Origin of the sequence: Flagellimonas eckloniae (assembly GCF_001413955.1) — a bacterium.
GTDB classification, from domain to species: Bacteria; Bacteroidota; Bacteroidia; order Flavobacteriales; family Flavobacteriaceae; genus Flagellimonas; species Flagellimonas eckloniae.
In genome coordinates this window covers 2,796,614-3,027,299 of record NZ_LCTZ01000002.1, presented here as the reverse complement: position 1 = coordinate 3,027,299, position 230,686 = coordinate 2,796,614, and the positions used below count along the sequence as shown (strand labels likewise).

Annotated in this window: 192 protein-coding genes, 1 tRNA gene and 1 pseudogene (2 of these 194 cut by a window edge); 113 read left to right on the top strand and 81 right to left on the bottom strand. The window is 37.7% G+C overall.

Annotated features, from left to right (window positions below; genetic code table 11):
• Nucleotides 1-556, top strand: partial view of a sodium:solute symporter family protein gene (locus tag AAY42_RS12955; RefSeq protein ID WP_055395893.1) — the final stretch only. Its footprint begins 1,256 nt before the window's first position; only the last 556 of its 1,812 coding nucleotides appear in the window; the start codon falls outside the window, past its left edge; it ends in the stop codon at nucleotides 554-556.
• A gap of 6 nt (nucleotides 557-562) precedes the next feature.
• Nucleotides 563-1,651 (top strand): acyltransferase family protein, encoded by a 1,089-nt coding sequence (locus AAY42_RS12950; protein WP_055395891.1) that lies wholly within the window; start codon nucleotides 563-565, stop codon nucleotides 1,649-1,651.
• Here AAY42_RS12950 and AAY42_RS12945 read toward each other — a convergent pair.
• Nucleotides 1,648-2,238 (bottom strand): riboflavin synthase, encoded by a 591-nt coding sequence (locus AAY42_RS12945; protein ID WP_055395890.1) that lies wholly within the window; start codon nucleotides 2,236-2,238, stop codon nucleotides 1,648-1,650. The two genes, AAY42_RS12950 and AAY42_RS12945, sit on opposite strands and share 4 nt — an antisense overlap.
• Before the next feature lie 58 nt (nucleotides 2,239-2,296).
• On the opposite strand from AAY42_RS12945, the gene pdxA reads away from it, so the two are divergent.
• From pdxA to AAY42_RS12910, 7 genes are all read left to right on the top strand, one after another.
• Complete coding sequence (pdxA, locus tag AAY42_RS12940) at nucleotides 2,297-3,349, top strand: 4-hydroxythreonine-4-phosphate dehydrogenase PdxA (RefSeq protein ID WP_055395888.1); 1,053 nt, start codon at nucleotides 2,297-2,299, stop codon at nucleotides 3,347-3,349.
• 109 nt (nucleotides 3,350-3,458) lie between these two features.
• Nucleotides 3,459-3,992: a YceD family protein gene (locus tag AAY42_RS12935; protein ID WP_055395886.1), complete on the top strand. Its 534-nt coding sequence runs from the start codon at nucleotides 3,459-3,461 to the stop codon at nucleotides 3,990-3,992.
• Between the two features lie 8 nt (nucleotides 3,993-4,000).
• The gene (gene rpmF, locus AAY42_RS12930) at nucleotides 4,001-4,201 is read left to right on the top strand and encodes a 50S ribosomal protein L32 (RefSeq protein ID WP_055395884.1); all 201 of its coding nucleotides are present in this window, start codon (nucleotides 4,001-4,003) and stop codon (nucleotides 4,199-4,201) included.
• 172 nt (nucleotides 4,202-4,373) lie between these two features.
• Nucleotides 4,374-5,369 carry a beta-ketoacyl-ACP synthase III gene (locus AAY42_RS12925; RefSeq protein ID WP_055395882.1) on the top strand — a complete coding sequence of 332 codons (996 nt, stop codon included), beginning with the start codon at nucleotides 4,374-4,376 and terminating at the stop codon, nucleotides 5,367-5,369.
• Between the two features lie 26 nt (nucleotides 5,370-5,395).
• Nucleotides 5,396-5,890, top strand: a complete 495-nt coding sequence (accB, locus tag AAY42_RS12920) for an acetyl-CoA carboxylase biotin carboxyl carrier protein (RefSeq protein WP_055395880.1) — start codon at nucleotides 5,396-5,398, stop codon at nucleotides 5,888-5,890.
• Between the two features lie 64 nt (nucleotides 5,891-5,954).
• Nucleotides 5,955-7,307, top strand: coding sequence for an acetyl-CoA carboxylase biotin carboxylase subunit (accC, locus tag AAY42_RS12915; RefSeq protein WP_055395879.1), 1,353 nt, complete (start codon nucleotides 5,955-5,957; stop codon nucleotides 7,305-7,307).
• 27 nt (nucleotides 7,308-7,334) lie between these two features.
• Nucleotides 7,335-8,453: an NAD(P)/FAD-dependent oxidoreductase gene (locus tag AAY42_RS12910; RefSeq protein ID WP_055395876.1), complete on the top strand. Its 1,119-nt coding sequence runs from the start codon at nucleotides 7,335-7,337 to the stop codon at nucleotides 8,451-8,453.
• Nucleotides 8,454-8,719: 266 nt separating this feature from the next.
• Here AAY42_RS12910 and AAY42_RS12905 read toward each other — a convergent pair whose 3' ends face one another.
• From AAY42_RS12905 to AAY42_RS12820, 18 genes are all read right to left on the bottom strand, one after another.
• Nucleotides 8,720-10,234, bottom strand: coding sequence for a serine hydrolase domain-containing protein (locus AAY42_RS12905; protein WP_175288768.1), 1,515 nt, complete (start codon nucleotides 10,232-10,234; stop codon nucleotides 8,720-8,722).
• 65 nt (nucleotides 10,235-10,299) lie between these two features.
• The gene (locus tag AAY42_RS12900) at nucleotides 10,300-10,962 is read right to left on the bottom strand and encodes an ABC transporter ATP-binding protein (protein ID WP_055395872.1); all 663 of its coding nucleotides are present in this window, start codon (nucleotides 10,960-10,962) and stop codon (nucleotides 10,300-10,302) included.
• 10 nt (nucleotides 10,963-10,972) lie between these two features.
• The gene (locus AAY42_RS12895) at nucleotides 10,973-13,336 is read right to left on the bottom strand and encodes an ABC transporter permease (RefSeq protein WP_055395871.1); all 2,364 of its coding nucleotides are present in this window, start codon (nucleotides 13,334-13,336) and stop codon (nucleotides 10,973-10,975) included.
• Nucleotides 13,337-13,346: 10 nt separating this feature from the next.
• A complete protein-coding gene (locus AAY42_RS12890; RefSeq protein ID WP_055395869.1) occupies nucleotides 13,347-15,773 on the bottom strand; it encodes an ABC transporter permease in 2,427 nt (808 codons plus the stop codon).
• An 11-nt stretch (nucleotides 15,774-15,784) separates the two neighbouring features.
• Nucleotides 15,785-18,199: an ABC transporter permease gene (locus tag AAY42_RS12885; RefSeq protein ID WP_055395867.1), complete on the bottom strand. Its 2,415-nt coding sequence runs from the start codon at nucleotides 18,197-18,199 to the stop codon at nucleotides 15,785-15,787.
• Between the two features lie 31 nt (nucleotides 18,200-18,230).
• On the bottom strand, nucleotides 18,231-20,660 hold the full coding sequence (locus tag AAY42_RS12880; RefSeq protein ID WP_055395865.1) for an ABC transporter permease: 2,430 nt from the start codon (nucleotides 20,658-20,660) through the stop codon (nucleotides 18,231-18,233).
• A gap of 24 nt (nucleotides 20,661-20,684) precedes the next feature.
• A complete protein-coding gene (locus tag AAY42_RS12875) occupies nucleotides 20,685-23,129 on the bottom strand; it encodes an ABC transporter permease (protein WP_055395863.1) in 2,445 nt (814 codons plus the stop codon).
• 9 nt (nucleotides 23,130-23,138) lie between these two features.
• The gene (locus tag AAY42_RS12870; RefSeq protein WP_055395861.1) at nucleotides 23,139-25,613 is read right to left on the bottom strand and encodes an ABC transporter permease; all 2,475 of its coding nucleotides are present in this window, start codon (nucleotides 25,611-25,613) and stop codon (nucleotides 23,139-23,141) included.
• A 24-nt stretch (nucleotides 25,614-25,637) separates the two neighbouring features.
• A complete protein-coding gene (locus AAY42_RS12865; RefSeq protein ID WP_055395859.1) occupies nucleotides 25,638-28,037 on the bottom strand; it encodes an ABC transporter permease in 2,400 nt (799 codons plus the stop codon).
• A 21-nt stretch (nucleotides 28,038-28,058) separates the two neighbouring features.
• A complete protein-coding gene (locus AAY42_RS12860; RefSeq protein ID WP_055395857.1) occupies nucleotides 28,059-30,494 on the bottom strand; it encodes an ABC transporter permease in 2,436 nt (811 codons plus the stop codon).
• 47 nt (nucleotides 30,495-30,541) lie between these two features.
• A complete protein-coding gene (locus AAY42_RS12855) occupies nucleotides 30,542-32,941 on the bottom strand; it encodes an ABC transporter permease (RefSeq protein WP_055395854.1) in 2,400 nt (799 codons plus the stop codon).
• A 14-nt stretch (nucleotides 32,942-32,955) separates the two neighbouring features.
• The gene (locus AAY42_RS12850; protein WP_055395852.1) at nucleotides 32,956-35,340 is read right to left on the bottom strand and encodes an ABC transporter permease; all 2,385 of its coding nucleotides are present in this window, start codon (nucleotides 35,338-35,340) and stop codon (nucleotides 32,956-32,958) included.
• A gap of 15 nt (nucleotides 35,341-35,355) precedes the next feature.
• A complete protein-coding gene (locus AAY42_RS12845; protein ID WP_082433436.1) occupies nucleotides 35,356-37,779 on the bottom strand; it encodes an ABC transporter permease in 2,424 nt (807 codons plus the stop codon).
• Nucleotides 37,780-37,782: 3 nt separating this feature from the next.
• Nucleotides 37,783-38,547 (bottom strand): head GIN domain-containing protein, encoded by a 765-nt coding sequence (locus AAY42_RS12840; RefSeq protein ID WP_082433434.1) that lies wholly within the window; start codon nucleotides 38,545-38,547, stop codon nucleotides 37,783-37,785.
• Between the two features lie 62 nt (nucleotides 38,548-38,609).
• A complete protein-coding gene (locus AAY42_RS12835) occupies nucleotides 38,610-39,305 on the bottom strand; it encodes an ABC transporter ATP-binding protein (RefSeq protein ID WP_055395838.1) in 696 nt (231 codons plus the stop codon).
• A 31-nt stretch (nucleotides 39,306-39,336) separates the two neighbouring features.
• On the bottom strand, nucleotides 39,337-39,867 hold the full coding sequence (locus AAY42_RS12830; protein WP_055395836.1) for a hypothetical protein: 531 nt from the start codon (nucleotides 39,865-39,867) through the stop codon (nucleotides 39,337-39,339).
• Nucleotides 39,868-39,880: 13 nt separating this feature from the next.
• Entirely contained in the window at nucleotides 39,881-41,131 is a 1,251-nt protein-coding gene (locus tag AAY42_RS12825; protein WP_055395834.1) for an efflux RND transporter periplasmic adaptor subunit, read from the bottom strand.
• Between the two features lie 8 nt (nucleotides 41,132-41,139).
• Nucleotides 41,140-42,480, bottom strand: coding sequence for a TolC family protein (locus AAY42_RS12820; RefSeq protein ID WP_055395832.1), 1,341 nt, complete (start codon nucleotides 42,478-42,480; stop codon nucleotides 41,140-41,142).
• A 201-nt stretch (nucleotides 42,481-42,681) separates the two neighbouring features.
• On the opposite strand from AAY42_RS12820, the gene AAY42_RS12815 reads away from it, so the two are divergent.
• The 3 genes from AAY42_RS12815 to AAY42_RS12805 are packed head-to-tail and all read left to right on the top strand — an operon-like array spanning nucleotide 42,682 to nucleotide 45,862.
• Nucleotides 42,682-44,046: a sigma-54-dependent transcriptional regulator gene (locus AAY42_RS12815; protein WP_055395830.1), complete on the top strand. Its 1,365-nt coding sequence runs from the start codon at nucleotides 42,682-42,684 to the stop codon at nucleotides 44,044-44,046.
• On the top strand, nucleotides 44,046-45,398 hold the full coding sequence (locus AAY42_RS12810; RefSeq protein WP_055395827.1) for a sensor histidine kinase: 1,353 nt from the start codon (nucleotides 44,046-44,048) through the stop codon (nucleotides 45,396-45,398). The genes AAY42_RS12815 and AAY42_RS12810 overlap by 1 nt, the downstream gene beginning before the upstream one ends.
• A gap of 2 nt (nucleotides 45,399-45,400) precedes the next feature.
• Nucleotides 45,401-45,862, top strand: coding sequence for a 3-oxoacyl-ACP synthase (locus AAY42_RS12805; RefSeq protein WP_055395825.1), 462 nt, complete (start codon nucleotides 45,401-45,403; stop codon nucleotides 45,860-45,862).
• A 21-nt stretch (nucleotides 45,863-45,883) separates the two neighbouring features.
• Here the strand turns inward: AAY42_RS12805 and arfB are convergent, their stop codons facing one another.
• The 6 genes from arfB to AAY42_RS12775 all read right to left on the bottom strand — a co-directional run bounded on the left by arfB (nucleotide 45,884) and on the right by AAY42_RS12775 (nucleotide 50,766).
• Nucleotides 45,884-46,288 carry an alternative ribosome rescue aminoacyl-tRNA hydrolase ArfB gene (arfB, locus tag AAY42_RS12800; RefSeq protein WP_055395823.1) on the bottom strand — a complete coding sequence of 135 codons (405 nt, stop codon included), beginning with the start codon at nucleotides 46,286-46,288 and terminating at the stop codon, nucleotides 45,884-45,886.
• Nucleotides 46,266-47,261 carry a sulfate/molybdate ABC transporter ATP-binding protein gene (locus AAY42_RS12795; RefSeq protein WP_055395821.1) on the bottom strand — a complete coding sequence of 332 codons (996 nt, stop codon included), beginning with the start codon at nucleotides 47,259-47,261 and terminating at the stop codon, nucleotides 46,266-46,268. The genes arfB and AAY42_RS12795 overlap by 23 nt, the downstream gene beginning before the upstream one ends.
• 80 nt (nucleotides 47,262-47,341) lie before the next feature.
• Nucleotides 47,342-48,355: an aspartate-semialdehyde dehydrogenase gene (locus AAY42_RS12790; RefSeq protein ID WP_055395819.1), complete on the bottom strand. Its 1,014-nt coding sequence runs from the start codon at nucleotides 48,353-48,355 to the stop codon at nucleotides 47,342-47,344.
• A gap of 186 nt (nucleotides 48,356-48,541) precedes the next feature.
• Nucleotides 48,542-48,943, bottom strand: a complete 402-nt coding sequence (gene mscL / locus AAY42_RS12785) for a large-conductance mechanosensitive channel protein MscL (protein WP_055395817.1) — start codon at nucleotides 48,941-48,943, stop codon at nucleotides 48,542-48,544.
• A gap of 76 nt (nucleotides 48,944-49,019) precedes the next feature.
• The gene (alr, locus tag AAY42_RS12780; RefSeq protein ID WP_055395815.1) at nucleotides 49,020-50,129 is read right to left on the bottom strand and encodes an alanine racemase; all 1,110 of its coding nucleotides are present in this window, start codon (nucleotides 50,127-50,129) and stop codon (nucleotides 49,020-49,022) included.
• Nucleotides 50,122-50,766 (bottom strand): thymidine kinase, encoded by a 645-nt coding sequence (locus AAY42_RS12775; protein WP_055395814.1) that lies wholly within the window; start codon nucleotides 50,764-50,766, stop codon nucleotides 50,122-50,124. The genes alr and AAY42_RS12775 overlap by 8 nt, the downstream gene beginning before the upstream one ends.
• Nucleotides 50,767-50,925: 159 nt before the next feature.
• Between AAY42_RS12775 and AAY42_RS12770 the strand changes: the two genes are divergently transcribed.
• From AAY42_RS12770 to AAY42_RS12755, 4 genes are all read left to right on the top strand, one after another.
• Complete coding sequence (locus AAY42_RS12770) at nucleotides 50,926-51,615, top strand: hypothetical protein (protein WP_055395813.1); 690 nt, start codon at nucleotides 50,926-50,928, stop codon at nucleotides 51,613-51,615.
• Between the two features lie 62 nt (nucleotides 51,616-51,677).
• Entirely contained in the window at nucleotides 51,678-52,349 is a 672-nt protein-coding gene (rsmI, locus tag AAY42_RS12765; protein WP_055395811.1) for a 16S rRNA (cytidine(1402)-2'-O)-methyltransferase, read from the top strand.
• Nucleotides 52,349-52,924 (top strand): uracil-DNA glycosylase family protein, encoded by a 576-nt coding sequence (locus tag AAY42_RS12760; RefSeq protein ID WP_055395809.1) that lies wholly within the window; start codon nucleotides 52,349-52,351, stop codon nucleotides 52,922-52,924. The genes rsmI and AAY42_RS12760 overlap by 1 nt, the downstream gene beginning before the upstream one ends.
• A gap of 120 nt (nucleotides 52,925-53,044) precedes the next feature.
• Complete coding sequence (locus AAY42_RS12755) at nucleotides 53,045-55,336, top strand: T9SS type B sorting domain-containing protein (protein WP_055395807.1); 2,292 nt, start codon at nucleotides 53,045-53,047, stop codon at nucleotides 55,334-55,336.
• Between the two features lie 77 nt (nucleotides 55,337-55,413).
• On the opposite strand, the gene AAY42_RS12750 is transcribed toward AAY42_RS12755, so the two are convergent.
• On the bottom strand, nucleotides 55,414-55,992 hold the full coding sequence (locus tag AAY42_RS12750; RefSeq protein WP_055395805.1) for a Crp/Fnr family transcriptional regulator: 579 nt from the start codon (nucleotides 55,990-55,992) through the stop codon (nucleotides 55,414-55,416).
• Nucleotides 55,993-56,171: 179 nt separating this feature from the next.
• Between AAY42_RS12750 and AAY42_RS12745 the strand changes: the two genes are divergently transcribed.
• From AAY42_RS12745 to AAY42_RS12730, 4 genes are all read left to right on the top strand, one after another.
• Nucleotides 56,172-56,615, top strand: a complete 444-nt coding sequence (locus AAY42_RS12745; RefSeq protein ID WP_055395803.1) for a nuclear transport factor 2 family protein — start codon at nucleotides 56,172-56,174, stop codon at nucleotides 56,613-56,615.
• A 177-nt stretch (nucleotides 56,616-56,792) separates the two neighbouring features.
• Complete coding sequence (locus tag AAY42_RS12740) at nucleotides 56,793-57,710, top strand: phosphate/phosphite/phosphonate ABC transporter substrate-binding protein (RefSeq protein ID WP_055395801.1); 918 nt, start codon at nucleotides 56,793-56,795, stop codon at nucleotides 57,708-57,710.
• Nucleotides 57,711-57,833: 123 nt separating this feature from the next.
• On the top strand, nucleotides 57,834-58,598 hold the full coding sequence (locus tag AAY42_RS12735) for a class I SAM-dependent methyltransferase (RefSeq protein WP_245625618.1): 765 nt from the start codon (nucleotides 57,834-57,836) through the stop codon (nucleotides 58,596-58,598).
• A 351-nt stretch (nucleotides 58,599-58,949) separates the two neighbouring features.
• Nucleotides 58,950-59,873: a YHYH protein gene (locus tag AAY42_RS12730; RefSeq protein ID WP_175288767.1), complete on the top strand. Its 924-nt coding sequence runs from the start codon at nucleotides 58,950-58,952 to the stop codon at nucleotides 59,871-59,873.
• On the opposite strand, the gene AAY42_RS12725 is transcribed toward AAY42_RS12730, so the two are convergent.
• Nucleotides 59,867-60,211 carry a winged helix-turn-helix transcriptional regulator gene (locus AAY42_RS12725; RefSeq protein WP_055395795.1) on the bottom strand — a complete coding sequence of 115 codons (345 nt, stop codon included), beginning with the start codon at nucleotides 60,209-60,211 and terminating at the stop codon, nucleotides 59,867-59,869. The two genes, AAY42_RS12730 and AAY42_RS12725, sit on opposite strands and share 7 nt — an antisense overlap.
• Before the next feature lie 102 nt (nucleotides 60,212-60,313).
• Here AAY42_RS12725 and AAY42_RS12720 point away from each other — a divergent pair, with 102 nt between their 5' ends.
• From AAY42_RS12720 to AAY42_RS12710, 3 genes are all read left to right on the top strand, one after another.
• Nucleotides 60,314-60,913, top strand: a complete 600-nt coding sequence (locus AAY42_RS12720; RefSeq protein WP_055395793.1) for a nitroreductase family protein — start codon at nucleotides 60,314-60,316, stop codon at nucleotides 60,911-60,913.
• 250 nt (nucleotides 60,914-61,163) lie between these two features.
• A complete protein-coding gene (dcm, locus tag AAY42_RS12715; protein WP_055395790.1) occupies nucleotides 61,164-62,399 on the top strand; it encodes a DNA (cytosine-5-)-methyltransferase in 1,236 nt (411 codons plus the stop codon).
• A complete protein-coding gene (locus AAY42_RS12710; protein WP_055395786.1) occupies nucleotides 62,389-62,997 on the top strand; it encodes a hypothetical protein in 609 nt (202 codons plus the stop codon). The genes dcm and AAY42_RS12710 overlap by 11 nt, the downstream gene beginning before the upstream one ends.
• A gap of 6 nt (nucleotides 62,998-63,003) precedes the next feature.
• On the opposite strand, the gene AAY42_RS12705 is transcribed toward AAY42_RS12710, so the two are convergent.
• The 3 genes from AAY42_RS12705 to rpiB are packed head-to-tail and all read right to left on the bottom strand — an operon-like array spanning nucleotide 63,004 to nucleotide 64,805.
• Nucleotides 63,004-63,444 carry a GNAT family N-acetyltransferase gene (locus AAY42_RS12705; protein ID WP_055395784.1) on the bottom strand — a complete coding sequence of 147 codons (441 nt, stop codon included), beginning with the start codon at nucleotides 63,442-63,444 and terminating at the stop codon, nucleotides 63,004-63,006.
• Complete coding sequence (locus tag AAY42_RS12700; protein WP_055395782.1) at nucleotides 63,444-64,358, bottom strand: cation diffusion facilitator family transporter; 915 nt, start codon at nucleotides 64,356-64,358, stop codon at nucleotides 63,444-63,446. The genes AAY42_RS12705 and AAY42_RS12700 overlap by 1 nt, the downstream gene beginning before the upstream one ends.
• Before the next feature lie 15 nt (nucleotides 64,359-64,373).
• Nucleotides 64,374-64,805, bottom strand: coding sequence for a ribose 5-phosphate isomerase B (rpiB, locus tag AAY42_RS12695; protein WP_055395780.1), 432 nt, complete (start codon nucleotides 64,803-64,805; stop codon nucleotides 64,374-64,376).
• 586 nt (nucleotides 64,806-65,391) lie between these two features.
• Between rpiB and rnr the strand changes: the two genes are divergently transcribed.
• From rnr to AAY42_RS12680, 3 genes are read left to right on the top strand one after another with little or no spacing between them, the layout of a single operon-like run.
• Nucleotides 65,392-67,575, top strand: a complete 2,184-nt coding sequence (rnr, locus tag AAY42_RS12690) for a ribonuclease R (protein ID WP_055395778.1) — start codon at nucleotides 65,392-65,394, stop codon at nucleotides 67,573-67,575.
• A 51-nt stretch (nucleotides 67,576-67,626) separates the two neighbouring features.
• On the top strand, nucleotides 67,627-68,307 hold the full coding sequence (locus tag AAY42_RS12685) for a head GIN domain-containing protein (protein ID WP_055395776.1): 681 nt from the start codon (nucleotides 67,627-67,629) through the stop codon (nucleotides 68,305-68,307).
• A gap of 4 nt (nucleotides 68,308-68,311) precedes the next feature.
• Nucleotides 68,312-68,971, top strand: coding sequence for a LysE family translocator (locus tag AAY42_RS12680; RefSeq protein WP_055395774.1), 660 nt, complete (start codon nucleotides 68,312-68,314; stop codon nucleotides 68,969-68,971).
• A 29-nt stretch (nucleotides 68,972-69,000) separates the two neighbouring features.
• On the opposite strand, the gene AAY42_RS12675 is transcribed toward AAY42_RS12680, so the two are convergent.
• The 6 genes from AAY42_RS12675 to AAY42_RS12650 form a co-directional block, all read right to left on the bottom strand.
• A tRNA-Cys gene (locus AAY42_RS12675) sits at nucleotides 69,001-69,071 on the bottom strand.
• Nucleotides 69,072-69,117: 46 nt separating this feature from the next.
• Nucleotides 69,118-69,480: a dihydroneopterin aldolase gene (folB, locus tag AAY42_RS12670; RefSeq protein ID WP_055395772.1), complete on the bottom strand. Its 363-nt coding sequence runs from the start codon at nucleotides 69,478-69,480 to the stop codon at nucleotides 69,118-69,120.
• Between the two features lie 41 nt (nucleotides 69,481-69,521).
• Nucleotides 69,522-70,472 carry a PorP/SprF family type IX secretion system membrane protein gene (locus tag AAY42_RS12665; protein ID WP_055397924.1) on the bottom strand — a complete coding sequence of 317 codons (951 nt, stop codon included), beginning with the start codon at nucleotides 70,470-70,472 and terminating at the stop codon, nucleotides 69,522-69,524.
• A gap of 19 nt (nucleotides 70,473-70,491) precedes the next feature.
• Nucleotides 70,492-84,924 (bottom strand): T9SS type B sorting domain-containing protein, encoded by a 14,433-nt coding sequence (locus AAY42_RS18370; RefSeq protein ID WP_055395770.1) that lies wholly within the window; start codon nucleotides 84,922-84,924, stop codon nucleotides 70,492-70,494.
• Between the two features lies 1 nt (nucleotide 84,925).
• The gene (locus tag AAY42_RS12655) at nucleotides 84,926-86,989 is read right to left on the bottom strand and encodes a PorP/SprF family type IX secretion system membrane protein (protein WP_055395768.1); all 2,064 of its coding nucleotides are present in this window, start codon (nucleotides 86,987-86,989) and stop codon (nucleotides 84,926-84,928) included.
• 5 nt (nucleotides 86,990-86,994) lie between these two features.
• Nucleotides 86,995-89,253: a T9SS type B sorting domain-containing protein gene (locus tag AAY42_RS12650; protein WP_055395766.1), complete on the bottom strand. Its 2,259-nt coding sequence runs from the start codon at nucleotides 89,251-89,253 to the stop codon at nucleotides 86,995-86,997.
• Between the two features lie 264 nt (nucleotides 89,254-89,517).
• Here AAY42_RS12650 and AAY42_RS12645 point away from each other — a divergent pair, with 264 nt between their 5' ends.
• Both AAY42_RS12645 and AAY42_RS12640 read left to right on the top strand, forming a co-directional pair.
• A complete protein-coding gene (locus tag AAY42_RS12645) occupies nucleotides 89,518-91,203 on the top strand; it encodes a glutamine--tRNA ligase/YqeY domain fusion protein (protein ID WP_055395764.1) in 1,686 nt (561 codons plus the stop codon).
• A 213-nt stretch (nucleotides 91,204-91,416) separates the two neighbouring features.
• Nucleotides 91,417-92,694, top strand: coding sequence for a POTRA domain-containing protein (locus tag AAY42_RS12640; protein ID WP_055395762.1), 1,278 nt, complete (start codon nucleotides 91,417-91,419; stop codon nucleotides 92,692-92,694).
• A 52-nt stretch (nucleotides 92,695-92,746) separates the two neighbouring features.
• On the opposite strand, the gene AAY42_RS12635 is transcribed toward AAY42_RS12640, so the two are convergent.
• The gene (locus tag AAY42_RS12635) at nucleotides 92,747-93,676 is read right to left on the bottom strand and encodes an SPFH domain-containing protein (RefSeq protein ID WP_055395760.1); all 930 of its coding nucleotides are present in this window, start codon (nucleotides 93,674-93,676) and stop codon (nucleotides 92,747-92,749) included.
• A 200-nt stretch (nucleotides 93,677-93,876) separates the two neighbouring features.
• Here AAY42_RS12635 and AAY42_RS12630 point away from each other — a divergent pair, with 200 nt between their 5' ends.
• A complete protein-coding gene (locus AAY42_RS12630; RefSeq protein WP_139063732.1) occupies nucleotides 93,877-94,629 on the top strand; it encodes a leucine-rich repeat domain-containing protein in 753 nt (250 codons plus the stop codon).
• 10 nt (nucleotides 94,630-94,639) lie between these two features.
• Here AAY42_RS12630 and gltX read toward each other — a convergent pair whose 3' ends face one another.
• Nucleotides 94,640-96,175, bottom strand: a complete 1,536-nt coding sequence (gltX, locus tag AAY42_RS12625; protein ID WP_055395756.1) for a glutamate--tRNA ligase — start codon at nucleotides 96,173-96,175, stop codon at nucleotides 94,640-94,642.
• A 131-nt stretch (nucleotides 96,176-96,306) separates the two neighbouring features.
• On the opposite strand from gltX, the gene AAY42_RS12620 reads away from it, so the two are divergent.
• The 7 genes from AAY42_RS12620 (at nucleotide 96,307) to AAY42_RS12590 (ending at nucleotide 104,679) form a co-directional block, all read left to right on the top strand.
• Complete coding sequence (locus tag AAY42_RS12620; protein ID WP_055395754.1) at nucleotides 96,307-99,741, top strand: DUF4175 family protein; 3,435 nt, start codon at nucleotides 96,307-96,309, stop codon at nucleotides 99,739-99,741.
• A complete protein-coding gene (gene ybeY / locus AAY42_RS12615) occupies nucleotides 99,734-100,153 on the top strand; it encodes an rRNA maturation RNase YbeY (protein WP_055395752.1) in 420 nt (139 codons plus the stop codon). Before AAY42_RS12620 ends, ybeY begins: the two co-directional genes overlap by 8 nt.
• Before the next feature lie 2 nt (nucleotides 100,154-100,155).
• Nucleotides 100,156-102,024, top strand: coding sequence for a tRNA uridine-5-carboxymethylaminomethyl(34) synthesis enzyme MnmG (mnmG, locus tag AAY42_RS12610; RefSeq protein ID WP_055395750.1), 1,869 nt, complete (start codon nucleotides 100,156-100,158; stop codon nucleotides 102,022-102,024).
• Entirely contained in the window at nucleotides 102,021-102,497 is a 477-nt protein-coding gene (locus tag AAY42_RS12605) for a hypothetical protein (protein WP_055395748.1), read from the top strand. The genes mnmG and AAY42_RS12605 overlap by 4 nt, the downstream gene beginning before the upstream one ends.
• Before the next feature lie 81 nt (nucleotides 102,498-102,578).
• The gene (locus AAY42_RS12600; RefSeq protein ID WP_055395746.1) at nucleotides 102,579-103,124 is read left to right on the top strand and encodes a hypothetical protein; all 546 of its coding nucleotides are present in this window, start codon (nucleotides 102,579-102,581) and stop codon (nucleotides 103,122-103,124) included.
• The gene (locus AAY42_RS12595; protein ID WP_055395744.1) at nucleotides 103,102-103,932 is read left to right on the top strand and encodes a class I SAM-dependent methyltransferase; all 831 of its coding nucleotides are present in this window, start codon (nucleotides 103,102-103,104) and stop codon (nucleotides 103,930-103,932) included. Before AAY42_RS12600 ends, AAY42_RS12595 begins: the two co-directional genes overlap by 23 nt.
• Nucleotides 103,933-104,172: 240 nt before the next feature.
• Nucleotides 104,173-104,679 (top strand): OmpH/Skp family outer membrane protein, encoded by a 507-nt coding sequence (locus AAY42_RS12590; RefSeq protein WP_055395741.1) that lies wholly within the window; start codon nucleotides 104,173-104,175, stop codon nucleotides 104,677-104,679.
• A 55-nt stretch (nucleotides 104,680-104,734) separates the two neighbouring features.
• On the opposite strand, the gene AAY42_RS12585 is transcribed toward AAY42_RS12590, so the two are convergent.
• Entirely contained in the window at nucleotides 104,735-105,130 is a 396-nt protein-coding gene (locus tag AAY42_RS12585; RefSeq protein ID WP_055395738.1) for a hypothetical protein, read from the bottom strand.
• Between the two features lie 13 nt (nucleotides 105,131-105,143).
• Complete coding sequence (locus tag AAY42_RS12580) at nucleotides 105,144-106,295, bottom strand: DNA polymerase III subunit (RefSeq protein ID WP_055395736.1); 1,152 nt, start codon at nucleotides 106,293-106,295, stop codon at nucleotides 105,144-105,146.
• A gap of 132 nt (nucleotides 106,296-106,427) precedes the next feature.
• Between AAY42_RS12580 and AAY42_RS12575 the strand changes: the two genes are divergently transcribed.
• The 3 genes from AAY42_RS12575 to AAY42_RS12565 all read left to right on the top strand — a co-directional run bounded on the left by AAY42_RS12575 (nucleotide 106,428) and on the right by AAY42_RS12565 (nucleotide 110,347).
• Nucleotides 106,428-107,618 (top strand): phosphoglycerate kinase, encoded by a 1,191-nt coding sequence (locus tag AAY42_RS12575; protein WP_055395734.1) that lies wholly within the window; start codon nucleotides 106,428-106,430, stop codon nucleotides 107,616-107,618.
• 119 nt (nucleotides 107,619-107,737) lie between these two features.
• Nucleotides 107,738-109,345, top strand: a complete 1,608-nt coding sequence (locus AAY42_RS12570; RefSeq protein WP_055395732.1) for a lytic transglycosylase domain-containing protein — start codon at nucleotides 107,738-107,740, stop codon at nucleotides 109,343-109,345.
• A 12-nt stretch (nucleotides 109,346-109,357) separates the two neighbouring features.
• Entirely contained in the window at nucleotides 109,358-110,347 is a 990-nt protein-coding gene (locus AAY42_RS12565) for a DUF4837 family protein (protein WP_055395729.1), read from the top strand.
• 85 nt (nucleotides 110,348-110,432) lie between these two features.
• Here AAY42_RS12565 and AAY42_RS18615 read toward each other — a convergent pair whose 3' ends face one another.
• The 3 genes from AAY42_RS18615 to tatA form a co-directional block, all read right to left on the bottom strand.
• Nucleotides 110,433-110,603, bottom strand: coding sequence for a DUF6747 family protein (locus AAY42_RS18615; protein ID WP_313777885.1), 171 nt, complete (start codon nucleotides 110,601-110,603; stop codon nucleotides 110,433-110,435).
• A gap of 259 nt (nucleotides 110,604-110,862) precedes the next feature.
• The gene (locus tag AAY42_RS18610; protein ID WP_313777884.1) at nucleotides 110,863-112,947 is read right to left on the bottom strand and encodes an OmpA family protein; all 2,085 of its coding nucleotides are present in this window, start codon (nucleotides 112,945-112,947) and stop codon (nucleotides 110,863-110,865) included.
• Nucleotides 112,948-113,147: 200 nt separating this feature from the next.
• Nucleotides 113,148-113,342, bottom strand: a complete 195-nt coding sequence (gene tatA, locus AAY42_RS12555) for a twin-arginine translocase TatA/TatE family subunit (protein WP_055395727.1) — start codon at nucleotides 113,340-113,342, stop codon at nucleotides 113,148-113,150.
• A 167-nt stretch (nucleotides 113,343-113,509) separates the two neighbouring features.
• Between tatA and AAY42_RS12550 the strand changes: the two genes are divergently transcribed.
• The 21 genes and pseudogenes from AAY42_RS12550 to purD (AAY42_RS12450) all read left to right on the top strand — a co-directional run bounded on the left by AAY42_RS12550 (nucleotide 113,510) and on the right by purD (AAY42_RS12450) (nucleotide 136,722).
• Nucleotides 113,510-114,376 carry a M23 family metallopeptidase gene (locus tag AAY42_RS12550; protein ID WP_055395725.1) on the top strand — a complete coding sequence of 289 codons (867 nt, stop codon included), beginning with the start codon at nucleotides 113,510-113,512 and terminating at the stop codon, nucleotides 114,374-114,376.
• A complete protein-coding gene (locus AAY42_RS12545; RefSeq protein ID WP_055395723.1) occupies nucleotides 114,377-115,873 on the top strand; it encodes a GH3 auxin-responsive promoter family protein in 1,497 nt (498 codons plus the stop codon).
• Between the two features lie 17 nt (nucleotides 115,874-115,890).
• Nucleotides 115,891-116,901 carry an NAD-dependent epimerase/dehydratase family protein gene (locus AAY42_RS12540; protein WP_055395721.1) on the top strand — a complete coding sequence of 337 codons (1,011 nt, stop codon included), beginning with the start codon at nucleotides 115,891-115,893 and terminating at the stop codon, nucleotides 116,899-116,901.
• Nucleotides 116,902-116,988: 87 nt separating this feature from the next.
• The gene (locus tag AAY42_RS12535) at nucleotides 116,989-118,677 is read left to right on the top strand and encodes a DUF6909 family protein (RefSeq protein ID WP_055395719.1); all 1,689 of its coding nucleotides are present in this window, start codon (nucleotides 116,989-116,991) and stop codon (nucleotides 118,675-118,677) included.
• Between the two features lie 2 nt (nucleotides 118,678-118,679).
• Complete coding sequence (locus AAY42_RS12530; RefSeq protein WP_055395717.1) at nucleotides 118,680-119,729, top strand: hypothetical protein; 1,050 nt, start codon at nucleotides 118,680-118,682, stop codon at nucleotides 119,727-119,729.
• 57 nt (nucleotides 119,730-119,786) lie between these two features.
• Nucleotides 119,787-120,189: pseudogene (gene cysC, locus AAY42_RS12525) on the top strand (adenylyl-sulfate kinase).
• 18 nt (nucleotides 120,190-120,207) lie between these two features.
• The gene (locus AAY42_RS12520; RefSeq protein ID WP_139063731.1) at nucleotides 120,208-120,711 is read left to right on the top strand and encodes a hypothetical protein; all 504 of its coding nucleotides are present in this window, start codon (nucleotides 120,208-120,210) and stop codon (nucleotides 120,709-120,711) included.
• Between the two features lie 139 nt (nucleotides 120,712-120,850).
• Nucleotides 120,851-122,086 carry an O-antigen ligase family protein gene (locus AAY42_RS12515; protein ID WP_055395711.1) on the top strand — a complete coding sequence of 412 codons (1,236 nt, stop codon included), beginning with the start codon at nucleotides 120,851-120,853 and terminating at the stop codon, nucleotides 122,084-122,086.
• Nucleotides 122,087-122,351: 265 nt separating this feature from the next.
• Nucleotides 122,352-123,701: an exopolysaccharide biosynthesis polyprenyl glycosylphosphotransferase gene (locus AAY42_RS12510; protein ID WP_055395709.1), complete on the top strand. Its 1,350-nt coding sequence runs from the start codon at nucleotides 122,352-122,354 to the stop codon at nucleotides 123,699-123,701.
• A gap of 102 nt (nucleotides 123,702-123,803) precedes the next feature.
• Nucleotides 123,804-124,790 carry a UDP-glucuronic acid decarboxylase family protein gene (locus AAY42_RS12505; protein ID WP_055395706.1) on the top strand — a complete coding sequence of 329 codons (987 nt, stop codon included), beginning with the start codon at nucleotides 123,804-123,806 and terminating at the stop codon, nucleotides 124,788-124,790.
• A gap of 53 nt (nucleotides 124,791-124,843) precedes the next feature.
• A complete protein-coding gene (gene purD / locus AAY42_RS12500) occupies nucleotides 124,844-126,115 on the top strand; it encodes a phosphoribosylamine--glycine ligase (RefSeq protein WP_055395704.1) in 1,272 nt (423 codons plus the stop codon).
• 466 nt (nucleotides 126,116-126,581) lie between these two features.
• Nucleotides 126,582-127,751 carry a polysaccharide biosynthesis protein gene (locus tag AAY42_RS12495; protein WP_055395703.1) on the top strand — a complete coding sequence of 390 codons (1,170 nt, stop codon included), beginning with the start codon at nucleotides 126,582-126,584 and terminating at the stop codon, nucleotides 127,749-127,751.
• A complete protein-coding gene (locus tag AAY42_RS12490; RefSeq protein WP_055395702.1) occupies nucleotides 127,732-128,946 on the top strand; it encodes an O-antigen ligase family protein in 1,215 nt (404 codons plus the stop codon). Before AAY42_RS12495 ends, AAY42_RS12490 begins: the two co-directional genes overlap by 20 nt.
• Before the next feature lie 51 nt (nucleotides 128,947-128,997).
• Nucleotides 128,998-129,870 (top strand): sulfotransferase family protein, encoded by an 873-nt coding sequence (locus AAY42_RS12485; protein ID WP_055395700.1) that lies wholly within the window; start codon nucleotides 128,998-129,000, stop codon nucleotides 129,868-129,870.
• On the top strand, nucleotides 129,870-130,985 hold the full coding sequence (locus AAY42_RS12480) for a polysaccharide pyruvyl transferase family protein (RefSeq protein ID WP_055395698.1): 1,116 nt from the start codon (nucleotides 129,870-129,872) through the stop codon (nucleotides 130,983-130,985). Before AAY42_RS12485 ends, AAY42_RS12480 begins: the two co-directional genes overlap by 1 nt.
• 387 nt (nucleotides 130,986-131,372) lie before the next feature.
• The gene (locus AAY42_RS12475; RefSeq protein ID WP_055395696.1) at nucleotides 131,373-132,464 is read left to right on the top strand and encodes a glycosyltransferase; all 1,092 of its coding nucleotides are present in this window, start codon (nucleotides 131,373-131,375) and stop codon (nucleotides 132,462-132,464) included.
• Entirely contained in the window at nucleotides 132,445-133,212 is a 768-nt protein-coding gene (locus AAY42_RS12470; protein WP_055395694.1) for a polysaccharide deacetylase family protein, read from the top strand. Before AAY42_RS12475 ends, AAY42_RS12470 begins: the two co-directional genes overlap by 20 nt.
• Nucleotides 133,209-134,018 (top strand): WecB/TagA/CpsF family glycosyltransferase, encoded by an 810-nt coding sequence (locus tag AAY42_RS12465; RefSeq protein WP_055395692.1) that lies wholly within the window; start codon nucleotides 133,209-133,211, stop codon nucleotides 134,016-134,018. Before AAY42_RS12470 ends, AAY42_RS12465 begins: the two co-directional genes overlap by 4 nt.
• Complete coding sequence (locus AAY42_RS12460; RefSeq protein ID WP_055395690.1) at nucleotides 134,015-135,004, top strand: NAD-dependent epimerase/dehydratase family protein; 990 nt, start codon at nucleotides 134,015-134,017, stop codon at nucleotides 135,002-135,004. The genes AAY42_RS12465 and AAY42_RS12460 overlap by 4 nt, the downstream gene beginning before the upstream one ends.
• Entirely contained in the window at nucleotides 134,979-135,332 is a 354-nt protein-coding gene (locus tag AAY42_RS12455) for a cupin domain-containing protein (RefSeq protein WP_139063730.1), read from the top strand. Before AAY42_RS12460 ends, AAY42_RS12455 begins: the two co-directional genes overlap by 26 nt.
• 193 nt (nucleotides 135,333-135,525) lie before the next feature.
• The gene (gene purD, locus AAY42_RS12450) at nucleotides 135,526-136,722 is read left to right on the top strand and encodes a phosphoribosylamine--glycine ligase (RefSeq protein WP_082433430.1); all 1,197 of its coding nucleotides are present in this window, start codon (nucleotides 135,526-135,528) and stop codon (nucleotides 136,720-136,722) included.
• Here the strand turns inward: purD (AAY42_RS12450) and AAY42_RS12445 are convergent.
• Entirely contained in the window at nucleotides 136,717-136,938 is a 222-nt protein-coding gene (locus tag AAY42_RS12445; RefSeq protein WP_055395686.1) for a DUF6341 family protein, read from the bottom strand. The two genes, purD (AAY42_RS12450) and AAY42_RS12445, sit on opposite strands and share 6 nt — an antisense overlap.
• Before the next feature lie 40 nt (nucleotides 136,939-136,978).
• Between AAY42_RS12445 and AAY42_RS12440 the strand changes: the two genes are divergently transcribed.
• From AAY42_RS12440 to AAY42_RS12430, 3 genes are read left to right on the top strand one after another with little or no spacing between them, the layout of a single operon-like run.
• The gene (locus AAY42_RS12440; protein ID WP_055395684.1) at nucleotides 136,979-137,911 is read left to right on the top strand and encodes a DUF6427 family protein; all 933 of its coding nucleotides are present in this window, start codon (nucleotides 136,979-136,981) and stop codon (nucleotides 137,909-137,911) included.
• A 38-nt stretch (nucleotides 137,912-137,949) separates the two neighbouring features.
• Nucleotides 137,950-138,555: a DUF4254 domain-containing protein gene (locus tag AAY42_RS12435; protein ID WP_055395682.1), complete on the top strand. Its 606-nt coding sequence runs from the start codon at nucleotides 137,950-137,952 to the stop codon at nucleotides 138,553-138,555.
• 34 nt (nucleotides 138,556-138,589) lie between these two features.
• Nucleotides 138,590-139,588, top strand: coding sequence for a glycosyltransferase family 9 protein (locus tag AAY42_RS12430; protein ID WP_055395680.1), 999 nt, complete (start codon nucleotides 138,590-138,592; stop codon nucleotides 139,586-139,588).
• On the opposite strand, the gene AAY42_RS12425 is transcribed toward AAY42_RS12430, so the two are convergent.
• The gene (locus tag AAY42_RS12425; RefSeq protein ID WP_055397920.1) at nucleotides 139,585-140,202 is read right to left on the bottom strand and encodes a TetR/AcrR family transcriptional regulator; all 618 of its coding nucleotides are present in this window, start codon (nucleotides 140,200-140,202) and stop codon (nucleotides 139,585-139,587) included. The genes AAY42_RS12430 and AAY42_RS12425 overlap by 4 nt on opposite strands.
• 380 nt (nucleotides 140,203-140,582) lie before the next feature.
• On the opposite strand from AAY42_RS12425, the gene AAY42_RS12420 reads away from it, so the two are divergent.
• The gene (locus AAY42_RS12420; RefSeq protein ID WP_055395678.1) at nucleotides 140,583-141,149 is read left to right on the top strand and encodes a Crp/Fnr family transcriptional regulator; all 567 of its coding nucleotides are present in this window, start codon (nucleotides 140,583-140,585) and stop codon (nucleotides 141,147-141,149) included.
• A gap of 89 nt (nucleotides 141,150-141,238) precedes the next feature.
• Nucleotides 141,239-142,237 (top strand): aldo/keto reductase, encoded by a 999-nt coding sequence (locus tag AAY42_RS12415; RefSeq protein ID WP_055395676.1) that lies wholly within the window; start codon nucleotides 141,239-141,241, stop codon nucleotides 142,235-142,237.
• A 161-nt stretch (nucleotides 142,238-142,398) separates the two neighbouring features.
• Here AAY42_RS12415 and AAY42_RS12410 read toward each other — a convergent pair whose 3' ends face one another.
• From AAY42_RS12410 to AAY42_RS12390, 5 genes are all read right to left on the bottom strand, one after another.
• Complete coding sequence (locus AAY42_RS12410) at nucleotides 142,399-145,518, bottom strand: TonB-dependent receptor (protein ID WP_055395674.1); 3,120 nt, start codon at nucleotides 145,516-145,518, stop codon at nucleotides 142,399-142,401.
• Between the two features lie 59 nt (nucleotides 145,519-145,577).
• Entirely contained in the window at nucleotides 145,578-146,546 is a 969-nt protein-coding gene (gene arsM, locus AAY42_RS12405; protein ID WP_055395672.1) for an arsenosugar biosynthesis arsenite methyltransferase ArsM, read from the bottom strand.
• 102 nt (nucleotides 146,547-146,648) lie between these two features.
• Nucleotides 146,649-147,737, bottom strand: a complete 1,089-nt coding sequence (arsS, locus tag AAY42_RS12400; RefSeq protein ID WP_055395670.1) for an arsenosugar biosynthesis radical SAM (seleno)protein ArsS — start codon at nucleotides 147,735-147,737, stop codon at nucleotides 146,649-146,651.
• A 1-nt stretch (nucleotide 147,738) separates the two neighbouring features.
• Nucleotides 147,739-148,074 (bottom strand): arsenosugar biosynthesis-associated peroxidase-like protein, encoded by a 336-nt coding sequence (locus AAY42_RS12395; RefSeq protein ID WP_055397919.1) that lies wholly within the window; start codon nucleotides 148,072-148,074, stop codon nucleotides 147,739-147,741.
• A gap of 100 nt (nucleotides 148,075-148,174) precedes the next feature.
• Entirely contained in the window at nucleotides 148,175-148,867 is a 693-nt protein-coding gene (locus tag AAY42_RS12390) for a TIGR04282 family arsenosugar biosynthesis glycosyltransferase (protein ID WP_175288766.1), read from the bottom strand.
• Nucleotides 148,868-149,180: 313 nt separating this feature from the next.
• Between AAY42_RS12390 and AAY42_RS12385 the strand changes: the two genes are divergently transcribed.
• Nucleotides 149,181-149,972, top strand: a complete 792-nt coding sequence (locus tag AAY42_RS12385; protein WP_055395666.1) for a patatin-like phospholipase family protein — start codon at nucleotides 149,181-149,183, stop codon at nucleotides 149,970-149,972.
• 4 nt (nucleotides 149,973-149,976) lie between these two features.
• On the opposite strand, the gene AAY42_RS12380 is transcribed toward AAY42_RS12385, so the two are convergent.
• Complete coding sequence (locus AAY42_RS12380; protein WP_055395665.1) at nucleotides 149,977-151,026, bottom strand: ferredoxin--NADP reductase; 1,050 nt, start codon at nucleotides 151,024-151,026, stop codon at nucleotides 149,977-149,979.
• Nucleotides 151,027-151,149: 123 nt separating this feature from the next.
• Between AAY42_RS12380 and AAY42_RS12375 the strand changes: the two genes are divergently transcribed.
• Both AAY42_RS12375 and AAY42_RS12370 read left to right on the top strand, forming a co-directional pair.
• A complete protein-coding gene (locus AAY42_RS12375; RefSeq protein ID WP_055395663.1) occupies nucleotides 151,150-152,619 on the top strand; it encodes a DUF5687 family protein in 1,470 nt (489 codons plus the stop codon).
• A 2-nt stretch (nucleotides 152,620-152,621) separates the two neighbouring features.
• Entirely contained in the window at nucleotides 152,622-153,317 is a 696-nt protein-coding gene (locus AAY42_RS12370; protein WP_055395661.1) for an ABC transporter ATP-binding protein, read from the top strand.
• Between the two features lie 52 nt (nucleotides 153,318-153,369).
• Here AAY42_RS12370 and AAY42_RS12365 read toward each other — a convergent pair whose 3' ends face one another.
• From AAY42_RS12365 to AAY42_RS12355, 3 genes are read right to left on the bottom strand one after another with little or no spacing between them, the layout of a single operon-like run.
• Nucleotides 153,370-153,738, bottom strand: coding sequence for a nuclear transport factor 2 family protein (locus tag AAY42_RS12365; RefSeq protein ID WP_055395659.1), 369 nt, complete (start codon nucleotides 153,736-153,738; stop codon nucleotides 153,370-153,372).
• Nucleotides 153,739-153,776: 38 nt separating this feature from the next.
• Nucleotides 153,777-154,436: a DUF2461 domain-containing protein gene (locus tag AAY42_RS12360; protein WP_055395657.1), complete on the bottom strand. Its 660-nt coding sequence runs from the start codon at nucleotides 154,434-154,436 to the stop codon at nucleotides 153,777-153,779.
• Nucleotides 154,437-154,441: 5 nt separating this feature from the next.
• Nucleotides 154,442-154,756, bottom strand: coding sequence for a hypothetical protein (locus AAY42_RS12355; protein ID WP_055395654.1), 315 nt, complete (start codon nucleotides 154,754-154,756; stop codon nucleotides 154,442-154,444).
• Between the two features lie 112 nt (nucleotides 154,757-154,868).
• Here AAY42_RS12355 and AAY42_RS12350 point away from each other — a divergent pair, with 112 nt between their 5' ends.
• From AAY42_RS12350 to atpG, 11 genes are all read left to right on the top strand, one after another.
• The gene (locus AAY42_RS12350; RefSeq protein ID WP_055395652.1) at nucleotides 154,869-155,882 is read left to right on the top strand and encodes a GlxA family transcriptional regulator; all 1,014 of its coding nucleotides are present in this window, start codon (nucleotides 154,869-154,871) and stop codon (nucleotides 155,880-155,882) included.
• 114 nt (nucleotides 155,883-155,996) lie between these two features.
• Nucleotides 155,997-158,552 carry a type IX secretion system periplasmic lipoprotein PorW/SprE gene (porW, locus tag AAY42_RS12345; protein WP_055395650.1) on the top strand — a complete coding sequence of 852 codons (2,556 nt, stop codon included), beginning with the start codon at nucleotides 155,997-155,999 and terminating at the stop codon, nucleotides 158,550-158,552.
• 6 nt (nucleotides 158,553-158,558) lie between these two features.
• Entirely contained in the window at nucleotides 158,559-158,990 is a 432-nt protein-coding gene (locus AAY42_RS12340) for a bactofilin family protein (protein ID WP_055395648.1), read from the top strand.
• A complete protein-coding gene (locus AAY42_RS12335) occupies nucleotides 158,968-159,198 on the top strand; it encodes an AtpZ/AtpI family protein (protein ID WP_082433428.1) in 231 nt (76 codons plus the stop codon). Before AAY42_RS12340 ends, AAY42_RS12335 begins: the two co-directional genes overlap by 23 nt.
• Nucleotides 159,198-159,602 (top strand): DUF6168 family protein, encoded by a 405-nt coding sequence (locus AAY42_RS18425; protein ID WP_055395644.1) that lies wholly within the window; start codon nucleotides 159,198-159,200, stop codon nucleotides 159,600-159,602. Before AAY42_RS12335 ends, AAY42_RS18425 begins: the two co-directional genes overlap by 1 nt.
• A 104-nt stretch (nucleotides 159,603-159,706) precedes the next feature.
• Entirely contained in the window at nucleotides 159,707-160,837 is a 1,131-nt protein-coding gene (atpB, locus tag AAY42_RS12325; RefSeq protein WP_055395641.1) for a F0F1 ATP synthase subunit A, read from the top strand.
• A 78-nt stretch (nucleotides 160,838-160,915) separates the two neighbouring features.
• Nucleotides 160,916-161,107, top strand: a complete 192-nt coding sequence (atpE, locus tag AAY42_RS12320; RefSeq protein WP_055395639.1) for an ATP synthase F0 subunit C — start codon at nucleotides 160,916-160,918, stop codon at nucleotides 161,105-161,107.
• Nucleotides 161,108-161,190: 83 nt separating this feature from the next.
• A complete protein-coding gene (locus AAY42_RS12315) occupies nucleotides 161,191-161,691 on the top strand; it encodes a F0F1 ATP synthase subunit B (protein ID WP_055395638.1) in 501 nt (166 codons plus the stop codon).
• Between the two features lie 6 nt (nucleotides 161,692-161,697).
• Nucleotides 161,698-162,237: an ATP synthase F1 subunit delta gene (gene atpH / locus AAY42_RS12310; RefSeq protein ID WP_055395636.1), complete on the top strand. Its 540-nt coding sequence runs from the start codon at nucleotides 161,698-161,700 to the stop codon at nucleotides 162,235-162,237.
• Between the two features lie 2 nt (nucleotides 162,238-162,239).
• Nucleotides 162,240-163,820 carry a F0F1 ATP synthase subunit alpha gene (atpA, locus tag AAY42_RS12305; RefSeq protein ID WP_055395634.1) on the top strand — a complete coding sequence of 527 codons (1,581 nt, stop codon included), beginning with the start codon at nucleotides 162,240-162,242 and terminating at the stop codon, nucleotides 163,818-163,820.
• Nucleotides 163,821-163,916: 96 nt separating this feature from the next.
• A complete protein-coding gene (gene atpG, locus AAY42_RS12300) occupies nucleotides 163,917-164,777 on the top strand; it encodes an ATP synthase F1 subunit gamma (protein WP_055395631.1) in 861 nt (286 codons plus the stop codon).
• Between the two features lie 137 nt (nucleotides 164,778-164,914).
• Here atpG and AAY42_RS12295 read toward each other — a convergent pair whose 3' ends face one another.
• Nucleotides 164,915-166,573 (bottom strand): sulfatase family protein, encoded by a 1,659-nt coding sequence (locus AAY42_RS12295; RefSeq protein ID WP_055395629.1) that lies wholly within the window; start codon nucleotides 166,571-166,573, stop codon nucleotides 164,915-164,917.
• Between the two features lie 149 nt (nucleotides 166,574-166,722).
• Here AAY42_RS12295 and AAY42_RS12290 point away from each other — a divergent pair, with 149 nt between their 5' ends.
• The 7 genes from AAY42_RS12290 to AAY42_RS12260 all read left to right on the top strand — a co-directional run bounded on the left by AAY42_RS12290 (nucleotide 166,723) and on the right by AAY42_RS12260 (nucleotide 173,501).
• On the top strand, nucleotides 166,723-168,192 hold the full coding sequence (locus AAY42_RS12290) for a lipopolysaccharide biosynthesis protein (RefSeq protein WP_055395627.1): 1,470 nt from the start codon (nucleotides 166,723-166,725) through the stop codon (nucleotides 168,190-168,192).
• A complete protein-coding gene (gene dut / locus AAY42_RS12285; RefSeq protein ID WP_055395625.1) occupies nucleotides 168,182-168,616 on the top strand; it encodes a dUTP diphosphatase in 435 nt (144 codons plus the stop codon). The genes AAY42_RS12290 and dut overlap by 11 nt, the downstream gene beginning before the upstream one ends.
• Before the next feature lie 64 nt (nucleotides 168,617-168,680).
• Nucleotides 168,681-169,697: a sugar phosphate nucleotidyltransferase gene (locus AAY42_RS12280; RefSeq protein WP_055395623.1), complete on the top strand. Its 1,017-nt coding sequence runs from the start codon at nucleotides 168,681-168,683 to the stop codon at nucleotides 169,695-169,697.
• Nucleotides 169,698-169,739: 42 nt separating this feature from the next.
• Nucleotides 169,740-170,657: a tetratricopeptide repeat protein gene (locus AAY42_RS12275; RefSeq protein WP_055395621.1), complete on the top strand. Its 918-nt coding sequence runs from the start codon at nucleotides 169,740-169,742 to the stop codon at nucleotides 170,655-170,657.
• Nucleotides 170,657-171,436, top strand: a complete 780-nt coding sequence (lolB1, locus tag AAY42_RS12270; protein WP_055395619.1) for a lipoprotein insertase outer membrane protein LolB1 — start codon at nucleotides 170,657-170,659, stop codon at nucleotides 171,434-171,436. The genes AAY42_RS12275 and lolB1 overlap by 1 nt, the downstream gene beginning before the upstream one ends.
• Nucleotide 171,437: 1 nt before the next feature.
• Complete coding sequence (locus AAY42_RS12265) at nucleotides 171,438-172,661, top strand: murein hydrolase activator EnvC family protein (protein ID WP_055395617.1); 1,224 nt, start codon at nucleotides 171,438-171,440, stop codon at nucleotides 172,659-172,661.
• Nucleotides 172,662-172,664: 3 nt separating this feature from the next.
• Complete coding sequence (locus tag AAY42_RS12260) at nucleotides 172,665-173,501, top strand: aldo/keto reductase (RefSeq protein ID WP_055395615.1); 837 nt, start codon at nucleotides 172,665-172,667, stop codon at nucleotides 173,499-173,501.
• Nucleotides 173,502-173,504: 3 nt separating this feature from the next.
• Here the strand turns inward: AAY42_RS12260 and AAY42_RS12255 are convergent, their stop codons facing one another.
• Both AAY42_RS12255 and AAY42_RS12250 read right to left on the bottom strand, forming a co-directional pair.
• A complete protein-coding gene (locus AAY42_RS12255; RefSeq protein WP_055395611.1) occupies nucleotides 173,505-174,017 on the bottom strand; it encodes an acyl-CoA thioesterase in 513 nt (170 codons plus the stop codon).
• 57 nt (nucleotides 174,018-174,074) lie between these two features.
• Nucleotides 174,075-175,019, bottom strand: coding sequence for an HU domain-containing protein (locus tag AAY42_RS12250; RefSeq protein ID WP_055395610.1), 945 nt, complete (start codon nucleotides 175,017-175,019; stop codon nucleotides 174,075-174,077).
• A gap of 104 nt (nucleotides 175,020-175,123) precedes the next feature.
• Between AAY42_RS12250 and dprA the strand changes: the two genes are divergently transcribed.
• The gene (gene dprA, locus AAY42_RS12245) at nucleotides 175,124-176,230 is read left to right on the top strand and encodes a DNA-processing protein DprA (RefSeq protein ID WP_055395607.1); all 1,107 of its coding nucleotides are present in this window, start codon (nucleotides 175,124-175,126) and stop codon (nucleotides 176,228-176,230) included.
• 11 nt (nucleotides 176,231-176,241) lie between these two features.
• Here the strand turns inward: dprA and AAY42_RS12240 are convergent, their stop codons facing one another.
• From AAY42_RS12240 to AAY42_RS12230, 3 genes are all read right to left on the bottom strand, one after another.
• Nucleotides 176,242-178,743 carry a TonB-dependent receptor plug domain-containing protein gene (locus AAY42_RS12240; RefSeq protein ID WP_175288765.1) on the bottom strand — a complete coding sequence of 834 codons (2,502 nt, stop codon included), beginning with the start codon at nucleotides 178,741-178,743 and terminating at the stop codon, nucleotides 176,242-176,244.
• A gap of 101 nt (nucleotides 178,744-178,844) precedes the next feature.
• Nucleotides 178,845-179,813, bottom strand: coding sequence for a tryptophan--tRNA ligase (gene trpS / locus AAY42_RS12235; protein WP_055395602.1), 969 nt, complete (start codon nucleotides 179,811-179,813; stop codon nucleotides 178,845-178,847).
• An 85-nt stretch (nucleotides 179,814-179,898) separates the two neighbouring features.
• A complete protein-coding gene (locus AAY42_RS12230; protein ID WP_055395599.1) occupies nucleotides 179,899-180,141 on the bottom strand; it encodes a GlsB/YeaQ/YmgE family stress response membrane protein in 243 nt (80 codons plus the stop codon).
• A gap of 56 nt (nucleotides 180,142-180,197) precedes the next feature.
• Between AAY42_RS12230 and AAY42_RS12225 the strand changes: the two genes are divergently transcribed.
• Nucleotides 180,198-180,941 (top strand): lysophospholipid acyltransferase family protein, encoded by a 744-nt coding sequence (locus AAY42_RS12225; RefSeq protein ID WP_055395597.1) that lies wholly within the window; start codon nucleotides 180,198-180,200, stop codon nucleotides 180,939-180,941.
• On the opposite strand, the gene AAY42_RS12220 is transcribed toward AAY42_RS12225, so the two are convergent.
• From AAY42_RS12220 to recA, 5 genes are all read right to left on the bottom strand, one after another.
• Nucleotides 180,938-182,788, bottom strand: coding sequence for a sensor histidine kinase (locus AAY42_RS12220; RefSeq protein ID WP_055395595.1), 1,851 nt, complete (start codon nucleotides 182,786-182,788; stop codon nucleotides 180,938-180,940). The two genes, AAY42_RS12225 and AAY42_RS12220, sit on opposite strands and share 4 nt — an antisense overlap.
• Before the next feature lie 134 nt (nucleotides 182,789-182,922).
• Nucleotides 182,923-184,467, bottom strand: coding sequence for an outer membrane beta-barrel protein (locus AAY42_RS12215; protein WP_055395593.1), 1,545 nt, complete (start codon nucleotides 184,465-184,467; stop codon nucleotides 182,923-182,925).
• A gap of 11 nt (nucleotides 184,468-184,478) precedes the next feature.
• The gene (locus AAY42_RS12210; RefSeq protein WP_055395591.1) at nucleotides 184,479-185,009 is read right to left on the bottom strand and encodes an RNA polymerase sigma factor; all 531 of its coding nucleotides are present in this window, start codon (nucleotides 185,007-185,009) and stop codon (nucleotides 184,479-184,481) included.
• A gap of 30 nt (nucleotides 185,010-185,039) precedes the next feature.
• Nucleotides 185,040-185,468, bottom strand: coding sequence for a hypothetical protein (locus AAY42_RS12205; RefSeq protein ID WP_055395589.1), 429 nt, complete (start codon nucleotides 185,466-185,468; stop codon nucleotides 185,040-185,042).
• A gap of 98 nt (nucleotides 185,469-185,566) precedes the next feature.
• Nucleotides 185,567-186,574 (bottom strand): recombinase RecA, encoded by a 1,008-nt coding sequence (gene recA / locus AAY42_RS12200; protein ID WP_055395587.1) that lies wholly within the window; start codon nucleotides 186,572-186,574, stop codon nucleotides 185,567-185,569.
• 288 nt (nucleotides 186,575-186,862) lie between these two features.
• Here recA and trhO point away from each other — a divergent pair, with 288 nt between their 5' ends.
• The 7 genes from trhO (at nucleotide 186,863) to AAY42_RS12165 (ending at nucleotide 194,266) form a co-directional block, all read left to right on the top strand.
• A complete protein-coding gene (gene trhO, locus AAY42_RS12195) occupies nucleotides 186,863-187,894 on the top strand; it encodes an oxygen-dependent tRNA uridine(34) hydroxylase TrhO (RefSeq protein ID WP_055395584.1) in 1,032 nt (343 codons plus the stop codon).
• A 100-nt stretch (nucleotides 187,895-187,994) separates the two neighbouring features.
• The gene (locus AAY42_RS12190; protein ID WP_055395582.1) at nucleotides 187,995-189,155 is read left to right on the top strand and encodes a PSP1 domain-containing protein; all 1,161 of its coding nucleotides are present in this window, start codon (nucleotides 187,995-187,997) and stop codon (nucleotides 189,153-189,155) included.
• The gene (locus AAY42_RS12185) at nucleotides 189,145-189,633 is read left to right on the top strand and encodes a gliding motility lipoprotein GldH (protein WP_055397917.1); all 489 of its coding nucleotides are present in this window, start codon (nucleotides 189,145-189,147) and stop codon (nucleotides 189,631-189,633) included. Before AAY42_RS12190 ends, AAY42_RS12185 begins: the two co-directional genes overlap by 11 nt.
• A 2-nt stretch (nucleotides 189,634-189,635) precedes the next feature.
• A complete protein-coding gene (locus tag AAY42_RS12180) occupies nucleotides 189,636-191,966 on the top strand; it encodes a penicillin-binding protein 1A (protein WP_055395580.1) in 2,331 nt (776 codons plus the stop codon).
• A 96-nt stretch (nucleotides 191,967-192,062) separates the two neighbouring features.
• Nucleotides 192,063-192,764: a CoA transferase subunit A gene (locus tag AAY42_RS12175; RefSeq protein ID WP_055395578.1), complete on the top strand. Its 702-nt coding sequence runs from the start codon at nucleotides 192,063-192,065 to the stop codon at nucleotides 192,762-192,764.
• 2 nt (nucleotides 192,765-192,766) lie between these two features.
• Complete coding sequence (locus tag AAY42_RS12170) at nucleotides 192,767-193,420, top strand: 3-oxoacid CoA-transferase subunit B (RefSeq protein WP_055395576.1); 654 nt, start codon at nucleotides 192,767-192,769, stop codon at nucleotides 193,418-193,420.
• Nucleotides 193,421-193,750: 330 nt separating this feature from the next.
• Nucleotides 193,751-194,266 carry a GNAT family N-acetyltransferase gene (locus tag AAY42_RS12165; protein WP_055395574.1) on the top strand — a complete coding sequence of 172 codons (516 nt, stop codon included), beginning with the start codon at nucleotides 193,751-193,753 and terminating at the stop codon, nucleotides 194,264-194,266.
• On the opposite strand, the gene AAY42_RS12160 is transcribed toward AAY42_RS12165, so the two are convergent.
• Complete coding sequence (locus AAY42_RS12160; protein WP_055395572.1) at nucleotides 194,255-194,575, bottom strand: hypothetical protein; 321 nt, start codon at nucleotides 194,573-194,575, stop codon at nucleotides 194,255-194,257. The genes AAY42_RS12165 and AAY42_RS12160 overlap by 12 nt on opposite strands.
• A 143-nt stretch (nucleotides 194,576-194,718) precedes the next feature.
• Here AAY42_RS12160 and AAY42_RS12155 point away from each other — a divergent pair, with 143 nt between their 5' ends.
• The gene (locus tag AAY42_RS12155; protein ID WP_175288764.1) at nucleotides 194,719-195,426 is read left to right on the top strand and encodes an XRE family transcriptional regulator; all 708 of its coding nucleotides are present in this window, start codon (nucleotides 194,719-194,721) and stop codon (nucleotides 195,424-195,426) included.
• 25 nt (nucleotides 195,427-195,451) lie between these two features.
• On the opposite strand, the gene AAY42_RS12150 is transcribed toward AAY42_RS12155, so the two are convergent.
• From AAY42_RS12150 to AAY42_RS12120, 7 genes are all read right to left on the bottom strand, one after another.
• Nucleotides 195,452-196,597: a methionine aminotransferase gene (locus tag AAY42_RS12150; RefSeq protein WP_055395568.1), complete on the bottom strand. Its 1,146-nt coding sequence runs from the start codon at nucleotides 196,595-196,597 to the stop codon at nucleotides 195,452-195,454.
• Nucleotides 196,584-197,069, bottom strand: a complete 486-nt coding sequence (locus AAY42_RS12145) for a very short patch repair endonuclease (RefSeq protein WP_055395566.1) — start codon at nucleotides 197,067-197,069, stop codon at nucleotides 196,584-196,586. Before AAY42_RS12145 ends, AAY42_RS12150 begins: the two co-directional genes overlap by 14 nt.
• A gap of 72 nt (nucleotides 197,070-197,141) precedes the next feature.
• Entirely contained in the window at nucleotides 197,142-197,888 is a 747-nt protein-coding gene (locus AAY42_RS12140) for a succinate dehydrogenase/fumarate reductase iron-sulfur subunit (protein WP_055395564.1), read from the bottom strand.
• An 8-nt stretch (nucleotides 197,889-197,896) separates the two neighbouring features.
• A complete protein-coding gene (locus tag AAY42_RS12135; RefSeq protein WP_055395562.1) occupies nucleotides 197,897-199,900 on the bottom strand; it encodes a fumarate reductase/succinate dehydrogenase flavoprotein subunit in 2,004 nt (667 codons plus the stop codon).
• A 2-nt stretch (nucleotides 199,901-199,902) separates the two neighbouring features.
• On the bottom strand, nucleotides 199,903-200,571 hold the full coding sequence (locus AAY42_RS12130) for a succinate dehydrogenase cytochrome b subunit (RefSeq protein WP_055395560.1): 669 nt from the start codon (nucleotides 200,569-200,571) through the stop codon (nucleotides 199,903-199,905).
• Nucleotides 200,572-201,159: 588 nt separating this feature from the next.
• Nucleotides 201,160-201,804: a collagen-like protein gene (locus AAY42_RS18320; RefSeq protein WP_055395559.1), complete on the bottom strand. Its 645-nt coding sequence runs from the start codon at nucleotides 201,802-201,804 to the stop codon at nucleotides 201,160-201,162.
• Nucleotides 201,805-201,885: 81 nt separating this feature from the next.
• Nucleotides 201,886-203,571, bottom strand: a complete 1,686-nt coding sequence (locus tag AAY42_RS12120; RefSeq protein WP_055395558.1) for a helix-turn-helix domain-containing protein — start codon at nucleotides 203,569-203,571, stop codon at nucleotides 201,886-201,888.
• A 182-nt stretch (nucleotides 203,572-203,753) separates the two neighbouring features.
• On the opposite strand from AAY42_RS12120, the gene AAY42_RS12115 reads away from it, so the two are divergent.
• Nucleotides 203,754-204,644 carry a RimK family alpha-L-glutamate ligase gene (locus tag AAY42_RS12115; protein ID WP_055395556.1) on the top strand — a complete coding sequence of 297 codons (891 nt, stop codon included), beginning with the start codon at nucleotides 203,754-203,756 and terminating at the stop codon, nucleotides 204,642-204,644.
• Nucleotides 204,622-205,575 carry a succinylglutamate desuccinylase/aspartoacylase family protein gene (locus AAY42_RS12110; protein WP_055395554.1) on the top strand — a complete coding sequence of 318 codons (954 nt, stop codon included), beginning with the start codon at nucleotides 204,622-204,624 and terminating at the stop codon, nucleotides 205,573-205,575. Before AAY42_RS12115 ends, AAY42_RS12110 begins: the two co-directional genes overlap by 23 nt.
• Before the next feature lie 4 nt (nucleotides 205,576-205,579).
• On the opposite strand, the gene AAY42_RS12105 is transcribed toward AAY42_RS12110, so the two are convergent.
• From AAY42_RS12105 to AAY42_RS12080, 6 genes are all read right to left on the bottom strand, one after another.
• The gene (locus AAY42_RS12105) at nucleotides 205,580-206,005 is read right to left on the bottom strand and encodes a hypothetical protein (protein WP_055395552.1); all 426 of its coding nucleotides are present in this window, start codon (nucleotides 206,003-206,005) and stop codon (nucleotides 205,580-205,582) included.
• A gap of 108 nt (nucleotides 206,006-206,113) precedes the next feature.
• Complete coding sequence (locus AAY42_RS12100; protein ID WP_055395550.1) at nucleotides 206,114-206,578, bottom strand: hypothetical protein; 465 nt, start codon at nucleotides 206,576-206,578, stop codon at nucleotides 206,114-206,116.
• A 57-nt stretch (nucleotides 206,579-206,635) separates the two neighbouring features.
• Nucleotides 206,636-207,814 carry an acetyltransferase domain-containing protein gene (locus AAY42_RS12095; protein WP_082433426.1) on the bottom strand — a complete coding sequence of 393 codons (1,179 nt, stop codon included), beginning with the start codon at nucleotides 207,812-207,814 and terminating at the stop codon, nucleotides 206,636-206,638.
• Between the two features lie 23 nt (nucleotides 207,815-207,837).
• Nucleotides 207,838-208,227 carry a DUF2721 domain-containing protein gene (locus AAY42_RS12090; RefSeq protein WP_055395548.1) on the bottom strand — a complete coding sequence of 130 codons (390 nt, stop codon included), beginning with the start codon at nucleotides 208,225-208,227 and terminating at the stop codon, nucleotides 207,838-207,840.
• A gap of 32 nt (nucleotides 208,228-208,259) precedes the next feature.
• Nucleotides 208,260-209,240 (bottom strand): ThuA domain-containing protein, encoded by a 981-nt coding sequence (locus tag AAY42_RS12085; RefSeq protein ID WP_055395546.1) that lies wholly within the window; start codon nucleotides 209,238-209,240, stop codon nucleotides 208,260-208,262.
• Nucleotides 209,241-209,263: 23 nt separating this feature from the next.
• A complete protein-coding gene (locus tag AAY42_RS12080; protein ID WP_055395545.1) occupies nucleotides 209,264-212,107 on the bottom strand; it encodes a hypothetical protein in 2,844 nt (947 codons plus the stop codon).
• Between the two features lie 177 nt (nucleotides 212,108-212,284).
• On the opposite strand from AAY42_RS12080, the gene AAY42_RS12075 reads away from it, so the two are divergent.
• From AAY42_RS12075 to AAY42_RS12045, 7 genes are all read left to right on the top strand, one after another.
• Nucleotides 212,285-212,566 (top strand): hypothetical protein, encoded by a 282-nt coding sequence (locus AAY42_RS12075; RefSeq protein WP_055395544.1) that lies wholly within the window; start codon nucleotides 212,285-212,287, stop codon nucleotides 212,564-212,566.
• Nucleotides 212,567-212,662: 96 nt separating this feature from the next.
• Nucleotides 212,663-213,955: an aminopeptidase P family protein gene (locus AAY42_RS12070; protein WP_055395543.1), complete on the top strand. Its 1,293-nt coding sequence runs from the start codon at nucleotides 212,663-212,665 to the stop codon at nucleotides 213,953-213,955.
• Between the two features lie 182 nt (nucleotides 213,956-214,137).
• Nucleotides 214,138-215,610 (top strand): hypothetical protein, encoded by a 1,473-nt coding sequence (locus AAY42_RS12065; RefSeq protein WP_055395541.1) that lies wholly within the window; start codon nucleotides 214,138-214,140, stop codon nucleotides 215,608-215,610.
• A 308-nt stretch (nucleotides 215,611-215,918) separates the two neighbouring features.
• On the top strand, nucleotides 215,919-216,869 hold the full coding sequence (locus AAY42_RS12060; RefSeq protein ID WP_055395539.1) for an SDR family oxidoreductase: 951 nt from the start codon (nucleotides 215,919-215,921) through the stop codon (nucleotides 216,867-216,869).
• A gap of 9 nt (nucleotides 216,870-216,878) precedes the next feature.
• A complete protein-coding gene (locus AAY42_RS12055; protein WP_055395537.1) occupies nucleotides 216,879-217,790 on the top strand; it encodes a helix-turn-helix domain-containing protein in 912 nt (303 codons plus the stop codon).
• A gap of 3 nt (nucleotides 217,791-217,793) precedes the next feature.
• Nucleotides 217,794-218,300 carry a hypothetical protein gene (locus AAY42_RS12050; RefSeq protein WP_055395535.1) on the top strand — a complete coding sequence of 169 codons (507 nt, stop codon included), beginning with the start codon at nucleotides 217,794-217,796 and terminating at the stop codon, nucleotides 218,298-218,300.
• Between the two features lie 485 nt (nucleotides 218,301-218,785).
• Nucleotides 218,786-220,318 carry a prolyl oligopeptidase family serine peptidase gene (locus AAY42_RS12045; RefSeq protein WP_055395534.1) on the top strand — a complete coding sequence of 511 codons (1,533 nt, stop codon included), beginning with the start codon at nucleotides 218,786-218,788 and terminating at the stop codon, nucleotides 220,316-220,318.
• A gap of 70 nt (nucleotides 220,319-220,388) precedes the next feature.
• Here the strand turns inward: AAY42_RS12045 and brnQ are convergent, their stop codons facing one another.
• Nucleotides 220,389-221,660, bottom strand: a complete 1,272-nt coding sequence (gene brnQ / locus AAY42_RS12040) for a branched-chain amino acid transport system II carrier protein (protein ID WP_055395532.1) — start codon at nucleotides 221,658-221,660, stop codon at nucleotides 220,389-220,391.
• A 274-nt stretch (nucleotides 221,661-221,934) separates the two neighbouring features.
• Here brnQ and AAY42_RS17965 point away from each other — a divergent pair, with 274 nt between their 5' ends.
• Entirely contained in the window at nucleotides 221,935-222,189 is a 255-nt protein-coding gene (locus AAY42_RS17965; protein WP_082433424.1) for a hypothetical protein, read from the top strand.
• A gap of 125 nt (nucleotides 222,190-222,314) precedes the next feature.
• Here the strand turns inward: AAY42_RS17965 and thiL are convergent, their stop codons facing one another.
• Nucleotides 222,315-223,361, bottom strand: a complete 1,047-nt coding sequence (gene thiL, locus AAY42_RS12035) for a thiamine-phosphate kinase (RefSeq protein ID WP_055395530.1) — start codon at nucleotides 223,359-223,361, stop codon at nucleotides 222,315-222,317.
• Nucleotides 223,362-223,424: 63 nt separating this feature from the next.
• On the opposite strand from thiL, the gene AAY42_RS12030 reads away from it, so the two are divergent.
• From AAY42_RS12030 to AAY42_RS12000, 7 genes are all read left to right on the top strand, one after another.
• The gene (locus tag AAY42_RS12030) at nucleotides 223,425-224,681 is read left to right on the top strand and encodes a choice-of-anchor B family protein (RefSeq protein WP_055395528.1); all 1,257 of its coding nucleotides are present in this window, start codon (nucleotides 223,425-223,427) and stop codon (nucleotides 224,679-224,681) included.
• A 9-nt stretch (nucleotides 224,682-224,690) separates the two neighbouring features.
• Nucleotides 224,691-226,034 carry a hypothetical protein gene (locus AAY42_RS12025; RefSeq protein ID WP_055395526.1) on the top strand — a complete coding sequence of 448 codons (1,344 nt, stop codon included), beginning with the start codon at nucleotides 224,691-224,693 and terminating at the stop codon, nucleotides 226,032-226,034.
• Nucleotides 226,035-226,151: 117 nt separating this feature from the next.
• Nucleotides 226,152-226,481, top strand: a complete 330-nt coding sequence (locus AAY42_RS12020; protein WP_055395524.1) for a HesB/IscA family protein — start codon at nucleotides 226,152-226,154, stop codon at nucleotides 226,479-226,481.
• A gap of 31 nt (nucleotides 226,482-226,512) precedes the next feature.
• Nucleotides 226,513-227,958 carry a Fe-S cluster assembly protein SufB gene (gene sufB / locus AAY42_RS12015; RefSeq protein WP_055395523.1) on the top strand — a complete coding sequence of 482 codons (1,446 nt, stop codon included), beginning with the start codon at nucleotides 226,513-226,515 and terminating at the stop codon, nucleotides 227,956-227,958.
• 28 nt (nucleotides 227,959-227,986) lie between these two features.
• Nucleotides 227,987-228,739 (top strand): Fe-S cluster assembly ATPase SufC, encoded by a 753-nt coding sequence (gene sufC, locus AAY42_RS12010; protein ID WP_055395521.1) that lies wholly within the window; start codon nucleotides 227,987-227,989, stop codon nucleotides 228,737-228,739.
• 16 nt (nucleotides 228,740-228,755) lie between these two features.
• Nucleotides 228,756-230,072 (top strand): Fe-S cluster assembly protein SufD, encoded by a 1,317-nt coding sequence (gene sufD / locus AAY42_RS12005; RefSeq protein WP_055395519.1) that lies wholly within the window; start codon nucleotides 228,756-228,758, stop codon nucleotides 230,070-230,072.
• A gap of 37 nt (nucleotides 230,073-230,109) precedes the next feature.
• A protein-coding gene (locus tag AAY42_RS12000; RefSeq protein ID WP_055395517.1) for an aminotransferase class V-fold PLP-dependent enzyme crosses the window boundary here: on the top strand, nucleotides 230,110-230,686 show its beginning. The gene runs 650 nt beyond the window's last position; only the first 577 of its 1,227 coding nucleotides appear in the window; the start codon lies at nucleotides 230,110-230,112; the stop codon falls past the right edge of the window.

Here is a 230,686-nt window from a genome sequence, read left to right as displayed (position 1 = left end):
GCTGTTGTCGTTTGGCGCTGGAACTGGGCTCATTTTCATATTGAGATGGTTTTGGTGGCGCATTAATGCATGGAGCGAAATTACAGCTATGTTCTCATCAGGTATTTTGGCCATTGTTTTGGAGACAACGCAATTGGGAGACCTTCTTTTTCATGCCGATTATGGTTTGTTTCCAGATTGGGCCGAACTTCCCTTTATTATGATAGTCACCACCATCATTTGGGTCACGGCTACTTTTGTTACCCAACCAGAGACCAAAGATGTTTTACGCAGTTTTTATCAAAAAATTCAACCTGGCGGACCAGGTTGGGCAAAGGTTGTAGCAGATGCAAAAGCAGATAACATTATAATTATGAACAGTAAGGAAAAATGGAGCGTACCGTCTGGAATTACTGCAATGTTATTGGGTGTTATATTAATCTATACAATTATGTTTGCCACAGGATATTGGATTTATGGCGAAACAAGTTTAGCTTTGATACTTACTGGAGTGGCGGCTCTATCTGCTTTTTTACTTATAAAAGCATGGGGTAAAATGAAAGATACTATTTTATAGAGGGATATGAAAAACAGGGTTTTGTCGGTTGATATTTTTAGGGGCATGACCATTGTGTTAATGATTTTGGTGAATACTCCCGGCACATGGTCCAATGTTTATGCGCCTTTATTGCATGCCAAATGGCATGGATATACACCAACAGATTTGGTTTTCCCTTTTTTTCTGTTTATTGTAGGAACGTCTATAGCACTTGCTTATCAAAACAAGACCTCAGGCACCAGTGTTTATAATAAAATTGCCATTCGAAGCCTAAAGTTAATCGGGCTTGGGCTTTTTCTTGGAGCATTTACAATTACTTTTCCGTTTTTCAAGGATTTTGCTGAAATACGCTTTCCAGGAGTTTTGCAACGCATTGGAGTAGTGTTCTTTTTTGCAGCAATACTCTTTATAAATCTAAATTGGAAAAAACTGATTTGGGTTGCTGCAATTTTGTTAATCGGCTATTGGCTGTTAATGGTTTTTGTTCCTGTTGAAGGAGTGGCATCAACTTTGGAGAGAGCACCAAATAACTTGGCCAATTACGTGGATGTCCATATTTTTGGAACCCATAATTACAAACCGGATTATGACCCTGAAGGATTATTGAGCACAATACCGGCAATTGTAAGTTCGATTTTGGGAATTTTCACTGGTTTGATACTTACTTCAAAGCATGATAAAAAAACGACGCTGTTATTTGGCATAGGAGGTTCAATGTTATTGGTTGGACATCTTTGGGATTTCATATTTCCCATTAACAAAGCACTTTGGACAAGCAGTTTTGTTTTGGTCACAGCAGGTTGGGCTAACATTGTTTTGGCATTGATTTATTTTCTTACTGATGTTAAGAAAATAAAGCTCGGAAGTATATTCAAATATGCAGGGGCCAACGCCATTACCGTATATTTTTTATCCAGTTTCATCACCAAATTGTTTTATACCATAAAAGTTGATGAGGACACTTCTTTACATGGCTGGATTTTCAATAAAATCTATGTACATGATTTTATGACAATGGAGCTGTCATCATTACTATACGGACTAAGTGTTGTTTCTTTTTATTGTCTCTTGGCATATGTACTTTATAAAAGAAGGATTTTTATAAAAGTTTAGACCCGGAATTCCATCAACCGCGCCACATATTTCCCAATCACATCAAATTCTAAATTTACAGTAGTTCCCTTTTTATAGGTATTAAATCGAGTGTGTTCATAGGTATAGGGAATTATCGCCACACTAAAGCTGTTGTTTTTAGAATCAATAACCGTCAAACTTACTCCGTCCACTGTAATTGAACCTTTTTCAATAGTTACATTGTTAAGGGCAGAATCATATTCAAAAGTAAAAATCCAACTCCCATCCTTTTCTTCTGTTGAAATGCAAACTGCTGTCTGGTCCACATGACCCTGCACAATATGGCCATCCAATCTTGCGCCCAGAACCATGGCACGTTCAAGATTCATTACATCACCAACCTCCAATTCATCTAAATTGGTCTTATTCAGTGTTTCTTCAATAGCCGTGACGGTATAGCATTCACCATCAACGGAAACAACAGTTAAGCAAACCCCATTATGGGCAACACTCTGATCTATCTTTAATTCTGAGGTGATTTCTGACGCGATGGTGATATGAAAATTATCACCTTCTTTTTCAAGCTTTTCTACCTTCCCCAAAGTCTCAATAATACCTGTAAACATGAATCTTTTTAATTGAGTAGTTTTGTAATGTAAATGTAGCTATATCAGCATTGATTTTATGAAGGAAAAGGGGAAAATAAAACTTGGGATTTCTATAGGCGATTTCAATGGTATAGGATGTGAGGTGGCATTGAAAACGTTTCAGGACCCAAGAATGCTGGATTTTTGTACACCAATAATCTTTGCATCCAATAAATTAATATCTCAGCAAAAGTCCGATTTGGAGCTCAACATCAGCTTTAATGGAATAAACAATGCGTCTCAAGCCGTTGATGGGAAAATCAATGTAGTTAACGTATGGAAGGAAGCACCTCAACTTGAGTATGGTAAAGCAACGGATCAAGGTGGAGAATATGCAATTAAATCTTTAAGGGCTGCTGTAGCCGCCTTGAAAAGTAATGCCCTAGATGTTTTGGTCACAGCTCCAATAAACAAAAACAATATTCAGGCTGAAGATTTTAAATTTCCCGGACATACTGATTTTCTCGCCCAAGAATTGAATGGGGAGAGCCTTATGTTTATGGTGGCGGATACCTTAAGAGTTGGCTTGTTAACTGATCATATTGCAGTTAAAGATGTAGCCCAAGCAATTACACCAAAATTAATCTATGAAAAGGTGGCGACTATGGAAAAATCCTTAAAAATGGATTTTGGAATACGTAGGCCCAAAATAGCCTTATTGGGCATTAATCCGCATAGCGGTGATAACGGTACCATAGGTGAGGAAGACGAAAAGATATTAAAACCTGCCATACAGGAATTGTTTGATCAAGGAACCTTGGTTTATGGACCATATTCCGCAGATAGTTTTTTCGGTTCCAACACACATTCAAGTTTTGATGCCATACTTGCAGCATATCATGACCAAGGACTTATTCCCTTTAAGACCTTGTCCTTTGGTAAAGGAGTAAACTACACCGCAGGATTGGAAAAAATAAGAACATCGCCAGATCATGGAACGGCCTATGAGATTGCGGGAAAAGGAGAGGCAGATGAAAGCTCATTTAAAGAAGCTGTTTTTACTGCCATCAAGGTTTTTAAAAATAGGGAAGAGTACATAAAACTGAATAAAAACCCTCTGCAAAAACAGAAGGTAAAACGGGCAAGTTAGAACTTAGTCCAGACGCATTATATTTATTGGAATAGAATTGTAGTTTTCCAAATAAATAGTATCTTTGCACCCGCCTTTAAGGGCTGGTACACAAACCTTAAGTGTAGAAATGATGAAGCTGAAGGAGTTTTTTATTCCTTTTTCGGGATTGAAGTTAGGGAAACATGAGTTTGGGTATGAGATTGACAATACGTTCTTTGAATCTTTTGAATACCATGAATTTAACAGTGCCTCAATAGTGATTACTGCCATATTGGACAAAATGAACAATATGATGGAACTCACCATTGAAGCAGAAGGAACAGTCAATGTGGATGGGGATTTAACAGGGGAACCTTTTGATCAACCCATTACATCAGATTTGCACCTTGTGGTCAAGTTTGGGGAGGAATATAATGATGAGAATGACGAAATTTTAGTCATACCCCACGGAGAATATCAAATTAATATTTCGCAATACATATATGAAATGTTAGTTTTGGCCGTTCCGCAAAAACGGATACACCCAGGAGTATTAGATGGTACGTTGCAATCAGAAATATTGGATAAGTTGGAAGAATTGCAACCAAAAGAAATCAAAGAAGAATCAGAAAATACAGATCCCAGATGGGATGATTTAAAGAAGTTACTAACGGATAAATAGGTTTTATAATGGCACATCCTAAAAGAAAAATATCAAAAACCAGAAGGGACAAAAGAAGAACCCACTACAAGGCAACAATGCCAACAATTGCAAAGGATTCTGTAACAGGAGAAATGCATTTGTACCACAGAGCACATTGGCATGAAGGTAAACTATATTACCGAGGCCAAGTTTTGATAGATAAAACAGAAGAGGAAACTGCGGCTTAACCGCAAACCTTTCATAATAAACCGACTCCCGTTTTCAAACAACGGGAGTTTTTTTATGGACTATGGGGAATTTTAAAAACAAGTCGTTTTTAATCAAAAAGTCATAGAAAATGACTATTTTTCACCGTTTTTGGGTCAAATTTTAACTTTTTTGACAAAAAAAGACACTCATATGAAAAAACAAACAGCAGCGATTACAGCTGTGGGAGGATATGTTCCCGATTTCGTTTTATCCAACAAGGTTTTGGAAACTATGGTTGAAACCAATGACGAATGGATCACTTCAAGAACTGGAATAAAGGAGCGCAGAATCCTTAAAAAAGAAAACGAGGGAACTTCATATATGGCAATCAAAGCCGCTGAAGATTTAATCAATAAAAGCGGTGTAGACCCCAAGGAAATAGATTTTGTCTTGGTGGCCACGGCAACACCAGATGTTATGGTTGCGGCCACGGCAGCATATGTTGCATCGGAGATAGGTGCGGTCAACGCATTTTCCTATGATCTTCAGGCTGCATGTTCCAGTTTTCTTTTTGGAATGTCTACGGCAGCGAGCTATATTGAATCTGGAAGATATAAAAAGGTGCTATTGATCGGTGCCGATAAAATGTCTTCAATAATTGATTATACTGACAGAACAACCTGTATTATTTTTGGCGATGGGGCCGGTGCAGCACTATTTGAGCCCAATAATGAAGGTTTGGGGTTACAGGATGAATATTTGCGTACAGATGGGATAGGACGTAAATTCTTAAAGATAGATGCCGGGGGCTCTATTTTGCCAGCATCTGAAGAAACTGTAAAGAACAAACAACACTATGTTTATCAAGATGGAAAATCAGTGTTTAAGTTTGCGGTTTCCAATATGGCAGATGTTTCTGCATTGATCATGGAACGTAACAATCTGAGCAAGGAAGACGTACAATGGTTGGTGCCTCATCAAGCAAATAAGCGGATAATAGATGCCACTGCCAATAGGATGGGGGTAGATAAGGAGAAGGTCATGATTAACATTCACAAATACGGAAACACCACATCTGCAACATTGCCTTTGTTGTTGTTTGACTATGAAAAGCAACTAAAAAAAGGAGATAATCTCATTTTTGCCGCTTTTGGCGGAGGTTTTACCTGGGGGTCTATTTATTTAAAATGGGCATATAATTCATAAAACAAAAACTAACTAAATCATATTCCATGGATATTAAGGAAATTCAAAGTTTAATCAAGTTTGTAGCTAAATCGGGCGCTAGCGAGGTGAAGTTGGAAATGGAGGATATTAAGATTACCATTCGTACCGGTGGCGATTCAGTTACTCCTGAAACTACTATCGTACAACAAATTCCTATGGCTCAGGCCCCTGTTGCTCCTGTTGCCTCAACACCGGTTCCAGCCGCCGAAACTGCCCCTGTTTCATCAGAGCAAGCTGCCGCAGAAAACGATGATTCAAAATATATCACCATAAAATCCCCAATAATAGGAACCTTTTATAGAAAACCTTCTCCAGACAAACCTGTTTTTGTTGAAGTTGGAAGTACTATCAATCAAGGAGATGTGCTTTGTGTTATAGAGGCCATGAAGTTATTCAATGATATTGAATCAGAGGTTTCTGGTAAAATAGTTAAGGTATTGGTTGACGATTCTTCACCAGTTGAATTTGATCAGCCTTTATTTCTGGTTGATCCTTCTTAAATCAGATTCCAATAGTTTAAGGACTTAAGGGCATTTATAACTTTAGGGTTTAACATCAAAGACTATGTTTAAAAAAATATTGATTGCAAATAGGGGAGAAATAGCACTCCGTATCATACGCACGTGCAAGGAAATGGGCATCAAAACAGTAGCGGTATACTCCAAGGCAGATGAGGAGAGCCTACATGTTAGATTTGCTGATGAGGCCGTTTGTATTGGGCCCGCACCAAGCCATGAATCCTATTTAAAGATTCCAAATATTATTGCAGCTGCAGAAATCACAAATGCGGATGCCATCCATCCAGGATATGGATTCCTTTCAGAAAATTCCAAATTCTCCAAGATTTGTGCGGAACACGAAATTAAATTTATAGGAGCTTCTGGAGAACAAATTGATAAAATGGGAGACAAGGCCACGGCCAAGGAAACCATGAAAAAAGCTGGAGTACCAACAATTCCAGGTTCTGAAGGATTATTGAAAGATGTTACTGATGCAAAAAAAATAGCCAAAAAGATGGGCTATCCGGTAATGATAAAAGCCACTGCCGGTGGAGGAGGAAAAGGAATGCGTGCTGTCTGGTCTGAGAATGAAATGGAAAGTCATTTTGAGAGCGCTGTACAAGAAGCCACTGCAGCATTTGGCAATGGCGGAATGTACATGGAAAAATTAATTGAGGAGCCCCGTCATATTGAAATTCAAATTGTTGGAGATCAGTATGGAAAAGCTTGTCATCTTTCGGAGCGGGATTGTTCCGTTCAACGCAGGCACCAAAAACTTACGGAAGAAACACCATCGCCATTTATGACGGACTCTCTTCGTGATGATATGGGAAAAGCAGCAGTAAAAGCAGCTGAGTTTATAAAATATGAAGGTGCAGGCACAGTAGAATTTTTGGTTGATAAGCATCGGAATTTCTACTTTATGGAGATGAACACACGTATTCAGGTGGAACATCCTATTACGGAGCAAGTAGTAGATTATGATTTGATTCGGGAACAGATCTTGGTTGCAGGAGGTGTTCCAATTTCAGGAAAAAATTATCTGCCCAAACTACATTCCATTGAATGTAGAATCAATGCCGAGGACCCTTTTAATGATTTTAGGCCTTCCCCAGGTAAAATTACTACCCTCCATACTCCAGGTGGACACGGCGTACGATTAGATACTCATGTATATAGTGGCTATATGATTCCACCAAATTACGACTCCATGATTGCCAAATTGATAACCACGGCACAGACAAGGGAGGAAGCCATTAATAAAATGCGAAGGGCTCTTGACGAATTTGTGATAGAAGGCGTAAAAACTACTATTCCATTTCACAGACAGTTAATGGATCATCCCGATTATTTGGCGGGAAATTATACCACCAAGTTTATGGAAGATTTTGAAATAGACCCAAAATATTTAGATTAACCCTGATTTTATCAGGGTTTTTGCTTTATGGAACTGAGCTATTGGGAATACAAAACCTGGTTGTCCAATATAGATTTTACTATAATTGGCAGTGGTATAGTAGGGCTTAGTTGTGCATATACTCTTAAGGAACGTTTCCCAAAAAGCAAGATTTTAGTTCTGGAAAAAGGTGCTTTGCCACAAGGGGCAAGCACAAAAAACGCTGGGTTTGCATGTTTTGGCAGTATTTCTGAGCTGTTGTCCGATTTAAAGACACACGCGGAAGAGCAAGTATTTGACTTGGTTAAACAGCGTTGGGAGGGCATACAAGTACTTCGTAGTTTATTGGGCGATACTACTATTGATTTCCAACAAGAGGGAGGACACGAGCTTTTTTTGAAAAAGGACATGGCCTTATTTGAGGATTGTAGAGAGAACATAACGCACCTGAATAAATTACTAAAACCCATTTTTGGAGCTGATCCTTTTAGGAAAAGCAAAAATATTTTTGGATTTGAAAACATCAACGAAAATTATATTACCCATAGTTTTGAAGGTCAGTTGGATACTGGAAAAATGATGGGAGCATTACTTCAAAAATGCCTTGAAAAAGGAATATATGTTCTTAATGGTATTGCCGTTGAAGCTATTGAAGATTTGGAAAGCAAAGTGGTTTTAAAAACTTCCAACTTTGAATTTGAAACAAAAAAAGTATGCATTGCAACCAATGGATTTGCTTCACAGTTTTTAAAAACGGAAAACGTAAAACCAGCAAGAGCCCAGGTTTTGATTACCAAGCCAATCAAAGACCTTAAAATAAAAGGCACTTTTCACTTTGATGAAGGGTATTACTATTTCCGAAATATTGACAATCGCATTCTTTTTGGAGGTGGACGAAATCTTGATTTTACAACAGAACAGACCGATAGATTTGGACAGACTGAAATAGTTCAAAATGAACTTGAAAAACTGCTCAAAACAGTTATTTTGCCTAGGCAACAAGTTGAAATTGACCGTCGCTGGAGCGGAATAATGGGGGTTGGGCCACAAAAAACTCCAATTGTAAAGCAACTTTCCAATAACATATATTGTGGAGTTCGCTTAGGAGGAATGGGTATTGCTCTGGGGAGTTTATTAGGAAAAGAGCTAGCAGAATTGACGTATTAACGATAATCCTGAATTCCCTTCTACCGAAGTCTTAGACAGTGAACTGGCAATCAAAGGAAAAAGGAAGTGACTCATTAAAGTTTTCCGCTATCCATCATCTAAATCTCCAGATATTTGGACTTGAATCTTAGTTAAAATACCCATACTTCACCTATCATTGGATTTAAACCATTATAACGATTAATAGCGAATTTCTACTCACTAACCTTTCGGTTTATCATTTAAACCGCTATTACTTATGCATTTTGTTATGCGTAGTTTTAGTTTCACGAACTACCTAAAGCACTTTTAATTTCTTTTTTTTCGTCTTCATCATCGGAATATTCTAGAGCCAATTTATAGTGCTTGATGGACTGGTTTTTATCTTCCATTAAATTGTAGACCTTTCCAAGGTTTTTATGGCCAAACGATACTTTTGGGTACTCTGAGTTATATAGTTCATAGAGCTTTATTGCTGATTTTAGGTCTTTCTTGGCAATAAGCTCGATGCCTATATCTTCATAGTCCCAACCCGAAAAAGGAACATAGTTTTTATCTGATTTGTGTTCTTCAAAAAAATCTATGGCAACATCAACCCCTTTTTCCAAGTAGATTTTCCCAAACTCTTTGGATAGATATAATTTATCCAGTTTATAATCCTCGTTATGTAATTTTTTGAAAGGAAATGAAAATGTATTTCTTGCTGATTCATCGTTATTGGTAAGGCAAACGTAGAACATATCCTTACTGACGTTCCTAAAAAGCATGGTTCTTCCACCGAGGACACCGCCCGAATGATAAACAATCTTACCCGAAATACTGTCTTTGGCAACTCTCCAAGCCAACCCACTAAGGGATGGATAATTCGTTTTTCCATTAATTTCATATGTTTTATCGTTTTTTAATGAAATTGGCGTGTACATTTCTTCCAATGTTTTTTTGGACAAAATTTTCCCATCTTGAAGTGCTTTGTGATATTGAAACAAATCTTTTGTGGTAGAATAAATCCAACCTTCACCATACATATTTATAAAAGTGGAATCTTCGTGACTTACAGGAAAAGGGTCCTTGGATAGGAAGGAACTTTGATGTGGTTTTGCCACGGATTCCAATAGGTCTTCAGGAATATCATTGTAATGTAAAAATGAACGATTCATTTGTGCGGGCTTAAATATGTTATCCTTTAAAAAGGAAGCATAAGACTCATCTGATAGCTTTTCAATAATAAGAGCCAAAAAAATGTAATTGGAATTGCTGTACATATAATTAGTGCCTGAAGGGAAAACCAATTCTGGCTTAATCTCTGAGAAGAGCTCATACACCTTTTGATTGTCATAGCCTTTGTCTTTGATTTCATATAAGAAAGGTGGCCTTTGCTCAACGATAATACCTGATGTATGGGACAATAGCTGCTGAACAGTAACTTCTGGGTATGGAAAATTATCCAATACGTCAATTACGTTATTGTCAAGAGCAAGTTTTCCTTGCTCCACAAGAATCATTATGCCAACAGCTGTAAACGTTTTTGAAATCGAAGCAATGTTGAAAATGGTATTTTCGGTGAGTTTTACACGTTTTTGATAATCTGCAAATCCAAAAGACTTAGAATAGGAAATATTACCTTGTTCGGCAATCAGCATATTTCCATTAAACCCTCTTTCATTGTTCAATTGGGTGAGAACACTATCAACATGTGAAATCCTGGGGTCTGATTTCGCTTGGTTTGATTGTTCCGTATTGTTGTTGCAAGACCATATTAAAAAAGTCAATGCTATGATATTGATATAGTTTTTTGAGTTCATAGTTTTTCTATTGTGCATAACCAAAAAGGCATAAATCATACACAAGGCAGATAGGTGCATCATTTTTAAATCATCCGTCCATCCAAAAGATTGATAATTCGGGAGCCATATTCTGCATTTTTTTCCGAATGTGTCACCTGAATAATAGTAACTCCTTCTTCATTTAATTGCTTGAATAGTTCCATAATTTCCTCTCCTTGTTTGGAATTTAAATTTCCGGTGGGCTCATCGGCTAAAATCAACTTTGGGTTAGAGATTAATGCTCGTGCTATCCCAACCAATTGTTGTTGGCCACCGCTCAATTGGGCAGGAAACAAATCCTTTTTTCCAACAATATTAAATCGATCTAACATATCGGCAACCATGGCTTTACGTTCAGAACCTTTAAATTTTTTGTAGAGAAGTGGCATTTCCAGGTTTTCTTTAACCGTTAAATCGTCTAAAAGATGATAGGATTGAAATACAAACCCAATATATTCTTTATACAAATTGGCTCGATGTTTTTCCTTTAGGGAATGTACGGATTCATCCAAAAAATGGTATTCCCCCTCTTCAAATCCATCTAGCATTCCAATAACATTGAGCAAGGTCGATTTTCCAGAGCCGGAAGGCCCCATTATGGAGATAAACTCTCCCTCTTCAACATTAAGATTGATATCCTTTAAAAGAAAAATTCGTTGGCCACCTGAGTTGACCCATTTAAAAATATTGTTTAATTGTAAAAGCATAATATTTAATTTATTCTGTTCGCAAACTTTTTACTGGGTTAGATTTTGCCGCCTTGATTGCTTGATAACTCACAGTTAGAAATGCAATTGCCATTGCAAGAAGGCCTGCGAGGGCAAAAATCTGCCAAGAAATGGCAATCCTAAAATCAAATTCTTCAAGCCATTGGTTCATTGCATACCATGAAATAGGAATTGCTATCACAATTGAAATTAGAACCAGCTTTAAAAAATCCTTGGAAAGTAATGTAGTAATCCCACTTACTGAGGCCCCTAATACTTTCCGAACACCTATTTCCTTTATTCTATTTTCGGCCATATAGCTGGCCAATCCAAATAATCCAAGACAAGAAATCAAAATGGTCAATAAACTGAATAGACTGGCTAGTTTTTCGGTCCGTTCTTCAGTAACAAATTTTTCTGCATAATCGGCGTCAACAAATTCATAATTAAACGGATATTCAGGGTTGTACTTATTAAAAATGGTTTTGGTAAAAGCCAGATTATCAGACATATTCCTTTCAAGGTTAAATTTAATATGTATAACATTGAACCAAGCCCTAGCCCCTTCAATGACCATTGGTTCTATCTTTTGAAAGGGGGAATTAAATACAAAATCCTTTACTACACCCACAATATGCCAGTCAGTGCCATTGTCTCTAATTGTTTGTCCTATCGGATTTTTTAGTTCCATAAGCGACACTGCAGATTCGTTGAGTATTGCTGCGGTTGAATCTGTGGCATATTTTTTCAAATCAAAATCTCGGCCCTCAACAAGTTGCAACCCCATGGTCTTGACCACGGCCTCATCTGCTACCAATCGATGCACCAATGTTTTGTTCTCTTCATCCTTTCCTTTCCAGCCAACGTTCCACGAATTGCTCCAACTTTCAGTAATGGGAGAATTTGTTTTTGAAATGGAGGAAGCAACACCTAAATCCAGTAACTCTGATTTAATAAGGTCATAGTTTTTTTCAATATCACCTTCCATTTGAATATAGACTAAGTTGTTTTTATTGTAGCCCAACTGACGGTCTTGAACGATGCCGATTTGTTTTTTAACCACTAAAGTGCTTATAATCAATATAATTGCAATTGAAAATTGTGCTATGACCAAGACTTTTCTTGGAGTTATTAATGTATTTTTCTTATTGAAAGTTCCCTTTAAAACTGATGACGGTCTGAATGCGGATAGGTACAGGGCTGGATAACTTCCCGCTAAAATCCCTGTAATAAGTATTATGCTTATTGCTGCAATCCAAAACCATGGATTGGCCCATTCTATAGTAAGCTCTCTGCCTACTACTTGTTCGGAAAAAGAGGGAAGTACTATTAAAACGATTGCCAATGCCAACAAGGCGGACAAAAAAGAAATTAAAATGGATTCCCCTAAAAACTGACTTATAAGAGCCCCTTTTTGTGCGCCTACCGCTTTTCTTACACCTACCTCTTTAGCTCTTTTTTCGCTTCGGGCGGTACTCAAGTTCATAAAGTTGATACATGCTATTACTAACACTATAATTGCTATGATACCAAACAATCGAATTAAATCAATAAGACCACCTATCTCCTCTCCGTTATCAAATTCTGAATACAGGTGTGACCTATTGTATGGATAAAGAAAGGTTATCATATCTGGCGCGCCCTTATCATAAGACTTTCGTAACGGTTTGATTTTGTTGGAAAATACAGTATAATTAACGCCTTCTTTTAACAATACATAGGTGGCAACGGAATTGTTGCTCCAATTTTCATCATCCCAACCCTTTTGCTTAACATACTTCCAAGGCATCAAAAATTCAAAATTGAATTCGCTATTTTGGGGTAGATTTTTTAAAATGCCCGTAACCTTAAAACTATCTGTATTGTCTACCTTAACTATTTTTCCCACGGCAGGCTCATTACCAAACATTTTTTTTGCAAAGTCTTCGGTGATGACCACAGAATTTACATCTTCAAGAACAGTTTCAATGTCTCCCTCCACAAGAGGAAAACTGAACATCTTCAAAAAATCGGGATCCACCATGGTACCCGTAGATTTTATTCGTTTTTCATTTTTGGAAAAGAGAAATGTATTGTCATAAAAAAATCTAGAAACAGCTTCGACCTCTGGATAATCCTTTTTTATTGTTGCCGCCATTATTTTTGGGGTGGAATTCCATGTCCAAATTTCACCATCTATCTCGTACTTATTGTATACTTCATAAATACGGTCTTTCTTTTCGTGAAACTGATTAAACCCAAGTTCAAAATTGATCCACAGTAGAATAAGGGCGGTCACTGCCAAACCAATGGAAAGGCCTAAAATATTAAGTAGTGAAAAACTCTTGTTTCGAGCTAGATTCCGCCAAGCGATTTTTAGATAGTTTCTAAACATAATTTTTGTTTTATTCCGTTCGTAAACTTTCCACGGGGTTGGCTATTGCCGCTTTAAAACTTTGCCAACTTACTGTGAATAGGGCAATGATCAATGCAGAGGCCCCGGCAAGTGCAAAAATCCACCAGCTGAGTGTTGTTCTATACGTAAAGCCTTCCAGCCATTGGTTCATTGCGTACCAAGAGATGGGAACCGCCGCAATAAATGCCAAGCCAACCCATTTCACAAAATCTTTGTTCAATAGGGTCAGTACCTGGGTAATGCTAGCACCATTTACCTTTCGTATTCCTATTTCTTTTTTTCGCTGCACTACAGTGTATGATGTAAGCCCAAAAAGACCCATTGATGCAATAATTATAGCAAGCAAAGTAAAGATTTGAAAGGCTGATTTAAATGCCTTATCCTGTTCATATTGGGCTTCGAACTTTTGGTCTAAAAACGCATAGTTGAAGGTACTCTGTGGGAACACTTTTTTCCATCTAGTTTCAATCTGACTGATTGCTGAACCAAACCCAGCGGTAGAGGTAACGGAAGAATCTAGTTTTACCAAAAGGTTGCTTACTTCTTTTTGATAACGAATAACTATGGGCAACATGGGACTTTTTAATCCAAAATGATAGTAATCTTTAATCACCCCTGAAACCCTCCAATCATTGTTCCCCCAGAAGCTAATAGTTTTATTCATAATTTCTTCAGGAGATGAAATACCCATAGTCTTTAAGAAAGTTTCATTGACCACAACTTGATTGCCTTCCCAATCTGATGATGGAAGAAAGGTACCTCCAGCCAAGAATTCAAATCCTATCAAGTCAAAATAATTTGGCTGCGCGTGATAGCTATAAAATATTTTATCATCTACTCTTCGTCCATCTGCCAATTTAATTCCTCTTGTTGATGAAAGATTATCAAAACTATCACCAGGATAGGTTTGTGCAATTGCTGTCTTGTTTACAAAAGGTAAAGTCTTAAGTTCTTCCTTTAAAACCTTAAAATCATTTACAACCAAAGAATCTGCTTCACTTGTAACTACTTCGCCGCGTAATGCAATAGTTTGATTAATATCAGCTCCTATTGGCTGGCTTTCTAAAAAGTTGATTTGCTTAGTGACTACCAAGGTGCCAACCAATAAAACTATAGTAGCTAAAAATTGTGTGACAATAAGTCCTTTTCTAATAGTAAGTCCTTGGGTTGAGGTTCTGATTTTTCCTTTTAGTGCCTTGGCAGGCGAGTAGCTACTCAATAAAAGTGCAGGGTAAAGGCCTGCTACTATAATGCCTAAAAGAATGAAAGCGAAATAGGGCAAGAAACCGAAAAGACTTTTTAAAGTAAGGCTAAGGTCTGTACCCGTAATATTATTATAAATGGGCAACAAAATTAAAACTATAGTCAGGGCTATTGCCATGGCAATAAAATTGAGCAAAACCGACTCTACTAAAGATTGGATAATTAATTGCGATTTTTTTGCTCCAGCAACTTTTCGTATTCCTGCCTCCTTTGCCCTCTCCATAGATTTTGTTGTAGAAAGGTTTACATAATTTAACCAAGAAAGAATAAGAATAATAAATGCTATAGCCGACAAAAACTTTATGCGTGTAACGCTACCATTTGCTGATACTTCGTAAGGCTTGTTAGAATATAAATGAATACTTTCAATAGCCTCAATATTGTGACGTTCTTCTGTGTCTTCTTCAATATCACTATCAATTATTTTTTGACGCAGAAGTGCAGCATTAGTATTTGGAGCTACCTTAATATAGGTATAATAATTATTCATATTCCAGTTGAGCTCATGAGCACTTGGACCCCAATCTGTCCATGTTTTCTCCGTCTCGTAAGAAATTAAAAAAGAATTTCTATAATGAGCCGTTTTGGGAACGTCTTCCATTACGCCAGTGACGGTTAATACCGCTTCACGACCATCTCGAAAGGCAGAAATCGTTTTTTGCAAAGGATCTTCATTACCAAAAAGCTTTTTCGCAAATGATTTTGAAAGGACAATAGAATAAGGTTCTGCAAGAACTACCTCTTTATTCCCTTTCAATAGGGGATAATTGAAAATATCAAAATAGGATGCGTCAGATAATGACCCCAAGGGTTGTTCCAATATTCTGTCACCAACTTTAAAAGTTAGCTTTTCAAAATAATAGAACCGAACGTAATCCAGCACCTCTGGAAACTTCTCTTTTAAGGTTGGTCCCGAAAGGTTATAGGTCATGGCATCACCAGGGGCAAATGTGTCTCCCTCCAAATAATCCATGTAAGGTCTATAAACATTTTCTGAGCCCTCAAACTTATCATAGCTACGTTCATAATTTACATACAGCATAATCAATACAAAAGATGCCACGCCAATGGCCAAACCAAAAATATTGATAAAGGAATATAGTTTGTTCTTCAATAGAAATCTGGTGGCAATCTTAAAAAAAAGCTTATACATGATGTTGATTTTTACTCTGTTCTCAGACTCTTTATTGGGTTTTGCTTTGCCGCCCTAATAGTTCTGCTGCCAACCGTAAATAAAGCAATAATGCCGGCCAGCAAGCCCGCCGTGACAAAAAACAAGGGACTAAGGTCAATTTTAAACGGATAATTCTTTAACCATTCTTTCATAAACCACCATGCTATTGGCGAAGCAATCAAAAATGATATTCCAACTAATTTCAAGAAATCCTTGGTCAATAAAAAAGTAATGTTCGATACGCTTGCGCCTATTACTTTTCTAACCCCTATCTCCTTGGTGCGCTGATTTACAATTAGTAACGAAATAGCAAACAGACCAATACAACTCAACGCAATTGCCAGAACGGCACCACTGGTAATCATAGTGGTCATTCGCTTTTCTTTTCTAAAGGTCCGGTCAATATTCTCATCTAAAAATGAACCTAGGAATTTTGAGTTGGGCGAGACCCGTGCCCACGCATTTTTAATAGCTTCATAGGATTTTGCCAGATTAGCCGGTGCTACTTTCACATAGGCATAATAAAGATCATCATCACGGCTCATCATCATGGTAATAGGTGCTATGGTCTTATCCAAGTTTTCGAAGTGGTAATCTTTGACCACCCCTATTACCGGAAAACGCAATGAATCACTAAAGCTAATATATGCCGTTAATGGGTCTTTTTCCCCAAACTCTTTTGCCATGGCTTCGTTGATCACTGCTCCTGACCTATCACTTTCAAATTCCCTACTAAAGTTCCTGCCTGCTACGAGTTTCAAATCCAAGGTTTCCACATAATCATAATCAACCGTGAGATAGTTGGTATTGATTACCCTGTTCTTGTATTCAAAACCGAACATACTACTGGAAACACTACCATCTTTCCCGTAGCCCAAATTATTATCGGCTCCAGATATTTCCAAAATATCCGGATTGCCCGCCAATTCGTTGCGCATTAGTTCCAAAGCGTCATAGCTATTCTTTTTTCCATCCAATGGAAAAGAGAGTACTTGCTCTTTATTAAAACCAAGATCTTTGTTGCGCATAAAATCTAACTGACTATGCAGTACCAATGTTCCCGTTATCATTAAAATGGCTATCCCAAACTGTAAAACCATTAAGGCATCCCGAACCCTATTTTTACCGGAGACATCTAGTTTTCCTTTTAAAGATTGAATAGTGCCCAGTTTACTCAAAAGCAATGCAGGATACCCTCCTACAATTAAGGTTATCATGAGTATGCTCAACAGAAAAAGTAAGATTATAACCGGTGATAAAATCAATCCAAAGGAGACATCAGTCCTAAAAATGGTTTTAAAATCATCAATCAACAACATGCTTATGAGCAGGCCGATACTTATGGAGAAAAAGAAAACAAGTAAACTTTCTGTCCAAAACTGAAAAAATAGTTGTTTGCGTTTTGCCCCAAGTGTTTTTCGCATACCTATCTCTTTTAGGCGTTCTCCACTTCTGGCAATGCTCATATTAACAAAGTTGACACAGGCTATAAAAAGAATCAAAAAAGCAACGCCCAACACCAAATAGGTATTGCTACGGCTGACTTCTACATATCCATTTCGGAAAGTCGTAAAATTTTCATCCAAGAATGGCAAAAGTTCAAACTTATAGAAAAGGCCGTCCGCATCAGGCTGGGCGCCATCTCGCTTAGCATTATCGATTCGTTCTTTAAAATTGTGATTCACCAGTGAACGTGTTGCCACATCAAATTGGCTTGGAGCAACGTCTTTAACCAATTGCACATATATATCGTGATACCTCGCGCCCCATTCATCTTTATTTTCTAAATAATGTGCTTCTTTTTCAAACCGTACAGCAACTTCAAAATCCAGTGTACTCTGTGATGGATTGTTCTCGACCACAGTTCCTACAGTAAAAGGATGGTCTTTTCCATTGATTAGAATTTGCACTGTTTTGCCTATGGCCTCTTCATCTCCGAACAACATTTTTGCCGTTTTTTCCGTAATGACGATGTCCGACTGCTTTTCCAAGGGATTATCCATTTTTCCCTTAATAGCGGGAAAGGTGAACATCGTAAAGAAATCGGCATCCACCCAAATGGCATCCATATTAATTTCTTTTTCCCCATACGTAAGTACGGCTTCTTGCTGTAAATGGCGGGTGGCTTTTTTTATCCCCGGTACTTCACCCATGATAGTGGGCATTAACGGTACAGAATGGCTTACGCTTACTTGGGAGCCTTTGGGATTCTGCCACATGGAGTACACCTTATAAATATCTTTGGAGTTGGTATGGAACTTATCATACGATAGGTCAAAAAAACCGGCCATGGATAGCAGAATGGCAATAGCAAAAGCAACTGACAGCCCAATAATGTTTAAACCGGCAAATATTTTATTCTTTAGGAGGCTTCTCCAGGCTGTTCTAAAATGATTCTTTACCATGATGATGATTCTTTAATTAGATAATAATTGACTATTCCGTTTTAAGACTTTTCACTGGATTTACAATGGCCGCCTTTATGCTCTGATAACTTACAGTAAGTAGTGAAATTAAAATAGCCAAGACTGCTGCTGATACCAGAACCCACCATTTTATCTCTACTCTATAGGAGAAATCTTCGAGCCATTTGTTCATAGCGAACCAACCCACCGGCAATGCAATAGTAATGGCGATAAATACCAGTTTTAAAAAGTCAAACGATAATCTATAGGTTATTTGACCGATTGTGGCCCCCAACACTTTTCTAACCCCTATTTCCTTAATTCGTTTCTGGGCATTAAATGCAGCCAATCCAAAGAGTCCTAGACAGGCAATAAAAATAGAAAGCGACGTAAATATGATGAAAATATCTCCCAATCGTCTTTCGTTTTCATAGACCTCGTTGAAAGACTCGTCCATAAATTGATAGTCAAATGGCAAGCTTGGTGACCTAGTGTCCCACAATTGTTGTATTTGTGAAATGGTATTTGTGAAATTGCCCGATTTAAGTTTTACAATCAGGTTCCCCGTGCTTCTTCCTATTTGCAATGAAAGTGGGCGAACCTCGTGACGCATGGTTTCAAAATGAAAATTCTTAACTACCCCGATCACCGTGAACTCAGAAATATCATCTTCTCCTATACCATTGAAAATACGTTTTCCCAATACAGCCTTTTGATCAAGTCCGGTCACTTTTAAAGCAGATTCATTAATAATCACAGCCGTGGAGTCTGTAGTGATATTTGAATCAAAAGTCCTCCCCGACAAAAGAGTCAGGTCTAAAGTTTCCATATAATCAAAATCGACCTGCCACCCTTGCATGTTGATTGCTGATTCTTGTTCCAATTTATCTTCCAAGAAATAGGAGGAATCACTTCTATATGAAGGCGTGGGAACATAAGCGCTAAGGGAGGCGCTTGAAACTTGTGCCAATTGCATAACCTCCTCTTTAAAAGAGTCCACTTGGTCATTCAATCTATTCATATTGTTTACCAGCAACACTTGATCTTTACTATAGCCAAGATCTTTGTTTTGCATAAACTGCAATTGATTGGATACTACCAAAGTCCCAACAATCAAAAAGACCGAGACGGCAAATTGAAAAATAACCAGTGCTTTTCTAAGTTTTGAGCCACCAGTGCTGTTCTCACCCCCGCCCTTCAACACTTTAACAGGTTTAAACTTTGACATAAAAAAGGCAGGATAACTACCTGATAAAAGAGCCAACAAGGCAGCTGACAAAATCAAGACCATCCAAAAAAAAGGATTGGAAAGTGGGACACTGATTGATTTATCGCCCAACTGATTGAAGAAGGGCAAAGCAATTATGGCCAATACTATTGCGATGAGCATGGCCCCAAAAGTGATCAAGCCCGATTCGGTCAAAAACTGTTTTACCAACGAATTTTTGTTCGACCCCAATGTCTTTCGAATGCCTACCTCTTTAGCCCTTTTTAATGAATATGCTGTAGACAGGTTCATGTAGTTGATACTGGCCAGTAGAATCAGGAAAAGTGCGATGCACCCCAGGATATAAATATTGTTGATATCTCCGTTTACCCCCATATCCTGCTCTCTGTGGGAATACAAATGCATATCCGTCAATGGAATCGTGGAATAGTTGACATAATTGCCGGAAGCTTCAAACTGCTCCTTGGTAATTCCAGGAAAAAACTGTTGGGCATAGGGCATTAAATAACGTTCCATCATGCCTGCCAAAGGTTCGGCAATATCGCTAGCCGTTGTGTTTTGCTTTAATTTTATGAAGGTATTGTAATTATGGCTTCCCCAGTTAATATAGTTGTCTACATGGCTCGCCATTGACATAAACACTGAATAATCTGCCAAAAAAGAGTTGTTGGGCAGATCTTCAATGATTCCAGTTATGGTGTAGGTGTTTCCTTCATTCAGAATCAATTTTTGCCCAATGGCATTTATTATAGGAAAGTGTTTCTCGGCAGCCGTTTTGGTAAGAATCAATGTATTTGGTTCCGTAAGTGCTTTGTTTGGATTTCCATAGATCATATTCAAACCAAACACGGTTATCAGTGTGCTATCCGCAAAGGCTGTTCTGTCTTCCAAAACCAAATTTGTTTCGGTTGTTTTGTTTAAAGAGGATGTTCCCCAGGGCCTAAACCTTACGGCACTTTCAACTTGGGGAATATCATTCAACACCGCTTCCGCCATGGGTCCCGAAACTTGAGATACTTGTCTGTCCGGCCCCCCAAACTTCATATCCACATTGATTCTATGAATTCTTTCAGCATCGGCAAACATCTTATCATAGCTTAACTCATCATAAATATAGAGGCAGATCAAAAGTGTCCCTGCTATACCAATAGCCAAACCAAACGTATTAAGGGCATTTAAAAAAGGCTGTTTTTTAATGCTTCTCCAAGCAATTTTCAATTGATTTTTAAACATAGTTCCTTGTTTTTGATTGATGATTTATTCCATCCGTAGACTTTTTATGGGGTTGGCATTCGCAGCAGCTATTGTTCGTATACTAATAATAGCCAAGGCAATAAGAAGCATGGCTGTAACGCTCAAAACAAAAACCCACCAATTGAGCTGGGTCTTGTATGCGAAGCCTTGTAGCCAATTACTAACACCCCACCAAGCAATGGGTGCAGCAATTACAAATGCAATGGCTACCAAAATCAAGAATTCTTTGCAGAGCAATAGGTTTAATTGCCCTAAGGAAGCTCCTAAAACTTTTCGTACCCCAATTTCCTTTGTGCGCCGTTCTGTGGTATGAATAACCAATCCCAGAAGTCCTAAGCAGCTTATAAGTATGGCCAGGCCTGTGGCCCAATTTAAAAGAACTGTGGTTTTACGCTCCTGTTCATAAAAACGTTTTATGGTATCGTCCATAAAATGAAGGTCAAAATTAGCTTGTGGATAAAGAGACTTCCAGGTTTCTTCTATATCGGCAATAACATTGGACCATTTCTCGGAGGCAGTATCCTGTAAGGAAAAATGAATAATATTGAATTGTGAATATTCTTTTCTATCCCTATCACCTACCAAGGCCATGGGCTTAATGGCACTACGCAGGGAACGCTGGTTAAAATCCTCCATGACGCCAACGATGGGATTGCTTTTGTCATTGACTTTTAGCATATGGCCAATAGCATCATTAGGATTTTCAAAACCCAGTAATCTGGCATAGGTTTGGTTGATTACATACTCGCCAATAGTGTCATTGAGCCGTGCTCTTCCCGCCAGTAAATTGATATCGTATAGCTTTCGATAATTGAGGTCTCCAAAGAGCAGTTCCACATCTGTGTGGATTTTACTCTCATCTTTGATAAAGGTAAAGGTTGAAGCAAACATATTGGAAGATGCCGGCGGTGGTCCACCCATACTTACTTCCGATATTTGGGGAAAAGAACGTAATTTCTCCGCGAAGACATTTCGTTTACCAAAATCATCAACTTGCAAGCCTCTAATATAAACGTTTGCCTCAGTCTTAAAACCCATATCCCGTTTCATCACATAATTAAGCTGTTTCCCTACAAACAAAGTCGCTACAATAAAAATCTGGGCGATAATAAATTGAAAAATGGTCAGGTATTTTCGCAATGGCCATTTAGACTCTCCTGAAACCAAACGGTTCTTGAGTACCGATATGGGTTGAAAACGGGATTGAAAAAGGGCGGGGTAAAAACCCGATAAAAGGCTTACCAACACCAATAATCCGGCTATAGATAATAGAACCTGAGGTTGATAGAAAAGGGTATAATCAACACCTTTGGGAATAAAGTCGACAAACATGTGCAACAACCAAGGTGATAGTGCCAAGGAGACTAGTGCAGCGGCCGATGTCAACAAAAAAGTCTCGCCCATAAACTGCAACACTAGTTGTTTTCTGGAGCTTCCCAAAGTCTTACGTATCCCTATTTCCATGGAACGTTTGGTGGCCTGTGCGGTATTTAAGTTGATAAAATTGATGCAGGCCAAAAGCAATAAAAACAGTGCTGCTAGGGAAAGACCTATCAATATGTTCTTGTTTCCCAGATGCCCTACATTGTTAAATATCCCATAGTTAGGGTTAAAATGAAGATCACTCAACGGTTGTAGGTTAAAGCTCCGCTCTTGTCCAGTGTTCCTTATCTGTTCATCTTCATTTGCTTTGGCTATCGCGTCTAACCGATTTTGGATAATGCCCAAACTTTGATGGTCTTCTAATTTTATAAATATTTGGGTGCCAGAATTAGTGCTGTTCCATTTTTTATTAAAGACTTTTTCCTTTTCACCTGCACTGATTGCCGTTTTAAAGGATAAGAATTCCTTAAAGACAAAATCGGTCCGTTTTTGAAAATCTGAAACAACGCCAACCACTTCTACGGGAATGGAATCGTTATAGGTTAAAACACTTCCCAATACTTTTTTCAAAGGTGTATTAGGAAAATATTGTGCAGCCCTGGTCTCAGTCAATACCACTTCATTTGGACTGGAAAGTACTCCGTTAGGAGTGCCAACCAACCAATCATAATGAATCAAATCAAAATAGTTCCCCTGAGCGTATATCATATCATCTGGACTTTTGAAGATACGACCGGTAGCTTTATTTTCAACTTTTTGAAATCGGGTATTAAAAAATGAGGTCACCAATTCTATTCCCGGCACATCTTGGTCAAGGGCCTCTGCCAAGGGTACCGCTACACCTCTGTTATGGAAGTTGCCCACTGGGGTAGTAAAATCCGTAGTGACGCGGTAAATACGGTCAGCATCAGGATGGAAGGTGTCAAATGTCATATCGTAATAAATTATAACTCCGATGACAAAGGCGGCACTTAAACCAATGGAAAGACCAATGATATGTATAGCTGAAAAAAATTTGTTTTTCCAGATGTTCCTAAATGCTATTTTAAGGTGGTTTTTTAACATAACATGTTCTTATTCCATCCGTAGACTTTTTACAGGGTTTTGTCTTGCAGCACGTATGGCCTGATAGCTCACTGTTGTTAATGCAATAATGAGTGATGCCAACCCTGCCCCTGCAAATACCCACCATGGTATAGAAATTCTATAGGCAAAATCTTGCAGCCAGTTGTTCATAAAGTAAACGGCAAAAGGTGAGGCAATCAACAAGGCAATCACAATTAATTTTACAAAGTCAATCGCTAACAATTGCAGAATTTCCAAAATATTTGCCCCTAAGACTTTTCGAATGCCTATTTCTTTTGCTTTTTGCTGGGCCATGAACGCGATAAGCCCAAGCAAGCCAATACAGGCAATGAAAATCGCCAAAAAAGCAAATACCCCAAATAAGGTTGCCTGTCGCTCTTCAGAAATATATGCCGTGTTTAAATCTTCGTCTAAAAAAGAATATTCAAACGGGACATTGGGTTGGTAGCTGTTCCATTTGTTTTGAAGGGTTTCCAAAATTTTTCTAGGATTTCCCGCTTGTATTTTAAGAGTTATGAAAGACATGCCATTATCGTAACTTTTTGACCGATCTGAAAAGAGTGCAAAAGGTCTAATGGCCGTGTGCAAAGACTGTAAATTAAAATCTTTGATTACTCCAATTACACTATAGGTTTCATTTCTTCCGCTAGTGTATCGGATATGTTTTCCAATGGGGTTTTGCCAACCCATCTGTTTAACCATAGCCTCATTGATTACCACTGAGAGGGAATCGTTGAAATTTTTGGCAAACCCCCTACCAGCCGCCAATTCAAAATTTAAGGTGGATATGAACTGGTCATCCACCATATAGGATTCTAAAATGATGTCTTTAGCAATGTCTTCATTTTCACTGGAGATTTGGGGAACATAAAAATCAGCAAAAGTACCTTTCGTTAGAATACTTGATGAAATACTTGCACTTTTGATTTCCGAAAGAGCGGCCAACTCATCACGAAACGTTTCTTCCTGCTCCCCTAATTTTTCTGTGTTTTGAAGTACAATTATATTTTCCTTTTCGTACCCCAGGTCTTTGTTTTGGGCGTACCTTAATTGAAGGTATATAATGGCCGTTGCAATAATCATGGTAATGGCAACTGTAAACTGAAAAACAACCAATCCGTTTCTAACAAAACTATTTTTAGGGTTTGCCGTATTCTGAGCCCCCTTTAGCACTTGTACCGGTTTAAAAGCGGTAAGGTAGAAAGCAGGGTAGGCACCTGCCAACAGGGCGGAGAGCAGGCTCAATCCCACTAAAAACAACCAAATACCCTTATCAAAAATATAAGCCAATGAAATGGTCTTTCCAGACACCTCGTTGAAAATAGGGAGGGCGGCCCATACCAAAACCAACGAAAGCAGGGTTGCTACAATTGTATATAAAAAGGCCTCGGTCAAAAACTGCCGAATCAACTGTATTCTAAAAGAACCCAACACCTTTCTGATGCCTATTTCCTTACTTCTTTTTACAGATTGCGCCGTTGCCAGATTAATGAAATTAACACAGGCCAAAACGATTATTAACAGCGCAATAAGCCCAAAGATGTATAAGTTTTTAATACTGTTCTGTTCTGTAATCACAGATTCTATTCCTTCGGAATGTAAATGAATATTGGGTAATGACTGTAGATGTAAATCCCATCTATTTCCCTTTTGCAAAAAGGCTTCAAAAGGCTGCCCAATACGCTCAAAAGCTCCAGCTGCATGAGTTTTCACCAAATTGGGAAATTGTGCTTCTAAGTTTACTACAGTGTTGGGATCTGTTACCGCTTTTTCTGTTAGCTTCACATAAGTGGCCATGTTCAACCACACCCAGCTCCAATCAAAATAGGTGACATTCCCAAAATTTTCAACGGGTATCAGCATATCAAACTTTACAGAGGCTGACAAATTTTTCATATCGGCCAATATGCCCGTTACTTGTAGTGGTTTTCTATCAGAACCGTAATAAAGGGTCTTGCCTATAGGATCTGTATTGCCGAAATACTTTTTCGCAATAACCCGAGTAATAACAATACTGTTGGGGTTGGTCAAACAAGTCTTTGGGTTCCCTTTTTCCAAAGGATAGGTAAGTACTTCTAAAAAATTAGGATCAACTCCAAAAACTTCACTTTCATTAAAGACATTTTTTGTACCTCCTTCTGAATACTCAACAACATCAGTGCTTGGTCTGTACAGTCTTGTGTACGCTTCAATCTCGGGGTAATTTTCAACCAAGGTCCTACCAGCCGGCGGCGGGGTATACCCAGCAAAAAACTCATCTGCCCCCATTTTAGCATCAATATTGACCCGGTAAATGCGATCGGTGTCCTTTATAAATTCATCGTAGTGTAGTTCATCAGTAATGTACAATGTAATCAAAAGTACAGAGGCCAGACCCAAACTTAAACCAGCAATATTGATAAGGCTGTTTCTTTTATATCGAAAAGCATTTCTAACAGCAATTTTCAATTGATTTTTAAACATAGTTCCTTGTTTTTGATTGATGACTTATTCCATTCGTAAGCTTTTTACAGGGTTTTGTCTTGCAGCACGTATGGCCTGAAAACTTACGGTAAGGACCGTGAGTCCAAATGCACCAACAATGGCCAGACCAAAAATCCACCATTTTAGAATGATTCGATAGGGATAGGCCTGAAGCCACCCATTCATAATATAATAAGCAACTGGAATGGCAATAAAACAAGAAATGACCACCAACTTTAAAAAATCCTTGGAAAGCATGTTCCACACATTGAAGACCGTTGCTCCCAATACTTTTCTTACGCCAATTTCCTTGGTGCGCTGTTCTGCAACAAAGGAGGTGAGTCCAAATAATCCCAAACAACTAATTAGAATGGCCAAGGCCGTAAAAATGCCAGTTAAACTTCCAATGCGCTCTTCAGACGCAAATTTTTCACCATAATTTTCATCCACAAAATCATATTCAAATGGAATATCTGGAAAGTGTTCCTTAAAAACACGTTCCACAACGGCAATGCTTTGGCCTGCACTCTGTTTTGGGTTTAAACGCAAGGTATAGTAACTGAAGTTGTCTTCCCGGTCATATACATAAAGCCCCTGTTTCACTGGCTCATAGGGAGACTGGGCGATGATATCTTGCACAACACCTATAATTTTCATAGGTGGGTCTGGATCCTCATCATCATCATCTATAATAAATTTCCCTACTGGGTTTTCCATCCCTAGATACCGCTTGGCAGTCTCGTTGATCAAAACACCCAACGAATCGCTAGCAAATTCCCTTGAAAAGTCCCTTCCTTCCACAATTCTTAAATTCAGGGTCTTGGCATATTCCGGAGATACCTCTGTCCAGGCCAAATCTTCTTGAAATCCATCGGGTTTGCCTTCCCAGGTAAAACCACTTCTATTAGACCATATTTGCGTGGTAGGACTACTGGATGTTGCCATTTCCACAACCGCACCTGAATTAATAAACTCAGTGCGCATTAAATCGGTCTTCCCAACAAAATCTTGTGCAAAAGTGGGTATTTGTATCAGCCCCTCTTTGTCATACCCTACAGGTCTGTTCTTGGCATGGTTGATCTGCTGCATTACGATTACCGTTCCTATTATGAAAGCAACGGATACGGTAAACTGGACAACCACCAAGATTTTTCTCGGCAAACCTGAATATTTACCAGTTTGATGTGTGCCTTTCAATACATCCACAGGACGGAATGATGAAAGATACAAGGCAGGGTAGCTTCCCGCCAGAAGCGCTGTCACTACTACAAAAAGAAGAGAAAAGGTCCAAAATAAAGGATTATCCCATGGAAAATTGATTTCCTTTCTGGAAAGTTCGTTAAACCCATTTAGGAATAACAACACTATGCCTAAAGCAACCAAAAACGCAAATAGAACCACCAAAAAAGACTCACTTAAAAACTGGTTGATCAAGTGTCCTCGCTGAGAACCAATAGATTTACGGATACCAACTTCCTTTGACCTCTTTTCTGAGCGTGCCGTGCTCAGGTTCATAAAGTTGATACATGCCAACAACAACACAAAAATTCCGATAATGGAAAAAAGCCATACATAAGTAATTCTGCCCCCTTTTTGAATACCATCTTCAAATCTGCTGCGCAAATACCAATCCTCCATAGACAACAAGAAAATTTTTGGATCATACTGTGCAATTTCCTCATCAGCATTTTTCTTAATATCAATTATGGCTTTGGTAACCTGTTCGAATGTTACATTATCACTTATTTTGACAAATAATTGAAAGGAATTATTACCCCAATTATCCAAGGAGTTTTTGATCCATTCGGCATTGGCCACGTAATGGTCCCAAGGGACAATATAATCGGTGTTATGGAAGGAATTGTTAACGGGTATATCCTTGTAAACACCTGTAACCATCATATCATACTCGTTACTGAGCTTTACAACTTTCCCAATAGGATCTTCTTCCCCAAAAAGAGCATCTGCAGTAGATAAGGAAAGCATTATGGAGTTGATTTCGCGAAGACCGTCCTTTTCTCCTTTTAAAATTTGTAATTCCAACATTTTTGGGGCATTGGGCTGCATACGGTTTCCAGGCCTTGAAATACTCTTTTCGCCATACTTTAGGTAGGCATCAAATGTCCACGAAGCCATCATCAATTCCTCAAAATAGTCCCCATAGCTTTCTTTCAATGCAGGTGCCAATGGCAAGGGTATTGCTGTGCCGGTGCCCACGTTGCCATTGAAGGTTTGCGATTGCCAAACTTGGGCAACCTTGTCTTTTTGCTCGAAGTGGTCATTATAGGAAAGCTCATCTTCTACCCAAAGGCCTATAATAGTAGTTACAGCCATGCCCAATGCCAGGCCACCAATATTTATAGTGGTATACCCTTTGTTCTTGGTTAGATTTCTCCATGCAATTTTGAAATAATTCGTTAACATGATTTTGTTTTTTTGATATGATTATTCTGTACGTAAACTTTTTAAGGGTTGAATCAATGCTGCACTAATGGATTGATAACTAATAGTGAAAATGGCGATGATTAGTGCAATTATACCGGCAACCACAAACATGGTCCAATCCAAGGATATCCGGTATGCAAAATCTTCAAGCCAACGACTCATCACATACCATCCTACAGGAATGGCCATGATAATAGATACACCAACAAGTTTTAAGAAATTAACACTCAACAAGCTATAGATATTTTTGAAGGATGCTCCAAGTACCATACGAATGCTGATTTCCTTTTTCCGTTGTTCCACCATAAATGCTGACAGTGCAAAAAGACCAAGACAGGCCACGAGAATTGCCAGAATGGAAAATGAGAGAAAAATGGTTCGTATTCTACTCACATTGTCATACATTTTGGCAAAGGAATCGTTCATAAAGCTATAGCGCACCGCCATGTTTGGTGAAAACACATCCCATTTCTCTTCAATATCTTTTAAAAGAGCGGCAATATCCCCGGTGTTGGCCTTAATGGAAATTATGGATGGGCTTATTCCTCTAAAGAAACAAAGGGGTTCAACTTTTTGCTTCATGGAGTTGAAATTAAAATCTTCCACAACTCCGATGACTTCGTAAAGTGTACCGTATCTGGATATTCTTTTTCCAAGAGGTTCGTCCAATAAGAGTTTATTGGCCAAGGTTTGATTAATGATTACTGCACGGTCATCAGTGCTGCGCTCTTCGGAAAAATTTCTTCCTTCTACCAATTTCATACCCAAGGTGGCCAAATAATCTTCATCTATTACCCAAGCTTGACCGGGAATAGTCTCATCTATATTGTCCTTCCCTTCGTTTACAAAACTATTGCCGTTTCTTTTAGTATTTTCAATGGGCAGGTAATCACTAATACTCACATTTTTTACGCCGGGCATATTTTTGAGTTCATCCTTAAAGGTGCCTATTCTATCCCCAAGCATATTGGTGCCATAAAGTTGTATTACCTGATCTTTTTCAAAACCTATTTTGGAATTCAACACAAAGTCCATCTGTTGGTTCACTATGAGCGTACCTATAATTAAAATTATGGATATGGTGAACTGAAAAACAACAAGACTGCTCCGTAATGAGCTGGATTTACTGCCAGAACTAAGTTTTCCTTTTAGCACCACTACGGGACGGAATCGTGATAAATAAAAAGAGGGGTATAATCCTGCAAGGACTCCAACCACAATTGCGGCAATAAGAACACCTGGTAAAAAAGTGCTATTTGAAAAAGGAAGAATCAATTCTTTACCGGACATATCCCTGAAAATAGGCATCATCATCCAAGAGAGTAAAAGTCCCAAAGCAAAAGAAATCAAAGAAATTAAGATTGACTCTGTCAAAAATTGTCCAATGAGATGGCTTTTGGAAGAACCAACCACTTTACGTACACCAACTTCTTTGGCTCTGTTCGCCGATTTTGCGGTAGACAGGTTTACAAAATTGATGCTGGCAATGATTAAAATAAATAAAGCCACGATTCCGAAAATCCAGATGATCTTAATATCGTTTCTTTTGCTAGCTTCAAAAACAATATTCTTGGAATAAAGATTGATATCCGTCAAAGGTTGTAACTTAATGAAAAACTTCTCTTGAAAATTCTCAGGAAGCACAAAGCCTGCAGATTTATATGCTGGGACCAAATAGGTTTTGATTATTCTATTGGACATCTTTTCTTCAAATCCCGCTAAATTTGCGTCATTTCGAAAAACTAAATACGTGAAATAGTTATTCTGTACCCATCGTGTTTGCTCTCCTTCACCAAACTCAACGCCTTCCAAAGTAAGTAGGAAATCATAATCCAAATGTGAGTTGCTTGCAAAATCCTCCATCACCCCATTGATTCGAAAGGGTTCATCATTGTTTCCATTGAGATAAATAGACCTTCCAATAGGATTGCTCTTTCCAAAGTATTTTTCAGACATGGTGTTTGAAATAACGATGGTGTTTGGTTCATCAAGTGCGGAAGAGGCTTCCCCATAAATCATTTTTATGTCCATGATATCAATGATGCTTTGATCTGCATAACTAAAACCATCTTCATGGTGTTGCATTTGCTCTCCGTCTATTCTGATTTCATTACTACCAGCACCATAAAAAAGGCCATTATCCATAAGGCGTCCCGAATTTTCCACCTCAGCAAAATCATCAAGTACGGTTGATGCGGTGTTGGCAGAAAAATGTACTCCATCTTCTAAACGACCATCATTTATATACCGGTTGACCATCCTATAGATATTTGGGGAATTGGCCACATCCTTGTCATAGCTATTTTCATGAATTATGTAAACTGAAATTAGAATACATGCCGCAACACCTATGCTAAGTCCAACCACATTGATAAAGGTGAATCCTTTGTTCTTTAAAAGGCTTCTCCAAGCCGCTTTTATATAACTTTTGATCATGATACTTCGTTTTTTGATGCTGAAATAAGTTCAACATGAGTTTATCTTCATTCTGTACGTAAACTTTTTATAGGGTTGACAAGGGCCGCTTTTATGGCTTGAAAGCTGATTGTGAAAAAAGTAATGAACAAGGCCAACATTCCGGCAAGTACAAAGACCCACCATTGTATTTCAATTCGGTAGGCAAAATCATTAAGCCATTGATCCATAGCAAACCAAGAAAAAGGGATGGCAACAATAAGAGCCACTCCAACCAGTTTGATAAAATCTTTGGATATTAAAGCAATGATATTGGTTACTTCAGCCCCCAATACTTTTCGAATACCAATTTCCTTGGTTCGTTGCAGTGCACTATAGGTAACTAAGCCAAAAAGTCCTAGACAGGCAATGAATATGGTGAGAAATGAAAAAATGGTAAAGAGTTTTCTAAATCTAATATCTGCCTGATATTGTTCATTAAAGGACGTATCCAAAAAGCTGTATAAAAATGGTCGATGAGGTACTAGGTCAGCCCATTTTTGACGAATTTTTGAAACAGTGGCATAATAGTCATTGGAGCTAAGTTTTAATGAAAAATACTGTCCGTAGGGCACCTGTCTCAATGTCAAGGGAGCTATCTCTTCATGTAGGGACAAGTAATTAAAATCTTTGGCCACACCAATAATAGTACCTTGTCTTCCCCATTGATCAAATTTTTTGCCAATAATCTCATTAGGTTCAGAATACCCAAAAGCTTTTACTGCTGCTTCATTGATGACCAAAGAACCAATACTATCCGTAGGAAAGTCTCGTGAAAAGGCCCTGCCCGCAACCATTTCTATATTATAATGTGGTATGAAATCATTGTCAACCTCGTATATATAAGGACTGAAAGTTTTCATTTCTCCAGAAGCTATTTCCACAGTAGTCCCTGCTGCGGGGAAGTGACTTCCAGGAACGGTTCTTGACATGGAAACTGAAGTAACATTGGGCATTGCTTTGAACTCACTCTTTATGGTCTCCATATTCGAGATTACATCTTGATCCCAGTTAAAATCAAGTACCAACTGTTGCTCTTTATCAAAGCCCATATCCTTATTGAATAAATACCCCAATTGATCGTATACAATTATGGTGCTTGCAATCAAGGCTATGGAAAGGCTAAACTGAAAAATGACCAGTCCTTTTCTTAAATTGGCTCCTTGAGGTGATTTTCTAAAGGTGCCCCTTAAAATACTTACCGGCTTAAACCCTGATAAGATAAGCGCGGGGTAACTGCCTGATAAAAAAGCTGTAAGTATCGCGGTCCCAAAAAAGAACAGTAGCAATTGTATTTCGATTACATCATGGGCATAAAAACGTAATCCTGTTAGGTTTGACATCCAAGGTAAAGCCAAGAAAACTAATAATAAACCAAATACAGAAGACAATAAAACCAAGACCAATGATTCTCCGAAAAATTGATAAATAAGCCCCTTTCTATTTGCCCCTATTACTTTTCTTACACCAACTTCTTTAGCTCTTTCCAATGACCTTGCAGTAGAAAGGTTCATGAAATTGATGCATGCGATGATCAAAATAAAAAGCCCGATAATAGCAAAAATGTAAATGTTGGAAAGACTTCCTATAATCCCAGGCTGGCGATCCGCCTCGGAATGCAAGTATATATTACCAAGGGACTCCAATGAAATATTGTAGAAGTCCTCATCGGAAGTTTCCTCGATATGTTTCTCCAAAAAAGAAGGGATTTTTGAGTTGAATACTTTTTCATCAAAATTTTCGGACACCAATAGGTACGTATAGAAATCGACGTAACCCCACCAATCAAAAATAGCTGGGCGCGATTGGTAAAAACTGCCCATTGACATAAGTAAATCAAACGAAAAATGTGAATTTTCGGGAATATCTTTCATCACACCCGTGACCGTATAATTGCCATCGCTGGCCCGTCCGCCAACGCCTTCAATTACCTTTCCCAAAGGGTCTTGGTCACCAAAGTATTTCTTAGCAGTAGTTTCAGTAAGTACTATGGAATATGGTGCTTCCAAAGCCATTGCTGGGTCACCTGAAATCAAAGGCCAACTGAATACGTCAAAAGCCGCCGCATCCGCATAAAAGCAATCGTTCTCTTGAAAAGCATTCTCCCCATATTTTAATAAAATGGCTGACTGGCCAGAAAACTGGACTTTTTCAAGTATTTCTGGAAAATCGGCTTTTAATGCAGGACCCACAGGAGCATTGCCCCAAACCCAAGCACTTGAGGTATCTTCCGAACTGCTGTGGTGCAATACCCTATAAATCTGATCTCCTTTTTCATGATAGCTATCATAGGAGAGCTCTTTGATTATATAAAGAGTAATGAGTAAGAAGCAGCTTAAACCTATGGCGAGTCCACCGATGTTGATTATAGAATAAACTTTGTTTTTTACAATGTTCCGCCAAGCGATTTTTAGATAATTCTTAAACATGATCAGCTAATTTTTTATTCGGTTCTTAAGCTTTCTATAGGGTTTGCTATGGCTACCTTTAAAGTTTGATAACTTATTGTTATCAGGGTTATGGCCATAATTGAAACAATGGCCAAGGCAAACATCCACCAATGAATTTCTACACGGTAAGTATATCCTTGAAGCCATTGCTCCATTAAATACCACGCTATTGGGGTAGCCAATGCACCTGCAACAAGAATAAGTTTAAAAAAGTCTGTTGTAAATAAAGTCAAAATGTGGATTATGCTGCTTCCCAAGACCTTACGGATTCCAATTTCTTTAGTGCGCTGGCCCACAAAAAATAAGATTAACCCGTATAAACCAAGACAACCTATTAAAATGGCAAGGCCAGAAAATACTTTGGAAAGTGATAAATAGCGTTGTTCGGTTTCATACAGTTCCGCTACGCGCTCGTCTAGAAAACGGTATTCAAATATATATCCTGTAAAAGTTTCAGACCATGTTGTCCCTATTTGGTCCAATGTTGATTTTGTATTTGCATGATTGATTTTAAGAGCAATTTCACTATACCAATTATTGTTTGCAGCAATAAAGGCTGGCTTGATCTCCTCGGTAAAATCAGAATCATGAAAATTGCTTACCACACCAACAATGGTTGCATTAACGCTGCCTCCATTTGCCCAAAGCTTTTTCCCCAGTAAATCTTCGGATTTGGAAACTCCAAGCTTCTCTCCGAAGGCTTCATTTACCAATACTTCAGTTATAGAATCACTTTTAAAAAAGTTTCTTCCTGCCACAAGCGGGATGCCAAAAGTGTTTAGGTAATTCTCATCACCTATTTTAGCCTGTATGTTAAACTCTTCAACCTCTGGGTTGGTATGGTATTTTACATTAGTACCCCAATTGTTTTCAGCCGCACCTGGACTACTCAAGCATGCAGAAACATTTTGCACGCCTGGAATTTGGCTCAATCTATTTTTTAAGCTTTCAAATTGGACTGGTTCAAGGTCGGAGGGAACTTCAACCATTACCATTGATTCCTTATCAAAACCTAAATCAGTATAAACTGCATAATCAATCTGTCTGGAAATGATAAATGTTGCTGCAATAAGTGTTATGGAGATGGCAAATTGCGCTACCACCAATACTTTTCTTGTGGTTGTTCCGCCCGTATCATTATGGCTAAGTTTTCCTTTAAGTGCTAGTACTGGAACAATACGGGACATTAATATTCCTGGGTAACTTCCAGATAACAATGAAACCAGAGCCAGAATCAAAAATAAAAACCCAAAGAATCTAAGGTCTAAAAGGTCTTTCCAAGATAATCTTAATTCAAAAAGGGCGTTAAAGGAAGGCAAAAATACTAGGGCCAAAGCACCTCCCAAAAGAATGGCAAACAAACTAATGACAAAGGTTTCAGACAGAAACTGCCAAAACAGATGTTGTTTAAAGCTTCCCAACACTTTACGGATTCCTATTTCCTTAGAACGATAAAAAGCCTGTGCCGTAGAAATATTTATAAAATTTATACATGCTATAGTGATCAAGAATAACCCGATTATGGCAAAGACCCATAAAAGCATTGGGTCTAACCCGCCATACAATGGATTAAAGTGCATGTCTGACAAGGGTTGTAGTTTATAGACATGCTTATTCTTGCTTTCTGGTCTGTGCTCTTTGGGGAGCTCCAGAAGGGCGGTCTCAATATGGGAAACATTCTGGTTTTGTTTTAACAAGGCAAAACATTGTAAATTACTTGTAATCCCACCCCAAGATTCATTGGCAGCAAATCCAAAAAAATCTTCAAGATTGTTAAAGGAAATGAAAACCTCATTTTCCAGAAAAGTGGTTTTTGGTAATGCTTTTAAAACCCCTGTAATTTCAATGATTTTATCATTTTGCAAAATAAACGTCTCGCCAATGACATTAGTTTTTCCATACATTCTATTGGCAACTGTCTCCGTTATTACAGCGGTATTAGGTGCAGAAAGTGATATGGTGTTGCTGCCATCAAGCAAAGGAAAATTGAAGATTTTAAAAAAATCTTCTTCAACAAAGGCTATGTCTTCTTTAAATTTATCCGTGGAACCATTTCTTTCCACATCCATGATCAACCCACCTTGTTGCACCATCTTTGCTACATAATCCGCATAATCATAGTCTTCGCGAAATGTTTTTGCAAATGCCGGCGGAACGCTGGCTTCATAATCAATTAAATCACGGTGCTCCTCGGTAACCATTCTGTGGATTCTATCAGAATAGTTATGGAATCCATCAAAGGAAAGATGATAGCTTAGAAACAAATAGATTAGGATACTGCTACCAAAACCAATAGCCAGCCCTAAAATGTTAATAGCGGTAAATACTTTTCGTTTTAATAAATTTCTCCAAGCAATTCTGATATAGTTCCTAAGCATGATCTAGTTAATTTTTCATTCGGTTCTTAAACTTTTTATTGGATTAGCAACAGCGGCTTTTATAGATTGAAAACTCACAGTTACAATGGTCAATGAAAAACAAATAAAGCCACCTATGGCTACCATCCACCATTTAAAATCTATGTGATATGCAAAATCTGATAACCAAGTTTGCAAGGCATACCAAGTTAATGGAGTTGCCACAAGTAGCCCTACCAACATCAACCTCACAAAATCCTTGGATAAGAGGTATTGCAATTGTAAAACACTTGAGCCCAATACTTTTCTAATCCCAATTTCCTTGGTCCTACTTTTTGCAACAAATGCGCTCATTGCAAAAAGGCCCATACAGGAAAGTAAAACCACTATAATGGAAAAGAAATTAAGTAGTTTAAAATGTTCCATATCACGTTCAAAAAACCGGGCAAATTTGTCATCCAAAACATTAAACTCTATGGGGGTTTTAGGGTCAAAAGAATCGTTAACTTTTTTAAGTGCAATCATTGTTTTTGACCAGTCTGATGTTTTAATTTTCAATGTGTAATAATCAATGGAGTGTATTGGATTGTTCCAGTTGCCCATAACTAGGGGCTTTATGTTTGTTCTAAAATCTTCAATTTGAAAATCTTCTAAAACACCTGCGACTTGGGCAATAAAAGGTTGGTTTAAGTTCCGATTACTTCCACCATAGTTAACGGCCGGGATGCTGATCATTTCGCCTATGGGGTTTTCCAACCCTAATGCAATTACGGCTGCTTGATTAATAAACACTTTGGAGCTATCTGATGGAGCATCCTTAAAATTTGTGCCATCCAATAATCTGATATTAAAGGTCTTGAGAAAGTCTTTGTCGGCGCCCATAAACAACATGTCCTTTGCCTCTGCAAGGGACTGACCGTTTCGTTTCGTCTTTACCGTTGGTATGTTTTTCCATTCTCCAGGAACCCTTGAACTAACACTAACGGACTGAACTTCTGGAATTCTTGAAAATTCGGTTTTAATAGCTTCAAACTGATTTCTTAAAATTCTACTGTTTATATCCACAGTGGCCAAGCCTTCTTTTTTAAACCCGAGCTCTCTGTTTTTTAAAAAATCCATCTGCTTGTTAAAGACCAAAGACGCGGTAATAAATACAATAACAGCTATGAACTGAAACGTGAGCATAAATCTTCTAAAAGGCAATTTGGAGTTTAAGGATATTGTACTTTTTATAGAGGATGACACCCCTGATCTTATGATAAGCCAAAACGGATAAGCCACGGATAGGAGCCCAAGAAATAAACCGGATGCCACCATTATAACAATCCCATTAAAAGGAATTGACCGTAAGTTAAGGGTTGTGCTAAACCAAATCTGAACCAATGGCTGCAGCAACCATAACAGAGTATAAGCCAATATGATGGAAACCGAAATCAACAATAGGCTTTCAGACAAAAATTGTTTTAGAAGGCTAAGTTTCCCAGCCCCTACAATTTGCCTTAAACCTATTTCTTTTGCTCTGTCTATAAAAGCAATGTTCAACAATCCTGCGTAGTTAAAACAGGCCACCAATAAAATAAGGATGCTTACCCAAAAGAATAAACTCACATAGAATCCATTCCCCTTGTCTTTATTCATTTCACCCTCTACTTCATTTTCATATAAGTGAATGTCCTGAACAGATTGAACAGCAAAGCTGCTATTGTAAAGGATATCTTTTGGTTGATTTTCTTGTGCAAGTTTGGTGATTTTATCTCCCAGCGCAGCTAAATCTGCACTAGGCGAAACTTTAAGATATGTTATAAGCTCGTTTCTTGTCCAATTTGCAGACATAAAATCGGTATACCAACTAACCACCTCCGAAGCCATTTGACTGCTGAAGAAAACTAAGTTTTCTAAATGGGAATTTTCCGGAAAATCTTCTAAAACTCCTACCACAGGATAATCACCATAGCTGGTCTTTAATATTTTACCAAGTGCCGATTGCTTTCCAAAGTAGTTTTCCTTTATTGTTTGGGTAAGAATAATACCGTTAGGATGATTTATTAGACCATTGGTAGTACCTTCTATGAGGGGGAAACTAAAAACATTTAAAAAATCATCATCCAATACGGCAATTTGTTGATGATTTACTGTTTGTGGGTTATTGCCAACATTGGCTCTTCCCAAATATAGTATTTGGGTCTGGGTTTCAATTTCATCAAAAAGAAGTCTAGATTCTATACCAACTTTGGGTGGAGATTGTGCTATTTCTCGTGTAGTACCATTCTCATCTGTTGTTTCTTGCAGCAACCTAAAAACATTTTCTTGGCCTTTATCAAAAGAAGTTTCCCTCAAGACATAGGCATTCAGAAGGAAAAAGCAAAAGAACCCTAAAGTAAGCCCTAATACATTAATGATAGTAAAAGATAAATGGTTCTTTAAATATCTGAATGCGACCTTGATATGATTTTTAAGCATGACTTAATCTATTTTTTGAATTTCAGCTTCACCGATTATTATTCCCCTATCTACTTCAGGCGAACCTGCATACGCAACTATTGCCTCGCCATATGCAGTTACTTTTAATCTATCAGAAACTGCTACGCGATAGCTTCCTTCACCATATGCAGTTATCTTGGTCTCAATAGAATTTGCTTCTAAAGTGTTGATGGTGCTTTCGCCATATGCAGTTATTTTTTGTCTGCCAACAGCTCCCTTTTTAACCTCCAAATAACTTTCCCCATAAATACTTGTTGTTAAATTATCTAGATCTACTTCATTTAAGTACACTTCAGATTCTCCATAGAGTTTTAGCTTAAATTCAGACCCTGTTAGCGCACTCTCACAAACAAATTTTTCTTCTCCACGCAATGAAAGTTCTTTGAGTTGTTTGTACGTTATTGTTGCTGTAATCACAGTTCCTTTGTAGATTGATTGTTTGCCTTTCCAATTATCATTTTTGATTTTTTCTCCTTTTGTAACCATTTTGGCATCATCCAAGTAAAGACGCAATGTCTTTCCAACAACTTCTATGTTTAATTTTTCCAATGGTTCCGTACTTGAATGAACAGTAACAGACTCAGATATGCCCTCAACAAAATTTACAGCTATATGAGGGCTAATAATTACTTTATCAAAATGTTTCACGGATGTACTTTTAAGCTGTCCAAAAGAGAATCCGGATAAAAGAGCCAAACTAATGATGAGTAGTTTTTGTGCTGCCTTTTGTATTTTGATTGATTTCATAACAATTCGTTTTTTGATTGATGATTTTGTTTTTGATTGATGAATAAACCCCCTATTTGTAATTATGCCATTGCTCCCATGGGCTTATTTTGACTTTCGGTAACGATTTGCCCATCAAACAAGTTGATTACTCTATGCGCATAATGGGAATCCCTATCAGAGTGGGTTACCATAACAATGGTGGTTCCTTCTTGATTTAGTTCTGTAAGCAGATTCATTACCTCAATTCCGTTTTTTGAGTCCAAATTACCCGTGGGCTCATCCGCAAGAATCAATTTTGGATTGGTTACTACGGCACGGGCAATAGCGACTCTTTGTTGTTGTCCACCAGAAAGTTGTTGTGGAAAATGTTTTTCGCGATGTGCAATTTTCATTCGCTCCAAAACTGTTTTCACTTTTTCCCTGCGTTCGGCTTTGTTCATTTTCAAATAAATCAACGGAAGCTCAACATTTTCAAAAACGGTAAGCTCATCGATGAGGTTAAAACTTTGGAACACAAAGCCCAAATTCCCTTTTCTAAGTTGCGTACGTTGGCTCTCTTTAAGCCCTCCCACTTCATGGCCGGCAAATTGATAACTTCCCTCGGTTGGGTTATCCAGCATGCCAATAATGTTGAGCAAGGTAGATTTTCCACATCCTGAAGGCCCCATTATGGCTGCGAATTCGCCTTCAGCAACATTGAGGGTAACTCCATTTAAGGCAAGCGTTTCCACTTCTTCCGTTCTAAAACTTTTTTTAAGGTTTTGTATTTGTATCATTTTGTTGATTGTTATTTTTTAAATCTTTAATTTATTTGGATGCTAATTTCAGTATTGGGTAGAAAGCAATTTTACAAGTGTCAAATTCTAGAATCACTTTCTCTTCCATGTAAGGTTTTTTGGCTGTTTTATAAGGAGAAAATCCTTTAGGAAGATACTTTTTAGTGTCAAAACCTAAGTCGATTGATTCTTCTTCGATAAAGTTTATTGAATTAACTGGTACCACTTCAGTATATGGGTCAAATCCTTTTGGCAAATAAGCATTCGTATCAAAGTCCAGTGCCAATTCCTCCTCCTCAATGTACGTGATGGAGTCCAAATTAAAATACGCTTTATAGGGATTAAAATCCTCGGGAAGATAATCGGCAGTATTAAAGCCTAAATCAATTTCAGCGTCTTCCTCAATAAACACTATTTCACTAAGGTCTAGTTCAGAAGAGCTTTCTTTTACTTCATTGGAAGTATGCTCTATAACAAAAGTACTTTCTGTACTTTGTTGATTGTTCGCTACGGCCACACCACCTAGTAGTATGCATCCATAAATTAGTAATAACTTGTTCATTTTGATTGAATTTTTATTTTAATACTATTCTTTCAGCGGTACCGAAGCTGTCATAGTTACTGGTAATAACTTGCTCCCCGGGTTCTAGACCCTCCAATACCTCATAATATTTTGAGTTTTGTTTTCCTATTCTGATATTACGTTTTAAGGCTTCATTTTCGTCCGTGCCCAAAACAAAGACCCATTGTCCGCCTGTGCTTTGGAAAAAACCTCCTTTTGGAAGTAAAAGGGCATCATTGGAAGCACCAAGTTGTAATTTGATGTTGTAGCTCTGTCCAGCTCTAATAGTTTCTGGTTTTTCACCGGTAAAAACCAAATCCACTTTAAATCTGCCGTTCCTAACCTCAGGATATACTTTTCGTAACCGAAGACCATATTCCTTATTATTTCTTTCAAGGGAAGCAGATAACTCTCTTTTAACACGATCAATATAATGTTCGTCTATTTCTGCTTCAATTTTAAAATCTGTCAAAACATTGACCTGTCCTATGCGCTGTCCCTGGGCAATACTCTGTCCTATTTCAGCGTCTAAAAACCCTAACTGCCCATCTGCAGGAGCACGGACATTTAAATGATCTAATCGTTCGTACACCATGCCCAAGGTTTTGCGCATACGTTGCAGGTCCACATCCAACCCCGTAAGGGATGTTTTGCGCAATTCATCATCTTGCTCGGTTTGGAGTTTTACAATATCATATTGTTTTTGCGCCAGTTCATAATTTTCCTTGGACGTCAAGTATACTTCCTTGGACACCAACTCGTCTTCAAAAAGTGCTTGATTTTGCTCGTAATTACGTTTTAGTCGCTGTAAGTCTGTACTTGTAGTGGCAAGGGAACGACGTCCTTCTACCTGTCGGGCATCAAAAGTGAGACGTGTGGAGCGAAGGTCGTTTTGCTTTAGGGCCAAGTTGCTTTCACTGGCCAATATTTGCTCGTAAAGTCCCATATTTTCAAGCTTAAGGATTATATCACCTTTCTTGACCATACTTCCCTCTTCAATCAATTTTTCAGTAACCCTGCCTCCTTCATAAGCATCCATATAAATTGTGGCAATTGGTGCAACGGTTCCATTTATGGTAATGTAGTCATCAAACTTACCCTCCGTAACCTGTGCTATGGAAAGTCTTTCTTTGTCTGTTCTAAAGGAGGATACGGAGTTGGCAAAAATTAATTTCCACCCGGCAAACAACACGAATATGCCTAGGGCAATGTAACCGTAATGTTTTGGTTTTAATCCTTTCTTTTTTTCTAATTGTATATCCATTGTGTTTCTTAGTTGATATTAAATATTGGCAAGCCGTTATAGAAATCTAGTGTACTCTTGTTCACCTTTAACCGAAGTCTTACCTGTAGGTTTTCGTTCTGTGCTACGCCGTATAAATTTTTGGCCTGGAATAGCTCTAAAGCATTGATCAAGCCTTTTTCATATCGTTTTTGTGAGATGGTGAAGGCCAATTCCTGTGCTTGTACTCTTTTATTGCTTTGCTCATATTCTGCAATAAGTGCTTGATTTGTTTGAACCAATTGTTGCAATAATTGGAATAACTCTTGTTCTTGGATATCAAGATTGGTCTGAGCTTGCTGATATGCTATTTTTTGTTGCTTTACCCTTGAGTGATTGGCCCATCCCAAACTAATAGGGACACTAAGTTGTGCTCCAACAAAGCGAGAAAAGTTTTCATCGATTTGATCCCTAAAAGGAATAATCATATCATTATCATCAAGATTCGTTTCCGAAAATCTGGAGCTCAAACCTGCAATTAAAGAGATAGATGGGTATAAGCTGCCTCTTGTAGCTTGCAGCTGTTTTTTAGCGGCCTTTACTCTTAAATCTTGCCCTTTAACAAGCGGGACAAAATTCTTGGCCACATTATAAACAGAGTCCAATGAAACACTTTCGGTCAACTCATTGGAGATAGGGTCCAATGTGGTCTGCAACTCAATATCACTTTCATCTGTTAGATTCATTTCTTGAAGTAGTGTAAGCTTGGAAAGTGCCAATAAATTTTTGTTCTGTGTAACCAAAAGATGATCCCCCAACAGGTTCGATTCTGCTTCATATAAATCTGCTTTTGCCATTAAGCCCAATTCTACCTGCTTTTTCACAATATCATAGTTGGATTGTGAAATTTCCAGTTGTTCAAGTGAGTTTGCAACCAAACCCTCATTGAATTTTATATCATAATAAGCAGACATCACCCTAAAAGCCAAAAGAAACTTTTCCTGTAATACATCCTCTTGGGTGGCCCTATAAATAAACTTGGAAGCTTTAATGGTATTAAGTTTTTGAAATCCCTGGAATAGGTCAATATTTGCGTTTAGACTATAACTAGTGCTGAAGAACTCATTGTTTACAAGCACCCCTGTCTGTGGATCTTCTGTAAGACCAGAGCTGTATCTAGAATCAGAAAAACCGGATACATTGGGCAATAAGTCTCTAATAGATTGTCTATATGTTTCCTTGCTCGAATCTTTACTGTAGTCGGTATTTTTTACTTGTAAGTTGTTTTTCACAGCAAACGCGATGCATTCTTCCAATGTCCACACCTTTTGTGCAGATCCAATTATGGAAATCAATAAAGCAAGTGTTGTAAGGTATATTTTCAAGGTCATAATTTATTACTGTGCCAAACTATTTGCCATTCTTGTGCCATAAATATAAAATGTTGATTAATAGATATTTATATTATTTATGAATATTTTTCGTGTGTCAATGTGTAAAATTTTTATACAAAAAATGTCCAAATATTTTACAGTTGTAAAAAATATGTGTTTTCAATTTGTAGTTTTATACCAAAGTAGATTATAAAGCTTATGACCGAAGCCAGTATTTTAGTCATTGACGATAATAAAAGTGTGTTGAGCGCCTTGGAGATTCTGTTGCAGTTTGAATATAAGAGTGTCCAAACACTGTTTAACCCAAATCAGATTTCTTCTTTTGCAAACATGGAAAAGATTGATATTGTGCTTTTGGACATGAATTTTTCAGCAGGGGTGAATACCGGGAACGAAGGATTGTACTGGTTAAACGAAATTAAAAAGAAATCCCCGCTTACTTCAGTTATTATGATGACCGCCTATGGTGCGGTAGACTTAGCGGTTAAGGCATTGAAACAGGGAGCTTCTGATTTTGTTTTAAAACCTTGGAACAATGAGCGACTATTAACAACAGTGAAGTCGGCATATGAACTTAGAAAATCCAAACAGGAGATTCATAAATTAAAAAAGCAAGAGAGCAACCTAAAGCAGGTCATTAATGAAGACAAGAATTTTATAATAGGAAACTCCAGGGCTTTGACCTCAGTTTTAAACCTGGTCAGAAAAGTGGCCAAAACAGATGTAAATGTCCTAATAACTGGTGAAAATGGAACGGGAAAGGAACTTATAGCACGAGAATTGCATAGACTTTCATCACGAAAAGATGAAGTGTTTATTGGGGTTGATATGGGTTCTATTGCTGAAAACTTATTTGAAAGTGAACTTTTTGGCCACATAAAAGGTTCTTTTACAGACGCAAAAGAGGATCGTGCCGGAAAGTTTGAGGCTGCTCATCAAGGCAGCTTATTTTTAGATGAAATGGGAAACCTCTCTCTACAAATGCAAGCCAAATTGTTATCTGCCATTCAAAATAAGTCTATTGTAAGAGTGGGTTCCAATAAAGCGGTAAATGTAGATATTCGTTTGGTGTGCGCCACCAATTGCAATTTGGAACAAATGGTTGTTGATGGCCTTTTCAGGGAAGATCTTTTGTATAGAATTAATACCATACACATTGAAGTTCCCCCATTACGGGAACGAGAAGGCGATATTTTAATCTTAGCAGATTTTTTTCTGAAAAGGTTTGCCAATAAATATGACAAACAAGGACTTCGAATAAACAATTTGGCAGAAGAAAAACTGATGGAGTATTCATGGCCTGGCAATGTGAGGGAATTACAGCACACCATGGAACGGGCAGTTATTCTTTCAGAGGGTAATGTGCTCAAGCCCACAGACTTTTTATTACATGCAAAACCTTCCCAATCTTTTGAGAATGGACCTGCAACCTTAGATGAAATGGAGCAGCAAATGATTTTCAAGGCCCTAGACCAAAACGATGGAAATTATAGTGCCGCTGCCGATCAATTGGGTATTTCTCGGCAAACCCTATATAATAAACTGAAGAAAAAGAATAAATAATGGCGAGTCGTAATTTTTACATACAGCTAATATTCAGGGTTCTTTTTATAGCCTTGACTGCTCTGGTTTTTGCTTTTGCTTTGGTAAAAACATGGTATTTTACCTTGGCCTTTTCTATTTGTTTCTTTGTTGCACAAGTTTATTCTTTAATCAATTTTATAAATAGCACCAATCGTAAAATCGCTTATTTTTTTGATGCAATCCGTAATGAGGATTTTACACTCCGGTTTCCCGAAAAGGTATCCATTAAGTCCTTTAAAGAACTTAATCAAAGCCTCAATAGGGTAAACGGGCTCATTCAAGAAGTTCATTTGCAATTACAGATAAGGGAGCAGTATTATCAGGAAATCCTTAAGCAAGCAAGCATAGGGATTATGACTTTTAATGAAAAAGGGCACATACTATTTTCGAACCCTACATTGGAAAAACTGTTGAATTATACCCCGCTAAACCACATTAAGCAACTAACCCAAGTTGATGAAAACCTGTATGAAACCTTTAAATCTTTTCGCCCTTTTGAAAGAAAGCTGTTCCAACTGACCAATGAACGGGAACAAGTGCAACTGGCTCTTAAATCCACTCCTATAACTTTAGATGGCAAGTCACTTTTGTTGGTTGTTGTTCAGGATATCAATGAAGAACTGGACGAAAAGGAAACCGAGTCTTGGGTGCGCCTTATACGGGTGCTGACCCATGAAATTATGAATACCATTACTCCAATTGCCTCAATTTCTGACTCAATTATCAAATATTATAAGAACAACGGAGAGATTGTTTCTTCCAAGGAGTTGGATGAAAGTCAGATAAAAAATACACTAAAAGGACTTGAGGTAATTAAGGAACAAGGTGGAAACCTAATGGATTTTGTCCAATCCTACAGAAGTTTGTTAAATGTTCCTGAACCAAATCAAACTATTGTAAAAGGAAAAAACCTTTTGGAAAAGATTGATGTTTTAATGTCGACGAGACTGGGAGAAGAGCAATCAACATTTTATGTAACATGCCAACCAGAGGAGTTGGAGTTTTTTATTGACGAAAAACAAATTACCCAAGTTTTAATCAATCTCTGCAAGAATGCACTGCAGTCCATAAAAGAAATTGAAGGTGGCCAAGTACATATGGTGGCGGGAATACAAAATGATGGGGTAAAATATATTGAGATAAAAGATAATGGCCCGGGCATTCCAACAGATCTTATCGATGAGATTTTTGTTCCCTTCTTTACTACCAAAAATGAGGGCACGGGAATTGGACTAAGTCTTTCCAGGCAGGTAATGCAGTTACACGGAGGTAGTTTAAAAGTTAGATCTATTCCCAATAAAGAAACCATTTTCAGATTAACCTTTGCGTGATAATGATTGGTGAAAAAGAGATAAAACAACAGATTCTGGAATTTTGTTGGAACCAAATAAACGAGCGCACGGAAAGCTTAAGAAAAAGGAGTGATGCCTTACAAGAATCGCTTAATTCCGAGACCAAAAGCAGCGCTGGGGACAAACACGAAACGGGTAGGGCCATGGTTCAGTTGGAACAAGAAAAGCTTGGAAAACAGAGGGTTGAACTTGAAAAGACAAAAATGATTCTCTCTAAAGTTGACATTGCCAAACATTCTGAAAAAATTAGCTTGGGAAGTTTGGTAAAAACCACCACCGCAAATTATTTTATCGCAATTTCAGCTGGAGTATTCAATAAAGATAATGACGCGTTTTTTTGTATTTCTGCAAGCTCACCAATAGCAAAACTGCTGTTGGGAAAGGAAAAAGGAGATGCATTTTCATTCAATGGAAACGAGAGTGGCATTCTAGAAGTTGTGTAGTTGATTTGGAACTACGGCCTGTTAATCCAAATCTGGTTTCTTGCGATTGGCTTTTTTATTGGCATCTCTCTTTTTGGATTTTAAGCGCCTTTCAATGGAAGATCTAGAAGGCTTTGTAGGCCTTCGCTTTTTAGGAACCTCCAATCCTTTGTTTAATACCACAAAAAATCGTTTGATTACAAGTTCTTTGTTTTTATGTTGGCTGCGGGCTTCATCACATTGCAGAACAAGCATACCTTCCTTGGTTAACCGAGAGCTTAGTTTTAAGGAAAGTCTTTCTTTTTCAGCCATGGACAGACCTTCAGAGGATTGTATGGCATAGGATAACTCAACTTTGGAGGAAACCTTATTTACATGCTGTCCACCAGCACCACTGCTGCGAATTGCTTTGAATTTTAATTCTTTACGTATCTTTTCCTTGTTCAATTTGAAGGCGGGTATTGATAGTCTCCAAAGATACATTAAGGAAGACGATGTCTCCTTCTTTTAGTCTTTTTGTACTGTTGAAATACAATACGGTTTCCTCATTTACCGTAGCTTCATTTAAAAAGTGACTTCCCTTAAAAAAAGAATTTTTGACGCATACTTTTAATCCGGATTCATCCGAAATTTGAAACTCATGTGGATAAATTAGAACAGATCTATCAATTTTGGCATAGGACTTCAAAAGTTTGACGGGAATTTTGTTCACTTCACCAAAAAGCGAAGCAGTATAGTAATTTGGTGGGGTTTTGTATAGTTTTTTGGTTTTTTGGTTGACAATGATTTTGCCTTTTTCTAAAATAAGAGTGCGTTCTGCATAAGGCAAAACATCATTTGGGTCATGGCTGGCCGTAAGAACCGTTATGCCTTTTTCTTTTAAGTAAGGAAACAGGTTTCTCCTTAGAGAGTTTCTTTTGAAATTATCTATATGTCCAAAGGGCTCGTCGAGTAAAAGTACTTCAGGTTCTTGGGCCAAAACTCTTGCCAAGGCCACGCGTTGTTGTTGTCCACCACTCAAATTTTTCACCTTTGTTTTTGCAAAAGCCTCAAGTTGAATAAGGCCTAAAAGCTCTTGTGTTCGTTGTTGATGGGTTTCAATCTGAAATACAGATAAATATTGCCCAATATTTTCTTCCACCGTAGTATAGGGCATCAAATCAAAATCTTGCGAAAGGTATTTCATGTAGGATTCGCCTGGAACTAAATTGAAATTTGGGCCCAACGCTTCTTTTTCACCCCAAAAAATAGAACCATTTTCAACATGCAAAAGGCCATAGATAATTTTCAGTAAGGTACTTTTCCCAGAGCCACTCTCTCCCATCAAGGCTATATGCTCTCCTTTAGCTACTTGAAAGCGGATATCTTCCAACACAAGCTGATCTTGATAACTGAAGGAATCAATATGAACTTTTAGCATAATTGGGTTGGAATCAATAAAAAATCCGCCTCAAAGAAAGCGGATTTATTTTATATGGTGAATGAAAGTATGATATGAGATTAAGAAACAGCCTCAGAAGTACCAACAATCAGTCCTTTTTCTACTAAATATTCGGCTATTTGAACTGCATTGGTAGCGGCCCCTTTTCGTAAATTATCGGAGACCACCCACATATTTAGCGTATTGCGTTGCGTTTCATCACGGCGAATTCTACCAACAAATACATCATCCTTTCCATGTGCATAGATGGGCATAGGATACGTATTGGTATCAGGATTGTCCTGAACAGTAACTCCAGGGGTCTCACTAAGTAGCTTTCTCACTTCGGACAAATCAAAGTTATTGTGGAATTCCACATTTACAGATTCAGAATGACCACCAGCGGTTGGGATACGAACAGCGGTCGCTGAAACTGAAAAAGTCCTGTCGTCCAATATTTTTTGTGGCTCGCGAGCAAGTTTCATTTCTTCTTTTGTGTATCCGTTTTCCAGAAATACATCACAATGTGGCAAGGCATTTCTACCAATAGGGTAAGGGTAAGCCATTTCACCTTCTATACCCGCAATCTCATTTTCCAATTGTTCAACGGCTTTAACACCTGTTCCGGAAACGGACTGATAGGTAGAAACCACTACGCGTTTCATTTGATATTTTTTATGCAATGGGTCCAGCGCCATTACCATTTGTATGGTGGAACAATTGGGGTTTGCAATAATTTTGTCTTCAGCGGTCAATGTATTGGCGTTGATTTCGGGAACTACCAATTTTTTGGATGGATCCATGCGCCATGCTGATGAATTATCAATAACAGTTGTGCCTACTTCGGCAAATTTTGGAGCCCATTCCAAAGAAGTGTCTCCTCCTGCAGAAAATATCGCGATATCTGGTTGTGAAGCAACAGCATCCGCTAACCCTATTACCGTATATTCTTCATCTCGATAATTCAATTTTTTTCCTATGGAGCGTTCAGAGGCAACCAATAACAATTCTGTTATTGGAAAGTTACGTTCGGCCAATACTTTCAACATCACTTCGCCAACCATTCCAGTGGCACCTACAACTGCTACTTTCATTTTTAATTCTTTTGTGAAGGCAAAGTTAGTACAGATAAACTTCTAAACAAGCATTTCAGGCTTCATAATCAAAAAATAACAAAATGTTATAAATAAAACAACCGTCAACTTGTTAGCGAAACAAACTGACGGTTTTAAAGTTATGCTAGTAGTGTAGCGGTAGCTTCAAATTAATTGAAGCCGATTTTACTTTTTCAATAAATCCCTTATTTCAGCAAGCAATTCTTCTTGGGATGGGCCTGCTGGTGCTTCTGGAGCCGGTTCTTCTTTTTTCTTCATCTTGTTTACGCCCTTGACAATCATGAACATAACAAATGCAACAATGATAAAGTCTATAACATTGGTTAAAAAATCTCCATAAAGTACAGCTACTTCACCCACTGTTTCACCTGCGTCATTCATAGTACCTTCCTTAATGGTATACTTTAAATCTTTAAAATCTGCATTGAAAATAAGTCCAATTAATGGAGAAACAATTCCACCGGTAAAAGAGGCAACAACCTTGTTAAAGGCGGCACCCATAACGAAACCTACGGCAATATCCACCAGGTTACCTTTCATTGCAAAATCTTTGAATTCTTTAAGCATTTTAGTATAGTTTTAAATGGTTAATACGTCTACAATGTAATCAAAAATGAGGGTTTTGCCAATTGGCCGTTGAAAATCATGAGTTTACAATTACCCTTTTTACCCTAGAAGAAATTGCGGTCAATAGTTCATAGGAGATAGTATTTACGGATGAGGCAAAATCCTCTGCTGACTGATTTTGACCAAATACCAGCACTTCATCCCCTTCTTGGCAGTCAATATCCGTCACATCAACCATAATCATATCCATACAAACATTGCCTATGATAGGAGCATTTTTGCCATTTATGGAAACATATGTTTTGCCATTTCCGTAGTGCCTCCCTATACCATCTGCATGCCCAAGCGGCAAGGTAGCGGTAGTTCTAGGCTTTTCAGATTTGTATGCACGATTGTAGCCTACGCTTTCATTGGATTCAATCTTGTGTATTTGGGAAATAATGGTCTTGAGTGTGGCAACTGGAACCAATTTGCTATCAACGGCTTTGCTATTGCCATAACCGTATAAGCCTATTCCACTTCTCACCATTTCAAATTGGGCTTCAGGATAGTTGATGATTCCTGATGTGTTCAACATATGTCGAAAAGGGGTATACCCCAATTTTTGATGCAACACTTTGCATATTTTTTTGAAGCGGTCTATTTGATTTAGGCTAAATGCTTTTTCAGATAGATCCTCTGAAGCAGCCAAATGTGAAAAAAAGGAAATGATTTTTAGCTCATCCGTTTCTTTTAATTGTTCTGCGATGTTGGCTATATCATTTTCCAAAAATCCCAAGCGATTTAATCCTGTATTAAATTTAAGATGAACAGGGTAATTTGTTTGGCCCTTTTGTTTGGCAACCTCCAAAAAAAGTTTCAGAATCTTTGAGGAATATAAATTTGGCTCCAAAGAATGGTCAATGAGCTCTGTAAAATTTATGGGTTGAGGGTGAAGCACCAGAATAGGGATCTTAATCCCAGATTTCCTCAACAAAACACCCTCTTTTGTATAGGCAACCGCAAAATAATCAACACCCAAGCTTTCCAATTTCTGGGCTATGGTCACCATATCGCTTCCATATGCAAAGGCTTTTACAACAGCCAAAAACTTGGTTTTAGCAGCTAATTTAGATCTTAAAAACCTGTAATTATGTTCCAATGCCTTCAAATCTAGTTGAAGTATGGTCTCGCCAATTTTACTCATTAGTAGATTTCTTTTTGGCCGCTACCTCTTCAGCATCAACATCCATTTGGCTCACTTTCTCCTTGAGCATGGCCTTATAGAATGCAGCTCTACTTAAGGGCTCATACTCGCCGGTTTCACCCAGCAAAACAAGTTTTTCATTACTAGATTTTCTAAAACTGTAATTCGCCAAATTTCCGGTACGCGTGCAAACAGCATGTACTTTGGTTACGTATTCCGCAGTTGCCATTAAGGCTGGCATAGGGCCAAATGGATTTCCTTTAAAATCCATATCCAATCCAGCAACAAGCACACGAACCCCACGGTTGGCCAAGTCATTGCAAACCGTAATTATCTCATCATCAAAGAATTGCGCTTCATCAATACCAACTACATCACAGTCGTCTGCTAACAGGCGAATGTTAGCGGCGGCAGGAACAGGGGTAGAACGTATTTCATTGGAATCATGGGAGACTACCATGTCCTCATGGTATCTTGTATCAACAATAGGCTTAAAGATTTCAACCTTTTGTTTCGCAAATTGGGCGCGTTTAAGTCTTCTTATGAGTTCTTCGGTCTTTCCAGAGAACATGGAACCACAGATAACTTCTATCCAGCCAAATTGTTCTTTAGGGTTTACTGTGTTTTCAAGAAACATACCGTACTTTTAAACGAAATTGTGTAGTTTTTTCGTTCTATTAAGGAAAAACACAAAACTACTAAAAAAATATGCCCTGAGTTTAGAATAAAATTTAACCTTTTGTTCTAAGGGGGATTATTAAAATGGTTATATTTTTATAGTAAAGATTAATAGCTTATGATACGGAAATTAAGGGAGGAGTTGATAAAATTATCTACAGACATTATCACCACAAGAGAAGATAAGGAATTGGTTGGGCTTTATGATAAGGCAAAGGAAATATATGAGAAATTAGCCGTTCTTAAATTTATAGATGAGAAGTTGAACGACGTTGAAGTCGATGTTTCTAAAAATGTAATTGCCTCACGTTTTGAAAAAATGGCAAATGCAGTCTTAAGTGGAAATACTACAGTGCCGGAAAGCAACCCTCACGAGGAAGACATTATGATTCCAGGAATGGACACTATAAGGGACATGGTTTCTGAAATGCCCACAGAGATGGAAGTAGAAAATGTATTTACAGAATTTGTGGCAAAACCGGAAGTTGCAAAAAATGATATGGAATACTTTTCGGGGGAAGGAAAAAATAGAAATGTAGAGGGCGGCAAGTCAAAATCACTCAACGATACCTTTGTAAAAGATTTTCAGGTGGGTCTAAATGACAGATTGGCTTTTGTAAAGCACTTGTTCAACAACAATACAAATGATTACAACAGGGTGCTTTCACAATTAAACACCATTGATACCGAGGAGCGTTCCATTGCCTTTATCACGAATATGGTTAAGCCTGAGTACAGTAATTGGGAAGGCAAGGAAGACTATGAAAGCCGTTTTATGGCATTGATTGAGCGCAGGTTCGCACACTAGTCCCAGTCAGCTTTTTTATTTCTTTTCCACAAAAAAAGCAAGTAAGGCCTTAACTTTGGCCTATGGGAAAGCTGTATTTGGTTCCAACACCAATTGGAAATTTAGAGGATATCACCTTACGAGCCATCAAGGTTTTAAAGGAGGTTGACTTGATTTTGGCTGAAGATACCCGCACCAGTGGAAAATTGCTCAAGCATTTTGACATAGCCACCCCTTTGCAAAGCCATCACATGCACAATGAACACAAACAGCTGGATGCCACCGTACAAAAATTGAAGGGAGGGGCTACGTTAGCCTTGATTTCTGATGCAGGCACTCCAGCAATTTCTGATCCAGGATTTTTATTGACGCGAGCCTGTGTGCAAAATAATATTGAAGTAGAATGTTTGCCCGGAGCCACTGCTTTTGTGCCAGCTTTGGTGAATAGTGGACTTCCAAATGACAGATTTGTTTTTGAGGGATTTCTCCCTATTAAAAAAGGCCGTCAAACAAGATTGCAGCAACTTGCTGAAGAAACACGAACATTGGTCTTCTACGAATCGCCTCATAAATTAATCAAAACTTTGACTCAATTTGTCGAGTATTTTGGAGCGGATAGACCCATTTCTGTTTCCCGTGAATTGACCAAAATGTATGAAGAAACCATCAGAGGAACCACAACTGAAGTATTTCAACATTTTACGGACAAGCCTCCAAAAGGAGAGTTTGTAATTGTAGTTGACGGCAAGAAATAATGCAAAAACTACTTTCTGACATTAGAAATTGTGAAGTGTGCAAAGCACACCTTCCTTTAGGTCCAAGGCCTATAGTTGCTGGGCATCCCGAAGCCAGAATCCTAATTATTGGGCACGCGCCAGGAACCAAGGTGCACAAAACCGGAATACCTTGGGATGACCAAAGCGGCAAACAGCTCAGGAAATGGATGGGTGTTACCGATGAAATCTTCTATGATGAAACAAAGATTGCCCAGATGCCCATGGGGTTTTGTTATCCCGGAAAAGGAAAATCAGGCGATCTGCCGCCACGACCAGAATGCGCGCCTCAATGGCACAAATCCCTTCTGGAAAAAATGCCGAACATAGCATTGACCATTTTAATCGGACAATATTCCCAACGCTATTATTTGGGGGACAAGATGGAAAGAAATTTGACCGAGACAGTTCGAAATTATGACAACTACACACCTGAATATTTTGTAGTACCGCATCCTTCGCCTAGAAATCGATTTTGGTTGAGCAAAAACCAGTGGTTCAATGAAGAGGTGTTGCCAGAATTAAAACGTGCTGTTTTACAAAACTTGGAAAATTAGGAGAAATAATTGTTTTTAAGCATTGATTTTTAATTATTCAGAGGTGTTTTGTTGTAAATAGTCGATAAACATTTTTAATGTTGAAGATCTCTCCTATTTTTAGAGGTGATCATTTATAAGATGGCCTTTTTTAGAATATGTATATATGTAGTGCTGGCTTTTTCCAGCATAGAAGCATATTCCCAATTGGGAAACAAGCACTGGCTTCCTCCAATCCATAGTCGTTCCTCAGAGGACGTAGAAGATCATTATGTGTATTTGTCTACTCCATCAGAAACTCCTTTTGAAGTTACTTTACGGTATGGCAATACCGTAATTTCTAGGACTATTTCAGCGGGAATACCCACGAGTATTTTAATTGGCGCCAATAAACCATCTCCTATTTTCACCTCCGATTCCGAGTTAAATACACCTTTGGAATCCAAAGGGATTGTGCTTTCGGGAAGCGAGGAATTTTATGCAAGTTTTCGTGTGCGATCGCCGGCACAGGCCGGATATCTCACCACAAAAGGAGAAGCAGCCCTAGGGACCTCCTTTAGGCTTGGCAGTTTACCACAAAGTTCAGAAGTCGAGGATAAAAACTTTTTTGTTGGTATCATGGCAACGGAGGACAATACGGTAATTTCTATTTCCGACTACAACAACAATGTTGTTTTTGAAGGGCCAAATTCCCCGTTGGGAAACACTATAGATATAATTCTAAATGAGGGAGAAAGTTATGCTGTTTCCGGATACACAACTAATCCGGCCAATTATGATGGTTTCATTGGAGCTTTGGTTACATCAGACAAACCTATAGTCGTTAACACAGGAAACGGATTGGCAGGTTTTCAGGGGCAATCTAGAGATTATACCATTGACCAAATTGTGCCCGTAGAAGATGTTGGCGATGAATATGTGGTTATAGAGGGAAACGGAAACAGTACTACAGAGAGACCAATGGTCATGGCAACGGAGGCAAATACCGAAGTTTTTATAAATGGAGCACTTTACACTACGTTACAAAATGCTGGGGATTATATATTGATTCCCAATGGCAATTACCGAGGAACTTCCCATAGAAACATGTACATCACTTCTTCAAAAAATGTATATGTATATCAATTTTTGGCCGGAGATGGGAATGAGGCAACCGTGGGAATGAATTTTATACCACCGCTTAGTTGTTTTTTCCAAAAAGAAGTGGATTTAATACCCGAAGTGGATAGGATTGGAAACACCACTTATGAGGGGGATATCATCGTCACAACTAGAACAGATGCCGAATTAACAGTTAACGGAAACAACATTTCCGAGAGTCCTGAAAATGTTTCTGGAACCATGGATTGGGTTACGTACAGGTTGGACGGATACAGTGGTAATGTTTCCATAGCATCCACACAACCTCTTGCCGTAGGTCTATTTGGGTTTAATGGAAGTGCTGGTTTTGGGGGCTATTACTCTGGTTTTGGTTCTATTCCAAAAGATTCAGAGACTAAAGTATGCGATTTGGTCCTGACAGATTTATTTGAACAAATACAAGGAAATCCGGACCCCGGTGGAGCTTGGACTGCTCCTAGCGGAGCTACGCATTCGGGGTTTTTTGACCCTGCTTCCGATGTTCTGGGGGTATACAATTATTATTTAGATACGGGATGTGCCATAATTGATGTTGATTTAGAGATAACTGAGGTTGTTACGCCCAAGAATTCAGGAAACAGCAACGAAATTATTGTTTGTTTGGAAAGTAATCCTTTGAATTTGTTTTCACAGCTACTGGGAACACCGGACACTGGAGGGGTTTGGATGGACCCAGATGGAATTGTTTTTGATGGTGTTTTTGACCCTTCCACCTTTGTCTCTGGAGATTACACCTATGGGTTTTATGATAATTTGCCTTGTGAGCCCGTAGAAAATATCTTGAACGTCAGGGTTTCTTCAGAACCAGAAACTATTGAAATAAATAGGGACACGCCCTTATTCTCCAATCGGTTTGCAACCATTGAGGTAAATGCCGAAGGAGGACTGGGCGATTATGAATACCAATTGGATGAAGGTTTTTGGCAAGATGAAGCTATCTTTGAGGAGGTCCCAAGTGGCACCCACACCATTAGTGTTCGAGATAAAAATGGCTGTGGAAACCCATTGTCCGAGACAGTGGACATCGTTTTTTATCCTTCATTCTTTACGCCAAATGGAGATAACGTTAACGAGACATGGAATATTGAGGGATTAAATGTGTCTATGGAGGCAGAACTATTTATTTTCGATAGATATGGCGCGCTTTTAGCACAAATTGACCCTTATGCTTCGGGGTGGGACGGATTGCACATTAATGGCCCTCTTCCCTCCAACGATTATTGGTTTTTAGTAAACTACACAGAGAATGCAACTAGAAAAAGCTTTAAGTCGCATTTTACGCTAAAAAGATGATTTTCCATTTGTGCTCCATATCCTTGTGTATTTGTTTCTCCTTAATTTTCCTAAATAGGATTCCCAGCTTTAAAAATCTAATTCTTAGTCCTTAAGCGACTAAATGTCTCTGGTTTCATATTAAGGTAAGAGGCTAAATACTTTTGCGGAATCACCTTTAATTCCTCAGGGCATCGTTGCATAAACGTTATATAGCGTTGTTCTGCGGAAAGTGTCAATAACTCTACCTCTCTGTGCAAACGGCCAAATAATATTTGCTGAAAAAACTGATGCCCCCAAACATTAAAATCAGGATATATTGAAAAAAGTGATTGATAATCCTTAAATGTAATGCCCAACAGCTTTGAAGGCTTTAATGCTTCCAAAAAGGTAGATGAGGGTTGTTTTGATATGAAGGAGTCAAAAACACCAGACGGACTTCCCGAATACGAAAAACCCAGCACCACTTTTTCTCCCTTTTCATTTAAAATATAGATGGCCTGCACTCCATCCAAAACAAAGTAAAAGTAGCGCTCAATGTTGCCTGCCTCCGTAATCAGGTCGTATTGATTAAACGTCTTTACGGACCACAACGATTTGAAATGATGTTCTTCTTCTTTATCCAAGGGAACCTGTGAAAAAAAAGCCTTCAATCGAAAAAAAGTTTCATTATCCATACAGGCAGTAAAATTTCGTTAAAAATAGTGATAAGGCTTAGGATTAAAATATAGATTTTCTGGCAGCTGACCCTCACCTTCCAAATCATATGTTAAATCTATAAATTGAGGATGGATTTTTACCGAACTTCACTTATCAATGTGGCACATTTAAAAAATCTAGAATTCACAAATTAGTTATGAAACAAACTTTTATCCTAACATTTTCCCTTTTGACTTTTTATGCTCAGGGACAAACATCACAGGATTCTTTAGACATTAAACAAGTTGCTTTAGATTATATTGAATCCCAACATAACGTGAAACCTGAACAGTTTGAGGGTGCAGCTCACCCGAGAATGGTAAAAAGGACTTTTTGGACAAACAAAAAAACGGGAAAGGAGTATTTAAGAGAAACCTTTACAGATGCTATGGTTTTACTTGCCGAAACATATAATCAAGATGGAGACAAATTTCCGGAAAACCCCAAAAAGGAGGTCATTATACTTGATATTTATGACAAAACTGCTTCTGTGAAACTTATTGCGGACGACTGGATTGATTATATGCATATAGTAAAACTGAATAATAAATGGCAATTAGTCAATGTGTTATGGCAATTCAATAATTCTAAAGACCATTAAATTGATCCTAATAAAGCCCTACAAAAACATATAACCGCAATTACAGCGGATTCTACTAAGTCCGAATCCGCTCAAAATTACTAGAGTCTTTTCTAAATCTAAAATTAACGCATGTTAACCTGTATCTAAAGGTTATATGGGAAAGGTTAGCCACCATTATAATTACAACGAAGAAAAATGAAGAAAAAAATATTCACCCTTTTTAGTATAATCTTGATTGGTTTAACCCAAATTGGATGTGAAAATGCTAAAAAGCCACTTACATTGGCCACTTATACTTATTCCACAAATAATCGAATAGATAACTTAAGACCGGTCGCAAAAGACCTGGAAACCCTTCTCAAAAGACCGATCCATATCAAGAGTTACCCTGATGTGGCATCCTTTCTTGATGGAATAAAATCCGACCAAGTAGATATTGGATTGATAAACACCTTAGGCTACTTACTTCTTTCGCTGGACAACCAGAATATGCATCCAATCGCTACTCTAAAAGTACGTGAAGATGCTGTTGATAATTACAAGACGGTTGTACTGAGTAACAATGATAGTGTCACTGATTTAAATGCTTTGGAGGTCAAAACCAATAACCTTTCCATGATGTTCGTGAGTGAAGGATCTACTTCTGGTAATCTTGTACCTAGATTATTGTTAAGTTCACTTGGGATTAAATCTCCAGAAAATCAATTCAAAAAAGTAATATACGGCGGTAATCACACCTCAACTTTCGAGAAGTTTATGGAAGGTGAATCCGATATTTGTTCAATTGGGAGCAATGAGTACTTCAAACAGATTCAAAAGGATTCTACCTTTCTTACATCAGCTAGAGTGCTCTGGCTTTCAGAAGAAATTCCATTAGGTCCTGTTCTACTAAATAATAAACTTTCAAAATCGGATAAAAAAGAGATTTCTGATTTGTTTTTCAACCTGCATGAAACTAATTCCAATGCATTAGAATCATTAAAGGCGGGCTGGTCCGAGGCCAAACAAGCAGAAAGGTTTCATCCAATAGGTGATCGTTATTACAACAACTTCCGCGTTGTTAATGACAACAGTACTGATTTGTCCGGCATTTTAAACCTCTTTGTTAAATAAACAGGGTTAAATCTTATATTCGTCCATAGGGGAAATCCGAACGAACAAAAACCGTTATGGATAATTGAAATTGTGAAAAGAGTCTATACAGATTTGAAATAAGCAATAATTAAATGACAGATTTTGAAGGATAAAATGGATGGCAGTTATAAAGTTGGTGATTTGATTTATGATGCAAATGTTTATGATGGAATGAATACACATCTAAATGATTTGCAATTTTACAAGCGATGGCTTCCAAAAAATAAGAGTGCCCGCATACTTGAGCTTTGTTGTGGCACGGGCAGACTTACGCTTCCAATTGCAAATGATGGATATGATATTTGTGGAGTAGACTACACTTCTTCAATGCTAGAACAAGCAAAAGCAAAAGCTTCCGAAGCAGGATTAGAAATTGAGTTTATTGAGGCAGATATTCGAACTTTAAATTTGCCTAAAAAATACGATCTTATTTTTATTCCATTTAACTCAATCCATCATTTATATAATAATGAAGATGTATTTAAGGCATTTAAAGCTGTTAAACAGCATCTCAAAGAAAGTGGTTTATTTCTATTGGATTGCTTTAATCCCAATATTCAATTTATTGTTGGCGCAGAGAAAGAGCAAAAAGAAATTGCTCACTATACCACCAAAGATGGACGAGACGTGTTGATAAAACAGATAATGCGATATGAAAACAAAACTCAAATTAATCGTATAGAATGGCATTATTATATAAACGGTGAGTTTGATTCAATTCAAAATTTAGATATGAGACTGTTTTTTCCTCAAGAATTAGATTCATACCTGGAATGGAATGGTTTTAATATTATTAATAAGTTTGGAAGTTTTGAAGAAGAAGCATTTAATGATAATTCGGAAAAACAAATATTCGTTTGTCAATAAGCTATTGGAGGAAATTGGATAATCTATAAATATCTGAATATAAGAAGAATAAGCTCAAAATTTATAACAAACTTTTAGCATACATTTTAACAATTTGAATTATTCACCAAGTATATTTATCTCCACATAATAGCACGATATAACCACACAAGGTTTTTCTTATATTGAAAAAATGAAATTGTGTTATGTATGATTTGGTGTTTTGGGCCGCAAAGTAAACGCGGACTTTCCAGAAAAGATGGCTATAGCTACTGCACCCATATAAGCTTGGTTGATGATTCCCAATAAAATTCCATTAATTATACACAAGATATGCCGCAAAAAGTTGTCTAATCTTTTAAAATGATAAATATGACAACTAAAAATACTTCACTGGCTGTCTTGGCATTACTTCTGTTTGGGTGTGGAAGCTCTACATCAAAAACTCCTTCAAAGCCGCAAGGAAATGCTTCGACAACACATTTTTTGAAAGCATACGAACTCGTGAGTGATAAATTTGGAACAAAAACAACGGTAGCCATACAAGCTGATTCTCGTATAATGAAGACCAACGGTTTGCCTAACCATAGTACAGGCACTTTTCCAAATAAAGGAAACCCCAATACAATTTCAGCCCAAAATCTGTCTTATGAATTCCCATTAAATCCTGTTTTCTCTGGTGAATCTAGATGGGCAAGAGAACCTGGTGTTGCTTTGAACGGAGTAAAATTTGAGCCAGAAACAGCAGAAAGGTTTGTTTGCGAAACTGGTGAGGTGTATAGAATTGAAGCGTTTCAGGAATTGGTTGATTTAGGTTTGGATTTTAACAATGCACATGTGCAGCCCACCGGAGCTTATCATTATCATGGTGTCCCGGTTGGTTTAATTGAAACTTTATATAGTAGAGAAAGGGACGATATCATTTTAGTGGGATTTGCGCATGATGGATTTCCAATCTATTATTCCAAAAGCGGAAAATACAAACCAAGTTTTAAATTATCGGATGGGTCCAGAACTGGTGAGGTCTGTTCCTATACCAACCCAAAAACAACCATAAAAAAAGAATTGAAAGATACTAGTCCAGATGGAACTTTTGTGTCTGACTGGACATATATTGAAGGCTTGGGTGAACTGGACGAGTGTAACGGAACAGAATTAAATGGTGAATATGTTTATTTTGTGACTGATGAATATCCCTATATGGGAAGATGTTTAAAAGGTGTCTTTACACAAAAAGGGCCTAAAGGAACTCCTCCTGGGGCACATCCACATAATTTAATGAGACATCCTCATTGATTGTGTTTGGCTTGATCCTGAAGCACAAAATCCCCCCAGTCAGCTATGGCACTTAAAACAGGGATGAGCGTTTGTCCAAATTTCGTTAAGGAATATTCAACCCTTAAAGGTGGTTTAGAGGTATATACCTTTCTTTGGATTATTCCATCATGTTCCAGGGTTTTTAGTTGAAGGCTTAGGGTTCGCTCAGTAACCGTTGGCATTTCTTTTCTCAATTGATTATATCGAAGAGTTCCCTTTATCAAATGAAATAGAATAACCGTTTTCCATTTTCCTCCAATAATTCCCATGGTAAGACTTGTGCAACACGGATATTCTTTTCCCTTAAATTCATACATAAAATCGATGGGCTTTTAAAAATAGTACTATCCTTTACGACCGCTATTGCAAAGATAAATTACTATACTTAGTTTTGCAACTATACTAATTATAGTGAAATTATGAGCTTTATAAAATCTATGCAAAACCGTTATACTGCCAAGAAGTATGATAGTTCTAAAAAAATTGAAACAAAAAAAATTGAAGAATTGAAGGAGATTCTACGTTTAAGTCCTTCATCAATTAATAGCCAGCCTTGGAAATTTACCTTTGTTTCCGATAGGGAAACCAAAGAACGGCTTTCTAAAGTGTCTTGGTTAAATACAAACAAGGTGCTTGATTGTAATACTGTTGTAGTTTTTAGCAGAATTAATGACATCTCTTTGTTTGAGCAACAGATAGAAGAAGGTTTGCCTAAAGGGGCTGTTGATTATTATAAAGAATTTATAAAACCAAATGCCGAAGAACAAATCATGGCTTGGTTTGACCGACAAGTCTATTTGGCCTTGGGCATGTTTTTAAGTGCTTGTGCGGAAATGGGAATCGATTCCACTCCTATGGAAGGTGTTGAACCTGAAAATTATGATATGATTTTAAATCAAAAAAGCTATAGTACTCTTATGGCTGTTGCCATTGGTTATAAAGATGAGAATGATTTCAATCAACCCAGCAAAAAACCAAAATCAAGAAGAGCGCTGAATCAAGTAATAAAAACAATCTAACATTCAAAAAAAGACAAATCAATTAACAATAGTCGCTACAATATTGGCAAAAGAAGGATATGAAGCATTGGTAAAAAAGAATTGCTAAAGCTAATAGACACACTAGGGCAGAAACATATGAATAATCCTCATTTGGCCGAATATTTGAAAGCCACCGAAGGTGCTGTTGAGGAGTTTTCTCTTCATGAAATGACACAGCTAGGGTAGAAAAATTTTTATCACGATATCGCTTTAAGTTCTATTTTTGAAGATGCAACAACTTAAAGTATGCGAACTTTTTGCAGGGGTTGGTGGTTTTAGACTTGGTTTAGAGAACACCGGTCATTTTAAGGTGGTTTGGAGTAATCAATGGGAGCCTTCCACAAAAACCCAACATGCTTCCATGGTTTACGAGGCCCGATTTGGTGGGAATAATCATTCCAACATCAACATAGAAAATGTATCCACAGCTGAAATTCCTGATCATGACATTTTAGTTGGGGGGTTTCCCTGTCAAGATTATTCTGTTGCCACAACCCTAAAAAATTCTAAGGGGCTTATTGGAAAAAAGGGGGTGCTTTGGTGGTCCATCCACCGTATACTCTCAGAAAAAAAGAAAAAGCCCAAATACCTTTTTTTAGAAAATGTAGATCGTTTGCTTAAGTCTCCATCTTCCCAAAGAGGTCGGGATTTTGCATTGATGCTCAAAAGTTTGGACGATTTGGGCTATGCTGTGGAATGGCGGATTATCAATGCCGCGGATTATGGAATGCCTCAACGCCGAAGGCGGGTTTTTTTCTTGGGATATCACAAATCCTCAACCCTTTACAAAACGCTTAAAAAGACCTCAGCAAAGCAATGGCTTTTGCAAAAAGGGGTGATTTCATCATCTTTTCCTGTTGAGAACTCATCAAAGGAATGTTCTTCTTTTGTATTGGAAGACGACCTTGTTTCCTTGTCAAATTCTTTTAATGTTGATGAAAAGCTTTCTCCATTTTTTAACTCAGGTATCTTTATTGATGGAAAAGTATCGACCTTAAAAACAACCCCATCTTATGGCGAGGATAGGATTATTCTTTCTGATGTTTTGGAAAATGGAACGGCTGCTGCCGAACTTTTTATTCCGGATACAGATTTGCCCAAATGGGAATATCTAAAAGGAGCAAAAAAAGAAGTAAGAAAGACCAGTGCTGGCTTTGAATATAAGTATAGCGAGGGAAGCATGGTATTCCCAGATGCTTTAAATCAACCTTCAAGAACAATTATAACTGGTGAGGGAGGCAAGTCCCCTTCCAGATTTAAACATGTGGTCCAAACTAAAAAAGGACTTAGAAGGCTCTCGCCCCTGGAGTTGGAACGATTAAATATGTTTCCAGACAACCACACCAAGCTTGATGGGATATCTGATGCCAAGCGTGCGTTTTTTATGGGAAATGCCTTAGTGGTAGGTGTAGTGGAAAAAATTGGTGCCGCCCTGTTCCAAAAATTAAAATCCCTTGAAAAGTAATTTTGCGTCAGATCTGTCCAAAGAAAAAAAGCTTCACTCCCTATTGGACAACTACTATGCTAAAAACTTAAATAGGTACCATTTTGAACGGGTTTCAAATTATAGGGAACAAATGCAGGGTATAGACCTTGTTTTCAAGCATAGAAAAACGGGTGTTTCTTTTTATGTTGATGAAAAAGCACAGTTGGATTATATTAATGAGCGTCTTCCAACTTTTGCTTTTGAACTTTTCTATGACAAAGGCGGATCAAAAAAACAAGGGTGGTTATTTGATTCAACTAAAAAGACTCATTTCTATTCGTTGGTCACTAGTATTTATGCTGACGACGAAAACAAATTTACCTCTTGCAACATCACTTTTGTAAACAGAAAAATGCTTGTTCACTATTTAGAATCTATAGGGTTATCAAAGGAAAAACTAAAAGAAATAGCGATACTACATAACGATTTTCATGGAAAATTTGAGCTCAACAAGCTCGATACAAGACGTGAAGGGTATCTTTTTTTCTCTAGAAAGAATAAAGTGGAAAAGCCCTTGAATCTAATTTTAAAATTAGATTTTTTAATCGAAATAGGTGTTGCAAAAAAGTTTGTGTGAGCTTATTTATTCCTTGACCATACGAATGTGTGGAATGCCATCCTCTAAATATTCCTCTCCAATAGAGGAAAAGCCCAAAGCGACATAAAATTTTATAAGGTATATCTGTGCAGAAAGTTCTATTGGAGTTGCTGGGAAGCTCTTGCCTATTTCTTTGAGGGATGCGGTCATAATTTCTTTTCCATAACCATATTTTCGTTCATTTTTCTCCACCACTACCCTACCTATACTGGCATTATCAAAATAATCGCCGGGCTTGAAAATTCTTGTATATGCAACCACATTGTTGTTTTTAACACCTAAAACATGTATTGCTTTCTGATCTTTATTATCCAAATCCTGGTACACGCAGTCCTGTTCTACCACAAATACCTCACTCCGTAATCTCAGTATTTGGTAAAGCTCCAAATTGGATAATTCTTCAAATGTTTTTACCATTACATCCATCAATCCTGTACAATTACGTTTTTTGAGTCACATTTATCAAATTCTGGCTGAATGTTCACATGGTTAATTCCATGTTTATGATAGACATGTTCCTCTATTTGTTCCAATATTGCGTCAAACTCAGAAAGTTTGATATCCTCTTTGAAATCAATATGTGCCTCTAAATGTATTTCCTCTTCATTTAATTGCCAGATATGTACGTGGTGTACATTTTTAACTGGTTCAATTGTACATATGGATTCCACTATTTCTTTCACGACTATAGATTTTGGGGTGAACAACATCAACACTTTTGTGGATTCCTTCAATAAATCATATCCCATATAAATCAGATATACCCCAATGGCCATTGTCAACAGCGCATCTACCCAGTACAGCTGAAAAAACTTCATTAAAAGCCCACCTATAAGGACTGCAACAGACGCCATCATATCGGTCAATAAATGTAGATATGCGGATTTCATGTTCATGTTTTCTTCGGAATTCTTTTTCAATAAAAGCACGCTAAAACCATTTGCCGCTATACCTATTAAAGATAACCAGATTACTAGATTAGACTCTATTTCTTGTGGTTCAAGCAATCTTTCCACAGCTTCAATCATAAGAATAACCGCAACAACAACCAAGGTGGCCGCATTTACAAACGCAGCCATAATTTCCGCTCTTTTATATCCAAATGTTTTATGGCTGGACGCCTTCCTTTTTCCAAGAAGGGTAGCTATATAACTTATTATTAAGGAAAGTACATCGCTAAAATTATGAAGCGCATCTGATAATAGGGCAAGGCTTCCAGAGATGATTCCACCTATTACTTGAGAAATCGTAATGGCAATATTAAGAAGAATTGATATTAAAAGGTTTCTCCCTTTTAAATCGTCATGTGTATGTGAGTGACCATGGTGGTGATGCCCCATGTAGTTTAATTTATGCTATCTGCAAGCTATTTTTTCAACTCTTCTTTCGTGGCGACCCCCTTCAAATTCAGTGTTCAAAAAAGTTTCCACCATTTCCAAAGCTTGTTGCAGCGCAATAAATCTAGCAGGAAGACTTAAAACATTGGCATCATTATGCTCTCTTGCCAAAGCAGTAATTTCCTTCGTCCAACAAAGAGCTCCCCTAACCTTTTGATGTTTGTTTATGGTCATACTTGCTCCGTTTCCACTACCGCAAATAACAATGCCAAGGTCAACTGTTCCTTCTTCAACATCTTTTGCAACAGGATGTGCAAAATCTGGATAGTCAACACTATCAGTGCCATCAGTTCCGTAATTTATAACCTCAATGCCTTTGGACTTTAATAAGCCAATAATTGCTAACTTATAATCGGTTCCTGCATGGTCGTTACCTATAGCTATTTTCATAGTTTATGATTTAATGGGGGTACTATACAAAGGTACAATTCTTTTAATGGGTGTTTGTTGACAAATAGTACTAAATCTATCCATTTTACTATATATCAAGCATTTGTGATATATGCTGTTTTGTTTATTGTTTTCCTAAAAATAAATTTTGATTTTATTTAAAATAATTTCATTAATCATTATTATCCAATTACGAGCTTGTATTCTGTCAAAAATTAATCAACAGTTTAAAAACAAAATATGTGTTTAGTTAACATTAAAAATACTTTTAATTTTCAATAATTTCATGTTGAAAACACTTATCAAATATCGTTCATAAAAATTATAACTATTTGATTTCTATATTTTTTAAAAAATGAAAGGTTGTGAACAAACTATTTTATCTGTTCAGAGCAACTTTTCTTTAAATAATTTATGCCACATTTCAACATACAATCATAATCACCATTTTTATAAATTTTAAATAAAAGAAAATTAGTATTGTTAATGATTGTTCATAAAATAACTTCATGTTAAGGATTAGTTTTCTCTTCTTTCCATTGTCTAGGATTATAATTTGTACTTTTCAAAAAATTATATTTTATAAATGTCAAAGAAAAAGAAAAGGACAAGAAGTCAACGCAAGAATGAGATAACAAAAGGCATTTTTACAGTACTGGAAAAAGAACCATCTAAAAGTTTCAATTACAAACAAATAAGTTCAAAACTTGGAATTACGGATACTCAAGATCGTAATGAACTCATAAAACGTTTGGGCCAACTAAAAGCGAGCGATAGAATAATTGAGGAAGGCCGGGGAAAGTATAAAAAGAAACCATCCTTACATACGTATTTTACTGGAAAAGTAGATTTAACCTCAAGTGGAAACGCCTATATTTTAGTGGATGAACTTGATGATGACATATTCGTTCCAAATAACCGATTGAATAGGGCATTTCACGGCGATACAGTTGAAGTTTTTCTAAAACCAAGAAGAAAAGGTAAGAAATCCGAAGGTGAGATATCTAAAGTTTTGGAACGTAAGAAAACGGCTTATGTAGGTATTGTTGACAAGCAAAAAACCTTTGCTTTTGTACGGCCATCTGATTCGAGAATGTACACAGATATTTTCATTCCGATGGATAAGCTTAAAAAAGCTGAAGATGGGGATAAGGTTTTGGTAGACTTAGGTGATTGGCCAAAAGATGCAGATTCACCTTATGGAGAGGTATCACAAGTACTTGGAAAACCTGGAGAGCATAATACTGAAATACATTCCATATTAGCAGAATATGGGTTGCCTTATGAATTTCCATATGAGGTGGAGCAATTTGCCCAAACTTTGGATACTTCGATAAAAGAGTCTGAGATTGCGAAAAGGAGAGATATGCGCGATGTACTCACTTTTACAATTGATCCTAAGGATGCAAAAGATTTTGATGATGCACTTTCCTTTCAAAAATTAGAAAATGGAAATTTTGAAATTGGAATTCATATTGCAGATGTATCACACTATTTACAACCAAATACTATATTGGAAGAAGAAGCTTATGAAAGAGCAACCTCGGTTTACTTGGTTGATCGGGTTGTACCTATGCTTCCAGAGGTTTTATCAAACAATGCCTGTTCATTAAGACCAAATGAGGAAAAATATACGTTTTCAGCCATTTTTGAGATGGATACCGGAGCCAATATCATTGATCAATGGTTTGGTAGAACAGCTATAAATTCAAATGAGCGTTTTGCCTACGAAGAAGCACAACATATTATTGAAACGAAACAAGCGGAGATTCCTGAAGATATTTCAATTAGAGAAACGGGTTATACAGTTTCAAAAGAGGTAGTTGAGGCAACATTGACTTTGGATAAGCTTGCTAAAATTATGCGTGAAAAACGCATGGATGATGGAGCTATTTCTTTTGATAAAATCGAAGTTAGATTCAACCTTACTGAAAATAATGAACCTGAAAGCGTTTATTTTAAGGAAGCAAAGGATGCCAATAAACTTATTGAAGAGTTTATGTTGCTAGCAAATAAAAAGGTAGCAGAATTTATTGGTAAACAAAAAAAGACCTTTGTTTACCGTGTTCATGATGAGCCAGATGAAGAAAAAATAATGGCTTTAAATGGAGTTATTTCTAGGTTCGGACATAGTATTAATGTAAGGGACAAAAAGAGTTTGAACAGTTCTTTGAACAAACTTTTGCAAGATGTAAAAGGAAAGAAAGAACAGAACTTGGTAGACACGCTTACCATTCGTAGTATGAGCAAGGCCACATATACAACTGAAAATATTGGTCATTATGGTTTGGGTTTTGAATATTATACCCATTTTACCTCACCCATTAGAAGATATCCAGATGTAATGGTACACAGGCTGTTACAGCATTATTTGGATGGAGGAAAACAGGTAAAGGAACCCGTGTATGAGGAAAAATGCAAACATTCTTCAAATATGGAAATATTAGCGTCAAGTGCAGAGCGTGATTCTATTAAGTATATGCAGATAAAATTCATGGAAGACCATAAAGAATCTGAGTTTTTAGGGGTGATTTCAGGAGTTACGGAATGGGGTATTTACGTTGAGATTGTTGAAAATAAATGTGAGGGAATGGTTAGGATCCGTGATATAAAAGACGATTATTATGTATTTGATGATAGACAGTTTGCCATTATTGGTGAACGTTCAAAAAGAATGTATCAATTAGGTGATGAAGTTTATGTAATGGTAAAGAATACTGATTTGGTAAAACGACATTTAGACTTTTCGTTGATTGGTAAAAAAGAATAATACTTTTTTGGAATAAAGTTTGTTATCATATTGACAATCAATTTGTAAACAATGAGAACAATTAAACTTTTTTTAATATTTCTCTCATTCCAGGGTTTATTTTCCCAGGAAGAAAATATTACACATCAACTTGAAGGGTTTACAGAATTAAAGGGGTTTGATGGACTTTCCATCAATCTTATCAAATCAGATGTGAACAAGGCGGTCATAACTGGGGCGAACACAAAGAAAGTTGCGGTTGTAAATAACTCTGGTGTGTTAAAGTTCCGAATGGAAATTGATAAAATTTTCAGTGGTTATCGAACATTCATAGACCTATACCATACAGAAGAAATTAAGGTAATAGATGTTAATGAAGATGCTAGAATAGTATCAGAAGAACCAATTATACAAGATGTTTTAGAGCTAAAAGCACAAGAAGGTGGAGAGTTGACATTAACATGCCAAACGGAGCAATTACTTGTAAAATCTGTAACGGGTGGGGAAATAATTACAAAAGGATTTTCAGATAATCAAGATGTAATTATAAACACAGGTGGTATCTATGATGGTAAAGAGTTTAAAACCAAATTCACAACGGTTTCAGTAAATGCTGGTGGAAATGCGGAAATTTATGCTACAGATTATGTAAAGGCAAATGTAAAAGCGGGAGGTGAAGTTTTGGTATATGGCAACCCACAAAAAATGGATGAAAAGGCCGTTTTTGGTGGAAAAGTAAAACGTATGGAATAAAACAATGATAGATGATATTCAAGCGGCCATTCCTTTAGGGTTCCTATTGAGTTTTATGATAGGTCCAGTCTTTTTTGTGCTATTGGAAACAAGTGCAATAAAAGGTTTTAGGGCAGGAGTGGTTTTTGATATTGGGGTTATTATTGCGGATATTGTCTTTTTGGTAATAGCATATTTCAGTAGTTTTCAATTGCTAGAAAACCTGAGCAACCAACCTGGACTTTTTGTTTTTGGGGGAATGATTTTGCTTATTTATGGTATTGTGATTTTTGTAAAAAAGGAATCTAAAAAAGCAAATGTAAAAGCATCAACGGGCACATATCTAAATCTTGCTATTAAAGGTTTTTTATTGAATTTCATCAATATTGGGGTATTGGCTTTTTGGCTGGGTCTAATTGTAATTGTGGGACCAAGCTTAAATAATAATCCAGATAGAATAGTTGTTTTTTTTAGCACCGTTATTATGGTTTACTTTTTAACAGATCTGTTAAAAATTATCCTGGCAAAACAATTAAAAAGGTATTTGACACAAGAACGAATTGTGTTGATAAAAAAGGGATTGGGAGTTGTTATTATAGTTTGTGGAATTGTAATGATAACCAAAGGTTTTTTACCAAAGGAAAAGTTCAATATTAAGGACGGGATTGAACGTATAAGTGAATAAAAAACCCAGCAATTTGCTGGGTTTTGAAGAGGCATCGAGCGGATTCGAACCGCTGTACAAGCTTTTGCAGAGCTGTGCCTAGCCACTCGGCCACGATGCCATTTTAGTGGTGCAAATGTACTACTTTTTTTAGCTTGCCCAAACCCTTATTTATCTCTTGTGTCTTGCAAAATAACGGCTACACTTTCAACATCACCACCTATTGGAGGGTTAATTTTTGCAACTTTTATTTCTGCTTCTGATACAGGGGCAATTTCAAAGAAAATCCGATTTAGAATCCGCTTGGCAACATGTTCCAAAAGATTGGAACGAACAGCCATTTCTTCTTTTACGATATTATTTAGATGAACATAATCCACAGTATCGCCAAGTTTGTCGGATTCTGCTGGAATCGATAAATCCGCATGAACTTCTAGGTCAACCCTATAATCACTGCCAATTAACATTTCTTCTTTAAGGCAACCGTGATTGGAATGTACCCTTATATTGTTTACTTGAATTTTCCCCACTACAGATAATTATGTGGGCAAAAATAGGTCAAATGGATAAATTAATACATGCACCGACAATTGCTAATACCCTGAAAGAGGTCCATTCCTATTGTAAGAACATGAGTTCCAGAACTATATCCTAGAATTTCATTGGTAATTACCTGATAAGAATATCCAAAATAAAAATTACTCTTTTTAAGACCTGCAATGGGCGCTATGTAAAGCGGTTTTCCTACTTGGTCATTTAAAAAACGATAGGTAAGACCAACATAATAATAATCCTCAAAATTATGAAAACGGAATTTTGCATTTAAATCGGTAACAGAACGGCCATCACTTTCAAACCACTGGAAAAATACAGAGGGTTCTATTTCCAATTTACTGTTTTTGCTTTTAGATATACTATAACCCGCATAGGCATAATAATTTCTCAACGTATTTGGCTCAAAAACAGGATTAAATTGAGTTAAATCCTTGTTTAAAATATTAGAAGCATTTAACGTGATATAGAATTTATTGTATCGATATAAAAAACCTAAATCAAAATTGTGGTTAGTTGTGGATTTGTCATCTGTTGGAAGCTGACCATTGTTATCTGTGAAATTTTCAACATCAATTCTGAACTGATTAAAATTGTATGAAATACCAAAAGAGAGAAAAACATCATCATACCTATTTAGTGTAAGATGATGCGCAAAAGAAATTCGCGCACCCCTTTGTTTGGTTTCTCCATTGCTGTCATTGTACATGAGCATTCCAACACCGGATCTATTTCCTATTCTGGCATCGGCCGCCACGGTTTGGGTATCTGGTGCATCCTCAATACCTACCCATTGTGTAAGTCCGTTCAAACGAACTTTTATATGATCCCCAATACCAGCATAGGTTGGAGACATTAAAAAAGGATTGTCCGCTATATACTGGGATAGCTGTGGAATGGTTAATTCCTGAGCTCCAACACCCACGGTTAGCGCAAATATGATAAATGAGGAATATAGTTTTTTTAACATCATGTTGTAGGTTAAGCTATCATTGTCTATATAAGGTGAAATGTCCAACAAACTCACGGTCATCGTTCTCACCCTGTAGTTTTATGATGTACCAATAATCACCGGTTGGCAGCTCACTATTGTTGTAAATACCGTTCCAACCAATATCACCGTATCTCATGCGATAGAGCTCTCTACCATAACGATCAAAAATGATCATTAGTACGTTAGGGAAGGCCTCTAAATTGTCTGGCAACCAGGTATCGTTTAGACCATCTCCATCAGGAGTGAAGAAGTTGGGAGTTTCAATATCTATGAATTCCATAAAGATTTCCAAAGTAACTTCACAACCGTTCTGATCAATAACGGTTACTGGGTAGGTATCAGTTCTATTTATGATAAAAGTATTGTCCGTTCCATTGTCAATATCACCAAAATAGAAAGTATAATCTTCTAGACCACCTGTAGCGGTAGCTGTAATTTCATTGATATTACTGTTTTCCAAAACCAACTCAAGAGGTTCAAATCCAGTAATGCTGAAATCTATGGTGTTGATACATCCATTGGAATGCGCTATTGTGAGGTAATGATCTCCTGCAGCCATGTTTGTAAAATCTGCGTTTAACTGCATATCAACAGGGTCGGTTGAATCTATTGCATATAGAACATTTGTTGAAACAGAGGGATCATCAAATACAATTTCCAATGAGTTGTCTGGAACTATTCCAGAACACACATATATTGGAGTAACCGTAGCTGCTAGATTTACACCAGGATTTATCTCAACAATAAGATTGGTATCACAACCTTGGGCATCTCTAACAAATACAACATGGGTTCCTGCTGGTAGGTTCTGGAACAATACTTGATCTGGAACAAAGTCTGTATCCAAGTTAGAGTTAAGACTTGATGAATAAGGGGCAGTACCGCCAACAATATCAAGCTCAAAAGAACCATCTTCACTATTGAAACACACCTCATGCATAATATTTATAGCCTGAATTTGAAGCGGCTCCGGTTGCAAAATCTCAAACTGGAATGTTTCAAAACAACCGTTTCTATCCTGGGCAATGACATCATATATTCCAGGAGAAAGGTCTTCAAAGGTATTTACGCTGTCAAACTGATTCAGGTTTGGTGTAATGGCGTAAAGAATCTCCCCAGTTCCACCAGAAACCTCAACAGTAATTGTACCATCGTCCAACCCTGCACAGGTTACATCTGTAGATTCTTGTCTATCTATTTGTAATGGAATAGGATCCACAATAGTAATTTCGGTACTTGTGGCCTCACAATCCATACTGGTAACATGTACGTAGTAGCTTCCGGCAATAAGTGCATTGAATTCTCCTGTAGTTTGAGGTCCGGCTACGGAATTGGTCAATCCTGCATCCGTAAATAACTCGTACGAATAGTTTCCTAGGCCTCCAAAAGCATTTGCGATTATAGTGGCAGAAGCTTCTCCGGTACAATTGATAAGAGCTGCACTATCATCAATTATTACATCTAACGGAACTATTGGGTCAACAGTTACCTGGTTGGATATCATGGCATCACAACCAAAGGCATCGCGAACATAATACTGGTAAGGACCTGCTGGCACAGTGAATGTATGGATTGTTCCCCCGGTCATTGCGGTATATGAGCCAGGGCTTCCATCTACACTAAATTCATATGGACCAGTTCCTCCTGTGGCGGAAAGCTCTATTTGAGCTTGAGCGGTACAGGTAAGCTGTGTTAACTGAATTAGATTGGCCATTACCTCTACCGGTTCGGAAATGGTAACCTGAGTTGTTTCCATACCACAGCTCCATCCATCAGAAACGGTAACACTATAGACTCCTGCGCCAAGATTATTGAAAACAGGACTAGATTGTGCACCGGAACTAAATGTAATTGTGGTACCGGTTGGGTCGTATATGTTCAATACATATTGATAAACTCCTTCTCCATTCAAGACATTTATTGCTGTTACGGTTGCATTTGTATCTCCATAACAAACAAGGTTTGTTGGAGTTGCATCAATATCAGCAGTAATTGGAGTAGGCTCAACCAATGTAATGGGCTCGTTGATAATACATCCATTGTCATCTGTAATCTGGACATCAAAAAGTCCTGCAGAAAGATTGGAGAATACAAAACTCACCACATCAGTTACATTGTACACTTGGGTAGTTGTAGTGTTGGTCAATTGTATGTCATATGGTGCAAACCCACCAGTAGGCGACACTTCAATTTCCCCTAAATCGTTGGTACAGGTAACATTGGCAACTTCAACAGGTGTTGCTGTTAATGCCATGTCCGGTGATACAATGGTTATGGTATTCGAATCTTCAATACACAATGGATTTGAAGTTTCGATTACTCTTACAAAATAGTTTCCGCCACCAAGTCCAGAGATTGTCAATGGATTAGTACTAGTGTTTCCACTTCCAGTTAATCCAGCGGTAGTTCCATCAGCATTGAACACTTCATAATCATATGTTCCGGTATATCCAGTTACATTAATTTCCAGCGCGCCGTTGGTATCACCAAAACAGATAGCAGGAGCTGTTGGTGTTGCAACAACTTCGATGAGATCATAAGGCATAATCTCATATGGAGCGGTATCAAGATAACAACCGGTAGTATTATCTGTAATTCTGAAGGTATAACTTCCAGGTTCAGTCAGATTAAAGGTTGTTGTAACATTAGAAAGCGTAGGTATTTCGGTTCCTAATGGGTTTCCAACAGGCAACAACTCGTAAGTATAGGTGTTTGCCAGGTTTCCATTATCAGTAACGGTAATCAACACTTCTTCTGGGCCTGCACAACTTATTCCTCCATTGTTCAGGGTTACGTTTGCAGTAAACACATTGATAGGTTCAATAGGTGCTACTGTTGCTGTTTCTGAACAGGAATTGGCATCAGTTATATAAACGGTTATATTCTGAACCGCACCATTATCAATTACATCAAAAGTATTGGACGTCTGGAAATTTGTATTATCAATACTATACAAGTAAGGGCCTGTTCCTCCTGAAGCGCTTGCAGTAATAGTTGATGTGTTAACCGTATTGCTTGCGTTGCACGCGAATGGTGTTGCAGTAGCTGAAACAATAAGAGCAGTAGGTTCCGTAACGGTTTCATCATGGAAATCCTCACAAGCTCTTGCGGAAATTACACGAACTCGATAACCACCTTGAGGAAGGTTATCAAATGTTGCACTGGTTTGTGCAAATCTGTAGGGTGTAACAAGGTCTGAAGCCTCATAAAGTTCATAAGTATAAACAGGATTAACTGCTGAAGCCGGATCCAATTCCACCGTTAGACTTCCGTCCGAACCACCATTACAACTTACAGGAACCATGATTACGTTGGTAATGTCAGGATCAACAGCACCATCTAAGTCTTGCGTGATGTTTACCATACATGAGGTAGCTGTACCATTGTCAGTTACAGTAAAGGAATATGTTCCTGGATCAGTCAATGAAGTAAAGATTCCCGTTGCGTTATTCTGTGTGGTTACTCCGTCAGGAAAAAGCACATCATAAGATAGGTTAGACGAACCACCATTTACAGTGATTGTAATTTGTCCACCAGGGTTACCAGAGCAATCAATAGGTTTAACAACTGTGGCAGTTGCAACCATTTCATCCAGTAAGACTACGGGCCCAACCCTTTCGTCACAAGACCACTGATCAGCAATCAAAACTTCATAAGAACCAGCACCCAATCCTGAGAATACAGGATTTGTTTGTGGAGACCCTATGTTGCTTCCGTTTCGGATAAGTTGGTAGGTGTAGTTTGAACCTTGACCCCCTATAGTTCCAGTCACTTCAATTTCTCCCTGAAGTGCGGTACAATTATCTTGGTTGATTTGAAGTGTTGCTGTAATAGCTGTTGGATCAACCAAGGTCTCATTGGGCAACTGGAATTCACACCCATTTTGGTCTGCCACCCAAACTTGATAATCAGTTCCAGGGCTAGCGCCTCCCGCTAAACCAGTAAACAAAGGAGAAGCTTGGTAGCTTCTTGGTGCAAGGCTTGAAGCTAAATCTACAAAGTAGGTATAGCCGCCCCATCCACCAGCAGGATTAATAATTTCTATACTACCATCATTAACACAAGTAACGGGTGTAACTTGGGTGGACGCGGATATTCCAACGCTGGGTCCGGCTATATTGAAAGATTGTGCGTAGGTACACGCTGAACCTGGAGGATTGGTATCTTCCACTTCAACATAGTATGTTCCTGCAGCTAGCCCTGTAATGGTAAAACTACCATCAGCATCTGTTCCAGTTGAGGTTACATCATCCAATAAATTGGTAGGCGTTCCATTTACATCATAATAAAGTGTGTAATTGGTTGCGCTTGCATAGGTAGTGCTCGTTGCATCTTGTAAATCCAATTCTACTGTTCCATTGGTGTCACCAAAACAGGTGATGTCCGTGGTATTGACTACTATTAAATCCAGTACTTCTGGATCAGCAACGTCATGGGAAATTGCTATGATACATCCGGTAACAGTATTTCTTACCTCAAAATTGTTTATTCCAATGGGCAATCCTGTAAAGCTGCCTGAAGCCTGAAAACCTCCACTTGGCAACAACCTAAACTCATAGTTGGCAGGTGTTGTTAAAGAAGTTGTAAGGGAGCCTATTGCTGTAATGGTAATGTCTTCACCTGAAACGCATGTTGCTGCAACATCGATTACTGCACTAGCACTTAGCAACTCATCAAAAGGATTTATTGTTGCTGTTGTAGTGCCAACACAACCATTGTCGTCATAAACATTGATGGTATAAACTCCTCCAGCAATATCAGTTTCTATAAAGGTCTGATTTGGCCCGGACTGAACGATAGCAGGCGCTTCGACAGGTACTGTATTGGGGTCATCCTCTTCAATAAACTCATAGATAACATAGGTGCCGCTTCCACCGGAAATAGGACCAATTGGCAATGCTGTTGAGGCATCATTAATGGTTATTGAAGCGTTGTTCACGTTGTTTCCAACGGCACAACCGAATTCAACCACAGTTGCATCAATATTTGTAATCCCATCAGGCTGTGTTATCACTTGTGTTTGTGTTGTTGTACACTGGCCATCAGCCGCAGTTACTTCTACGGTATAGGTTATTCCTACTGCAGTTCCCTCCAATCCTGTGAAAGTTGAAGTCGTGTTATTATTACTTGTTGGAAGTATTGGAAAAGTTGCCGTGCTTCCAGGGCCAGAGATTATTTCAAAAGAATAGGGGCCTGTGCCAAGATCAACGGCAGCAACCGAGATCGTTCCATTGTCATCACCGTTACAGGTAACATCAGTAAATGAGGTAACACTAAATGATGGAGTCACGGCTGCAGGAACATCAACAATTATTGAACCTAAACAATTAGGAACTGATGTTGAAGTATCATAAACTGTAACCGTGTAAGAACCAGCTAGGCTAGCATCAGACCAGGTTAGGGAAGTTCCTCCCATTGCAGTTCTTGTTTGGTCAACGGCACCAGGGCCATCTATTTCGTAATCGTAAGTGCCCGAACCAGCAGTCACATCGATAGTAATTTCCGCATTGTCGTTGGGCGCTGTTTCACAATCCAACAAAGTTGTAAGGGTAGCATTAAATTGCAACGGAGGCTGAATATTGAAAGTATCCGTGTCTGGACATCCAGTAACATCGCGAACGGCGATACTTTGGTTAAGCCCCGAACTTAATCCGGTAACAGTATATTGATTACTTCCGTTAAATGTAATGTTTTGGTAAGCACCTCCATTAACTCTTATTTGATAGGGAGCAATTCCTGGCGCACTTGAACTTAGGGTAACCAAGACTTCAAACGTCCCTTCGGCAACACATTGATCAACTACAGCTATAGCAATTTCAGGCCTTGCGTCCAAACCAACGGTAATATCAAAATCTATAATACAGCCGTAGGCATCCCTTACGTAAACGGTGTAGTCATCATTGGCAAGCCCACTGAAGAATCCGGTCGTATTTACGCCAATCCATGTAGCTGCTGTTGGAGGAGTTGCCGTCTGTAGTTCCAATTGATATTCATATGGTCCTGTGCCAAATTGGGCAATTGCAGTAATGGTCCCGGTATCCGCACCACAATCTATATCATTGGTTGCTGTAGCGGTTACACTTAATGCATTCACGGATTCACGAATAGTGAATTCTCCTCCTAATACGGAGCAACCATTAAATGGCCCGCCTACTTCAGTAAGCAAGAGATAATATTCCCCAGGGGCCAGTGTTGCAAAATCGGTTATTGCAATAGCTCCAGTTGGAGGGTTTACAGAGGTTGTGCCAGAATGCCCGGTAGTTAAATTGGATTGGGAATTAAAGATTTCATAAGTTACATCAGTTGCACCAGCATCATAATTGTCAAACGTAAAGGAGATGTTTCCATCGGCCGAACCAGTACAGGTCACGTTGGCAACTTCGTCCAATGTAGCCGTCATGTTAGATGGTGTGTTTATTGGGGCCGCTGCAGTTTCAAAATAATAACAATTCGTAGTTATATCAAAAACAACAAATGTAAAAGATATTCCAGGTGTTAGTCCGGTAAAGGTTGCAACGCTGCCCCCAGGAGTATCAGGAGACACATAGCTAGAAGAATATGGCGGGGTAAAGGTTTCTAATATAGCAAATTCATAGTTTCCGCTTCCAACAGAGGCTCCTACGGTCACGATAGCGGTACCACCTGTAGTACAGTCAGAAGTCAAAGTACTCACATCTATATCCAAATCATTTGGAGGAGAAGCAATGACCTCTGTGCTAAATGCAGAACATCCGTTGGCATCAACCACATCGACTTGATAAATACCAAAAGTTAGAATTGTAAAAGTATGGTCTCTTGCACCTGAAGTCGTGGTATAGGTTTGAGGTGAAATTCCATTGTTGGCCGTTAGATAATAGGTGTATTCTGCAGTACCCCCAGTTATGCCGCTAACCGCAATTGAACCTGGGCTAGTTGTCATTCCAGAAGTGTCACAGGTTATAGGAACACTTGTTACAGTGTAATTCATTACGTTTGGCTCGGTGATACTAACCGAAGTAGGCGCAGAAACACACCCCTTGTCGTCAGTAATTGTAACCTCGTAGTCTCCGGCTGGTAAACCTGAGGTTTGTGTACCGTAATTTGTTGGGCCATTGATTTCAACCACCTCAATAGTGTAGGGAGCAAGCCCAACCGAAGTATCAATCACTACATCCAACGAACCATTACTGTCCCCGTTACAAATAACGTGTGTTGGGGTTACCGAAGTAATTATTGGGGTTGCAACGGGTGTAACAATAATTACATTGGTAACAACGGTACAAGCTGTTGGAGCTGTGGTATCCGTCACCCTAAATTGATATGTTCCAGCCGTGGTTGTTGAAAATTGGGAACCGGTAAAATTGGTGTTGAAGTAATTCGTTCCCCCATCGTTAGACCATTCATACGAGTAGCTTCCGGAACCGCCACCTGCTGTAATGGTTACCGAAGCATCTACCAAACAGGTAAGATCGTTAGTCAATGCAGCACTTGCTGTGAGCTGGGGGTTAATGGTAATATTTTGCTGGATTCCAGTACAACCAAAACCATCAAGTACATCTATGGTATAGGTGCCAGGTGTTAGATTGTCAAATATGTGTCGTGTCGTGCTGGTATTTGGTATTGTCCATGGCCCACCATCTATACTGAACTGATAATCTCCATTACCTGCTGTAACATCAACTTGAATTGTTCCATCATTGTTTCCGCTGTAACACGCAGTTGGCGCTGAGGTAAAAGTTACATCAATATAATCAGCAATGGTAATGGCCGTATCAATGGGGTCCTCACAGAGATTGGTGTCCCTGGCGCGAACAATATAATCTCCAACAGCCAATCCAGTAAAAACGGTGTTGTTTCCATTGGTTGCATAATCGAAACCAGTGATAATACCACCAACTCCATCTTCCAATTGATACTCATAAGCAGGGGTTCCTCCGGTCGCAGAGGCGGTAATGGTTGCGCCTCCGTTAGTACAGGTCAATACGCTAGTAAGTGAAGCAGAAGCCACTACGGCATTTGGTTCCGTTAGTGTTTGGCTAAAGGATGTTGTACACGTATTTCCAAAGTTGTCTGTTGTCCTTACATCTATATCGTAATCCCCTGCAGATAATCCGGTTAGGTTTATTGGACTTGTAGTTTGTAGGGCGGAGTATCCACCTCCATTTACTTGATATTCGAAATTAACATCAAAATTTTCTACTTCAAAAGTTATGGAACCATCGGTTCCAGTGTTACATGAAATATCGGAGAAAGCAGTTACGGCTGCATCAAATGCATTTCCATCTTCTATGTTGACATCCACAGTTAATGAGCCCGCACAAACTTCAGGTATCTGAATAGCCTGAATATTATCTATAGCAACATCATTACCATTTGTTCCAGTTGCAATGGTCCTAATAACAATGTCAATAGTTGTATTAGCTCCTGGGTTAAGAGCTGGAATTGTTAGGTTTTGCCAATCGTTTGGGCCTGTATTTTCAGGAATTAGACCAGTGGTTCCAGAAGCGATTATTACTCCAGATGGATCTACAAGCTCTACGAGTATATTAGGCTCTATAAGATTACGGCCTTGATCAACTAAGTTAAATACGGCTAGTGAAAACTCAACATCCCTATTGGGGATTACTTCAATATCTTCCTTAAAATAGACAATTGTATTTACCCCGGGATCACCTACGTTTACTGCTAAATACCTTCCATTTGGTGTTAATGAAGCATCATTCGGGCTTGTCCATGCACCAAAGGGACTCACAATATTGCTTGTAACCGAGTATTCCAAATCATTTATACGGGAGTTACCGCTGTTGGTGGTTCGTCCATCTAGAGGACTACAAGGTGTAGTACTTCCGTTTTGGGGATCATAACAATAATAATCACCATCAATTTGAGGAATTGAGGTGTTTGGCCCAGTACCAAAATCCTCCAATAACAAGACGCTAGGTGTTGGGGCTATATTGCTTGTGTAATTAACTGTAATTGTATGTGAGCCAGTTGCTATATCTGAGAAAATATTGGATGTTGCTGGAGTATTTGGGGTTCCATCAAGTTCATAGGTGTAGTCAAAATCAGCACTATCTGGCGTAATGGTAACAACTCCTTCGCCATCACATTCATACGCAACAGCCGTTACGATTCCTGGGGGCGTTGGTTCGGGATCAATGGTAACCGTCATTGGGAATGTACAGTTGTTTGCGTCCCTTAGGTATACGGTATGTGTTCCTGGAAGCAAGAACCCGATTGGATTTGTTGAGTAGTTTGTACCACCATCAAAACTATATTCATAGGGAGCTGTTCCCCCAATTGCATTTGTAACCCGTACTTCGGCCCCAAGACCTGGATTACACTCTGCCAATTGGGTAACTGCAGCGGATGCAGACAAGGTCAACGGTTCGGTAATCGTATAAATATCCGTTACGTCACAGTTGTTGGCATCACGCACTCTAATATTATAACTACCTGCAAGCTGATTCACAAAAGTATTCGATGGTTGATAGTTGGCACCATTATCTATACTGAATTGGTAAGGCGCTTCGCCTCCAGTTGCCGTTATTGTTATAGTTGCTTGAGCCTCACCACTACATTGGATTCCTGAATCGGACACAGAAATTGATAAGGCTGTGTCTTGAACAATTGTAATATCATAGGAAGCTTCGCAATAGCCTGCATTTCCACTGTTGTCCCTTACATATACATCGTAGTCTCCATCTGATGATACGGTTATAGGGTTTGTTGTGGCAAAATCTCCTGATACTGGAGTTACGCCATCTGAAACAATGGCATACACATAGTTTCCATCGCCACCTGCTGCAGTTATGTCTACATCAGTGGTAGTTGCACAAGCAGTAATGTTTGGAGCCGAGGCCACAACACTTAATTCTGGGTTTATTGTTATGGACTCAGAGTCTGTACAATTTTTACCGTCTCTTACATCAATAGTATAGGTTCCTGATGTCAATCCTGTGAAAACATTGTTTGTTCCAAAAGCACCACCATTAAGGCTGTACTCAAAATTTCCATCTCCTCCTGAAGTCACATTAGCTGTTAGGGTTAAACCAACGGCATCATCAAAACAGGTATTATTTGGCACGATTGCCAATACAGGGGCGATTGCCGGGTCTAAATCGAATGTTGTTGTAACAATACAGCCATTGACATCAGTTACTGAGGCCGTATATGTTCCAGTTTGGGTAAGTGTATTAAAAGTTCCAGTGCTATTTGTTCCAAAAGTTGAGGCGTCTGGATTGGTAAGCGTAAATGTATTTCCACCCCATCCTCCAGTAGAGGTCAGTGTTACGCTTCCATCAACAATACACGTTGGTTGAGTTTCGGCGGCGCCTATTGTTAGGGCTGCGGCTGGAGCATTCACGGTTACATCTGTTGTTGCAGTACAATAGGTAAGATTATCCGTTACAACTATAGTATAGGTTCCATCATCCAATCCTGTTAAGGGAATTGTACCATTTGTTTCGTTGGTGCCTGAAAAGTTTGATGGACCAGTTACGGAGTAATTGAAATCAGTATTAAAATCAGCAACGGTGAAAGTAACTTCACCATCCGTATCGGTTAAACAGCTAATATTGCTTACTAACTGTCCTGTAACATTAATTTCGCTTACAGGGTTTATTGTGAAAGATTCACTGTAAACACAGCCTTTGTCATCGGTAACTTGAAAAGTGTAGGTTCCGGGAGCAAGTCCATCAAAATCTGCAGAGGCTCCAGTTATGGAGGTCGCGGCAATAGGTAAAGGTGCAGTAATCTCAAAAACGAATGGGGTATTTCCATCCACCACGGTTACGGTTACATCTGAAGTCAACGAAGGACAATTAGGTGTAGTGGCAACGAAAGTTAAATCTGAAGGTGGATTTAATGGGTCTAACGTAATCGAATTTGTGGCAAAAGTACAGTTGTTCGCATCTCGAATGGTTATTGTATATGTGCCATTGGTAAGGTTTGAAAAAGTTTCTGCGCCTACAGCACTTGAAAAGTTGATACCATCTATACTATATTCGTAGGGTGCGGTACCGCCGGCAACATTTTGAGCTTCTATAATTCCATCTTGCAAACAAGTATAATCTTGAATCAACACTGCGTCTCCGCTAATACCACTTGCTTGCCCACCTATGGTAAAAGTTTCTGTAAAATCACAGGAAACAGAACCTTGGGTTTGGGTAATGGCCAAAGAATAATTGCCTTGTGGCAATCCTGTAAATGAACCTGAAGTATTTGCTGCAGTTGAAGCGTCAGGATATGTTAATGTGTATGATAATGTATATCCATTAGAATTGGTTACATTGACAGCAAATGTGCCATCGGCTATGCCAAAACAAGTTTCATCCGTTAAAGACGTAGTATATTCAACTGAGGGGGCAACAACAATTGACACACTATTTGAAACAAAAGAGCAGTTGTTTCCATCAACCACAATAAATTCATAATCCCCTTCTTCACCATTGGTAAAAGTGAAATCGTTCACTACTTGGTAGGCACCACCTGGAATATCACCCACATCCGTGTAAAGATCTACTCCATTATAGCTCCAAATTGCATAGGTGTAATCTGGGTTTGGAAAACCTCCAGAGCCAGTTACAGTGACAATACCATCTGTACAATCAATGTTTTTGGTCGTTAAGGCGGTTACAGCTAAATCCGTAACGTCATTGATGGTAACTTGTTCTGAGTAAGTACATCCATCATCTGTTGAAATGGAAACATCATAAACACCATCATTTAAATTTTCAAAAGTGTAATTATTATCATTAGAGGGCCCAAAAGTGTCTACAATTGTTCCTCCTTGAGAGATTTCATAATAATATTGAGCCTCTACATTGAGGATGGATATTTCAATTTCTCCCAAACCATTACAGTCTGTATCCTTTGTTTCAACATCAACTTGAAAGTCCCTATCCAATATACCAATGTTGTCCAGTACAAAAACACAACCATCAACTACACCTTGCTGTCTCATTTCAACAGTATAAGCGCCGTTACTGGTAATGGTAAAACTTGGATTAGAATTATAGGCAACTAATTCGTTTCCAGTAGTTTGGTCAATCAAACGATATTCATAATCCAAGGGCATGTTGGTAACTGTAATATTACCATCAGAACTACAGATAAGGTCCCTAGAAGTATATTGTGGGTCTAGCGGATTCTTGAAAATATTGAAATAGAACCGACTAAAACATCCGTTTTGATAGTTTATTACAAGACGGTATTGCCCAGCATCAGAAGCAAGAAAATCACTTCCGCCACCAACATTATTCCAAGTACAAGAGTTGTTTGTGTTTGCACAATCGGCAGTTGCTGCTGCACAACTGGTTTCATCCAATTGTTCCCATTCAATACTATCTGCATCAGGGATGTTTATCTGCACAAGCTCTGTGTCGTTTAATCCACATAAAAAGATTTGTGGGAGTTCACTACCATCATTGGGACAAACAACAATCTCACCATCAACCGTATTTGTTGTGTCATTTATTAACGCCGTAATGGGATTGGATTGCGTGGCACCAAACAATTCAACAATGATTATCTCTGCAAAATCCTTACATGGATCCGCAACTTGTTTGTCAACCATATAGGTGGCTGCTTCATCCACTAAAAATGTGCTTGGGTCTCCATCCGGATCACCATCGGTCAGAATAGTATCGGCACCATCAATTTCTTGATTGCCGTTTTCATCTCTATACCAAACGTAGTTATCAAAATTATCACCTGCATCTAATGTAACGTCAGCTCCACAAAGAAGAACGGTTCTAGTATAATTACAACCCGTTAAGTCATCTAAGAGAAAGTTTGTTGCACCTGGAGTGGTAAACCCACAATCATCAAAATCTGATACACTGGGGTCATCACTGATTTGGTTGTCATTTATTACACCCTCATAGGTAGAGTAAGCAAGGTTCTCAATGATATCGGTACAGGCATCAACAAAATCAAAGCAATTTTCCGCAACTTGTACCCTCATCCGAATTTCGGAAATGGGATCTCCTTCTTCAACATAGCTATCTGGAATGGAGAATATAACCTCTCTTGTTGTACTATTGTACGTATATGTTACATCATTCGTGGGGTCACCATCACCAACACCGGGAAGTGTCAAAGTGGTTTCATCCAAGGTTACATTAATTGGAAGAATGTCCCGTATCGTATAATTGGTTGCGTCGTCATTTCCTGTGTTCACAAAGGAGAGCACATAATCTAATTGTTGTCCCAAATTAACGCCTAGTCCGGTAATATCGTTACCTCCAATATCCTCCACTTTTTTCTCTAGGACAATGTCAGGTTCTATTATTTCTATGCCAAAAGTGACTAAAAATGAGGCGAACCAATCACCATCTGTTCCCAATCTCAACGTGGCACTGGTATCATCATTATCGATAATACTATTGCTTGGGTTGTTAAGATCAAATACGTCGGAATCAAAACCAATTGCGTTGGTACTGTTTATGTTTCGTGAGGTTACATTGGCACCATCATCTGTAATTGTTGAATTAAAGAAGTTGTCATCAGGGTTCGCGGCGTTTGTTATATCTGTAAAGGACGCGCTGCTATTTGAAACAATACCAAAAGTGTCACCATCCAATGAAGTTTCCCCTTCTAGCGTACTTACACCAATTCTGGCATTTACAGGACCGGTTGGAATTGTATTAAAGCCTGAAACTGTAATATCTGCGCTTTGATTTCCAGATTGCGTTGTAATTCCCTCATATCCATCAAAAACTGATATGTATTTACCTGTAAGGGTTGGGTTTTCATAAATGACGACCAAGGTCCATCCGGCGCAACCATATGATGTTGCTCCTCTTGTTCCCCTAACATTTCCAACAAAATAATCCCCATTGGGGTCTGCAAGTCCTTGAAGAATGTTCGTTACATTTTTATAGCAAACATAAGGATCATTGGGAAGGGTGTTATATCCATTTACAATAATATCATCTTCTTCACCAACAGGGTCGGCCGCGGTGTCCGCTTGAAGGTCTATATATGTGGTACTTCCTGGAATTCTTAGTTTTACTTGGGTTACATCGTAATGATTGGAATCATCTGTATAACCACTTTCATATCTGCTACGGTGGTCCCCGTCGCGTTCCACGTCATAGTTTCCCGCCCAGTATAGTCCTGCCCAGTAGATTTGGGAGCAAGCGGGGACGGAAAGTGTGGAGCTACTTGAATTAAAGGTTGAGGGGTCAGAGTCAATATCCACATATTCCACATGAAGACTATTGTTACTTCCGTTTCCGTTATATGGAGTGTTGACATCATGTCCGTCAGAAACGCTGTTCATCACACTATTGGACAAGAAAGTATAGTCTCCCTTTATATTAAGATATGTGTTTCCACCATCATCAAGTCGAGGTGAAAACGGCACTTCTTGTGCGTGACCATAAAGGCCAAGAAACCATATGCCTAATAGGCATAGAATTGTTTTAAGAAAGTTGCGGGTCATTTTAACTGTTGGTATTTGGTTTTACTCGCATGATCCACATTTGATCATCATACGAGGCGTTTAGTTTGGAATAGTATGAGGTTAGGGCATTGCCCCAGGTTTCGTGTTTTTTGAGGTACACATACCTGTAATTGTTCTCTGGATTAATAAAATAACTTGCATTTAATCCTTTTGCATTTAATTCTTTTACGAAACGATTTGCATTCTTTGCATTTTCAAAGACGTTTGCTATAATGTAGAAACCAGAGCCCAAACCATTAATTTTATGGGTGGAATACGAAACTTGGGAAGGATTGTTTTTGCTTTCAGCAATATTTTTGCTCAAGGCGGTATTGCCATATTTTGATTTGGCTGTTTTTTTCACCGCAACAAAACTGTTATAGGAATCAACTCCATTAACATTCATTACCCAAGCATCTCCTTGATAATTTCCGTTTAATTTGGAATGGTACGCGTCAATGGCATCGCTTTTGTTTTGATATCCTTTTAAATAGACGTAATTGAGTCCGTTCTTAGGGTTTTCAAAATAACCTGCGTCAATACCTTGCGCCTGCAATTGTTGTACAAAATCATCTACATTTTTAGTGTTTTTAAAAACATTTGCAATCAAATAATGACCACTTTCAATATTTGGAATATTAAATGATTTGAAACGACCAACTGTTTTTCTAGAATATCGTTTTGTTTTATCGCTTTTTACAACTCTATTATTTGAGGCAACGGTACGGTCATTTGTTTTGTTTTTCAAACGAATAACCTTTTTGGAGGCCGTTGTATTGGAAAGGCCATGATTTGCCAATGGTTGAATTGGTTTTTTGGTTAGCACATCGGCGCTATCCATATTAGCGAAATAAACTTCTTTGGCCTTTTCTTCAAGTTCTGGTTTTTCGCCTCTTGTTTCCCGTCTGACCATTTTCATTACAGTTTCAAACCGTCTTTCTAAATCCCGTTCTCTTGCATTTTCAATGGAATCTTGTCGTAATAACAGTTCGTCCAATATGGCATCGTTTTCTGCCAATTTTGTCTCCAGTTCTGCAATTTTTAGGTCTTTTTCTGAAAGCGTTAGGTTTTCTTGAGGGGTCTCATCAGCCTCTGCGAGGTCCTCATTCTCCTGCTCTAACATAACTCTATCTTCAGTTAGGTTGGGAGTAAACGAGTATGCCAAGGAAATCTCATGGCTAACCCCAAAGTTTTCAAAGCTGCTTGACAACCCTTTTTCAACAGTATATCCTACAGAAAGATTTTTGTTGAGGTTAAACCCTAGACCGGCTGAAGCACCATAAAAATCATCATATCCTGCTTGGACCCAGCCTAGTTTTGGCAAATCTAAAAGGAGGTTTCCCCCTAGAGTAAGACTTTCCTCTCCAGTCTTTCTTACGCGGGCCAAAGGCATTAGCCTGGCTTGTTCCAACAATCCAGCACCATTTTTAAACTGATGGGTATATTGTAGGTGTCCAGAGTACGTTTTTTCATTGAATTCGGTAACGGACTCACTGGTTTTTAGATTATAATCAAACAGATTTTCAGCAAAAGCACCAAAATCAAAATTGCCATAGGAAATATTAAACCCAGGTTGAAACGTTATTAAAGAGCTACTTTCCAACCCGTTTAAAAGCGGATCATTGTCTAAAGCGTTTGCTCTATTTTGATTGAATGCACTTTGATAGTATGAGAAATTTGCACCAAATGTGAAATTGCTTTTGGAACTAAGTTTTATGCCATACGCATAGTTTGTATGAATACCAAAATTGTTAAAAAGCCCTTCTCTATTTGTAAATAGACTTGCACCTACACCGCTACGGTCCCCTATTCTACCACTATAACTCAAGAAATAAACCTGATTGTTATCATTAAAAGATACCGATTGGTTTCTATGAAATAGGTTTATGTATGATTTATCCTCCCTAACCGTTGAAAAAGTTGGGTTTATTAAGAACCTATTGAATTTCAAAAGGTTCTGGGAAGGAACATCATATACTACAAATGCATTATCTTCCTGGCTTCGTAACCCAGAAAAGGCAAGCATAAAAAAGAGTAGTAAGAATAGAGGTTTGTTCGTGTGCATGCTTTTTATCTGATGACTGTTATGGTTCCTTGTTTTAGGTTTTCACCTCCTTTGGAAACCGTATAGTAAAAAATCATATTTTGGTTGTTGAAGGCTGTTGTTGATTGTGGCCAGTTGTTTTCATAATTGGTTTGGCTAAAGATTTCTTTACCCCTTTCATCATAAATTGTTACCAGAACATCTTCGCTTCTTGAATAGGTGTTTGGTAAAACCCATAAATCATTTATGCCATCTCCATTAACCGTGATAACATTTGGAATTGAAAAGGTATCCCTGTAAGTGACGGTTATGATCTTGCTTATGCTACAATTGCCAAAATCAGCAACTAAAAGATATTCTCCCTCTGCTTCAAAAGAGTAAAAGTTCTGTGAGCCTAAAAGGGTATTGTTGGTATCAAACCATTCATAAGAGTCTGCGCCACTCGCTGTTAGGGTTTCGGTTTCACCCTCAATAATTGTAATTTCTTCAGATCCGTCTAACACAAGAAGAGATTCATCAAATTCTCTAATTGTGATTTCATTGGATATAACAGGACAGTCATGTGTCTTTATGACTAGTTGATAAACACCAATTTCTGTTGCAGTAATATTTTCAGTCGTGGTATCGATGACAACACCATCTTTTAACCATTCAAAAGTTTCATCATCCAGACCTTCAGAGCTATTGAATACAATCGGGTCTCCACCATCACACAGAACAGTACCATTAGCGTTAATTTCCAACGGTTGGTTCACCACAAGTTTAACAGGTAGGTCGTTTGAAGTTGCAGTAAAACTATCCAAGCTACCGTCAAGTCTATACGTGCCGTTGCTTTCAAAATTGGATATCGTAATCGTTTTGGATGTTTCACCACTTATATTGCTTCCTTCGTTTACCCATTGGTATGAAAAAGCTGATTGCAAGTCAGATGTGACATCTGTTCTTGCTCCACCTCCAACGGCATTTATAGTTGAAAGGCTAAGCGTTACATCGGTATTTTGACAAGAGGTATATGCTCCTGCATAGTCTACAACAAACTCAAAAGAATCTGGAGAAACAACAGTTGTGGTTTCTGAATCCCTTGGAGCGCCTGAGCAACCACCACCATTTTCAGTGACCCTAGCGAAGTAAATGCCCGTTTCTGTAATAGTCAAAATATTATTGGTGGCATCTGTAATCGGGGTGCCGTCTTTATACCATTGATATGTTGGAGTGGTCGCTGAAGACGATACAGAGATTGTTTTGCTTTGGGATGGCAGTAAAACGATATTTTCCTCATTTTCCCTGGTCACAGCAAAGTCTCCAAGATTCCTAACCGTAACGGCAGAAGATCTTTCTAAACAAGCGCTTGGACCATCAGTCTCAACTTCGTACGATCCCGCAAAACCATCTATCGTGGTGTCAATATCGTAAGTATGCCCCTCTAGTGTGGGACCTGAAACGATGTTGCCGTCCTTGTACCAAGTATAGGTTAGGCCTGATCCATTTAGATTTGCTTGTAAGGTGTATGGGTCTGGAGAGCAAAGCCCAATATCATCAGAACCACTTATTGCTACACCCAACCCACTACCTGTGGTAATTTCAATTGTATTCGAAAGTGTGTTTGCAGAACCAGAGCATACGGATCCGTAATCAAGTTCAACGTAATACATACCAGCAGTAGATACGGTAAGACTTTCTGATTTTTCTGATAAAAGTGTACCGCTTCTATACCAGTTATATCGATATGTATCTGCATTTGGAATGTTGTGTGGCATCAATGTTACTGGATTCCCATCACATATTTGTATTTCTCCACCTGGGGGTATGCTTCCGCTTCCATCTTCACTAACCAACAAGGGTAAATTGTAATCAACAAAGTGCATGGGATAAGCATCCGAAGCTGGACTTGTCTTTACAGGACTGGTACTACGAACTCTAAACTTGTAATTTTCACCACGAACGGTGTTGGGAACTTCAAATCGAAACAGTACCTCAAAATCGATATTGTCATTGGAAACACGACTTAATTCGGTGGGATCTCCAAAATTTCCATTGGAATCTGAAAGTTCAAGGATAAACTCATTGGAAGAGTCCACAAGAGGAGCGTTCCAGGAAAATTCCACGAAATACTCATTGAAACTATCAGAAGCACATGCGGCCGTCCAAGCAGAATTACCTGCTAGATTTGGATTGTCTGCCGCTAAAGGTTGATTAAGTACTTGTGCCGTTAAAGTGTTGGCGCCAAGCAGCATAATTGTAAATACAATCACAAGAATGCTATTATACGAATTAGTTTTCTTCATCAGCGTTAGTTTTAAGAGGTTATGGGCAATACTGCCCTATAATTTGTGCCCCTTAATTTTGTTCAGTTCTTCTAGGTGTTAAAAACACCAACTATTTCATATAATATTCTAATAACAAATATGATTTTATTTTCATCGAATGGAAAGATATTGTTGTAGGTGATACCAAAAGTGTTGTGAAAATGGCTTTCTTTGTATACACCAAAGCATGATTAATCGCGATGAACGCTCGTTTTTACTACATTTGCGCTTCAATTTTTGGATATGGATGAAGAAGAGAAATCACTGAATTTTATAGAGCATATTGTTGAGGATGATTTGAAGGAAGGCTATACAAGGCAAGACTTGCGTTTTCGGTTCCCTCCAGAGCCAAATGGGTACCTCCATATTGGCCATGCCAGTTCGATTTGTTTAAATTTTGGATTAGGACTTAGGTACAATGCTCCGGTGAATCTTCGGTTTGATGACACCAACCCAGCTAAGGAAGAAAGTGAATATGTTGAAGCCATCAAGAAAGATGTTTCTTGGTTGGGGTATGAGTGGGATACAGAACGTTATGCATCTGATTATTTTCAGCAGCTTTATGACTGGGCGGTTGAGTTGATAAAGCAAGGCAAAGCTTATGTAGACAGTCAAAGTTCAGAGGAAATGGCAGAGCAGAAAGGAACTCCAACAGAACCTGGTAAAGAAAGTCCGTTCAGAAATAGATCCATAGAAGAGAATATTGCTCTTTTTGAAGGCATGAAGAATGGCGATTTTGAAGAAGGAAAACATGTACTACGAGCCAAGATTGACATGACTTCTTCTAATATGTTAATGCGCGACCCTATCATGTATCGTGTGCTGCACAAACCACACCATAGAACAAATACCGATTGGTGTATTTATCCTATGTATGATTGGACCCATGGTGAAAGCGATTATATAGAACAAGTCTCTCATTCCTTATGTACGTTAGAGTTTTTGCCACACAGAGAGTTGTACAATTGGTTTTTAGACCAATTGGTAGATTCTAAAAAACTTCGTCCCAAACAACGTGAGTTTGCCAGAAGAAACCTTAGTCATACAGTTGTAAGCAAGCGAAAATTGTTGCAATTGGTGGAAAATGGTGTAGTTGACAGCTGGGATGATCCACGCATGCCAACCATATCAGGATTAAGAAGGAGAGGATACACTCCGGAATCTATCAGAAATTTTGCAGAAACCATAGGTATTGCCAAAAGAGAAAATGTAGTGGATGTTTCTTTGTTGGAATTTCATGTTAGAGAACACCTGAACAAAATTACTCGGAGAGTAATGGCCGTACTTAATCCACTAAAAGTTGTCATCACCAATTACGAGGAAGGCAAGGAAGAATGGTTGGAAGCTGAGAATAACCCTGGAGATGAATCAGCTGGAAGCCGCCAAGTTCCATTTTCTAAGGAGTTGTACATAGAGCAGGAAGATTTTAGAGAAGAAGCCAACCGCAAGTTTTTTAGATTAAAGCTTGGTGGCGAGGTTCGTCTTAAAAATGGATATATTATAAAAGCGGAAAGTTGCACTAAGGATGCTGATGGAAACATAGCTGAAGTTCAGTGTACATATGACCCTAAAAGTAAAAGTGGCAGTGGTACAGAAGAAAGTTTACGAAAAGTAAAGGGGACCTTGCATTGGGTTTCCGTTCCACATGCAATTACCGCTGAGGTGAGACTGTACGATCGTCTTTTTACAGATGCCACACCAGATGCGCATAAAGAGAAAGAGTTTATGGAATTCGTAAATCCTGATTCTTTGCAAAAAATTACTGGATACTTAGAACCAAGTCTAAAAGACGCGAAAGTTGGAGATAGATTTCAATTTCAACGTCTTGGGTATTTTAATGTGGACACTGATTCAACAGCAGAAAATTTAGTTTTCAACAGAACGGTTACATTAAGGGACACTTGGGCAAAATTGGAGCAAAAAAGCTAACATAGCTAGGCCCTATTGTAATGATGTAAAACCATCATTTTTCTTTATTAAAACCAATTGGTTTTTAATCAATTTAAGACTGTTTTTGTTTTGTCTTATGGTTTTCTATGGGCGTTGATTCAAAATGCCTTTAGAGTTCATTTAAATTAAAAAACACCAATTCCTGTAGGGTTTGTAGTAATTTCTCGTCTGATAATGAGAAATTAAGAAATTGTGAAAAAGCTATTTTTACTTTGCCTCCTGTTTTGCACCACATTAGGATTTGCGCAAAATCAGAAAATAACCAAATTAGAATTTGAAGGACTTAAACGCACCAAAGAATCTTTTTTAAGAAGATTGGTAAAAGTTAGACCAAATACTGTTTATGATTCTGTTTTGGTCAAACAAGATATTGAACGTTTAAAACGATTGCCGGGAATAGCAAATGCAAAAGACAGTATTTATGGCATAGGTGATGAAAAAACGCTTGTTTATCAAATAGAAGAAAATTTCACCATTATTCCTGGGTTGCGAATCTCAACAGCGAACAATGGAGAATTTGCATTTAGGGTATCTGCGTTCGAGTTTAATCTGTTTGGGAACAATCAACTTATAGGTGGTTTTTATGAAAGAGATGTCTTCAATTCATATGGTGTGTTTTGGGAACATCCCTTTTTATTCAGTGATAAATTGGGTGTAGGATTCAACTATCAGGACAATACCTCGCAAGAACCGGTTTTTTTTGAAGAAGGGGTGAAAGACTATCGTTTTAACTCAAGAAGTGTGGAAGGAAGTTTGCTCTTTTCATTCGATTTTAAGAATGAGGCAGAACTTGGAGCTTCTTTTGTAAAAGAGCGTTATGATTTTATAGGGGATGAACCTTTAGCTGGAAGGCCTCTTGCTTTGGAAGCAGACAAACTGATCTATAGGGGACAGTACCGATATGTGGATTTAGATATTGACTATCAATATTTTGATGGTACCATAAATGAATTTACTACACAATACATAAGCTTTTTAAGTGGAGATGAACTTGGCACCCAGTTTTTGGGCGATTTTTTATCTATTCGAAATGATTTGATTCACTATAGAAAAATAGGAGCAAGAGGAAATTGGGCAAATAGACTTCGGTTTGCGGCGGCTTTTGGAAATGAAGATTCTCCTTTTGCACCCTTTACTTTGGACAATCAATTGAACATTAGGGGTGTGGGAAATACAGTAGATAGAGGAACAGCTGCATTGGTCCTAAACACGGAGTACAGACAGACGCTGTATGAAAAAGGATGGTTTGTAGTCCAGGGAAACGCATTTATAGATGCAGGCTCATGGCGAACTCCAGGGGAGGATTTTGGACAGTTGTTTGATGGCTCGTCCACCAGATTATATTCCGGACTGGGATTTCGATTGATTCACAAACGAATCTTTAATGCGGTCTTTCGGTTGGATTATGGCGTTGGAATTTCCAACGAATCTACCAACGGAATTGTGTTTGGAATAGGACAGTATTTTTAAACAAAAAGAAAAAAGGGGCCATTTGGCCCCTTTGTATTTAAAAGTGAAGTGTTTACTTTTTCGGTTTTGGAACGTTTGTCTTTTTCATGGATTCCCCAATCATATTGCTAGCCGTAAATGAGGCAACCATATTATTTAACATGTCACTACCTGCCTGTGGAGAATTTGGTAAAAGAATCAGATTGGTATTGGTTTCCTCACCAATAGATTGCAGGGTATCATAATGTTGGGTCACTACAATTAAAGCAGACGCTTCTTGCGAATTGATTCCAACCTTGTTCAAAACCTCAACAGATTCTTCTAGACCACGTGCAATTTCCCGACGCTGATCGGCAATACCCTGTCCTTGTAAACGTTTGCTTTCCGCCTCAGCTTTTGCTTTTTCTACAATTAGGATTCTTGCAGCATCCCCTTCAAATTGCGCTGCAATTTTTTCACGTTCTGAAGCATTGATTCGGTTCATGGCTTCTTTTACCTGAGCATCTGGGTCTATATCGGTAACCAATGTTTTGATGATGTCATACCCATATTCCAACATGGCATCTTGCAATTCTGATTTTACAGCGATGGCGATATCATCTTTTTTTACAAAGACATCATCCAATTTCATTTTTGGAACCTCGGCACGGACCACATCAAAAACATAAGAAGTGATTTGATCATGTGGATATTCCAGTTTATAGAACGCCTCGTAAACTTTTGATTTGATAACCACATACTGAACCGAGACCTTCAATTTTACAAAAACATCATCCAAAGTTTTGGTTTCTACGATAACATCCAATTGCTGAATTTTTAAGCCGACGCGGGCTACAATTCTATCAATCAAAGGTATTTTCATTTGTAGACCAGATTGGCGAATGCTGTTAAAACGGCCAAAACGCTCTATGATGGCCGCAGTTTGTTGTTTCACGGTAAAGAAGGAGGAAAACAAGATAACAAGCCCAACGAATATTAAAGGAATAAGAAGAAAGTTGCCCATAGGATATAGATTTTAAGTTAAAAAGTTAAAGTACAAAACTCTGTAAGATATAGGTAGTCAATAATCAAGTTTTGTTACATACACGTCAATTGGAAGCCTGGATTATCTATAAAAGAACCAAAATGAAAACCTGAAGCAAGGTATTGGAATTTTCTTAACTTTCCGGGAGCAGATTATTTTTTTTAAAACAACCTATGGGAATGACAGAAGAATTCATAAAACAAGGTTTTTGGAACACAACTCAATTTAATAGAATAAATCAGGACTCAATTACTGATATTGAGGAATATAATGATTCAGATAAGTTAAGTTTATTTATAACACAGCTTTCGGATAGGAGTGCTTATCAACAAAATAAATTAGTGGATAAGTGGTGCTCGAAATTACCAGAGTTGGATAAAGTAAAATATTTATGGCTGCCATCAAGAGTGAATCAAAAGATTTTTAATGCGATATGTAATATGCCTAACTTGGAAGGACTTTGGATAAAATGGAGTGGGATAAAAAGTATAGACGAATTAATTAATCTGAAAAAATTAAAGCACCTACATTTGGGCAGCTCATCTCAAATCAACGATATTGGTATGCTTTCTTCCTTGCCAAGTTTAAAAACACTTCATATGGAGCAACTAAATAAAATTTCTGACTTTAGATGTATAGGTAAACTTACTCAGTTAATTGGACTTGGAATTGACGGAAGTATTTGGACGCCTCAAAAGATAGATAGTCTAGAATTTATCAAACAAATAAGTGGATTGAGATATTTTACTATGACTAATTCACGATTGAAGTCAAAATCTTTTGAACCCTTATTGGCGTTAAAGTTATTGGTAAGATTCAATTCTTCATGGAACTATCCTGAGAGTGAGTTTTCAATTTTGCAAACTCACCCATCATTAAAATACGGTAATATTGAGACATCTTGGAAGGAATTAAAAAGCGGATTGGAATAAAAAAGGGTAATTAACCCAAAACCTCCAAAGCCCTTTTTATCCTCCCCATACTTTCCTCTTTTCCAATAAGAGCAAGAATATCAAAAATATGGGGGCCTTTTAGCTCCCCAACAATAATAAGCCGCAACGGCCCCATCACTTTTCCAAAGGAAAGTTCAGTATCCGTAATCCATGCTTTTACATGGGTTTCAACAGTTTCAGAGCTAAAATCTTCAGTGGCCTCCAAAATTTCAGCCACTTTTTGCATCAACTGAGGCGTATCTTCCTTCCACTGTTTTTTAACCGCTTTTTCGTTGTACGATGTAGGCGCTTCAAAGAAGTAATTGCCCAGTTCCCAAAAATCAGAGACAAAATCGGCTCGCTCTTTTATTAAAGAGACAACCTTTTCAATATAATCCCCGTCAAAAGAGGTCTCGACTGCGCTCGACCTGACAGCGATAATTGGAGCAAACAAGGCCGCAAGTTCTTTGTCGCTTTTCTTTTGTAGGTATTGATGATTGTACCATTTCGTTTTTTCAGGATCAAAGCGTGCGCCAGATTTGTTCACACGTTCCAAGCTAAAAGCTTCAATCAATTCCTCTAAACTAAACAGTTCTTGTTCCGTTCCAGGGTTCCATCCCAAAAGTGCCAAAAAGTTGACAACAGCCTCTGGAAAATATCCCGCTTCCCGATAGCCCTGAGATTCGTTCCAAGACAATGGAAAGACCGGAAACCCTCCTTTTTCACCATCGCGCTTGCTCAATTTTCCTTTACCGACAGGCTTCATAATAAGTGGAAGATGTGCAAATGCCGGAGCTTCCCATTCAAAAGCATTATATAATAATTGATGAAGCGCTAAAGAAGGAAGCCACTCTTCACCACGAATCACATGGGTTATTTCCATTAAATGGTCATCTACAATATTTGCTAAATGATAAGTAGGCATACCATCACTTTTGAATAGGATTTTATCGTCAAGAATATTCGTGTCTATTTTAATTTCCCCACGGATGATATCCTGCAAAACCAATTCTTGGTCTTGTGGAGACTTAAAACGGATTACATAATCTTCTCCAGAATTCAGTTTCTCCTGCACCTCTTTAGCGGTCAATGAAAGGGAATTGGAAAGCTTTAATCGGTTGTGCCAATTATAGATAAAGGTCTTGCCCTTTTCTTCATGATCTTTTCGGTGAAAATCTAATCGCTCCGAAGTGTCAAACGCATAATAGGCATGCCCTTTTTCAATAAGCTGTAAGGCATATTCCTTGTACATGTGTTTACGCTCACTTTGTCGGTACGGGCCAAAGCTTCCTTCTTTGGAGCCTGCACTGAGCGGAGCCGAAGTGGGCCCTTCATCAAAAGGAATACCGCACCAGTTTAAGGCTTCCACAATATACGCTTCGGCACCTTCCACATAACGGTTTTGATCTGTATCCTCTATTCGGAGGACAAAATCACCACCATGTTTTTTGGCAAACAAATAATTGAACAAAGCGGTGCGTACACCTCCAATATGTAATGGCCCGGTTGGGCTGGGCGCAAAACGAACCCGTACTTTTTGACTCATGCGATTTTAAATAGAGCACAAAGATACTATTTGGTCTAGCACTAGAAAACAGTTGACGGGATGTGTTTTAACAAAAAGTTTTCAGGAGTATTCGGTGCTATCAGGTATCTTGGTAGTAAATAACATGGATTTTGAATAGTTATTACAAGATACTTAGCAAGCTCAACGAGTTTACCAAGAAGTATTATACCAAGCAATTGATCAAAGGCATCTTATTGTTTTTGGCAATTGGGTTACTCTTTTTGTTGGGGGTAATGTCCTTGGAATATGTGCTTTGGTTAAATCAAGATTGGCGTCTTGTGCTTTTTCTGGTCTTTATTTTGGTGGAGTTGTTCCTGCTCTATAAGTTTATCTTGGTTCCCTTGTTTTTTCTTTTTAGGGTTCGAAAAGGGATATCGAACAAAGAGGCATCGCTGCTCATAGGCAGGCATTTTCCGCTGATAGATGATAAGCTTTATAATTTGTTGGAACTGGCAGAAAACAAATCTACTTCAGAACTTTTAATGGCGAGTATTGAGCAGCGAAGCGAAGATTTGAGTCAAGTTTCATTTGCAAAGGCTATAGACTTTAAGGAGAGTTTCAAATACGCAAAATATGTTGTCATTCCCATTCTAATTCTTGGGTTCATATGGCTGTCTGGGAACATTGCTTCTTTTTTCAATTCATATAAAAGAGTGGTGAATTATGATTTGGCCTATGAGCAACCCGCACCTTTTGCATTTCAATTACTGAATCAAAAGTTAGAGGTTCTGGATAATGAACCATTGACTGTTCGGGTAATCACAACTGGCGATGTAAAACCGGAAAATGTTTTTATGGTGATGAACGGAGAAGAGTTATTGCTAAAAAACCTTGATGGCGTTTATACCCATACGTTTGAGCCACCGGTTAGTGAGAGCAATTTTTATTTAATGGCAAATGGATGGAACTCCAAAAGCTATTCCATACGAAGTTTTAGAACGCCGTCCTTGCTGGACTTTGAAATGCGATTGAATTACCCAAAATACACGCAACGGACATCAGAAGTTATTAAGGGAACCGGAAATGCCGTTATTCCAGAGGGCACTCAAGTAGCATGGAATATTAAAGGGAAGTTTGTGGATGCGATTGAGATAGCGGCCAACGATACGCTAATTGCGTTTGACAAGGAGAATAATGTATTTGCATATAGAGAAAGGGTATACAATGATTTAAGGTATGAATTGAGCACTTCTAATGAGAATGTAAAAGACTATGAAAAGCTAGGTTATCAATTGGAGGTTATCAAGGATGCATATCCATCTATTGAGGCTGAGCAAGTGTTGGACTCAATCAACCAAAATCAGTCTTTTTATACGGGTCAAACTGCGGATGATTATAAGGTAAGTAAGATACGCGCTGTTTGTTATCCAGCAGACGATAATCAGGATATACAAAGAGTGCTTCTGCAATCTCCAAACAACAATGTGCATCAGTTTTATTATACGTTTCCTTCTGGTTTCACTTTGGAAAAAGGAAGAAACTATAAATTGTATTTCGAAGTTGTTGATAATGATGGACTTAGGAGTGGAAAGGTAACGAAAAGCAAGACATTCAACACCTCCCTTTTTGATGATAATCAACTGAAAAACAAAGAGTTAGAATTTCAAAATAGCATTTTGAACAAAATGGATAAGTCTTTGGAAAAGTATAAGGAACAACAAGAGACACTTTCCAAAATCAATGATAAGCAAAAGGAGGAAAAGACTTTGAACTTTGATGATAAAAATGAGATAAAGGATTTTCTTAAAAAGCAAGAGCAACAAGAAGAGTTGATGGAGAAATTCAGCCAGCAACTAAAGGAAAGTTTAAATAAAGAGGATAGCTCAGATGAACGAAAGAAGATGCTACAGGAACGACTTGAACGACAAGAACTGGAAGCTAAAAAGAATGAAAAGTTGCTTGAAGAATTGAACAAATTAGCAGATAAGATTGATAAGGAAGAATTAAAGAAAAAACTGGACGAACTTGGAAAGAAGCAAAGCTCTAGCGCCCGAAATTTAGAGCAGATTTTGGAACTCACTAAACGATATTATGTAACCGAGAAAATGGCGCAACTGTCCAAAGAGTTGGAGGAGCTTTCTAAAGAGCAAGAGGAATTGTCGGAGAAGGAGAATGATATTTCAAATGAAGAAAAGGAACAACAAAAGTTAAATGAAGATTTTGAGAAGTTGGCAAAGGAATTGGATGAGTTGAAGAAGGATAATGAAAATTTAAAAAAACCAATGAGCTTAAATGTTCAGGAGAAGGATAAGGAGGGCGTAAAAGAAGACCAACAAATGGCATTGGAAGAATTAAACAAGAGTAAAGAAGAACAGGAGAAATCCGAAGGAGAAAAGAGTAAATCCGCAAAGAGTAAAGCGGAACAAAAACAAAAATCTGCTGCCCAGAAGATGAAAGAGATGAGTAAATCGCTACAACAAAGTTCTATGGGAGGCGGAGGATCTTCAATTACTGAGGATGCTGAGATGTTGAGACAGATACTGGATAATCTGGTAACTTTTTCCTTTAAGCAAGAGAAGTTGTTAGAGAATATTGAAAGCGCAGATGTGGATATTTCACAATTTTCAAGAACTGTAAGGGACCAAAAGGAACTGCGTAGGTTATTTGAGCACGTTGACGATAGCCTGTTTGCATTGTCTCTTAGAAGAGCGGAATTATCAGAGTTTGTGAATGAACAGATTACCGAAGTGTATTACAACATTGACAAGTCATTAGAAAGCATTGCCGAAAACCAAATATTTCAAGGGGCCTCTTACCAACAATACGTGGTGAACGCTACCAATGCTTTGGCGGACATCTTGGCCAATATCTTGGATAACATGCAACAAAACATGAAACCTGGCCAAGGAAGCGGACAGGGAGGTGCAGATTTTCAACTTCCAGATATTATCAAGGGACAGCAAGGAGTTCAAGAGAAGATGGGAAAGTCAGGTCAACAGGGAAAGAATAGTGAAGGAGAAGAAGGAGAAAATGGCGATGGAAAACCCGGGGAAGGGGAGAAAGAGGGCTCAGGTAAAGATGGAGAAAAAGGCAGTCAAGGTAAGGACGGTGAAGGAGAAGGCAAAGAAGGCGGCCAAGGTGAGAATGGTGGTGAAAACGGAGAAGGCGGCCAAGGTGGCGATGGAGAAATGGGCTTAAGTGAGATATATGAAATCTACAAAGAACAGCAGTATATCCGTCAGCAATTAGAAAAACAGTTGAAAGATTTAATCAATGAAGCTGATAGAAATTTGGCTAAAAAGATGATTAGGCAAATGGAGGATTTTGAAAATGACTTATTGGAGAATGGTATCACACAGCGCACAAGGAACAAGGTTAATACGATTCAACATGAACTATTAAAGTTGGAAAATGCCACACTAAAACAAGGTAAGAAAAAGGAGCGTGAAAGTAATACAAACCTGAATAGATTTACGAACCCCATAACTACGAAACCGGAGCTACTAAGGGAATACCAGAACGACATTGAAATATTAAATAGACAAGCACTACCTTTGCGGCAAAATTACGAAAAGAAGGTTAAGGTTTATTTTAAGAATGATTGAGTTCCATTTTGAATCAGAATTCGTTTTAGAGGACAAAACCAAATATTCCGATTGGATTACTAGAGTTGTTGAAACTGAGAGTTTTTCAGTGGGACAATTGGACTATGTTTTTTGCTCAGATTCGTATTTGTTGAACATCAATCAGAAGTATTTAAATCACGACACTTTTACAGATATTATAACCTTTGATTATTCAAATGAGAAAACACTTTCTGGGGATATTTTTATCTCAACAGAAAGAGTAATGGATAATGCAGAGACCTACAAAGCAAGTAGAGAAGATGAGCTCTTGAGGGTTATGAGTCATGGGTTGTTGCACCTTATGGGCTTTAAGGATAAGAGTGAGGACGAGAGGAGTGTAATGAGAGCGAAGGAAGCGGAAAAAATTAAATTGTTCCACGTGGAACATTAGATATGTTTGAAAAAGAATATGATGTAATTGTAGTTGGTGGAGGTCATGCCGGAGCTGAGGCGGCAGCCGCGGCAGCCAATATGGGGTCTAAGACTTTGCTGGTTACGATGAACCTTCAGACTATTGGACAAATGTCCTGTAATCCTGCCATGGGCGGAATTGCAAAGGGACAAATAGTTCGTGAGATTGATGCACTCGGAGGTTATAGTGGGATTATTACGGACAAGTCTGCCATTCAATTTAAGATGCTGAATAAATCTAAGGGTCCTGCAATGTGGAGTCCAAGAGCGCAGAATGATAGAATGCGTTTTGCTGAAGAGTGGAGATTGGCTTTGGAGAACACCCCAAAAGTGGATTTTTACCAGGAGATGGTTTCAGGTTTATTGGTCGAAGGAGATAAGATTGTAGGAGTTAGAACATCGTTAGGAATTGATGTCAAATCTAAAGCAGTTGTTTTAACTAATGGCACTTTTTTGAATGGCCTTATTCATATAGGAGAGAAACAATTTGGGGGTGGAAGAGCAGGTGAAAAAGCAGCTACTGGGATTACTGAACAACTGACTGATTTCGGTTTTGATAGTGGAAGAATGAAGACAGGAACACCACCAAGGGTTGATGGCCGTTCTTTGGATTATTCTAAAATGATTCTTCAGCCCGGAGACGAAAACCCAGAAAAATTTTCCTACTTGCAAACCCCTGTTTTAACTGAACAACGGGACTGTCATATGACACATACCAGTGCCTTGGTTCATGATTTGTTACGAGAAGGGTTTGACCGTTCTCCGATGTTCAACGGTAGAATTAAAAGTATCGGGCCTAGATATTGTCCGTCTATTGAGGACAAGATCAATCGTTTTGCGGATAAGGATTCGCATCAGATTTTTGTAGAACCAGAAGGTTGGCATACAGTTGAGGTATATGTAAATGGTTTCTCCACTTCTTTGCCAGAGGATGTTCAGTATAAAGCATTGAAGTCAGTTAAAGGTTTTGAGAATGTAAAATTCTTTAGACCGGGATATGCGATAGAATATGATTACTTCCCACCAACGCAACTAAAACATACATTGGAAACCAAGTTGGTCAACAACTTGTATTTTGCAGGTCAGATTAACGGAACTACCGGATATGAAGAAGCAGCATCGCAAGGATTGATGGCGGGGATGAATGCGCATTTAAAGATTAATGAAAAAGACCCCTTTATTTTGAAAAGGGACGAGGCCTATATTGGCGTTCTGGTTGATGATTTGATTACAAAGGGAACGGAAGAGCCCTATCGAATGTTCACTTCTCGAGCCGAATATAGAACTTTGCTTCGCCAAGACAATGCAGATTTACGTTTGACACCCAAAAGTTTTGAGGTTGGGCTGGCAAACAAAGAACGTATGGAACGCATGGAGAAAAAACAAAATGAAGCGGATAGTTTTGTAAGCTTTTTTAGAAAAACAAGTTTTTCTCCAGAAGAGATAAACCCTATTTTAGAGTCTGTTTCTTCTTCAAAAGTTCGTCAGTCCGATAAGCTTTTTAAAGTTTTTTCCAGGCCCAAAGTTACCATGGACCATATGCTTCAATTGGACTCTGTTTCCAGTTTTGTGGAAGAGAATAAGTTCAATTCAGAAGTATTAGAACAAACTGAAATCCAAGTGAAGTATTCAGGCTATATTGAAAAAGAAAAGAACAACGCGGATAAGCTTCACAGGTTGGAGAATGTAAAAATTCCAGAAGGGTTTGATTATTCCAAATTAAAATCATTGTCTTATGAAGCAAGGGAAAAGTTGGAAGCGATACGCCCCGTTACAATTTCACAAGCCTCAAGAATAAGCGGTGTTTCTCCTTCTGACATTAGTGTGCTTTTAGTTTTTTTGGGTAGATGAAGCAATCGCTTTTTTTTAAACAATCTAAACCCATCACTGTCAAAATTTTAGGGGGTTTTATACTTCTATTAACCCTAGCGTTAATATATGAAGGTGTTGCCAAATCAAATCAAATCATCATCATGTTGGTTATAGGAGTCGTATTATTAGGGTATTCAATTTCATTTGAGTTGTGTAATAACTTTAATAATTTCAAGCACTTTAAATTATTTGGATTATCTCTTTTTAAACAAAATTTACCGTCTTTTTCTCCAAACTATATCAGTGTTTTTTCTGCTTCCTATAAAAAAGGCTCTGAATGGGGTCCAGTCGCCGCCATTGGAAAGCATTCAATAAACAAAGAATATGTAATTCGCTTGTTCAATCAAAACAACCATTTTACGGTCTTTAGATCAAATTCACTTGAAAAGGCCACCACAAAAGCAACAAAATTAGGCACAATGTTAAAGGTAGAAGTGAAGATTAATGAATAATTTGTTCCACGTGGAACAAATTATTCAGTTTCTTTTTTGGCTTAATATTTGATTCAATATAGGAATCAAACTAAACCACCAATGAAGAAAATTTTGCTCCTTTCCGTATTTGTGATTTTTTTTTATTCATGTATTCCAATACGAATCGCTCCGAATATTAAAGACTACAAAATCACTAAAGGCAAAAGATTTAAGCGAGGACTTCCAAAGAAAACAGTTTTTGTTTTTGAAGACCCAAAAGATGCAGATGAGTTTTATAATTACATAAACACAAAATTTCATTTAGAGGACTATTACGTGGACACAGAAGTACCATTCACAATTAAGAATGATAGATATTATTTTTCTTTTTATGAGGTTGAGATTCCAACCAAGACAATTAATTTAATCCCTTTGGTTGTTGATGGAATTATAAGTCAAACTACTGAAATGGATCCAATGCTTGAAGATGTGCATTCTTCTAGAATAGGAAATTGGTATATAGCAATGGAAGTTTTTAGTAACACGGAAAAAGATTGTTTAAAGGAGGGTTCAATTTCAAGGGATGTGGTTTTGGCGTATCTTCGAAACCTTAAACAGGAATACATTTCCACGCACAACTATAATGAAGTCGTATTTAAAAACTAAAGATTTTTCAGTCTCTCAAGAATCCTTTGAGCTACTTTATGACTCAGATTTGGAAATGTTGGTGACGCATCCAAAACCAAAGAATATCAATCCCTATTATGATAGTGAGCTGTATATCTCCCATACGGATTCTAAAATTTCCTTTACTGACCGATTATATCAAAAAGTAAAGCAGTATAGTCTTAAAAAAAAGATTCAACTTATTGATAATCAAATAGATAAATCAAAAAAACTGCTTGATTACGGAGCAGGAACCGGAGATTTTTTGGCAAAAGCCAATTCACTGGGCTTTGAAGGTGAGGGAATTGAACCTAATGGTAAAGCGAGAGCAAAGGCGGTAGAAAAAGGAATAGAGCTTCAGGAAGACATCACATCACTTAAAGTAAAAAAGTATGATGTAATTACACTTTGGCATGTTTTGGAGCATTTACCAGATTTGAATAAACGAATAGGGGACATAGAAGCATTGTTAGAAGAAAAGGGAACAGTTGTAGTTGCCGTTCCGAATTACAAATCTTACGATGCCAAACATTATAAACAATATTGGGCTGCTTATGATGTGCCCAGACATTTATGGCATTTTTCAAAAACATCTATTATTCGACTTTTTGATAGGCATGGTTTTGAAGTAGTTTCTATACGCCCCATGCTTTTTGATTCGTTTTATGTTTCACTATTGTCAGAAAAGTATAGGGGGAACAAATTGTATTTGATCAATGCTTTCTTTGTTGGCCTATGGTCAAATATTAGTGCTTACTTCTCCAAAGAATATTCTTCCTTGATTTATGTGATAAAAAAGAAGAATTAAGTCATTTTAGCCAAATTCTGATCACTTCTTCCGTTACCATTCATAATATCCCTGTGAAAAAAAGTAATGCGCTCTGGCGTCTACTTCTGAAGGCTCTTTTCATAGATGATGTCAATTAAAACTAAAGTTCTTAATAAGTATTTCTTATATGTCTTGTGAAAGGTTTTTTGGATTCATGAAAAGATAATTGCAGTCATTCAAAAAGCTTTTCTATTTTTGCGCATCCTTAAAAAGAGAAAGATGAAAAAACTTATAGTATTTGCAATCGCCTTGACCGCCATAGCATGTCAACAAAACAAGATTGGATATGTAGACAATGTAAAGTTGATGGAAGACTATCAGGAGAAAGCTGACATTGAGGCTAAATTCCAAACCAAGGTTGATGCGTTGACCAAGAAAAGAGATAGTATTTCTCAGGCATTCCAGATAGAGCTTCAAGCTTTTCAGACAAAAGCCCAAAGCATGTCTCAGAAAAAGGCTCAAGAAGAGTATGGTTTGTTACAACAACGCGGACAGTTTGTGGGGCAACAATTACAGCAGGAAGAGCAACAACTTCAGCTGAACAGCCAAACTGAAATGGATTCTTTGGTGAGTAAAGTGAAAAAGGAGATTAGCGCATATGGGAAAGCAAATGGTTTTACCTATATATTAGGCGGCGGTGCAGGAGGAGCAGTTTTGTACGGGGAGGAAACACAGAACTTGACAGAGGCGATGCTTAAAATCTTAAATGATAAGTACACCAACTAGTCTTCTAAAAATATTGAACATAATACTAAGAGCCCGTTCGTTTTGAATGGGCTTTTTATTGCAGTAAAAACACCAAAAACAAAGTTGGAACCAAGTAAATAACTATGGTTTTCGCACCTTCATAATCTTTCGCTACGCGTTGTCCAAAAAGTAATAGTAATAAGGTAATGGCAGATAACATAGCTCCATAGAACGCAAATGGACTTTCCCCCAAGCACAAGAACTCGTGGATTCCTAGGACACTTAAAATCCCTGAGGCCATTTCGGCAACCAAAACCGTTCCCAATAATATAGGGACCATTCCTTTTAAAAATGTTTTGGAAAAATGCCCAGTAAGCCAACTCAGATTTCCCTTCCAATCCACAATTTTATCTATCCCGCTTTGTAAGAAAACAATAGCCAAAAAAATCAACAAAAGAATTTCTGTAGGTGATGTGGTAAAATGTTCCATAGTTTAATGTGTTTTATGCAGCCTTGGTATGGAGAAGCCGCGTTAGTTTAATGGAAAGGTCCGTAAAAATAATTTTGGAATTTCCGTTACGTTCCACGTGAAAAATTGCTTTTTCAATTTCCTCAACAATTTCCAAAATATTGTTTTCATGTACAAAAGGAGCAAACTTTTTCAGGTCAAATCCTTCCAAATGCATTTTTAGATAAACCAATTTATCCGCCTTGTAGTTTAATAGAAGTGCTTGGCGCATAATGGTAATACAATACTGTAAAAACTGCTTTTGCACCTCTCTTCCGGTCTTTGCAACTTCATCACTCCAAAGAATCAATTCTTGGATTGCCCCTTTGTTTCCTTTTGCCTTGAACGCGCTTCGTACCCATTGCACAAACCAACGTTCAAACACCAAATCTTCGGAGTCTTTGTTGACCAAGTCCAAGGCTTTGTTAAAATTCCCATTGGCTTCTTGCGCAATGGAATGGGCTTCGGGTTCTGTAGAGCCCCTTTTAACCAATTCTTCGGAAATATCACTTTCTGAGAGTTGCGGAAAATGGAGAATCTGGCAGCGGGATCGTATGGTGTTGATTATTTGCTCTTCATCCTCAGCGATTAAAAGCAGCACAGTTTTGTTCGGAGGCTCCTCAATCAATTTCAACAGTTTATTGGAAGATGCGATGTTCATTTTTTCCGCCATCCAAATGATTAAAACCTTATATCCCCCCTCATATGATTTTAGGGATAGTTTCTTAACCACATCTTGGGCTTCATCAACACCAATCTGCCCCTGTTTTTTTTCTATGCCAATAAGTCGGTACCAATCAAAAAGATTCCCATAAGGCTGTTCCTTTACAAATTGGCGCCAATCTTCTATATAATGGTCGCTTACTGCATGGGATTTTACCTTATCAGAATTGGAAACAGGAAAAACAAAATGTAGATCAGGATGGGTAAGCGAATTGCATTTTGTATTGCAGGCAACGTTTCCCCCCTCATTTTCTCCTTCCGAATTACTGCAAAGCAGATATTGCGCATAAGCAATGGCCATGGGCAAAGTGCCACAACCTTCGGGGCCAACAAACAATTGTGCATGGGCCACTCTTGCCAAATTGGCAGTAGTGGTTAAATGGTTTTTAATGTGGCCAAGGCCTAAAACATCTTTAAACAGCATAAGATCAAAGATACATTTTTTGGATTCTGAAAGATGTAACCTCTTTTTGTTGAATGTATAAAAATATGATAATCCTTATCAATCTGGAAAGCAGGAAATCTTTACATTTGATCTTGCCAAAATAATATACCGATGAAGACGATTGACGATTACAATTTTGAAAATAAAAAAGCATTGATCAGAGTTGATTTTAATGTTCCTCTGGATGCCGAATTCAATGTTACCGATACGAGTAGAATTGAAGCTGCAAAACCTAGCATCCTTAAAGTTTTGGAAGATGGAGGAAGTGCTATTTTAATGAGCCATTTGGGAAGACCAAAAGGACAGGTAAATGCTGATATGTCCTTGTCCCATATTTGTGAAAAGGTATCGGAAATTATAGGTGTTGAGGTAAAGTTTGTGGACAATTGTGTTGGAGATGAGGCAAAAACTGCTGTTGAAACCCTTCAAGTTGGGGAAGTATTGTTGTTGGAAAACCTAAGGTTTCATGCCGAAGAAGAAAAGGGAGATGCAGCTTTTGCTGAAGAACTTTCCAAAAACGGGGACATTTATATAAACGACGCCTTTGGAACAGCACATAGGGCACATGCCTCTACAACCATTGTTGCTAATTATTTTCCCGAAAGCAAATGCTTTGGATACCTTTTGGCCAAGGAAATCAAAGCGATAGAAAAAGTAATGCAAACCGGGGAAAAACCAGTGACCGCCATTTTGGGCGGAGCCAAGGTTTCTTCCAAAATCACCATTATTGAAAACATTTTGGACAAAGTGGACAATCTTATCATTGGCGGGGGAATGACCTACACCTTTGTGAAGGCACAAGGTGGAAAAGTTGGAGATTCTATTTGCGAGGATGATAAAATGGATTTGGCATTGAACATTCTAAAGCAAGCAGAAGAGAAAGGGGTAAAAATTCATTTACCGGTGGATGTTTTAGCTGCAGATGCTTTTGATAATAATGCCAACACCCAGTTTATGGATGTTACCGAAATTCCTGATGGGTGGCAAGGACTGGATGCAGGGCCACAAACCTTGGAAATCTTCAAGAAAGTAATTTTGGAATCCAAGACCATACTTTGGAACGGTCCAGTTGGTGTTTTCGAAATGGAAAATTTTGCAAAGGGAACTATTGCAGTGGGTGATGCCATTGATGAAGCAACTCAAAACGGGGCATTTTCCCTTGTTGGAGGAGGAGATTCAGTGGCCGCGGTAAAACAATTTGGCTTTGAAGATAAAGTGAGTTATGTTTCTACCGGAGGAGGTGCCATGTTGGAGAGTTTGGAAGGCAGAACACTGCCTGGAATAGCTGCAATATTGAGTTAACAAGCACGTTATAAATTAATGGGAGAAATCCTAAGCAAAGGCATGTTTTGGGCTGAAAGCTTTAATATTTCAGAAAAAAACGCCATTTTAGTTTGCCCCAAAATCAAACCCAATCCAAAATGAACCAAAAATTAAATATTGTCGCGTGGGCGGTACTTTCCTTTTCAACATCCCTTCTCCTTTCTCAAGAAGTGGAAACAATTGGCGTTGAACAAACAGATTCCCTTTCAAAACAACCAATTCAAACATTAGATCTTAAGGCTACCGAAAATCAGATAGACGGGAAACAGGTACTCCAAGTTGTTAGCAGTGAAGGCGAGAACCAACTGAAGGATTTGGAAGAAGCTAGAAGATATGACAGCCTTTGGCTCAAGGAATTGCACAATAGCGCACAATTGTTTAGCGAAATGCTTTTGGAAGTTCAGAATCCATCCCAAGAGGAAATAACAATGGTTGATTTACCAACGGACACCCTTAAAGCAAGATTGGCCAGATTGGATGAAAAAACACCATTCAATATTTCATATAACCCGTCTTTAGAATCGGTGATTAAATCGTACTTAGTTCGAAAAAAGGGATTGATGCAACGAATGTTGACTGCGAGTCAGTTTTATTTTCCGCTTTTTGAACAGGAATTGGACAACCACGATATTCCGCTTGAAATAAAATATTTGGCCATTGTAGAATCAGCATTAAACCCACGCGCACGATCAAGAGTTGGCGCCAAAGGCTTATGGCAGTTTATGTACCCCACTGGAAAAATGTACGATTTGGATGTTAGCAGTTATGTTGATGAAAGAAACGACCCGATTTTTGCAACTAAAGCAGCTTGTAAATACTTAGCTAGTTTATATGGTGTTTTTAATGATTGGGATTTGGCGCTTGCCGCCTACAACTCTGGCCCTGGAAATGTAAATAAGGCAATAAGGAGATCTGGCGGATATAAAAATTATTGGAATATTCGAAGAAACCTTCCACGTGAAACTGCTGGATATTTACCGGCATTTTTGGCAACCATGTATATTTTTGAATATGCTGAAGAACATGGGCTTCAATATAAAAAAGCAGAGCGGCCTTATTTTGAAACGGATACGGTACATGTAAAAAACATGATTACGTTTGACCAGATATCCAAACTTGTGGATATAAGCAAAGAGGAGTTGGAAATGTTGAACCCCGCCTATAAGTTGAACATTATACCCAAAGTAAAAGGAAAAACATATGCACTTAGACTTCCGGTAACCAAAATTGGCAAGTTTGTTACCAACGAAGAAGCCATTTATGCCTATGCGAAAAAAGAATTGGATTCGCTTGAGAAGCCTTTACCACAATTAACAGAAGCAAAAAATCAAGTTAGGTATAAGGTTAGGAGCGGCGATTATTTGGGAAAAATTGCAGAACGATATGGTGTAGGCGTCAGTCAAATAAAAAGATGGAATGGACTTAGGAGCAACAACCTTAGAGTAGGACAACGACTTACTATTTTCCCTAGAAAACCATATACTCCAAATCAAACAGTGGCCAAAACGAACACTTCGAAACCCTCTGCTACGGTAACGTTGGCTAATGGCTCAAAAGTGCATACGGTGCAGGAAGGGGATTCCCTCTGGACCATATCAAGAAAATATCCAGGAGTTTCTATAGAAAATTTACGAGAATGGAACGGTCTTAGTGGTAATAACCTAAAACCGGGCACAAAACTTAAATTGTGCGATTGTTCTTCGTAAATTTAGATCAAGATGAAAAAATTAGGAACACTTTACATCACCATTTTCACATTGGTGATGCTATCATGTAAAGATTCGGGACCAAAACAGCGATTTCTTCCACCATCCACAGGAGGAATTAATTCGCTAATGGTGGTCATGGACACAGAGCTTTGGAAAGGTGGGGTTGGCGACAAAATAAGGGAACATTTTGCGGCACCAGTTTTAGGATTGCCTCAGGCTGAACCCCAGTTTACCATAACCCAAATCCCCCCACAGGTATTCAAAGGAGCCACGGCTTATTCCAGATCTGTGCTCTTCGTAGAACAAGACTCATTATCACTTGCCCATATAAAGACCGATGTTTATGCACAACCGCAAAAAGTGGCTGTTGTAAAGGGTGAAACGTATAACGATTTGGTTGGAAACATTGATGCAATCGCAGATAAGGCCATTGAATCATTCAAAGAGGTAGAAATTGCCGAGGCCCAAGTGCGATTTACACGTTCGCTTTCAAAAGAAAAAGTATTTGAAGAAGAGTTCGGAATTAGTTTAAAGGTACCATCACTTTACAAGGTAGGAAAGCACGAAAAAAACTTTGTTTGGATGGATATACAGATTCCAAAAGGGACAATGAACATTATTGCCTATCAAATGCCATTGAATAGCTTTACAAATGATTCGACCTTTGTGGGTGATATTGTAAAAATGAGGGATTCCATAGGTAAGAGATATGTGCCGGGCCCTTATGAAGATACATTTATGATGACCGAAAAGGCTTTTTCACCATATGTGTTCTCTGCTGAAATCAGTGGAAAAAAAGCAGCTAAAGTTAGAGGTATATGGGAAATAAACGGATACCCAATGGCGGGTCCTTTTTTAACCTATATTATCAACGATAAAGAGAATAACAGGAAACTGGTATTGGAAGGGTTTACTTTTGCCCCGTCTGCAGAGAAAAGGGACTATATGTTCGAATTGGATGCTATCCTAAGAACCGTTGAGTTTAACAAAGGCTCTTAAACAAAGACTACATGTTTTAAAACAGAAAAGCCCGGTGCTCCCCAGCTAACCGGGCTTTTGAGTTCTTTAAATACTTTTGCTTTTGTTAGTCAAAGGCGAAGCCTGTAGCAATTCTATATACAAATGCGTAAAGCACGATAAAGAACATAATAAAGCTAAACCAGGCGAATATTTTAAAATATTTCTGAATTAAAAAGTTTCCAATGTTTCTGAATCCTTCTAAGTAAATTTCTTTAACAAGTAATAATGTTTTCATATGTAAGTTTTTAAGATTTAAAGACAAGGCAAAGATTATGCTTTGGCAAGAAGCTTAGAAAACAAAGGGGCGAAATACCCAAAAAGAATGATGAAAAACATTTCATTTCTTAAAAGCCTATAAAGCAAATCTTTTCATCGTTAAAATGCACAAAGCGGATAACCGAATAACGAGTGAAAATACCGATGTAATGTAGTTTATAAGAAACAGGGCATAAAAAAGCCCCAAATAGGGGCCTTTGTTCTTTGCGATGTGATAGTTACATTTCCACTATTATGAATTCGGAACGTCTATTTTGTCTGTGCTTGGTTATTGCACACCTGGTGCCATCAGAACATCCATTTAAGAGCTGCTCTTCCCCATAGCCAATTGCACTTTGTATTCTGGATGCATCAATTCCCTGGGAAATAATATAGTCCCGTGTAGATTTTGCCCGTTTGTCTGATAGGTACTTGTTGTACGCTTTGCTTCCAATGGCATCTGTATGGGATTCTATCTTGATGACCATATTGGGATACTGTGTCATTACCTCTACCAGTTTGTCCAACTCTTCGGAAGCCTGCTTTTTAATATTGAACCTGTCAAAATCAAAATAAATGGTTTCTGTTTCAATCTTTAGTACTCCCTCTTCTTCAACAATTTCGTTTAGTTGTTTCAGGGATTGTGTTATACCAACAGTTATATTGTTCTTGGTAGAAATTGAAGTTGTTCCTTCAAAATAACCTTTTTTGGTGGTTTTAACAGTGTAGTTGGATTCTGGTTTGAGGTTTTCAAAGACAAAAGTTCCATCTAGTAAGGTTTTCGATTCAGCAATCTTAACGTTATCCTTATTAAATAATGTTACAATTGCATCAGCCAGCTTTTCTCCGGTTGCATCATCCTCGGCTGAGCCTGAAATGACATTAAGGTTTATAATGTTTTTAAAGGAATAAATATCATCATCCCCTTTTCCACCTTTTCTATTGGAGGCAAAATAGCCTTTTTGATTGTTTTCATCAATAATATATGAAAAATCGTCTCTACTACTATTAATGGGCTCACCTACATTGACACCTACACTAAAAGAATCATTTATGTAATCTGCTTTGTAAATATCCAGACCTCCAACACCCATTTCTCTATCAGAAGAAAAGTATAAAGTGTTTTCTGTAATATATGGGAACATTTCTTTTTTATCTGTATTGATGGTTCTTCCCAAATTTTTTGGCTCCGAAAAAGCACCATTTTCCAAAATATCCACAGCGTATACATCGGTTAAACCAAAACCCCCTGGTCTATCAGATACAAAATAAAGCTTTTTGCCATCTGGACTGACGGAAGGATGGCCCGTTGAAAAGTTCTCACTATTAAAAGAAACCTCTACCGCACTGGTCCATTCACCATCTACTAGCTTGGATTGATAGATTTTTAGGTGATTTATACCGTTTTTTCCTCGTTTCAGCTTTTTCCCATAATTGTTTCGGGTAAAATAGATAGTCTTTTGATCTGGTGAGAAAGCAACCGAGGCCTCGTGATATTTTGTGTTGATCTTTTTCGAGAATTTCTTTGGACTTGTTAAATCTTCTCCATCACCATCGGCTCTGGCAACATAAAGATCTAAATAAGGTTGATTGTTCCATCTGTACTTCCGTGTGGTTAAAAATGACGAATCATGCGCAGATGAAAAAACGACCTCTGAATCATTATGGAACATTGGGGAAAAGTCAGAATATGGTGAATTAATGGCCAAATTCTTGATTTCGACCAAGGCAGGCTCGTCAAAGGTAAAATGACTTTCAGAAAGCTCTTTGAGTGGTTTGCCGTTTTTCTGCCTAAACAGTTTGGTGAGCTTGGCTGCTCTCCTATACTTTCCCGTTCCTTTTAAGGTGTGGGCGTATTTAAAAAACTTTTCCTCAGAAATGTCTTCGTTGAAAGTTTCATATAGTTCATGGTACCATTTGTAGGACTTTTCAAGGTTACCACTATAGTAATGGGAATCACCTGCTTTAGAAAGAAGCTCAAAAGTATGGGGAGCGTCGCTTTTTTCAAGTACCAAGTCATAAACTCCGGCTGCTTCGGCATACCACATTTTGTCGTAGTATTCGTCTGCTTTTTTGATAAGTTTCTCAATAGAACCACTTTTGCTAAAAAACTTGGATAATTGCCTGTTGTTCAAACCAGCAAGTTTTTTTACAAATACATCTTGGGAAGAAGTGCTTTTCTGGACATCCCCCGTGTTGATGGACAATTCTTCATCTTCAAATTGTAACATGGAAACCTCTTGGGACCGAAGTCCAAGGGAAAGTAAAAAGAATATAATTAAAATGAGTCTTCTCATAACCACTCCATCTACACTGATTGTCATCAGGTGATTGATTATACGTTGTATGTAAAACGCAGCACTAATATCAAACGCTAAAATAAGTTAAGGTACTAGCGTGTATAATTTTTTGTTGTGAAAGAAGATATTTGTGGCATGTAAAAGAGGAAAACTGTAGTTTTTCATCGATAAGGCCCTTTAAATACAGGTAATTTCAATGTAAGAAAATCTACACAAAAAATATTTTAGGCTTCAGGTTCCTTGCCTCCTTCTAGCTTTTCGTCCTCTTTTGAAGCATCTTTGAACTCTTTGATACCACTACCTAAACCTCGCATGAGTTCAGGAATTTTTTTGCCTCCAAAAAGCAAGAGAACAACTACTACAATGAGAACAATTTGCCAAGGTCCCAACATGCCGAGAGTAAAAATATGAGCAATCATAACGTATGTGCCTTTATGTGAATGGTAAAATTACTAAAAAAGAACCTAAAGGCTCCATGCAGATAACGAAAATTAGTATTTCAAATTGCTTTGGGATGTAATTCAGGAGAATTACATTTTAAAAAGCTTAACATGAAAATAAAAATCTAAAGTTATCTTTGTTCATTATGGCAAAGGACAAGAAGAGAAAAGAGATAAAAAGAAAACTGCTCCATAAGTATCGCTTGGTCATACTTAATGAAAATACGTTTGAAGAAAAAATCTCATTCAAACTTAGCAGGTTGAACGTATTTGTTACCGGAAGCCTTTTTATAATTGTATTGATAGGTCTTACCAGCCTTCTTATCGCTTTTACCCCGCTTAGAGAGTATATTCCGGGATACTCGTCTACCAGATTGAAGAGACAGGCCACGGAACTTACCTATAAAACGGATTCTTTAGTAACGGTTTTGAATTATACTAATCGGTATTTAGATAATGTGCGGTTGGTTTTGCGTGGAGATATCGAAAATAATGAAACAAATAGGGACTCACTTTTTGAAAAATTCAAGTTAGATCCATCATCAGTTGATCTAACGCCAATAAGAGAAGATTTATTACTGCGCGAAGAGGTTGAGTTAGAAGATAAGTACAATCTCTTTGAACGAAATGTTGAGAATGTGGAAACCTTATTGTTCTCGCCACTCAACGGTACTATATCACAAAACTTCGACCCAAAGACAAAACACTATGCTGTAGATGTAGTGGCACCAAAAGGAACGCCTGTAAAATCCATAACCAATGGCACTGTACTTTTTTCGGAATGGACTTCGGAAACGGGCTATGTAATAATCGTCAAACATTTAAATAACCTTACCTCAGTCTACAAGCACAATGGCTCTTTGAGCAAATCCCAGGGAGACTTAGTAAGGGCAGGTGAAGTTATAGCTTCAATCGGAGATACGGGCGAATTAACTACTGGACCTCATTTACATTTTGAACTATGGGATAAAGGAAAGCCTGTGAACCCATTAAATTACATTGATTTCAATTAAATGTCATTAAAAGCATTTGCGGCAAAACTTTTTGCCAAAAACATTTCTCTAAAAACCGCTAAGTGGGTCAATGAGCCTATAAAGACCCAACAAAAGGTTTTTCAACACCTTATCGCGACAGCTAAAAAAACAAAGTTTGGCAGAGACCATCATTTTGATGGCATCACGACCTATGAGGAATTTGCAAAAAAGGTGCCTATACGGGATTATGAGGAATTAAAAGAGTATGTTCAGAACATTATTAATGGAGAAAATGATGTGTTATGGCCAGGAAAACCTGAATATTTTGCCAAAACTTCAGGAACTACATCTGGCGCTAAATATATTCCAATTACAAAGGAATCCATTAAACATCAGGTGGAGGCATCACGAAATGCGATTTTGAATTATATTCATGAAACCGGTAATACTGGTTTTGTTAATGGACGCATGATTTTTCTACAAGGAAGTCCTGTTCTTGAGGAAAAAGGAGGTATTAAATTGGGAAGGCTTTCTGGAATATCTGCCCACTATATTCCTAGCTATCTACAAAAAAACAGATTGCCCAGCTGGGAAACTAATTGTATTGAAGACTGGGAAACTAAGGTTGATAAGATAATAGAAGAGACTGAAAATGAGAATATGACAGTAATTGCCGGAATTCCTTCATGGGTACAGATGTATTTTGAAAGGCTTAATGCTAAGTCCGGAAAAAAAGTGGGAGAACTTTTCAAAAACTTCAAATTGTTCATTTACGGAGGAGTCAATTACGAACCATACAGGGCCAAATTTGAAAATTTAATTGGAAGAAAGGTTGATAGCATTGAATTGTTTCCTGCGAGCGAGGGATTTTTTGCCTATCAAGACTCTCAACAAGAAGAAGGCATGCTCTTGCTGCTGGATTCTGGGATTTTCTATGAATTTGTAAAAGCAGACAACTTTTTTGATGAAACTCCGAAGAGAGTTACTATTGCTGATGTTGAGCTACATGTGGACTATGTCATGATTATTTCAACAAATGCAGGGCTGTGGGCGTATAATCTTGGAGATACCGTTCGGTTTATTTCTTTACAACCGTACAAGATTGTTGTTTCCGGAAGAATAAAACATTTTATATCAGCCTTTGGTGAACATGTTATAGCAAAGGAGGTTGAAGAGGCTCTAAAAATAGCCGTGGATCAAACGGACGCACTTGTAAATGAATTCACCGTAGCCCCGCAAACCTCTCCCAAAAATGGAGAATTACCCTATCATGAATGGTTTATCGAATTTGAAAAACCTCCAACCAATCTTAATAAATTTTCCAATTGTATAGAAGAAAGTATGAAAACGCAGAACAGTTATTATTATGATTTATTGGAAGGCAAGATATTGCAGGAGTTAAAGATCACACAAATTAAACCTGGTGGCTTTCTGCAGTATATGAAAACAGTGGGCAAATTAGGAGGTCAAAATAAAGTTCAACGACTGGCCAATGACAGGAAGGTTGTAGATGACTTGTCAAAATATAAGTACTAACGGATATATTGTGAGATATGAAAATAATGGTTACTGGTTGTGCAGGATTTATTGGTTTTCACGTAACAAAACGTCTTCTTAAAGAAGGACATATAGTTCTTGGCTTGGATAACATCAATAACTATTACAATGTAAACCTAAAATATGATAGGCTTTTGGAGCTCGGTATTTCAACAGATTTAATTGCTGAAGATAGAGAGGTTCAAAGTGATAAACTAACGGGGCTTACTTTTGTAAAGATGGATATTTCTAATTATCCCGGTCTAGTTTCGTTATTTAAAAATCAAAAATTCGATACAATTATTCATTTAGCCGCTCAGGGAGGGGTGCGTTATTCATTAGAAAATCCTTTTGTATATGTACAATCCAACCTAGTTGGTTTTGCCAATATATTGGAAATCTGCAGGCAACATAGAATTGAACATTTAATTTATGCTTCAAGCTCATCAGTTTACGGAAATAGCCAAAAGATTCCTTTTAAAGAAAATGACAATGTAGATTATCCTGTAAGTTTGTATGCCGCAACCAAAAAAAGTAATGAACTAATGGCGCATTCGTATTCGCACCTCTATGGATTTCAAACAACAGGGCTACGTTTTTTTACGGTATACGGTCCATGGGGAAGACCCGATATGGCACCTTTTCTCTTTGCAAAAGCCATGGCAAATGGAAAGCAGATAAATATCTTTAACAATGGAGACATGAAGCGTGATTTTACCTACATAGATGATATTGTGGAGGGTGTGGTCAAATGCATAGATTATAAAATAAACAAAAAACCAGCCTACAACATCTTTAACATTGGCAATTCAAAACCTGTGAAGCTGTTGGATTTTGTGACCTATATGGAAGAAGAGTTTGGCTTTAAGGCAAACAAAAAAATGTTACCTATGCAACCTGGAGACGTAAAGACTACATACGCGGATACATCGCAATTGGAAAACGAAATGGGATATGTTCCCAAAACTGATTTAAAAGACGGACTTGCTAAGTTTGTAAGATGGTATAAAGAGTACTTCAAGAACTAACAGACATACAATCTTATAATAATCACAACTAAATTTTTAGGGGAATTAATTGCAACTACCGTAATTCATGTATTTTTGCCAGAAGTTATGATGGCAACCGAAGTAAAACAGACTACAAGAGCACAAGAATCTACAAATGCCATTGAACGCTTGTATATTACAATGCGTCATTTGCTCAATCGCGGCTTTTATAAGCCTTCAGGGGTTTCAGGGAATGCCCTTCGTAGTGCCTTATTATTGTTAAGGCCAGAAATATATGGCTCCGTTGCTGATGAAAAAGCAGAGCTCAACGGGCTTATTTATGTATTGGAAAGACTACCAGAAGGTATTGAAGAGTGCCAATTTATTAATTTAACCTCTGACGAAGGATTTTCAAAATCGCATATCAAATGTATTATTCCACCCAAGCGAAGAAGAAACTGTTATCGTATTGATGAAGAACAAATGAATATTGAGATAACACGAGGCAGGAGTGATATCTACGATATTCTCACACACCTTACTTTTTTATTTATTGAATCAGGAAAAATTTGCAATCGGGTTTTGGTGGAGGACGGAACAGCCACAATTCGAGATTGGGATAAACTAGTTGATTTTGTGCAAGGTGAAGAAAAAAATGAGGCAGAACGCGAAGTTGCAATGATACATACTGCTAATATTTTAGGCAGAACGTTTGATGAGGTAGTAGAAATGCAGAACAATCTGGGAACTCTGGAAACACCCGATCGTTTTTTAAAGGTTGTTTTTTGGTTGGGAAAATTGGCCATTGAGGAGGAAACTACAGGAAATAAGAGAACAATCACGTTTAGTCCTTTGCTAAGGGAAAGGCTCGGGCATCATATTCATGGTGAACGATGGGCCAAAAAGATAAAGGAAACGCTCTATAATCATAACTTGTTAGAAAGACCAATTCATATTATAAGTGCAAATATGCATAGCGTGATGAATTCCTTATTCGCAAAAAAAGCTTTAGCCAAGGAATTTCCTGATACTAAGTCTTTGGGCATTTATGAAGCACTGAGCTCTTCAAAAAACAAGGAATTACGCAAAAAAGTGGAGACAATTGGAAAAAATAACGGTATGCTGTTTATTGATGATGAGTCCGGCGCAAATATAGATGTACAGATTTTTGATTCCGTAAAATTTGGAAAAGATACGTGTTGCTATGATTTGCCAAAGGACATTTCTGAAGATAAAAAACCTGTTATCTTTGTTATGGATTACGCTTTTGGCGAGCAAGCATATGAGACTATTGATGAGCTTTTAAAGCCTATAAGTATTGAAGAAGAGCACATATTTTTAAATGTAGATTCCATATCGGTTATGGGTAAGGCAGGTATTTTGGAAGGTGGCAAAGGAGATTTAATGATTCCTTCAGCACATATTTTTGAAGGCACAGCAGACAACTACCCTTTTAGAAATGAATTATGCAACGCTGATTTTCAAGGGTATGATTTAAAGGTTTTAGAAGGAACTATGGTTACAGTTTTGGGGACCTCACTTCAAAATAAAGACATACTTCAGTTTTTTCATGAATCAACGTGGAATGTAATTGGATTGGAAATGGAAGGGGTACATTATCAAAAAGCCATTCAATCCGCTTCTAAAATTAGAAAGAGCATCAAAAAAGATGTAAAAGTAAGATATGCATATTACGCATCTGACAACCCGTTGGAGACAGGAAGTACATTGGCTTCTGGTGGTTTGGGAACTACAGGGGTAAAACCTACATATTTGATTACAGATAGGATTTTAAAACAAATATTTAACGCATAGAAATGGCAAACCAACCGGTAAACAACAATACCTCTGACGAAATAGATTTAGGGCAATTATTTCACATGATAGGAAGAGTTTTTCAAAAGTTCTTCAACTTTATTGGAAGTATTTTCAAAGGCCTTTTTCATATATTGATTTTGTTTCTGATTTTTATCCAAAAGAATTTTATAATTCTTGCTGTAGCGATTGTGATAGGTGCTGTAGGAGGCTATTTTTTGGATAATTATTTACCGGAGAAATATGTTTCCAGAATGGTTGTGGAACCCAATTTTAATAGCGTACAACAGTTATATAACAATATAGATTTCTATAATGATCTTGCCAATGCCGAAGATTCTATAGCACTAGCTGCTTCATTGGGAATTAACCACCGGGAGGCTGCTAGTATAAAAGAGATTTTTGTGGATTCATATTCAGATGAAAATCAGAAAATTAAACTGTTTGATGATTTTATTAGGGAATTGGATACCACTACCATTAAGGCATTGGATTATGAAGCCTATTTAAAAAATTTCAATGCAATGGATGCCAGGTTTCATCAAATTACAATTATTTCCACTAACAGCTATGTAGCAAAGAAAACCCAACCAGCTATTGTAGAATCAATTTCCTCAAATAGCTATTTTAAGTTGCAGAAAGACAAAAATGATTTAAACTTGGACCTTCAAGATAGTATATACACACAACAGTTATCTGAAATAGATTCATTACAAAGTCTCTATAAAAAAGTATTGGTGAAAGAAGCGGACAAACCCATGCAGGGAACCAATATTAATTTGGCAGAAAATGGAGAGTCGCAAAACAAGGAATTGGCTTTGATTCAAGAAAGGGATGTACTAAAAGAAAGATTAGTAACACTTAATAAGGAAAGAGCCAATAAATCTTCCATTATCAATGTGATTTCAGATTTTCCGTTAAGAGGTGTTGAACAGAAAGGATTTTGGAGTAGTTATAAATTTGTAATGCCTTTGGTTTTATTAAGTCTCATATTGGGAATATTGGGAATATTAGGTTTAAATAGATATTTAAAAAAATACGTTTCTGAGTAGGAGTTATAAAGCAAAAACTTAAATTTTACTTGAGAGCAAAAGCTTTTTGATACAGGAATTAAGACATACGTTCTGGACGGAGATAATATCAGAAGGGGGATATTTTGATTTAACCTTTAGTCCGGATGGCCGTTCAGAAAACAACAGAAGGATGGGTGAGATCTCCAAGCTTTTTATCGATGCCGGGATTGTGGTATTGGCTGCTTTTGTTTCTCCTTACCAAAAAGACCGGAAGTATATAAAAACGGTAGGAGCCGAGAATTATGTGGAAGTTTTTGTAAACACAAGTTTGGAGGAGTGTGAAAATAGAGATGTAAGGGGACTGTATAAGAAAGCCCGAGCTGGGGAGATAAAAAATATGACCGAGATATCAGCTCTTTATGAAATACCCTCGAACCCAGATATAACGGTGACTGAAAAGAATACAAATGAAACGTTAGCAGCCGGAATGTTGATATGACAAAAGCATATGTCTCTTTTGGAGCTTATTGAAAATATGGAATTCGACAACAAAGTTTCACTTTACTTTCTCGTTTTTTCGCTAACAATATTAGGCTGTAAGGACGAGAACAAAATATATAAAATCGATAGATGCAGTGATTTAGGAATAAGCCTTATTGAACACATATATGTTTTTGAGGACGAAGGTTTTGAAATAAACGCATTTTTTGTTCAGAAAAGTGCGGACAGAAACGAATATATCTTAAACCTATGTCTTAAAGGAAATATTATTAAGTTGTCCAAAGATCATAGGGCTTTTGTCCATGGATTTAAAAACTTTTCTAGTGGAGACAAGTCAATTAACATTGTTTTAAATAATACTAAAACTCTGGGAGACTCACTAGTGTTTCATAAGGCTTTAATCCTGAAAAAAGACAGCTTGTTTGAAAAAGTAACTTTTGGAGTAGAGAATAAAACAACCAAGCAGAGAAAATTTGTCCTAACACTCAAAAATGTAGATTTACATGAATTTGCTCAATGAAAATGGATTGGTTTGATTATCTAACAAAAGAAATGCAGAGAAACCCTCAAATACACTTTAAACTAATGCTGGCAAAGTTCTAGAGCTGTTATGATTTAATATTTATATCTTTTTGAGAGAATCAAATTAACTCATATCCATGATGCTTATTTCTAAAACCAAACTTGGCATAAGTTGGGAGAATTTAATAATCCTTTTCGCCATTACTCTTCCTCTTGGCAGAGGGTTATTCAATTCTGTATTCCTTCTAATCATCGGGTATTGGCTTTACAAGATTTTTAAAGGAGAAATTAATTTTCGAAGAAAGGACTTAATCTTTTTGATTGTGGTATGTTCCTATTATTTTTACTCAATTGTAAGTTTGATTTATACTGACAACATTGAATATGGATTGGATAAAATATATTCCCAATCCTTTCTACTGTTTTTCCCCTTGTTTTTTTTGTCATTTAAGGAAGAAATTGGAAATAGAACCTATTTGAAAACCTTTCAGGGGTTTTGGTTTTCCTTGACCGCAGTAAGTTTTCTTTCAATTGCCAAACAGTTATATGGGGTTTTATCGGGCAAGTACGGCTTGGAAACTTTAACAGAAAATAACTTATCTACTTCGATTGTAGACAATTACTTTTTGGGCTTTTCTCTACTGATTTCTTTTTGTTTGATTACTTATACCTATATCAAATTATTTAAAAATCATATCAGATTGTTTAGGCCAATTGCTCTAGAAATCGCTACCGTTTTCATTTTGACAATTACATTGATATTGCTCAATAGCAGGAACCTTATCTTTCTCACTGCTGCTTGTGTTTGTACATTATTCTTTGTACAATCGGTTTTGAGAAAAACCCCCTTTCTTTTTATCAAAATACTTTTTGCAATGGTAGCTGTGATTTTCTTAAACTATTGTGCCAACCCTTACTTTGGGAAAAAAATGAAGGAGGTGGTCAATTATAACCAGGAGAACTCCAAAGATAAATATTGGGGTGGAATGAGACAGTCCATATGGGATTGTACGGTTAAGGTCATTAAAACGGACCCCATCATAGGTGTTGGTGTTGGAGATCAAAAAGACCAACTTGAATTATGTTATAAAATATATATGCACAATCGACTTTTTGCAATGAACAATAATTTTAACACCCATAACATATTTTTACAAATCTTTCTAGGAACTGGAGTCTTGGGAGTTGTGTTGTTTCTCTTTTCTTTTGTCTATATGATTAGAATAGCAATTCTTTCAAACAATGGTTATTATATCATATTTGTTGGGGTTTTTATTTTAGCGGGGTTAACAGAGTCCTATTTTGAGAGAAACTTGACGATGGCTTTTTTTTCCTTTTATAACTGCTTGTCTTTTTTTCAAAAAGCACTTTGAGCTAACTAGGAGAATAGTACAAAAACAAGATGCTTTATAGCAATTTTGATAGATGAATAGCTACATTTGCAAGCAAAATTTCTATACGCTTGTATTTATGACAGATAACATTATAGTTGCTATTTTATGAAATCGGAGATATAGCGTTAAAAGGAAACAGAAAACATCATGTCAAAAAAAAGGTGTCGGAAGCTATTTATATGAATAAAACAAACTAGTTTTTCAGGATTGACATCACTATATAATCCTTATTCGAACGCACAAAATGCTTTTTAAAAAACGACCATATTCAAATCTGATTACACCTATTTCATATGTAATAGATTTAGCCATAATCAACACCTTTGCTTATTTATGGCCAATGAATCTTTATGAACGTTTGCTTTTCCATTCATATATTTCTTTAGCATGGATAGTTCTTTCCATTAAGAGTGGGTTTTATGAAATCTTTAGGTATACCAAGGTTCCGGTTATTTTGAGGAAATTAATAACCCAATTTTTCTTTTTCTTTTTGATTTTGTATGCTTTTATCGGTCTTTTTAAACAGCCAAATATCAGCAGATTAAATCTGGGCCTTTTTTTCTTGTTAGTTTTCGTCTTGGTGTTCATATTCAAGTTTCTCAATTACTATCTCTTGATGACCTATAGGGCCAAAATAAAGGGAGATTTGAGATATATTACGGTTCTCGGGAATAACAAGAAAACAGATCAACTAATAAACATGTTTGAAAAACATAGGGGATACGGTTATAAAGTGGTCAAACAATTTTCTCCGAAAGACAATGCTTTTAAGTTGGCTGATTTTTTCAAGTATGTCCAGGACCAAAACATTGACGAAATATACAGTTCTATTAAGGAACTGGGTGACAAAGAGATTGCAAAACTAATCAATTATGCAGATAACAATCTGATAAAGCTCAAATTCATTCCAGATAACAAGGAAATTTTCACCAAGGACTTGAAATTGGATTACTACGAATATTTTCCGATTCTTTCGCTAAGAGAGATTCCTCTAGAAGATTCATTTAACAGATTTTATAAGAGGTGCTTTGACTTTGCCTTTTCGTTATTGGTCTCGGTATTATTACTTTCTTGGTTATTACCCTTGATAGGGTTGCTAATAAAACTAGACTCTAAAGGCCCTATATATTTTCGCCAAAATAGGCCTGGCTTTAATGAAGAAGGGTTTGGTTGCTACAAGTTTAGAACAATGAGAATCAACAACGAGACGGAAAAATCGGCAACAAGAAACGATCCGAGAATCACCAAATTGGGCGCTTTTTTAAGAAGAACAAGCCTAGATGAACTCCCTCAATTTGTAAATGTGCTATTTGGTCAAATGTCTGTTGTTGGACCTAGGCCTCATTTATGGAGACAAAATCATGAATACAATACAACGGTACAAAAATATATGTTGAGGCACTATGTCAAACCGGGAATTACAGGCTTAGCTCAGGCAAAAGGGTATCGAGGTGAAATAGAAAAAGAAGAAGATATAATTAATCGTACGCGCTATGACTTTTTTTATATTGAGAATTGGTCGCTTCTTTTGGATATTAAAATTATAATACAAACCATTTTCAATATTCTTAAAGGAGAAGAGAAAGCCTATTAAAGTGAATTCAACTTCTTAATGTGAATTTAATCAGAAGATACTCTAATAACCGAAGGACTCCTTTATTTTTGTTCAAAATTTTGAAACAACATAATCTCAATAATGAAAAAAGTACTCATCACAGGCGCGGCGGGTTTTTTAGGCTCACATTTATGCGACAGATTTATAAAGGAAGGTTTCCACGTTATTGGAATGGACAACCTGATAACAGGTGACCTTAAGAACATTGAACATCTTTTTGGACTGGAGCAGTTCGAATTTTCACATCATGATGTAACTAAGTTTGTCCATGTTCCAGGAGAATTGGATTATATCCTTCACTTTGCATCACCGGCAAGTCCAATAGACTATTTAAAGATTCCAATTCAGACACTTAAAGTGGGAGCTTTGGGCACACATAATTTATTGGGATTGGCAAAAGAAAAGGGTGCACGTTTTATGATTGCATCAACTTCTGAAATTTACGGAGATCCTTTGGTTCACCCGCAAACAGAAGAATATTATGGAAATGTAAATACCATTGGTCCTAGAGGAGTTTACGACGAGGCTAAACGTTTCCAGGAATCCATTACAATGGCGTACCACCGTTTTCATGGTCTAGACACTAGAATTGTACGAATATTTAACACGTATGGCCCTAGAATGCGATTGAATGATGGCCGTGTAATTCCAGCTTTTATGGGTCAGGCACTTCGTGGAGAAGATTTAACCGTATTTGGAGATGGTTCACAAACTCGTTCCTTCTGTTATGTAGACGATGAGATTGAAGGAATTTACCGTTTGTTGATGAGTGATTATACCATGCCCATGAACATTGGAAACCCTCATGAGATTACCATTAAGGATTTTGCAGAGGAAATTATTAAGCTTACTGGAACCGATCAAAAGGTTATATACAAGCCGTTGCCCAAAGATGACCCAATGCAAAGACAACCGGATATTTCTAAAGCCAAGGAAATTTTAGGATGGGAACCAAAAGTTGGACGCGAGGAAGGTATGCGAAAAACTTTTGAGTTTTTCAAAGGACTATCCAAAGAAGATTTGGAGAAAACTGAGCACCGTGATTTCACAGGTAGAAATAAAAAGTAGATAACACTTTAGAAAGGGACTTCGGTAGTGTATTTTTGGCAAAATTTTAGTTGATGAACATCTTAATTCTAGGTTCAGGCGGCCGAGAACACGCTATTGCCCTTAAAATTTCTAAAAGCCCGAAAGTAAACACACTGTTTGTTGCTCCGGGTAATGCCGGTACCTCTGGCGTTGCTAAAAATGTGTCAATTGGCGTTAATGACTTTAAAGGCATTAAAGCCTTGGTCGTAGCAGAAAAAATCACCTTGGTAGTAGTGGGGCCTGAAGACCCTCTTGTGAATGGAGTTCACGATTTTTTCTTAAATGATGCTGAACTAAAAAATGTTTCCGTAATAGGCCCCGAAAAAGCTGCAGCTGCATTAGAAGGCAGTAAAGAGTTTGCCAAGGAGTTCATGATGCGTCATGCTATTCCAACAGCAGCCTATCAGAGTTTTACTTCAGAAAACTTGCAGGAAGGCCATGCCTTTTTAGAGACCCTACAACCACCTTATGTGCTCAAAGCAGATGGTCTTGCCGCGGGAAAAGGTGTTTTGATTCTTCAGGATTTGGATGAGGCCAAGGCGGAACTTAAGGCGATGCTGTTGGATTCCAAGTTTGGCGATGCCAGCGCCACTGTGGTCATTGAGGAGTTTTTGGATGGGATAGAGTTGAGTTGCTTTGTGTTGACGGATGGATCCAATTACAAAATTCTTCCAACGGCAAAAGACTACAAACGTATTGGTGAAGGAGACACCGGACTAAATACAGGTGGAATGGGAGCCATTTCCCCGGTTCCCTTTGCAGATGACATCTTAATGCAAAAGATCGAGCAGCAAATTGTAAAACCTACTGTTGAAGGGCTTAAAAAGGATAATCTACCTTATAAAGGATTCATTTTTATTGGATTGATCAAAGTTGGGGATAAACCTAAGGTAATTGAGTACAATGTACGCATGGGGGATCCAGAGACAGAAGTTGTTATGCCTCGTATAAAGAATGACTTGGTCGATTTATTGGTTGCTACTGCCGAAGGAAAGCTTGATGAAATCGATTTGGAAATAGATCAAAGAGCTGCAACAACTGTTATGGCCGTTTCAGGGGGATATCCAGAGGCTTATGAAAAAGGAAAGGAAATCACTGGAATAGATAGCATTGCCGACTCTTTGGTATTTCACGCAGGGACAAAATTATCAGATGGCAAAGTGGTAACCAACGGAGGTCGGGTAATTGCAATCACATCCTATGGAAAAGACTTTAGAGAAGCACTCCAAAAATCCTATCAAAACATGGAAAAACTACATTTTGAAGGAATGTACTACAGAAAGGATTTGGGATTCGATTTATAGACTATTTCTGAATACCGCTGGTTAAATAGGGACAAAATCTCTTTGGATAGTCACCCCGAGATGTCTGGTTTGAGCTGAGACGAAGTGCAGTCTAGGAGTCTTGAGAATATACTAAGTCTCACAAAGAAAATAATGCATTCAATGTGGATGAAGAGTAAGGCTTTAAACCCTGACTCTTGTTGAAAGAATATTGTAAGATTTAGTCTTAAAATTTGAAAAAAGTATAAAAAGTGTACGGAAACTCTTGAAGTATATCCAAGACATATATCTTTGCAAAAACACTGTCTTTTGGATTAAGCAAAGTGTATAAAGGGGCATCATTATAATTTGTTTACCATTAAAACTGATGATTAAGGTGTTACAAAGGATTCTCAAAAACGAAATCTCGCTTATTCTGGGAATAGATACGATTATCTTAAACAAATTCATCTGTTACAAATTATAGATTATCAGGCTTTAAAAAAAAATGAATTTTAAGAATGTCTTTTCCATACTACTGCGGCTGTCATCTAAAGTAGGTAGTGCCTTGGTGATTTTTGCAATAAGTCTATTTACTTCCAAGGAGTTTTTTGGGGATTTCCTGATTTATTGGGGCATTGTAAGAGTAATGGGTGTGTTTACATCTTTTGGTCTGGACAATGGAGTTTTTGCAAAAAACAATCCAAAAGATATATCCGATGAGATTCGTTTCATACTTATTTTTGGGCATCTGGTTTTACTCGGAGGTGTTGCGTTGTCTTTTACCCCATTGACCATTCCCTTATATAATATCATTGCATTGGCATATGCGGCCATATTCACATCCATAACAAGGGTTTTTTGTAGTTCAATGACCTACGACATGTCGTTTAGAAAGCCCATTTTGATTGAGGATGTAACAAAATCTGCATTACTTTTGGCTTCAGTACTGCTGTGCAGCGCTTACTATACGGAGGGGATACCGGTCGCCATCTTAGTTAGTTCCGCTATTCCCTTTTTTTTGGCCTGGGTAACGTTTGACGGCACTATTAATATAAAGCAGCAGGCCCAAAGAATATTATCATCCCTAAAAGATATTTGGCAATCGAATATTACTTTTGCATTTCAAAGTGTCGGAACCGTTTACCTATTTCAATTCGATAAACTCAACGCGGCATTATTTTTCGATAAAGAGACAGTGGCCAGTATTGGTGTCCATGGTCTTGTCTTTTTGGTATTTAGCTTGACCAAAGGGGCTATCAACTTTGTAGCTCTTCCTTCAATAAAAAGAAATGGATTGGCTGAATTTAAGAAACTTAGAAACATTTCACTGGTGTTATCCGCATTTTATTGTTTGTTGTATTTTCTTTTTGCTCAAAGCTTATTCGCGTTCTTATATGGGAAACAATATGATTTTGTTTCAGAATATGGAACAATATATCTTATAGGCGGTGTACTTTTTCTTTCAGCCGGCCCATTGGGCCCATGGTTGGTAATCAATAAGAAAAGGAAGCAACTTTTTCTTATGGTCATGCTTCAATTGGGCCTTGTATTACTTTTAAGTCTATTCCAGTTTGCAAATGCCAAAGAAGTATATTATTTAATGACGGTCCCCACTGTTTGGGCCATCCATTTTTTATTTTCATACCTTAGAAAAAATGAACTCCAGGACGACTAATTATATCCTTATTTCATTGTTGTTGTTGGCGGTATATGGAAAAGGCCTTTTTCAAGACAGCATACATGTTCATGATGTTGATCAAGCGAGATCAAGTATCATAAAAGTTGGCAATATTTTTTCATTGGGGTGCCTGCTTTCGATTTTTTTATTTGCAGGTAAGGTCAGCGGTATAACCTTCAAATTCAATCGAGAAAACTGGGTTATGAATGGTTTTTACGCCTTTATGTTTTTAAGTGCAGCCATTTCGCTAAACCCTATTATCAGCGTTTCAAAGTTTTTTCAACTGCTTATTCTAATTTACGCTGCCAGAACAGTTTTTAACCATGCAGAAAGCGCTGAGAATATCCTGATTCCTTATAGAAACATTGTACTGATTTTTAGTATTAGCTGTCTTTTGTTTCCAGACTCCCAAGTAGGGTCTTTCATAGCTCAAAACCGGATTGCTGGTAATCTATTGTTGTATATCCCACCGAATGAGATGGCCGAGCTAGTACTCTTCTCGTTGGCAGTTTCCACTTTTTTGTTTTATAAGAGAAAACAAACTCTTGTAGATGCCATCAATATTATTGTCGGTATTCTTGTGATTTTCGGCACAAAATCCAGATTTGCGTATTTGATTGTTGCATTAATAGTTTTTTTGTATCTAATTACTAATATTAAACGATTTGCAATTCTCTTTTTTGTTGGTTGTATTGTTATTCTTTATGCAGTCTCACAAACCGACTTTATTGATGTTTACATTTTACGTGACGGGGATACTTCAAAACTATTCGAGCTGACAGGGCGTGTAAAATATTGGCTTTTTGCTCTTGAGAATATTGATCTGAAATCGTTGTTTATTGGCCATGGATTTTACTATGGTTCAAGGTTTTATTTACCTGGCGTTGATTCTCATTTTGCTTATAAGAGTAATCTTGACAACACCTATCTCGAGATTTTATTCAATTCCGGTATAATATCATTAATTCTTTTTATTCTTGTATTGACCAAAATGTTTAGAATTTCACTGAAAAGAGGATATGACAAAATGCTTTTTATCTCTTTTATTATGATTATTTCAATTAAAAGCCTAATTGGCCCATCTATTGTAAAAGAGACTATTTCGTTGGTTTTTTTCTTTTTAACATATCATTTTTGCAGGCCTCTGGGCAGGCATAAAACCAATTCAGTTGCCAGATATAAACAAGTGTAAGACAATTATTAATTTATAGGGGGTTTTAAGATTACTTATGAAGACAACTATATGAATCTAGATTTTCTACTGATTGGAGCCCAAAAGTGTGCAACTACATGGATTTACCACTGTCTTAATGAGCATCCTGAGTTATTCGTGGGAGGAGGAAAGAATGAAACCTACTATTTTAGAGGAGAAATCTTCAATCAAAAAGGCCTTGATTGGTTTGAAAGTCTTTTTGCAGATGCTTCTGTCAATCAAAAACTGGGGAGTGCCTCTGTAGATTACATTTGGGACGTGACCTCTATAGAACAGGCCCGCAGACAATACCCTGACATAAAAATAATAGTTGCGCTTCGAAATCCTGTAGAGCGAACAATATCCGCTTTCTTTTGGTTGATGAGAAAAAAGATTATCGAGACTATATCTCTTGATGATGGTATTAGAAAGGCAATTGATGATTACAGATCCGGTTCTGAGACTATTTATTCAGAATTGATAAGACGTAGTTTATATACGGATGCTATAATACAACTCCATGAAAATTTTGAAAAAGACCAAATTAGATTGGTTTTGTTCGATGACATTCAAAACACACCTAAAACTACTCTTCGCAGTATTTATTCTTTTCTAAATGTTTCACCAGATTATGTTCCTACCTCTTTAAAAAGGAAGCCGAAAGGCAATAGCTATTCCTCTACCCTTGTTTATCTGGAAAGGAAAATGCCCATCAATAAATTTACCACCAAGGCATTGAACGGCATCAGCGAGGTGATTAAGATATCATCTAAAACCAAAAGCCCTAAATTGGATTCCAAACTCACCAAAGAATTATTGGAGATCTACAGACAACCTTTCAATACGTTGTATGATTGGTTAGAGCAAAATGGCTCGATTGAGAATAAAGAAATTAAAAAAGCAAAAAACAGCTGGAAGTTGTAATGGAAAGAAAAAATACATTTATAATTGGCCACTATGGAGGAGACAATTTTGGCGATGAGTTTATGCTGGAAGCGTTGCTAGAGTATCTTGATACGGTCAATATAATTGGCAAAATTTTTATTGTAAATAAAAAAAGTAGTAACACTAAAAGTAAAGTAACCTATGTCTCTCCAAGTTTGTTGAGCATACTAAAAATTTTTTTCCAGACGAAAGTATTGATACTTGGCGGTGGCACGCATTTCCATGATGACTATCACAAAAAACGCCTAAAAAGGCATTATTTATATCTTACAAAGATTCTTACCATTTCTTTGTTTTATAGACTATGTTTTAAAAAGGTATATTACCTAGGGGTAGGATATGCACCCTTAGGTTCTTCGACAATCAAAAAATATACAAAAATATCCTTATTACTTGCTAATCATATTACCGTAAGAGATAAAGTTTCGTTGAAAAATTTGAACAACTTATCGCAAAAATCACTCTCTTCAGAGGAACACCTCACTTTTGATTTGGCATCCCTTCATAGGGAAGTGGAGCACATAAGGGTAAAAAGTGATTCCTTGGTAGGGATTTCCATAACCTCTTTTAATTTTTCATCCAAACCCAGTGAAGACAATTTATGGGCTCATAGTCTAATACCCCAAATTGGATCTATATACAAAAAGACAAACATATCCATTCGAATTTTTGTGTTCAGAGGAGGATTTAGGGAATCAGATATTCCATTAAGCGAAAAATTGAAAAAGCATTTGTACCAAATCGACCCCAACAGGGTTACAATTTATGAGCATTCAGATAGTACTGAGAAATTTGTAATGCCTTTGGCTCAATGCAAGTACTTTATTGCTACACGATATCATTCCGCTGTAATTGCTTATTTGGTAGGATGCAATATGCTTATAGTGCCATATCATCAAAAACTAATTGATGTTGTGGACATGATAGATCTTGACATGCATGCAGTGATGGATTTACAACAACCTGAGACCTTCACTTCTAAATTCAGTGAATTGTTAACCAATGACAAAAGGTATATCCCTAGAACACCCTCATTGAAAAATAAGGCTCTTACTTCGGATATTATGAATAACATTTTTAACAAACTTAATTAAACACAAGGACATATTTTAGCATAAGCAGAGTATTCAACCCAGAGATTTTGGCGAATTCATATCTAATGTCTACGAAATATCTCTTTAAGAGGCATCATGCTCTGGATGTATTCAGAATAATGAAAATTGCATATTTTTGGGGCTTGATTTAAAGTAGATGGAGAATTATCGTTTTTCATATAAGTTGTTAAAAAAATTAAGTACCTTCTGGAATTGAAGAAAAGCAATTCAATACCTGTCAAACATTCTGTTATCCATTTCCTTTAGCAATAATGTCAGATGAAATCAAAAGCACGAACATCTATTTTGCCCTGTAAAGATTTAGACGTTCGATTGTACAGAGATACTGATACAGTATCAATCTTTATAATACATTACCATAAGTAGATGAATTGCATCCACATATTATATACAAGAACTTTTGGAGGCCCCCATAACCAAGTTGTACAATTGGCCACAAAAAAAGATAAAAAGCAACATATTATTGTTGCACCTAAAGGTATTTCAAAATTTGAGTCCATTCATAACAATAGTGATATAATTTATTGCCCTTTGAGTCTGTGGCGCCCGACCAAGCGAAATATTCCAACCGTATTGATTTTCCCATTAATAGTAATTTTCGATATAATAAGACTTTCACTGAAGCTCAAAAAGCACCTCAATTCAAATATTGCAGTCATAAATTATGGGTCGTTGTATATTACCGGATTGATTTTTTCTAGGATATATGGGCTGAAAAGCATTTCTGAAATGCCAGGATTATTTACACCAAAGCCATTTAGAAAGATAGTTGGGAAGATTCACAAGTTCCTTGCTGATAGAATCCTTCTGACTGGTAAATCTGTTGCTGCTGCATATGGTCTTGAGATCAATGATTTCAATAAAGTCTTTTTTCCTCCTATACGAAAAGAAGTCATTGCTGAAAAAAACATGAAAAAGGGAGTCCTTACCATTGGAACCCTTGGGAATAGGAATTGGCAAAAAGCCCATGAAAGATGTCTGGAAATTGCTCATTCCCTAAAAGACAACAATATTGAATTCAATTGGATAATACAAGGGCAAAACTCTAATGGCCAGGAAAATTATTACCAGCGCAATGTTATAGATAAAGCCATTGATTTAAATCTAAATGAAGTTAAATTTGTGACCAATATGTCTCCGTCAGAACTATTTTCACAGATAGACCTTTTCGTACTTACAAGTAAAGTTGAAGGAGTGCCTACGGTGGTACTCGAGTCGTGTGTGAATGATGTACCTGCCATTAGTTTGCCTGTGGGAGCTGTAGAAGAACTTATACCTGTTTTTGATAATCTGACCGTGCTGCCAGATACTCAGAGTATAGTGAACTTCATTTCACAAAAGAGAAAGGAGATTCTTGAGAATAGAATAATTGTTTGTGATTACTCAAATAAGTTGAAAAAGCTGGAACAAGTAAATACATTATTCTTTAAACCACACTATGAAGCGCTTGATTTTTAATCTCAACAGGACTTTTCTTTATAAAATACTTAAAGACGGACTTTATCCAGAGACTATACACATATTTCATCATTATTTTAAAGACGGAAACAATTACTTAAAAGAATTCATAAGATTTGTCCAACATAAAGGCTATACGATAAGAGGGTATGATTATGAACAAAAACCAGGAGAAAAAGTAGTTTACCTGAGTTTTGATGACAATTATGAGAGTTGGTATAAAATGGCCCAAACGTTAAAAGAAGAAGGAGCAACCTGCACTTTTTTCATCAATTTTGCACCAAACCTCATGAATGACAGTCTTGTTAGTGCCTATTATAATTCTTTGGGCTTACCAAATGGAAGGCCAATAGGACTTGATCAAATTTCTGACCTGATTCACGAAGGGTTTGATTTTGGGAATCATGGCCTCTCCCATGTGCCTTTTAACAACTTGCAATTGTCCCATGTAAAAACAGATCTTGACCTGAATCGAAATTTTTTCAAACAGCAATTCGGGGCAAAATTGACAAACGTAGCGTTCCCTTATGGCTCCATGAGGTATTTCAAAAAAGAATGGATAGATGAAATTAGTAAGGAATTCGGCACTATATATGCGGGACACCCCTTGTTTCAGGTCAAAAAAAACGACAACATTGTTTTCAGGTCACCGTTATATGTATCTGAAAGCTTTGAATTCAATTTAAAAATACATAGGGTTACATTTATCAATCCAAATCTAACTTTTGGGAAAAGTCTTATTGGATGAGCAATGGCGAACCGGTCAGGGATTTAAAATACGAACTTTTGGAGCAAGAAGTAAAAATTTTAGGGATAAATATATTTGCAATAGATATTGCTAAAGCGGTAAAACTGTTGTTAAAGAGCGACTATGAATCTCTTGAATCAAGATGTGTGAGCGCCACAGGGGCACATGGATTAGTATATTCAAAAAGAAATTACATATTTAGGAAAATCCTTCAGTCCTTCTTCTTGAACCTTCCTGATGGTATGCCCTCCGCTTGGATAGGCAGACTCAAAGGCGCAAAAAAAATGCAGCGATGCTACGGCCCAGATTTTTTTAAAGAGACCATGATAGCCTCAGCAAACACAACTACAGCCCATTTCCTTTGCGGAGGAAAAGAAGGAGTAGCTGCAATACTAAAAGAAGTCTGTGAGACCCAATTTGGAGCAACTATTTCAGGAACATATTGTCCTCCCTTCCTCGATGTTTCAGATTATGATTATCCCGCCATTGCCCAAACCATAAATGAAACAAAAGCCAAGATTGTATGGATTGGTCTTAGCACTCCCAAGCAAGAGATTTTTGCTTCTAATCTATCAAAATATACGAAAGTCGATTACATCTGCTGCGTGGGCGCTGCATTTGATTTTCATATTGGCAATGTAAAGCAAGCCCCTAGTTGGGTACAAAAAATAGGGATGGAGTGGTTTTTTAGACTTATAATGGAGCCTAAAAGATTGTGGAAAAGATATTTCGAGATTGTTCCTCTCTTTATTTATTATAACTTTGCCGAGTTAATCAAAGGAAACTTTTTAAAAAAAAATAGATGAAAAAAGCTTTAGTATGCGGGTCAGGTGGATTTATAGGGGGACATCTGGTAAACCGTTTGAAAAAAGAAGGATATTGGGTACGAGGGGTTGACCTAAAGAAAAATGAGTATGGAAACAGCAATGCAGACGAATCTATTGTAGGAGACCTTAGAGATATTAATATTGTCAAACAAGTGGTGACAGATGATTTGGATGAGGTATACCAACTTGCTGCCGATATGGGTGGAGCAGGGTTTGTATTTACAGGGGATAATGATGCCGATATTATGCACAATTCAGCTTTATGCAACCTTAACGTTTTAGAAGAGGTAAAAAACAAAAAAGTTAAGAAAATTTTCTACTCTTCATCGGCATGCATGTACCCCGAGTACAATCAAATGAACCCTGACAATCCCAAATGTTCAGAAGATTCAGCTTATCCTGCCGCACCTGATAGTGAATATGGTTGGGAAAAGCTTTTTAGTGAGCGTTTGTATTTAACTTATCACAGAAATCACGGAATAGATGTAAGGATTGCCCGTTTCCATAATATCTTTGGCCCTGAAGGTACGTGGGATGGAGGAAGGGAAAAAGCTCCTGCTGCACTTTGTAGAAAAGTTGCAGAAATAGAAAACAATGGACATATCGAAGTTTGGGGAGATGGTAAACAGACACGTTCATTTCTATTGGTAGATGAATGTGTAGAAGGAGTGAGAAAGCTTATGGAATCTGATTTCATAGGACCCGTAAATATTGGTTCGGAAGAGATGATATCGATCAATGACTATGCCAAAATGATAATCAATATCTCTGGAAAAAACATTACCATTAAAAACATTGATGGCCCGACAGGAGTGGCCGGTAGAAATTCTGATAATGCATTGATTAGGGAAAAACTGGGTTGGGAACCATCTATGAGTTTAAGGGAGAGTACCGAGATTACATACAAATGGATTTCAGAACAGGTAAAAAATAAAAGTCTTGTCAACTCAGGAGAAGTTATTTGAGTACCTTGAAAACATGAAAGGTGAGCCCACAGCTCACCTTTCTGGGTTAAAAAGGGTATTCATAAAGAATAAAAATACAGATTTCAAATTAACCCAATTTGCCCATGGTATGTTTGCTCCTGGCGAAATTTGCGAACTTCACGCCCATCAAACAATGGATGAGTTCTTTTATTTTATTAGAGGAACTGGTATTTATAAAGTTAATGGAGAAGAAATAACTTTAAAACCAGGAACTTTTCTTAGAATACCTGCCAAATCTCAACATGAGTTAATCAATAAGGGAAAAAGTGATTTGGAATTTGTATATTTTGGAATAGCGCTGGATTAAATTTCTTAATCTCATTTTTAAAGTATTTGTAGGTTTAATTCTTAAGGTTTTAGATAGGATTCCTTTGTTATGGAAAATTTGTTCTATCCCTAATTTATTTCGAAGGGGGACGTCAGTCAAATCCCCTTGAATTAATCAGAAAGACTGATCTCTCACCAAAGCTAAACCTCCGCGCTTCTGAGGGTAAAAGGATTTGATAATCTTGTACATTGTTGGTAATGCCGGTACCTCTGGCGTTGCTAAAAATGTGTCAATTGGCGTTAATGACTTTAAAGGCATTAAAGCCTTGGTCGTAGCAGAAAAAATCACCTTGGTAGTAGTGGGGCCTGAAGACCCTCTTGTGAATGGAGTTCACGATTTTTTCTTAAATGATGCTGAACTAAAAAATGTTTCCGTAATAGGCCCCGAAAAAGCTGCAGCTGCATTAGAAGGCAGTAAAGAGTTTGCCAAGGAGTTCATGATGCGTCATGCTATTCCAACAGCAGCCTATCAGAGTTTTACTTCAGAAAACTTGCAGGAAGGCCATGCCTTTTTAGAGACCCTACAACCACCTTATGTGCTCAAAGCAGATGGTCTTGCCGCGGGAAAAGGTGTTTTGATTCTTCAGGATTTGGATGAGGCCAAGGCGGAACTTAAGGCGATGCTGTTGGATTCCAAGTTTGGCGATGCCAGCGCCACTGTGGTCATTGAGGAGTTTTTGGATGGGATAGAGTTGAGTTGCTTTGTGTTGACGGATGGATCCAATTACAAAATTCTTCCAACGGCAAAAGACTACAAACGTATTGGTGAAGGAGACACCGGACTAAATACAGGTGGAATGGGAGCCATTTCCCCGGTTCCCTTTGCAGATGACATCTTAATGCAAAAGATCGAGCAGCAAATTGTAAAACCTACTGTTGAAGGGCTTAAAAAGGATAATCTACCTTATAAAGGATTCATTTTTATTGGATTGATCAAAGTTGGGGATAAACCTAAGGTAATTGAGTACAATGTACGCATGGGGGATCCAGAGACAGAAGTTGTTATGCCTCGTATAAAGAATGACTTGGTCGATTTATTGGTTGCTACTGCCGAAGGAAAGCTTGATGAAATCGATTTGGAAATAGATCAAAGAGCTGCAACAACTGTTATGGCCGTTTCAGGGGGATATCCAGAGGCTTATGAAAAAGGAAAGGAAATCACTGGAATAGATAGCATTGCCGACTCTTTGGTATTTCACGCAGGGACAAAATTATCAGATGGCAAAGTGGTAACCAACGGAGGTCGGGTAATTGCAATCACATCCTATGGAAAAGACTTTAGAGAAGCACTCCAAAAATCCTATCAAAACATGGAAAAACTACATTTTGAAGGAATGTACTACAGAAAGGATTTGGGATTCGATTTATAGATAAGAGTGCGAGGAAATGCTTTTGTCCTCCTCACCATTGTCATTGAAAATTTTTAACTGATTCATCCAATAAATCATTGCAACAAAACCAATTACAAAGAACATCCAATTAATCGTATTGGAGCCCCACCAGTTTCCCATAAAACGGAAAAAATCGTAAGGCGCAAAAAGGACGTTTACAAATAAGTCTTCAATGCCATAAAAAAACTTGCTCATCTTAGCTATATTTACGTTGCAAAAGTAGCAAAAGAACAGCATGATTTCAAGTTTTTTCGGAAAAACAAAACCCATTAACTACATTGTCCTATCTGTTTTTTTGTTTCTTTTCTATAGTTTTTTTCATTTTTTTATTCAAAATAAGGAAGTAATACTAGATACCATACCTCTTGAGGTTCTAACTATTGGGGTATTGCTCTTTACCATTTTTATCATTAACTATATTGTACGAGCAGAAAAGGTAACAGACTTTAGCTCGTATGCCATGTTGTTCTTTGTATTTCTCATAGTTGCGTTTTCTGATACTATAGAAGACAAGAATGCAATTTTCTGTAATTTTTTTCTACTGTTGATGGCTTGGCGATTGTTATCAATTCGTTCCCTTAGGAATGTAAAACACAGACTATTTGATGCCTCTTTTTTGATAGGTATTGCCAGCTTGTTTTACGATTGGGCATTGCTCTATTTGGCACTAATTTTTTTGGTGATCAATGTATATGATAGAAAAACGGTCAAAAATTGGCTTGTTCCACTTTTGGGACTATTTACGGTTTTTATTTTGACATTTACCATTTTAAAAACCACAGATAATCTCTCCTTTTTTGCAGAACACTATACGTTTTCAATTGATACGATTAACAGTGGTTTTTTCAGCGAGTATGCAAACAATAAGCTAATAGTTTATGCTTTATTGATGCTCATTTTAATGCTGGTTGTATTCCTGCGATTGCGACAAAAGGGAGGAGGTAAACTGGTAGTGTTGCGAATCGTTTTTTTATTTTTTATTGTAGGGGTGATAGTATCAATTTTCAAACCAAAAGGGGCATCCCCCATTTTGATCACATTTTTCCCTGTTGCTGTTTTTTTGACCAATTATTTGGAGACTATTCGGAAGACGCGATTAAGGGAATTGGCCTTTGGAACACTAATTTTCATTCCCATTTTGGTTTTTCTCTTAGAAATCAGCAAATAAGGCATAAAGCAATATCTTTGCTATAAATTAATTTGCCCATGTTTAGTGCACACGCCTACACTATTTTTGAAGAAAGCATAAATACCTATCACATTGTAGATGATGTATATCAGGAATTTACAAATCCATACCCTAAAGATCAAATAGAGCATTTACTTTACAGAAAGAATTGGATTGATACCGTACAATGGCATTATGAGGACATTATAAGAGACCCGGATATCAATCCGTTGGATGCTTTGGATTTAAAACGAAAAATAGACGCCAGCAACCAAGACAGGACCGATTTGGTGGAATATATCGATAGTTATTTTTTAAACAAATACCAATCCGTTGAGATAAAAAAAGGGGCAACAATTAATACGGAAAGTCCAGCTTGGGCCATTGACCGATTTTCTATTTTGGCCTTGAAAATTTATCACATGCAGGAAGAGGCAAACAGAACGGATGCTTCTCCTGAACATATTGCCAAGTGTAGTGATAAGTTGGCCGTACTCTTGGAACAAAAGGAAGACCTTTCCACAGCGATTGACCAATTATTGGCAGATATAGAGGCAGGAAACAAATACATGAAAGTCTACAAACAGATGAAAATGTACAATGACGATGAACTAAATCCTGTGCTGCGTGGACAAAAAGGGTAAAGAAGCCCATATCCTGGTCATTAGGCTCTCAGCAATGGGAGATGTTGCCATGACAGTTCCAATCTTGCGGGGATTGACCACCAAATATCCACAACTTAAGATTACCGTAGTAACTAAAAAGCTGTTTGTTCCGATTTTTTCTGACCTTGAAAATGTGTCAGTTTACGAGGCGGATATTAAAAAAAGACACAAAGGTTTAGTTGGACTTTGGAGGCTATACCAAGAACTTAAAAAACTTCAAATTGACGGTGTAGCGGACTTACACAATGTACTTCGGAGTCGGATTCTTCAAAAGTATTTTGCATTGGGCAAAACACCCTTTGCCCAAATTGATAAGGGACGTGCGGAGAAAAAAGCATTAACATGTGCCAAAAACAAAGCGTTTCAGCAACTAAAAAGCACGCATCAACGTTACGCGGATGTATTTGAGAGTCTAGGCTATGCTATTCAGTTATCCAACACGAAATTACTGCAACGCCGACCACTTTCTGAAAAAGTGTTGAAAGCTGTACAACAAGACACAAAAAAGTGGGTGGGCATTGCCCCTTTTGCAGCTCATGAGGGAAAAATGTATCCCATCCAACTAATGAAAGAGGTTATAAAAAACCTAAACAATACCAATAAGTATAAAATATTATTTTTTGGTGGTGGGGATTCTGAAATAAAGCAGTTACAGGCTTTTGAAAATGAATTTATGCACACGCTTACTATGGCTGGAAAGCTTAATCTATCTGAAGAGTTGGATTTAATTTCCAACTTGGACGTAATGCTCTCCATGGATAGTGGCAATGCCCATCTGGCCGCAAATTATGGTATTCCTGTGATTACTATATGGGGAGTTACCCATCCGTATGCTGGGTTTTATCCGTTTAACCAACCTATGGATAATGCTTTGTTGGCTGATCGAGAACGTTACCCTTTGATTCCCACTTCAGTATATGGGAACAAAGTTCCCAAGGGATATGAATCTGCAATGGAGTCCATTGCACCACAACAGGTAGTGGATAAACTTTTGGGCATTTTGGATAATTAAGCCACGGTTTGGCGTTCAGAAATTGAACTGAAATAGTGCTTTAATTGCTGAATGTATTGATATTTTAATTGTCTGTTCGTACTATCCATCAATAAGGAGCGAATTCCCAAATAGGAAGCAATGATATAAGTAGCCACACCTTCACAATCAATATGTCGGGCAATATGGCCATCCAATTTTCCACGTTTCAACACGGAAACCAAATTGACCTCCCATACCTTAATGATATCTTTTAAATACGTACTGATTTCCTCATTCCGTTTGTTGAACTCGGTCAAAAAGTCATTGAGCATAAAACCATAGGCCATTTCATTGCGTTTTCCAGGCTCCAATGCATTTTGTAAGGTATCCAAAATAGCGGGCAATGGATTTTCTTGCGTATTCAAGGGTTCCACCAACAGGGCATACACTTTTTGGACAACAAGGTTCTGTATAATACTTATAAAGTAGTCCTCCTTGGATTTAAAGTGATGGTAAAATGCACCTTTGGATAGCTCCAGTTCTTTAAGAATATCATCTAAACTGGTATTGTAATAGCCTTTTTCATGAAAGATTTCAAGGCCTTTGGCACACAAACGGTGAATGGTTTCGCGTTTTTTTAGGTTCTTTTCCATAAGATTTGGGTTTTGGGTTAAATAGACCGTTAAGTCTGTTACAAAGATTCTGCAGATTTGCCCCAACCAAAAGAAATGAGGATGTAGCTGTAAGAAAAATCGGTGAAAAGTAAAAAACGAACCTAAAAACGGGTAACCAAAAAAACAGACCGACCGGCGAGTCGGTTTAAGGGAATCATTTGTAGGATAAAAGACATTCCAAATTCTAGTAGAATGGGGTATGGTGGTAAAACCCTGTATTAAATCATAAAATGGATTGATCAATTCCAGCTTGATTCTTAACCAAAAATCTCCGAACTTCACTTATCGGACGATATCATTCATTTAAACGAACGATATCTTAAACGTTGTGTGTAACTTGAAAAATCCCCTAATCATTAATGAGTAAAATACTTAGAGAACATATAGAAAAAATCATCTCATTGACAGATGAAGAGTTTGAGTTTGTTCTATCTCACTTTAGTCAGAAAAGATTTTTAAAACACCAATTCCTTATACAAGAAGGAGATTTTGTAAATAATGACTTTTTTATATTAAATGGACTTTTAAAAGCCTCTCATAGAAATGAAGAAAACAAAGAACATATTTTACAATTTGCTACAGAAAACTCTTGGATAACAGACCCTCAAGCATATAACAATCAAACAATAGCGACATTAAACATTCAATGTCTAGAGGACGGAAATAGCTTATTTATTACATTGGAAAACAGAGAAAAATTGTGTAATAGTTTGCATAAAATGGAATCCTTCTTTAGAAAAAAAGCGACAAAAGAACACATCTTATTACAAAGGAGAATTTTATGCTTGATAAGTAATAATGCTAAAAACCGTTACGAAGATTTACTCAAACAATATCCATCTCTAATTCAACGAGTCCCAAAGACAATGATTGCGTCATATCTTGGAGTTTCAAGAGAAACTTTAAGTAGGTTAATTACTAATTAGCGTGACTTTCATCACACTTTATCTGTGAGGTTTATCTTTTAAAGCCACCTTTTTTTCTTTCAAATTTGTTGTATTAAATACTATAACAAATGGAATATCGAAATTTAGGAAAATCAGGATTAAAAGTACCATTATTAAGCTTAGGCACAGGAACGTTTGGAGGTACAAACGAATTCTTTCAACGCTGGGGTCAGATAGATGTAAAAGAAGCATCAAGGTTAATAGACATATGTATAGAGAGAGGAGTCAATTTTTTTGATACAGCTAATGTTTATTCTCAAGGAGCATCCGAAGAAATTTTAGGAAAAGCCATTAAAGGAAAAAGAGAAAAAACAATTATTTCAACCAAAGGCTCGTTTGAAATGGGAAGTGGAATAAATGACAAAGGTTCTTCCCGTTCCCACATAATTCAAGCTTGTGAAGACAGTTTAAAACGTTTAAATACAGATTATGTAGACATTTACTTTATACACGGTTTTGATGTAAACACGCCTATAGAAGAAACACTAAAAACATTAAACACTTTAGTTTCAAGTGGAAAAGTAAGGTATATAGGGTGTTCAAATTTTGCTTCTTGGCAATTAATGAAATCATTATCTATTTCAGAACGACATAACTTAGAAAAATATGTTATCTATCAAGGTTATTATTCACTTATTGGTCGTGATTATGAACAAGAATTAATGCCCCTTATAAAAGACCAAGAAATGGGGTTAATGGTTTGGAGCCCTTTAGGTTGGGGAAGATTGACTGGTAAAATTAGAAGAAATCAACCTATTTCAGAAGGAAGAATAAAATCTGGAGGAGATATTGGCTCACCTCCTGTTGAAAATGAATTTTTATATAATGTAGTAGATGTACTAGACGGCATTTCAAATGAAACAGGAAAAAGTATTCCGCAAATTGCTATCAATTGGTTAGCTCAAAACAAAACGGTTTCAAATATTGTAATTGGAGCTAGAAACGAAAAACAACTTATAGATAATTTAAATTCGGTTGAATGGAAATTATCTGCACAACAAATGGATGATTTAAATGCAGTTTCAAAACAAGCTCCCATTTATCCACATTGGGTTGGAGAACGATAAAAAAAGCTACACACAACAACGTATAAAAATAATAAGGGGTTAAGTGTCAAACCAAAACATAGTGCTTTTTAATAAATTTAGCTAAGTGCTAAATCGAAAAGTAAGTGCATTTTACCCCCTTACTATTCTTATACAAACCGATAAGTGCAATTTCCAAACCTTTAAAATTTATAAGTAACACCAAACTGCATTCGCCAACGTGAGTTTTGGTTGTCCACTACCCAAGGTGTTTCATCCGTATTGCTATACTGGAATACGGGTTGGTTGTTTTCAATACCCGTAAAACGGAGAATGCTAAAATTGGAATTTACCACATTGGGTACAAAAACAAGCCTTCCCCAATTTTTGTTTATCAAATTAAAGGCATTGAGAATATCCATGGAAAAGCGCAGTTGTTTTGTTCCACCCAAATTAAGGTTGTAACCTAACTTGGCATCCAAACGATGGTTCCATGGGGTTTTGGATTCATTACGTTCTGCATAACCTCCACGATTTTCCTTGAGGTAGTCATTGGCTTCTATAAATGTATTTAAACGCTCCCATTGCTGTGCAGCGGTTTGCGTAACACTGCCATTAGTGTCTTCAATGTCGATAAGGTTGATCTCGGAAGCATCCCTTGGGATATAGATGAGGTCGTTTCTGGAAGAGCCGTCTCGGTTTACGTCGCCTTGATACACAAAAGAAAATGGACTGCCCGAAGTGCCATTGTAAAGCGCTGAAACTTCTAACTGGCTATTATTTCCCAAAGTGAAAGCATAAGATTGGGAACTTACAATCTTATGGCGCAAATCAAAGTTAGACGCGGACAAACTGGGGGCGTTTGGGGTAATGGATTGGTTCCATTCATAATTTGCGGCAGGGGAGCTACGAACTGTACTCGAAATATCCTCGCTTCTACCATAGGTATAGCCAAAATACCCAGTATAGTGTTGGGTAGATTTGGATAGCCCCAAGGTTAGGTTGTATCTATATCCTGCTTCAGAATTGGTCAAAAGAAAGACGTTTGTAAAATTCGAGTTGATTTTGATGGCGTCTCCCGTCTCTAAAAAGTAAGACCTGTTGTCGGCGCCATCAAATGTGCCCAAATTGTCCTGTCTGTTAATGGACTGAAAGAAGATGCCTTTTAGAACTTTAGTGTAGGTGGCATCAAAAGATAAATCATAGTTATTGGGCAATGCAAGGTTTACACCTAGATTGCTTTTCCATTCCCTTGGAAGTTCAAAATCAGTATCCACCAAATTTATCTCGGCAATTGGGGAGCTTCCGGCCAGTTCAGAAACATCGTTCACAATGGGCTGTGTGCCATCTGGCCTTACATCAACATTAAAATACTGGGTTCCAGAAATATATTCGGCATAGGCAAACCATAGGTAAGGAAGTCTTCCCGTAAAAAGTCCGGATCCTCCATGTAATTTTATTTTTCTTTCATCATCAAATACATATTCAAAACCTAACCTCGGGTTTATGTGGGGAGCTGTTCTAATCTTATTACTGAACTGGCTAAACTCAGGGGTATTTGTAACTTCTTCGCTCAAAGGGATATCATTTAATAAGAACTGGGAATCCAGTCGGAGTCCGAAAGTCAAAGACAATTTATCGGAATATCTAAAACGATCTTGTGCATAAAGACCGGCTACCAATACATCTACGGTAGCCGAGGGGTTGTTTTGTACAAAATCAAAAGTATTGTTTTCCAAGCGGTACACTCCTCGAATACGGGATGGGCTATCATTTAAAAAATTATCCAAAGAGCTGTATTCCCAACGTCCGTTCCAGGCGGACAAAAATCCATAATTAACATCATTGTACTGCGCCAAACCACCAAAAGTAAACGTGTGTTTGTCTTTAAACAAGGTGTATTTGTCAGAAATCTGAAGTGTGTTCAAATCAGTAGTATAGACGGAGGCTTCACGATAGGTACCTGCAAAGATTCTATTGGAGGCATCGGAAATCTGCAGATGGGGAAATAATTCTCCATCAAAATCACGGTTTTCCCTTCCAATATTATACCCAATACTGAACAGGTTGGAGCTGGAGTTTTTAAAATTTGAATTCAATTCAGCTGTAAAGCTGTTTGCCACACTATTATGCCGAAATCCTTGGTTTCCAAAATTGAATATGGACTCGTTCCATTCCAAATTATCGGCAAAGCTGTTTACATAATTGTTCCGCAGCGTTAATTTGGTGTTTTTTGAAATATTGAAATCGAACCGTAAAAATAGTTTGGTGCTGTTGGTCTTTAGATTGGCATTGGTAAACGTCCCTGGGTCATAATTGTAATCTGTTCGAAGCTTATCGGCAACCAATGAAACTGTTTCTGTTGAAATATTGGAACTGGAACTCCCGGGGGCATTCAGAACAGGATTGCTGGAGTTAGCTTGTTCAAAATTTATAAAATAAAACAGCTTATCTTTTTTTATGGCGCCACCGGTAGAAAAACCCAATTGAAAATCATAGAAGGACTGCACGTTTTGTTCTATGCCATCCGCGTAGCGCCCTACCAACAATTGATTATTTCCAAAGGCATAAATCTCACTTTGCCGTTGGTTTGTTCCATTCTTGGTTACAACATCAATATTGGCTCCGGTAAAATTTCCAATACTAACATCAAAAGGGGCAGTTTTAATGGATAATTGTTTTATGGCCCCAAAACCAATGGGCTGTGTTCTGGCCAAGCTGCCCGGGCTACCATTTGCTGAAGATCCCGCAGCTCCGCTCGATGGTTCCTGAAACCCAATAGCATCGTTATTGGCAACACCATCAATATTAAGGTTGTTAAAGCGATTACTGGCACCGGCAAAAGAATTCAAATTTGCTTCAGGGAGGGTACGGGTCAAATCTTGAATGCTCCTGGTTATTGTTGGCGTATTTTGAATCGATTTTGAATTAATGGTTTGCTCAATACTCGAATTGTTCTTTTTGTCCGCAATCACAACAATCTCTTCCAAAGTTTGACTCATTTCTTCTAGAACAAAGTCATGATAACTGGTTTCGCTAAGATTAATGCTAATGTTTTGTTTTGATACCGATTGGTACCCTATAAAACTAACAGTAATCGTATAAGCGTTGCCCGGTGGAATATTGGCTACTGAATAGTAACCGGATTCTTTTGAAATAGCTCCAAATTTAAAATTGGTTTCGGTATCCAAAACCAGCACTGTTGCGGTTTCTAGAGGGATGCCTTCCTGTGAGGTTATTTTTCCTTCTACCTTTCCGGTTGTTTCTTGGGAGTACGAAATAGCATTCCATAGGAGGACAACCAGTATGAATGTTCTTTTCATCCGGGGATTCTTCTTCAATATGTGTTTAGCGTAAATTTTTGTTCGGGATGATGGCCAATTTAACAACAGCCACCACCATCATAATGAAAAGTAGATTCGCTTATAAATATGTCATCTCTTCCAAGAGAACCGAGTGCTCCTGCAGTCTTATCACAAACCGCCAAGGGCTGGTTCCTTAACAAAACGTGTCCTTTGTTGTCATCAAAATAGTCCTCATCGCCAAAATAGATAGCTGCTTTACCCGTAAATACGCAGGGTCCATCTTCCGGCATCGGGTCTTTAATGGCCGCGACCTCGATAGATTCAATATAAATGAGCTCGTCCGTAGGATAGTTTTTTGGGTCCAAAATACGGTAAGGCTTTCGAGCTCGTATTTCAATGGTTCCAAAACCAACATCCGTTAATGCCTTTACATATTGCTTAATGGGCAGGCTTCCACTAAGGCAAAGTGCACGTAATCTATCATCATTTCTTAGCGTTTCATTCATTTCCTGCTCACAGGTCGGGTCGCTCATTACCAATTTGCCATGCGGTTTTAGAACCCGGTACATTTCCTCAATGGCACGTTTTAGATCTTCTTCCTTAAAAATATTGAAGAGGCAGTTCTGTGCTGCAACATCAATGGAATTGTCTTCCACAGGGAGATTTAGGGCATCCCCTTTTTTCAAGTCAACAAACTCAGATTTGAACCAATCGTTTTCCGTTTCGGCAATTTTAAAATTATCCCGACTGGCCTGTAGCATTTCATCAACAACATCAACACCAACAACACCCCCTTTTTGACGATTGAAATATGAAAATTGTAATAATTCCATTCCACCGCCTACACCAACATAGAGCATTTTTGGATTATTGGAAAGGTCTCTGGCATGCACTGTGCTGCCACAACCATAGTTCATTTCTTGCATGATCTTTGGGATTTTTAATCCGGGCAATTCCCAAATAGGATTGGTAGTGCAGCAAAGACCTACATCTGGGGTCAATGCGGCTTCTTTATATAAATCTTCAGTAGCTTGTAAATAACTCATAATTGTAACTTTTGTCAGGTCGAGCGCAGTCGAGACCTATTGAAAATAATAGCTTAAAAACCTCTCGACTGCGCTCGAGGAGACTTTTTCATTGGATTTGGGTCAAGCGACAGTTCCTTGACAACTACTTCCGGCACCAGCGGTGCAACCATAGCAGTGTTGCGAGATGATTATATTTCTGTCGTTTAAAATATCTTCGTTGTAATCCTTAATATGTTTGACTTTGCTGGCCACTTTAAGATCCAACATCTGATTAAAGTCACAATCATATAACCACCCATCCCAACTGATCGAAATGGTATTAGTACACATTACATTGGCCACAGCGGAAGGGTTATAGGCTTCCACCAAGGCATACATATAATCCTCATAGTTGTCGGAAGCGATCAAATAATCCAAAAAGCGGGAAATGGGCAGATTGGTAATGGCAAACAAATTGTGAAAATCAATATCAAAATCTTCCTTCAGCGCTTTTTTAAAATCGCGTTCCATTGCAGCTTGGTCTCCTGGTAAAAATGCTCCTGATGGATTGTATACCAAATCCAAACGCAAGTCGCTTCCAGGCATTCCATATCCCCGGGCATTAAGTTCCTGCAAAGCCTTTATGGATTTGTCAAAAACACCATCGCCCCTTTGTTTGTCTGTTTTCCCTCGGGTGTAATGTGGCATCGATGAAACCACATGCACATTATGCTTTTTAAAGAAATCCGGCAAGTCGTAATATTTTTTGTTGGCACGAATTATGGTCAAATTGGAACGGACAATAAAATCCTTGATTCCCGCTTTGGCTGCTTCTTCCACAAACCAACGAAAATCAGGGTTCATTTCCGGAGCCCCTCCCGTAAGATCTAATGTATGCGCGCCAGTATTTTTAATGACTTCCAAACATTGTTGCATGGTTTCCCGTGTCATGATTTCCTTTCGGTCCGGACCAGCATCCACGTGACAATGCTCACACACTTGGTTGCACATATAGCCCACATTGATCTGAAGGATTTCCAATTTATTCGGACGTAACGGAAAATGTCCTATTTCGGCAATCTTATCCTTAAAATATGGAAGTTCACCATCAGCAAATATGCCCCCATTCAATATCTCTAATTGACGATTGGTTTTCGCAAGCTCATTTTCTTGGGCTTTCAGTGATTTTTTAGGGCTTTTTTTAGTTTTGGGAAGTATACTTTGTTCCATTCTACATTGATAGTTTGTTGTACTTGTTCATCATTTGTACTCCGTGTACTAAAGTTGCTCCACTTTCTATTGCCGCGCCTGCATGAACGGCTTCCATCATTTCTTCTTTGGTGATTCCCCGTTGAAGGCCATCTTTGGTATAGGCATCAATGCAATACGGGCATTTGACCACATGGGCCACGGCCAGTGCAATCAAGGATTTTTCGCGCGCACTCAGCGCACCTTCTTCAAATACTTTGCCGTAGTAGTCAAAGAATTTGTTGCCGAGCTCTTCGCTCCATTCTGTTATTTTTCCGAATTTCCGTAAATCTGCAGGGTCATAATAAGAATTTGCCATGTGTTTTACTTTTTGGGTAATTATAGGGCACATTCATAAAGAAGATGCCTTAGATTAAAGAATAGATTAGGTCTTTTTTAGAGACGAAAAGAAAATGATATTATGCAAAACGGAGAGGAGACCCCTTGTTGAAATAAACTGAACGGTATGAAGATTGAAAATAAAGCGATGCTGTCTTGCTGAAGCTGTTTTTGGACCGTAAAACTCCTGAAAATAGACCAATCCAATATTTTGTTAAGCTTTTGATATAATTGGATAGCTGTTTAATGTCTGAAATAGAATCGACATCAATCAATCTTTCCAAAGTTCGGACTTCACATCCGTATGAATTAAAATATTCTTTTGTTTCTCCGTAAAGTCTGGCAGTTTGCCAAGGAAGGGATTCAAAAGTTTCTTTATTGAAGTTGGAGCGATGAATGCCAAGCAAATAAAACCCACCGTCCAAAGAAGGACCCAGAACTGTATTTTGGTCAGAAAGCTGATTTTTAGCTTCTATAATATGTTGTGCAATAAGCTGAGGGCTATCATTACCTACCGTAATTATTTGGGAGTATCCAAAATCAAAAATTTGCTGGATAGCATTGGAAAAACGTTCGCCAAAAGTATTGCCCAGTTGGTTTTTTTCGGTCAAATGAAAAAAGGGAAGCCCTGTAGCCTTAACTGTACGCAAAGTACGTTCAGTAAGTGCATCAAATAAAGGTTTACTGTCTGCTATTTTTTTTATATAGCAATCCTCTTCAGCAGAATTTGCAAAAAGGAGAACAGCGGTATTTTGAGTTAGTTTTTGTTGCACTGGCACAGATGCTTACCCTATAAACTTACGATAAATATCGATACTGAATTAGGTCGGAAAAAGGTTTTGGGGATTACAATTTTCTTCAGAAAACCTCAATTTTAACATACCGACCCGCCGGTCGGTTCTGAAAATGAATCAGTTAAAAAAGAAAGGATTATTGCCGAAGACTTCTCGATGAAATGCATAAAACACTCGCAAATTTGGTTTTGACAGACTACTGAGTCGGTAATATTCTCATAAAAAATGGCTTAAAATCCTGAGTTATGATGTTTAGAGGCTAATTTTGTATTGCTTTTAATCTACTTATTTGATGAATACGAATATTACCCATGCAAAATCTATTGGATTGGTTCTTTCAGGAGGAGGAATTCGTGGGATGGCACACATTGGATTAATCAAGGCGATGCAGGAAAATGGATTGGAAGCAAATTTTGTGGCCGGATCTAGTGTAGGTGCTTTGGTGGGCGCGTTGTATGCCAATGGAAATTCAATTGAAGACATGCTCCAGTTCTTTGGGGACACTCCTTTGTTCCAGTATAATTTCTTTGCCATTAACAAACCGGGATTTATAGACACGGAGCGATATTTCAATATTTTTAAAGGGTATTTTCCACAAAATAGCTTCGAAAGTCTTGAAAAACAGTTGTATGTAGCTGCAACCAATCTGTTAAAAGGAGAGGAAAAGATGTTTTCTAAAGGGGAATTGATAAAACCGCTTTTGGCGTCAGCGGCATTGCCTCCAGTTTTTAGTCCAGTGAAGATTAATGAAATACTTTATGCTGATGGGGGTGTGATGAATAATTTCCCAAAGGAATATGTGGAGGAAAAATCCGATTTTGTAATCGGAAGCAATGTTTCCATAGCTGGGGAGGTTAGAAAAAAAGATCTTAGAAACTCGCTTCAATTGGCAGGACGGGTTACTGGATTAATGATTTATGCCGCCAGTCATAGAAAACTTAAGGAATGCGATTTAAGTATTGAACCCAGGGAATTGGAGAAAATAGGGGTATTGGACAAAAAAGGAATTCAAAAGGCGTTTACTATTGGGTATGACCATGCCAGTAAAGCGATAGATAGAGCCTTAGCGAACAGTGCGCAATAAATACCTACACATCATCGTAATCCACTTTGAGTGTTGGTGTCAATGGATGAGCTTGGCAAGTTAAAATAAGCCCTTCGGTTACTTCGCCATCAGTTAATATTTGATTTTTGACCATTTCCGCTTTACCCTCAGTAATTCGGGCAATACAACTACTGCACACTCCGCCTTGACAGGAGTACGGAGCATCTATATTTTCTTTTAGGATAGCATCAAGAACCAATTCTTTTTTATCCATGGTCAAGGAAAAAGTTTCATCATCCACAAGAACTTCCACTTGGGTTTTACCGTCCAGATCTTCGGCTAATGTATCCTCTGTGTCAGAGCTTGTGAATAGTTCAAATAAAATGGCATTCTCTGGAACGCCATTATTTTTTAAGGTATCTGAGACTGCGTAAATCATTTCCTCAGGCCCGCACAAATAAAAGGCATCAAAAACGGTAGTTTTAAATTTATTTTTTACGATAAAGTTTACGGTTGAGGTTTCAATTCTTCCAAAAAGTGCATTTTCTTCCCGGGAACGACTATATAAATGCTGAATGAAAAACCTATCGGTATATTTATCGCTTAATTCCTGAAGATCATTTAAATACATGGCCTCAGAAGAAGTTTGGTTGCCAAACACCAACACAAAGGTGCTTTCTGGGTTACTCTCCAAAACAGTTTGGGCAATGCTCATAATCGGGGTTATTCCGCTTCCGGCAGCAAAAGCGGCTACGTTTTTCCGTTCTGAATTCTTTTCAAAAACAAATCGCCCGTCCGGAGGCATAACATCCAAAATATCTCCAGGCTTGACACTTTCGTTGGCATACACAGAAAAGGTACCGCCCGGCACTTTTTTAATACCCACAGTAACTTTACCCGATGATGGAGCTGACGAAATGGAATAAGCCCTACGCAGTTCTTCTCCGTTAACCTTATGCCTTATGGTAATGTACTGACCGGCAGTAAAGTCAAAAAAGGATTTTAAATCTTGGGGAACATCAAAAGTAAGGGCAACTGAATTTGGGGTCAGTGCATCAACCGCAGAGATTTTTAGCGCATGAAAGTCACTCATGGGATATCAAATTTTTTGCAAAATTACGGATTAACACCATTTTGAACAGTGAATTTCGAAAAAAGCATTCGTTTTGTAACAAATCAAGTATTTTAGGCACTAACTTCTAGAAATTATCAACCAATGTTCAAATACTTTATCAATCTACAGTGGAAATCCTTTTTTAGGGCAGCTTCCTTTAAAACCGAGATATGGTTTAAGATTTTAATGAGTTTTTTTGCCTTTATTATCATAGCGTATATGTTAATGCTAGGTTTTTTTGCCTATAAAATTATCAAAGGTTTTGAGCTAGGAGATCCACTTCGCGTTGTCAATCAGTTTGCAATTTACTATCTAGCTTTTGATATGGTATTTAGGTATATGTTACAAAAAATGCCAGTTACGAATATCAAACCATTACTTTATCTTCCGTTTAAAAAAAGTGAGGTGGTTTATTATTCGTTAGGAAAAACTATGGTTTCTTTTTTTAATTGGACCCATGCTTTTTTCTTTATTCCTTTTAGCATCATTTTACTAACAAAAGATTATGAGGTTTTAAATGTTATTGGTTGGCATCTTGGATTAATGGCTTTAATTTATGCGAACAATTTCATTAATGTTCTGGTTAACAATAAAGACAACGCTTTTTACATTTTTGCGTGTATTTTTATTTTGCTAGGGATTTCACAATACTATAATTGGTTTGATATTACGACTTATACTGGTCCTTTATTTGATATGTTATACGATATTCCGATAACAGCAATTATACCTTGGGCCATTCTGTTAGCACTTTTTGGAGGTTCTTTCAATTACTTTAAAAAGAACATGTATTTAGATGGTGGGCTTGCAACCAAAACAACCGAGGCCAAAACAGAGAATCTAGACTGGCTCAACCGATTTGGAAACCTCGGAACTTTCTTAAAGAATGATATTAAGCTCATAAAAAGAAATAAGCGCTCTCGAACGGCTGTGATCATGGGCTTCTTTTTTATTTTTTATGGGCTTCTTTTCTTTACAGGAACAATTGAAGTATATGACAGTCCGTTTTGGAAAATTTTTGCGGGCATATTTGTTACCGGAGGATTTTTGTTCAGTTTTGGACAATATGTTCCCAGTTGGGACAGTAGCTACTATCCTTTAATGATGAGCCAAAACATCCAGTATCGGGAATATCTAACTTCAAAATGGTACTTGGTAATTATTGCAACAATTATTTCCACCTTTTTAGCGACCTTCTATATTTATTTTGGATGGGAAGCGTATGTCGCAATACTGGTTGGAGCCATTTATAATATAGGTGTGAATTCTTATCTGGTACTTTGGGGAGGGGCCTACGTAAAAACCCCTATAGATTTAACATCCAATAAAAAAGCGTTTGGAGACAAACAGGCATTTAATGCAAAAACACTTTTATTGACACTTCCTAAGCTACTATTGCCCGTTGTGATCTATGCTATCGGCCACTTTTTGATTAACGCCGCTGCAGGCTACACTTTTGTGGCCTTGTTTGGTGCCGCTGGATTTGTATTTAAAAACAAGGCCTTTCAAATGATTGAAAATATCTATAAAAAAGAAAAGTATAAAACGCTTTTAGCGTACAAACAAAAATAACCATGATTAGCACAGAGACACTTACCAAAACCTACGGTTCCCAAACTGTTTTAAATATTGAATCCTTGGAAATCCCCAAAGGCCAGAGCTTTGGACTTGTAGGAAATAATGGTGCCGGCAAGACTACTTTTTTTAGCCTTTTGTTGGATTTGATTCAACCCACCACTGGCCATATCATCAATAATGAAGTTCAGGTAGATAAAAGTGAGGCGTGGAAACCTTTTACATCTGCATTTATTGACGAGACTTTTCTAATAGGATACTTAACACCCGAAGAATACTTCTATTTTATTGGAGAATTGCGCGGAAGAAACAAAGCCGATGTGGATGCACTGCTTTCCCAATTTGAAGATTTTTTTCATGGCGAAATTTTGGGTCAAAAAAAGTATTTGCGAGATTTATCTAAAGGAAACCAAAAAAAAGCTGGAATAGTTGCTTCGTTTATTGGTAACCCTGAAGTAGTAATATTAGATGAACCTTTCGCCAATCTAGATCCAACCACACAAATTCGCTTAAAGGAAATTATCAAGGAATTGGCAGCTAAAAATGAAGTCACGGTTTTGGTTTCCAGCCATGACTTAATTCATGTCACAGAAGTTTGTGAACGGATTGTGGTGCTTAATAAGGGCGAAATTGTAAAAGATATTCAGACTTCAAAAGAGACCTTAAGGGAGTTGGAAACTTTCTTTGGAGGATAAAAAAAGCGCTACCCAAGGTAGCGCCTATGATTTATTTCTTAAACAAAAGATTCTAGAACATGGTGGTAGGATCGTAATGAAACGAGGCTTTTTTTATTTTTCCTCCTTCAACTTGATACATGGAAAGTTCCTCCATGTTTACCCGTCTACCATCCTTAAAGGTTACATCGCTGGTCATGGGAACAACAAAGTGATTGCCGGCAACAACTGGATCGCCTACTGTTCCTCCGTGACTTTCTTCAATCATACTTGCCCATTGCTCAAAACCTTTTAAAATATTGTCCAAACCTTCGGTAACCTCATTGGGCACTCCAGGCATTTCAATGCTGACGGCATCATTGGCATAGAGTCCGTAGGCTTCAGGATATTTGCCTTCTCTGCAAAGGCTAACTAGTTTGTCTGCTACTTCTTGTGTTGTCATTCTTGTTCTTGTTTTATGATTAATAAATAAACTCGATTTTAATTGAACGCTTGGTCCAAATAGGTATTCAGAGGTTTAATGGCCTCAAAATGATTTAAAATTTCCGTCAGCAATTTATCTGAACCATAAAATGGTTCCAACGGAAATTCTGCCATGGCATAGAATTGTTTGTTGTAGATTAAATCCGTTTTTTCCGCTGTCGGAAGTAAGCTCTTATCCAGTCGTTTTGCCTTTTCCCCACTAAGTTTTCCAAAATTTTGGGTAAAAGAGGAAGCTCCGATAATTTTTACCAAAGTATCAGGGTCTTTTGCAATAAGCTCTCGGACCAATTTGAGTTCAGGCGGCCTGAGCATAAATAACCCTCCACCAACATGGATGCTGGTTGCATCTATTCCCAAATAGTAACCCGGTAGAATGGATTTTTTCCCATTGGGTGAAAACCCAGCTTTTAAAATGTTGTGATATGGGGTTTTGTCTTTGGAAAAACGCACATCCCTATTGATTCTGAATATTGCTTTTTTAGGGTCGGGGAGAATTCGATTGTCCCACTCCGTAATGACTTCCAACACCTCATCCAAGAGTAAAAGGAATGGTACTTTCGCATCATTTTCATAGCGTTTTTTGTTAGCATGAAACCACTCTTTATTGTTGTTTTTGGAAAGCTCTTTAAAAAAGGATGTGTATGGTTTTGTAATCATTGTACTTAATTGGATTGGATTTTCCTTAAGGAAATACGGGTTAATTCGTTCCAAATTTCAAAGCCTTCAAAATCAGATTCGTACCAGCCTGTCAATGGTTTTTTCGATTTAAAAGGACTAAACTCCACCAATTGCGCATGGTGTTTTTCCACGGGAAAGTCCTTACCTAATTTAAACACCATTTTATTTTGTCTTGAAAAAAAGGCAAAAACCTTGTTTTTATAATGAATAGCGGGGGAACTCATCATTTTACCTTCAGTAACCTCGGGATGCTTCAAACAAAACTGCTCCCGGATTTCCTTGAAATTTTCAAACTCCATAAATCCAAAGCTACAAAAGGAATTACGGCGAAAGAAAGGGTAAATAAGACACTTTTAAGGGTTGATTGCGCCAACAATTACCAGTACATTTATAACATTAAAAGTATTGATAATGATACATGTAAGTATTTTGGTGCCAAAAGGGAATGCCATTTTAAGCAATGTTGTTGGACCATTTAAAGTATTAATGGCGGCAAATCAGTTTTTAAAACAAACTGGTGCAAGAAAGGGCGATTTTTTTGAGACACATTTAGTTGGGCTCGAACATGATTATTCATTATATAATGGAATGTTCAGTATTCACTGCGATAAGACCATTGATGATATTGAGAAAACGGATTTAATTTTAATTCCGGCGCTTAGACCTGATAAATTGGCCGAAGATTTGGCTGATAACAAGGATTTTGTTCCCTGGATTTTGAACCAACGCAACAAACATAATGCTGAGGTTGCCAGTATGTGCATGGGAGCTTTTGTTTTGGCACAAACAGGATTGGTGAATGGGAAGCAATGTGCCACCCATTGGGCGGCAATGGAAATGTTCAAGACCATGTTTCCTCAAGTAAATTTGGTGTCCAATAAAATTGTGACAGATGAAGATGGAATTTATTCCAGTGGAGGGGCATTTTCTTTTTTAAACCTGATGTTACATTTAGTGGAGAAGTATTGCGGCCGTGGAACAGCTATTTATATTTCAAAGTTTTTTGAAATTGATATGGATCGCGTAGACCAGAATCAGTTTGCAATTTTTCAGGGTCAGAAAGACCATGATGATGCGGCAATTCAAGAAGCGCAAAAATATATTGAGAGCAATGTAATGGATAAAATATCGGTACAGCAATTGGCAAAGAAATATGCCATTAGTAGCAGAAATTTTGTCCGTAGATTTAAAAAGGCTACCCAAAACACTCCTTTGGAATATATTCAACGCGTAAAAATTGAAGCAGCAAAACGGAGCCTGGAATCTACAGAAAAGAATGTGAACGAGGTTATGTACCAAGTGGGATATGCAGACCAAAAAGCGTTTAGGACAGTATTTAAAAAATACGCCGGATTATCACCTGTTGCGTACAAGACAAAATACAATCGTAGCAGGGTAAATTTTGAAAGGCCCACTTCTTGGTAGGCCCAAGTTTTTGTCAATGATTCCAATACGGATAAAAATTATTGCATTTTACCGATCAGCCTTATAATAATCTAGCTGTTTTTCAGTTAAAGTTAGACACGATTACCAATAATTTTGAAGCTTCAACAAACACTTTTAATTGCGACTATTTTAGGAGGACTGGTTTTTAACTCTTGTTCCACCAAAAAAGACAAGTTTATTAACCGCAATTGGCATGCCTTAAACACCAAGTACAATACGCTGTACAATGGCAATATCGCTTTTGAACAAGGCCGTGAAGAATTGAATGCCAGTTACCGAGATGATTATTGGGAAATACTTCCGGTGGAACGATTGGAAGTTACAGAAGAAATAAAATTAGACTCTGAGGATAACAACCCCAACTTTATAATTGCCGAGGAAAAAGCAACTAAAGCTATCCAAAAGCACAGTATGGATATTGAGGATGAAGAACGAAATCCTCAAACAGACGAAGCTTTTTTGTTATTGGGCAAAGCAAGATATTTTGACCAACGCTATATTCCTGCTCTTGAATCGTTCAACTATGTTCTTAGAAAATATACAGAAAGTGATAAGCTAAATGAGGTAACCATCTGGCGTGAAAAAACCAATATGCGCCTTGACAATCCTGAGCTGGCCATTAAAAACCTTAGAAGACTTTTTAAGTTTGAAACCCTAAAAGACCAGGAATATGCTGATGCGAATGCGGTATTGGCGCAATGCTACATTAACCTAAAGGCAGCTGACACCGCCATTCAAAAGCTAAAAATAGCGCAGGGCTATACCAAAAAGAACTCGGAAAAAGGAAGGTATTTGTTCATAATAGGACAATTGTACAACCAAATGGGGCATAAGGATAGCGCCAACTACGCTTTTGATAAAGTAATTGCGTTGAACAGAAAATCGCCAAGAGTCTATATGATCAACGCCCATCTAAAGAAAATCCAGAATATAGAAATCACCGATTCTAATAGGGAAGAGTTATTTGAATATTTGACCGACCTGGAGGAAAATCGGGAAAACCGACCTTTTTTGGATAAAATCTACAGGGAAATTGCAGATTTTCATTTGGAGAACCAATTTGACAGTCTGGCAATAACATATTACAACAAATCACTTAGGGCTACCCAGGGGGAACTCAAATTGAACGCCCTAAACTATCAAAGCTTGGCAGATTATAATTTTGATAGAAACGAATACAAAATTTCTGGAGCCTATTATGATAGTACGTTGACCAATTTGGCTGATAATACAAGAAAGTACCGAAATATAAAAAAGAAGTTGGACAACCTTGAAGATGTTATTAAGTATGAGGATATAGTTCAGTACTCCGATAGTGTAATTACACTTTATGAAATGCCAGAGGAAGAACGCAAAGCATATTTTGAAGAGGTAATTGCCGAGATAAAACGAAAAGAAGAAGAAGAAGCGAAAAAGAAATTGGAACGTTCCAATGCAGGCTTTGCCACTTTTGCAGAAAGCAAGGGCGGAAAGGAAAATAAAGGGAAATTCTATTTTTATAATATTACCAGTCTTGGGTATGGTAAAAACGACTTTAAGACCCGCTGGGGAGATCGTGTTTTGGAAGATGATTGGCGGTGGAGCAATAAGAATAGGGCATTGCCTTCTGAGGCCACCTCAGAAGAAGTTCTGGCAAATGGACAATCACCAGAGGAATTATTGGAGGAACAAAAATATTCCGTGGATTTTTATCTGGAACAAATCCCAACAGAGATAACCTTGATTGATAGCCTTAGAACGGAGCGTAATTTTGCCAATTACCAGTTAGGATTAATTTATAAAGAGAAGTTCAAGGAAAATTTATTGGCAGCTTCAAAACTGGAGCGTGTTTTGGAGGCTGACCCAGAGGAAAGATTGATTTTGCCATCCAAATACAATCTATATAAAATATATGAGGAAACTGGAAGCCCATTGGCCTTGGACATGAAACAAAATATAATTTCCAATCACCCGGATACGCGCTATGCAGAAATCCTGTTAAACCCCCAGGCCGTTTTGGAGGGAAATACCGATAGTCCGGATGCACGTTATGCATCATTGTATAAATTGTACCAACAACAAGAATTTTTACAGGTCATCACCATGTCCCAAAACTATATCAATAAGTTTACAGGGGATCCAATAGTGCCAAAGTTTGAAATGTTGAAGGCAAATGCAATTGGCAGACTTCAAGGGTTTGAGCCTTTCAAGGAAGCACTTAATTACGTGGCGCTCACCTATCCCAATAATCCCGAAGGGAAAAAAGCGGAGCAAATGGTTGCCGAGCAGCTGCCAAAACTGGCTAAAAAAGAATTTTCACCAGAAACAGGTTCTTCTGGAGCGGGGAACTGGAAAGTGGTCTTTCCATTCAAAATAAAGGACAATGAAAAAGCGTTAAAGCTTAAAGAAAGATTGGAAGAATCCATTACGGATTTAAAATACAAGAATATTATTTCCAAGGACATTTACAATTTGGAAGATCAGTTTGTGGTGGTGCATGGTTTTAAATCCAAGGATTTTGCACTAGGTTATGCAGAACTTATAAAAAAGAACAAGGACTATAGAATCAAAGATGAGAATTTTGTAGTTTTATCAGACAATTATAAAATAATACAAGTCCATAAAAATTTAGAATCCTACAAAGAACAGATTTCAACCCCAAAACCCTAGAACATAATGTTTTCAGACAACAAAAAACCTCGTCCCATGACAGAGCTTGGAGGACAACCCAACAGAATTGAAAAGAACACCACAATAAAGGGAAATATTACTTCAGAGGCCGATTTTAGAATTGACGGCAAACTGGAAGGTAATGTTAAGACATCCGGAAAAGTGGTCATAGGGAAAGATGGCCTTATCAAAGGCAAAGTAGAATGTGTAAATGCAGATATAGAAGGAAAGTTCAATGGTGAGCTTTTTGTTAATGACCTTCTTTCTTTGAAAGCATCGGCAGTTATTGAAGGAACAGTAAGTGTTGCCAAATTAGCTGTTGAACCGGGAGCTACGTTTAATGCCGCCTGTACAATGGGTAAAGGAGGCGCTACATCAGCTGCACCTACCCAAAGATTACAGCCCACCAAGACCAATGAGCCAGCAAAAGTCTCCTAAAAAGAAAAACAATTTTAGAAATGCCGCAATGCTTTCCGGTATTGCGTTTGAAATGGGAGTAATCATTTTTTTAGCGGTTAAAGGCGGAAAATGGTTGGATGTCCATTATCAAAACGAGAAAAATATTTTCACAGTCATTGCCACTTTATTAGGAGTGGCAATTTCAATTTGGGTAGTTTTACAACAGTTGAAACGTATTAAGTATTGATGCTAAAAAGAAGCTTGCCAACTCAATTTTATCTGTTACTAGCGTTTTTGCTTCTATTTTCCTTTGGATTGCACATATGGATTCTTTCCTATAAAGACCTGCCCATTTTTGACAACCTAATTATTCGCTCTTATTTGGTAAACGCTCTTTTGGCAGCGACGATATTCTTTTTGTTATATCAATATAGGAAAAGACTGAAAAGCCAAATGGGTTTTTTGTTTATGGGAGGGAGTTTCCTAAAATTCATCTTTTTCTTCCTTTTGTTTTATCCCACATATAAAAGTGATGGGGAAATGTCCGGTTTAGAATTTGCATCCTTTTTTGTACCGTATTTGGTTTGTCTTTTTTTGGAGACTTTTTTCACTTCAAAAATGCTCAAGAATTTGGATGAATCCACCAAATAAATAGCAGTCCAAAATCCTCAAAAATAAAAGTTTGAAAGCTTTTTTCTTTTTGTAAGAAAGACTTACATTTGCACCGATTTTGAGAGACCGATATTTTGAGCGAAATGCAAAAAAACACTTTGACTAGATTTCTTCTTGTAGTTGCACTATTTTTAGGTCAGTTCACTTTTGCAAGTGATACGGAAAAAGAGACCGAGGAACACGGAAAGGACCTTAAGACAGAAATTAAGGAATATATCTCCCATCACCTTCAAGACGCACATGATTTTTCTTTGTTTTCATATACTAAAGAAAATGGAGAGCATAAATATGTTGGGTTTCCATTGCCAGTGATTTTATGGGATAATGGATTAAAGGTTTTTTCATCTTCCAAATTCCACCATGGAGAGACCTTGGCTGAGGTAGATGGAAATTATTACAAACTCTACCACAGTAAGATTTATAAAACAGATGCTGAAGGCACAATTCATTATGATGAAGAGCATCATGCTACCAATGTAAAACCTTTGGATTTTTCAATCACCAAGAATGTTGTGATGATTATTGTTACGGGATTGTTGATGTTGTGGTTGTTCACCAGTTTGGCAAGGTCCTATGCAAAGAACAATGGAGTGCCTACAGGCGTAGGTCGTTTCTTTGAGCCCATAGTACTTTATGTTAGAGATGATATTGCCAGACCTAATATTGGGGAGAAGCGTTACAAAAAGTATATGTCATTTTTGTTGACCATATTCTTCTTTATATGGTTCTTGAACATGTTTGGGTTAACACCTCTAGGAATTAATGTAACAGGGAATATTGCTATAACAGTTTCTTTGGCAATTATGACGTTCTTGATAACCAATTTTACAGGTACCAAGGATTATTGGATGCACCAGTTTAATCCTTTGGGAGATACCATGCCTTGGTATGCTAAGATTCCATTATATATTATATTGATTCCTATTGAAATTTTAGGATTGTTCATTAAGCCATTCTCATTATTGATTCGTTTGTATGCGAACATGCAAGCAGGTCACATTGTATTAATGAGTTTGATTGGGTTGATGTTCATCTTTAAAAGTTGGTTGGGTAGCCCGTTATCATTCGGACTTGCTTTTGCCATTTCATTGATTGAAGTATTGGTAGCATTGCTACAAGCATATATTTTCACCATGTTGAGCGCTTTGTATTTCGGATTTGCTTCCGAAGAACATGAGCACGACCATGAACATGAGGCAGAAGTTGCCCATTAATAAATGAATAAAATTGTCACTTCGAGCGTAGTCGAGAAGTGCTGAAAGTTGAATATTTAATTTTTAAACTAGATAGATATGGAAATTCCAGTAATGGTAGGTGCAGGTTTAGTTGTTATCGGTGTTGGTCTTGGTATTGGTAGAATCGGTGGTTCTGCTATGGAGGCTATTGCTCGTCAACCTGAAGCTACAGGTAAAATCCAAACAGCGATGTTGATTGCAGCAGCGTTGATTGAAGGTATTGGTTTCGCGGCATTATTTGCAGTATAATCAAAACATCTAAGGCAAATGGCTGTAACGGTTGGTTGCAGCCCTTGCTTTTGTTTAAAAATGTATATAAATAGAAAGTAATTATGGCAAAGTTATTAGAAGAGTTTTCGTTAGGACTGTTTTTCTGGCAGACATTATTGTTTGGACTATTGTTGTTCCTCATGTGGAAATTTGCATGGAAACCTATCCTAAAAGCTGTAAATGATCGTGAAGATGGAATTAAGGATGCCTTGGCTGCAGCTGAAGATGCCAAAAAAGAAATGCAGAATGTAACTGCGGATAGTGAGAAACTTTTAAAAGAAGCACGAGCAGAAAGAGAAGCCATGCTTAAAGAAGCTCGTGAAATAAAAGATAAAATCGTTGCTGATGCCAAAGAACAGGCTCAGGTAGAAGGAGACAAATTGGTGAAGCAAGCCCAAGCAACTATTGAAAGTGAAAAGAAAGCCGCCGTTGCCGATATCAAAGCACAAGTGGCCAACCTTTCAGTGGATATTGCAGAAAAAGTGATCAAAGAAGAATTATCCGATAAGAAGAAGCAACTAAAATTGGTTGACGATATGTTGGGTGATATCAAATTGAACTAGAAGAAGATGAACGAGAGTAGAGCAGCCATACGCTACGCAAAAGCAACGTTGGATTTCGCTATCGAAAAGAAAGCAGCTAAGGCTGTGGAAAAGGATATGCGAGAAATAGCAGCTGTAATTACTGAAAATGTAGAGCTTCAAAACCTTTTGGAAAGCCCAGTTGTAAAAGGAGAGATTAAAAAGAATTCCTTGCAAGAACTATTCAAGGGTTCCCAAGAAATCACAAAAGGCCTTATTAGCACTTTAACAGACAACAAAAGAATAGGATTGTTGCAAGAAGTTGCTTTAAAATATATCATTCTCCATGAACAATTAAAAGGAGAAGATATAGCTTATGTTACTACAGCAGTTCCCCTTACAGGAGAATTGGAAAAGAAAATTTTGGCAGAGGTAACCAAAATGACCGGAAATAAGGTCACCATAGAAAATAAGATTGACGAAAGCATCATTGGTGGATTTGTATTGCGCGTTGGCGATTTGCAATATGATGCAAGCGTAGCAAACAAATTGAACGGATTAAAAAGAGAATTTACAAATAGTCTATAAAAATGGCAGGAGTAAAAGCAGCTGAAGTATCAGCAATATTGAAAAAGCAATTATCAGGTTTTGAAGCTACCGCTTCTTTGGATGAAGTAGGTACCGTATTACAAGTAGGTGATGGTATTGCCCGTGTGTATGGACTTTCCAACGCTCAATATGGTGAGTTAGTGGAGTTCGATGGCGGTATGGAAGGTATTGTTTTGAACTTGGAGGAAGATAATGTTGGTGTTGTATTATTAGGCCCGTCCAGAGAAGTTGTGGAAGGCGCTACAGTTAAAAGAACACAACGAATCGCATCCATTAATGTTGGTGAAGGAATCGTTGGTCGTGTAGTAAACACCTTAGGTGTACCAATTGACGGTAAAGGACCAATTGCTGGAGATACGTACGAAATGCCATTGGAGCGCAAAGCGCCCGGTGTAATCTACCGTCAGCCGGTAAACGAACCATTGCAAACTGGAATTAAAGCCGTTGATGCCATGATTCCTGTAGGTAGAGGCCAACGTGAGTTGGTTATTGGTGACCGTCAAACTGGAAAAACAACAGTTTGTATCGATACCATTCTAAATCAAAAAGAATTCTATGATGCTGGAGAACCGGTATACTGTATCTATGTTGCCATAGGTCAAAAAGCTTCTACCGTTGCAGCTATTGCTAAGACATTGGAAGATAAAGGTGCTTTGGCATATACCACTATAGTTGCTGCAAATGCATCAGATCCTGCTCCAATGCAGGTTTATGCTCCTATGGCAGGTGCTTCTATTGGAGAATATTTTAGAGATACCGGTAGACCCGCCTTGATCATTTATGATGATTTATCTAAACAAGCAGTTGCCTACCGTGAAGTTTCCCTTCTATTAAGAAGACCTCCAGGACGTGAGGCATATCCTGGTGACGTTTTCTATTTGCACTCAAGATTATTGGAGCGTTCAGCAAAAGTAATCAACGACGACACCATTGCAAAAGAGATGAACGACCTTCCCGATGTCTTGAAACCGATGGTAAAAGGAGGAGGTTCGTTGACCGCGCTTCCAATTATTGAAACACAAGCGGGTGACGTATCGGCATATATTCCAACAAACGTAATTTCCATTACGGACGGGCAGATATTCTTGGAACAAGATTTATTTAACCAAGGGGTGAGACCTGCAATTAACGTAGGTATCTCCGTATCGCGTGTAGGTGGTTCGGCTCAGATTAAGTCCATGAAAAAAGTAGCAGGTACACTTAAACTGGATCAAGCACAGTTCCGTGAATTGGAAGCTTTTGCCAAGTTCGGTTCAGATTTGGATGCTGCTACCTTAAATGTAATTGAAAAAGGACGTAGAAACGTTGAGATTTTGAAACAAGCGCAAAACGACCCTTTTACAGTAGAAGATCAGGTAGCTATTATCTTCGCAGGGTCTAAAAACTTGTTGAGAGATGTTCCTGTTGACAAAATTAAAGAGTTTGAAAGGGACTTTATAGAGTTCATGAATGCTAAGCACAGGGATGTATTGGATACCTTAAAAGCTGGAAAACTGACAGATGAGGTCACGGATACATTGACCGCTGTTTGTAAAGACCTTTCAGGAAAGTATAGAAATTAGTACTGAGTATTGAGTACAAAGTATTCAGTATTTAGAAGGGGTTTTTAGATTAGAAACCTCATGACTAAATACTAGAGACTAAATACTAATTAAAGAATGGCGAATCTAAAAGAAATAAGAAATAGGATAGTTACGGTATCTTCGACCATGCAGATTACCAGTGCCATGAAAATGGTTTCTGCTGCAAAGTTGAAAAAGGCCCAAGATGCTATTACCGCAATGCGTCCTTATGCAAATAAGCTTACTGAGTTATTGCAGAATCTTAGTGCAAGTTTAGATGGTGATGCTGGAAGTAAGTTTACCGATAACCGGACAATCAATAAAGTATTGGTTGTGGCCATTACATCCAACAGGGGATTGTGTGGAGCTTTCAATTCCAACATCATGAAACAATCCACATCGCTACTTGAAGACACCTATGCTGGAAAGCAGGTAGATTTTATGGCGATTGGAAAAAAAGGAAATGATCTTTTAGGAAAAAGGGGTACTGTAATAGCAAATCACAGTAATGTTTTTGATGATTTGACTTTTGACAATGTAGCTGCAATTGCCCAGAGTTTAATGGACCATTTTACTGAAGGGAATTATGATAGAATTGAGTTGGTTTACAATAAATTCAAAAATGCGGCGACACAAATTGTGATGTCAGAACAGTTTTTGCCGTTGGTTCCTGTTGAAGGAGATACATCAGGCGCTTCAGATTACATTTTTGAGCCATCCAAACCTGAGATTGTGGAACAGTTGATTCCAAAATCATTGAAAACGCAATTGTATAAAGCAATTAGGGATTCTTTCGCAAGTGAGCATGGTGCTCGTATGACGGCGATGCACAAGGCAACAGATAATGCTACGGAACTTAGAGATCAATTAAAGTTGACCTATAACAAAGCAAGACAGGCTGCTATTACCAATGAGATTTTAGAAATTGTTGGTGGTGCGGAGGCATTGAACAATTAGGCGTAGCATAAGCAAAGTCAAATTTAAAAATGCAGAAACATTGAACAACTTGCCTATTATATAAATGAATTCAAAAAAGCCACTTCTAAGGAAGTGGCTTTTTGTTTAATGTCAGTTAGAGCGAGTCGAGAACTGAACTATCCCTTTTTATTTAAAGGCGAATCAATACTGTTTGCGTGATGTATGTCAATATACTTTTGGTTCAGTTCATCAGAATCCTTGTATTGCACACGCAGCTCTTCCAGTTTTTTCTTCAGTTCCACAACGATATCCGAATACGTAGGGTCATTGTACACATTGTTCATTTCTTGGGAATCCTTTTTGCGATCATACAGTTCCCATTCATCCACATCATAATAAAAATGCGCCAATTTATAATCAATGGTGACAATTCCGTAATGCCTTTTTACCTGATGTACTGCAGGATATTCGTAATAATGGTAATATACAGCATCCCTTGTCCATTCTCCGTTGTTGGAAGTTAACAGCGGCATTAAGCTCTCACCTTGCATGTCCTCTGGAGCTTCAATTTGTGCAGCCTCCAAAAAAGTCTGGGCAAAATCGAGGTTTTGAACCATCTCTTCACTGGTAATACCTGCTTTGATTCTATTGGGCCATCGTACTAAAAGAGGAGTTTTAAAAGATTCGTCATAAATAAAACGCTTATCAAACCACCCGTGTTCACCCAAATAAAAACCTTGATCTGATGTATACACCACCATAGTGTTATCCGATAATTTACTTTCGTCCAGATAGTCCAAAACATGCCCTACATTATCATCCACAGAAGAGATACAGGCCAAATAGTCCTGCATATAGCGTTGGTATTTCCATTTCATTTTCTCCTCATCTGTCATCGAGGGCCAATTTTCCTCAAAATCTTTGTTGATTTCGTCCAAAATAGGTTCGTAAGCTGCTTTTTGAACTTCATTGACGCGATTTGTATAGGGGTTATGAAACCCTCCCTCATATTCGCGCACAAATGGCTCTAAATTTTTCATGCGTTGGGTAACCGCCGGTCTTATTTTGCTATCATGATTGTACATCATATCATTTAGTAAATTCATTTCCGCGGTCTTGGCTGCTGTTCCCCTGTTTTTGTAATCATCGAACAAAGAAGCAGGTTCTGGAAATTTCTTTCCCAAAAACTCCTTGAACTTGTCCGGTCTGGGCCACCACGGTCTATGTGGAGCCTTGTGCAGATACATCAACATAAAAGGTTTTAACGTATCCCTTTTTTTGTCCAACCAATCCAAAGTCAAGTCCGTTATAACATCGGTAACATAACCTTCAATTCGGGTTGTGTCGCCATTTTTTGTGATAAAATCGGGATTAATATAAGATCCCTGCCCAGGTAAAATCATGAAATCATCTACCCCTTTTGGATTGTTTCCAAAGTGCAGTTTTCCAAACATTGCGGTTTGATAGCCAGCTTGTTGAAAAATCTGGGGAAAGGTCACCTGTGTGGTATCAAAAGGCATCTGATTGTCCACCTTACCATTAATGTGTGTATGCTTCCCGGTTAAAATTGTAGCTCGTGATGGAGCGCAAATGGAATTGGAAACACAAGCATTGGTAAATACAATGCCTTCTTTGCCAATACGATCAATATTTGGGGTTTGAATCAAATGATTGCTATAGGTGCTTATGGCCTGATATGCATGATCGTCTGACATTATAAAAATGATATTGGGTTTTTCATGGACAACGGCATCTACATTTTTCTTCTTTTCACCGCAGGAAATCACCATTAGAATTAGGATGGTCAAGGAAATTTGCTTTGTCATAATTTTCATGAGCGTAATTGTTTACACCTAAAAGATATAAATTATTTTCTTCGGTGTATTAATTGGAGATTCAAATAGGGGCGCCCAACTGATAAGTAAGGGGTTTTGTGTAACTTGCGTTGAGGTTAACCATGGTTTTCTAAACGAGCGAATTCCCATTGAATCCACTAAAAAAACTTTTTAAGCAAACATTTGTATACGGCCTGGCAACTGTTTTGCCAAGAGTTATTTCGTTCTTTTTACTTCCGCTATACACTTCTGTTTTTGAGAATGCATCTGGCTATGGTCAGTATGTAAACATTTACGCATGGATTGCTATTTTCAACGTCTTCTTGGCGTATGGAATGGAAACCGCCTTTTTTCGGTTTTATCATAAAAGAGAAGACAAGAAGTCTGTTATTTCCACGTCCCTCATATCTTTATTGGGGTCTTCTTTATTTTTTTTGACTCTGGCCCTTGCGGTAAAGGATGGCTTGGCAAACGTTACCAATATTCAGGTTGACTATATAAAATTCACCACCTATATTTTGGTTTTGGATGCATTGGTAATCATTCCTTTTGCGCTTTTGAGAGCACAGGAAAAACCAATGAAATATGCAGTTCTAAAAACTATTAATGTTGCCATTAACCTTGGATTCAATGTTTTTTTCCTGATTATTCTTCCAAAGGTGGTTCAAGATACCAATGAAGGGGTTTTAAATTCGATATATAAAGAGGGATGGGAGATACAGTATATCTTCATCTCCAATATCATTGCAAGTGCAGTTACTCTAATCTTGTTATTTCCTACGTACTTTAAAGTTTCCTATAAGTTTGATTCAAGTTTATGGAAGCAAATGCTCAAGTATTCTGGACCAATTATGGTGGCGGGAATTGCATTTACCATAAATGAGGTTGTGGACAAGATTTTGTTGACAGAGCTATTGCCTCAAGATATAGCGGCCTCGGAAGTGGGAAAATATGGAGCATGCTACAAACTAGCACTATTCATGACCTTATTTGGAACAGCATTTAGAATGGGAGTGGAGCCTTTTTTCTTTAGTCACGCTAAAACCGAAAAACCGCAGAAGACCTATGCCCAAATCACCAATTATTTTGTGATATTGGGAAGTATCATATTATTGGCAGTAGTGGTGTTCATAGATGTTTTAGGAAAATTATTAATTCGAAATGCCACCTATTGGGAAGCATTGGATGTGGTGCCTATTATATTATTGGGGAGTCTATGTTTGGGAATATATCATAACCTGTCTGTTTGGTATAAAATCACGGACCAAACAAAGTTTGGAGCCTATATTTCTTCAATTGGGGCTTTGATTACATTGGTAATTAACATTGCCTTTATCCGTAAAATAGGATATATGGCTTCTGCTCTGGCCACCTTGGCCGCTTACGCAAGCATGATGCTGTTATCGTATTATTTTGGAAGAAAATATTATCCGGTTCCTTATAATATGCGGAAAATAGTATTCTATCTAACCATATCAATTTTGTTTTCTGCCTTGTCCTTTTACGCTTTTAATCGAAATTTAATGGCAGGAGGGGTGCTACTTTTGCTATTTTTGATGCTAGTTTACAAAATGGAAGGAGACAAGTTAAAGACCATATTTCTAAAGCGTGAAAATTAAAATAATTAATACCTCAAATCATCAATTGCCCCATTATGAAACACTTGCTTCTGCAGGCATGGATCTGAGGGCAAATATTACCGAACCCATTACATTAAAGTCACTCGAAAGAGCAATTGTCCCCACAGGGATTTTTATAGAATTGCCTGTTGGTTATGAAGCTCAGGTAAGACCACGAAGTGGACTGGCTGCCAAAAAAGGAATTACCGTACTGAATGCACCTGGAACGGTAGATGCCGATTATCGAGGGGAGGTTGGTGTCATTTTGACAAATCTTTCTTCAGAGGATTTTATTATTGAAAATGGGGAACGTATTGCCCAGATGGTGATTGCAAAACATGAACGAGCGGAATGGACCGAGGTAGATTCTCTTTCTGAAACAGATAGAGGAACTGGAGGTTTTGGGAGTACCGGCGTGAAATAGCCAGATAAGTTTTACGTTTTATAAACTATTGACAACTGAACACTTACAACTTTAAACTGATTGCATGAAAATAATAGTACCCATGGCGGGAAGAGGATCCCGATTAAGACCACATACATTGACAGTTCCAAAACCATTGATTCCAGTTGCGGGAAAACCTATTGTTCATAGATTAGTTAGTGATATTGCCAAAGTGTTGGGAGGGAAAATAGAAGAAGTTGCATTTATTTTGGGGGACCCTGCTTTTTTTGGAGAGGAAGTTGTAGACAGTCTTATGGAATTGGCAGAGAGTCTAGGCGCTAAGGGATCAATTTATAGACAAGATGAACCTTTGGGCACAGGCCATGCTATTATGAGTGCTAAGGATTCTTTGAGTGGTCCTGCGGTTATTGCTTATGCAGATACGCTAATACGAGCGGATTTTGATTTGGATACATCTGCAGATAGTGTGATTTGGGTGAAACAAGTGGACAAGCCAGAGGCATTTGGAGTTGTAAAATTGAGCGACCAGAATGAGATTGTGGAGCTGGTTGAAAAACCACAGGAGTTTGTGTCGGATTTAGCGGTTATCGGTATTTATTACTTCAAGGATGTTGGTGTTCTTAAGAATGAATTGCAATACGTTTTGGATAATGACATTATCAATGGAGGGGAGTATCAAATAAATGATGGTATAAAACGGATGATGGAGAAGGGCATGAAATTTGTCCCTGGAAAAGTTGATGAGTGGATGGACTGCGGAAACAAAAATGTAACCGTGGAAACAAATCAGCGAATGCTCGGGTTTTTGGAAGAGGATGGTGAAGTATTGGTTGCTAATTCTGTTGTAAAAGAAAACACAAACATTATTGAACCCTGTTTTATTGGAGAAAACGTGGTGCTTAAAAACACAACCGTAGGACCTTATGTATCTATTGGAGATGGAACAGTTATTGAAAATTCAACCGTTAAAAATAGCTTAATTCAAAGTGATAGCGTGATCAAAAACGCTAATTTGGATAATGCGATGATAGGTAACCATGTAGTTTTTGATGGTAATTTTGAGACCATTAGCATCGGTGACTATTCCGTTATGGAGTAACTATCAAAAATGCTTGGACGAGCACATAAATTCTGATGCGAATTGAAAAAACGAATAGGCATATATATACTTGCTTCTTTATTTTCTTTTTGGGCATGGGCCCAAGAGGAAGAGCAGAGTGCTGAGGTTTTTTTAGATGAGTATACGGATGAATTTCAGGAGCGCTTTTTTGAAGCACTAAAACAAAAGGGAATTCAAAACTATGATAGGGCAATCAGCCTTTTTTTGGAATGCAAACAATTGGATTCATTCAATAGCGTAATAGATTATGAGTTGGCCAAGGCATATTTTTTAGATAAGCAATATATTCAGGCGCAGCAATATGCCGTAGATGCCATAAACGCAAAACCAACAGATTTTTGGTATTTGGAAACACTGTTGAACATTACGGAAAAACAGGGAACATCTATTGAAGTACTGGAGGAACAACTTCCCTTTTCCAATAGTAAGTTTCAAGAGAATCTAGCCGTTTTCTTTTTTAAAAAAGAAAAGTATAATGAAGCTTTGGCTGTTTTGGAAGGGCTACAAGGTTCTAAATTTGCTAAAGAACTAACTTTAAAAATCCAAGACTCCATTCAACAGACCAATAAAACGAAGACAGTTGTTGTTGCTCAAGATGAAAAACAACAACGAGAAGATAGTGACCCTCTGGTTGCATATAAATCGGAAATAGAAGAACTCTTCGAAAAAGGAGATTTTAAGAGAATGGAATCAGCTTCAAAAGATGCGTTGGATTCCTATCCGCTACAACCCTATTTTCATTTTGCCTATGGCACAGCCCTCAACAGAACTTCAAAATCCACAAAAGCGGTTGAAGTTTTAGAAAGTTCTCTAGATTATTTGTTTGATGATAATGATTTGATGAATAAAATATACAGTGAACTATCAAAGGCATATTCGGCAATTGGCAATACCCCAAAAGCAAATGAATATTTGAACAAAATAAAAACGGGTCTGTAATGCAGTTATTTCAAATACAAAGACAATCCATCACCTTGCTTTTAATGGCACTGGTTTTAAGTTCTTGCAAAAGCACAAAGGCTGTATCTGGCGGTGAAGTTGATTCTGGAATTTCGGCAAAACGGATTATAGAAAACCATTATGCCAATCAGGTTGACTTTAAAACTTTGAGCGGGAAGGTAAAAATTGATTACTCGGATGGTGAAAAAAGCCAAGGAGTGAATGTCAGCCTTAGAATGGAGAAGAATAAAGTAATTTGGATAAGTGCCCCATTTGGGATGGTTAAGGCACATATTACTCCGGAAAAGGTGTCTTTCTATAATAAGTTACAGGGAGAGTATTTTGATGGAGATTTTAGCTATCTAAGCGACCTACTAAGAACTGAGCTTGATTTTGAAAAGGTTCAAAATTTGTTATTGGGCAACGCAGTTTTTGATTTGAGAGAGGACAAATACACTTCTGCAATCAGTGAAGGCGATTATCAATTAAAACCGAAAAGAGCAAAGGAACTGTTTAAAATATTATTTCAGTTGGAACCCAAAAACTTTAAAATTTCCTCACAAGAAGTTGCACAACCGGAAGAAGACAGACGACTACAAGCAAAATATACCTATCAAGATATTTTAGGAAAGATACTTCCAGATGAAATCCAGATTGTTGCGGCAGAAAATCAAGATAGAACAACTATAGATTTAAGTTTTAAAAACATGGAACTGGATAAATCTTTGAATTTTCCATATAAAGTTCCAAAAGGGTATAATGAAATTATATTAAAGTAATATGTTAAATAAAATTTCATATTGCATTCATTTACTGATTTTTATTTGTTTTTTTTCTACATCAACCCTGGCACAAACCAGCGAGCAAAAAGCGTTGGAAGCAAAACGGGAACGATTACAAAAGGAAATAAAGGAAATCAATAGATTGCTCTTTGCCGAGAAGAAGGAAAAGGGCAATGTTTTGGACCAAATGGAAGCCTTGGATAAAAGAATCAATGTAAGACAGGAGCTTATTCGGGTAACAAACCAACAATCCAATTTGCTCAACAGACAAATTAATGTGAACATCAGAAGTATAAGTAAGCTTCGTGAAGACCTGAAGATTTTACGAGATGATTATGCCAATCTTATCCAAAAATCATATCAGAATAAGTCGCAAAGCAATAGGCTAATGTTTCTGTTGTCTGCTGAAAACTTTTTTCAAGCTTTTAAGCGACTTCAATATATGGAGCAATATGCCAAGCATAGAAAGAAGCAAGGGGAAGATATCATTAAAAAGGCTGATGAGTTGGCCACTCTCAATAGGGATTTGGTCTTACAACGGAAAACTAAGGAGCAATTATTGGCAGAAAATAAAAAGGTCAAGGCTAATCTGTTCAATGAAATAGAATCGCAAAAGAACTTGTTACGAAGTATACGACAAAATGAAACTAAGTACACTGCCGCCATTGCGCAAAAGCAAAAGGAGGCCCGTAAAATAGATAGAGCAATTGAACGACTTATTAAAAGCGCGATTGTTAGCACAAACAAAAAAGCGGGAAAATCTAGTAGCACAAAATTTGTTTTGACTCCAGAAGCCAAGTTGGTGGCCAATAACTTTTCTGCCAATAAAGGAAAACTTATCTGGCCTGTTGAGAAAGGTGTAAAAAGCCAAGGATATGGGGTTTACAGTGATAAGTTATACCCTGGGATAAAACATAGAAACAACGGCGTTACCATAGCTACTGATCAGGGAAGTAAAGCAAGGGCCATTTTTGAAGGAGAAGTTATCGCAATAATATCTGTTCCTGGTGGGAGTAGAGGAGTTACGATAAAACATGGAAATTATATAAGTACGTATTACAACTTATCAAATGTATATGTAAAGAAAGGAGATAAAGTAGTGGTAAAAGAAGTACTTGGCGACATTAATACCAATCGGTTTGATGGTACAACAAAGTTGAAGTTTTATCTTTATCAAGATTCCAATCGGTTAAACCCAGAGGATTGGATATATCAATTGTAGCATATGAAGAAAATAACGGATTTACAGGGAACATTTGAACTACACAATGGGGTTCAAATGCCATATTTTGGCCTAGGAGTTTATTTATCAAAAGACGGCAATGAAGTAACCAATGCTGTAAAGGAGGCATTGAACCATGGTTATAGACATATTGATACAGCATCAATTTATAATAACGAAAAAGGAGTAGGGATAGGAGTCGAGGAAAGCAATATAGAAAGAAAAGACGTTTTTGTTGTAAGTAAGGTATGGAATAGTGATCAAGGATACGATACTACGTTAAAAGCGTTTGATGATAGCTTGGAGCGGTTGGGAATGGATTATCTGGACCTTTATTTGATTCATTGGCCAAAGGGAGACAGATCTAAGGAGACATGGAGGGCAATGGAACGTCTTTACAATGAAAAAAGGGTTCGTTCTATTGGAGTAAGTAATTTTCTGCAACATCACATAGAGGATTTATTGACCGAAGCCGATATAGTGCCCATGGTGAATCAAATGGAATTTCATCCGTATCTGGTGCAGCAGGAATTGGTTGATTTTTGCAATCAAAAAGGAATTCAATATGAAGCTTGGTCGCCAATGATGCAGGGGAAAATCTTTGATTTGGATGTTCTAAAGGATTTGGCAAATAAATATGATAAGACGGTAGCCCAAATTGTTTTACATTGGGACCTTCAAAAAGGGGTGGTCACTATTCCTAAATCTGTTAAGAAAGAGCGAATTATTTCCAACGCCACTATTTTTGACTTTGAATTGACACCAGAAGATGTTCAACTACTGGATAGTCTAGACAAGGGGCAAAGATTTGGTCCCGATCCTGACAATTTTGATTTCTAGGATTTAGGACGTAAACAAGGCCCTAAGCTCTGTAGCGTCTGAAGGTTTCATTTTTCCCGCCAGGACCAAACTCAGTTGTTTTCTTCTAAGGGCAGCGGCAAAACGTTCCTTTTCCAAATCTGTTTCCGGTTGTAGCGGTGGAACTTCAGTTGGGATTCCGGTATCGTCAACAGCAACAAAAGTATAAATAGCCTCATTGGCCTTGGTACGTTCCCCGGTAAAGCGGTCTTCCATCCACACATCAATAAATATTTCCATTGATGTTTTAAATGCCCTTGAAACAGCTGCCTCAACGGTCACTACACTTCCTAAGGGGACTGAACGGTTGAATGCAACATGGTTTACCGATGCCGTAACCGTTATTCTTCGGCTATGTCTTCTTGCAGCAATACTGGCTGCACGATCCATCCTGGCCAAAAGTTCACCGCCAAAAAGATTGTTTAAAGGATTGGTCTCGCTGGGTAAAACCATATCGGTCATCAACGTACGAGAATCATTAGGAGTTTTTGGACGCATGCCTTGTTCTTTTGGGCAAAGATATTGAAGTGAACTATGGATTTAAAGAAACAATAACTATTTCTCAGACAACAACCAAGCATCCGCAGAAACGGTTCGTTTAATTTTTCTTAAGTAGCTTAGGGCTTCCTTAGGGTTTTCAAAACTATCATAAGCAACTTGGTGAAGGCCAAACTTATTTGTTCCTAAATAAAATGCATTATATCCCTTTTCCTTAAGAAGTCTTACCTTCTTTTCGGCATTTTTTTCAATTCTAAAAGCACCTGCAATAACATGATGTTTTCCTAGCTGCTTTTTATTTACTTTAATGTTGATTGAGGGAAGTTCCAGTGGAGCACTTTCAAAAAAAGTAGCTTCTTGTATATGGCGGGAAATTTCCTGTTGGGCATCCTGTTGTGCTGCTATTTGTTTTTGTTGAAAATCAGTATACGTATTGTACGAAGTAACACCCAATGATAAGGAAATCAATAAAACAGCTGCATATTTTAACCAAGGTCTAAAAGAAGATTCTTCTCTTTTCTCAGGAGTGATAATAAACGGAATCTTTTCCTCCAATTCTTCAACCTCCTCTTTCAAAACTTCACGTTGAATAGGAGTGGCGGTAAATGCCGACAAACCAAAGGAAGAGGTTAGGTAGTTGATTTTGTTTTCTGGCTGGAATTGAATTTTTTGATTTTCATTCAACCAAAGCTTACCAACACCGTAAAGTTCAATACTCTCACCTTGATTCAGTTTTTTGTTCCATAGTTCACCCTCGTTTTCCACCTCTTGTAACAATTCTTCGTATCCCAAGTGCTTTACTTTAGCAATGTGGGAAACTAAAAGACCATCGTTCTTGGATAATTGGGCATTAAAGGAAACTGTTTTGGTAGGAGGAACCAATGTGTTGGTCTTCGCATCAAACTCCGCTGATTTCCCATGTGCCAAAAATGCCCCAAAACCAGGGACAACAACACAGTTATAATCGTATAAAAGTTCTTCTATGTAAGAGTCAATCCGCATTTGCACAAATATTATAAAAAAAGGTAGAGCACAAAATAGACCTCATCACTTTTTATTAACATTTGAAATTTTGTAATTTGTGAACAACTTAACCTATTTACTACATGACTGAAAGTGAAATAATAGCCGCACTTCGGCTACAGGCAATTCCAAATATTGGCAATGTACTAGCAAAGAGAATGATTGCCCATTGTGGCAGTCCAACAGCAGTTTTTGAGGATAAAATACACCATCTCTTAAAAATTGACGGCATTGGCATCCTAACCCTTAAAGGATTTCATAATGCCAACTATATTGATGAAGCTGAGGCAGAGTACAACTATCTTCTCAAGGAAAAGATTGCATTTTCATATTTCACAGATGAAGATTATCCTGAATACTTGAAACACTGTGCAGATCGGCCAATATTACTTTTTAAAAGCGGGAATATTGATTTAAAAAACCGAAAAATCATCAGTGTTGTGGGTACACGCAACGTTACAGGTTATGGTGTTGATTTCTGTGAGTCCTTTATTGAAGAAATAGCCCCTTTAAACCCCATTATAGTGAGTGGTTTTGCCTATGGCGTGGACATAGCAATTCAAAAAGCAGCTATGGAAAAAGGATTACAAACCATAGGTTGCTTGGCTCATGGGTTAAACCAGATTTACCCCAAAGCACATAAGAAATATGTTTCTACCATAGAAAAAAATGGAGGGTTTTTTACGGAATTTTGGAGCACAAGTAGTCCTGACCGAGAGAATTTTCTAAAACGAAATAGAATCATTGCTGGATTGAGCGAAGCTACTGTAGTAGTGGAATCAGCAGAAAAAGGAGGCAGTTTGGTCACTGCCGATTTGGCAAATGGATATAACCGCGAAGTCTTTGCAGTTCCAGGAAGATCTACGGATAAATTCAGTAAAGGGTGCAATGATTTGATCAAATACCAAAAGGCACATATATTGACCTCTGCAGCAGAACTCATCTATAATTTGGGATGGGAATTGGAGGAGAACGCCAAAAGACCCAGTGTGCAAAAAAAGTTGTTTGCAGAATTGGATGAAACGGAACAATCTATCTATCACTATCTGCAATCTACTGGAAAACAACTATTGGATTTGATTGCTTTGGAGTGCAAAATTCCTGTTTTCAAGGTTTCATCAACACTTTTTAATATGGAAATGAAGGGATTGGTGCGTCCATTGCCAGGAAAGATGTTTGAAGCTATATAGTATTTTCGCGATCAATCCACTTCAAAATGCTGTACAGCACTAACTGGTCTGCCATCCAAAGTTATCCCCTCAACTTTTATCAGATATTCACCTGGAACATCATTGGTAAAAAAACTAAAATTTGATTTTCCATTGGTATCTACATCAATATTAGGTTGCCAATGTAAAGTGGTCCTATAATCTCCCTGTTCATGCTTTGGTTTTGGAACATCGTAATTTGGACTATAAAATTCCCGCACCTTATAAAAACCATCTACTTTAAAGGTAGCTATTCCAGGTGAAGGTTGCCGTTTATTATTATCTATCCAGATTGTACCTTTTGAATAGATAGCAATTACACCATTAGCAGCACGAGATCCATAAATGGCAGCGCTAGGGCCCTTTAACACATCTATAAGCTCTACTTCTATAGCTAGCATAGCACCGACAAATCCAACATCAACTTCAATACCATCCAAAAGAAATAATGGAGAGGGAGATGAACTGAAGCTTGCAGCTCCCCTAATCCGAACGTTTTGATCTGGGTACGAACCAACGACCTGTACTCCTGCAATGTTCCTTAGCAAATCAAATACGCCTAATGCCGCCGAACCCATAATAGAATCTGCGAAAACACGATTATCAGGAGTTCCATAAATTGCAATTTTATTTATCTGTTCATCAATAATTTCTTCACGGGTCTTTTTTTTAGCTTTTACAGTTACTTCCTTAAGCTGGGTTACTTTTGGATTATACTTAAAATCGTTCAATTCCCTGTTGTAAGCCAGTTCTTTATATGCTTTTGGAAAGTCAAACCTTATAGTTTCATGTACTAGGGGTTTTTGATTTTCAATTGGCACTTTAAGCAAAAAGTCATCAGCATGAATGGCTAGTTCATTGTCCCTTATTTTTTTTGATTCACTTACAGGGACAGCTTTCACAAAAGCCTGTATGGTATCTTGGAAAGCAAAAGGACCAAAGCTAAAATTGCCCTGGAAATTTGTGGGCTTTTTCTCCTGATACACAAAAGGATCTAAAGTACTTAGGGTAACCCAAGAGGTCTTGGGGCTGTATTTATTTCTAAAACTAGTGGTTTGGCCTCTTATCATGATTCCTTTTTCAGGTTCAAAAGCCAGCTGTTTGTTAACCTTGCTGTTCAAGAAATCTTTCCAAATAAACCTACGCCAGCCATGTGTTAGCATCAACATATCTAGAAGATGATTTTTGGTGTAACTATCATCTTCCAAGAAAAGGTCAGGATCAAAACCGGTCATGCCAATATCTGAATTCAACAGTAACCAACTTACAATGTTGGAATTTTTTTTAGTCTTGTTGGGGGTCTTAATTATACTTGACGAGAGGCTTCCGCTCAATGGGCTGTTTTTTAAGTCATTGAGTGCTATTTCCACGGATACCTTGTCTCTTTTTTCATATTTTTTGGCATCCGTTTTTGTTGAAAGAGCGGCTTTTCCGTTCTCGCCATCAACAAAAATCAATCTTTCACAAACAGGCTCACCTTCAGCTGTAAATAGGGTAAAATGTGCTACTCCATTGCCCAGGTCTTTGGTAAATAATCTAACGGAATACTTTGTGTCATTGGATTTTTCAATGCGGTTAAAAAAAGTATATCCGCGCATATGACCAACAAGTAAAGTCCCCAGTAAACCACTTTTATGGTTTGTAGCCACCCTGAGGGTAACAGATTCTCCATTGTTGTTTGCGTTTAACACATATCCTTTTTTCAAAGGAAGTGGCATAGCATACTTTTCTTCATTGCCATTAATTAAAATGCTGGCATAATAGGACTTTCCAGGTTCTGGTTTATATAAAGCTGTACCCAAACCGTGATCAAAGGTCTTGAAAGGGGAAACCATATTGTTGTCTTGATCAACAATACTTCCTTCAAGGGATATGCCTATTCCTTGAGTATTGGTGACTTTTATCCCTAGCTTGTTCAGTATTCCATTTACAAGATTTCCTCCTTCCGGAAAAAATTGAATAGTGGGCCTTTGATGTTTTATGTTAGATATGCTTTCTTGTGCTAAAGTGTCTACAGTTACAAAAGGCTCATCATCATTTGTTTGTTGTGCCCAAATATGGATTTCTTTTGAAAAGAAAAAAGGCTCTTTTTCGTTCAACATATATGTAGTGTAGGAACGTAATCTATAAGTGCCTTGATCAGCAGTTTCCGGTATTTCGATATCTCCGTGTGTGCCAAAACCATAATCTACGTATAGTTTTCTCTGAGCAACAATACTATCCTGTAGATTTAAGAGATCAACATAAATTACCTTACTTTTTTTACTTGGCGTATGGGCAATACCATCAACCAGATATACTTTGAACCAGATGGTCTCTCCGTTGGTATAGAATTCCTTATCTGTATGTATATATGTTTTTTCGGGACTATGCTTATTGGTGTAAGAGGCTAGTTTACTAATTACGTTTTGGAAAATTTGATTTTCTTGGGCGCTGGTTTGTGCAAGTCGAAACAGCAAAAAAATCGCTATAACAAATACCGTCTTTTTCTTCATTTGCATATGTTGAAGATAGACTGTAAGATATGTTGTTTAGAATATATTTGAAAAAACTTTAACGTTGAAGTACAAAATATAACTTTTTATAAAGTAAATATCTAGTATCCTAACTTCTCACGGACACGCTCTAAAACCTTCTCAGCAACTTTTTTGGCTTTTTCAGCACCAATAGCAAGAATTTCATCAACTTCATTAAGATGGTTCATGTAGTATTCAAATTTTTCCCGTGGCTCTTCAAACTTGTTTAGGATAACTTCGTAAAGCGCCTGTTTGGCATGGCCATATCCATAATTTCCAGCTAAATAATTGGCACTCATCTCCTCAATTTGGTCATGTTGCGCCAGTATTTTATAAAGGGCAAATACGTTGTCGGAGGTAGGGTCTTTGGGTTCTTCCATGGGTGTGCTGTCAGTAACAATTCCCATAATTTGTTTGCGCAACTTTTTATCTGGTTGAAATAGGTTGATGAGATTTCCCTTACTCTTGCTCATTTTTTCTCCATCAGTACCTGGAATGTACATGGTTTCTTCTTGCACCTTAGCTTCGGGAAGCACAAAAGTTTCTCCCAATTGACTATGGAATCGCGAAGCCACGTCTCTTGTCATTTCCAGATGCTGTAATTGATCTTTCCCTACGGGAACAATATTGGCATCATACAGGAGAATATCTGCAGCCATTAACATAGGATAGGAAAAAAGTCCAGAGTTTACGTCTTCCAATCGATTTGCTTTGTCCTTAAAAGAATGTGCCAATGTAAGTCGCTGATACGGAAAAAAGCAGCTAAGGTACCAGGCAAGTTCTGTTACCTGAGGCACATCACTTTGCCTGTAGAAAACGGTTTTTTCAACATCCAGGCCAAAGGCCAACCAGGTTGCAGCGGTTGCATAAGTGTTTTGTCTAAGTTCTTCTCCGTTTTTTATTTGGGTGAGGGAATGCATATCCGCAATAAAAAGGAAAGACTCGTTTTGTGGGTCTTGTGCCATTTGAATGGCTGGCATTATTGCCCCTAAAATATTTCCTAGGTGAGGAGTGCCTGTACTTTGAATTCCGGTTAAAATTCTGGACATACTTAATTTTTAAGGCGTAAAAGTAACAATCCAAAAGGGATAAAAAAAGTGGCTTGTGCGCTGATAAAATAAACGTAAATAAATGTTATTTTTTAAAGAGGCCAGCAACAAAAAGTATTACTACCGCCCCAATAACTCCAGTTATAAGGTCACCCACAATTCCAGAGCCAATATGAACCCCCAAGGTGCCAAAGAGCCAATTACCCACTATGCCTCCAACAATCCCTAAAATAATGTTCAATAGTGCGCCAAAACCACCACCCTTCATTATTTTGCCAGCTAGCCAACCCGCTAATGCACCAATCAATAAGGCATATACTAATCCCATAATTAAGTTTTTAAGGTTATTCCAATAAAGATATTCAAAAATTCTACTTTTGGCTCATGCTTCCAATTTTGAGAAATATAGGACATGTCTTGTATAGAATTTGGTTTTATGTGCTTGTGGCACTTCCAATAGTTGTCTTCTTTCCTTTTTTGGTATTGACCACACTTTCTGAAAAGACCTATAAAGAGTTTTTTTGGCTGGCACGAAATATATGGGCGAGAACTATACTTTATGGTATGGGTTGTTTTCCAAAAATTACAACAGAACAGTCTATGGAAAAAGGAAAAAGCTATATGTTGGTTGCTAACCATACAAGTATGTTGGATATTATGCTGATGTTGGTGGTAAGCAAAAACCCTTTTGTATTCGTGGGCAAAAAAGAATTGGTGAAGATTCCTGTGTTTGGATTTTTCTATAAGCGAGTTTGTATTTTGGTAGACCGGGATAACATTAAAAGCAGGACAGGCGTATATAGAAGGGCACAAAGAAGATTAGATCAAGGATTAAGTATTTGTATTTTTCCAGAAGGCGGAGTACCTGAAGAACATATTGCTTTGGATGAATTTAAGGACGGCGCCTTTAAAATGGCGATAGCGCATAAAATTCCGATTGTTCCGATTACCTTTTATGATAACAAAAAACGATTTTCCTTCACATTTTTAAGCGGTGGTCCCGGTAGCATAAGAGCAAAAGTCCACAGTTTTTTTGAGGCTGGTATTTTGGGAGAGGAAGATAAATCGACATTGCGCGAAGAGGTTCGTGAAGTTATTTTAAAAGAGCTTGAAACCACAAAAGTTTAAAGCGGAATCTTAATAACTACCTTAGTGCCCAAGGGGGCATTGTTGTTATCTACCTTATCTATGATTTGAAGATAATCTTGATCATTGACAATTGATTCCAGGCGTAATTTGGTAATCTCCAATCCTCTTGATTTTTTTTCCTTTTGATAAATATGCTTTCTTTGTATTGCTTGTTTTCTGCCAACACCATTGTCCTCAACTACGGACACGAGCTCATTACCATCGAGCATAAAATTTATGGAAAGCTTTTTATCAGTACCTTCTTTGGGCAACAATCCATGAACAATGGCATTCTCAACAAAAGGTTGGAGAATCATGGAAGGGAGCTCAATTATACTGGTATTTAAGGTGTCATCAACTTTTATAGAATAGGAAAAAGCATTGTCAAATCTCAAGGATTCTAACTCAAGATAATCCTCAAGCATTTTGACCTCTTCTGAAAGCGTTGCATTGGTCCCTATGGAGCTCTCCAGAATATTGCGTGACAATCGACCGAACTTGGAAAGATATTTTACGGCATTTTTGTTGTCCTTCTGTAGCACCAAATGCTTTATGGAACTCAAAGAATTAAAGATAAAATGTGGATTGATCTGGGCGCGTAGCGCTTTCGTCTTACTCACAAACGCCTCTTGTTGCAACTGAAAGTTCTCTCGCAATTCCAAATGGAACTTATAATTTAATCCAAAAACAAAAATCACCATTTCCAAAGACACTCCTAGGATTAAATAATAGGTGCCGTCCAGATATAGTCCATCCTCGGGTTCCACAAAATAAATACGTAACAAGGGACCCATTGAATACGCAAAAGAAGCTAAAGCAATAATGCGACCCAAAAGATTTTTACTTGTTAAAAACAAATATATTATGGCGATTAAAGCGATGGCGCATGTGAACTCGTAGGAATACATGACGATTGATACTGTATCGACTGAATAAAAAACACCAATTAAAACAAGGGTGGCAATATTTAAAACAACAAGGATTTTGCACACTTTATGAATTCCAGGATAGTCTCTTTTAGTTCGTAAATAACTCATAACAAAGAGAACATAACTCAAGTTACCCAATATTAGGAAACTTTGCGAAAGATTATGTTTCAGATAACTATTGCCGAGAAACAAATCATAAATCCCAAATTTATTTCCAGCGAGGTAAATAAAAGTTACCACAATATATATGGAATAATAGAGGTATTCTCGATTTCTTAACAGTAGAAAGAATGAGAGTGTGGAAAACCACATAATGAAACAAAGCCCTGCAAAAAAGTAATAGATAACTTGTTTAAAAAAGTCTTTTGTGGTCATGTATTCATTGGGAGGAGATATACAACGCTTAAAATGCCAGTTATTTACATCCTCATTGAAGGTTATGCGCTGAGCCTTAATCAGTAGATAACGATCTTCGATAAGATTTTTGGTACTCAGAGTTATGAACGAATAGTAATAAGAAGTGCCTATTTTTTTGGTGATATTACTTTCCTCAAACTGTCCAATGGGTTTTTCTGTTGTGGCGCCATCTATTTGATAAAAAACACTTCCATAGTCGAAAATATTTAGTTTTAGGTAGAAGTCTTTAGCTTCACTTTCATTGGAGAGTAGATTTTCAAAGTCCAGCTGAATCCAATAGATATCTTCAGACTGTGTTTTTTCTTTGAAAGCGTTAGGACTTTTAAATAGGTCTGGTGAGGCTAGAACCTGCTGAAAATTCAGAGTGGCATCTTGTGTTTTAAATACAAGGAATGGAATTTCTTTTTCAAACGTTTCCAGAACACTTTGTTCCTGTCCAAAACCTAAAAAGGGTGGCACTAGAAGCAGTAAGATTAATATAAACTTTAGTGGCTTTGGCATAAACTTTTTAAAATTAACGAATAATCCCTGTTGGGATATTTCTTACGATAATTTTAAAAACAAAAACACCTCGCCGAAACGAGGTGCTTAAATGATTGTCTAAAGGGACAATCTTCCTAACCAACTTCTTTATACTAAAACTTAAAACTTATACCACTATATACTCCAACAGAAAATGGCCTAAACTCACCTGCTGTTTCCGAAAATGTGTTTAATTGATATTTTAAAATAGGCTCCAAGTTCAATTGAACTTTTGAAGAGAATTCATAGTTAAGTCCCACACCAACATTGGTACTAAAATTCACCGAATTTGCATTATTGGCTTCACCAACTTCGGTCACTAATTCTTCTGATTCCAATAAAACCGAATTATCCACTAAAAAGAGAGAACTAACACCACCAATTAAATCCACACCAAATTTTTTGTCTATTAGCGCATAATTAAGCTCTAAAGGAACCTCTATATAGCCAAGTTGCTGTACCATTTTTCCATCCAGTTCAGGAGTCTGGGAGGCACTTAGTTCAAGTGAAGCATCATTTGCAAAAGATTGTGGTAGCTCATTCTTGCTTTGTACAACCAAGTTTCTAGAAGTTTGACTGTAATCAATATTGTCTATCAAAGCATTGGTAGAAGCATCTAAGGATGAGGAGAACACAATTTCATTGGTATCATAGCCGTAATTAACTTTGTGTACACCAGATCGCACTTTAAGTCTCTTATTTAAATTATAGGCAACCGTAAGGCCATAGCTTAAATTAACATTTCCAGATTTTGAATTGGAAGCAAAATTGGAGTGTATTGGCGAGCCATCACCAGTTGCATTAAAATACACCGGGGCAACGGAAGGTCCAACGGACCATTTACCGCTTGTGCCATTCTGTGCAATGGCTTCTTCTTCCTGTTCCTTAATTACATCAAAAATTGATTGTTTTTCAACTATGTTTTTTTCCTCTTCCTTATTTTGGGCAATAGCCTCATTTTCTGAAAAGCTTCCCAGACTTTTTTCTTGTTGTAACGGAGTATTATCAATCTTGTCCGTTAAAAGGGGCTCTTTTTTATCGTTCTGTTCTGAGGAAACAATTGTCTGGACTTTATTTTTGTTTAAAGCATCCGTAACATCTTGCTGATTATTCCCAACTTCAGATTTTCTGATTGCCACGCTATCTACGGAAGCAATATTTTGATTTGAGTTATCAACAGTATTAAAACGAACATCATTTCTTTCTAGACTCTCTTTTGTTTCTGATGTGTTGGTAGAAACAATTTGTTCCTCAGGTTTTATACTTTGGTTTCTATTTATAGACCCTTGAGCGTCTTCTTGATTGTTCATAGTTGAACCTTCAACGGTATCTCTGTTGTCGTTTGTTGTAGCTTCGGTCAGTTTTTGAGTTTCAGAACTCTCTGAAATACTATCCTTATCAAAAATAGTTTCATTGTTTTCTGTTTCCGTGACAATTATTGGAACATTGTTGTCTGTATCCTCAAATGGATTCATAACATAAAATAGAATTGCCAATAAAGCGGCAACCCCTCCCAGTTGCCACCAAATTGGCACAACTCTTTTCTTTTTCTTTTTGTCCAAAGAGGCTTCAATGGAATTCCAGACTTTTTCATCCGGAACTTCATGAAACTCCTTAAAAGTTTCTTTGAACAGTTGCTCTAAATTCTTTTTCCCCATTGTGAAGTCATTTAAGCAATGTTTATATTTTCTTTTATAATCTTTTCCCTTAAAATCATCTTGGCCCTGGCCAGATTTGATTTTGAAGTACCAGCGGATGTCCCCAACATTTCGCTTATTTCTTTATGGCTGTAACCGTCCAAAACATATAGGTTAAATGTTAATCTATATTTATTTGGTAATTCCTGAATGTATCCCAACAAAGTGGATAAACTAATATCCGTCTCTTCAATATCCACATCCATTTCTTCGCCAATATTTTCGGAAACCACATTTAGATGTTGCTCCTTTCTATATTTTTGAAGTACGGTGTTAACGGTAATCCTTTTGATCCAACCTTCAAAAGAACCATTAAAATTGTACTGATCTATTTTATTGAAAATCGTCATAAAACTGTCGTGAAGACTGTCTTCAGCTTCAGTTTTATTACGGGAATACTTGAGGCACATACCGAAAAGAATACCGGAATATTTCCGGTATAGTTCGGCTTGAGCCTTTCTTTTTCCCTTTTTACAATTATGTATCAGTTCTTCAAGATCCAAATGTTGGTCAATTTTGGATTATAACTATTTTTAGTTTGGAACGTTCACCGGAATAGTATACTCAATATAGGTTGCATCGTCATTTTCATCCATTCCTGAAAAAAATCGAAAATGATAGTCCTCTGTAAAAATCACGTTAAATTCAAATGTTGCAACAACTTCTTCAGTTGCTTGCGTACATGCCGTATCATCTGTAAGAACTGAACCTATTGCTACAATATCTCTATCAGTCTCTGCAGGTTTGGAAAAGTCAAACCCTTCAAAAAAAGTACAGCTATTAGGACGCAAATAAGTTACCTCTATGGTATATGTTTCATTCAAATCAAACGACTCAGGAACCGTGGCTTCAATTATATCAAGTGTTGTAAAATGAAAATTTTGACCATCATCATCCAAGTTGCACGAAGTGAATAAGGAACATGCTCCAAAAAGAATAAATACTAAAATTACCTTTTTCATCAATAAAATCTTTTTAACCCCTAGATGAACGGTATATACAAGGGTTGCGTGCGATTTCTACAACCTACAGATTAAACGGATAAAAAGTAAAGATTAATTTATGAATTCACAGTTGTGATTGCCTCCCTGATTTTGGTTTCCAATTCTTCAGATAGTTCTGGATTATCTGCAAGCAAGGCCTTTACCGCATCTCTTCCTTGGCCCAACTTTGTATCACCATAACTAAACCAAGACCCGCTTTTCTTTACAATTTCATAGGCGACTCCCAAATCTAAGATTTCCCCAACTTTGGAAATACCTTCGCCATACATAATGTCAAATTCAGCAGTTTTAAAAGGAGGTGCAACTTTGTTCTTCACTACTTTAACCCTGGTTTTATTTCCAAGAACAGCTCCATCCGTATTTTTTATTTGTGTGGATCTTCTAATGTCCAATCGTACGGAAGCATAAAATTTAAGGGCATTTCCACCGGTAGTCGTTTCAGGGTTTCCAAACATTACCCCAATTTTTTCTCTTAGTTGATTAATGAAAATTACGGTGCAGTTTGTTTTGCTAATGGTAGAGGTCAACTTTCTTAAAGCCTGAGACATTAAACGAGCATGGAGCCCCATCTTTGAATCTCCCATTTCTCCCTCAATTTCACTTTTTGGGGTAAGCGCAGCAACAGAATCGATGATAACAATGTCAATAGCCCCAGACCTGATAAGGTTATCGGCAATCTCTAATGCCTGCTCACCATGATCTGGCTGTGAAATGATAAGGTTGTCAATATCAACGCCCAAATTTTTTGCATAAAAACGGTCAAATGCATGCTCTGCATCTATAAAAGCGGCAATACCGCCGTTTTTTTGAGCTTCTGCAATTGCATGCAAGGTCAAGGTTGTTTTACCAGAAGATTCTGGGCCATAAATTTCAACGACCCTACCTCTTGGATAACCACTTACGCCCAAAGCAACATCCAATCCTAAAGATCCAGAAGGAATAACTTCAACATCTTCCACTACACTATCCCCCATTTTCATAACGGCACCTTTTCCGTAGGTTTTGTCCAATTTGTCAAGTGTAAGTTTTAAGGCTTTTAATTTTGCTTCTTTTTCGTTGCTCATGGTTCTCGTAATTAGGAAGGCTAAATTACCATTTCTTTCTTCATACCGCAAAGCAGACGCAACCTTTTTAAAAGTTGGTATCTAACGGGTACTAACTCGAATAATAATAGCGGACTTTTCTTATTAGTTCGTTGCCAAATGGCAAAAATGGGAAAATCCGCGCTATGAAAAAGGATTAATCGGTTAGAAAGGTCTCTTGATAAAAGAGGCCTTTTTTGTTTTAAGGATAGAGTTTTACCTTTGCAGCTAGTATAACAACATTTCTTAAACTTAAACAATTGGTATAGTATGCAACTGTACAATACATTAAGTGCAAAGGAAAGGGAGAAACTTATTGAAGAAGCCGGGAAAGACCGACTTACTATCTCTTTCTACAAATATGCGCACATAGCAAATCCTGAAATTTTTAGAAACCACTTATTTATCCATTGGGATGAATTGGATGTGCTTGGAAGAATTTATGTGGCAAATGAAGGAGTAAATGCCCAACTCTCCGTTCCTGCAGAGAATTTTGAAGTATTCAAAGCACATTTGGACAGTGTTTCGTTTTTGGAAAATGTGCGGCTCAACATCGCCATTGAACAAGACAACAAGTCTTTTTTGAAGCTAAAAGTCAAGGTTCGTGAGAAAATCGTTGCGGATGGATTGAATGATGACACTTTTGATGTTACCAATAAAGGCGTGCACGTTGGAGCGGAAAAATTCAATGAACTTATTGAAGATCCGGATACTGTTCTGGTGGACATGCGAAACCATTATGAAAGCGAAATAGGTCATTTTAAAAATGCCATAACCCCGGATGTGGATACATTTAGGGATTCATTGGATATCATAGAAAAGGACCTTTCAGAACATAAAGAAGACAAAAAACTGGTCATGTACTGTACCGGTGGAATTCGATGTGAAAAGGCAAGTGCCTATTACAAGCATAAAGGGTTCAAAAATGTGTATCAGTTAGAAGGCGGGATTATCGAATACGCGCGACAAGTAAAAGCTAAAGATCTGGAGAATAAATTCTTAGGAAAGAACTTTGTGTTTGATCATAGAAGGGGGGAAAGAATATCCGAAGATGTTATTTCCAAGTGTCACCAATGCGGAAACCCATGCGATACCCATGTCAATTGTGCAAACGAGGCATGCCATCTTCTTTTTATTCAGTGCCAGGAATGTGCAGAAGCTATGAACGATTGTTGTTCATTGGATTGCAAGGAAACCCATGAATTGCCGTTCGAGGAACAGAAACGACTGAGAAAAGGCATACACGCTAGCAATAAAATTTTTAAAAAGGGACGTTCCGAAGTATTAAAGTACAAAAAGTAGCATTTCACTTCTGCAACAATTTGTGCTATATTTACAATTAGTTATTTATGAACCCTTTTTAAGGAAATGCTGGTCATTTCTTTAAATCAAGATACAAAATATGGGATGTAGCAGTTGTTCAACCGGCAAGGATGGACAACCGCGTGGTTGCAAGAACAATGGTACTTGCGGCACAGATGGTTGTAACAAGCTAACCGTTTTTGATTGGCTTTCCAATATGTCGCTACCCAACGGTCAAAAACCTTTTGATTGTGTTGAGGTACGTTTCAAGAATAGTAGAAAAGGTTTTTTTAGGAATACGGAGAATCTTCCATTGGCCATTGGTGATGTTGTGGCCACACAGGCCAAATCTGGCCATGATATCGGCATAGTCACCCTTACAGGGGAGTTGGTAAAAGTGCAAATGAAGAAAAAGAAAGTTGCATTTGACGATGAGTCGGTACTCAAAATCTACAGAAAAGCTTCACAACGGGATATTGACATTTGGCAAAAATGTAGAGATAAAGAACCCGAAATTCAGAAAAGATCTAGGGAAATTGCTATTTCATTAAAACTTCAAATGAAGCTTAGCGATGTTGAATTTCAAGGAGATGGTTCAAAAGCCACATTCTATTACACAGCAGAAGACCGGGTAGATTTTAGGCAATTGATAAAGGATATGGCCAAAGCTTTTAGTATCCGAATTGAAATGCGCCAAATAGGTTACAGACAAGAAGCACAGCGTTTGGGAGGAATTGGCTCATGTGGGCGAGAACTTTGTTGCTCAACTTGGCTGACCGATTTTAGATCGGTAAGTACAGCTTCAGCCAGATACCAGCAATTGGCATTGAACCCCCAAAAGTTGGCAGGTCAGTGCGGAAAGCTCAAATGTTGCCTCAATTATGAGCTGGATATGTACCTGGAAGCATTGAAGGATTTTCCGTCACAAGACAGCAAGCTAATGACCGAAAAAGGCATAGCCTTTTGTCAAAAAGCAGATATTTTCAAAGAAACACTCTGGTTTTCATACCGGGATGACCCGGCTACATGGCATGCGTTGCATAAAGAGCATGTAACGGAAATTCTTGAAATGAATAAGAAAAATGAAAAAATAGCCAGTCTAGAAGAATACGCACAAGATAATGTAAACGAAGAGAAGTTGGTTTTTGAAAATGTTGTAGGCCAGGACAGCCTTACTCGTTTTGATAAACCCAGAAAAAACAAGAGAAACAACAAAAAGCGAAGAAAAAACAAACCGAAAGCTTCCCGTAATGCACAATAATTTCTTCACAGTCCTAGTTTTAGCAATATGTTTAGTTTCATGTAACAGCAATCTAGTTTTTTCGGATTATGAACCTATGGCAAATGGTAAATGGAATTTAGATGAAACTGTACATTTTCAATTTTCAGAACTAGATTCTATTGAACCCTATAACATGTTCATTAATATTAGAAACGATAATACATTCCCGTTCAGCAATTTATTTTTAATTGCTGAATTGGAATATCCCAATGGAGAAACCATAAAGGATACATTAGAATATAAAATGTCAGAACCATCGGGGGAATGGCTGGGCCAAGGTTTGGGGAGCATCAAGGAAAATAAACTTTGGTTCCATGAAAAAATCGTTTTTCCTGATTCTGGCGTATATAAAGTGAGTATTGCACACGCAATGCGCAAAAATGGGGATGTGGATGGTATCCATACCCTTGAAGGCATTACCGATGTAGGTTTGGAAATTGAAAAAAGCACCCAATAACAATGGCAAAGGCTAAACAAAAAAAGCAAAAAGGCTTCTTCACATATATTAAATGGTTTTGGATTCTATTTGGGTCGGGCATTCTCTTCGCTATATTGATTTTTCTTTTGGCGGCTTGGGGGGCATTTGGTGAAATGCCAACATTTGAGCATTTAGAAAACCCCCAAACTAATTTGGCCACAGAACTTATTTCTTCAGACGGAGAAACTTTAGGGAAATATTTTTTAGATGATAATCGTACCTGGTTGGATTATAAGAATCTTCCTGAGAATTTGGTTAACGCCTTAATTGCAACTGAAGATGCACGTTATTATAATCACGCTGGAATAGATGCCAGAGGAACTCTTAGAGCTTTTGCATTTCTTGGCACCAAAGGTGGAGCCAGTACCATTTCACAGCAATTGGCAAGACAATTGTTTGTTGGAAGAAAAGCACAAGATTGGAGAAGGTATCTTCAAAAAGTCAAAGAGTGGGTTATTGCGACCCGTTTGGAGCGCAATTATACCAAAGAAGAAATCATAGCCATGTATTTCAACATCTATGATTTTGGCAATAATGCCGATGGTATTCGTTCAGCTGCAAGAGTTTATTTTGGAAAAGAGCCCATGGAGTTAAGAACAGAAGAAGCAGCCATGCTGGTTGGGATGTTCAAAAACTCCTCTTTCTATAACCCAAGACCACATAGAAACCCTGTGGGCACAAGGAATAGAAGAAATGTGGTTTTATCTCAGATGGCCAAATATGAGTACATTTCCGAAAAGCAAAAAGATTCACTCCAAGCATTGGAATTAAACTTAAATTATAGCCCGGAATTGCATAATGAGGGTCTGGCCACCTATTTTCGTATGTATATGCAACGCTGGTTAAATGGATGGGCTAAAGACAACCCTAAACCTGATGGTGAAAAGTATAACATTTACTTGGACGGGTTAAAAGTATATACGACAGTTGATTCCAGGATGCAGAAAAATGCTGAAGAAGCTGTACGGGAACACATGAAAAATTTACAAGCTGAGTTTTTCCACCAAAACACCCCAAAGCGCAACCCAACTGCCCCATTTTTGGATTTGACTAAAGGAGCTATAGATACTATTATGCGTCGCGCTATGAAACAATCTGAAATGTGGCGTAATCTCAGTAGAATGGGAAAATCTGAAAAGGAAATAGAAGAGATTTTCCATCAGAAAAAAGGGATGACGGTATTTGATTGGAATAGTGATTCCTTTGACAAGGATACCATTATGACTCCAATGGATTCCATTAGATACTATAAAACCTTTTTAAGAACGGCCATGATGTCTATGGAACCTCAGACTGGACACGTAAAAGCATGGGTAGGCGGTGTTGACTATAAACATTTTCAATACGATCAGGTATTTCAAGGAACAAGACAAGCAGGGTCTACATTCAAACCCTTTGTTTATGCCGCTGCTATTGATCAATTGCGTTATTCCCCTTGCGATTCACTACCAGACAATCAATATTGCATTGAACCCTTAAAGCATGGGAATATGGAAGCATGGTGTCCCAAAAACTCTGATGGCAAATATTCTGGGAAAAATTTAACCCTTAAAAATGCATTGGCCAATTCTGTAAATACGGTTACCGCGCAATTAATAGACAAAGTTGGTCCTGGATCAGTTGTAAACATTGCCAAAAATATGGGCATAACACGAGAAATTTTGGAAGTGCCTGCAATAGCCTTGGGAGTTCCAGAGGTTAATGTTTATGAAATGGTAGGAGCGTTTGGAACCTATGCCAATCAGGGGGTTTATGTAAAGCCTGTCATGGTAACCCGAATTGAAGATAAAAATGGCACAGTACTTTATGAATACGTGCCGGAGACAAAGGACGTTTTAAGTAAAGATGTAGCCTATGCTATGGTGAACCTTATGGAAGGGGTGACCCAAGGAGGTTCGGGCACTAGGTTGAGACACACTTTTGCAAAAAATCAATCAGTTTATAAAGATATAATAACAGGGTATCCGTATGAATTGACCAACCCAATTGCAGGTAAAACAGGAACAACTCAAAATCAAAGTGATGGTTGGTTTATGGGAATGGTGCCTAATTTGGTTACAGGAGTCTGGGTAGGTGGTGAAAATCGAGCTGTCCATTTTAAAAGTATTCTTTATGGTCAAGGCGCTTCTATGGCATTGCCTATTTGGGGCTTGTACATGAAGAAAAATTATGAGAATGAAGAACTGGGTGTTTCCAAAGACGCTTTTGAAGAGCCAGAGGATTTGTCCATTAATGTAGATTGCACAAAAATACTGCAAGACCTTCAAGATGATTTGGATACAGAAGACGATATGGAAGATGTAGGATTCTAATCGTTTAGTTCAGAAAATTTTGCCCCAAGCTATATCTTTAGCTTGGGGCTTTTTTATTTAAATCGTAATTTCAAGCAATCAGAAAATAAAGAATAGATGATTAAAAAGACAGTTCCAGATGTAAAAAAAGCATTAGCTGGTGTTTCGGATGGGATGACCTTTATGCTAGGGGGATTTGGGTTGTGTGGAATCCCAGAAAATGCAATAGGGGAGTTGTTCAGATTAGGAGTTAAGGACATTACATGTATTTCCAATAATGCTGGGGTAGATGATTTTGGTCTGGGATTGCTTTTACAACAGCATCAGATCAAAAAAATGATTTCATCCTATGTTGGTGAAAACGATGAATTTGAACGCCAAATGCTGAGCGGAGAGTTAGAAGTTGAACTAACTCCTCAAGGTACATTAGCAGAAAAATGCAGAGCAGCCCAAGCCGGTTTTCCGGCATTCTATACTCCAGCAGGATATGGAACAGAAGTAGCGGAAGGGAAGGAAACCCGTGAGTTTGATGGAAAGATGTATGTTTTGGAACCAGCTTATAAAGCCGACTTTGCATTTGTGAAAGCTTGGAAGGGAGATGAAGCGGGCAACTTAATATTTAAGGGCACAGCACGCAATTTTAATCCCAGTATGTGTGGAGCTGCAAAAATCACAGTGGCTGAAGTAGAAGAACTATTGCCAGCCGGAAGTTTGGAGCCCAATGAAATTCATGTACCTGGAATATTTGTACAGCGTATTTTTCAAGGAGACAATTATGAAAAACGAATTGAACAAAGAACCGTTAGGCAAAAAGGGTAGATATGTTAAATAAAAATGGAATAGCTAAACGAATTGCCAAAGAGGTCAAAGACGGTTACTATGTGAACCTTGGAATCGGAATTCCAACTTTGGTGGCCAATTTTGTTCGTGATGATATAAGCGTTGAATTTCAAAGTGAGAATGGGGTTTTGGGAATGGGCCCTTTTCCTTTTGAAGGTGAAGAGGATGCCGATGTTATAAATGCTGGAAAGCAAACCATAACGACGCTCCCTGGGGCATCGTTTTTTGATTCTGCCTTGAGTTTTGCAATGATCAGGGGAAAACATGTAGACCTAACCATTTTGGGAGCAATGGAAGTAGCGGAAAATGGAGATATAGCTAACTGGAAAATTCCTGGGAAAATGGTCAAAGGTATGGGTGGGGCAATGGACCTTGTGGCATCTGCAGAGAATATTATCGTCGCTATGATGCATACCAACAAGGCAGGAAAATCCAAACTATTAAAAAAGTGTAGCTTGCCGCTTACAGGGGTAGGCTGTGTAAAAAAAATAGTAACAAACCTTGCCGTTTTGGAAGTTGTTCCCGAAGGTTTCAAATTGCTGGAAAGAGCCCCTGGAATTTCTGTTGATGATGTTGTCAAGGCTACAGAAGGAAGATTGGTTGTGGAGGGTCAAATTCCGGAAATGAAAATCTGATAAATACTAATCGGTTTGTTTACAACAAATTCAGGTTATTACACAACATTTTCTTTATTTGGTAATTCATCGATCATATATTTGCTTTAATCGATTTTTTTACCCAAATTATCACCATAAAAAAACAACACCATGGCACCCAAATTAAACCAAACTTCTGTGGATGACAACATCCAAGTGTACAGAAATGATTTTTTCACTGGATTTATTTTATTGATAAAAAAGCTTTTTATGCTTTAATCCGGTAGAACAACAAAAAACTTTAGGAGCCAACATTCTTGTTTGGCTCCTTTTTTTTTCAATACTTTGGAGTTCCTAAAATGGTTTTTAATGAGGTTGAATTTACGTCTGTGCACAAATTTGGATGTGGATGTTTTGACAAAGATATCCAGGGACACTTTCGGGGCTGCTTTTGAAAAAGACAATGACCCCAATGATTTTAAGGACTACATGGATTTTGCCTTTGGCAAAGAGAAGTTATTGTCTGAACTTAAGAACCCTAATTCTTCTTTTTATTTTGTGTTTGATGCAGAAACTTTGGTCGGTTATTTTAAAGTAAACGAAAAAGAAGCACAAACGGATGTTAATGATGGGGAGTCTCTTGAATTAGAGCGTATTTATGTTGTTCAATCCTATCAAGGAAAGCAAATAGGCGGTTGGATGCTGGACAATATTGTGGAACTGGCTAGAAAAGAAGCTAAAACGTATATTTGGTTGGGCGTATGGGAGCGGAATATACGGGCCATCAAATTTTATCAAAAACGTGGCTTTAAACAATTTGGGACCCATCCCTACTTTATTGGAAACGACAAACAGACGGATTGGCTTTTAAGATTAGACCTTTAAAAGATTGTCCAAAAATAGAATATCACCTTCCGCTTGAAGCTTAAAAGCAATTGAATTTTCAAAAGCAGCATGAATCAATAATGAAATTGCCTTTGCATTGGTTTTGGTAAGACTATTGCTTCTGTATACCACATCTCGAATAGTTGAAAAACTAACCTTGCTGCGTATCGCAATATTGGCAAAGTCATTTTTTGAAACGTTTCTACGAAGAATTATAGAAAGCCTTTCACTGATTGGTTTTCCATAATCTTCCTCCAAAAACATGGTGTCACTATTAATTCTAAGATCAAAATGTTTGATTGAACCCATATCAATTATCTATTAGTTTACTGATTATTATATCGGGGTCAAATCGTATTTTCTATATTTGATTGTAATTCAATTACAGAAATGTGATTTTTTGCTGCGCAAAATTTAATATGCGTAATAATATTACACAATATAGCAATTATATGTACGCAATAAAGCAATTAAGGCGTAAAAAAAACCTTAGCCAATCAGATTTGGCCTTGGAAATTGGTGTTAGCTTAAGAACCATACAGCTTTATGAAAAAAAAGATGCCAATATCCCCATTAAAAATCTTACAAAAATTGCCGCTTATTTTGATTTAAGTATTGCGGAATTGTATCTGCAGGAAGTCAATGAAGCTCAAGAAACCTACATAAGAAGACAACCATTTACCAAAAATGGAAGTGTTTTTTACCCTATGGACCATGGCAAATATTTGGTTATGGCACCATTGATCTTAACGGAGCATCAAAATGAATACATAGAAAGTTTAGTGGAAAATGATTTTGGAAAAAGTACATTTCAATCGGGTTTTATTGTTGATTTTTTAGGAGATGAAGCTTACAGAGCTTTTGAAATTTCCGGAAACTCCATGGATGACGGTAGTATTGTGGCCATTCCCAACAAAGCAATTGTGCTGGGTTTAAAATTGGGCAGAACAGCTCTTGAAAAAGAAAACAAAACAATGTGTAACAAGCCTTATATTCTGGTCTGTAGGGATAGGATTATCTGTAAATGGATTACGGGATTTAACGGCAAGGAGAATGCGGTATATTGTCAAAACCTAAATAAATCTCCGGAGTATCAAGATTTTGAATTGCCTTTGGACGATATTCTCGAGATTTTTGAGGTAGTCAAAAAACAACTTTAATAATCCCCAAACACAAACCTACACTTCAGATACCGTTTAAAATTTCAGCCGCTTGGTCCAATACATCATCGGTCTTGGCAAAACAGAAGCGAAGTTGCTTATCATCTCTGTTGTTCAAATTAAAAACAGAAACGGGAATGCTGGCCAATTTGTTTTCCTTAATAAGTCTTTCAGCAAAGTCTGTATCGCCCTCATTAGTAATTTTAGAATAATCGAGTAATTGAAAGTAAGTGCCAGCAGAAGGTATCATTTCGAATTTTGAACCCTTGACGGCTTCCAAGAAATAATCCCGTTTTTTTTGATAGAACGCGTTTAAATCCAGATAGTGACCTGGAGTTTTTAAATATTCGGTCAAGGCTTTTTGAGTAGGATGGTTTACACAGAACACATTGAACTGGTGCACTTTTTGAAACTCTTCCATCAAAGATTTCGGTGCAATACAATAACCAACTTTCCACCCGGTAACGTGAAAAGTCTTTCCAAAAGAGGAGCATACGATACTTCTTGTAGCCAAATCTGGAAACTTACTTACGCTTTGGTGCGCTTTACCATCAAAAACAATATGTTCATATACCTCATCACTCAACAAAATGATATTGGTATCCTTTAGGATTTCTTGCAGTTGGAGCATATCATTTTCAGACCAAATGGTCCCCGTGGGATTATGTGGAGTATTGATAATCACCATTTTCGTTTTTGGGCCAATGGCAGATTTAAAGGTATTCCAGTCAATTTTATAATCCGGTCCTTCAAGTTGTACGGGAACTACCTTAGCGCCAAAAAGTTCAATGGCTGGTTCATAACAATCATAGGCGGGCTTTAACACTATTACTTCATCATCTTGGCGTACAAATGTGGATATTGCTGTAAAAATAGCCTGTGTGGCCCCTGCGGTAATGGTTATTTCAGATTCTGGATGATAGGTTTTGCCATATAGCGTTTTGATTTTTTCTGATATGATTTCACGAAGGGTGAAAGTACCCTGCATTGGCGCATATTGATTATGGCCTCCTTTAAGGGCTTTATCGACCAGTTGTAGAAGCTTTGGGTCCGGACTAAAGTTAGGGAATCCTTGGGAAAGGTTTACGGCATTATGTTGATGTGCCAATTTTCCAATATAGGTGAATATATTGGTGCCCACATCAGGTAATTTTGAACTAATTGTAATCATTTTTTTGATGATTTTCTAAATGGGAGATTACTTTTTGCAGACAAACTTCCAAATTCTTTTTAACCTCACTTTCCCAAAATCGAAATATGGTATATCGCAAACGTTTCAATTCTTCGTTTACCTCTTTGTCCCTCTGCATGTTTCGTTCAATTTTGGCAATCCAAAATTCACGATTGGTCTTTATTTTGGTTTTTCGCTCTTCCCAATTTTGACCATGCCAAAACTCCCCGTCAATAAAAATGACCGTTTTGTATTTATTCAGGACAATGTCCGGTTTACCAATCAATTTTTTATAATCGATACGGTATCGATAGCCGGCAGCCCATAGTGCTTTTCTGAACACAAGTTCCGGTTTAGTATTTTTGCCACGAATCTTGCTCATGATTTTTGAGCGCTGTGGGGTAGTGTAGAAACCAGCCTCCTCATTAAAACGGGGTACTTTTATACGTTCTTCGGGATATTTTTCTGGCATACATCAAAATAACAAAAAACCCGAACTCCTTAAAGTGGAATTCGGGCTTTTTATATTGTAAAACAAATACGTTTATCCTTTCACACTGGCAGATAGATACTCACGGTTCATTCGTGCTATGTTTTCCAAAGAAATGCCTTTTGGACATTCAATCTCGCATGCTCCGGTATTGGTGCAGTTTCCAAAACCTTCCAAGTCCATTTGACGTACCATATTTTCAACACGCTCGGCAGCTTCTACCTGACCTTGTGGCAATAGCGCAAATTGAGATACTTTTGCCGAAGTGAACAACATTGCACTTGCATTTTTACAAGCAGCTACACAGGCACCACAACCAATGCATGTTGCAGCATTAAAAGATTTGTCTGCCATTTCCTTTTCAATAGGAATTGCATTGGCGTCTACAGGCCTACCAGATGTGTTGACAGAGATATACCCTCCAGCTTGTTGAATTCTATCAAAAGCCGTTCTGTCCACAATAAGATCCTTGATTACAGGAAATGCTTTTGCCCTCCAAGGCTCAATTACGATTTCATCACCGTCATTAAAACTACGCATATGCAATTGACATACTGTAATCATGGAATCGGGTCCGTGTGGACGACCATTGATCATTAATGAACAAGTACCACAGATGCCTTCGCGACAGTCATGGTCAAATTCAACAGGTTCTTCTCCTTTTGAAATCAGTTCCTCATTGAGAATATCCAACATTTCCAAAAAAGACATATCACTTTCCACACCGTCCAAAGTGTAATCTACCATTTGTCCTTTGGTGGAAGCGTTTTTTTGTCTCCAAATCTTCAAATATAATTTCATAGCTATTTTTATTTGTAAGAACGTGTTTTTACTTTGATGTTTTCGTAGACCAAATCTTCTTTGTGCAGTTTTGCATCACTTGGTTCCCCCTTATACTCCCAGGCAGACACAAATTTGAAATTTTCGTCATCACGCAGCGCTTCTCCTTCGGGAGTTTGATATTCTTCCCTAAAGTGCCCTCCACAGGACTCGTTACGCTCTAAAGCATCCTTTGCGAAAAGCTCTCCGAGTTCCAAGAAATCAGCAACCCTTCCCGCTTTTTCAAGTTCTTGGTTCTTGCTATCGGGCCTACCTGGAATTTTCACATTTTCCCAGAAATCCTTTCGCAATTCAGCAATCTCTTTAATGGCCTCTTTTAATTCCTTTGCGTTACGTGACATTCCGCATTTGTTCCACATGATCTTACCCAATTTCTTGTGGTAATAATCAACGGAATGTATTCCCGTCCCGGACATTAATTTTTCAAGCTTATCCGTGACATTCTTTTCAGCGGCATCAAACTCCGGAGAATCAGTGGATATTGGTCCTGTTCTAATATCATCGGATAGATAATCCCCTATGGTGTAAGGCAACACAAAATAGCCATCTGCCAGACCTTGCATTAGAGCGGAAGCACCTAAACGGTTAGCGCCGTGATCACTGAAATTGGCTTCGCCAGCGGCATAACAACCGGGTATTGTAGTTTGCAGATTGTAATCTACCCAAAGACCACCCATGGTATAATGAACCGCAGGATAAATCATCATTGGAGTTTTGTATGGATTTTCATCTACAATTTTTTCATACATCTGGAAGAGGTTACCATATTTGGCTTCCACAATTTTTTCACCTAATTCACGAATAGTGTTGTCATCAACATCTTTCATCCCAGAAGTCAAGGCCTTCTCTCTTCCGTAGCGCATTATTGCTGCAGAAAAATCCAAGTAAACGGCTTCACCGGTTTTATTCACTCCAAAACCTGCATCGCAACGTTCTTTTGCCGCCCTTGAAGCAACATCCCTTGGCACTAGATTTCCGAACGCGGGGTAACGTCTTTCCAAGTAGTAGTCACGTTCTTCTTCGCCCAATTGTGTTGGTTTTAATTTCCCTTCACGAATTGCTTGGGCATCCTCTAAACGTTTTGGCACCCAAATACGGCCATCGTTTCTAAGGGATTCTGACATCAACGTCAGTTTGGACTGATGATCTCCTGAAACAGGAATACATGTTGGATGAATCTGTGTAAAACAAGGGTTTGCGAAAAAAGCACCTTTTTTATGTGCTTTCCATGCAGCCATTACGTTGGCTCCCATACAGTAAGTAGAAAGGAAAAATAGATTTCCGTACCCTCCTGTTGCAAGAACTACGGCGTGCGCCGAATGTCTTTCTATTTTTCCACTGACCAAATCCCTAGCAATAATTCCTCTTGCCTTTCCATCTACCAAAACCAAATCCAACATCTCATGTCTGGTATAGGATTTTATTTTTCCTCTTTGGATTTGTCGGTTCATTGCAGCATAAGCGCCCAACAACAATTGTTGTCCCGTTTGTCCTTTAGCATAGAATGTTCTGGAAACCAATACTCCACCAAAAGAACGGTTGTCCAAAAGACCACCATATTCACGGGCAAAAGGAACACCTTGTGCAACACATTGGTCAATGATATTGGTGGAAACCTCCGCCAAACGATATACATTGGATTCGCGGGAACGGTAATCCCCTCCTTTTACGGTATCATAAAACAAACGATAAACGCTATCTCCGTCACCCTGATAATTCTTGGCTGCATTTACACCACCTTGGGCAGCAATGGAATGTGCTCTTCTTGGGGAATCTTGATAACAAAATGTTTTTACATTATATCCTAATTCGGCGAGTGTTGCTGCAGCCGAACCTCCTGCTAAACCGGTCCCAACTATGATAATGTCAATATTACGTTTGTTGGCGGGGTTAACCAGGTCTATTTCGTTTTTATGATTTGTCCATTTATTGGCCAATGGCCCTTTTGGCTCTCTAGAATCCAATACTCCCATAATTAATGTGTTATTGGGTTAAGGTGGTGGTACAATGCTATAAAAGCAAAAGCTAAGGGTACGACCACTGCAAATAGTTTTGTAAAAGTTTTAATGGCGGGAGTGTACTTATTGTTGACACCCATACTTTGGAACGATGATGAAAACCCGTGCCATAAATGAAGACTTAGCAATACAAAAGAAACCACATAAATGATGGTTCGCCAAAAAGGGGCAAATTTCTCTACGGTCTCGGCATAGTAGCGTGTTGGGTCTTCTGGATTTGCTTCAATATATTTATAGGTCATTTCATGAATCCAAAAATCATAAAAATGTAATCCTAAAAATGCAAGGATAACCAAACCTGAATAAATCATATTTCTGGATACCCAAGGAGCATTAGCGCTGCCTTTATACTTCACATAGCCAATACCCCTGGCATTTCTGTTCTGAATTTCAAGTACAAAGCCCATTACAAAATGGACTATAACACCAATAATTAGAATTGGTTGCATAAGATATTGCACCAAAGGGTTGTACCCCATAAAATGGGAAGCTTCGTTAAAAAACTCCGGAGATATTACAGAGGCAAGGTTAATGGTAACGTGTAAAACAAGAAAAAATACTAGAAAAAGGCCCGAAAGTGCCATCACTACTTTACGGGCAATCGAAGATTTTATCAATCCACTCATTAGTGCTGGTTTTACCTACAAATTTACGGCACAACTAAGTTTTTAACAAGCTTTCAACAAGACAAGGGGTCTTATTTAGATTGATTATAAGGTGAATTTGTGTTTGTTGAATTTGTCTTGGGATTTAGACATAAAAAGAAGTATAACATTCAACAAAAAAGCCCCATTACTGGGGCTGTAACCAAATTATATTAGAATATGGTTAACACTAATCCCATTCCAAATAAAAGTAACCTCTTAAACTTTCGGAATCAGGATAAACAAACTTTACGTATTCAAAACCCTCTAGAGAGGCATTTGGAAGTGTATTGGTTAAAATGTCTCTTCGTTTCCTTGCTAATCTTACTGTTGGTTCACCAGTAGACTCGGTAAACCTAAACTTTGTTGTGTAAACAACTGATTATAAACCACTGAAACATTGTTTTCTGAATGGTCTTTGCTGCAGGCAATTGAAAAAAATATAGTGGGTAGAAAGAAATATTTTTTTGAGGGAAAAGCTTTCATAATGTAAGGTTTAGCTAGGGGATAGATTATGAACAAAAACAACCCTCGACAATTTTAGGATATTGTCGAGGGTTTTGGACATTACTATTCAATATTGAAGAATTCTATGACCTCTTCGTAAGACATTTTTGAATAATCTAGGGGTTCCTGTTTTGAACCAGTAGTTCCAATAATTATTGTTGTGCCAGCAGGTTCTTCACCAGGAATGAGGATATAGCGATATTCCCCAAAAAAAGGAACACCAACTGCTTCACCTTCTTCATTTGCAGCAACAGTTATGACCAACTCTCCTGCTTGCTCTGCTCTAAAATAGTAGGATTGTTGCCGTGCTGCTCCAAAAACAATAGGTAATGGAAAAACATCGGTATCATTGGTTACCGGTGCTGGGGTAGAACGCCCAAAAACTAAGATCACTCCTTCATTTATGATATCATCTGTAATCAATGGTGCATTAATAGTAAACGAAGCTGATATTGTGATAATATTATTATCAAACTCAGAATCAATCCAACCAGAATAAATAACATTGGCAGTGCCTGGTTCGCCTTGTTCCCCTTGAGCGCCATCGGCACCGTCTGCGCCTGCCTCACCTTGAGGTCCGGCTTCACCTTGTTCTCCCTGAGGCCCAATCGGACCAGTAGCTCCATCTTCAGCGGAGCAGGAAACAATAAGTAATGCGCCAATTAGCGCCATAAAAAATCCATTGAACAATCTCTTTTTTTTCTGCATAATAATTGAGGTTTATAATTTGTTGACAAACCTATAATCACTCCTTGTGCAGATTGTCCAGTTTCTTTCAATTTTGAAGAATCAGGACAACATAAGTTGTTGCTGACGGTACTCAGAAGGTGTGAGCCCAGTACGTTTTTTGAAAGCGGTGTAGAATACTGATTTTGAGTTGAAACCCGCCTCAAGACCTATGGAAACAATTGTATAATTGGAAAAACTTAAGCCAGTCAACATTTTCTTGGATTCATTGACACGATACAAATTGATGAATTCTGAAAAGTTCATACCACCAAGTGTATTCACAATTTGCGAAAGGTATCCAGCACTGATGTTAAGATATTCACTTACTAATACTAGACTCAAAGAAGGGTTCAAATAGGGCTTTTCTTTCTCAAACCAGTTCAAAAGTTCTTTGTAATAAATATTATCATTAGTTAGTGTAAAGGAAGAGGCAGTATTTATTTGGGCAAGCTTGGTTGCCGTAAGTTTTGCAATCAATTGAAAAAGTAGTAGATGACGTTCGGTAAAAAAGTCTTTCTTGGAACTTTCAGAATCAAGAACCCCAAGCAATCTATCTTCATAGACTAAAGGCACAGCCAATTCTGAACGCCTTTTTTTATCATCCAGAAGGTAGCGATTGTCTTTTTCAACATCATTCACCAGTTCCCATTTCTTGTTTTTGCCAGCTGTGCCAACAATTCCCTTTCCTAGCTGAATTTCAATGGGGCTAAGAACTTTTTTATTTCCAAAATTCTTGCTGCCGTAGGCGGCTTTTTGTTGCAAAACTTCTTGGTTTTCATTCCAAAAATATACTACACAATCCTCAAGCCCAAGTTTGGCAATGCAATTTTTGGTAATATCCCAGACCACCTCGGTTTCATTCTTTTTATCAAAAAGGGATGTGGCAAAATACCCAAGAATTTCAGTCACATCATATCGACTTTCATGGATAGAAAGTAGTTCTGTTTCATTGAAGATATGTTGTAAAGCGGATATTTGGAAATTGTCGTTAATGGATTTAAAAGTTGTTTTTTGAAGCTCTTTTTTATGTTTTATCTCATTAAGATGCTTTTTCCCTAAAAAGAAAAGTCCATAATAAAAGACAATAAAAAGACCCCACAGCGGATAATACGGACCATGACCGGACCAGCCGTCAATTACTTTGATTCCTATTATGACCCCCAGCCATAGAAGGCAAAGAAAAACCATGTAGAAATACATTTTTTTAAGCCATTGGGTCTTTCTTTGAACTATTTGATAGGGTAAACTTCCAATGCTGTTCTCATATTTTTTTATGGTCCTATAGTTCCAAATTGCCGCCATCAAGGCAAATGCCAAAGCACTGTTTTCATCCCAGACTGCGTTAAATTTAGCAACTGATCTTGCCGGTAGATATGAGTAGCCCATCAAAACATTAAGCTTAAAAAAAGTATAAAGCCCAAAAAACAGAAAAAAGGGAATTAAAAAATAGGTTCTATATTTCTTGAAAACCTCAGCACGCTCAATATAGGCATAGGCAAAAGCGGTGAAAAGAGTAGGGCACAAAAATTGAAAAGGCATGTAGAATAACAATAGTAAGGGATACATTTTGGTAATGCCAGAATCGATTAAAATAACTTGGATAATAACAAAATTGGACAGCAAAATGTACCAATAAATATATTGGGACATTTTGTCTTTCTTGTATTGTATGATCTTATAGAGGCATAAAGCGACTATTGGTATGATTGCCACTAATATGATTGCATTAAATAAATTCCAGTTCATTTTTAGCGCTTTGATTTGAGTGAATTAAAAGTAGCCTCTAAACTGGATGTGTGGTGTATTTAAGTTTTAGGTGGTATACAAAATTGTATAGATGGTAGAGAAATAAAATTTTAAATAGAATGGAATGATTATTTTTTTTAACCGATATTGAAGACAAGTTTAAAACCAAGCAAAAAATAACTGTGGATATTGCCATTTTATCTGTTAGTCTTAACGTGCATTCAACCAAGAGAATAGTGGAGGAAGCTCAAAAAGCGGGTCACTATGTTGAATTGATAGACCACACAAAATGCTCGGTTAAATTAGGTGATGAAAAACCACAGATTTATTTGGGAGAGGAAAATGTTACAGATGAATTTGATGCTATTATTCCCAGGATAGGCGCCAAAGTTACCCGACATGGTGCCGCTATTGTAAAACAATTTGAGATGAACAATGTTTTCAGTACGGCCCGTTCTTTAGGAATTACCAGAGCGCGAAATAAAGTCAGGACGCTTCAAATTATGGCGCGAAAAGGAATTCCAATTCCGGAGACACTTTTTTCTATCAACCCTAATAATATTGGAGAGCAGATTGAACTGTTGGGAGGACCTCCTGTAATCATAAAACTGCAAGAGGGAACCCACGGGAGTGGAGTGATTTTGGCGGAGACCAAAAAATCTGCCAAATCCATTATCGACACTTTTTACAAAATGGATACGAGTATTTTACTCCAAAAATATATAGAAGAAGCCAACGGGGAAGATATTCGAATTATAGTTGTTGGCAACAAGGTTGTAGCGAGCATGAAGCGGATAAGCGATCTGGATGATTTTAGGTCCAATGTGCACAGGGGGGGCGAGACTGAGGCGATTGAACCTACGGCAAAAGAACAATTTATTGCCTTGAATGCAACCAAGTATTTAGGTTTGGGCGTTGCGGGGGTGGATTTAATGCGGTCTAAAAAAGGGGCAGTTTTGATTGAGGTCAATGCATCTCCTGGACTTCAGGGCATAGAGGGTGCAACAGGTATAAATGTAGCAAAGCATATCATTCAATTTGTTGAAAAAAATGGCCGCAGACGAAGAAAATAAAGTTATTGTCATAAATGGAGAGACGATTTCACCTGGGGAAAACAAGTTGGTGAAAATCAATATTGCACGTTTACCAACTGGGACATTAATCGATATTCCTGTTCATGTTTTTAATGGAAAAAAAGCGGGCCCTACAGTTTTGCTGCAAGCTGGTCTTCATGGGGATGAAATAAATGGCGTGGAAACATTGAGGAGGCTACTTCAGGATAGCCAGTTTAAAATTAAGAAAGGAGCTGTTATTGTGGTTCCAATTCTAAATATTTTTGGATTTATTCACTTCTCCAGAGATGTGCCGGATGGCAAGGATGTAAATAGAAGCTTTCCTGGAAGTAGAACTGGATCATTGGCAAGTAGGATTGCCTATCATTATACCAATGAAATTTTACCACAAATAGATTTTGGGGTTGATCTGCATACGGGTGGTGGCCTCCGTAACAATTTTCCGCAAATTAGATTTACTTTGGAAGACGAAAAAAGCAAAGAGTTGGCATTGCTGTTTAATGCACCTTTTCATTTTTCTTCACGCTTGATAGCAGGCTCTTTTAGGAAAACAGCCTTTAAAATGGAAAAACCAATTGTTGTTTATGAAGCTGGAGAAAGTATGCGATTTGATGAGCAATCGATAAAAACAGGTATTCAAGGAGTAAAAAACATTTTGATCGGTTGTCAAATGCTTTCAGGGAAAGTGCCAAAAAAGACTTCAGTTCGGGTTGAAGCAACACGATGGATTCGAGCATCTAGAGCGGGAATGTTTATTCCTGCAGTAAAAAATGGTAGCGCTATTGCCAAAGATGAGGTTTTGGGAACTATTACGGACACTTACGCCAAAAAAAGCAAAAAAATCAAAGCTCCCTTCGATGGATATGTGTTTTGTATTAATAACCAAGCTGTGGTAAATCAGGGAGATGCATTGTTTCATATTGGCAAATAAACCCCTATGCCAATTCTTTTTGTTCTTCAATTTTGGCAAGACTCCATGCAATAGCTTCCTCTAAATCTGAAAACTGTTTAATGGAGTTTTGAAAGAACATGCGCTCGAGAATCAAACTAGCAAAGCTCCCCTTAGTACTGCCTACCACGGAGTAAAAATTAAGTTGATGTCTATTTTTGTAGAATTTGACCCAATCTGATGGCACTACATAATAATTATTGATGCGATTGGAGATATAGGCAATGGGTTTATCCTCTCCAATAACTTCATGGGCAGCAGCAACAGCTTTCTTGGCCATGTTCCAATCCATTGTCACGCCCTCTTTCATTTCGGATATTACAAGACCATCAAAAAAATAGAATATCCCAAATTCGTATTCTCTAATTTCTTTAATGTTCTTAAAAAATTCAATGTCCCTAACACGTTTCATAGCTAAAACTGTATTTAAAAAAGGAAGGTAAAGATATTAATAATCATTGATTTTTATTGAAAGTAAAGGATTGCTGTATAGATGAAAGTTTCTTACACGTTTTGAATACTAAAACTTGCTTAACTCCATTTCAATGGCCACCCCGGGGCCTTCCATGGGGAATTCAAAAAGTGAAAGAGTGGTGGCGTTTTTTTCAGCATTCCTGGTAGCATTCCCAAACTGGGCATCAAAAATAAAATTCTCTTCAATGGATAGGGTAAAGGAGTTCTCACGGAAAAATCCTGATCGTATCTTTTCCAGATCCAGATTCCATAGTGCGCTTCCTGCATACAAGGTGTCGTTTCTTACAAAATCAAAATCAACCGTTGTTTCATTAAAAATAAATGTTCCTAAATCACCATCTTCCTCAAGGACCTCGGTTGAGCCAGCACCATTGGTGAAAAATTCCCCATAACTGGATTTAATGTATGTAACTTTCCATGTCCCGATCAAGGATTCTCTTCCTTGTTCCAAATCCTTACTACAGGATAGAAAAAGTAATGGGAATAGGCTGAAAATGAATATCCTTTTCATGCGAAAAAATATGTAATCAACAAACACTTTATAGATGCAAACTAGCGGATAAGTTGCTTATAAATAACTCAACCACCATTTTTCTCTATGGGCGGTCTTATAATCATTGTACCAACTACAAATGGGATACATGGCAATTGTCAAAATAATCCAAATAAGATAAACAATCCAAAGATTAAATCCATATCCTTGGAGTTCTGGTTGTAGTGTTACCCAAATATCTATTGTCATATCAGAAAAACTAAAACCTGTTGCCAGTGCGGCAAGTACCGCAAAAAAATGAATCACATAGATGTGTACTATGTAAAAAAACATGGGTACTCTGCCAATAACAACTAACCTGTCCGTTAACTTTCCCTGCCAACGTTCCGCCAGTGCTAGGAAAATAATGGAGGGTCCTAAGGTTATCAGCAAATAAAACAATGATGGAGGATATTTGGTGATATTAAAAAAAGAGGCTATGGTTAATCCAAAAGATTCTTGTTGGGACCACGTATATGGATCTCCGTATATGTTAATCATACGGAGCACAAAAAATAAAAGTGTTAGACCCAAGCCTAATTGAAACAATCGTTTTATTCTGAATTTAGAATCAACCGAAGGTTTATATAATTCACCAAAATAATAGCCAAGAGGCATTACAAATATCCAAGGAATCAAAGGGTAACCCACAAAAACCTGAAAACCTCCTAGATCAACAATATTAAAAACGTGTAAAAAAGTCCAAATTCCTGAAGATATTGGCGTGGTTGGAGCTATTGAATCGAGGAGATTATGACCGCATACCACAATAATTGCCAATACAATCATTAATTTCTTTGGAAAATAGATGAAGCCAGCCAAAAAAATCATGCTCATACCCAATACCCAGATAACCTGTAATAATGTGGTAGTATAATCCAATTGGAACATCCATGCCAATTTTATTATGGTTAGCTCCGCAATAAGTAACCATAGCCCTCTTTTTAACAACCAAATGGACAATGATTTTTTATCCCTGCGTTGGCCAACAAAAAAGGCTGAGGTTCCCGCTAAGAAAACAAAAACTGGCGCGCAAAAATGGGTGACAAAACGAGTCCAAAATAAGGCAACATTTGTTTTTGTTAAATCGGTTGGGTCAAAAAAGAAAGCATCATAGTGAAAGTAATCACGGACATGATCGAGTGCCATAATGATCATTACAAGTCCTCGCAACATATCAATGGATTTGATGCGTTTTCTTCGGTCCGTTTGCATGGTATGGTTGTAGTTGTTTAGTTTTATTTCTGCATATTTTTCAATTGTATTCCCAAAGCTTTGGTTGACAATTGAACCTCAATCAATGATAAAAACAAGGAAATCATCAGTGCTATCAAACTGATGCCGAATATAATATTTGCCCAGACATTCAGCTCTACATAGATTAGGAACATGGAGACAGCTGAAAGTAGAAAACTGACAATGGCGCTTGCCTGCATGTTTTTAATAATGCTTAACCGTTTTCGCAGTTGGGTAATTTGACGTTCAAGAGGTGAGCCTGCTGTTGCTTCAAACTCTTTGTGTAATTGTCTGATTAGGGCAGCGATGGCCAAGTATCGCGCATTGTACGCCAACATGGTCAGAGAAATGGCAGGGAACAATAATGCTGGAATACTTAATGACAGCTGCATAATTTTCTTTTTAGGAAGGTATTTTAAAACGACTATTTCTTTGTCGGGGCCGTCCTGCTACTGGAATTTTTTGCTGAAGGAAAATCATTCGGGATAGCCTGTGTAACTTTTCCAGTTGCGGCCCATTCTGTCCCTCTTAAAAATGTGGTGAGAAACCCTACGCATGATACAGAGTAATCCGCATGCCCCATTATACTATGGAAGATACGTCCTTTGCCATAGGTAAGTGCCATTAAAGCTGGTTCATGCCGTCCAGTACCTTTGTTTTCTTTGGAAGCATAGGCTGTTGCTAAAACTTCCATGTTTTCAGCGGGACCTCGCAAGCTATTGTACAATTCATCTTTGGTGTGCATCCATTCCATTGGTAGCCCTTTGGTAATAGGGTGCTCGGTATTCCTGACTCGAATGGCATATTCACTTTGTGGACCATGGGCACCTCCTTTACCTGGGGATTTATCTCGAATCAATTCACCGGCATCATTGTAATACACATAGGGGCCATCTTTTTCAGTGCGATTGCCCCAGCCTCCTAAACCAATCATTCGGTTGTAGGCAGGCCATTTGGGGAATGAGTTATCGGCAGCGTGAAAAACTACCAAGCCTCCGCCTGCATCCATATAAGACTCAAAGGCCTTTTGTGTTTCTGTTGCCCATGGAGCTGCATTCCAACCAAAATTGCAGATGATTACATCGTATTCAGAAAAATTTGGACTGAAATCTGGGTCGGTTTTAGGTTTTTCCAAAGCTGTGGTTGTAGAAACTCCATCAATTGGGAATGAAGCGATAAACTCTTCTCCTTTCCAGGTATAGAAAGTTCGCGCTACGGATACCGTAAACAAATTGGTTTCTTCCATATAATCTTTTAACATGGAAGTAATTTTAGGCCATTGTACATGATTGTTCTGGCCATCAACAATAAGAACTTTTATTGACTTGGAGTTTGCTTTTTCCGTTTGTGCAGCCATTGAATGTACCAAAAGGATAAAGGTTAACATTGGCAACAAATACTTCATTTTAGATAACATTATGCTTTAATTTATTCTATTTTAAATTCAAGTTTTTCAACACTTCCATTTCCAGAAATTTCTGCTACATAGGTTCCTTTGGGCAAATATGTCTTGCCATTTTTGGCTTCGGTCAATTTCATTTTGTTCTTCTTTAAAAAGTTGCCTTTCCCTTTTTTGGAGAAAGCTAAATCATATGAGATGATATTTATTCCTTGTTCAGCAGCCACCTCAGTAAAACTGACTTCTATACCATTTATGGTTAAGATTTTAGCAACATAGGTTCCAGGCTTGGCGCAATAAAATGAAAAATCCAATCCAGGAGTATCCGGTTTTGCCCAAGAACTCCACGAATTGCCCCATTGTTTGTTGTGCTTAATGTTATCTACATTGAAAACTACCAACTCATCGGACAAAACTTCTGAATTCATTTGCTGTAAAGCAGAGATATCCACTTTATAAATGCTTCGGCCATGGGTTCCTATTAATAAGTGCTTGACTTCTGGTTGAATTACCAAATCGTGGACAGCTACATTGGGTATACCATTTTGGAGCAATTCCCAAGAATCTCCACGGTTGAAAGAAACATAAAGACCATTGTCCGTACCTACAAAAAGTACATCTTCATTTTGTGGATCCTCAACCAAAGCATTCACAGGTGAAGTGGGAATGTTATTCGCTATGCTCTTCCAGTTCTTTCCATAATCTTCACTAACATAGATATAAGGTGTAAAATCGTCAAAGCGATAACCATTCAATGTAGTATAGACACGTTCTTTTTTATGTTGGGAAGCTGCCACTTCGCTAACCCATAGATTTTTTGGAAGGGTGCTGGATGTATTTTCCCAACTTCCTCCGCCATTTTTTGAAACGTGAACCAGCCCATCATCACTTCCTGTGTAAATCAACCCAAATTTAAAAGGGGATTCCGAAATAGTTGTTAAGGTTCCATAGGCTACATTGCCTTTTTTTCCGCCCTGGGTTAGGTCATCAGAAATCACTTCCCAATCATCTCCTTGGTTTAAGGAGCGATGTAATTTGTTGCCCCCTAAATACAAAATGTCCTGATTGTGTTTCGATAGTAAAATTGGAGTTTGCCAATTGAATCGATATGGGGATTCTCCCAATTCATGTTTGGGTTGAATGTATTTTCGTTTGTTATTTTCCAAATCCAACCGGTAGTAGTTTCCAAACTGAAAACCAGTGTAAACAATATTGGAATTTCTGTTGTCAATTTGTACTTGCATACCATCGCCACCCATTATAGTCTGCCACGGATTTTTTCCGGTTTGCTGCCATTTACGGTCCTCCTTGTTGTTGTGGACACCTTTCCAAACGCCATTATCCTGTAATCCACCATAAACATTATACGGTTTTTCATGGTCTACATTGATGGCGTAGAACTGACCAACGGTTGGGGAGTTGTTCTTCATCCAACTATGTCCATCATCATACGTGATATTCACACCACCATCATTTCCATTGATTAAGTGTCCGGGTTGTTTTGGATTTATCCAAAGCGCATGGTGATCGGCATGTACATTTTCTTTGCTAATAGATGCAAAGGTATTTCCACCATCTTCAGATTTGATCAAGGGTACACCGGCTAAATAAATATGGTCTTTGTGGTTGGGGTCAACACGAATTTGGGCAAAATAATATCCATAGCTATAGAACAAATCGTCTATATAATTTTCATTCATTTTTTTCCAGGTGACACCAGCATCATCACTTCGGTATACTTCTGCGCCAACAACAGGAGTATCGAACAAGGCGGAATTGGCATTTTCCAAGTACTTGGCCAAATCAACAGGTTGCACCGCGCTGCTTCGCACCATTTGTTTTACATTTTCGGCCTTATATTTTTCTTGAAATCCATTTGATTTTAGGTATTCATTTAACTTTTTATTATCAAGGGCAAGGAACGTTTTAGTATCCATTGTTTTAAAATCGTCCTTGGTAAGCCCTTCCTTTTTCTCAGTGGATCCTTTTTTTCTTCTAAACTGACTATCATGAACTGCGTAAACGGTTTTATCATCAAAAACCGCAAATCCAATTCTACCTACACCTTCCCCTGTTGGAAATCCACTTTCAGGTGTTGAGGACAAAGTCCAACTATCACCACTATCAATACTTTTATAAATTGCTGAAGCAGGGCCATTACCTTTAAAGTTCCACGCTTTTCTATCTTTTTCCCAAGCTGCTGCATACTGAATATTGAAACTGTTAGGAGCATGGGCCACATCAATAATTCCCGTAGTTTCATTCACAAAAAGGGTCTGTTGCCATGTTTTTCCGCCATCACGGGTTTTATAGATACCTCTTTCTTGATTTGGAGAGTAGAGGTGACCCGTTACGCCAATTACCACTTCGTTGGTATTATCTGGATTGATTATTATTCGGCCAATATGGTGCGAATCAGGCAAGCCCATATTTTCCCATGTTTTTCCTTTGTCCGTTGATTTTAATATGCCAATTCCAGCATATGAAGAACGTGAAGAATTGTTTTCTCCTGTTCCCACCCAAATAATGCCTGATGGCCAATCGACCGCAATATCCCCAATATTTTGGGTATTGGAATTATCCAGAATTGGTGAAAATGAAATTCCGTTGGTAGAGGTATGCCATAATCCGCCGGAGGCATAAGCTACATAAAACTCCGAAGGGTTTTGAGGGTTTACCTCTAAATCTACCACACGCCCGCTCATTACTGAGGGGCCAATATTTGTTAAGGGGATGTTTTTTACCAATGAGGTTTTGGCCATTTCATTTTTTTGCTTCAAGGCATTCATTACTTTTTGTGAAGCGGTAGGAGATTTCTGGGCATTACCAGTTTGGAAAAATAAAATCAAGCAACAAAACAGGAGGTTTCTCATCAAAATCAGGGTTTAATTCTTTTGGTCAAGGTATGAATAAGATACCGCAGGAGCAAACTGATAAATTGAAATCATTAGCTCATAAAAATTGACAAAGTGTAAATTATAAAGCATAATTTTTGCAATATTGACAAAAAATCACTTATTTATCCTCCAATAACCATTAAAATTTTAAACATGGAAGAGTATTTACCGTTGATTATTCAACTAATTTCTGGAGCTGTTGGTGGAAACCTGGCAGCAAAATTATTGCCTAAACTAAACTTAGGAACATTGGGGAATTCCATTTCTGGAATCCTTGGTGGAGGACTAGGAGGTTATTTGCTTGGAATGCTCGGCTTAGGAACCGATGGAGGAATGGATTTGTCAGGAATTCTTGGAAGTGTTGCCGGAGGCGGCGTTGGAGGTGGTGTAATTATGGCCATTGTTGGTGCTATAAAAGGCGCCATGTCCAAGTAATCAAAATTATACAAAGTATAAAGGAGCCTAAATGGCTCCTTTTTTGTTTGTGCCCCCACAGCCAAATTTCTACATTTGGGAAAACAATAGGGTTCAATGAAGTATCTACAGATCAGTAATCAGCTCTTTATAAAAAATCGCAAAAAATTTATGGCTCAAATGCAGCCAAAGAGTATTGCGGTATTTAATTCCAATGATATTTATCCCATTAGTGCAGATAGCACCATGCCCTTTGAGCAACACAGAGATATTTTTTATTTAAGTGGGGCCGATCAAGAGGAAACTATTTTGGTACTCTTTCCGGATGCTATGAGCAGAAGCCATAGGGAAGTATTGTTTGTTCGTGAGACAAATGCCCATATTGCTGTTTGGGAAGGTGAAAAATTGACCAAGGAAAAAGCAACGGAGGTTTCTGGCATTCAAACCATTTATTGGCTTTCTGATTTTGATAAAGTCTTTTTTGATTTAATGACAGAGGCGGATACTATCTATTTCAATACTAATGAGCATTACCGTCAATCGGTTCAGACCCAAACCCGTGAAGATCGTTTTATTGCTAAATGCAAGCAGGATTTTCCCGCCCATCAATGGGCAAAAAGCAACCCTATTTTACAACATCTCAGAGGCATAAAAGAGGTTGAGGAAATAGCTTTGATGCAACAGGCTTGCGATATTACAGAAAAAGGATTTCGGAGAATTTTGGGATTTACGAAGCCAGGAGTCTGGGAATATGAAATGGAAGCGGAGTACCTTCATGAGTTTGTGAGAAATCGCTCCAAAGGGTTTGCGTATACTCCAATTATTGCGGCTGGGAATAATGCCAATGTACTTCATTATATAGAAAATAATCAACAAGTAAAAGATGGGGATTTGATTCTAATGGATGTAGCGGCTGAGTACGCCAATTATTCTAGCGATATGACCCGAACCATTCCTGCCAATGGAAAGTTTACGGATCGACAAAAAGCAGTTTATAAGGCGGTACTTCGGGTAAAAGATAAAGCCACAAAAATTCTCGTGCCTGGAACCATTTGGGCCGAGTATCATAAAGAAGTGGGTAAACTAATGACCTCAGAATTATTGGGATTGGGATTATTGGATAAGGCGGATGTGCAAAGCGAGGATGAAAAGTGGCCAGCGTATAAAAAGTATTTTATGCACGGCACCAGTCATCATATTGGATTGGACACCCATGATTACGGAGAGCTAAAAACACCAATGAAAGCCAATATGGTCTTTACCGTAGAACCCGGCATTTATATTCCAGATGAAGGAATAGGCATTCGTTTGGAGGATAATGTGGTTATCCAAGAAAAAGGTGAGCCCTTTAATTTGATGCGGAATATCCCTATTGAGGTTGAAGAAATTGAAGAATTGATGAATTCCTGACTTCTAGGCAAAAAATCTTCCTTCCTTGTTAATTGAAAAAAGCGTACCATCTATCTAAATTGTGTATTCACCAATTTTGCCATAATGGTTCAAACAAAACACGCGTAATTTAGATTTCCCAGGATAACTCGGATTTATGAATCAATAAATTAGAGTTATGCAGTAACATTTCTATTTACGCTATGGACTTCTTTATAGAATTGCTTTATGTTTTGGCGCACAACCGTTTTGTTTTTCTCATGGTTGCGGTACTGCTCATATTGTTGATGCGATTTTTGGCGCAATCAAAAAATTTATCGAATTTAAAAAAGAAGATTTTAACCAAGGGATCTTCTTTATTACTACTTGTAGCCTTGCTCTTGTTCATATTTGGTTCGGATTTTGCAAACAAGCTCATTTATGATCATGGTGAATTTGGAGAAGGTATTGTTGTTGAAAAAAAGGAAACAGGCGACATGTACAATCAAGAACCTGTAATACGGTATGTAACCTTGGTCAAAACTGAAAAAGAAGAGACTGTACAGACTGCCTTTGATAGTGATCATTTCAATTTATACCCTGAATTGGACGGTACCAACTACTATCCAGATGTTGGAATATCGTTCACGGTTAAGCATCTTAAAAGAAACCCGAAAGTGTTTGTCATTATAACCAATGATGATAGTCCGTATGGAACTAACCTTGGTTGCTCAGATGTATTGAAAATACTGAAAGCCGCGAAAAGTAAATTGGATTTTAATCCAGATGACGAAGCATTCAAAAATCAATATCGGAAATACAATGAAGCTTACCTTTCAAGTGGTTGTGCTGAGATTGAAAATAAAGACAGTTCAAACCAATTTTTAGATTTACAAAAGCAGAACGGTAATGCTCTGCCAATTAACGATTTTGTCAATGAATTTTTGTTAAAAAAAGTCACTACAATAAAAAGGCCATGGTTGGGTACAAAATGGAATCTACCCAAAAACACAAAGCCATCTTTTATTTCAAAAGAATTGGTTGGTCATCTATTGCCTAAAATAGCACTGGAAAAGCAATCCTTTCTAACCAACAAGCAGGAAATATTTCATTTTGCAAAACTATCTCAAGTTGATGTTGATAAAATTGGAAGCGGGTTTTACAATCCTGAACATTGGGTTTCAAAATTTGATGTGCCTATTCATTCCTATAAATTCAGTGCACCACTTTCATTACTTTTCGTCAAAGAAAATAAAAGTCAAATAGTGGGAATAGATTCAATTGTTGGCGATAGGTTTTTCACTTTTCATCCACGTCAAAATGTTGAAGGGGAACTGGATCAGGCTCTAGTTCCGATTATATATAAAACTCAGCTTCCAGAGCATATTGATTTTGTTTCGTATCTCACTCCGACTGTATTAAGGGTTATGGAGAATTCCGAGATAATAGTAAGTGTGGAGTCTGTGGCTTATGGAGATGTAGATTATCCAGGTACGTTAAGCATAACCCAAGTGGATTTAAATGGAAATGCGGAATATGATATTATAAGAATCAAAGATGACCTATTGGATTTGGTAACTACAGAAGAAGATGAAGGCGAAGGTTTTTCAGGTGATTACATTTTGGTTTATATGGAGGATGAATGGTATTTGAGTTCTTATCGAATTACAGGTTTTGATGGAATAGAGGGATATTAATTTCGAAACAAGCAATAATTTTAAGGATAATCAGAGATGATCTTTTTGTGAGAGGGGTCTAATTCAATTGGAAGAGTAAGACTGACTTTCCAATTGCGGCATATACCTATTTAATCTGAATTTGTACATTAAAACCCCCGAACTTCACTTACTGTTGGATGTAAATCATTAAAACGGATTCATGTCCCCTTTACCTTTCATTTGTAATTAAAAAAAACCAAAAAGTATACAAGATTCGAAAATCTGTGTAAGAGGTTATGATACATTCACTTCTACCTTTGTCTATTCTTTTTAAACAATAAGCAATAATGAATACAAATAAATTCGGCAAAAAAGGATGGACACCTGATAGAATTGAAAATTTAAATGGCAAAACATATGTTATAACAGGTACTACGAGCGGGACAGGATTTGAAGCCGCGAAAATATTGCTATCGAAGGGAGCAAAAGTGGTAATGCTTAATCGGAATCCAAAAAAATCTGCTGACACTATAGCTATATTGAAACAAGAACTTGGTAATACTATAGATGTATCATCCATACGAATGGATTTGGCAGAACAAGCTTCTGTAAAAAATGCATCAGAAGAAGTTCTTAAAACTGTTCCTCAAATCGATGCACTTATCTGTAACGCTGCAATTGCTCAAGTGCCTAAACAAACACTTACCGTTGACGGCTTTGAAAGTCAGTTGGGTGTAAACCACTATGGTAACTTCTTACTGCAAGGATTATTTTACTCACGTATTGAAGAATCGAAAGGACGAATAGTTGTTGTAGGCAGTATGGGTTATAATTTAGGGATTAAATCCATTCAGTTTAGCGATATGAATTGGGATAAGAACTATAGCCCTAATGGGGTATATAGCCAAAGTAAATTAGCACAGATTATGTGTGTTTATGAATTACAAAAAAGGTTGAAAAAAGCTGGCAAAACTAATGTGAAAGTGTATGCTTGTCATCCAGGAGCTTCCCGAACTTCATTGATTAAAACCAGCGGTAGTTTAATGACCCGTTTCATTTGGCAGCTTATGAAATTGTCCCCATTTGTTCAATCGTCTGAAAAAGGTGCTTATCCACAATTGATGTGTGCTACAGAGCAAAACCTTGACCAGGATGGTTTTTATGGCCCTACAGGAAGAAATTATTGGACTGGTCCGGTTGGAGAATGTAAATTAGAACCACACGCAAAAGATAAAGTGGTTGCAACTAAACTTTGGACTGTCTCAGAAAAAGCAACAGGCTTTAAGTGGAATTTTTAAATTAGTTCAATGAAACATTTCAAAACATTATCATCCTATTTGGATTATCTTGAGCTACCACGCCCAGAGCATCCAATGTTGAGTGTGTTTTCTGCTAAAGGTGAAGGTTTTCTGCCTTGCCCAAAAGAGAGTTCACCGCCCATTACAAACGACTGCTATTCTATCAGTTTGAAGAAGATTGTAAAAGGAGATTTAAACTACGGAAGAACTAAATATGATTTCACCAATGGCGCTTTGATTTTTATTGCTCCAAGACAAGTATTGCAATGGGATAATAGTGTAGTGTTTGAGCAAAAAGGCTTTTCAATAAACTTCCACGAAGATTTTCTAAAAGGAACAGGATTAGCAAAACAAATAAAGAAATATGGCTTCTTTTCCTACTCAGTAAATGAGGCTCTACACCTTTCGCCAAAAGAAGAAAGGCAGATGGAATCCATTGTAGAGAATATTGGAATAGAATACCAAAACAATCAAGATGAGTTTAGTAAAGAAATTATTATCTCTCAGTTAGGCACCCTTTTAAAATATGCCAACCGTTTCTATGAAAGACAGTTTTTAAACCGAAAGGAGCTTTCTAATGATTTGCTGGAGCACTTTAATCTACTAATATCCGATTATCTTGAATCAGGAAAACTACAGGAAAAAGGTATTCCTAGCATAGAAAAAATAGCTTATAAAATGTCGGTTTCACAACGCTATCTTAGTGATGCACTCAAAAAAGAAACGGGTAAAACCACTACCGAGCACCTGCATTTACATTTGATAGATGAAGCAAAGAATATTTTATTGCAACCCAATAAAAGTATAGCAGAAGTGGCTTATGAATTAGGATTTGAATATCCACCCTATTTTTCAAGATTATTTAAAAAGAAAGAAGGTGTAAGTCCTACGGAATACAGAGAAAAATATAAAATGAATTAAACTATGGAAATATTAAAATTAGCCACTGAATGGGCAAGAGCCGAAGTCTTTTCAACACGATTCTTTATCTTTTTCGCAATATTATTTTTAATCGCAAGTATTGGGTTTTGGCAGTTAGGAAAAACGGATATTGCAAGAGCGTACATCATTCCAACCTTGGTAGCAGGTGTTTTGCTATCGAGCATAGGTCTTGGGTTATTTTTCACCAATAAATCAAGAATCACAAAATTTGAAACTGCCTACAAAAGTGATGCCTCGGCATTTGTAGCATCAGAAATTCTACGTACTGAAAGAACCTTAAATGAATACAAGGCAGTTGTTTTTAAAGCTATTCCGATTATAATCATTGTAGCCGCTATACTAATTATTTTTATTAATACACCAACTTGGAGAGCAATTAGTATCACAACGATTGCTATGCTAATAGTCATCTTATTAGTAGACGGAACTGCCCACGCAAGAATTGAAGCCTACCAGAAACAATTAGAATTAGCACATAAGAAAGCATAGACTTAAATTAACCCAAGTGAGGTTAAAAAACAACTATGCACAACAGGGCGTACAATGAGTACTCTTCTTAATCCGCTTTAGCTTCGCGTAGAGTAATCAGGATACGCATCATATCATGAAATGAAAAGTATCATCCTCAAAGCATTTACTTCGTTTTTTTCTTAGCAAAATTCTCCAAAACAAAAACCACCAAAGCTGGTAACACCCATTCCATATGGTTTTTCCTAAAAGGGAATAAATTCTTTTTTGGGCGAAATATTTTTGCCTTATTATATCTTGTTTAGTGCGAATAGCGCCTTATCTATTTGCGAGTCCAAGCCATCAACATTCCCTTGATTTTAAATTTAAATTCAGCTAACTTCACTTGTTGTCGGCTGATATAGCTTATTAAAACGATTGATATCTTAAACTTTAGCGGCAAACTAAAAACTGTAACAAATATTAATGCACCTAATCTTTAGAATTGAATATTTATATCTAAAGCAATGCGGACATTAACTTTAGCATTTTTTTTATTCCTTCAAATATGTTCAATAAATGGACAGACTTCATTAAAAAAAATTAACCTAAACAGTGGAAAGTACAAAGTAGGTTTCAAACACTACACAGTTATCGATAGTACAAGAAACTATCAAGTTAAAAATGAGTTTAACAACCAATTTATATTCAGACCAATACCCATTAGTATCTGGTATCCATCTGAAATTAAAAATGCCAATTCCAAGCAAATAACTGTTTTAGATTATTTGGAGATTTTAAAAGAAGAGGAAGAATGGGAAAATTTACCTAATGAATTTTTACTGGATTGGTTTCCTTACTTATGGAACACACCTCAAAACAGAGCCCATTTAGTTGAAAAAACAACTGCTTTTTCTGACACCAATTTTTTAAAAGGAAAATATCCTGTTGTCCTTTACACACCCAGCTATCAAGCCTCTTCAATTGAAAATTTTGCAATGTTTGAGTATTTAGCAAGCAATGGTTTTGTAGTGATATCAAGCCCATCAAGAGGTACAGATACAAGATGGTTAGAAGGAGGCACTATAAAAGATATGGAAACACAATCTAGAGATGTAGAATTCCTGCTAAAGGAAATTCATAACTACAAGAATATAGATTTGGACAAAATTGCATTAATGGGATTTAGTTTTGGCGGACTATCCAATGCTATTACGGTTATGAAAAATAAGAATATCAGTGCAATAGTAAGTCTTGACGGAACTGAAAGATATAGATATGATGTGTTAGAAAAATCTGCCTATTTTAAATTAGATAATATCAACATTCCATACATTCACTTTGCCCAAAAGGATATACCAGGAATTGTTTTAAAAGAGGACAAAATCCCAGCAGAATTAAACCATAAGTTCCAACTATATGATTCTTTAAAGTATAGTAATGTTTATAGTTACAAATTCCATGACCTTACCCATTCTAATTTTAGTTCTTATGGTGTTTTGTTTGGCAACAGAGATAAAAGACAAGATAAGAGTGACGATAAAATAATGGCTTCGTACAAACAACTTTCTGAACATGCTCTGCATTTTCTAAATGCTATCTTGAAAAACGAAGAGAAATCGAAGGAATTTATTGAAAATAGTCCTGATAAAAATGGTTTTTCGAAAAGTATGATTTCAAAAAAAATGAAGAAATCTGTTGTGACAGAATTTGATTATAAGGATTTCAATGACTTGGCATTGCATCAAAATTATCGGGATTTAATTCTTCTATATAAAAAAACATTGTCAGGGCATCCAAATTTAAAACTAGAAGAAGGGATGTTAAACACCCTGGGATTGAGATTGTCATTTGACCCCGAAAGAACGGAACAAGGTATCAATGTTTTTTTATTGGCTGTGCATATCTATCCTAATTCAGCGAATTTATATGATAGTTTAGCTGAAGCCTATTTAAACAAAAAAGATTTCGAAAATGCGATTACTAATTTTAATAAGTCATTGGAGTTGAATCCTGAAAACCAAAATGCAATTAATAGACTAAAACAATTGAAAGAATAGAGCCCGGTCATTAAGTTGTCTATAAGTAATAATGGTTCAAATGAAAAAAGGTCAGTGTAAAACCAAAAGTTTATCTCCCTTTTTGTTTACTAAGATTTCCCAAAACAAAAACCGCCAAAGCTGGCAATACCCATCCTATATGGTATTCCCTTAAGGGAATCCATGAAGTAACTGAGACAATGGCATCTCCATAACCAATGCTTCCCAGAAAATCAGGGATGCTAAATAGTATCGTTGTTCCAACCACCCATCTAAATACTTTTGGAGCTGCGAACTTCTCCGGCACAACATTCAAAAGAATCAAAACAATGGTAATGGGGTAGATGAACATTAAGACAGGAAGTGCCACGGCAATAATGTAGCCTACATTAAATTGACCCATTAATATACCTAAAAGGCATCCAATAATAGCAGTAATGGTATATGCTAGTTGGGAGCCATTAAAACGCCCTTTTATAAAATCAGCGGTTCCGGTAACAATCCCCACCGCAGTTGTAAAACAGGCTAGGCTCACCAAAATACTTAGGAATACATTGGCAGTGCTCCCCAATGTTTTTAGGCTAATGCCACTTAAAAGCGCGGTTCTGGAAATTTCAATATCAAAAGAATTTTGAAATAGTGCTCCTGTTATAATAAGTCCTGTGTAGACCAAAAAAAGACCCAAGCCTGCAAGCCAACCTGCTTTTCTAATCAAGCTTTTTTTAACCTCATAGGAAGCCGATTTATCTTTTAGATTGATAGAAATAATGATAACACCACCCACTACTACAGCGCCAATGGCATCAAAAGTTTGATAGCCTTCCAAGACTCCTGAGGTAAGTGAATTTTCAAATTGGGAGATTCCAAAGTCAAAATCCAAAGTAAAGACAGAGACGCCTATAATAAGGAGTAGAATCAACAATATTCCGGGGGTAAGGAACTTTCCAACGATATCTAAAACCTTGGAACGATTCACGACAAAAATATAGACCAAAGCAAAGTAGACAATGCTTGTAAAAAGATAAGATGAATCCCAAATGGGCTGAATGGCCATTTCATGGGTAACGGAAGCTGTTCGTGGTGAGGGCAATGCAATAGAAATGGCATACACTATATAACAATACACTACGCTGAATAATGGGGATACCTTTTTTGCAAAATCGAACATCGTGCCTTGAAGCTTGGCGTGGGCCAAAATTCCCAATATAGGAATAAGGACTGCGGAAATACAAAATCCCAAAGCCACTAACCACCATAAATCTCCCGACTTAAAACCCAATTGTGGGGGAAGAATAAGATTGCCGGCACCAAAGAAAAGTGAAAAAAGTGCAAAAGCTGTTATCGCAATTGATTTCCGACTCATATATTGTTAATAATTTTTTTGTTAAAATAAATCAAAAAACTATATTTAAGGATTGCTTTTCATCGCTCGAATATAACTTTTTATCGATAAGTGTGTATTTCATCGAAAAAATAGCTTTGAAAAAATATTGATAAAATAAAAAGTTATTAACAGGCGTTGCTTAAATAATAGACGAATTAAAAACCAATCTCATATAAAGTAGAATTAAAGTAAAATGTTTTTTGCATTTTTCGACCCCAAATCGTACTAATGCGCTCCCAAACAAAACCAGCTTATGAAGACAACTACTACCCAACATGGCAACAAATTTTCTTCTTTTTTCTGTAGCTTATTCGGACACCATTACACCGTTTCCAGAAAAGTAACAGAGCACATCAAAGAGTACAAATGTTTACATTGTCAAAAAGAAGTTACCACAGATGTAAGTGGCAAACTTTCTGCATTAACACCTCAAATGCAGGACATCAACAGTACTTTAGAAGATATGTATCGTAAGAGACAGAACAGACAAGTTCCTCAAGTAGCTTAAAACAAGTCCTACGTTCTAGAAATAATTTCAAGGTTTATTCCCGGAGATTAAGAAAGCGCTTAGTCTATTCAGTCCTGTGCCCCAAGACGGTTTAGCAAGAAATGCTCTTGGTTTTCGGGATTTTTTTATGATGTAAAGGAGTTCCAACCTTGTGCAGATAAAGGAATCTTTGTTTCTCCCCTCGTAATTAAATTAGCTCCTTCTCCTTTTTCTGTCATATGTCCAATCACCGTTAAATTGGGATTGCCTTTTATTTTTGGAAAATCTTTCTGATCAATCGTAAACAACAGCTCGTAATCTTCTCCGCCGCTCAAGGCAATCATGGTGGAATCCATTTTAAACTCTTCAGCTGCAGAAATGACCGTAGGATCAAGTGGAATTTTATCTTCAAAAAGATTACAACCTACGTCACTTTGTTCGCATAAATGCAAGATTTCTGATGACAGTCCATCACTAATATCAATCATGGCAGAGGGCTTCACCTCTAATTTTTCCAATAACTCTCCAATATCTTTTCGGGCTTCGGGTTTTAGTTGGCGTTCCACTATATAGGAATAAGGTTCCAAGTCTGGTTGATTGTTTGGGTTTACCTTAAAAACCTCTTTTTCCCGTTCTAAAACTTGCAGTCCTAAATAGGCTGCACCCAAATCTCCAGTAACAACGAGAAGGTCATTTGGTTTTGCACCATTTCTATAAACGATCTGATTTTCCTCCGCAGTGCCCAAAGCTGTTACACTGATTAACATTCCAGTGGTGGATGAGGTGGTATCCCCTCCAACCAGATCCACATTATAAATTTGGCAGGCCATGGCAACACCCTCGTAAAATTCCTCAAGAGCTTCTAGTGGAAATCTATTGGAAACCGCAATGGAAACCGTAATTTGTGTGGCCTTTGCATTCATGGCATAAATGTCCGATAGATTTACAACGACAGATTTATAACCCAAATGCTTTAACGGCATATAACTAAGGTCAAAATGGACACCTTCAACCAGCATATCCGTAGTTACAATCGTTTTCTTGTCTTTAAAATCTAGAACCGCCGCATCATCACCAACTCCAACAACAGACGAACCTTGGTTTAACCCAAAGTTTTTGGTCAAGTGTTTTATTAACCCAAATTCTCCTAGATTCTCCAATGTAGTTCTTTGTGGATTCTTATCTTCTATCATTCCGCAAAAATAAACAGGATAATTATAAATTGTATCTTTAAAAGAAACTTAAAATTGCTACAAATGTTGAGACCTACCCTATTGGTTTTGATTGGGGTGTTCATGGTTTTTGGATGCTCCAGTGACAACAGCCTATCTTCTGAAACTGAGCCTGACCTTACGGATGATGTTAATATTGGTACAGGAGAAGTAACATTGGGCCAAACCCCCTGCCAAGGTGGAACAGCTTCAATTTACCCTTGCAACGGATACGACTTGTTATTTCAAATGGATTTAGATGCTTTTGCAGGAGGAGAAGGCAATGATATTTGGGGATGGACGGACACAGTTAACAGTAGAGAATATGCACTGATTGGTTTGGATAACGGCACTGCATTTGTTGATATTACAGATACCACAAACCCTGTTTACCTAGGAAAATTATTAACTGCCACGGTCTCTAGTGGGTGGAGGGATGTTAAGGTATATGGAAATCATGCTTTTATTGTTTCCGAAGCAGCAAACCATGGTATTCAAGTTTTTGATTTAACAAAACTTAGAAATGTAACGGATCCACCACAACTTTTTACGGAAGATGCCAGATATACCGGAATAGGAAACGCCCATAATATTGTAATCAACGAAGATATTGGCTTTGCCTATCCTGTTGGAACCGCAAGAAATGACGACTTCAATGGCGGAGTACATTTCATAGATATCCAAAATCCAACAAGTCCTAATGAAATAGGAGGCTATGGTGACAATGGGTATACGCACGATGCCCAAGTTATTACCTATTCTGGGCCGGATACGGATTATACAGGCCGAGAAATTTTTATTGGGGCCAATGAAGATCAAATTGCCATAGCGGACATTACGGATAAAGCCAGTCCAACAGAGATTGCTACGTTGGGATATGGAAACATTGCCTACACCCACCAAGGATGGTTTACGGAAGACCATCGGTACTTTATTTTAGGAGATGAATTAGATGAAATAATGTTTGGCTTTAATTCCAGAACCCTCGTTTTCGATATGTCGGATTTGGATAACCCAGTTCTTCACACCACCTATATTGGACCCACAAGTGCCATAGACCATAATGGTTATGTTTTGGGGGATGAGTTTTTCTTGGCCAATTATACTGCGGGAATGCGAGTATTGGATATTTCCGATATTGAAAACCAATCAATAACCGAAAAAGCATTTTTTGATACCTACCCTTCAAATAATACTGCTCGTTTTGATGGTGTGTGGAGCGTCTATCCCTTTTTTGAAAGTGGAAAGATTATCATAAACGACATTAATTCCGGATTTTTTGTTGTTCAAAAATCCAATTAAAAGGCAGCTATGAAAAAGATATTGATGATTTTTCTTTTGCTTGTTTTTTGGTCTTGTACGAATGATGATTCCAAATCAGAAGCGTTGGATGAAGTTACTTTTTTGGGAGAAGTGGATTGGATCAAAAATTTTGGGGGTGCCGGAGAGGATACCGCGCAATCTATTGTTCAAACTTCAGATGGAGGATTTGCAGTGCTAGGATTTAGTAATAGTACTGATGGTGATTTACAAGGCAAAACGCTTGCTGTTAACGACTATTGGTTGCTAAAATTTGATGTAGATGAAAATCTTGAGTGGAGCAAAACATATGGAGGGAGTAAAGATGACAGAGGACAATCTGTAATACAAACTTCGGATGGAGGCTTTACCATAGTGGGCTATGCTATGAGTGATGATGGTGATGGAAGCAACAATGAAGGCTTTCATGACAACTGGATACTTCGATTGGATGCATCTGGAAATATTATATGGGAAAAGAGTTTTGGCTTTTCTGGGCATGACCATAGTTATGATGTGATTGAAACAACTGATGGAGGATTTTTCTTTGCAGGATTTTTGGATGTGACGCTTTCTGAAGGAGAAGGAAATTTTGGAAAAGGAACATCATACCTAACTCGACATGGGGTTGGTGAGTTTTGGGGAACAAAGCTTGATGCATCTGGTAATTTAGTTTGGCGCAGATACTTTGGCGGAACAAATAACGATCGTGCGCATGGCGTGGTTCAAGCTGATGATGGGGGTTTTGTTATGGCCGGTTTTTCCGAAAGTGATGATTTTGATATATCAAATACCAAAGGGAGCTACGATTTCTGGGTGGTTAAAGTAGACGAAAATGGAACCATGCTTTGGGAAAAATCCCTTGGAGGTACTGGAATAGAAATTTCATATGATATTGCCAAAACAGCAGATGGAGCATACGCGATTACAGGAAATACATTTAGTATGGACACTGATGTTTCAAAGAACAATGGAGAATCCGATGTTTGGGTCATCAAAATAGATGATAATGGAAACCTAGTTTGGGAAAAATCATTTGGAGGGATGGGTTTTGATGCTGCAAGAGGGATTAAAACCACATTGGATGGTGGATTCGTTGTTGCGGGAAATTCAAAAAGTTCCGACGGAGATACCAATGAAAATAATGGAGAAAATGACCTTTGGATTATAAAAATCGATGCCAGCGGAAATCTGCAATATCAAAAATCAATCGGAGGTTCTGGGCTGGACTATGGATTCGACGCTTTGGAGACTAAAGATGGAAGCCTGATCTTAGTAGGGGAAACCGCCAGTGAAGACTTTGTAGGCCTTGAATCAAAGGGAATGACGGACATGGTCGTTATTAAAATAAAGTAACCCAATCTTCCATAGAAAAACACTATCGGGTTATTCGTTATAATAATGTTAGGAATCGTGGTAAAACCCTACTTATGAAGTATATTTGTTAGCTATTTAGATTAAATCCAAGTAAGAATGATTAAAGTTTCGGAGACAGCCAGACAAAAAGTGGTTACAATGATGACGGAAGAAGGCTTTGATGCTTCTAAAGACTATGTGCGCGTAGGTGTGAAAAGTGGAGGTTGTAGTGGATTGTCCTATGAATTAAAGTTTGATACAGCTTCAACTGATACAGATAAGATTTTTGAAGATAATGCAGTTCGTATTATCGTTGATAAAAAAAGCTTCTTATACCTAGTGGGAACCACTTTGGAATATTCAGGCGGATTGAATGGAAAAGGCTTTGTCTTCAATAACCCAAATGCCCAACGCACGTGTGGATGCGGAGAAAGTTTTTCACTTTAACCGTTGTTGCCAATTAATTAATTGAGAAAAGATGGCTTACACAGAAGAAGAATTAAAAAAAGAACTGGAAACCAAGGAATATGAATATGGTTTCTACACAGATATTGAGTCGGATACTTTTCCAAAGGGACTGAATGAAGAGATTGTTCGTGCAATTTCCAAGAAAAAGAACGAACCAGAATGGATGACGGAATGGCGATTGGAAGCCTTTCGTGTTTGGGAAAAATTGGAAGAACCAGAATGGGCAAATGTTCATTATGAGAAGCCGGATTTTCAAGCAATTAGTTACTATTCAGCGCCTAAAGCTGCAGACCCTAATAAATCATTGGAAGATGTAGATCCTGATTTATTGGAAATGTATCGGAAATTGGGAATCTCTGTTGATGAGCAAAAGCGATTGCAAAACGTAGCTGTAGATATTGTTGTGGATTCTGTCTCTGTGGCAACCACGTTCAAAAAGACCCTGGCAGAAAAGGGAATTATCTTCATGCCCATTTCAGAAGCAATCCAGGAACATCCGGAACTGGTAAAAAAATACATGGGCACCGTTGTTCCCAAAACAGACAACTTCTATGCGGCCTTAAATTCAGCGGTATTTACTGATGGTTCTTTTTGTTACATTCCAAAAGGGGTAAAATGCCCAATGGAACTATCCACATACTTCAGAATCAATGAAGGAGGTACCGGTCAGTTTGAACGTACTTTGGTCATTGCGGATGAAAGTAGCTATGTAAGTTATTTGGAAGGGTGCACAGCACCATCAAGAGATGAAAATCAGTTACATGCCGCGGTTGTAGAACTTATTGCTTTGGATGATGCGGAAATAAAATATTCAACCGTACAGAACTGGTATCCTGGAAATTCTGAAGGAAAAGGTGGAGTTTACAATTTTGTGACCAAGAGAGGTCTGTGCGAGAAGAATGCAAAAATTTCTTGGACACAGGTCGAAACAGGTTCTGCGGTAACTTGGAAATATCCTTCTTGCATTCTTAAGGGAGATAATTCTGTTGGGGAGTTTTACTCCATAGCTGTGACAAATAATTTTCAGCAAGCAGATACTGGGACCAAAATGGTTCATTTAGGAAAAAACACCAAGAGTACCATTATTTCCAAAGGAATTTCAGCAGGACAATCACAAAACAGTTATCGTGGCCTGGTGCAGGTGAACAGTAGGGCGGAAAATGCCAGAAATTTTTCACAATGTGATTCCTTGTTGATGGGCAATCTTTGCGGAGCGCACACCTTTCCGTACATAGAGGCAAAAAACAAATCGGCCCAAATAGAACACGAAGCTACTACCAGTAAAATTGGAGAAGATCAGATTTTCTATTGCAATCAACGTGGAATTGATACAGAAAAAGCCATCGCATTGATTGTAAACGGATTTAGCAAGGAAGTTTTGAACAAGCTTCCAATGGAATTTGCTGTGGAAGCACAAAAATTATTGGAAATAAGCCTTGAAGGCTCAGTGGGATAACCATTAAACACTATTGAAGAAGAATACGATGCTAGAAATTAAAGATTTACACGCAAGCATAGAAGATAAGAAAATCTTGAACGGAATCAATCTTGAGGTGAACGCAGGAGAAGTTCATGCTATTATGGGGCCAAATGGCTCAGGCAAGAGCACCTTGGCATCTGTGATTGCAGGAAAAGAAGAGTTCGAAATAAAGAAGGGCAGCCTTGCTTTGGATGGTGAAGATTTAGAAGAATTAGATCCAGAAGAAAGAGCACATAAGGGAATCTTTTTATCATTTCAATATCCAGTTGAGATTCCTGGGGTTTCTGTGACCAATTTTATGAAAACGGCAATTAACGCGTCTAGAAAAGCAAGAGGCTTGGAGGATATGCCTGCCAACCAAATGCTGAAACTGATTCGTGAGAAATCCGAAATGTTGGAGATTGATAGAAAGTTTTTATCACGCTCCCTTAATGAAGGATTTTCCGGCGGAGAGAAAAAACGAAATGAGATTTTTCAGATGGCAATGTTGGAACCCAAACTCGCCATTTTGGATGAAACAGATTCAGGATTGGATATTGACGCACTTCGTATTGTTGCAAATGGGGTGAACAAGCTTAGGGGAAAAGACAATGCAATAATCGTGATAACCCACTATCAACGATTGTTGGAATATATTGTTCCAGACTTTGTACATGTCTTGCATGACGGAAAAATTGTAAAGTCGGGGACCAAAGAGTTGGCTCTGGAGTTGGAGGAGAAAGGATACGACTGGATAAAGCAGGAAACGGTTGTTTAATGCCAATTGATGTAAAATGGATTTAAAAGATAAATTACTTTCTTCATTCATAGCATTTGAGAACAATATGGACTTAGATCATCCAGTACATGATGTTCGTTCAGAAGCCATCAAGAATTTTGAAGAAAAGGGCTTTCCTTCCAAGAAAGAAGAAGCTTGGAAATATACTTCCCTGAACGCTATTCAAAAAGTGGACTTCAGTATTTTTCCAAAAAAAGAAAATACGTTAGAGTACAAGGACATTAAAAAATATTTTCTTCATGAAATAGATACCTATAAAATTGTATTTATTGATGGGGTTTATAGTTCATACCTGTCTGAAACCACACACGATGGAGTGGATGTTTGTTTAATGAGTGCCGCATTGACCAAACCACAATACAAACAGATCATAGATGTATATTTCAACAAAGTGGCGTCAAAAGACGAATCGTTGACCACATTGAATACGGCTTTTAGTAAAGAAGGGGCTTACATTTATATTCCAAAGAATAAAGTGCCCAAAAAGCCTATTCAAATAGTGCATTTGGCCACGGGTAATGAAGCTGCTTTGATGCTGCAGCCTCGAAACTTGGTAATTGTTGAGGAGAATGCTGAAGTTCAGATTATAGAACGTCATCAAAGTTTGACGGGCAATGAGGTGCTTACCAATTCCGTGACCGAAATATTTGCGGCCAAGGATGCCAATGTGGATTACTATAAGGTTCAGAATGATGAGAATACAGCATCGCTTATTGATAACACCTATATTTCCCAAAAAGATAAAAGTGTAGTTCGTGTCCATACCTTTTCATTTGGTGGAAAATTGACTCGAAATAATCTAAACTTCTATCAGAATGGGGAATACATGGACTCGGTGTTAAAAGGAGTAACTATTTTGGGGGAAAAACAGCATGTAGATCATCATACTTTGGTACACCATGCACAACCCAATTGTGAAAGTCACCAAGATTATAAAGGAATTTTTGGCGAGAAATCTACAGGAGTCTTCAATGGAAAAATTATTGTAGACAAGATTGCCCAGAAGACCAATGCCTTTCAGCAGAACAATAATATACTGATTAGCGATAAGGCCACTATCAACACAAAACCACAATTGGAAATTTTTGCAGATGATGTAAAATGCTCGCACGGGTGTACTATTGGCCAGTTAGATGAGGATGCCTTGTTCTATTTGCAATCCAGAGGAATCCCTAAAAAGGAAGCAGTGGCCTTGTTAATGTACGCTTTTGCCAATAATGTTTTGGAAAGTGTTCGCATTCCAGAATTGAAGACCAGAATCAACAAGATTATTGCCAACAAGCTTGGTGTTCGGGTTGGATTTGATTTGTAACTAGATATTTTCTTCTTATTAAAGGGAAATCCGAGCAATGATACAAACAACTTTAGATATTGAAACCATCCGCAAAGACTTTCCCATTCTAAATAGAGAAGTTAATGGAAAACCTTTGGTGTATTTGGATAATGCTGCTACATCGCAAACACCACAACAGGTTATCGATGTTATTGTTGACTATTACCAAAATTACAATGCGAATATTCACCGTGGAGTGCATAGTCTTTCCCAAGAGGCTACGGATGCTTACGAAGCGGCACGAATTAAAATTAAGAAACACTATAACATTGCCAAAACCCATGAGGTAATTCTAACTTCGGGAACTACACATAGTATCAATTTGGTGGCAAACGGATTTACATCTTTTGTAAAGGAGGGTGATGAGATTTTGGTTTCGGCAATGGAACATCATTCCAATATTGTGCCTTGGCAAATGCTTTGCGAACGTACAGGAGGGGTGTTGAAGGTAATCCCCATGAATCAGAAAGGAGAGTTGGTCATGGAAGAATTCCATGCCCTGCTTTCAGACAAGACCAAGTTGGTGTTTTGCAACCATGTTTCCAATGCCTTGGGAACCGTAAACCCTATAGAAGAGATCATTGATGCATCCC

Coding starts and splice junctions, on each gene's coding strand:
- AAY42_RS12950 (WP_055395891.1), top strand. CDS start 563: ATGAAAAACAGGGTTTTGTCGGTTGATATTTTTAGGGGCATGACCATT.
- AAY42_RS12945 (WP_055395890.1), bottom strand. CDS start 2,238: ATGTTTACAGGTATTATTGAGACTTTGGGGAAGGTAGAAAAGCTTGAA.
- pdxA (WP_055395888.1), top strand. CDS start 2,297: ATGAAGGAAAAGGGGAAAATAAAACTTGGGATTTCTATAGGCGATTTC.
- AAY42_RS12935 (WP_055395886.1), top strand. CDS start 3,459: ATGATGAAGCTGAAGGAGTTTTTTATTCCTTTTTCGGGATTGAAGTTA.
- rpmF (WP_055395884.1), top strand. CDS start 4,001: ATGGCACATCCTAAAAGAAAAATATCAAAAACCAGAAGGGACAAAAGA.
- AAY42_RS12925 (WP_055395882.1), top strand. CDS start 4,374: ATGAAAAAACAAACAGCAGCGATTACAGCTGTGGGAGGATATGTTCCC.
- accB (WP_055395880.1), top strand. CDS start 5,396: ATGGATATTAAGGAAATTCAAAGTTTAATCAAGTTTGTAGCTAAATCG.
- accC (WP_055395879.1), top strand. CDS start 5,955: ATGTTTAAAAAAATATTGATTGCAAATAGGGGAGAAATAGCACTCCGT.
- AAY42_RS12910 (WP_055395876.1), top strand. CDS start 7,335: ATGGAACTGAGCTATTGGGAATACAAAACCTGGTTGTCCAATATAGAT.
- AAY42_RS12905 (WP_175288768.1), bottom strand. CDS start 10,234: ATGAACTCAAAAAACTATATCAATATCATAGCATTGACTTTTTTAATA.
- AAY42_RS12900 (WP_055395872.1), bottom strand. CDS start 10,962: ATGCTTTTACAATTAAACAATATTTTTAAATGGGTCAACTCAGGTGGC.
- AAY42_RS12895 (WP_055395871.1), bottom strand. CDS start 13,336: ATGTTTAGAAACTATCTAAAAATCGCTTGGCGGAATCTAGCTCGAAAC.
- AAY42_RS12890 (WP_055395869.1), bottom strand. CDS start 15,773: ATGTATAAGCTTTTTTTTAAGATTGCCACCAGATTTCTATTGAAGAAC.
- AAY42_RS12885 (WP_055395867.1), bottom strand. CDS start 18,199: ATGGTAAAGAATCATTTTAGAACAGCCTGGAGAAGCCTCCTAAAGAAT.
- AAY42_RS12880 (WP_055395865.1), bottom strand. CDS start 20,660: ATGTTTAAAAATCAATTGAAAATTGCTTGGAGAAGCATTAAAAAACAG.
- AAY42_RS12875 (WP_055395863.1), bottom strand. CDS start 23,129: ATGTTAAAAAACCACCTTAAAATAGCATTTAGGAACATCTGGAAAAAC.
- AAY42_RS12870 (WP_055395861.1), bottom strand. CDS start 25,613: ATGTTTAAAAATCAATTGAAAATTGCTGTTAGAAATGCTTTTCGATAT.
- AAY42_RS12865 (WP_055395859.1), bottom strand. CDS start 28,037: ATGTTAACGAATTATTTCAAAATTGCATGGAGAAATCTAACCAAGAAC.
- AAY42_RS12860 (WP_055395857.1), bottom strand. CDS start 30,494: ATGATCAAAAGTTATATAAAAGCGGCTTGGAGAAGCCTTTTAAAGAAC.
- AAY42_RS12855 (WP_055395854.1), bottom strand. CDS start 32,941: ATGTTTAAGAATTATCTAAAAATCGCTTGGCGGAACATTGTAAAAAAC.
- AAY42_RS12850 (WP_055395852.1), bottom strand. CDS start 35,340: ATGCTTAGGAACTATATCAGAATTGCTTGGAGAAATTTATTAAAACGA.
- AAY42_RS12845 (WP_082433436.1), bottom strand. CDS start 37,779: ATGCTTAAAAATCATATCAAGGTCGCATTCAGATATTTAAAGAACCAT.
- AAY42_RS12840 (WP_082433434.1), bottom strand. CDS start 38,547: ATGAAATCAATCAAAATACAAAAGGCAGCACAAAAACTACTCATCATT.
- AAY42_RS12835 (WP_055395838.1), bottom strand. CDS start 39,305: ATGATACAAATACAAAACCTTAAAAAAAGTTTTAGAACGGAAGAAGTG.
- AAY42_RS12830 (WP_055395836.1), bottom strand. CDS start 39,867: ATGAACAAGTTATTACTAATTTATGGATGCATACTACTAGGTGGTGTG.
- AAY42_RS12825 (WP_055395834.1), bottom strand. CDS start 41,131: ATGGATATACAATTAGAAAAAAAGAAAGGATTAAAACCAAAACATTAC.
- AAY42_RS12820 (WP_055395832.1), bottom strand. CDS start 42,480: ATGACCTTGAAAATATACCTTACAACACTTGCTTTATTGATTTCCATA.
- AAY42_RS12815 (WP_055395830.1), top strand. CDS start 42,682: ATGACCGAAGCCAGTATTTTAGTCATTGACGATAATAAAAGTGTGTTG.
- AAY42_RS12810 (WP_055395827.1), top strand. CDS start 44,046: ATGGCGAGTCGTAATTTTTACATACAGCTAATATTCAGGGTTCTTTTT.
- AAY42_RS12805 (WP_055395825.1), top strand. CDS start 45,401: ATGATTGGTGAAAAAGAGATAAAACAACAGATTCTGGAATTTTGTTGG.
- AAY42_RS12795 (WP_055395821.1), bottom strand. CDS start 47,261: ATGCTAAAAGTTCATATTGATTCCTTCAGTTATCAAGATCAGCTTGTG.
- AAY42_RS12790 (WP_055395819.1), bottom strand. CDS start 48,355: ATGAAAGTAGCAGTTGTAGGTGCCACTGGAATGGTTGGCGAAGTGATG.
- mscL (WP_055395817.1), bottom strand. CDS start 48,943: ATGCTTAAAGAATTCAAAGATTTTGCAATGAAAGGTAACCTGGTGGAT.
- alr (WP_055395815.1), bottom strand. CDS start 50,129: ATGAGTAAAATTGGCGAGACCATACTTCAACTAGATTTGAAGGCATTG.
- AAY42_RS12775 (WP_055395814.1), bottom strand. CDS start 50,766: ATGTTTCTTGAAAACACAGTAAACCCTAAAGAACAATTTGGCTGGATA.
- AAY42_RS12770 (WP_055395813.1), top strand. CDS start 50,926: ATGATACGGAAATTAAGGGAGGAGTTGATAAAATTATCTACAGACATT.
- rsmI (WP_055395811.1), top strand. CDS start 51,678: ATGGGAAAGCTGTATTTGGTTCCAACACCAATTGGAAATTTAGAGGAT.
- AAY42_RS12760 (WP_055395809.1), top strand. CDS start 52,349: ATGCAAAAACTACTTTCTGACATTAGAAATTGTGAAGTGTGCAAAGCA.
- AAY42_RS12755 (WP_055395807.1), top strand. CDS start 53,045: ATGGCCTTTTTTAGAATATGTATATATGTAGTGCTGGCTTTTTCCAGC.
- AAY42_RS12750 (WP_055395805.1), bottom strand. CDS start 55,992: ATGGATAATGAAACTTTTTTTCGATTGAAGGCTTTTTTTTCACAGGTT.
- AAY42_RS12745 (WP_055395803.1), top strand. CDS start 56,172: ATGAAACAAACTTTTATCCTAACATTTTCCCTTTTGACTTTTTATGCT.
- AAY42_RS12740 (WP_055395801.1), top strand. CDS start 56,793: ATGAAGAAAAAAATATTCACCCTTTTTAGTATAATCTTGATTGGTTTA.
- AAY42_RS12730 (WP_175288767.1), top strand. CDS start 58,950: ATGACAACTAAAAATACTTCACTGGCTGTCTTGGCATTACTTCTGTTT.
- AAY42_RS12725 (WP_055395795.1), bottom strand. CDS start 60,211: ATGTATGAATTTAAGGGAAAAGAATATCCGTGTTGCACAAGTCTTACC.
- AAY42_RS12720 (WP_055395793.1), top strand. CDS start 60,314: ATGAGCTTTATAAAATCTATGCAAAACCGTTATACTGCCAAGAAGTAT.
- dcm (WP_055395790.1), top strand. CDS start 61,164: ATGCAACAACTTAAAGTATGCGAACTTTTTGCAGGGGTTGGTGGTTTT.
- AAY42_RS12705 (WP_055395784.1), bottom strand. CDS start 63,444: ATGGATGTAATGGTAAAAACATTTGAAGAATTATCCAATTTGGAGCTT.
- AAY42_RS12700 (WP_055395782.1), bottom strand. CDS start 64,358: ATGGGGCATCACCACCATGGTCACTCACATACACATGACGATTTAAAA.
- rpiB (WP_055395780.1), bottom strand. CDS start 64,805: ATGAAAATAGCTATAGGTAACGACCATGCAGGAACCGATTATAAGTTA.
- rnr (WP_055395778.1), top strand. CDS start 65,392: ATGTCAAAGAAAAAGAAAAGGACAAGAAGTCAACGCAAGAATGAGATA.
- AAY42_RS12685 (WP_055395776.1), top strand. CDS start 67,627: ATGAGAACAATTAAACTTTTTTTAATATTTCTCTCATTCCAGGGTTTA.
- AAY42_RS12680 (WP_055395774.1), top strand. CDS start 68,312: ATGATAGATGATATTCAAGCGGCCATTCCTTTAGGGTTCCTATTGAGT.
- AAY42_RS12665 (WP_055397924.1), bottom strand. CDS start 70,472: ATGTTAAAAAAACTATATTCCTCATTTATCATATTTGCGCTAACCGTG.
- AAY42_RS18370 (WP_055395770.1), bottom strand. CDS start 84,924: ATGACCCGCAACTTTCTTAAAACAATTCTATGCCTATTAGGCATATGG.
- AAY42_RS12655 (WP_055395768.1), bottom strand. CDS start 86,989: ATGCACACGAACAAACCTCTATTCTTACTACTCTTTTTTATGCTTGCC.
- AAY42_RS12650 (WP_055395766.1), bottom strand. CDS start 89,253: ATGAAGAAAACTAATTCGTATAATAGCATTCTTGTGATTGTATTTACA.
- AAY42_RS12645 (WP_055395764.1), top strand. CDS start 89,518: ATGGATGAAGAAGAGAAATCACTGAATTTTATAGAGCATATTGTTGAG.
- AAY42_RS12635 (WP_055395760.1), bottom strand. CDS start 93,676: ATGGGCAACTTTCTTCTTATTCCTTTAATATTCGTTGGGCTTGTTATC.
- AAY42_RS12630 (WP_139063732.1), top strand. CDS start 93,877: ATGACAGAAGAATTCATAAAACAAGGTTTTTGGAACACAACTCAATTT.
- gltX (WP_055395756.1), bottom strand. CDS start 96,175: ATGAGTCAAAAAGTACGGGTTCGTTTTGCGCCCAGCCCAACCGGGCCA.
- ybeY (WP_055395752.1), top strand. CDS start 99,734: ATGATTGAGTTCCATTTTGAATCAGAATTCGTTTTAGAGGACAAAACC.
- mnmG (WP_055395750.1), top strand. CDS start 100,156: ATGTTTGAAAAAGAATATGATGTAATTGTAGTTGGTGGAGGTCATGCC.
- AAY42_RS12605 (WP_055395748.1), top strand. CDS start 102,021: ATGAAGCAATCGCTTTTTTTTAAACAATCTAAACCCATCACTGTCAAA.
- AAY42_RS12600 (WP_055395746.1), top strand. CDS start 102,579: ATGAAGAAAATTTTGCTCCTTTCCGTATTTGTGATTTTTTTTTATTCA.
- AAY42_RS12595 (WP_055395744.1), top strand. CDS start 103,102: ATGAAGTCGTATTTAAAAACTAAAGATTTTTCAGTCTCTCAAGAATCC.
- AAY42_RS12590 (WP_055395741.1), top strand. CDS start 104,173: ATGAAAAAACTTATAGTATTTGCAATCGCCTTGACCGCCATAGCATGT.
- AAY42_RS12585 (WP_055395738.1), bottom strand. CDS start 105,130: ATGGAACATTTTACCACATCACCTACAGAAATTCTTTTGTTGATTTTT.
- AAY42_RS12580 (WP_055395736.1), bottom strand. CDS start 106,295: ATGCTGTTTAAAGATGTTTTAGGCCTTGGCCACATTAAAAACCATTTA.
- AAY42_RS12575 (WP_055395734.1), top strand. CDS start 106,428: ATGAAGACGATTGACGATTACAATTTTGAAAATAAAAAAGCATTGATC.
- AAY42_RS12570 (WP_055395732.1), top strand. CDS start 107,738: ATGAACCAAAAATTAAATATTGTCGCGTGGGCGGTACTTTCCTTTTCA.
- AAY42_RS12565 (WP_055395729.1), top strand. CDS start 109,358: ATGAAAAAATTAGGAACACTTTACATCACCATTTTCACATTGGTGATG.
- AAY42_RS18615 (WP_313777885.1), bottom strand. CDS start 110,603: ATGAAAACATTATTACTTGTTAAAGAAATTTACTTAGAAGGATTCAGA.
- AAY42_RS18610 (WP_313777884.1), bottom strand. CDS start 112,947: ATGACAATCAGTGTAGATGGAGTGGTTATGAGAAGACTCATTTTAATT.
- tatA (WP_055395727.1), bottom strand. CDS start 113,342: ATGATTGCTCATATTTTTACTCTCGGCATGTTGGGACCTTGGCAAATT.
- AAY42_RS12550 (WP_055395725.1), top strand. CDS start 113,510: ATGGCAAAGGACAAGAAGAGAAAAGAGATAAAAAGAAAACTGCTCCAT.
- AAY42_RS12545 (WP_055395723.1), top strand. CDS start 114,377: ATGTCATTAAAAGCATTTGCGGCAAAACTTTTTGCCAAAAACATTTCT.
- AAY42_RS12540 (WP_055395721.1), top strand. CDS start 115,891: ATGAAAATAATGGTTACTGGTTGTGCAGGATTTATTGGTTTTCACGTA.
- AAY42_RS12535 (WP_055395719.1), top strand. CDS start 116,989: ATGATGGCAACCGAAGTAAAACAGACTACAAGAGCACAAGAATCTACA.
- AAY42_RS12530 (WP_055395717.1), top strand. CDS start 118,680: ATGGCAAACCAACCGGTAAACAACAATACCTCTGACGAAATAGATTTA.
- AAY42_RS12515 (WP_055395711.1), top strand. CDS start 120,851: ATGATGCTTATTTCTAAAACCAAACTTGGCATAAGTTGGGAGAATTTA.
- AAY42_RS12510 (WP_055395709.1), top strand. CDS start 122,352: ATGCTTTTTAAAAAACGACCATATTCAAATCTGATTACACCTATTTCA.
- AAY42_RS12505 (WP_055395706.1), top strand. CDS start 123,804: ATGAAAAAAGTACTCATCACAGGCGCGGCGGGTTTTTTAGGCTCACAT.
- purD (WP_055395704.1), top strand. CDS start 124,844: ATGAACATCTTAATTCTAGGTTCAGGCGGCCGAGAACACGCTATTGCC.
- AAY42_RS12495 (WP_055395703.1), top strand. CDS start 126,582: ATGAATTTTAAGAATGTCTTTTCCATACTACTGCGGCTGTCATCTAAA.
- AAY42_RS12490 (WP_055395702.1), top strand. CDS start 127,732: ATGAACTCCAGGACGACTAATTATATCCTTATTTCATTGTTGTTGTTG.
- AAY42_RS12485 (WP_055395700.1), top strand. CDS start 128,998: ATGAATCTAGATTTTCTACTGATTGGAGCCCAAAAGTGTGCAACTACA.
- AAY42_RS12480 (WP_055395698.1), top strand. CDS start 129,870: ATGGAAAGAAAAAATACATTTATAATTGGCCACTATGGAGGAGACAAT.
- AAY42_RS12475 (WP_055395696.1), top strand. CDS start 131,373: ATGAATTGCATCCACATATTATATACAAGAACTTTTGGAGGCCCCCAT.
- AAY42_RS12470 (WP_055395694.1), top strand. CDS start 132,445: ATGAAGCGCTTGATTTTTAATCTCAACAGGACTTTTCTTTATAAAATA.
- AAY42_RS12465 (WP_055395692.1), top strand. CDS start 133,209: ATGAGCAATGGCGAACCGGTCAGGGATTTAAAATACGAACTTTTGGAG.
- AAY42_RS12460 (WP_055395690.1), top strand. CDS start 134,015: ATGAAAAAAGCTTTAGTATGCGGGTCAGGTGGATTTATAGGGGGACAT.
- AAY42_RS12445 (WP_055395686.1), bottom strand. CDS start 136,938: ATGAGCAAGTTTTTTTATGGCATTGAAGACTTATTTGTAAACGTCCTT.
- AAY42_RS12440 (WP_055395684.1), top strand. CDS start 136,979: ATGATTTCAAGTTTTTTCGGAAAAACAAAACCCATTAACTACATTGTC.
- AAY42_RS12435 (WP_055395682.1), top strand. CDS start 137,950: ATGTTTAGTGCACACGCCTACACTATTTTTGAAGAAAGCATAAATACC.
- AAY42_RS12430 (WP_055395680.1), top strand. CDS start 138,590: ATGGGAGATGTTGCCATGACAGTTCCAATCTTGCGGGGATTGACCACC.
- AAY42_RS12425 (WP_055397920.1), bottom strand. CDS start 140,202: ATGGAAAAGAACCTAAAAAAACGCGAAACCATTCACCGTTTGTGTGCC.
- AAY42_RS12420 (WP_055395678.1), top strand. CDS start 140,583: ATGAGTAAAATACTTAGAGAACATATAGAAAAAATCATCTCATTGACA.
- AAY42_RS12415 (WP_055395676.1), top strand. CDS start 141,239: ATGGAATATCGAAATTTAGGAAAATCAGGATTAAAAGTACCATTATTA.
- AAY42_RS12410 (WP_055395674.1), bottom strand. CDS start 145,518: ATGAAAAGAACATTCATACTGGTTGTCCTCCTATGGAATGCTATTTCG.
- arsM (WP_055395672.1), bottom strand. CDS start 146,546: ATGAGTTATTTACAAGCTACTGAAGATTTATATAAAGAAGCCGCATTG.
- arsS (WP_055395670.1), bottom strand. CDS start 147,737: ATGGAACAAAGTATACTTCCCAAAACTAAAAAAAGCCCTAAAAAATCA.
- AAY42_RS12395 (WP_055397919.1), bottom strand. CDS start 148,074: ATGGCAAATTCTTATTATGACCCTGCAGATTTACGGAAATTCGGAAAA.
- AAY42_RS12385 (WP_055395666.1), top strand. CDS start 149,181: ATGAATACGAATATTACCCATGCAAAATCTATTGGATTGGTTCTTTCA.
- AAY42_RS12380 (WP_055395665.1), bottom strand. CDS start 151,026: ATGAGTGACTTTCATGCGCTAAAAATCTCTGCGGTTGATGCACTGACC.
- AAY42_RS12375 (WP_055395663.1), top strand. CDS start 151,150: ATGTTCAAATACTTTATCAATCTACAGTGGAAATCCTTTTTTAGGGCA.
- AAY42_RS12370 (WP_055395661.1), top strand. CDS start 152,622: ATGATTAGCACAGAGACACTTACCAAAACCTACGGTTCCCAAACTGTT.
- AAY42_RS12365 (WP_055395659.1), bottom strand. CDS start 153,738: ATGACAACACAAGAAGTAGCAGACAAACTAGTTAGCCTTTGCAGAGAA.
- AAY42_RS12360 (WP_055395657.1), bottom strand. CDS start 154,436: ATGATTACAAAACCATACACATCCTTTTTTAAAGAGCTTTCCAAAAAC.
- AAY42_RS12355 (WP_055395654.1), bottom strand. CDS start 154,756: ATGGAGTTTGAAAATTTCAAGGAAATCCGGGAGCAGTTTTGTTTGAAG.
- AAY42_RS12350 (WP_055395652.1), top strand. CDS start 154,869: ATGATACATGTAAGTATTTTGGTGCCAAAAGGGAATGCCATTTTAAGC.
- AAY42_RS12340 (WP_055395648.1), top strand. CDS start 158,559: ATGTTTTCAGACAACAAAAAACCTCGTCCCATGACAGAGCTTGGAGGA.
- AAY42_RS12335 (WP_082433428.1), top strand. CDS start 158,968: ATGAGCCAGCAAAAGTCTCCTAAAAAGAAAAACAATTTTAGAAATGCC.
- AAY42_RS18425 (WP_055395644.1), top strand. CDS start 159,198: ATGCTAAAAAGAAGCTTGCCAACTCAATTTTATCTGTTACTAGCGTTT.
- atpB (WP_055395641.1), top strand. CDS start 159,707: ATGCAAAAAAACACTTTGACTAGATTTCTTCTTGTAGTTGCACTATTT.
- atpE (WP_055395639.1), top strand. CDS start 160,916: ATGGAAATTCCAGTAATGGTAGGTGCAGGTTTAGTTGTTATCGGTGTT.
- AAY42_RS12315 (WP_055395638.1), top strand. CDS start 161,191: ATGGCAAAGTTATTAGAAGAGTTTTCGTTAGGACTGTTTTTCTGGCAG.
- atpH (WP_055395636.1), top strand. CDS start 161,698: ATGAACGAGAGTAGAGCAGCCATACGCTACGCAAAAGCAACGTTGGAT.
- atpA (WP_055395634.1), top strand. CDS start 162,240: ATGGCAGGAGTAAAAGCAGCTGAAGTATCAGCAATATTGAAAAAGCAA.
- atpG (WP_055395631.1), top strand. CDS start 163,917: ATGGCGAATCTAAAAGAAATAAGAAATAGGATAGTTACGGTATCTTCG.
- AAY42_RS12295 (WP_055395629.1), bottom strand. CDS start 166,573: ATGAAAATTATGACAAAGCAAATTTCCTTGACCATCCTAATTCTAATG.
- AAY42_RS12280 (WP_055395623.1), top strand. CDS start 168,681: ATGAAAATAATAGTACCCATGGCGGGAAGAGGATCCCGATTAAGACCA.
- lolB1 (WP_055395619.1), top strand. CDS start 170,657: ATGCAGTTATTTCAAATACAAAGACAATCCATCACCTTGCTTTTAATG.
- AAY42_RS12265 (WP_055395617.1), top strand. CDS start 171,438: ATGTTAAATAAAATTTCATATTGCATTCATTTACTGATTTTTATTTGT.
- AAY42_RS12260 (WP_055395615.1), top strand. CDS start 172,665: ATGAAGAAAATAACGGATTTACAGGGAACATTTGAACTACACAATGGG.
- AAY42_RS12255 (WP_055395611.1), bottom strand. CDS start 174,017: ATGCGTCCAAAAACTCCTAATGATTCTCGTACGTTGATGACCGATATG.
- AAY42_RS12250 (WP_055395610.1), bottom strand. CDS start 175,019: ATGCGGATTGACTCTTACATAGAAGAACTTTTATACGATTATAACTGT.
- dprA (WP_055395607.1), top strand. CDS start 175,124: ATGACTGAAAGTGAAATAATAGCCGCACTTCGGCTACAGGCAATTCCA.
- AAY42_RS12240 (WP_175288765.1), bottom strand. CDS start 178,743: ATGAAGAAAAAGACGGTATTTGTTATAGCGATTTTTTTGCTGTTTCGA.
- trpS (WP_055395602.1), bottom strand. CDS start 179,813: ATGTCCAGAATTTTAACCGGAATTCAAAGTACAGGCACTCCTCACCTA.
- AAY42_RS12230 (WP_055395599.1), bottom strand. CDS start 180,141: ATGGGATTAGTATATGCCTTATTGATTGGTGCATTAGCGGGTTGGCTA.
- AAY42_RS12225 (WP_055395597.1), top strand. CDS start 180,198: ATGCTTCCAATTTTGAGAAATATAGGACATGTCTTGTATAGAATTTGG.
- AAY42_RS12220 (WP_055395595.1), bottom strand. CDS start 182,788: ATGCCAAAGCCACTAAAGTTTATATTAATCTTACTGCTTCTAGTGCCA.
- AAY42_RS12215 (WP_055395593.1), bottom strand. CDS start 184,467: ATGGGGAAAAAGAATTTAGAGCAACTGTTCAAAGAAACTTTTAAGGAG.
- AAY42_RS12205 (WP_055395589.1), bottom strand. CDS start 185,468: ATGAAAAAGGTAATTTTAGTATTTATTCTTTTTGGAGCATGTTCCTTA.
- recA (WP_055395587.1), bottom strand. CDS start 186,574: ATGAGCAACGAAAAAGAAGCAAAATTAAAAGCCTTAAAACTTACACTT.
- trhO (WP_055395584.1), top strand. CDS start 186,863: ATGCAACTGTACAATACATTAAGTGCAAAGGAAAGGGAGAAACTTATT.
- AAY42_RS12190 (WP_055395582.1), top strand. CDS start 187,995: ATGGGATGTAGCAGTTGTTCAACCGGCAAGGATGGACAACCGCGTGGT.
- AAY42_RS12185 (WP_055397917.1), top strand. CDS start 189,145: ATGCACAATAATTTCTTCACAGTCCTAGTTTTAGCAATATGTTTAGTT.
- AAY42_RS12180 (WP_055395580.1), top strand. CDS start 189,636: ATGGCAAAGGCTAAACAAAAAAAGCAAAAAGGCTTCTTCACATATATT.
- AAY42_RS12175 (WP_055395578.1), top strand. CDS start 192,063: ATGATTAAAAAGACAGTTCCAGATGTAAAAAAAGCATTAGCTGGTGTT.
- AAY42_RS12170 (WP_055395576.1), top strand. CDS start 192,767: ATGTTAAATAAAAATGGAATAGCTAAACGAATTGCCAAAGAGGTCAAA.
- AAY42_RS12165 (WP_055395574.1), top strand. CDS start 193,751: ATGAGGTTGAATTTACGTCTGTGCACAAATTTGGATGTGGATGTTTTG.
- AAY42_RS12160 (WP_055395572.1), bottom strand. CDS start 194,575: ATGGGTTCAATCAAACATTTTGATCTTAGAATTAATAGTGACACCATG.
- AAY42_RS12155 (WP_175288764.1), top strand. CDS start 194,719: ATGTACGCAATAAAGCAATTAAGGCGTAAAAAAAACCTTAGCCAATCA.
- AAY42_RS12150 (WP_055395568.1), bottom strand. CDS start 196,597: ATGATTACAATTAGTTCAAAATTACCTGATGTGGGCACCAATATATTC.
- AAY42_RS12145 (WP_055395566.1), bottom strand. CDS start 197,069: ATGCCAGAAAAATATCCCGAAGAACGTATAAAAGTACCCCGTTTTAAT.
- AAY42_RS12140 (WP_055395564.1), bottom strand. CDS start 197,888: ATGAAATTATATTTGAAGATTTGGAGACAAAAAAACGCTTCCACCAAA.
- AAY42_RS12135 (WP_055395562.1), bottom strand. CDS start 199,900: ATGGGAGTATTGGATTCTAGAGAGCCAAAAGGGCCATTGGCCAATAAA.
- AAY42_RS12130 (WP_055395560.1), bottom strand. CDS start 200,571: ATGAGTGGATTGATAAAATCTTCGATTGCCCGTAAAGTAGTGATGGCA.
- AAY42_RS18320 (WP_055395559.1), bottom strand. CDS start 201,804: ATGCAGAAAAAAAAGAGATTGTTCAATGGATTTTTTATGGCGCTAATT.
- AAY42_RS12120 (WP_055395558.1), bottom strand. CDS start 203,571: ATGAACTGGAATTTATTTAATGCAATCATATTAGTGGCAATCATACCA.
- AAY42_RS12110 (WP_055395554.1), top strand. CDS start 204,622: ATGGCCGCAGACGAAGAAAATAAAGTTATTGTCATAAATGGAGAGACG.
- AAY42_RS12105 (WP_055395552.1), bottom strand. CDS start 206,005: ATGAAACGTGTTAGGGACATTGAATTTTTTAAGAACATTAAAGAAATT.
- AAY42_RS12100 (WP_055395550.1), bottom strand. CDS start 206,578: ATGAAAAGGATATTCATTTTCAGCCTATTCCCATTACTTTTTCTATCC.
- AAY42_RS12095 (WP_082433426.1), bottom strand. CDS start 207,814: ATGCAAACGGACCGAAGAAAACGCATCAAATCCATTGATATGTTGCGA.
- AAY42_RS12090 (WP_055395548.1), bottom strand. CDS start 208,227: ATGCAGCTGTCATTAAGTATTCCAGCATTATTGTTCCCTGCCATTTCT.
- AAY42_RS12085 (WP_055395546.1), bottom strand. CDS start 209,240: ATGAAGTATTTGTTGCCAATGTTAACCTTTATCCTTTTGGTACATTCA.
- AAY42_RS12080 (WP_055395545.1), bottom strand. CDS start 212,107: ATGAGAAACCTCCTGTTTTGTTGCTTGATTTTATTTTTCCAAACTGGT.
- AAY42_RS12075 (WP_055395544.1), top strand. CDS start 212,285: ATGGAAGAGTATTTACCGTTGATTATTCAACTAATTTCTGGAGCTGTT.
- AAY42_RS12070 (WP_055395543.1), top strand. CDS start 212,663: ATGAAGTATCTACAGATCAGTAATCAGCTCTTTATAAAAAATCGCAAA.
- AAY42_RS12065 (WP_055395541.1), top strand. CDS start 214,138: ATGGACTTCTTTATAGAATTGCTTTATGTTTTGGCGCACAACCGTTTT.
- AAY42_RS12060 (WP_055395539.1), top strand. CDS start 215,919: ATGAATACAAATAAATTCGGCAAAAAAGGATGGACACCTGATAGAATT.
- AAY42_RS12055 (WP_055395537.1), top strand. CDS start 216,879: ATGAAACATTTCAAAACATTATCATCCTATTTGGATTATCTTGAGCTA.
- AAY42_RS12050 (WP_055395535.1), top strand. CDS start 217,794: ATGGAAATATTAAAATTAGCCACTGAATGGGCAAGAGCCGAAGTCTTT.
- AAY42_RS12045 (WP_055395534.1), top strand. CDS start 218,786: ATGCGGACATTAACTTTAGCATTTTTTTTATTCCTTCAAATATGTTCA.
- brnQ (WP_055395532.1), bottom strand. CDS start 221,660: ATGAGTCGGAAATCAATTGCGATAACAGCTTTTGCACTTTTTTCACTT.
- AAY42_RS17965 (WP_082433424.1), top strand. CDS start 221,935: ATGAAGACAACTACTACCCAACATGGCAACAAATTTTCTTCTTTTTTC.
- thiL (WP_055395530.1), bottom strand. CDS start 223,361: ATGATAGAAGATAAGAATCCACAAAGAACTACATTGGAGAATCTAGGA.
- AAY42_RS12030 (WP_055395528.1), top strand. CDS start 223,425: ATGTTGAGACCTACCCTATTGGTTTTGATTGGGGTGTTCATGGTTTTT.
- AAY42_RS12025 (WP_055395526.1), top strand. CDS start 224,691: ATGAAAAAGATATTGATGATTTTTCTTTTGCTTGTTTTTTGGTCTTGT.
- AAY42_RS12020 (WP_055395524.1), top strand. CDS start 226,152: ATGATTAAAGTTTCGGAGACAGCCAGACAAAAAGTGGTTACAATGATG.
- sufB (WP_055395523.1), top strand. CDS start 226,513: ATGGCTTACACAGAAGAAGAATTAAAAAAAGAACTGGAAACCAAGGAA.
- sufC (WP_055395521.1), top strand. CDS start 227,987: ATGCTAGAAATTAAAGATTTACACGCAAGCATAGAAGATAAGAAAATC.
- sufD (WP_055395519.1), top strand. CDS start 228,756: ATGGATTTAAAAGATAAATTACTTTCTTCATTCATAGCATTTGAGAAC.